The organism is Pseudomonas wenzhouensis, assembly GCF_021029445.1.
GTDB classification, from domain to species: Bacteria; Pseudomonadota; Gammaproteobacteria; order Pseudomonadales; family Pseudomonadaceae; genus Aquipseudomonas; species Aquipseudomonas wenzhouensis.
This window is the reverse complement of record NZ_CP072610.1, coordinates 970033-1200718: the sequence shown is the minus strand read 5'-3', so window position 1 is coordinate 1200718 and position 230686 is coordinate 970033. Positions and strand designations below refer to the sequence as shown.

Sequence of the window (230686 nt, the reverse complement as noted above, 5' to 3'; positions counted from 1 at the left end):
CTATCTTGAATATTTATTTAAGGCACGCACCAGTAACATGCGCCTCTACAACTTCGCCTGGCTCTATTTACAACTCAAAGAAGATGCCAAATTTGAAGAATTCAATTTTGGAATTAAAGAAAACACTCTTGATGACATCGAGAGCTTTATGCTGGACGTTCTCACCAACGATAAAGAGGCGAGCGCCCTCGCAGAAGAAATATTGCGTGAGTTTAACCGCCGAGCAGTTCAGCCAGAAAAACTGACCTGGGCTTTTGGACCGCGCACGTCCAGGTGGGTTAAGAACAAGATCACACCTTTTGATCGCTACCAGATAAAGCGACTTCCTAATATCTCTGGCCCGCAACTCACCCAAGCGATATTCGACTTTATGGAAGCTGATCTCAGTTCGAAGATTGCACACTTGGATGAACTCAAAACACAGTGGGATCAGAACCTTAAAACGGATCACCACCTGAAGTGGCTGGATGATAAGGTGCACGGCAAAGATCGCCAGGAGCTGGCATGGGCTGCTCTTTGTGACAAATACCCAGACCGCTTTAACGTTGTGCGTGCTCCCAGCAAGCATCAAGATTTTCTGGAGATCTTTGACCGACTCGCTGAGGAAGGTGTCTCGAAACGAGACTTCATCAAGAGCCTAAAGGGGAAAGAGTCCAAGCTGAAAACTGCCAACAAGGGCAGGAAGGCTAAGAACCTCGACATTTTGCTCGAGAATCACCCGCGGCTTAAAAAGCTGGCAGAGCACTGGGTAGTACCGGAGTGCATAGCGCTGGATAGGTTGATCTCTGAAGCCCACGAGAAAGAGTTCGGGAAAGAGTAACCTTCGGAGGACTGAGCCCTTAACCTCAAATGAAGCCCCACGTCGAATGACTCGATGCGGGGCTTTTGTCTCGAGGGCAAGCACAGTGATCCCGACCTACGGCCCCGGTGTCGCTGGAACCCAAAGGGCTAAGCTTGGTATTCCAAAATGTATTCCACGACCAATCTTAACCGAGCATTTTCCTTTTAAATCAGCATGATAGGAAATCATTTCAGATTACCCCGGCCCACCAAATAAAGCCTGGAACCCGTCTAAAACGCGGGTTTCAGGCACGATTTGATGGCACTGGATTTCACACAGTCCAACTGTGAATCCAAATAGGTATGCCATCATGTCCAAGCGTCAAAGCAAAACCGGTGTTCAGCACCTGGTCTATCAAGCCAAAACTGGCTTCCAGTACTACTTCACCTTCCCGGGCTATATCGGCAATCACCCGCAGCTACCAGCACAAATCCGCTGGTCACTCGGCCATGATGAAGCGCTCGCACGCGATCTCGCCCAATATCTCAACCCGCGTTTCGAAGATCTGATGAGGCGCAGCAGCGCCGACACGATTGAGCTGGATCCTGAGGGCTTTCTGTCAAACCTGGCCATTGTTCACGCCGAAATCAGCCGTTTTACGGAGAGCCACCTGAAAATCTGGGCGCTCCGCCCTGCACCTGCCGTACTGGCTAACTCTGATCTGAGCGCCGGGCATGAGCGCCTGCTGAAAGAGTGCCAAGAGCACATCGTGCTCTATTGCAATGAACCAGGCGGGGAAATCCACTTCGCCTTGTATCCGAGCGAAGCCCTGCGCCAAGCCCTCAAATTCGGTTTCACCCGCTTTGACTGGCCGCTCGGCACTAACGACCCAGTCACCGCCAACGCGGCTGCCGCTTACATCTACAGCGCAATCACAGTGCTGGAAACCACCCCGATGGCTAAGAACATCTTCAAAACCGGGCATCCGCTTATCACGATGCTGTCGTTTTACGAGTACCTGTGTTTTGCCCGCCCCGATCAGGGCCGCCATCTGCTGCATATTCCGCCGGGCCTGCCACGCTCCGCGCACAGCGTCATGTTTCACTTTAGCCGGATCTCGGGACAGCTCGACCGTCTGACACTCTGCCAAAATTTTCAGATTCTTCAGGAGGAAAGCGGGCTCTATAGCCTCCTTATTCCGCTGACCGGCGCGCGACTCACCGGCGCGCCCCGCCACCCCGATGAACTGCGGGTCGAACTGCTGACCAGCTCACCGATCCTGGCGTCGATCCTTCTGCACTTCAGCCTGGGTCAAATCGACAAAATCTTGGTCAAAAGCTTCATTGAAGCCCCTTCAGCGGATGCCTATGAGCGCGCGCTGCAAGAAATTCAGGACCTGATCCGGCGCATGCTTGGCCCAGTCCCACCTGCCGAGCCCATGTACACCCTCCCCGACATGAGCGCGGCCAACGACGCCGTCACGACGCCCCAGGACGCTGGCACGCTGGCCCTGCTGAATGCCCTCGGCAGCGTCTTGTCACCTGCTCAGAACGCAAAGCTACAAGCCTTGTTTGAGACACCCACCTCCAACGACCTGCTGATCCAGCCACCACTCACTCATGAGAGCTGCCGGCACTTCGGCGCCCTCACGCGCGAGTTCGAAGAGCGTCAGGTACGCGAAGGGGCGTGGAAGAATCCGCGTACGCGCATCACTATGCATGCTCGCCTGGAGGGTTTGGCAGAGCTAATCGGAGGACATCGCCCACTCAGCACGCTGACTCGCGCGGACTTCAATGCGCTGCGCGATCAGTTGCGCAGCTACCCCAAAAACCGGCATCGCTTGCGCGCCACTCGCTATCAGCCCCTGAGTCAGATTATTCAGAGCGGCAAGTACGAGCCTTTGAATGCCAGGACAGCGAAGAAGTTTTTCGAGCTGGCACGCGCGCTCATCAGCTATGCGCACGATCAGGGGTATTTGAAAGAGAATCTGGCTGCCGGACTTTCATTCAGCACTAAAGGCGCAGCCGCGCCACGGAAGCGCACCTATACCCCCAGACAGATTGAGCAACTGCTCAATGGCCCGGTCTATACGCTCAAGTCGCCGCCGCGCTGGCGCCTGGATGACTACCGCTTCTGGCTACCCCTGCTCGGCCTCTATACTGGCGCTCGCCTGAGCGAGCTTTGCCAGCTTCGGCTCGGCGATATTCGTGAAGAGCTTGGCGTCTGGGTAATCAGCATCAGCAGCTCAGGAGCGCGACAGCTGAAAACCGTCGAATCGGAGCGCCTCGTGCCGCTGCATAAAGTCATTCTTGAAGCCGGGTTCCTGGAGTTTCACCAACAGCGCCTGGAACTGAATGATGGCGACCTGTCGGCCTCGCTTTTTGAAAATCTCCGCATTTATGGCGACCTGTCACCCGGACACACAGCCAGTCGCTGGTACCGGGGCTCAGACAAAGATGACAAAGGCTATTTGGGACAATGCGGACTGGGCGATGACGAACTCACCTTTCATGGCCTGCGGCATACGTTCATTCAGCAGTTCCGTCGACAGAAGCTGGACATGCTGATCGGCAAAGCCTTGGTCGGCCACGCCGACCGCAGCACCACTGGCGGCTATGGCGATTGCTACCCGAGCTATGTGCTTAAAGAGGAGCTCGACAAGATCGACTTTGAGGCCTCGACTGCGCACATCCACTACAGCCACTACAGGGCGCTGCAAGCCAAGCAAGGCGTCTTTCGCATCGGCCGCCCAGCTGGCGTAGACAAGGCTAAAGCCACCAGCTGGACTGAAAAACGGCACTGGCAGTCCCGCATCACCCGATAGGTGAAGTGGTGCGGGGAGATCGTCCTCCCTGCACTGAAAAAATCTATTGACAACCTGTCAATGACGGTAAATAATTAGAGCAATTTTCAAATTTCATATTTACTGGCTACATAGCCAGTGGTATTGTGGTGCCTCAATTAACTAGTGAGGCACCTATGAATGCTGTAAACACTCCGCACCTATCCGCTCCAATCCTCCACGGCCTAACCCTGGTTGCCGCCCCCGGGCATGAAAAAAGCCTGGAGCTGGCACTGCCGCACCTCTCCAGCATTGCCGACGCGATTTATCGCTTTCATCACTCCCCGCTCCTCAGCGAATTTTTGGATACAGTTCTGGCTCGTTTCCTTCGCGAAAACGACTACGCCCCCAAGACTGCCTACATGATCCAAGCCCGGATGGCCAAGCTGAAGTCAGTACTCACCGAGGACAACCCACAGCGCCGAGTGTCGGAGTTGGGCAGTGCTGACATTGATGCGATCCGGGATAAGCTCCCGCTGCTACTCAGAAAAGGCAGCACCTCAGGAAGCCAGGGAGAAAACCTGCAGGCCTACTATCAGCTGTTCAATCGCATGATTAACGAGGCACTGAAGGGAAAGCTGATCGCCGATGAAGAGCTCAAAGCCGAGGGCTGCCAGACCACCAAAGCAAAGGTCACCAAGTTCTTTTTGGATTCCAATCTGGTCAGCCTCTTCAATAGCTGGCCCTATCAGAACTACGCGCCAGGCACACCGGCAGCGCAAGTTCGCCAAGACGCACATAGCTACTGCTTTTGGCTGATGCCGCTTGGGCTCTTCACCGGTGGCAGACTCAACGAAATCTGCCAGCTACGTGTTAACGATGTGTTCCATGACGCCCATGGCGTGCCCCTAATCAGTATCAACGCCCATGGCTTCAACAAGTCGCTAAAGAATGCGCAGTCGGAGCGCGAGATCCCAATTTGCTCGAAGCTGATCGAAATGGGCTTTCTGGACTTAGTCGAGGAACGCCGTCAGTCCGAAGGACCTGATGCTTTGCTGTTTTCAGAGCTTCGCTTTGACGAAAAGCACCTATATTCACGTGCTGCGAGCCGCTTCTTCTGCGGCCCAGTCACAGGAGCCGGCTTCATCGGACAGCATTGCCCAGTTGCACTCAGTGGCGGCTTCACTTTTAAAAGCTTTCGTCGCACTTTCGCGGTACAGCTTCAGAAGTCCGGCGTGCCAGCAACCGTTATTGCAAACCTGCTGGGTCATAACAGCGATATGCTCGAAGTCACCCGCGAGCACTACCTCGATAAGCCGCAGTCCGTGTTTTTGCTGGATACCTTGGAGCGATCCCTGAGCTACAACCTGCCCCTAGGCGCCATAAACTGGCAGCATTTCAAGAATTTGATGAGCAGCCAGAAAGGACGTAGCAAGCGAGGCCGGAAAGCCAAGAAAACGCTGCACTAGCCCCTTCATTCATAGCAGAAGGGCACCATCATCAGCTGGAGATGATGCGATGAAGGATCAATAAAGGCCGCCGTCAGTGCGGCCTTTTTGCATTTTTAGAAAGCTTTCAGACATCAGCGATACTACCAGCCTGTCGCAGAACGCTGATGCGACCAGAATGCCGCCGGCACTGGGTCATCACATACGGCTACCACCTTGGTTTTTTTGACCGGTGGCATATCACCTCATGTACTGAGACCCAATCGTGTATTAGCGACACCGCAATGCGACACACTTGGGCTGTCGCACGCTCACGCTGCGATACGCGCCCCCTGTCGCATGAACTGACTACGACACACCCAGCATGTCGCACATGCTTGCGGATTCCACGGTCATCTGGCCACCCATTCCATGAGCATCTGACCACCGATTCCACGGTGATCCGGCCACCCATTCCACGCGCATCCGGCCACTGATTCCACGGCCATCCGGCCACTCAACCGGGCAGGCAGTAACGCAGGATTTCTTCACTACCATCGACCTCTTTTTCGAAGCAGAGAGGTCGTCGTGGAGCATTTATCCATGCGTAAGATTCGCGAAGTACTACGTCTCAAGTTCGAGGTCGGACTATCGGCTCGCCAGATTGCGGTCAGCGTGCAGGTCGGTCGTGTCACCGTCGGCGACTACCTCAATCGTTTTGCCGCCAGCGGTCTCAGTTGGCCCTGTTCGTTGTCCGATGCCGAGTTGGAGCATCAGCTGTTCCCGCCACCGCCGGCGGTACCCAGCGAGCAACGACCGCTGCCCGATTGGGCCATGATCCACGCCGAGCTGCGTCGCCCCGGCGTGACCCTGGCGCTGCTCTGGCAGGAGTATCGCCTGAGCCAGCCGCAGGGCTTTCAATACAGCTGGTTCTGCGAGCACTACCGAGCCTGGCAGGGCAAGCTGGACGTGGTGATGCGCCAGGAGCATCGCGTCGGCGAGAAGTTGTTCGTCGACTACGCCGGGCAGACGGTGCCGGTGATCGACCGCCACAGCGGCGAGATCCGCCAGGCGCAGGTGTTCGTCGCGGTGCTTGGTGCATCCAGCTACACCTTCGCCGAAGCCACCTGGTCGCAGCAGTTACCTGACTGGCTGGGCTCCCATGCCCGCTGCTTCGCCTTCCTCGGCGGCGTGCCCGAGATCGTGGTGCCGGACAACCTGCGCAGCGCGGTGAGCAAGAGCCATCGCTACGAGCCGGACATCAACCCGAGCTACCGCGATCTGGCCGAGCACTATGGCGTGGCGGTGGTGCCGGCGCGGGCGCGTAAGCCGCGCGACAAGGCTAAGGCTGAGGTCGGCGTGCAGGTGGTCGAGCGCTGGATCCTCGCCGCGCTGAGGAACCGCCAGTTCTTCTCCCTGGACGAACTCAACAGCGCCATTGCCTTATTGCTGGAGCGGCTCAACCGACGACCGTTTCGCAAGCTGCCGGGCTCCCGGCACTCGGCCTTCGAAGCCCTGGATCGTCCAGCGCTGCGCCCACTGCCGGAGCAGCCCTACGTGTATGCCGAGTGGAAGAAGGCGCGGGTGCACATCGACTACCACGTCGAGGTCGATGGGCACTACTACTCGGTGCCGTACCAACTGGTGAAGAAACAACTGGAAGTACGCCTGACAGCGCGCACGGTGGAGTGCTTCCACGCCAATCAGCGGGTGGCCAGCCACCTGCGCTCACCGCACAAGGGCCGGCACAGCACACAGGCCGAGCACATGCCCAAGAGCCATCGCGAGCACGCCGAGTGGACGCCACAACGGCTGATCCGCTGGGCTGAGCAGACCGGGCCGAACACGGCCGGCGTGATCAGCCACATCCTCGAACGGCGCATCCACCCAACCCAAGGCTACCGGGCCTGCCTGGGCATCCTGCGCCTGGGCAAGACCCATGGCGAAGTGCGCTTGGAGTTGGCCTGCCGTCGCGCCCTCAGCCTCGGTGCGTGCAGCTACAAGAGCCTCGAATCGATCCTGCGCCAGGGGCTGGAAAACCTGCCGTTGGCTCAAGCCAACCTGCCCCTGCTGCCGGACGACCACGCCAACCTGCGCGGCCCCGGCTACTACCACTGAACACAAGGAATCCCACCATGCTGCCCCATCCGACCCTGGACAAGCTCCAGACCCTGCGCCTGCACGGCATGCTCAAGGCACTCGCCGAGCAACTGAAAACCCCGGACATCGACAGCCTGAGCTTCGAGGAACGCCTCGGCCTGTTGGTCGACCGCGAACTGACTGAACGCGACGACAAGCGCCTGAGCAGCCGCCTGCGCCAGGCCCGGCTCAAGCACAACGCCAGCCTCGAAGACATCGACTACCGCAGCCCGCGCGGGCTGGATAAGGCGCTGATCCTGCAACTGAGCGGCGGCCAGTGGCTACGCGACGGCCTCAACCTGATCATCGGCGGCCCCACCGGCGTGGGCAAAACCTGGCTGGCCTGCGCCCTGGCCCACCAGGCCTGCCGAGAGGGCTACAGCGTGCGTTACCTGCGCTTGCCGCGCCTACTGGAGGAGTTGGGCCTGGCTCACGGCGACGGGCGCTTCGCCAAGCTGATGAGCAGCTACGCCAAGACCGACCTGCTGATCCTCGATGACTGGGGTCTGGCCCCGTTCACCGCCGAACAGCGTCGCGACATGCTGGAGCTACTGGATGATCGCTACGGCCAGCGCTCGACCCTGGTCACCAGCCAGATGCCGGTGGACAACTGGCACGAACTGATCGGCGATCCGACCCTGGCCGATGCCATCCTCGACCGCCTGGTGCACAACGCTTATCGGATCAATCTGAAGGGTGAATCAATGCGCAAACGGACGCAGAAATTGACGACGCCAGCCAACCCGGACTAACAATGCCACCCCTGCGTCGCTGCGCTCCGACTGCCCGGCCGGATGGCCGTGGAACAGGTGGCCAGATGGCCGTGGAATGCCTGGCCAGATGAGCGTGGACTGGGTGGCCGGATGGCGTGGAATCCGCACACATGCTCATTGCGACACCCATACCGTGCCTCAAGCGGTACCGGCAATGTGGTTGCAGATTTGCGACACAACCTTCGTGTCGCACGGTCTGGCCTGCGATATTCAGAGTGTATCGCAGAACATCAATGCGACACTCTCGGTCTGTCGCACGCGCGCATTGCGACACTCCAACCATGTCGCACTCAGTTGCTGCGATACACCATGCGTGTCGCACACACGTTTTGTGACACCCGGATCGTGCCACTAGAGGCAGTTTGAGTGCCACTAGTGGCACTGGAGGAAGCCGGGACTGACACCGTACTGGCCTCTAGTGGCGCAAAACGTGCCAAAACTGGCACTCCTTTTTTTGGTTATATTATCGCTGCAACCCTTGAAAACACTGACTTCGGTGACTTTTTTCATAACCAAATCACCACCGCATGGCGAGCATTTTGAATGAAGCTTCTTCTGCATGGCCATCAGCACTTTTTTGACGCCGAGCTCGTCACTGCGGCGCCACTAGCGCTGGCTACTTTTTGAATTTGATCGCAAACGGCATGAGCAGCTAAACGCCGCACCACCCGCAAGGCCGTCTTTTCAGCCCGGCTTGCCGGGCTGGCTAAGCTTTGACTTTGACAACAAATACACGGGAGGGGGCGTACTTGAAGCAGCCGTCCAGGCGATTCTTCAAGTACGCCCCCTCCCCCCATACTTGAAATCTTCAAGTATGGGGCAGTTGTGTGTTTTTCCGCGTAGCCATGGTTTGCGGAACGAATGTGCAGCAAACCGAGCGAAGTGGAAAAATGCGCAACTGCCATCGCGCAGCGACAGGCTTTGTTGTCAAAACAGCTTTTTCATTCAGTGCTTCTGAATGGCTGGCTGCTCATTCGATGCTGTGCATGGCTTGCGATACTCAAAATTCGATGCGTAGCATGGCTAATGCTTAGACTGCCATTCAGGCTTTGATAGATTATCTGCCTGCACAACGAATTTCTAAGATGACACAACTACAGTTATTAGTCTGAAGGACCTGGGTTCACTTCGATCAGCTGACTCTCAAAAGCAAGCGAACGCACCCGCTCCAGCGCAAGAGCAACTGGGAGTTTGCCAGCATCTACCAAGTCAACCATTCTGCTGGCATCAGCTTGATCCAAGACTCCAGCAGCAAGGGTCAGCGCCATCAACTGCCCCAACTCAACCTTTTCATCCTGAGGTGCCTGAGCACCTTCAAGTGCCAGCAGCCGCTCTGTTTGGCGCTCGATGAATTCGCGCCGGACACGATCTTGCTCACTGCCGGAGCGAATCAGTTTCGCAATGCCGTAGCCGGCTGCCCCCATCAAAGCAGCAGAGCCCAGTACCCAACCAACGGGGGTCGCCGTAACAAAGACACCGCCTAACATACCCGCAAGTCCAGTGGAGCCCAGCAAGGTCGTCGCTCCCGCCGCCCCTGCGATTGTCCCGGCTGCAGCCACACCAGCCGCTGCTCCACCGGCAGCAGCCAAATGCTCACTAACAAGACCCACCCTGTCTCGACCGCGCATTTTCTCGATAGCACTTCTAATCGCGGCTTCTTGTGGCTGATCTACTTGAGTGTCTGATGCCGGCGGTAAGGGCTTACGAAGCAGCTCTTGAGCTTTGCGCTTAGCTTCAATAATCGCTTTCTGACTAGCAGCGCCAGCTTCCTTCAAACGTTCGCCCGCACGCTGAAGATCGCCGCTTTCCAGTGACTGCTTCGCCTTATCTACCGCGTTGTTACAGCTTTCAGAAACTGCGCTAGCAGTCTTGGCTGTCAACGCACTGGTGGTCTCCAGTGATCGCTCCAGGAGTACTTTGGCTTTAGGGAGCTCGGCTTCAATTCGCTCCTGAGCCGACTGCCTAGCTTTCTTGATTCGCTCTAGGTATGACTCTATCGCCATGTTCAAACCTCAACCATGGCGAGATAGTCTTTGACCGCCAGGATAATGTCCTGAAACAGCTCCAGGAATTTCCTGGCCAATTGCATCGCGCCACTGAAGAGATCAGACGGGGTCTCTCCAGCATCCTGAGATGCGCCTACTATTCCGCCATAGATCATTGAGACAGCAGCAGCTAATGGTGCAAGCAATGCCCCCAGGAGCGGGATCATAGCGACCAGCACGCCCACTGCAGCGCCCAGTGCGAGCCCAATCGCGAGGTTGGGATTCGCCTTCATAAACTCGAAAATTTTTAGCACGACGATTTTTCCGATCGAGACTGCCTCACCGGCAATCGTCTTCGTCACCCGCCACAGGCTCTCGAGCCGGGTCATGATCTCTGGTGGAATACCACGATTGAGCCCATAAACCAGGACATCATCCATCTCAGCTTGACTGACTTCAGCATTCAAAAGGGTCAGTTCAAACATCCCCCGTTCTTTGGTCAATGCAGCCATCACCTTCTCCTTTTTTGTTGTTCTAAGGCCTTAAAGCCCCAGCGAGTGAATCATTTCACCTTCGCTTACAGCCTCCGGTGTAACCACAGCATCCTTGAGCATCAATTTTCCGCGAAGAAGGCGGTCCAGGTGCACATCGAATGAATCAAACTGAGGGTGGGTTACTGCGGGCAGGTGAATGAATACATCCTTCTGCTGCCCAATCCGGTACACCCGGTCAGAGGCTTGCGCTTCTTTGGCCGGATTCCAGTGGCGCTCCAGATGGATCACATGGTTAGCACCCACCACAGTTAATCCAACCCCTGCCGCCACAGGCGACATGATCAGCAAATTGAAGCCAGATCGCGCTTCAAACTCAGCAATCAGGCGCTTACGCGTCATATCCTCGGCTTTCGTGGCAACCGCTTTGGTATCACCGTTGATGATGGCAATGTTCAAGCCATAAATCTGGTCGAGCCAGAGCTTCAACACGCGCTGCAAGCGCTTGGTCATCATGAACAGAATGACCTTCTCACCTCTGCTCCGAATCTCATCCAGTTGTTTTAGGGTTACGGCCAACTTGCCGGACTCCATCATCAACTGGCGAGCATGCGCTGCATCGCGGCTGTAAAGAGCGGACTCGTTATCCAGACGAGGATGCAGGGAGATTGCTCTCAGCTGCGTCAGGGCTGCCAGTGCAGCACCCCGCATGTCTTCTGCCACCGCACGGCGGGAGCGATAGCTGTTCAGCACTTCGTCGTAAGCGTGCAATTGAATACCACGCATACAACTACCGAGCTCAGGGGCGAAATGCTGTTGACCTCTGCTGACCTGCTCCACACCACTGCGAATGGTTTTAGCGGGCAGGCCTTTGAGCTGATCCTCCTTCACGCGACGCAACATGAAGACACCGACCGATTCCCTGAGCTTCTGCCCAAGCTCCGTGCGCACCGCATCACGCTCATCCTCTGCAGCCGCGAGAATCGGTTTGATCCACGTGTCACGATAGTTTTCCCAGCTCCCCAGCAAGCCTGGCTGAGCGGTATCCATCAGGCACCAGAAGTCGCCCAGACTATTCTCCACAGGAGTGCCAGTAGCGAGCAGCTTGAAGTCCGCCTTGAGGCCTTTGGCCGCTCGGGTTTGCAGAGCATTCGGATTCTTGATGTTCTGCGCCTCATCAAAAATGACCATGCCCCAATCGATTCGACACAGAGAAAACTGATAATCGCGCAATGTCTGGTAAGTGGTCAGCACCAGCCGTCTATCCATGTCCAGACGATGGGCACCTGTTGCCGCTGACCGAAAACTGACCCAGTAGAGGCTGTTCTGCCGACTGAAAACTGACCCAGGTGTTCAACTGCTTCTGCTCAATTTTTGAGCAGGAGAACACAGGGTGATCAGTATGGAAATGATGGGCAAAATTCGGCGGATGTATTTCCGCGACAAGCTGTCGCTGCATGAGATAGCCAAGCGCACCGGGCTGGCGCGCAACACGATTCGCAAGTGGGTCAGAGCACCTGAGGCCAAGCAGCCGGTGCACCAACGCCGCGCGATCTTTAACAAACTCAGCCCTTTTCACGCCACGCTAGAGCAGGCGCTAAAAGCCGATTCGCTGCGCCCCAAGCAACAGCGGCGCAGTGCCAAGGCGCTGTTGGCGCAAATCAAAGCCGATGGTTATGACGGTGGCTACAGCCAGCTCACCGCGTTTATCCGTGCCTGGCGAGGGGGACAGGGCAAGGCGTCGCAGGCCTTTGTGCCGCTGACCTTTGCTCTTGGCGAGGCGTTTCAGTTTGACTGGAGCGAGGAAGGCTTGCTGGTCGGCGGCATTTACCGGCGTATGCAGGTGGCACATCTGAAGCTGTGTGCCAGCCGTGCGTTCTGGCTTGTGGCGTATCCGAGCCAGGGCCATGAGATGTTATTTGACGCCCATACACGCTCGTTCGGCGCCTTGGGCGGCGTGCCGCGCCGGGGCATCTACGACAACATGAAGACCGCCGTCGACAAGGTCAATAAGGGCAAAGGCCGGGCGGTGAATGCGCGCTTTGCGGTGATGTGCGCGCATTACCTGTTCGATCCGGACTTCTGCAACGTCGCCGCTGGTTGGGAAAAGGGCATCGTTGAAAAGAACGTGCAAGACAGCCGCAGGCGTATCTGGCTAGACGCCCAGGACTGCCAGTTTCACTCCTTCGAGGAACTCAATGCCTGGCTGGGCCAGCGCTGCCGCGCGCTTTGGAACGAGCTGACGCACCCTCAATACAGCGGGCTGAGTGTGGCCGAAGTGCTTGAGTTGGAGCGCGCTGAACTGATGCCTGTGCCAGCGCCATTCGACGGTTACGTCGAGCGGCCTGCGCGGGTCTCCAGCACCTGCCTGGTCAGCGTCGGGCGCAACCGCTACTCGGTGCCGTGTGAGTACGCGGGTAAGTGGGTCAGCAGCCGTTTGTATCCGACGCGAATCGAGGTGGTGGCTGACGACGCGCTGATCGCCAGCCATGTCCGCTTGCTGGATCGCGACCAGGTCAGCTATGACTGGCAGCACTACCTCCCGCTGATCGAACGCAAGCCCGGTGCGCTGCGCAACGGCGCGCCCTTTGCTGATCTGCCGGCGCCGCTGCGTCAGCTTAAGCACGGTCTGGGGCGTCATGCCGGCGGTGACCGGATCATGGCGCAAGTTCTGGCTGCCGTACCGGTCGCCGGGCTCGATGCGGTGCTGGTGGCTGTTGAGCTGGTACTGGAAAGCGGCAGCCTGAGCGCCGAACACATCCTCAATGTCGTGGCACGGCTGACAGCATCCGAACCACCACCCAGCGTCGAAACCCACTTGTCGCTCAAGGAAGCCCCCGTCGCTAACACGGCGCGCTACGACCGCCTGCGTGGCCAGGCCGAGGAGGTCGGTCATGCGTGATTTGATGGCGGAACTCAAGGAGCTGCGCCTGCACGGCATGGCCACGGCCTGGGCGGAGTTAACTGCACAGGGTGAGTCGAACACAGCCTCGTCCAAGTGGCTGCTCGAACACCTGCTGGAACAAGAGCACACAGATCGCGCCATGCGCTCGGTGAGCCACCAGATGAACATGGCCAAGCTGCCGATGCACCGCGATCTGGCCAGCTTCGATTTCAACGCCTCTAGCGCCGACGCACGCTTGATCAGCGAGCTGGCCAGCCTGGCCTTTACCGACACCGCGCAGAACGTGGTGCTGATCGGCGGCCCAGGCACCGGTAAAACCCACCTGGCCACCGCACTGGCCGTGTCCGGCATCACCCGGCATGGCAAGCGCGTGCGCTTCTACTCCACGGTCGATCTGGTCAATCTGCTGGAGCGCGAAAAACACGACGGCAAAGCCGGGCGGATCGCCCAGGCACTGCTGCGCATGGATCTGGTCATCCTCGACGAACTGGGTTATCTGCCGTTCAGCCAGGCTGGCGGTGCGTTGCTGTTTCACCTGCTGTCCAAGCTGTACGAACACACCAGCGTGGTGATCACCACCAACCTGAGCTTCGCCGAATGGTCGAGCGTGTTCGGCGACGCCAAGATGACCACCGCCCTGCTGGATCGGCTGACCCACCACTGCCACATCGTCGAAACCGGTAACGAGTCCTATCGCCTGCAACACAGTAGCTTGGCGGCCCAGGCCAAGATCAAATCACGGGAGCGAAAGCGTAAGGGCGGCCAGGAACCTGAGGACGATGAGTCGTTCTGATTTCATGGTGACGACGGCCTGCTACATGGCTGCGTGTGGCAGGTCTTAAACAACTGAACTGGGCTAGCGAAGGAGTGGGGGCAACAGCAGCTGCGCTGGTAGACTTATCCACAGTTGCTGGTAACAAAATCAGCAATCCGCCCTGGGTCAAATTTCAATCGGCAGGGTGGGTCAATTTTCCATCAGCGCCAACACCCTATGTCTTATTCCGAACTCAGCGTTGAAGAACGCGCCACCATTCAAATCAGCCGTGCCCAAGGGTTCAGCCTGCGCAAGATTGCTTGCTTGATCACCCGATCCCCTTCGACCATCAGCCGGGAGCTGCGCCGCAATCGAGATGTCTGTGGTGGCTACTCGGCCCGCATGACCCAGCAGCAGATGCAGGCCCGCCGCCAAGGTTGTCGACCGAAACGAAAGCTGTTGCCGGGTGGTGAGCGCTTTCAGTTGGTGGCCCATATGCTGCGCGAGCGTTTGTCTCCCGAGCAGATTGCCGGCAAGCTGCGCAGCATGAACATTCCCAGCCTCAGAGATGCCTACGTCTGTCGCGAGACGATCTATAACGCCATCTATGCCTTGCCGGTCGGCGAGCTGCGTAAGGAGCTGATCATCTGTCTGCGCCAAGGCAAGACGACGCGCCGGCCGCGCTCTGGTGGCGTGGATCGGCGCGGCCAGATCCCCGAGATGGTCAGTATTCATGTGCGCCCGCCGGAGATTGAAGACAGGCTGATGCCGGGGCATTGGGAAGGCGACCTCATCAAGGGTAAGGCCAACGCCTCGTCCGTCGGTACGCTGGTGGAACGCACCAGTGGGTACCTGATGTTGGTGAAGATGAACGACGCGACGGCGACTTCGGCGCTTGAAGGCTTCAGCGCCGCGCTCAATAGCATGCCGCTGGAGATGCGCAAGAGCATGACTTACGACCAGGGCCGGGAGATGGCACGACACGCCGAGATCACCCAAAGAACCGGCGTGGCGATCTACTTTTGCGACCCGCACAGCCCCTGGCAGCGCGGCAGCAACGAAAACATCAACGGCCTGATTCGCCAGTACTTGCCCAAGGGCACAGACCTGTCGGTACATAGCCAGGAGGAGCTGGACGCCATTGCGCTGCAACTGAACATGCGACCGCGCAAGCGCTTCGACTTCAAATGCCCCATCGAGGTGATGGGAGAGGTCATGCAAAATGCCATGGCAATGCGGCATGATGGTCCGGCTTCAATTCAATACCGTGTTGCACTCAGCTCCTGCAACCGCCAAGTAAAGACAGGTGCGCTATGAGAGTGGTAGAAGTACTAAAGCGATTAAACATCAACCCCGTCTCTTTTGATGAGCGTAAAGCTCTTATTAATCTTTCAACTACCGAAATTAAATTGCTCGAAGCCATTCACAAACCACTTTATGCCTTTGAGAATGAGCTTATTCATGCTTTTTATCAGCATCTTTTAAAGTTTGACCATGCATCGAAGATGCTGCGTGACGTTAACCTAATGAGCAAACTTCAAGAGACACAAAAACTGTACTTTAGGAAATTAACTGCCGGCGATTATGGATTCGACTACGCCCAAGATCGTATTAGAGTGGGCATTGCGCACCAAAGAGTTGGTTTGACGCCACAATGGTATATTGGGGCTTACGGTGTTTACTTAGATCTCGTTTGTAAATTCGTCAGTGTGATATTGAATAGCGATAAGGAGCGTATCGAGCCAACGTTAACTGCGCTCTACAAAGTCGCGCTGCTGGATATCACCCTAGCCTTTGACGCCTACATGTACGCTAGCCACCAGACACTTGAGCAGTCAAGGCAGCAGATTTCTGACAAATACGATTTTCAAATTCGTACCAGCAATGCCATCGCTAAGATTCAGCGCGCTTTTATACTTAATGAGTCGCATGACAGTGCACTTAGCCTTTTACTTAATGAACTCATCGCTCTGACAGATAGTCAGTTCGGTTTGATTGGTGAGGTGCTGGAAGACTCGCAACTACGACCATATCTGAAAGTCCGCGTCTTGACAAATATCAGCTGGGATCATGAAACCCGTGAGCTATATGAAAGAAGTAAGGCGGATGGCTTAGAGTTCCATAATCATCATAATTTACTGGGTGAAGTATTAACAACCGGCCAAGCTGTTATCTCAAACAATCCTCAGGATGATTCTCGTGCTGGTGGCACACCACATGGTCATCCCAAGCTCTCCTCCTTCCTTGGATTACCAATTAAACATAATGGTAAGTTGATTGGCATGGTCGGTCTGGCTAACGCAGCCAACGGCTATGAACAATCTGACGTTGAGAAACTGAACCCCATCCTCGAAACCTTGGAATCGCTGTCTGAAGCAAGAGAGATTAAAAATAAACTTGCTCTGACACTGGAAGAGAACGCCCGCCTTGCATTAGTTGCTACACAGACTGTGAACGGGGTAATGATCTTAGATTGTGATTACAACATCACTTGGTGTAATGCTGGCTTCGAACGAATCTCTGGTTATTCTTTGGAGGAGCTTGCGGGTCAATCGCCGTTGGCAACATTAACCGGGCCGCAGACTAACAGCTTTGACCTTTTGAAGTTACAAAAAGCAGTCGCAAAGAGAAAGTCTATTGAAATTGAATTACTTAAATATCGAAAGAGTGGAGAGACCTTCTGGAGTCGCATCAGTTGCAACCCTACGTTTAATGAGCTTGGAGAGCACTCGGGGTATATTTCGGTTGAGCTGGATATAACTCAAGAGCGCTTGAGGCAGGACGAACTGACCAGCTTTAAAAGCGTTGTTGATCAAATCGCTGATGCCGTCCTATTTTTTGATGCCGAAACGTTGGACATTTTATATGCCAACCTTGCTGCACAGCGTCAACTTGGGCGGAGTTGGGCGATGCTACAAATTATGAAGCCCTACGAATTTAAGCCGAGCTACGATGCACAATCGTTCGATCGGCTTTTGAAGCCGCTCAAAATAGGTGAGGTGGAGCTGCTGCATTTTGTTACCCAACATCGCAAAGGGGATGGCAACATCTATCCTGCAGAAATTAGTATGCAGATTGTACAAACCGCGTTTAACCAAAAAGTCGTTGTCAATATAATTCGTGACATCTCAGCGCAGCTTGATTATGAAAGACTCAAAAGTGAAAACGAAAAGCGCTTGGTGAATTTGCTGCATAAATCAGAGGATGCGATGGGCATAATCAGCCCAGATTTTGTGATTACTGATTGTAATGATGCAGCCGCAAAACTTTTTGGCTTGTCTGACCGCAAAGCGCTGATTGGTTTGTCGCCTATTCAATTTTCACCATTGAGCCAGGGTAAAAACAACAGCGAAGAGCTCGCCAAAGCTCTTTTAAATAAAGCCTCAACAGAGGGCTACCAGCGTTTTGAATGGCTTCATATCACTAAACAAGGTCAGCATATACCGATAGAGGTAACGCTCACTCCAGTCATCTACCTTGGACAAAACGCTATCAAGGTAATTTGGCGCGATTTAAGTGACATTAAAGCCAAAGAGCACCGCATCAAGCAATTGGCATTTTTTGATGAGCTAACGGGACTGGCTAATAAAAATTTATTCTCTGAACGAGTTAAATACCTTCTTAAAATTGCAGATAGACATCAATATACCATCGCGATTATATATATCGACCTGGTTAATCTTGAAGATATTAACGAAACAATGGGATACGAAGCGGGTGATGCAGTCATCCAAGCGGTCGGTCGCAGATTAGCAAAAACCATCCGCGGCGCAGATACTTTAGTGCGTTGTATCTTTGAGAACGAGGACTGCCAGACTTTACCTATCGTCAATGACATAGATCGAGAGTTTGACTCCTTAGCCCGTTTAAATTCTGATTTTTTTGCGCTTGCAGCCGTTCTATCTAATCCCGATGCGGCATCAATAATGGTCAACAGGTTACAACAAGCTCTCGCTGAGCCGCTCGAAACCCTAGAGGGTGAAGTCAGTATCAATGTAAGAGCTGGAATTGCTTTATATCCTCAGGATGCGGATACCTTTGATGCAATAACACGAGGTGCCAATATAGCACTTAATATGGCCAAAGAGTCCGGTTTACCCAGTTGCTATTTTAATATTGAAGTGGGTGAAAGGATTCAGAAAAAATCAATTATCTCAAAGCAACTTGAGAGAACCTTACTCTCCTATCCTGATAATCTGCGAATCGTCCTTCAACCTCAAGTTTGTTTAAAAACACATAAGTTAGTCGGTGCTGAGGTTCTGGTGCGCTGGAGAGACGAAGAGCTTGGCGAAGTTTCGCCAGGATCCTTTATTCCAATTGCTGAAGAGCGAGGGTTAATCAATAAGTTGACGCATCTCGTATTAGAACGTGTTATTGAACTGAAACGCAGTTGGCAGAAAAAAGAAATGTTCTCGCAAGAAAATTTGCGTTTCAAGCTCGCCCTTAATATTTCAGCGAAAAGCTTTGATGATGAGTCTGCAATTTATGGTTTTTTAACTTTGATAGAACTCGCAGGGCTAGAGCCAAATGATTTTGAGCTTGAGCTTACCGAAACAGGGCTTATGCGTGATCCCGATAAAGCAATATCAACTTTAAATATGATACGAAGTAAAGGTTTTGCGATTGCCATTGATGACTTTGGTATGGGGCATTCTTCATTAAGTTATCTAAAAAACATCAATGCGGATGTGCTGAAAATTGATATGCACTTTATCAAGTCAATACTTGAAGATGAGAAAAACCTCGCCATTGTTAAAACCATTATTTCAACAGCAAAGATTTTTGGCTTGAAAACTCTTGCTGAGGGAATTGAAACTCAAGAAATTGCGACGCTACTGGCAGAACTGGGTTGTGATTGGGGGCAAGGTTACTACTTCGATAAACCTCTCTCTGTTGAGCAGTTTGAAAAATTACTTTTGAGCTATAAGAGATAATACTGATTATGTTCGACTTTCTAAAGAAAACACCCACTTTAACAGAACCACTAAAAGTTTCTGATGAAAAACTCCTCTTTAATGCCATGTTAAACGCTACCGCGATGGTGATTTTTAATCATTCAGGCGAAATACTTGAAGTGAGTCAGAAGTTTGCTGACTTTATGGGGTACAGTAAACAGGAACTTCTGGGCCAGCATCACCGCATTTTGTTTGAGACTGCCTATACATCGAGGCCCGAGTATATAACCTTCTGGCGAAATCTCCTTGAGGACAAACCGCAGCGAGATACCTTTAAATATATAAAGAAGAATAGAGAAACTATCTTTGTCGGCGCACGTTATGTGCCAATTAAGGATGAACAAGGTAAGGTGTATCGTGTTGTTAAATTGGCTTTTGATGTCACCGCGCAGCATAACGAATCTGCGTCGCAGAATGCTGTTTTTACAGCACTTAACCGCTCACAGGCTGTAATTGAATTTACCCCGGATGGCACAATCACCAATGCTAACCAGAATTTTCTTAATGCTATGGATTGCAAACTGGAACAGATAAAGGGTAAACACCACAAAATTTTCTGTGATGAAAACTTTTATCGTGATAACCCAAATTTCTGGCGCAACTTGGCTAACGGTAACTATCAGACAGGTCGATTTCTAAGAAGAAGTCTGTCTGGCAGGAGCGTCTGGCTTGAAGCAACTTACAACCCCATTCTTGATGGGCAAGGTAAAGTCTATAAAGTGATAAAATTTGCGTCAGATATTTCTGAGCGCGTCAATAACGCCATTAATACAGTGAACCTCGCGGCGCAAACATCCGAAAAGACATCGGCGTTAACAACAACGGCAATGCGAGAGCTGGATAACAGCGTGAATACCAGTGTTCAAATCGCATCACAGGTTGAAAATACTGCACAAGTAGGACAAGAGCTAAATCTGAAATCAAAGAATATTCAGGAAATAGTAACCACCATACGTTCTATTGCAGATCAGACAAACTTATTGGCACTTAATGCGGCGATTGAAGCTGCAAGAGCCGGAGATTCCGGCAGAGGGTTCGCAGTTGTTGCAGACGAAGTAAGAAAGCTTGCCGCCAGATCGGCTTCCGCAACCTCCGACATTGCTGAAGTAGTCAAAGAAAATGCTGGGCTGATTGATAAAATTGACATCGGTTTAAAAGAGATCAATGTGATAGCTAAAAAGGGTCATGAATCGATCAAACATGTCGAAAAAGTTATCGAGAGTGTGAATGTGAGTATCAGTGAACTCGTGTCAATGGTTGAAGCATTGAAACCCTAATTTTTATACCAACAATCCTTTATTTATTGGATTTGTTACCAGAGCGCTCCTAATTTGTTGGAAGGTGTTTTACTTCTTCATCAGATAGCGCTATTAACGATGAATGAAAAATGGACAGCCCGCATCAAAACAAAAATCTAACAATTAAAAACAATGCGTTTAAATAAAAATTTTTCAACCTAATCATACGCATAATTACCAGAAACTAAATAGAAAGCGTTCTTTTTCTTTTTTGCGATATACATAGCCTGGTCAGCTTTATTAATAATCTCATCTGAACTAAGTTTTTCGCCTTTATGAATGTAGGCTCCAATACTTGAAGTACAAATATAAGGTTCGGCCCCTAGATCGTAAGGATAACTTAGTCGTTCTCTTATTTTTTTGCCTATTTTTTAACCCAAGCATCAGAAGAGAAAATTTGGTTGCGTCCAGAGAGTATAATTAAAAACTCGTCACCTCCAAACCGGCAAACCGTATCGCTATCACGAACAGATTCTATTAATCGATTTGATACGGCTTTAAGTAAATGATCTCCTGCCTCATGACCTTGAGTATCATTTAGTAACTTGAAATCGTCGAGATCTATATACATCAATGCAATAGGAAATTTATCTCTTTTAGCTAATAATAGTAGTTGCCCTAATCGTTCTTGCAACAATCTTCTATTAGCAAGACCTGTTAACGAATCATAGAATGCAAGGCGCTTAATTTGTAACCGCTCCACAAACCACACCTTCAAGTGAAGTGAAGGCCCACAGATGCTGTGCTCCCGATTTTCCTGGAGCCCAGCCCATGATGCGTCCCGACCCCAAGGTCAAAGCCGTTTACCTTTACCCCAAGCCGGTCGATTTCCGCAAATCCATCAACGGTCTGGCCGCCTTGGTCGAGTTGGATATCAAGGTGGCGGTGTTCGACCCGGCGTAACCGCTCCATAAACCCCACCTTCAACTGACCTGTCCGTTCCCGGATGCTGGGCTCCCCATTTTTTCCCGTGGAGCTCCGTCATGATGCGTCCCGACGCCAAGGTGCAGAAGGTCTATCTCGTAACCGCTCCACAAACCACACCTTCAAGTGAAGTGAAGGCCCACAGATGCTGTGCTCCCGATTTTCCTGGAGCCCAGCCCATGATGCGTCCCGACCCCAAGGTCAAAGCCGTTTACCTTTACCCCAAGCCGGTCGATTTCCGCAAATCCATCAACGGTCTGGCCGCCTTGGTCGAGTTGGATATCAAGGTGGCGGTGTTCGACCCGGCGTAACCGCTCCATAAACCCCACCTTCAACTGACCTGTCCGTTCCCGGATGCTGGGCTCCCCATTTTTTCCCGTGGAGCTCCGTCATGATGCGTCCCGACGCCAAGGTGCAGAAGGTCTATCTCTACCCAAAGCCCGTCGATTTCCGCAAATCCATCAACGGCCTGGCCGCTCTGGTCGAGCTGGACATCAAGGTGGAAGTGTTCAACCCCGTGCTGTTCGTGTTCCTCAACCGCACCCGCAGTCAGGTCAAGATCCTCTACTGGGAGCGCAATGGCTTCTGCTTGTGGCTCAAGCGTTTGGAAGCCGAACGCTTCAAGACCAAGCCCGATGCCGGCGACGAGGCCATCGAGCTGACGGTCGATGAGTTGAACTGGCTGCTCGACGGCATCGACCTGTGGCGCAACCGTCCGCACCAGATACTGACGCCGCGTTTCGTGACCTGAGCCGGTATAATCCACGGCCATGATCGCCGTGCCCGCCCCCCTTCCTGACGACCCAATCCTGCTCAAGCATTTACTGCTGCTGGCCAGTGAACAGGCGGCTGCGAAAGATGCTCGCATAGAACAACTTCAGGAACAGGTCGCCCTGCTGCGCCACAAGTTGTTCTCGCCCAAGTCCGAGCGCAGCCCTGAAGATACCGACTCGCCGCAGTTGGCCATGTTCAACGAGGCCGAAGAGCTGATCGAAGCGCTGTCCGCCGCGCCAAGCGAAGCCGAAGCCGAAGCCGAAGCCGAAGCCGAAGCCGAAGCCGAAGCCGAAGAAATCGTTGCGCCGGTCAAGCGCCGTGGCAAGCGCAAGCCGTTGCCGGCCAACCTGCCGCGTGTCGAGGTCATCCACGACCTGCCCGAGCACGAGCTGACTTGCGCCTGTGGCGCCTGCAAACAAGTCATCGGCGAGGAGACCAGCGAGCAGCTGGAGATCATCCCGATGCAGGTGCGGGTCATCCGCCATATCCGCAAGACCTACGCCTGCAAGGCCTGCGACGCGGCGCCGATCACTGCCGACAAGCCGGCCCAACTGATCGAGAAGAGCCTGGCCAGCCCCAGTGTGCTGGCGATGCTGCTGACCACCAAATACGCCGACGGCATCCCGCTGTACCGCTTCGAGAAGATGCTCAGCCGCCACGGCGTCGAGATCCCGCGCCAGACCCTGGCGCGCTGGGTGATCCAGAGCGGCGAGCAACTGCAACCGCTGCTCAACCTGCTGCGCGACAAGTTGCTCGAATACCCCGTTTTGCACTGCGACGAAACGCGCTTGCAGGTACTGCATGAACCGGGACGAGATCCCACCGCGCAGTCCTGGATGTGGGTACAAAGCGGTGGACCACCGGATAAGCCGGTGATCCTCTTCGACTACACCGCCAGCCGCGCGCAGGAGGTGCCGCTGCGCTTGCTCGACGGCTATCGCGGCTACCTGATGACCGACGACTACGCCGGCTACAACGCCGTGGCCGCGCAAGAAGGCATCGAACGCCTCGGCTGCTGGGCGCATGCGCGGCGCAAGTTCGTCGATGCGCAGAAAGTGCAACCCAAGGGCAAAACCGGCCGTGCCGACATGGCGTTGAACCTGATCAACAAGCTCTACGGCATCGAGCGGGACCTGAAGGACGCTTGCGATACCGAGCGCCTGGTCGCCCGTCAGCAACGCAGCCAGCCGCTGCTCGATCAACTCAAGACCTGGCTGGACAAGACCCAGCCGCAGGTCGTCGGGCAGACGGCGCTGGGCAGGGCGGTGAACTACCTGGCCAGCAACTGGAGAAAGCTGGTGCGCTACGTCGAAGGTGGACATCTGCCGATCGACAACAACCGCGCCGAGAACGCCATCCGCCCGTTCGTTATCGGGCGCAAGAACTGGCTGTTCAGCGACACGCCCAAGGGGGCCACGGCCAGCGCGCAGATCTACAGCCTGATCGAAACCGCCAAGGCCAATGGCCAGGAGCCTTACGCCTGGCTGCGCCACATCCTCGAACGCCTGCCGGCCGCCAATAGCGTCGAGGATTACGAAGCGCTGCTGCCGTGGAATTGCTCGCCAGTGAGCGCATCCTGACAGACCCGCTCCATCAGCAGTAGGTGGGGTTTATGGAGCGGTTACGAACCTACCTCAGCGAAGACCTTGCGTACGAAAGGCGTGCCCTTCTTCATTCGCTTGATTCGGTTTGAGATGGCTTGTGCGACAGACATGGGAGCCTTCTAAGACCTGACGGTTGCTGAGAAGAATGCAATGCGGATTTTTTCTCTAAATATCCGGCTGCGATTTAAGATGAAATCAGTAACCGCTCAGTTCCCGGAATTTTTGGGAATCATGATGAGCGATCCATTCAGCCACATCATAAGGAACGTACAGTTTAAACTTGGCGCGAGAGATCGCGATGTACACAGCACAGATTCGTTGGTCAAACTCATTCACATCCCTGAACTGAGTGACAGTGAGTAGCTGCGGCGTCAACAAAACTACGTCGAACTCCATCCCTCCAGCCTGTTCAGCCATCATAACCATACAACTATTACCGGATTGACCAAGCATCCCTTTCAGCTGATTCATATCGGCAACATTGAAGCCTTTTTCTAGCTCTTCCTCCACCCATAAAAATGACTCATCGTGCCGATTGGCGTCACAAACCTGCTGCCAGTTTGAGAACTCACTAAAGTCCAAATGCGGTCCATCCGGTATCTGCTCAACACTGTAGAAATCTGGCTTGAACAATGCGATGGCAGTGGCCATAAACCTTTTAAGGTCTTTCTGCGCCTCAGTACTGGGGATTAGCGCGCGCCCTGCAGCATCCATCTGGATAATCCACTTCATCATGTCCCAACGGGATGCAGCCAATACCACACAACCCTCAGGCGGCAAAAATCCTTGAGGATAATACTTAACAGCGACATCAGTATTGCTAGCACCCTCAAAGGGAATCTTGCCCTTACTAGAGTGGCGGTAGATTAGAGGGTTTACCAAACTCTCGACGTTACGGCCAGATCGAACAGAGTAGGCGATCTCGCTTCGCCGGACCTCGCGCCCTCTGTTTACAAAAGCGCCCCCAGCTTGTTGATATTCATCCCCGAGCGTTATCAACACCTGGCGACCTCGCTCGATGATCTGCATAAGGGAAGCAGGAAGGTCCTGACTTTCGTCAATGAGTACGTGCGTGTACCGAGCCGGAACCACACAGCCTGATAAGCTTGCGCGCTTTATCATTAACAATGCTTCGAGTTCAACCAGACCGTACCAGGCAGGGTTTGACTCAAGGTAGCCCCATAGCTGGCTCGAATACTCAAGAACCACCCTAGCATCCATGCTAGACAAAGGCTGGTTGAAATAAGGCAAGTGCTTTGCCGACAGGGTATAGTCTCTAGACCGACAATAGTTATTGAGCACTTTAAGGCAAATGTTCAGCGTCGATTGTGTGTCATAGCCACGGACGCCAATGATGTTCAGTTCTTGTGACAATGCCCGCTTACTAAGAAACTTAGGAAGTTCGTTCACGGGCTTGGGCTTGGGGCCATTCAGCAAGAACTGTGCGAATTCGATGAAAGTCAATCCGGCTTTACTGCCGTAAACGTCTCCAATACGCTTACGAAGGGCCTCCAACTTTCCGGATGTGTGCGCCAACAATAACGTCCCCCCTGGACGCAAGCACTCCATCAAGGTGCCTAATAGGTGGCTCTTACCGATACCCGCGTAACCTTGAACATGGAGGTCCTCATCCAGGTTGGCACGGAAAGTCCTTACCAACTTATCCTGCGCAGGGCTTAACCAACGCTCGCGGTGCCGTGGCGTAATCATCTGCTCACTGAATGGGTTGATACGTCTATAGTGACGCCCCCTAAATTCGAAATCCCATCTTCCATTGGGTAGCAAATAATCCCGCGCTGCGACCTCATCAGAACTTAGAAAGCGTAAGTTTAAACTCTTGGCAACCTGACCACCGGAGCGTAACTTTCTTGGATCAAACAGCCGCTGCGCCTCTGACAGCAACCCTCTAGCATCTAAATGCTGAGTATCAACCGCCCAAGCGACAAGTTTGCTCAAGACTCTTTCAATCGAACTCGGCGTCAGCTCTTTTTTCTCTGCAACTGACAAGTGCTGAACAACCAAAATCGCGGCCAATTCAGCATCCGACAAAGTAGCTAGCTCGCTTGCATCTTTAGAACCTAATAAACTTGCGCAAGTCTCACTTGCTACGGGCAAGAAAAGGGGGCTGGATAAATCAAAGTGCTCAGGATGCATACCATCTCACAGTTAAGAAAGGACTCATCATTTGATCAATCCTTTTCATATCCCTCATCAGTCACTCCTGATTCGTCGTCTATTTCGAACCAATCGACCTCTGAAATTTTTGTTGCAGGAGGGCATAGATTGACTGCTACACGTAGACAATCGTCTCGGGCAGAGCTGTAGCGGGCATCGTTAAGCCACCCCAGATCGATCAACCTAGAGCGAATCAGTGACCTTGGCACACCAAAACGTTTACTCAGCTCAACAAGAAAAATATTGACGGTCGTAATATTTACTGGCTGGTGATCTACATATATGAGCCCATACCTGCGCCACTTGACCTCATATTTATCGAGCAGCTCCATTACATTCTCAGCCAGACTTTCGACTTCCATCCATCTCTCATGTGAGTCACTCATTACTATCCTCGCCCTTGACATCAAGCACGAACTCATAGTTACCCAGAGTGCCTGACATCCCTCCTAGGTAGTTATTATGCTCACTCGCTAGCTCTGCGCACTTCATCTCGATGCAATACTGCAATTCACAGACTGCCATTTCAAGGAGCCTGCCCAGATCGGCAGCACTTTTTGCAGCTAGATGCAGCTGCAGATCAAACTTTCCTGAGGTAAAGGGCGATAAAGATGCGGTCGCTGCTGCTCGAAAAGAAATTTCTTCTCGCTGATTTGCACCTTCAACCTGACTGTTCTTCGACCCACTAAGTAGTTCGGCATGTTCTTCGTCCATGAGATCCAGCACCCTCGAAAGCTCCAGAGTTTTCGAGGGATTCAAATGCATCTGCTCCTTGATATCCAAACGACGGATCTGCCATTCCCGAATCTTTTCTCGGGTCAGACTATCAATTTCATCCACGGCAGAGCCCTCTTGATGCCCGAATTTTAAGTATGCCAACCTTCAACTTCGTGAATTAAATGGTTTTCTGCGAAATCAGAAGCCTTGCAACGGGTGGGACTTGAGCTGCTCATGCCTGGGGTTCAGGTCATGGGTGTTTGAGAACACTTAACCTGGAAATACCCCTAGCCCCCTCACTCAAAGCAATACTCTCCCAGTAACAAAGCCGGACTACTTCTTGCTGAAAAAAACCTGCCTTTAGTAATAAGTGCTACAGCAAAATTCCTCCCGCCCCGCCTCACTGAGCGGCCTCGGCTAACCCCGGCACCAGGGCAGTGGCCACTGCAGCTCCAGACTACAGCCCAAACTGCACGTTACCTTGACCTTCATTCCATTTGAACCACGCTCTGTAAGGAGTAGCGATCATAAGCCGCCCCTCGCAATGCCAGAATCGGTAACACGCTCAAACGGAAACCTCTAGCGCTGATTCGGTTAGCAGCCTAACGAGTTCATCACCAACTCTCTGCAGAAGCGATTCGCGGCCCCCTGAGCTTTCTGCTGCAAACAGATAGGTAATGACCAGGGAGTGACAGGCGAATGTCGAGCACCTAGCAAAGATTATCAGGCTTTTCGAGCGTAGGGCTGGTAGCCGCCGGCTCCGGTAAACTGACGTGCGTGCAACTGCCACGATTGGCAAGATCTTCCTGGGCAAGCCTCTGCCGAGCTGTAGCTGGCCGAGCAATATCAATAGTGAATTTGATGAGCTGCCGGTGGCGCAACGGAGCTTGTGGCTGACGAAGCGGCCTGAAGGAGTCGTCGCTACGGTGCAACTCGCCACCCGATTGTCTTCAGATGTCCTCAAGGCCGTCCGCTGCGCCTGCTTGCAGAGCACGCACTAGACACCAAGTTTTCGAGCGCAACGCTGTACGACTTCTGAAAACTCGAATGCTGATAGATCTAAACAGCAGGTGTTGAGCGCTGGTCTGCCAGGATCCTTTCCACCTCGTCGACGATCTCAGCTGCCGTGCAGCCCAGGGGGATGGCCAGCTTGATCAAGGTGGTGATCGTTGGCTGATGGATGCCCCGCTCCATCAGGCTGACATAGTTACGCTGCAATTCTGCCTCATGAGCCAATCGCTCCTGGGTGAGCCCTGCTTTGTTGGCGCTGATGGAAAATTGACCCACCCTGCCGATTGAAATTTGACCCAGGGCGGATTGCTGATTTTGTTACCAGCAACTGTGGATAAGTCTACCAGCGCAGCTGCTTTTGAACCCACTCCCTCGCTGTCCCAGTTCAGCTGTTGAAGACCTGCCAAATGCAGCCATGCAGCAGGCCGTCGTCACCATGAAATCAGAACGACTCATCGTCCTCAGGTTCCTGGCCGCCCTTACGCTTTCGCTCCCGTGATTTGATCTTGGCCTGGGCCGCCAAGCTACTGTGTTGCAGGCGATAGGACTCGTTACCGGTTTCGACGATGTGGCAGTGGTGGGTCAGCCGATCCAGCAGGGCGGTGGTCATCTTGGCGTCGCCGAACACGCTCGACCATTCGGCGAAGCTCAGGTTGGTGGTGATCACCACGCTGGTGTGTTCGTACAGCTTGGACAGCAGGTGAAACAGCAACGCACCGCCAGCCTGGCTGAACGGCAGATAACCCAGTTCGTCGAGGATGACCAGATCCATGCGCAGCAGTGCCTGGGCGATCCGCCCGGCTTTGCCGTCGTGTTTTTCGCGCTCCAGCAGATTGACCAGATCGACCGTGGAGTAGAAGCGCACGCGCTTGCCATGCCGGGTGATGCCGGACACGGCCAGTGCGGTGGCCAGGTGGGTTTTACCGGTGCCTGGGCCGCCGATCAGCACCACGTTCTGCGCGGTGTCGGTAAAGGCCAGGCTGGCCAGCTCGCTGATCAAGCGTGCGTCGGCGCTAGAGGCGTTGAAATCGAAGCTGGCCAGATCGCGGTGCATCGGCAGCTTGGCCATGTTCATCTGGTGGCTCACCGAGCGCATGGCGCGATCTGTGTGCTCTTGTTCCAGCAGGTGTTCGAGCAGCCACTTGGACGAGGCTGTGTTCGACTCACCCTGTGCAGTTAACTCCGCCCAGGCCGTGGCCATGCCGTGCAGGCGCAGCTCCTTGAGTTCCGCCATCAAATCACGCATGACCGACCTCCTCGGCCTGGCCACGCAGGCGGTCGTAGCGCGCCGTGTTAGCGACGGGGGCTTCCTTGAGCGACAAGTGGGTTTCGACGCTGGGTGGTGGTTCGGATGCTGTCAGCCGTGCCACGACATTGAGGATGTGTTCGGCGCTCAGGCTGCCGCTTTCCAGTACCAGCTCAACAGCCACCAGCACCGCATCGAGCCCGGCGACCGGTACGGCAGCCAGAACTTGCGCCATGATCCGGTCACCGCCGGCATGACGCCCCAGACCGTGCTTAAGCTGACGCAGCGGCGCCGGCAGATCAGCAAAGGGCGCGCCGTTGCGCAGCGCACCGGGCTTGCGTTCGATCAGCGGGAGGTAGTGCTGCCAGTCATAGCTGACCTGGTCGCGATCCAGCAAGCGGACATGGCTGGCGATCAGCGCGTCGTCAGCCACCACCTCGATTCGCGTCGGATACAAACGGCTGCTGACCCACTTACCCGCGTACTCACACGGCACCGAGTAGCGGTTGCGCCCGACGCTGACCAGGCAGGTGCTGGAGACCCGCGCAGGCCGCTCGACGTAACCGTCGAATGGCGCTGGCACAGGCATCAGTTCAGCGCGCTCCAACTCAAGCACTTCGGCCACACTCAGCCCGCTGTATTGAGGGTGCGTCAGCTCGTTCCAAAGCGCGCGGCAGCGCTGGCCCAGCCAGGCATTGAGTTCCTCGAAGGAGTGAAACTGGCAGTCCTGGGCGTCTAGCCAGATACGCCTGCGGCTGTCTTGCACGTTCTTTTCAACGATGCCCTTTTCCCAACCAGCGGCGACGTTGCAGAAGTCCGGATCGAACAGGTAATGCGCGCACATCACCGCAAAGCGCGCATTCACCGCCCGGCCTTTGCCCTTATTGACCTTGTCGACGGCGGTCTTCATGTTGTCGTAGATGCCCCGGCGCGGCACGCCGCCCAAGGCGCCGAACGAGCGTGTATGGGCGTCAAATAACATCTCATGGCCCTGGCTCGGATACGCCACAAGCCAGAACGCACGGCTGGCACACAGCTTCAGATGTGCCACCTGCATACGCCGGTAAATGCCGCCGACCAGCAAGCCTTCCTCGCTCCAGTCAAACTGAAACGCCTCGCCAAGAGCAAAGGTCAGCGGCACAAAGGCCTGCGACGCCTTGCCCTGTCCCCCTCGCCAGGCACGGATAAACGCGGTGAGCTGGCTGTAGCCACCGTCATAACCATCGGCTTTGATTTGCGCCAACAGCGCCTTGGCACTGCGCCGCTGTTGCTTGGGGCGCAGCGAATCGGCTTTTAGCGCCTGCTCTAGCGTGGCGTGAAAAGGGCTGAGTTTGTTAAAGATCGCGCGGCGTTGGTGCACCGGCTGCTTGGCCTCAGGTGCTCTGACCCACTTGCGAATCGTGTTGCGCGCCAACCCGGTGCGCTTGGCTATCTCATGCAGCGACAGCTTGTCGCGGAAATACATCCGGCGGATTTTGCCCATCATTTCCATACTGATCACCCTGTGTTCTCCTGCTCAAAAATTGAGCAGAAGCAGTTGAACACCTGGGTCAGTTTTCAGTCGGCAGAACAGCCTCTACTGGGTCAGTTTTCGGTCAGCGGCAACACGCCTGTCTCGAAGACATCGACTACCGTGCCCCGCGCGGACTCGACAAGGCGCTGATCCTCCAGCTGAGCAGCGGTCAGTGGCTGCGCGACGGACTCAACCTGATTATCAACGGCCCGACTGGCGTCGGTAAAACCTGGCTGGCCTGCGCCCTGGCCCACCAGGCCTGCCGAGAGGGCTACAGCGTGCGTTACCTGCGCTTGCCGCGCCTACTGGAAGAGTTGGGCTTGGCCCATGGCGACGGGCGCTTCGCCAAGCTGATGAGTAGCTACGCCAAGACCGACCTGCTGATCCTTGATGACTGGGGCCTGGCCCCGTTCACCGCCGAACAGCGCCGCGACATGCTGGAGCTACTGGACGACCGCTACGGCCAGCGCTCGACCCTCGTGACCAGCCAAATGCCCGTGGACAACTGGCACGAACTGATCGGCGATCCAACCCTGGCCGATGCCATCCTCGACCGCCTGGTGCACAACGCTTATCGGATCAATCTGAAGGGTGAATCAATGCGCAAACGGACGCAGAAATTGACGACGCCAGCCAACCCGGACTAACAATGCCACCCCTGCGTCGCTGCGCTCCGACTGCCCGGCCGGATGGCCGTGGAACAGGTGGCCAGATGGCCGTGGAATGCCTGGCCAGATGAGAGCGGACTGGGTGGCCGGATGGCGTGGAATCCGCAGCCCTGGTTGTTGGGCGCGCGATTCACGGGGACGAAAGCCGTAATGCCCGCTTCTTCGCAGGCCTGAAACTGCGCCCCGTTGGAATAACCTGCATCAGCCGTGACCGTCAGCTCAGGCTGCTGCAGAACCGCCTGAGTCGCTTTGGCCATCGGCTCCAACTGCTGGTTGTCGGTGCAGTCATTGGTCACTTCGTGATGCACGATCAGGCCATGCTCGGCATCGACAGCGCTCTGCACGTTGTAGGCCACGCAAGGACTCTTGCCGGAGCAGCGCATCTTCTTGGCATCCGCTTCGCCCTCGACGAACTGTTCCAGGCCCTGCGCCTCCATCAGCGCTTGTACGGTCAAGTTATCGGCATGGCGATCCTGTAGCTGGCGTAGCGCCTGTTTCACCGCTGCCCGGTCAATCGTCTCTTGCGCGTCTTGTGCATCACCCTCATCAAGCTGGGCCAGGTACTGGGCAATGTGTTTTTCCAGCTTCGCTTGTTGACGCTTGAGCTTCTCCACGCTCAGGTGCTTGCGCAGCGAAGCTACCGCTTGGAACTTGCTGCCATCGATGGCCACCAGCTCCCCACTGATCAAGCTCGCCTGGCGACAGAACTGGACGAAAGCCTTGCAAGTCGCCTGAAAGGCCACGCTGTTGCCTTTGCGAAAATCCGCGATGGTCTTGAAGTCCGGCGCCAGACGACCCAGCAACCACATCACCTCGATATTGCGTTGGCACTCCGCCTCCAATCGACGAGAGGAGCGAATGCGCTGGAAGTAGCCATATAGGTATAGCTTGAGCAAATCAGCTGGATCGTAGCCAGGACGCCCAGTCTTGAGCGGCTCAGCCTTGCTGAACCCCAGTACCTTCAGATCCAGACGAGCCACATAGGCCTCGATGACTCGAACTAGATGATCCTCAGGAACCAGCTCTTCCAATGTCGGCGGAAACAGGCTGCTTTGTTGCCGACCTTCACCTTGGATATAGCCCATAAACGACAATGCCCCTATCGACCGATAGAGGCATTGTCTTCACCTTGCACTCAGACTGCTAGGTTTTCACACAGTCTGTGTGGGCGGTTTTTTATTTCCCTCCCAAGGTAGCCATCTTAGTAACCAAGGTTCAGTGGTTGAGGGTGCGCCAATAGTCGAAGACTCACGCCTAGGATGCGTCCGTCCCGATTTCGGCAAAATTGCTGATCTTCACCGCACCATCAGGGAAGCGAGCAATAACTTCCAACTGCCCCCCCATCGCCTCGATATGGCTGCGCAGGGTGGAAATGTACATGTCGGTGCGCTTTTCCAGCTTGGCAATCGAGGGTTGCTGTACATGCAGCACCTCGGCCAGCACCTTATGGGAAAGACCACGCGCCTGACGCAACTCATTGAGTGGCATTTCGGCCAGCAGCTCCTAGGCCTTTGCCTCGATGCGAACCTGAGACTCAGGCGCCATCTTTGCGCGCAGTTCTGCAAATTTCTTAGCCATCTGTCAAGCCCTCCTTCCGAAGCTGCTCCAGATGCTCGTCATACAGACGGTCAGCCAGCGGAACATTGATTTCATACCAGCGATCATCACCGGCCTTGCTACCACCAATTAGCAGAATGGCCGAGCGCCTGGGATCAAAAGCGTATAGCGTCCGGTATGGACGCCCCACATGTTGTGCTCTCAGTTCCCGCATGTGGCCATGGCGCGAGCCATTGATTCCGCGGCTATGTGGAAACCCGAGCGACGGACCCCGTTCCTCTAAAAGCCGAACGGACACAGCAACGGATTCTTGCTCATCAGCAGACAGGCTTTCCCACCAGTCACCGAACTCGTCGGTGTATTCGACATCCCAAGCCATGAGAATATAGCCCAAGTAGCGAATCCGCAGAACACGAGCTAGATATGCCAACACACAATCCGGCGACGCACACGGATCAGCGAGTGCGCTGTCCAAGCGATAGTGTTGGTCTTGCCCGAGCCTGCGCTGTGCTGAATCAAGTACGGCTGCCCTGCCCCCTCGACACGCACGGCAGCGAGCATCTTGGTCACGCCCTCCCATTGATGGAAGCGCGGGAAGATCAGGCCTTCCTTGAAATAGGTTATACCGAGAAGCACAGGCGCAGCGGCCGCTCGACGGTGATGCGACAGTAGCCGAAGTAGGTGGTGGCGAATAGGCTCCAGCACACACTCCAGCCGGCGCAGCACGGTAAACGGCAGATGATGCGGCCGTACTCGGAGGGTTTGAAGGCACCCAGAAGCAGATCTGCGATATTCTAGATAAAGGGGGCCAGGGTCTGCTGGTTCACGCGTTGTTCCTTACTTGATGGGCAAGGAAGGCACTTTGCGCCGCCTCCCTGCGAGATGTCTTGCTCGATGCCGAACCTTAACCGGTTGGACGATTTCGAGCCAGCATCGGCAGAATGCTCAGGAACTTCTCGCGCTTTTCCTCTGTGGTCACACGCAGCGGCCAGAAGCATTGAAACGATCTGGTGGCCTGATCGTTTTTGACCGGCTTTCAGCTTTCTAAAGTCGACGGCGCTGAAAGTAGCCAGAAATACATGACTACTTCAGACCATTATCAGAGTGCGCGCAGCAGTTCGCGGAACTGTTCAGCTTCCAATGGTTTCGAGTACAAGAAGCCCTGCGCTACCTCACAGCCCAGACTTTTCAAGAAGTCACGCTGGGCCTCATTCTCAACCCCTTCGGCAACGATCTCCAGATTGAGTGAGTGACCCAAGGCGATGATCGCCTCAATCACTGGCTCCTCGGCTGAGGTGGGGAGAACCTTGCTGACAAACGCGCGGTCGATCTTCAGCGTGCTGGCCGGCAGGCTGCTGAGCTGGCTGAGCGAAGAGTAGCCCGTACCGAAATCATCAATGGCAATCCTGAAGCCTTCAGCGCGTAGAGCCAGGATCAGTTCCATCTGCTCATGGGTATGGTTGAGGGCCGCACCTTCGGTAATTTCCAGCTCAATCGCGCAGGCTGGTACCGAGTAGGTGCGCAAGGTGTTCATCAGGTTTTCCTTAAATCCCCAGCTTTCCAGTTGGCGGCTGGAAATGTTGATAGCCATAAGGGGCACCTGTAAGCCTGCATCGACCCATTCACGCCATTGCTGGCAGGCTTTATCAAAAACCCATTGGCCAATGCGCACGATCAGGCCGTTGGTTTCCGCGAATGGGATGAAGCGGGCCGGGCTGACCGGGCCCCATTCCGGGTGGAACCAGCGGATCAGCACTTCCATCCCCTGCAGACTGTCGTCGTGCAAATGGTATTTGGGCTGATAAACCAGATTGAATAGATCTTGATCCAGGGCCTGGCGAATACCCAGTTCAAGCTCGGCAGCAGAGCGCGAGCGTGTCTCCAATTCTTCGGAGAAAAACACCAGTTCGTTTCGGCCCGTGGACTTGGCTTCGCGCAATGCGGCCTGGGCGCGGCGCATGAGTGCCTCGCTCGTCAGGCCATTGTCCGGACAGATGCTTATACCGGCACAGGCGGTCAGGTTGAAAGGCTGCTGTGCAATCGAAAACGGTTCAGACAGCCGGCTTTGTAGGCGATGGGTAACCGAACTCAGGTCTTCGGCGCGGTCAGTGCCGTCCAGCATCACGATGAATTCATCGGCATTCAGTCGTGCGCAAAGGTCAGTTTTGGCCAGCGAGTGGCTGATTCTCTCCGCTGCCATCTTCAGGGCCATATCGCCAGCGGTATGGCTGAGGGTTTCATTAATGATATCGAAACAGTCTAGGTTCAGCAGCACTACACCGCCACGCCAACCACTAGCATTCAGGCGCTGGTTCAGCTGGTCGGTGAAGCCCTGGCGATTGAGTAAGCCGGTCAGTGGATCGTGGGATGTTAGGAAGTCCATCTGCTCTCTGGCGCGGACCTGCTCGGTAATATCAACACCAAAGCCTTGGAATTCCCAGCTGCCGAAGTGTTCGCCCTCCAGCATTTGCCGTACCCGCCATTCAAACCAGCGCGCTTCACCGTTGAGCCGCAGCATACGAATGCGCATGGTCTGTGCCTCATCCCGGGTGGTGGCATTGAGCTTGGTCAGCTGGCGCTTGAGGATCAGCCGATCGTCCTCATGGACCTGATCAAGCAAGCTGCTGCCTAGCAGCTGGTCCGGCTTCTGGCACTGGAAAAAACGGCAGGTGGCCGGGTTGATAAACGTCAGCCGCAGGTGGCTGTCCAGGCGGATAATCAATTCGGTCTGGCTTTCGACGATTTCCCGGTAGCGTTGCTCAGCCACGTGCAGCTTGTGCAGAGCTTGTTTGTAATCGCTGAGGTCGTGGCAGATGCCAACATAAAGCCGACCGATCGAGGTGTCGGTTCGTCCGACCGAGAGGTGCATGGGAAACTGTGTACCGTTTTTCCTCAGTCCCTCGACGTCACGGCCAATGCCGATAACCTTGGCATGACCACTGTGATGGTAATTGTGCATGTAACCATCATGATGGGCTGCGTACTTGTCGGGCATCAGACAAGCAACGTTTCGTCCCAGCACCTCGTCGGCGCTATAACCGAACAGCTGTTCTGAGCCTTGGTTGAAGAGTCGTATCAGGCCCTTGTCGTCGATCACGATCACGCCATCGACGGCGGCTTCCAGAATGGCAGTTTGCAAGTCGTAAGCAATACGCAACTGTTCGGCATCCAGGCCCTGGTCTTCGCTGATTCCCAGTAGATAGCGATTAGGCATTGAAGCGTTCCGTAAGGCCATGCAGGTCGGCTGCGGTTTTTTCCAGGGCCAGACCACGTTCGCTGGTTTTGGAGGCGTTTTCCAGGCTTTCGTCGGCCGCCTGAGCAATGTGGTTGATCTGTCGCGAGATATCTTCGGCGACATGGGCTTGCTGCTCTGCTGCTGCCGCCATCTGTTGGCTCATGCCATTGATGTGTTCCATGGCCGACCTGATGCCTTCCAGTGCCTGCTGGGTTTCGCTGACCCGGGCCACGCCTTGCTCGGCATCCTCGTTACCCTTGCGTGCAATCTCCACCGCATGGGTGGCACTTCTGCGCAGAGAGCTGATGATGTTTTGAATCGATTCGGTGGACTCACGGGTTTTCTGCGCCAGTGCCCGTACCTCGTCGGCTACCACGGCAAAGCCCCGCCCCTGCTCGCCAGCACGTGCCGCTTCGATGGCCGCGTTGAGAGCCAGCAGGTTGGTCTGATCGGCAATGTTTTGGATCAGGTTGGCCGCCATGTTGATCTGCTCGGTTTCGGTGGCCAGATGCTCGACTGCGGTGGTGATTTCCTCCACCGTTTCCGACAGGGCGCGGATCACCTGCAGGGTGTTGGTGGCCACGCTGCTGCTGTGCATCACCAGCGCAGCAGCGCTTTCCGCTTCCTGGGCGGTTTGCTGGATATTCGCCGCCACCTCGTTGATGGATGCGGTCATTTCTGTGGTGGCGGTTGCCGCCATGTCGGCTTCTGCCCGCTGTTCGATCAGCGCGTGCTTGGTTTTGCTGGCGAGTACCTGTGCATCAGCGGCCGCCTCGCTGGTTTGCGAAGCATAGTCATACAACCGTGTAAGGGCCGTTCGTAAGCGTGCCTCCTCGCTGATCAGGGCCATGCGCAGGCTGGCGGTGATGTCACGGTCGCCGGTGAAAATCTGCGCTGTCACCTCATCGTCGAAGGCGCGCACAGCTTCTTTTTCCAGCGCTGCGGCAACCCGCCCGCGGAATTGTCGGGAAGCGCCGAAGCCGGCAAGCATGGCCGCCAGCAGGGTGATACCGGTTGCCAGCGGGCCGCCGCCAGTTACATAAGTGGTAGCCGCGGCGACAACCCCGATGACTGAAGGCAGGGCCAGTTCTATCAGTGCGGACAGCAGTCCAAGGGTCGCCGCAGATGCCGACTTGCCCTCTTTTATGCGTCTGTAGAGCGCTTCGGCGCGCTCGATACGATCACGCGACGGCTTTGTTCTGACCGACTCGTAGCCAGTCAGCTTGCCGTTATCGATGACCGGAGTGATAAAGGCTTCGACCCAGTAGTAATCACCGTTCTTGCAGCGGTTTTTGACGATACCCATCCAGCACTTGCCGGCTTTCAGGCACTGCCACATGTATTCATAGACCTGAGATGGCATGTCTGGGTGTCTGACGATGTTGTGCTGGCTGCCGATCAGCTCTTGCCGGGAAAAACCGCTGACGGCTTCAAATTCGTCATTGCAGTACAAAATCAGGCCGGTTGGATCCGTGGCTGAAATGAGTCTTTGGTTAGCGTCGAAGCTCCTTTCCGAACCGCTGGGTTGGTAATTTTGGCGCATGTGTACGGGCTCGCTGATTTGCATATGCATGGCATAAAGCTATCATAAACTTGTACACCACGCACCTTCTGTACAACTTCTAACCTGTTTCAGCCGGGACGACACCATCGAAGCCCAGCTGGCCAAGGTCGAGTTCATCGATGAAAACATCGACCACCCTTACCGGGTTGGTGTCCGCCACATAGTCATCCAGGCTCTCGGGAAGCAGTGCGCTTTGGCCTCGATGCTCTCCCTGGATAAAACGCTTCATTGGCATCCTCCAGCTGATTTGAATCCATCAAATCACAGCAAGGTCGATGCCAACGTTTTTACCCAGCCTTGGCCGGAAGTGGTCGATCCAAGGCTGGACCTGGGTTCATCTTGACCGGACGCACCAATGTCTGTAACGCCTTCATTTGAGGTTTAGGGTCCGATCCTCGCCTAGCCATGGCGCAGTTCGATGAGAACTGCGCCACATACGCAGCCCCAAATGGCGCAGTTCATCAAACTGCGCCAAGTCATCAACGCTCGCGAACGCTGCGATGCTGCTGGCTCGAAATCAAAAAACAACAGCTACTCAAACAGTCGACTCCACTCTCGGCTCACCAGTGATCGACAGATAACTGGTGAACCTCCGAAGCACCGATGCGAGACCGTCTTCAGTTGTGTCTCTGCCACGTATGAAATCTCTTCTCCGTCCTGATTGAGAAGGACGCCTCCAGCACCTTTTAGCAATGCGTGTCCTGCTACCACATCATGTGCGGAAACCTGAACAAGTGACACACCAGCAACCCCATCACCTGCAGCTACACGAGCTAACCGGTAGGCAATGCTTGGCATCGCGACAAATCTACTCGGAGCACACAATTCAGAATTTAGCTCTGGCTTCATCCTGGCAGCAGTACTGACCATTACTTGACTGTCTGAACTCCACTCCTGCTTTGACAGATGCGCGTCAACCGGTTCGCCATTACGCAGCACCGATGGCATGCCTTTAGCCCAGGCGATGCAGTCAGCAGGGCACCCTTCCAGCACAGGCGCATACACCACACCGAGAACAGGCTGAGCATTTTCAAGTAGTCCTACCGAAATGGCAGAGCCCTTGAACCCCTTCAAAAAGTCAGCAGTCCCATCGTTAGGATCGACCACCCAGCAGAACGGGGCACCGGTCAGCGAATGTCCTGTTTCCTCGCCCCAGAAATCCCCATCCAATAGGTCCAGCAGGCAAGGCCGCAATAGAGCCTCGATTTCTACATCAACATCCGCTTTATCACCTGCACCGCGAGGGCCCTCAGGACGCTGCCACTCTGCGACTAGAAGCTCGCCAGCCCTAGTGACCGCCTGGATGACCCCGGAGAGCACCGATGAATAATCCATTTGCTTTCTCCAGCGCTCATCCAGCCTTAAGAACCAGCGTGCAGCCGCAGCTCAACGCGGAGTCTTCGGCACAATGCCGACCTGCATGCCAAAGGGATTAAACACGCGGTTCAGAGTCTGAACCGTCGGGTTGCTCTCATCCAGTTCCAGCTGTCGCAAGGCGCGCAATGACAACTTGCACATCTGTGCAAATCTGGCCTGCTGCAAGCCAGTCACCTCCTTACGCAGACGCCGCACTGCTCCTCCAATCGTGATCTCGCCGCTAGCCAACTGCTGCTGCAGCTCATTCAAAATGCGATTGCGCTCAAGAATGTCCATTAGACCAACCCCCACTGGTTCAGCCGCTGCCGGAGATTTCTCAGGGCTATACGAGGGTGACTCATGGTTGAATCAGGAAGTCCTTGTGCACTCAGCAAGTCAGGTAGCGCGAGAAGGTCCTGAGCCGCCAACCGCAATCGCTGGTACAGCTCATCGGCATTAACCCACCCCGCGACCTCATCACAGGCCCTTCTCCAGTTAACCTCTCCAGCAAGCTCGATGTGCTTTGGCCACTTCGTCGTACGCGTAACCCCCTCTTCGTCCATGACCATCGGCGCTAGGTCGTAGATTGGCGCCAACCGAACCCCCTGCTCGCAGCGGAGAATCGCGGAGTTGCGTCCGTGATTATCTGAATTACCGAGAATCTGGTTCAGCAGATCACGCCGCATGTATTCAAACACCAGATCTCCGACCTGCTGCTCCTGTCCAACAGCTCGCCATAGTTCGACCAGATTCCCCAGCACGTGCGTGTGCAGCATGTAGCTACCCGCCTCGGTTACACCACATAGCGAGTACATGGACTCAACGGCAGTTCGGCTAACACCTGCGGGGCTAATCTCCCGATCAAAGCGATGCATCCAGAGACTGGGCTTATTGCCCTCCTCCAATGCCAGCCCTTCAGCTGCAACCGTATCCATTCCGAGCTGCTGGACGGCACGATAGAAACAGTACTCGCTGCGCAGGATGTCCTGATCGGTCTGACTGGCTTTGTTACGCGCGAACTTCACAAACCAGTGCTGGGCGGCGTCTGCATCGGGCAGCACAGCATCTGGATGTAAGGCCCCCTGCCGATCTTCAGTCAGCAACAGTTTGGGGGCCTCACCGCCAGCACCTGTCGCCCCGCCAATGGCTGCGCCCTGCTCATACGCGTACTCAAGGAATCGCGAGTCCCGGCTAATAACCTCATCGCGTGTGAAACCCAACACTGGACTGCCCGCAATTGCCTCGACAGACTCCTTGATACGCAGATTGCCAATTGGCGCAGGTGTGCATCGCCCAAGAAGGTAGAGATCAAGATTGAGACCCTCGGGCCGCTCGCCCCCCAAACGCTTCAGTAGAAAGCGTCTTGCTGCACCTGATGGCAGTATGTCGAAGAGAAACGCAGGCGCCTTCTTATCTCGCCAAGAATCCCATCCGAGAGGGTAAGCTGCACTGACAGCCACATTCAGCCGACTGCCAACTGACTCCAAGGCGTCAACCAGATAGCCCTGCTGGTAGCCATAAGCACAAGCACCCTCCAGCCCTTCCTCGGGCTGCTCGAAACGGAGCTCCATGGCATTGCGCCACTGGCCATCCCTATAAACCTGAAGAGTAAGATTGTGCATATCAGTCATCGGTACTTTAATGCCCAAACAGTAGACGCACACACAAAAAAAGGCAATTTAATACCTAAAAAACCGTCTTAGCCACAGGAAAAGGCATTAAAGTGCCTCAATCTCAAGAACTAGTTCCCGCTTCGGAGGGCTCTGCCCGCGTTCAACTCCCCAGTAAGGATTTGAACCCGCGCCCAGCAAAACTGCCCAACTGGCAACACTTACACTGGGCATATTTGGATGCGCTCTTGACGGAAGGCTCAAGGTTCCTATACTGCTTAACGACTGAGTGAAATCCTACAAATCAGTTTTTTGGGGTCAAGCGCCCGAAACACTGATTTGAGCTGGGCATTTGTGTCTTTGGATTCAAATCCCCCCGGCTCCACCAATTTGTCTTCCCAGGAAGACCCAGAAAAGCCGTAAAGCATAGAGAAATCAAAGCTTTACGGCTTTTTTATTGCCGATATCATCCCACGTAATCCCGGGGCATCCCACAATTGCCCAGCCCCCCTTGAGCCGGCAGATCAGCCAGCTGGAAGAAGAACTGGGCACCCCATTGGTGATACGCGAGCGGCCTATCCGCCTCACTGAAGCCGGGAGCTTCTTCTACAAGCAGATCTGCACCCAACTGCACCAGCTAGAAGCGATCATCGACAGCACAAGGCACATAGGACAGAGCCAGAAGTACTGCTTGGGCATCGGTTTTGCACCATCGACGCTCTACACCAGCCTGCCCCTGCTTATCCGTGAGCTGCGACAGGACCGTAGCCTGGAGCTGATTCTCAGCGAGATGACCACCCTGCAACAGGTCGAAGCCCTGAAGAACGGTCGGATCGACATCGGATTGGGCCGCATCCGCATCGACGACCCGGCCATCGAGCAGGAAGTGCTGAGCCAGGACCCGATGGTGGCCGTGCTACCTAAAGGCCACGCCCTGGCCGGCCAACCGGTAACGCTCGAGCAACTCGGAAACGAGGAATTCGTGCTCTACCCCGCCCAGCCCCGGCCGAGCTATGCCGACCACGTCCTGGGCCTGTTCGCTCACCATGGCATGAGTCTGAATGTCAGCCAGTGGGCAAACGAACTGCAAACCGCGCTCGGCCTTGTCGCAGCAGGAATGGGGATTACGCTAGTACCTGCATCGGTACAGCAACAACATCGCACCGACATTGAGTATGTACGGCTACATGACACCCGCGCTTGCAGCCCGATCATCTTCAGCCGGCGCGCAGGAGATGTCAGCAACCTGACAAGCAAGTGCCTAAAGTTTCTCGCGTCAACTTGAGGACAGTTTTGATTGACTCAGGGAAGCTCCAACCACGCCCAGTGGCAATGAGCTCTTCTTCAATATCCATTCCTTGCTATTTGTCCATCTGATTGGCGACGAGCGTTCGGCATAGACTCATCGGCCATGTCATGACCTCGTCAGCGCAATTGGCGCCCACGCTGGACGTGTCGACGCTGCTTCTTCCCGCGATTGCCCTCGGCTCCATCGACGTTGCGCTATCACGTTCTCGCCTTCAGCCAACGCCGGCGAATACCAGCGGCACCTCAGGCCTTGATCGCCAGCACCGCGCAGTCGCACTTTCGCTCCCCGTCACGTCGAGCCGCTACGAGGCTAACAGGTCCCGGCTCGCTATCTAAGTCGGTACACGTCGTATTGCGGATTGAGCATTGCGATTACTATACGACCGTTTTGACAAGCTCCAGAAAGTGACCATTCACAGGGAAGGCCATATGAAACACTTGTTTTGGATACTGCTGGGCCTTTGGGGCGCTTCGGTTTGGGCGGCGGATGAGCAGACGCCTGATGACCCGCTGTTCATTTCCTCTCAAACCCCAGGTGTTACCTTAGCGGCCTAAGATTTGTCTTTAGCGGTCTAGCACATCTGAACCCGGGAGCGTTCAGAATCGGCAGAGGCTGAAGTCAACAAGGGAATGTAGGGCTATTTCAGACCACGCCTAAGTCCGGCAGGCAGAGCCATCAGCAAGGGACGCCAGTTCAACTCCCTACCCACCATTCGTCGGGAGTTTTCCTTTGGGGGCACTTCAGGGGGCACTTTTTGAGAAATCCATTTAAATATTCTTTTAAATCAATACCTTATTATATCTTTTATGATCCCCCCGGCCCACCAATTTGTCTTCCCAGGAAGACCCAGAAAAGCCGAAAAGCATAGAGAAATCAAAGCTTTACGGCTTTTTTATTGCCCATATCATCCCACGTAATCCCGGGGCATCCCACAGTTGACGGGGGGATATATGGGGGCATAAAACGCTCATCAGCTCGCTCGGAGAGGATGTGCCAGATCCATGAATGCAACGTCGAGCTGAGCTGTGAGCAACTGGACCGCGACAGCCTGGCGGCCCTGCGCGAAGCGTTCCATCAGCGGCATAAAGCGCTGTTCTCGTACAGCGAACCGGATAGCCCAGTTGAACTGGTCAACCTCGAATGCTCGGTGATTGCCCGCTTGCAACGACCGCCCCTGCCTGAACTGGAAATTCCAGCAATGGCCTGTACAGCGGCGCCCGAAGGCCACCGGCCCATGCTGTTCAGTGCTGACGCCCCGTGGCAGGACACCCCGGTCTACAACGGTGATCGACTGCGTGCCGGGCAAAGCATTCTGGGGCCCTGCGTGATTGAAGAAGCGACGACCAACATCGTCGTTCCGCCTGGCTGGCGCGCAACCCTGGAGCCTTCGGCAACCTACAGGCTGACACCCGGTGATTGACCCTGTCTAAGCACTGGGAAATGATGGCAAAACAGCGGCGCCGAGCCCACCCAGGCTCGGCGCTGTCCTCACAATAACAACAGACGAGGACTGGCCATGGCACACCAACTCTCCACCCGCTATTGGCCTGATAACGAACGGCAACCGCGTTGGGCAGAAGCCATCCGTCGTACCTACTTCCCGCTTTCGCTGGAATTTGCGCCCAATACGTCGTTCAGTGGCAGCCTGCAGATCTGGGAAACCAATAGCACAGCCCTGACGCTCTCACGCCTGCGCTCCAGTCAGCTCGGCTATTCGCGTAGCAAGGTCCAGGTCAGCAATGACCATGAGGCCTGCTATCTGGTCACGGTTCCAAGGCGCACCGAAGTGCACTTTGAACAGGATGGTCGTGAACTGCACTGCCAGCCGGGTGGCTTTATTTTCGAACGGGGTGACGCGCCCTATCGCTTCCACTACACCAGCGATAACGACCTCTGGGTATTCAAACTTCCCGAGCGTGCATTGCATGGACAACTGCGCGGGGCAGAACGCTACACGCGCTTCTGCTTTGACGCCAAAAGAAGCCTGGGGCGAATCTTTGTCGACCAGCTGGCGATGTGTGCTGCACGCTTTGACGAATGCGACCAGGCGGCTCGTCATATGTTGCTGGAACAGGCGCTTTCAACCCTGCTGATGGCCCTAAGGCAAGATGAGCGGGTACTTAACAGCGAAAGCTCGAACCTGGCCGCCCTGCACCTTCAGCGTATCGAACACTATGTTGAGCAAAACCTGTGTTCGCCCGACCTCAGCCCACAACAGGTAGCCAGCGCCTGTGGGCTTTCAGTGCGTTATGTACACAAACTCTTCACAAGCACGCCTTACAGCCTGGGGGAGTGGATTCGCTTACAGCGCCTTGAGGCCATCTACCGCCGCCTGCATGATCCGCAATGCCATTTTTCGATTGGTGATTTAGCCCTGCAATTGGGCTTTAGCGATCAGGCCCAGTTCACGCGCAGCTTCCGCAAGCATTTTGGATGCACGGCAAGTGAAGTGCGAGCAAACATTTCGGCTAGAAAGCACGCTACACCAAAAGCAACTTAGTACTATTGCCCCTCACGTGCTGAACTTGAGTAAGCGTCTGGCCAACACACCTCCCCGGTTCTTCCAGCTAGCGGCATGGTGTCCACCTGTTTTTGGTGGACACCATTTCAAGCCCCTTGTGGAGGATCTCCCGTGTCAGGCCAACGCCGCTCCTATCCCAAATCCTTCAAGGCCCAGGTCGTCGATGAGTGTACCCAGCCCGGCGCCTCGGTTGTTCTACTCGCTGCGCAGCGAGCGGATGCTGATGGAACAGCTGGGCTACAACCTGCTGTTCCGCTGGTTCGTCGGCCTGGCCATTGATGATCCGGTGTGGGATCACTCGGTCTTCTCGAAGAATCGTGACCGCCTCAATGCCCAGGCAGTGGCCGCCGAGTTTCTGAGCGAGGTGGTACGCCTGGCGGAGAAGCAGGGGCTGATCTCGGATGAGCACTTCTCGGTCGACGGCACATTGCTGCAAGCCTGGGCCTCTCAGAAGAGTTTCCGTCCCAAGGACGATACGCCAGACGCCCCGGGCCCCGGCCCGCGCAATGCCCCGCCGGACTTCAAGGGGCACAAGCGCAGCAACGACACCCACGCCTCGACCAGCGATCCGGATGCCCGGCTGTACCGCAAGAGCCACAACACCGGCGCGCAGCTGAGTTACATGGGGCATGTGCTGATGGAACACCGCAGTGGCCTGGTGCGCAGTGTTCATGTGACTCTGGCCGGTGGCCATGGCGAACGCGAAGCCGCGCTGGCGATGCTGAGCAAGCTGGTTGGTCGCCGTCGACGCACCCTGGCCGCGGACAAGGCTTACGACACGGCAGACTTCGTGGCCGCCTGTCGCGCCCTCGGCGTGACACCCCATGTTGCGCAGAACACCAATGGTCGGCGCAGCGCCATCGATGGCCGTACCACGCGCCACGCCGGCTATGGTCTGAGCCTGAAGATTCGCGCCTGGATCGAAACCCACTTCGGCTGGCTCAAGGCGGCGGCAGGCCTTCGCCAGGTGAAGCAACGCGGACTTGAGCGTGTCGACGCGCTGTTCCAGCTGGCCATGGCGGCAAGCAACCTGGTGCGCCTACGTTGGCGCTACTCCGTGGCACGGTCTGGGCAACAACCTGCCGCAGAAACAACCCATCGAAGTCTGGCAACGCGAAGCCGGCATGGACTGGCAGATCTTGGAAAGCCCTGTGCATTTCAAGTCGGACGCTATCGGCCATCTCGGCGCGATCCACTCACTCCCAGAACAGAAGGTGCTCTACCGTTCGGACACCAATGGTGCCACTCTCGATATCGTCAGGCTCCAGTGTTTCGCCAAACAACGGGCCTGCATCCGCATCGGTAATACGACGGCCGGCATCGTCCTTGTAGAGCGCACGCTGCAAGGACCTTCGCAGTAGATTGCTCTCGGTGCCGTTGGAGTAAATCACCCTAAGCCGGGCATCGCTTTCACCATTCGGGGCCTTAATGGTCTCGCCGACCTCAGCGACATAAACCGTCTGCCCGCCGAGAATGAAGAACTGGCCTTCCTCGATGCTCGCATCCCGGATGAAGGTGCGGGTAGGCCGGACGGCCGCCTTCACCCTTCGGGTAGTGCGGCTCGATCAACGCAATCAAACCCTTCCACGGCACCACTCGATCCATCTCGATCAGGAACAGCTCTTTGCGGGTCTGCTTGCGCTTGCCTGCGTACTCGGCGTCGGCGAAGGTCATCTGCTTCATGGGAAAACTCGGCGAGGTGAAGTCGGGGGATTTTGCCAAATCAGGAAGTCTTTTTCAGACCTTCCCTAAAGCCCGATGCGCTGAGTAATCAAAGTAGCTAAGATAGCCACTAGAAATGCTGGCCATGTGCCGCCTATCGTCTTCAGAGAGCTTTACCGATGAGAAACAATGGCCCAGTGACTGCAAACGAACGAGATTTTCCATCAGCTCAACGTTTGATCACCACTACTGATACTCATGGCACGATCACCTACTGCAATGACGCTTTCGTCAGCATCAGCGGCTTTGATCGTGACGAGTTGCTCGGGGCACCGCACAACATCGTCCGACATCCGGATATGCCACCAGCGGTCTTCGCGCACATGTGGAGCCATCTCAAGGCCGGCAAGGCCTGGATGGGTATCGTTAAAAATCGTTGCAAAAACGGCGACTTTTATTGGGTCAACGCCTATGTGACACCAATAACTGAGAATGGCCGAGTCACTGGTTATGAGTCAGTTCGAGTAAAACCAGAGTCAGAACATGTGCTTAGAGCAACTGACCTTTATGCACGGATGCGTTCTGGAGCTTGGAGGGAGACGCAAGGTAAATCTCTGCGGCTACTGTCGGTCTCGACTCCCTCGCTGGTAGCGAGCGCAGTAGTATTGGGAGCTTATTTCTTTGTCTCCCCTGCGGTGGCGTCGGGCTTAGCAGTCGCATCTTTTTTTGCATTGCAGGCTTGGCAAAGCCGAAACACAGAACAGCTACTGGTTCGCCTACAAAACTCTGTAGAGGGAGCTTTCGATAGTGAGCTGATTGCACGAACATACACAGACTTGGTAGGCAAGCCAGCTCAAATCCAAATGGCTTTGATCAGCGAGCGCGCACGGATACGCACAGTACTTAGCCGTCTTGAGGACTATGCGGACCACAGTTCTGAGCTTGCTCAACGCAGCGGTCAGCTTACCAGTAGCGCAGAAAGCTCTCTTTTGGCCCAGCGAAACGAAGCCGATATGACGGCAACCGCAATGCATCAAATGGCAGCTTCCATTGCGGAAGTCTCAACACATGTACACCGTACAGCTGATGAGGCCAACCAGGCCAATAACCTAGCCAAGACTGGTTCAGCAGAAGCAGGCAAAACCCGCGAAGTAATTGAAAACTTAGCGAAAACTGTGTCCGAGATTAGTGAATCGGTAGAGATACTAGCACGCGATACGCAGGCCATAGAGCAAGCTGCAGGCATGATTCGCGCAATTGCTGAGCAGACTAATTTGCTGGCACTCAATGCGGCCATTGAAGCTGCACGTGCCGGAGAGCAAGGCCGAGGTTTTGCAGTGGTTGCAGATGAAGTGCGTGCTCTCGCGTCTAAGACGCAGGAGTCGACTAAAGCCATTCAAGAGATAATCCAAACCCTACGAGAGGGCGCACAAAACGCTGTATCTATAGCTAAAGCAGGGACTAGAGAAGCGGATGCTGGTGTACAGCAGGTTATATCCACTCAAGAAGCGCTTCAAGGAATCAGCAACGCAGTGAATATGATTCACGATATGGGTCAACAGATGGCGGCTGCATCTGAAGAGCAAGCGCATGTAGCTGAGGATATTTCACAGCAAATTACGCGCATTGCCCAGGCCTCTGACCATAACGCTGAGCTAGCGGGCGAATCGGCACAAGTGGGCCAGGATCTGAAAGATACCTCAAGAGCCATGCATGCCTTAGTTGAACGCTTTGGTCGTTGAAAATGACAGACTTAGTAAATAGCAAAATCGCCACTGAAAGAGCACATGAAGTATGGGACGGCCTGGAATCAGCTCTTACCAGCGCTATTTTCAATGCTGCTGTCGATGCAATCATGGTAATAGACTCACGCGGAATTCTAAAAGCAGCCAATAAGTCAGCAGAGCGTCTTTTTGGATTCAGCGAAGATGAAATGCTCGGCCAGAACGTTTCTATACTCATGCCTGCGCCTTACGCACAGCAACATGATACTTATTTAAACAACTACTGCACTGGTGGCGAACGTAAAATCATTGGTATCGGCCGAGAGGTCATGGGAAGACATAAAAATGGAAGCTGCTTCCCACTACACTTGAGCGTCGGCGAGTTTTTACAAGGAGATCAGAAATTATTTGTCGGCATTTGCCATGATATTAGCGAACGTCGCAAATTTACGGAGCACATTGCTTTTCTGGCTAAATATGATGGACTAACCGGATGCGCTAATAGAAGGGAATTTATTGACGGGTTATCCAAAGCCATAGAAACATGCGAGACTAATGAAAATAAAATTGCTGTACTTTTCATTGACTTAGACGGCTTCAAGCAAATTAACGATAATCACGGCCACCGAGTCGGCGACCGACTGCTAAAGCTAACAGCTGAGCGCTTTCAGAAAATACTGCGCGACACTGATCTACTGGGTCGCGTTGGCGGGGATGAGTTTGTCGTTTCCATCGTTATAGATTCAAAAATAGAAACAGCCAGCGAAATCGCAAAACGCCTTCTTGAGACACTCAGGGAGCCTTTTGTCATCGACAACCGAGCGCTGACTGTCAGCGCAAGTATTGGTATTAGCCTATTTCCAGATGACGGGATCACAGCCGATGAAGTCATCAATGAAGCTGATATCGCCATGTATCAGGCGAAAGTAGAGGGGGGCAACTGTATTCGCTTGTTCGATCAAGCCTTACGTGACCGATCCGAGCAGATCTACCGCGTGCTAAGCCGTCTACGCAAGGCCATACCGCTTGAGCAGTTCGAGTTACATTACCAGTTGCAGTTCGATTTGCAGACCATGCAACCGTGTGGCATTGAAGCACTGCTACGCTGGCGCGATGGTAAAAATGGTCTGGTGCCCCCTGACCAGTTTATACCCATAGCCTTAGAGTATGGATTAATGCCAACTATTGGGCGCTGGGTCATCCACCAAGCCTGTAAAGATAATATTGCACTAATTAAAAGCGATTTACTCGACGTGACTGTAGCGGTAAACATTTGCGCCCCATTATTTAGCGAGCCCGGATTTTGCACTCTAGTAAGCCAGACCCTTATGAAAACTGGCCTTCCGGCGAATCGTTTGGAGCTTGAAATTACCGAAGATGTGGCAATGAATTCTTCAGCACAAGTTTTACAAGCCTCTAACGAACTTCACAGAGCAGGTATCAGTCTTGCAATGGATGATTTTGGAGTTGGCTTTTCCTCTCTAGATCGTTTAAAAAAACTTCGCTTCGACAAACTAAAAATTGATCGATCATTTGTTTCTGGCCTTCCCGAAAGCACTAGCGACCAGGCCATTGTAAAAGCGATCCTAGGCATGGCCGAAGGACTCGGGATGATTACAATTGCGGAAGGCATTGAATCAAGTGAACAAATATCCTTTCTTCAAGAAGCTGGCTGTGCTCAGGGACAAGGTTTCATATTCGCAAAGCCGATGCCATTAAAGGATTTGATAGAGTGGCTAAGAGCACGCAAGTAAACTCAATAACGATAGATGCGTCATCTTATTGGCGAGAACGTCTATAGCTGTTCAACCACGAAGCACAGAAGCACATCGACACCCAGACCGGCACCAAGACACTGGAAGAAGTAACCGGCTCGTTGAACGTACTCTGTGCCAAAACGGCTGCGCCACGATCTCGAATCAGCCTTGGTTTCCGAAGGGCACGATGGTAGGTAAAGGAGCCAACGGTTACTTCATCATCGAATCGGGTTGGTATCTGGCCTATGACAGCAATGGTCACACCACTGCATACCGTGGAGATGTGGGACCGGACAGAGGCGACATCCCTTATAGCCCTTTGGTAAACATTGCCAAATACGGCACAGATGCCTGCCACGACGACGCCGTCAATGCTATTGAGAGCAAAACAGGCACACCGCTGGAGGATTACTACATGATCCGTCAGATCCTTGAAGAGTGCGGCCTGCCGATCCAGTGACTGACTTTTGTGCAAACACATGCCTCGTACCTCCGGGTACGAGGCATGACTTATTTTTTGTCCCGATGATGGGCCTTGGTTATCAGCCAATGCCTGATGTATCAGCTATGTAACCGCTCCATAAACCCCACCTTCAACTGACCTGTCCGTTCCCGGATGCTGGGCTCCCCATTTTTTCCCGTGGAGCTCCGTCATGATGCGTCCCGACGCCAAGGTGCAGAAGGTCTATCTCTACCCAAAGCCCGTCGATTTCCGCAAATCCATCAACGGCCTGGCCGCTCTGGTCGAGCTGGACATCAAGGTGGAAGTGTTCAACCCCGTGCTGTTCGTGTTCCTCAACCGCACCCGCAGTCAGGTCAAGATCCTCTACTGGGAGCGCAATGGCTTCTGCCTGTGGCTCAAGCGTTTGGAAGCCGAACGCTTCAAGACCAAGCCCGATGCCGGCGACGAGGCCATCGAGCTGACGGTCGATGAGTTGAACTGGCTGCTCGACGGCATCGACCTGTGGCGCAACCGTCCGCACCAGATACTGACGCCGCGTTTCGTGACCTGAGCCGGTATAATCCACGGCCATGATCGCCGTGCCCGCCCCCCTTCCTGACGACCCAATCCTGCTCAAGCATTTACTGCTGCTGGCCAGTGAACAGGCGGCTGCGAAAGATGCTCGCATAGAACAACTTCAGGAACAGGTCGCCCTGCTGCGCCACAAGTTGTTCTCGCCCAAGTCTGAGCGCAGCCCTGAAGATGCTGACTCACCGCAGTTGGCCATGTTCAACGAGGCCGAAGAGCTGATCGACGCAGCCGACGCGCCAAGCGAAGCCGAAGCCGAAGCCGAAGCCGAAGCCGAAGCCGAAGCCGAAGCCGAAGAAATCGTTGCGCCGGTCAAGCGCCGTGGCAAGCGCAAGCCGTTGCCGGCCAACCTGTCGCGTGTCGAGGTCATCCACGACCTGCCCGAGCACGAGCTGACTTGCGCCTGTGGCGCCTGCAAACAAGTCATCGGCGAGGAGACCAGCGAGCAGCTGGAGATCATCCCGATGCAGGTGCGGGTCATCCGCCATATCCGCAAGACCTACGCCTGCAAGGCCTGCGACGCGGCGCCGATCACTGCCGACAAGCCGGCCCAACTGATCGAGAAGAGCCTGGCCAGCCCCAGTGTGCTGGCGATGCTGCTGACCACCAAATACGCCGACGGCATCCCGCTGTACCGCTTCGAGAAGATGCTCAGCCGCCACGGCGTCGAGATCCCGCGCCAGACCCTGGCGCGCTGGGTGATCCAGAGCGGCGAGCAACTGCAACCGCTGCTCAACCTGCTGCGCGACAAGTTGCTCGAATACCCCGTTTTGCACTGCGACGAAACGCGCTTGCAGGTACTGCATGAACCGGGACGCGATCCCACCGCGCAGTCCTGGATGTGGGTACAAAGCGGTGGACCACCGGATAAGCCGGTGATCCTCTTCGACTACACCGCCAGCCGCGCGCAGGAGGTGCCGCTGCGCTTGCTCGACGGCTATCGCGGCTACCTGATGACCGACGACTACGCCGTCTACAACGCCGTGGCCGCGCAAGAAGGCATCGAACGCCTCGGCTGCTGGGCGCATGCGCGGCGCAAGTTCGTCGAGGCGCAGAAAGTGCAACCCAAGGGCAAAACCGGCCGTGCCGACATGGCGTTGAACCTGATCAACAAGCTCTACGGCATCGAGCGGGACCTGAAGGACGCTTGCGATACCGAGCGCCTGGTCGCCCGTCAGCAACGCAGCCAGCCGCTGCTCGATCAACTCAAGACCTGGCTGGACAAGACCCAGCCGCAGGTCGTCGGGCAGACGGCGCTGGGCAGGGCGGTGAACTACCTGGCCAGCAACTGGAGAAAGCTGGTGCGCTACGTCGAAGGTGGACATCTGCCGATCGACAACAACCGCGCGGAGAACGCCATCCGCCCGTTCGTTATCGGGCGCAAGAACTGGCTGTTCAGCGACACGCCCAAGGGGGCCACGGCCAGCGCGCAGATCTACAGCCTGATCGAAACCGCCAAGGCCAATGGCCAGGAGCCTTACGCCTGGCTGCGCCACATCCTCGAACGCCTGCCGGCCGCCAATAGCGTCGAGGATTACGAAGCGCTGCTGCCGTGGAATTGCTCGCCAGTGAGCGCATCCTGACAGACCCGCTCCATCAGCAGTAGGTGGGGTTTATGGAGCGGTTACTCAGCTATCTGAGTTCCGGATCTTAAACTCAGGGTTCGACTGAACAACTGCGCCTGAGGGCGCACTGACCAGCACAACTGGTCGCAAAGGCCAAGTAGCCTTGCCATTCACTTATCCGCGACGAGCACGGCTCAGAGCCCCCTTACGCAGGCAACGCGCCCCTGCAGGCTTCACGCGCAGGTGCTGATCATCCTTGACTAGGTATTTCATGGCGTAGTGCGTATGGGGCCGTATTGACTGATCATCCCTCTGGATCAGGCCGATGCCGCACTCGTCACCATACCCCTCCTTGTCGTGGTTGCAGCTATGGGCATAGCCCTGACCACGCGTGATCTCCTCCCATAGCTCACTGATCTCAATCGCCTTCCAGACATCACGGCACACCTGGTTGCCATTGAAGTAGTAGGCCGCATGGATGTGGTACCCACGCCCCTCCTTGCAATCCCCCTGCTCGACTGAATAGGTGTAACCGCTCCACAAACCACACCTTCAAGTGAAGTGAAGGCCCACAGATGCTGTGCTCCCGATTTTCTTGGAGCCCAGCCCATGATGCGTCCCGACCCCAAGGTCAAAGCCTGTTGGCGCTGATGGAAAATTGACCCACCCTGCCGATTGAAATTTGACCCAGGGCGGATTGCTGATTTTGTTACCAGCAACTGTGGATAAGTCTACCAGCGCAGCTGCTGTTGCCCCACTCCTTCGCTAGCCCAGTTCAGTTGTTTAAGACCTGCCACACGCAGCCATGTAGCAGGCCGTCGTCGCCATGAAATCAGAACGGCTCATCGTCCTCCGGTTCCTGGCCGCCCTTACGCTTTCGCTCCCGTGATTTGATCTTGGCCTGGGCCGCCAAGCTACTGTGTTGCAGGCGATAGGACTCGTTACCGGTTTCGACGATGTGGCAGTGGTGGGTCAGCCGATCCAGCAGGGCGGTGGTCATCTTGGCGTCGCCGAACACGCTCGACCATTCGGCGAAGCTCAGAACGGATTCTTTGGGGGCGTAATTGCAATCGTCTCATGACCGAGCGAACACGCCCTTCCAGTTCGTCCTGATTACGCGCTGGCAAGCCCGTACGGAGCTGATGTTTCAAATCACAATTCAAATACTCGTCAGGATTCAACTCCGGGGCGTATGCCGGCAAGAAGAACAGTTCGATTTGCTCTTTGCGGTCGGCGACCCAGGCGCTCACCTTTTTGCAGTGGTGTACGCGCAGGTTGTCGAGAATCAAGAACACTTTGCGGCCCTGCGCATCGCGAATCAGGCGACCCAGGAAGCGAATCAGCACTGGGGCTGTCAGCGTTTCCCGATACAGCATGAAGCGCAGTTTGCCCCGATTGGTCACAGTGGAAATCATGTTGGTGGAAAAGCGACTGCCGCTGACCTGGCGCACTGGCGTTTCGCCAATAGGGGCGTAGCTGCGGCCAGCCTGGCTGTCACTGCGCATACCGGTTTCGTCGCCCCACTGAATCTCACCATTCTCGGCCTTGGCCCGCTGTGCGATGCGTGGATATTCATTATCCAGCCAGCGCTGAACCACTTCAGGTTTCTGCTGATAAGCCCGATGCAGTGGTCGCTGCGGGGTGTAGCCCCAACGCTTGAGGTATTCACCAACCGTTCGAACCGGCATGAGAAAACCACAGCGCTGGCGGATCAGTTCTCGCACGGCATCACGCGTCCAGAGTGCAAAGCCGAGCTTGAGTTGGTCGGGCATCTTATCGGTCATCAAGGTGCGCACCAGCACTTCCTGGCTGGGGCTCAAACTGCGGCGATCACCCTGGCGCACACCGCGCTGGCCGCCGGCAATGGCAGTCTTTTCGCCTTTGTGTTCTGCGACCTGCGCCCAGTGAGCGATGGTGCGGGGGTGAACACCAACCGCTTGCCAATAGCCTTGTAGGTGTAACCCTGCTCACGCATGCGCAGGGCCGTGGCGCGCTTTTCACGCTGTTCTTGGGGGCTGAGTTTGCGGGCATCTATTTTCATGGAGACAGATTATCCGATATGCCCTATTTATTTGCTAGGTTAATAACGTGACGTGCCTGTAATGCTGAGTCCTGCAAGAGCATATGCTCTTGCAGGTGTTCTGCGGGTTAGGCTACGGCCATGCCCAATGGAGTATGTTCGCGACGAATGCTCGCCAGCGGGGCTATTACCAGCAGCAGGGTCAGCACTATAGTCACCGCGATACCCCAGGCTGCCAGGGTGAAGCCGCCGAGCGAGATCAGTCCACCGGAGATCGCCGGACCTACGGCCAGGCCCAGGCTCAGGAAGCTGCTGGAGGCGGCGACGATCCGCCCTTCGCGGTCCAGTGCAGCAGCTAGGCCGGTCAGGTAGCTCAGGGCATAGAAGTAAGTGATGCAGATGGTCATAACACCGATGGTGTACATGGTCTTGCTGTGCTCGCCCAGGACGTAGCAGAGGCTGGTCGCACCACTCATCAAGATCGCCAGAATCACCGGAGTGCTAAGGCCGAAACGCTTGCCGATGATCGCCGCCAGCAGCGGGCCTACCAGCCCCACGAAGGACTGGAACGACAGCAGCATGCCGACTTCTTCGCCGCTGTAGCCGACCATGATGCCGATCCGCTCGACGAAGGCCCAGCCCATGGTGTCACGTGCCTGGAAGACGAACATGGCCAGCATCATGCAGATCGCCGGAAGGCTCAGCAGTATGTTGCCGGACGATTTCTTGCTCATGGTGGCGTGCTCGTTCAGCGTGGCACGTTGTTCCATGACCGGGATCGCCAGCAGCATCACAGCCATGGTACCGGCCATGGCGTAGTACAAGCCGGACAGGCCATAGAGTGCCATGACCTTGGCGTAGCCGAGCATCACCACGATCATGAGCAGCACAGAGAGCACGTTCATGTGACCGGCGATGCGGTCCGGATGTTTGGCGCTAGCTACGCAGGCGTTGCCGCAGGCCAGGGCTAGGCCGGCGCCGATACCGGCGACACAGCGCACCGCACCCAAGGCGTAGAGGTCAGTCATGTGCGCGCTGACCACGTTGGCTGCAATGGCCAGCATGGTGCCTCCCAGCGCCAGGGTTCGGCGCGGCGCCCGCCCCATGAGTGGGGCTACCAGCAGGGAAGCGAGCATGGTGAAGCCGAACTCGGCTGACATCAGCAGCCCGGCCTGAGCCTCGTTGAGCTTCAGATCATTGATGATAGCGCTGATCAGAAAAGGGAGTGCCCACAGTCCGAGCAGGCCCACACCGTAGGCGGAACCCGCAGCGGAAAAGACCATGCTCCAGCTTTCGGGCAAGACATTGTGTATTGTTTTTTTCATCGGGGTTATCCCTGTTGTCTAGCGTTGCGTTGCAAAAAAGGCGCGCCTCAATGGCGCGCCTGTTGATGGGTTATTGCTGCAGGCTCTCATCGACGGGGGTGCCGTCGTCGTACTGCGAAAGCCAGGTAACCATGGCGTCGCGGTAGCGGGTGAAACCCTTGTAGTCCACCAGCTCCTGATCCAGATCGCGGATCACCCGGTGCATGCGCTTGGCCCACTGCGGGGCAAACTCGGCCAGTTCCTTGAGACTCACCAAGTAGGTACGTACCGGGAACAGGACGGCGTTGCTACGTGGCAGGCGGTGCAGCGGCTGCAGTTCGATGCGCAGGTTGACCAGCTCGCCTGCATTCTCTGGGGTAACGATGGTGCGATCCGGTGCCCAGTCCGGCAGGGTCTCGGCGGAAGTTTCCAGGCGTGGGCTGACAGTGACCGACCAGTTAGTGCGGCGTACTGGATGACCGGGGCGCAGACGCAGAAGGAACTTCAGCGCACGTTGCAGAATGCCCATTTCGTGCAGTTTCGGTACCGGGCCGTGGAACTCCATGAAGCTCATGCCCAGGTTGAAGCGCAATGAGTAGTCGGCGCGCTGGGTGGCCATGCCCGCCCCCATCACCAGGGTGTCGTCACGCTCTTCCAGCAGGATGAACTCGCCCTGGGCCTGGCGGGTGATGTACTCCATAGGTTCCATCGGCAAGGTGCTGGCATCGCCGAAGGTGAAGGTCTGGTTGATTTGCAGCGGACGATTGATCCAGTGCCACTGGCTACCGTTCTTCTCAAGGGTGAAGTGCTCGGGGAAATCGCGCGAGTACGACTCCATCAGCAGCTCCAGCAGGTCCCACTGGGCCTCCATCATGTGCGGCAGCGCGGCATAGTGCACGCCAGGCTGAGTATCGAGAATCTGTGCGCGGTGATGACACTCGGAGATGTAGTGCTCATCAATGTCGAACTGGGCGCGTAGGGCACCCTGGCCGAAGGGTACATGGGGCTCGACGTTCATCGAGTACATGTATTGGTCTTCCGGGTACGGGAAAGGCAGACGCAACACCGCTTCCCGGCTGTTGCGATAGGTGTAGCCCTTGGCGTCGCTATCGGCGTAGGTTTCGATTGGTTTGAAGGCGGTCATTTGTTGTTTTCCTATCTCAGAGGTCTACGACCAGACGGCTGCAGGTAGCGCGTGAAACGCACGGCATGAATTTGCGTTTGCTCAGCTTGTCTTCCTCACTGAGCCAGTCATCGCGATGATCCAGTTCACCCTCGACCTCAAGCACCTCGGTCTCGCAGTAGCCGCAAGCACCGCCGCGGCACAGGTAGGGAACCTTATAGCCAGCCTGTTCGGCAGCTTCGAGCATGGACTGGTCCGGCGGGACTTCGATGGTCACGCCCTGGCGGGCCAGGGTGACGGTGAACGGTTGGCCGCTGGAGCCCTGCTCTACAAAGCGTTCAAAGTGAATGTGGCTGTCGGTCCAGCCGAGCGCATGGGCACTGTCAACAGTGTCGTCGATCATGCTGTCCGGTCCGCAGACGTAGACGTGGCTGCCCAGCGGACGGTTGGCGAGAACCCGGCGGATGTTCAGACGTGAGCCCTCGCTCTGCAGGTACAGATGCACGCGCGAGCCGTAACGGGCCTGCAGCTCCCGGCCCAGGGTGGCGTGCTCCGGGCCGCGCACGGCCAGGTGCAGCTCGAATTCGGTCTGTTTGATGTGCAGCTCTTCCGCCTGCGAGTAGACCGGGGTTATGCCTACACCACCTGCGATGAAAATATGCTGGCGGGCATGCTTGGCCAGCGGGAATAGGTTGGCCGGCTGCAGAATCTGCAGCAGCGAGCCTTCACTGACCTTTTCGTGCAGGTAAAGCGAGCCGCCACGACCGTCTTCGACCCGGCGCACCGCGATCTGGTAAGCGCTGGAGTCGTAGGGCGAGCCCATCAGCGAGTAGGCGTTACGATGAGTCTTGTCGCCGTCCTCCATCACAACCACTACGTGGCTGCCACCGGAAAATGCCGGCAGGTGCTTGCCGTCCGGGTCAACCAGAGTGAAACGCTTGATTTCCGGAGTCAGGGTTTCGATGCGCGCGACCCGCACGCTGAGGGTTCCGTTATGGGTGTTCATGTATCGAGTTCCTCGGCAGCCGGCAGTTCACCCGGGACTTCGCCGTCTGCCTTGATGCCCTGGAAGGCGGCCAGGCGGCGGGAATAGTGGTCGCGCACAACCAGATTCAGCTGACAACCCGGGCAGGTGAATACGCGCTGGGTGACGTTTTCGGTGTAGGTGTCGCAGTGTGCGCACCAGACGCGGCGAACCAGGGTGCCACTGTGCTCGCGCAGTACTTCGTCGCGGTTCAGATCCACCGCATTAGCAGCCTGCATGGCGGTGCCGATGAAGCTTTCCGAGCCGCTCAGGTACAGGCGGGTACCCATGTGAGCGCTCTCCAGCTGGCGGCGTAGGGATTCAATCAGCGCCTGATTGCTGTCGAATACCTGCAGGTCGCCGGCCTCTGCCTGGCGCAGTTCAGCCAGGTGGTTGTGGCCGGAGAAAGACTCGGTGGAGTAGATCAGGGTACTGGCCTGGCGCTGCTCCGGGGTCATTTCCCCGATCAGTCGCAGCATGGCCGCACCGCCACTTCCCTGACCGACGATCAGGTGGCGTAAGCCGCCTGCCATCGGCTGCAGACGGTCATAGACCGGCCTGCTCTTGATGCCTGTGATAAGCATGGTGACACCTCACTGTGAATGGCAGAGCTAAAGCAGAACCCATGCCATATTACATATTGTTTTATATGTTTTATTTCGAGCGCCTTTTGGCGCGCTGTTGCTGCAGATTTTTGCTAGCGATTGGCTGGGCTGGCGCCGGGATGCGCGCACCAAGGGTGTGCGCATCCTGGTGTGATGCCCGATATCAGTGCTTAAACATCACATGGCGTACGCAGGTGTAGTCCTCGAGGCCATACATGGACATGTCCTTGCCATAGCCAGACTGTTTCATGCCACCGTGCGGCATTTCGCTAACCAGCATGAAGTGCGTGTTGACCCAGGTGCAGCCGTACTGCAAACGCGCGGCCAGGCGGTTGGCGCGGCCGACGTCGCTGGTCCATACAGAGGAAGCCAGACCGTAGTCGGAATCGTTGGCGTAAGTCAGGGCCTGGGCTTCGTCGCTGAACGGCGTGATGCTGACCACCGGGCCGAAGACTTCTCGCTGGACGATCTCGTCATCCTGACGGGCATCGGCCAGTACAGTCGGTTCAAAGAAGAAGCCCGGGCCGGAGACGCGCTTGCCTCCGGTGATCACGCGGATGTGCGGCTGGGCCTTGGCGCGCTCGACAAAACTCTCCACACGCTCCAGATGGTCACGCGTGATCAGCGGGCCGAGTTCGGTTTCGGGGTCGTCCTGTAGGCCGTAGCGGATGCTAGCAACGGCTTTGGCCAGCTTCTCAACGAATTCCTCATAGACGCCCTGCTGCACATACAGGCGACAGGCTGCGGTGCAGTCCTGACCGGCGTTGTAGAAGCCGAAGGCGCGGATGCCCTCGACTGCAGCATCGATATCGGCGTCGTCGAAGATGAGAACCGGGGCCTTACCGCCCAGTTCCATGTGGGTGCGTTTGACGCTACTGGCAGTATTGGCGACGATGCGCGCACCAGTGGCGACGGAGCCGGTCAGCGAGACTAGGCGTACCTTCGGGTGCGTGACCAGAGGCTCACCGACACTTGGGCCCTTGCCGAAGAGGATGTTGACCACGCCTGCAGGGAACAGCGTGTTGATGATTTCAGCCAGTTTCAGGGCCGTCAGGGGCGTCTGCTCGGACGGTTTGAGCACCACGCAGTTGCCGGCGGCCAGGGCTGGAGCGAGCTTCCAGGCAACCATCATCAGCGGGTAATTCCACGGCGCGATGGAGGCGACCACGCCCAGCGGATCACGGCGGATCATCGAGGTATGCCCGGGCAGGTACTCGCCACCGGCCGAGCCGTTCATGCAGCGACTGGCGCCGGCAAAGAAACGGAATACGTCGGCAACCGCAGGAATTTCGTCGTTCAGTGCGGCCAGGTAGGGTTTTCCGCAGTTCTGCGATTCAAGTCGAGCGAAGGTCTCGGCCTCGGCCTCGATGCGTTCGGCAAGCTTGAGCAGCAGGTGGGCACGGTCTTTGGGAGGGGTTTGCGACCAGCTGTCGAAGGCCTGGTCGGCGGCCTGTACGGCTGCATCGACCTGGGCACTGCTGGCTTCGTTGATGTTAACCAGTACTTCGCCGAGAGAAGGGTTGTATACGGCGTAGCTGGCGCCCTCACCGGCCACCAGCTGGCCATTGATCAGGAGGTTTATTTGCATGGCGGTTCCCTTTTGGGGTCTTGTCGTTGTGATTAAGCCTAAAACATATAAAAACATATCTTAACGTTTGAGGATTGCCAACCATTTCATCGATAATTGCTCGCCAACGCGATTTCAAGGGTTGTAAATGGGGGAACGGCCGTATCAGTGCCCCCTCTAACCTCTATAAGATGCGGAATTGAACGTTTAACCCTTTGCCTATCGGGCCTGGTTGAACCTACTTAAGAGGGAGAGTCAATTGAGTGCCCTGAATACTGCCCGCAGCACCGCATTTATCCGCCTGCGCCAGGAAGGCCGCACCGACGAGGTGGTGCGCCGGCTTGTGGAGGCCATTGAGTTGGGGCTGTTCACCGAGGGCCAGCAACTACCCAGCGAAAGCGAGCTGGCCCTGCAACTGGGGGTCGCGACTGTGACCCTGCGTGAAGCGCTGGTCACCTTGCGTCAGCGCGGACTGATCGAGACGCGTCGAGGGCGCAATGGCGGCAGTTTTGTCTGTGCACCAGTTGAGTTGCCCGAGTCATTGCTGCTCCGGCGTCTGCAGGACATGAGTGGCCCGGATCTGCGCGATCTCGGCGACGAGCAGATAGCGATTTCCGGTACCGCAGCACGTCTGGCGGCTCAGCGTAGTTCCCGCGAGCAGCAGATGCGTATTGCTCAGCACATTGAGTCGCTTAAACAAGCCTCTACGCGTCTGGCCAGGCATCGTGCCGATGCGCGCTTTCATATTGAGGTAGCAGCTGCCGCTCAGTCGCTGCGTCTGACCCATGCCGAAATGCGTCTGCAATCTGAAATCGGCGAACTGCTCTGGATGGAAGCCGTCGGTGGTAATGACGTATCCGTGATCGAACAGGAGCACCGGGCCATTCTCGATGCCTTGGTTAATGGCGATGCGGTGCTCGCTGGCGCTCTGGCCGAGGCCCATGTCAGCCGGGGCATCAAGCGTCTGATGGCCTTACGCCTGGAGCTGTTGACTGACAATGAGCTACCAAGCTGATTTCGCAGCTTGGTCCTTGCGGAGCCAACTCCGACTATCCACGAAGCTGTGCCAGACATTTTGAGAACAACAACGTACAAAAGAACCAGCGTGAGGAAAATGCCATGTCTGTCGTGAGCAATAACGATCCCCTTGATGTATGTGCCCGGCAGCTCAATAGCACGGTAGGGACCATCTTTAGTCAGGTTCGGCAACTGGTGAATGAAACGGTCGAGCTATGGACTCGCGTGCTAGCGGAGGGGCGTCAGCCCGCCTCGAAGGATCTAGCATTGCTGCGTCCAGCGATCGATGCGCAATTGCTGGCTACCGGCGCATTCGGTTGTGGCGGCGGGGTCATAGTCGAGCCTGGCGGCCTGGCCGACCGTGAGATGCACCTCGAGTGGTGGTACTTGACCGACGGCGACAAAACCCTACCGTTACGCCCGAACTTTGACCGGCGGCGAGAGAACTTTTACGACTACACCAACATGCCTTGGTATGCCCGCCCGCGGGATTCTCGCAACAGTAGCGTCGAGGGGCCGTATGTAGACCTCTATGGCACCAACATGTACGTACTGACCTTCACAATGCCAATCATTGTCGATGACCGCTTTATTGGGGTCGCCGGGCTGGACTTGTCGCTCCACAATGTCGAGAAAATGCTGATCCGCAGCCTCATGTGCTTGGCAAACGAAGCAGTATTGATATCCACCGAGGGTCGGATCATTGCCTCAAATACCGCTAACTGGATGGTAGGTGACCTGGTGCCTAAGTTGCTGGATCCAGCACCGATGAAAGGTGTGCGACTGGTGTTGGAGGAACCTGAGGCAGGGTGGTCGCTGATTAAATTGCCAGGCCTTCGCCGTTAGTTGGTATGGCAGGTGCTGCGTATCGCCATCCTGATCGCGCACCTTGGTCATATTGACAATTCACTACCAACCGACGCCAGCAAACTGATCATCACGGCTATATAAGCTGGGCTGAAACAGCTGTACCGCCAAGACTTCAGCTACGCCAAGACCGAGGTGCTACTCCTGGATCTGTGTCGCAAGAACGAATACACAGCCATGACTGCACACCATGTGCGTCGCTTAATCGAATATCAACCGAAGGAAGAGGAATCGGCTGCTGCGAAATGGGATTTATGACGCTATTGGGACGGATCCTGTGTGGATGAGCATCTACTAAGCATCGCGCATTGCTCTTTCGAGCCAGTAAATTGCCAGTATACCTGACTACCTACATTGTAGACCCAAACCGAGCAAGTGGATCAGCACACGATTTTAGAGCTTGTCAAGAATGTCACGCTACTGATTTCATGTGCTGGATGCACGGCATGCTGATGCGCTACCTCGAGGGGCGCAAGCTTGCGGGAGATTCAGAGCGCTTCTTCCATGGCCGGGTCGCTGTAGCCGAACCAGTTCTGCATCAGATGGATACGTAACATGGCCATCAGCGGATAGGCTGGACGACCACCTTCACACTTTGGGTAGTGTGGCTCGATCAGGGCAATCAATCCCTTCCACGGCACCACCTGATCCATCTCGATCAGGAACAATTCCTTACGGGTCTGCTTGCGCTTGCCGGCGTACTCGGCGTCGGCGAAGGCCATCTGCTTCATGGAAAAACTCGGCTGGCGGGATCGGCGTATTTCACCAGATTCGGGAAGTCTTTTTCAGACCATCCCTAGCGGTCATCCGTACCGTACTTTTTGTCCAGATAGTCGGCCAAGGCATAGCCGATGATTCCGACGACTACTACAAAAACAACAATCCCAGTCACGGCTTGTACGAGTGTCATAGCGGCCATTCTTTCGTATGCGCAATGCGCGAAGTGATCTGATGGATTTCAACCCAGGAGATACCAGGGATCTGGTGTCGCTTGGGGGAATTGGTTTGTCTGCACAGCCAAAGCAATATCTAGATTCAGGATAGCTTCTATCAGCTAGCAGGCCGTTGAAAAAAGCCAGAGCCCGCGTGGCTCTGGCAAAATGGCGGCCATCCTCTTCTGCCGAAGCCAGCCCAAGCCGATGCGTGGACTCGACCTCAAACAAAACGAGCTGTTCAGTTATACGACGCTGGAGCAGCGCATCCCGAACGATCACCCGCTGCGTCCCCTGCGAGGCCTGGTCGATACCGTTCTGGCTTCGATGGATCGGGACTTCGACGGGCTGTACTCCACCCTGGGACGGGCCTCGATTGCGCCGGAGCGGCTGCTGCGCGCCTCGTTGCTGCAGGTGATTTACACCATTCGCTCCGAGCGGCAGTTGGTCGAGCAGATTGATTTCAACCTGCTGTTTCGCTGGTTCGTCGGCTTGTCGATGGACGAGCGCATGTGGGATCACTCGACCTTCAGCCAGAACCGTGACCGCTTGTTCAACCAGGATGTAGCGCGGCTGTTCTTCCAGCGCATCAAGTCGCTGGCCGCATGGTCCGAGTACGCCAGCAACGAGCATTTCAGCGTCGATGGCACGCTGATCGACGCCTGGGCCTCGCACAAGTCCTTTATCAAGAAGGATGGCGGCGACCCACCGGAGGATGGCACGCGCAACCCCGATGCCGACTTCAAGGGCGAGAAGCGCAGCAACGCGACCCACCAATCGACCAGCGATCCCGAGGCCCGGCTGGCGCGCAAGAGCAATGGCGATGCCAGTCGTCTGGCGCACATGGCCCACACGATGATGGAGCACCGCAACGGTCTGATCGTGGATGTGGAATGCACCGAGTTCAATGGACGTGCCGAGGTAGAGGCGGCGCTGGAGATGCTGGAGCGCACGGCCAAGCCGGGCAGCACGGTAGGTGCAGACAAGAATTACGACCAGAAGCGTTTCGTGCAGAGGGCGCGCGAGCTGAAAGTGACACCGCATGTGGCGCAGAAGCGCAAGGGCAGCGCCATCGATGGGCGCACCACGCGGCATCCGGGGTATGCCGCCAGCCAGAAGATCCGCAAGCGGATCGAAGAAGGTTTTGGCTGGCTGAAGACGGTTGGCGGCCTGCGCAAGACCAAGCTGATCGGTCGCGCCAAGCTGAGTGCTCAGTTATTGCTGGGTTTCTCGGTCTACAACCTGATCCGACTGGGTAGCCTGTCGGGTTGGTGGCGAGGATCGCATGTATAGGGCGAGTTACGCCCAAAAAACGCCGAAAGGCGTGAACGTGGTGCTGAAACCTGTCAAAAAGGCCTGAAGTCAGGCCTTGTGTGGACTCCGTTAGGCCAAAGCGCTTGAAAAAGCGCCAAACCGGACGGGTTGGGGCAGTTGAAGCCGAGTTTTTCAACGGCCTGCTAGAACCCAAAAGGGGTCGCATGTCAGCCGGTGTTACCTTAGCGGCCTAAGATTTGTCTTTAGCGGTCTAGCACATCTGAACCCGGGAGCGTTCAGAATCGGCAGAGGCTGAAGTCAACAAGGGAATGTAGGGCTATTTCAGACCACGCCTAAGTCCGGCAGGCAGAGCCATCAGCAAGGGACGCCAGTTCAACTCCCTACCCACCATTCGTCGGGAGTTTTCCTTTGAGGGCACTTCAGGGGGCACTTTTTGAGAAATCCATTTAAATATTCTTTTAAATCAATACCTTATTATATCTTTTATGATCCCCCCCGGCTCCACCAATTTGAAGCACATAAACCCCTGATTTTCCTAGAGAAAGTCAGGAGTTTTTCTTTGGGGTGTCGAAGCGTTAAGCCTGCAGGAGAAGATCGCTTTCGATGTCTGAAAAATTGCTGATCTTCACCGAACCATCGGGAAACCGGGCAATGACATCCAACTGACCACCCATGGCTTCGATGTGGCTACGCAAAGTGGAAATGTATATGTCAGTACGCTTTTCCATCTTGGCAATGGATGGTTGCTGTACATGCAGTACCTCAGCCAGCACCTTCTGTGACAACCCACGAGCCTGACGCAGCTCATGAAGCGGCATCTCTGCAAGCAGCTCCTGGGCTTTTGCCTCTACCCTGGCCTGAGCCTCAGGCGCCATTTTTGCGCGCAGCTCTGCAAATTTCTTAGCCATCTATCAAGCCCTCCTTTCGAAGCTGTTCCAGATGTTCGTCATACAGTCGATCAGACAGCGGAACGTTGATGTCATACCAACGATCATCACCAGTCTTGTCGCCATCGATCAGCAAGATAGCCGAGCGCCTGGGATCGAATGCATACAGCGTTCTGTAGGATCGGCCTTCGTGCTGCGTCCTCAGCTCCCGCATGTGGCTGTGACGAGAGCCGTTGATTCCGCTGCTGTGTGGAAAGCCAAGTGACGGGCCTCGCTCCTCCAAGAGCTGGACTGACACCGCAACAGACTCCTGCTCCTCAGCAGACAAGCTTTCCCACCACTAGCCGAATTCGTCGGTATACTCAATATCCCAAGTCATGGCGAAAAATATAACCCCAAAGGAATATTCCATCAATGGAATGTCTGAATCCTAGAGACGAGACCGGGCCAAGGCGCACTGCATCCGCCAGATGCTCCAGCGCCAAGTGCGCATAACACATGGCCAGGCTGGATAACCCAGGATTTTCTGCAGTGCCCACCGTTCTGTATGAAGTGGCTGACGAAGGCGTGACGCAGGGCGTGGGCGGCCTGGCCTTTTGGTAGGCAGATGGTCGTCTCGGGCAGCGCTAAGCCGCCCCAATTAAAGAATTTCATTCACAAATAAAGTGAACAAATGACAAAAATAAGAACATAAATAACCAATAGACTCGCAGCCGTTTTTTATCGGAGCTGCGCCCATGTCTGTATATGAATCAGCCTCTCAATCTGTCGGCTCACAACGAGGCGCTGGTCTTAGCATCGCCATCCTGGCGTTTTCCGCCTTTCTCATCGTCACTACGGAGTTTCTGATCGTCGGCCTCCTGCCTGCTCTTGCCCGAGATCTGGACATTTCCATCTCGATGGCAGGCCAACTGGTGACTCTGTTTGCCTTCACGGTGATGTTTTTCGGACCACCGCTGACAGCAATGCTTTCTCATCTTGATCGGAAGAAGCTGTTCGTAGTCATCCTTCTGATTTTCGCTGCATCAAATGCCCTTGCTGCGGTATCGGAGAGCTTTTGGCTTCTCGCTGTCGCACGCCTGATACCTGCGCTGGCGCTGCCCGTGTTCTGGGGTACAGCCAGTGAAACCGCCGGGCAACTGGCCGGCCCCGAAAAAGCGGGCCAGGCAATCGCCAACGTCTATCTGGGTATTTCTGCCGCGATGCTGCTCGGCATTCCGCTGGGCACCCTGGTGTCCAATGCACTTGGCTGGAGGGGCGCATTCTGGCTGCTCGCGGGCTTGTCGCTGATCATGTCGTTGGCAATCCTGGCGTTCATGCCTGCCGTTTCCCGCACCGCCAAGGTGGACTTTCTACAGCAGGCGAAGATTTTCAAGGAGCCCTATTTCCTTTCGAACGTGCTGCTTTCCATCGTCGTGTTCAGTGCCATGTTCACTGCCTACACCTACCTCGCCGATATCCTGGAGCGCGTGGCAGGTGTGCCCCCGGAACATATCGGATGGTGGCTGATGGCATTCGGCGCAGTCGGCCTGATCGGCAACTGGATTGGCGGCAAGGCGATCGATAGATCCCCGATCAAGGCCAGCGTACTCTTTCTGCTTCTGTTGGCGATTGGCATGGTTGCCATTGTCCCGTTCGCGCATGTGGGTCTGATGTTCTGTGCTGCGCTGGGCCTGTGGGGCATTGCCAATACCGCTCTTTATCCGGTCAGCCAGGTCCGGGTCATGAGTTCGGTATCGCATTCCAAGGCACTGGCGGGCACCACCAACGTATCAGCGGCGAATGCCGGCATCGGTATTGGTGCCATTGTCGGCGGCATGACCATTGCCAATCTGGGGAGCGAGTATCTTGGCTATGCGGCGGCGGCTATCGCGGTCATGGCTCTGATGCTGGTGCCGCTGGCACATAAGCTGGCGCCCCGGCGGCAACAGTGAGCTGAAGGCGTAGGCTGTGATCAATGCAGAACATGGTTCGCGTAATCAGCGCGCCGCCCTATCTGCCTCGATTAACCTGCCATGGGCTGTAAGCCGGGGGCGCAGATAGTCCAGCAGGGCTCTGACCTTAGGTATGTTCTCGCGGCTTTTCAGCCAGATCAGATGCATGGGCAAACCATCCGTTGCCAGGTCAGGCAGCACTTCGACGAGCGTGCCCTGCTCGATGTGGCGCTGCGTGAGCCAGGTCGGTAACTGCCCAATACCGTGCCCTGCCAGCACCGCTGTCACCGCCCCCTCACCATCTCCCAGCGCAATTCGCGGTTGTACCGCGCGGCGCTCCATCTCTCCCGGACGCGCGCCCCTGAAGAACCAGGGGGTGACCAAACCGTCGCTCTGCAAGTAACCGATGCACTGGTGGTTATCCAGCTCACCCTGGTTTTCTGGATAGCCACAGCGCCGTACATAGTCCGGTGAGGCGCAGAAGATCAGACGCTGCGCGCCAAAATACTCATGACCCAGATTGGCCGGCCAGGTATCCGGGCCACCGATGCGAACGACGATATCGATGTTCTCGTAGACAGGATCGATGAACCGATCAGTGAACGAGATATGCGGCTGGAGCATGGGGTGCAGGCGAACAAAATCCATGATCAACGGCAGCACATGGAGGCGACCGTAAGAGGCCGGCAGGTCTATGCGTACCTTGCCATGGGGCTCGTGCTCCTGGCTGAGCAGCGCATGCTCGACCTCTTCGAGCTCAGCCAGAACCGATGTGCAGCTCTTGTAGAACAACACTCCGGCATCGGTGAGCGCCAGCGAGCGGGTGGTGCGATTGAACAGCCGCGCCCCCAACCGCTCCTCCAGCCGTGCCACGCTTTTGCTGACCGCAGAGCCAGTGAGATTGAGGCGCTCGGCCGCAGCGCTGAAGCTGCCACAATCAGCGACGGCAACAAAGACATCGATCCCCTTCAGCCGCTCGGATGCGTGCATCCCTATCTCCATTTCTGAACCCAGGTGCGATGCTACCGAAATACCCTGGCGCAGGCCTGCCTCTCAATCGCTGCTTCGCTCGAAAAGCACACTGCAGACACAGTAGAAATTGCTCCGTCGTACTCAAGAGAACAACCAGCTGCGCTGATGCTCCTTATTCCAGTGGTCGAACATTATCCTTGCGCAAACGCCCTGACATTGGCGAAGGCCTCGCCGAAGTAGGCTTCGTAGCTGTGCTTTTCGACGTAGCCCAGATGCGGGGTGCAGAGGATTTTCGGGTGGGTCAGCAGCAGATGGTCGGCCTGCAGGATCGGCTCCTGCTCGAACACGTCCAGCGCGGCCTGGCCAGGACGGCCAAGCTCCAGCGCTTCGGGCAGCGCTCCGGGGGCGATCAGTTCGGCGCGGCTGGTGTTGACCAGCAGGGCGTCAGGCTTCATCCGCGCCAGATCGGCGGCGCTTACGCAATGCCGCGTGGCGGGCACCAGACGCAGGTGCAGAGTGAGAATATCGGCCTGTTCGAAGAAAGCTTCGCGCGTCGGCGCGGCTTCGTAGCCATCGACGATGGCCGCCTGGCGCGAGGCCTCGCTGCCCCATACCAGCACATGCATGTCGAACGCGCGTGCATAACGTGCCAAGCGCTGGCCGATCTTGCCGTAACCCCAGATGCCCAGCGTCTGACCATACAGACGCTGGCCCAGGTTGACCTGCCAGTGCCCGGCATACAGGCCGTTCATGGCTTCGCGCAGCTGGCGCCGGGCATTGAGTATGAGCGCCCAGGTCAGCTCGGCTGCTGCGATGGGTGAGCCGGTACCCTCGGCGACGGTCACGCCACGCTCGCGGCAAGCCTGCAGATCGAGATGCGGGCCGGCTCGCCCGGTCTGGCTGATCAGCTTCAGGTTGGGCAAGCGTGCCAGCAACGCGGCGTCGATACGTGTGCGCTCGCGAGTCAGCACCAGCGCGTCGGCATCGGCGAAGCGCTCAGCCAGTACATCCGGGTCGCTGACGGCATCGTGATACAGGCGAACATCGAAACCCTCCAGCAGCCCGAAGCAATCGAGCTGTTGCACGACGCGCTGATAGTCATCCGGTATCACGATACGCATGCCAAGTCTCCGAATCAGGCCTCGCTGGCGACGGGGCCCTGCTGACGACGCGCACGCCAGGCGCGCCAGAACGGCAGCACGATCATCACCGCCACCAGGCCCCAGACCACCCAGGTGATCGGGCTGGCGTACAGAATACCGAGATCGCCGCTGGACAGGGACAGCGCGCGACGCAGATTCTGCTCCATCATGCCGCCGAGGATAAAGCCGAGCAGGATCGCCGAAAGCGGGAAATCCAGCTTGCGCAGGACGTAGCCGAAAATGCCGATGGCGATCATCAGGTACAGGTCGAAGGTGGTCGCATGCACCGCATACACGCCGATGGCAGTAATGATCGCCACCGCCGGCACCAGCGCCCAATAAGGCACGGCCAGCACCTTGGTGAAGACCTTGATCATCGGCACGTTCATGATGATCAGCATGATATTGGCGACGAACAGCGAGGCGATCAGGCCCCAGACGATATCCGGCTGGTTCTGGAACAGCAGCGGGCCCGGGGTGATGTTGTACAGCGTCAGAGCGCCGAGCATCACCGCCGTGGTGCCCGAACCCGGTACGCCGAGGGTCAGCATCGGTACCATGGAGCCGCAAGCAGCGGCGCTGTTGGCGGTTTCCGGTGCGGCCAGACCGCGCAGGTCGCCATTGCCGAACTTGTTGTCCTTCACCGCAAGGCGCTTCTCGCTCATGTACGACACCGCGCTGGCCAGCGTCGCCCCGGCACCCGGCAGTACGCCGAGGACGAAGCCGACCACACCGCTGCGCAGGTTGGTGGCGAGCACGAAGCCGCCTTCCTTCATGTTGAACAGCATGCGTCCACTGGCTTTGATCGCCTTCTGGCCGTGATGAGTACGCTCGAGCAGCACCAGCAGTTCGCTGACCGAGAACAGCCCCAGCACCAGCACCACGAACTGGATGCCATCGGCCAGACCCAGGCTGCCGAAGGTGAAGCGATACACGCCACTGTTGGCGTCGATGCCCACGCACGACAGCAGCAGGCCGATCAGCGCCGCGATAGCGGTTTTCAGGGGTTTGTTGCCGGCCATCCCGGCCAGGCAGGTGATGGCGAAGACCATCAGCACGAAATATTCGGCGGGGCCGAACGCCACCGCCCACTTGGCCAGTAACGGAGCGAACAGCACGACACCCACCGTAGCGATCAGGCCACCGATGAACGAACTCCAGGCCGACAGGGACAGTGCAACACCGGCCTGCCCTTGACGGGCCAGCGGGTAGCCATCGAGGGTGGTCATCACGGCGGAGGCTTCGCCCGGAATGTTCAGCAGGATCGAGGAAATACGGCCGCCGTATTCGCAGCCCAGGTATACCGCCGCCAGCAGGATCAATGCAGTTTCCGGCGGCAGGCCCAGGGCGAAGGCAACCGGAATCAGCAAGGCCACGCCGTTGATCGGGCCCAGCCCCGGCAGCAGGCCAACGACGGTGCCAATCAGGGTGCCGCACAGGGCGGTAAGCAGGTTGTAGGGGCTCAGGGCGACGCCGAAGCCCTGACCGAGGTAGCTGAGGGTATCCATGATTAATTCTCCAGCGCGGCGAGGATGCCGAGTGGCAGGGGGACATCGAGGGCTTTGTCGAACAACAGGTAGAGGCCTAACGCCAACACCACGCCGCTGAGCAGGCTCTGCAACCCGCTACCGCCATACAGACGCGCCATGCCAATGCCGAACAGTACGCTGGCGAGGACGAATCCGACGGTTTCGAAAAGCATGGCGTAGCCGAGCATCAGGCTCAGAAACACCAGTGCCTTGACCATCACCTGACGATTCAGGGGTGGCTCATCGCTCTGTAAGGCACCAGCAGGCTTGAGCAGCAGCTGCACGCAGCCGAAAGCGATCAGCAGCAAAAGCAGAAGCGGGAAGGATTTTGGCCCTACCGGCTCGTAGGAAAACGGGGCGCTGTAACCCCAGGCGAAAAAACCCAGGATGCAGCAGAGCAGCAGGGTTATCCCCGCAAAGATACGGTCATGCATGTTGATGTGCTCCAGAACGCTGCGCCGTCAGTGACGGCGCATGGGAACCTGTTACTCGACCAGGCCGAACTCGTGCCCCAGCTTGCGGTACTCGGCAACCTGGCTCTTGACCAGTGCATCCAGTTCCGGCCCTGTCACGTAGTAAGGCAGTACATCACGATCGGCCAGGTAGGCCTGAAAGTCGCTGGAGGCCGTGAGTTTGGCGAAACGCTCACGCCACCAGGCGACGTCTTCCTCTTTGACTTCAGGGCCGAGGAAGTAACCGCGAATCAGTGGCCACTGGATTTCGTAACCCTGCTCACGAGCGGTGGGGATCGAAGCCAGATCGCCCCCCAGGCGCTCCTCGCTGAAGATCGCCAGGGTGCGGATCTTGTTGCCCTGCTGCGCACGGATCTCGCTGGCACTGCCGGTGACCAGATCCACATGGCCGCCCATCAGCGCCATGTAGTGCTCGGCCCCTCCCTCGAATGCCGCGTAACGCAGCTCACTGGGATCGATACCTGCAGCACGCGCCAGCAACGCGATCTTCACCCAGCCCTGACCGCCGACACTGCCGCCGCCGCCGACCACGATGCTTTTCGGGTCTTGCTTCAGCGCCTGCACCACATCGTCGAGATTCTTGTAAGGCGAGTCGTCACGTACTGCCAAGGTGCCGTAATCGTTGCCAACGGTAGCCAGCCACTTCACTGCGGTCTCGTCGAAGCGACCGTATTTGCCCAACGCCAGGTTCAGCAGCGAGGCGCCAGAGAAGGCCACCAGGGTGCCGGACTCTGCACGGCGGTTAGCGGCGATGGAGTTGTAGGCCACGGCGCCGATGCCGCCAGGCATGTAGGTGACGCGCATGGGTGCCTTGAGCAGGCCTTCATCCTTGAAACCGGCCTGGGCCAGCTTGCAGGTCAGGTCGAAGCCGCCGCCTGGTTTGCTCGGGGCGATGCACTCCGGACGGGAGGGTTCGCCAGCCATTACCGAGCCACTGGCAAGCAATACGGCGAGGGACAGCGGCAGAATGCGGCGGAGGGAGCAGGTGATCATGATGGGTTCCTCTTATTGGTCTTGTATGTACAGCCGATGCATTACCAGAGCGGCACGATGTAACTCAGGATCAGGCGATTCTCGTCCAGATCACGGACGAAGCTCGAGCGGTAGGTGGCGTTTCTCCAGGTCACCTTGAGATTCTTCAACGGGCCATCGCTGAAGGCGTAGGCGATATCGGTGTTGCGCTCCCACTCACGGCCCTCAACGCTCGCCAGATCGACCTGATCGCCGCGCACATAGCGGGTCATGAAGGTCAGGCCGGGGATGCCGACCTTGGCGAAGTCGAAGTCGTAGCGCAGTTGCCAGGAGCGCTGGTCGGGACCGGCGAAATCGTTGATCTGCAGGAAGTTGGTCAGGTAAGGCGTAGCACCGTCCACATAGGTGAAGCCATCTTCACCAAGCATCTTCTGGTAAGCCAGGCCCAGAGCATGGCCAGCGACGCTGTAGGTGAACATGCCGTTGATCACCCGGTTGTCGATATCGCCAACCAGCTCCTTTCCGGCCTCGCTGTTGTTGAAGTAACGCAAATCGCTTTTCAGCTTGCCAGGCCCCAGCGCCAGGGTATGTTGCAGGCCGAGGAAATGCTGGCGATAGACATCGCTCAGCTCGGCATAGTGATAGCTGGCGAGCAACTGCGGGTTGATCGCGTAATCGACGCCCGCGAAGCGCAGCTCGTCGCTTTCGGGGCTACGGCCGAATCGGCCGTTCTTGTTGTTCAGGGCCAGCTTCTCGGAGCCGGACACGCTGCGCTGCACCACACGGTCGATCTCGCCCAGGGTGAAGGTGGCGCGCTCAAGGTTCTTGCTCTGCACCTGCCAACCCTCGAACACCTGCGGCAGCAGACGCGCGTTGCTGTACTGCAGGTAAGGCATCTTCGGCAGCAGCGTACCCACACGCAACTGGCTCTCGGCAAAACGCACCTTGCCGGTCACGCCCAGCTTGCTGTAGTCGTCCTCGGGGCGATTCTTGCTATCGCTCGGTAACAGATCAGTACCGATACGATCTTTCGAAGAGTCCAGTTTCAGACCCAGCATGCCGATGGCGTCGACACCAAAACCCACGGTGCCCTGGGTGTAGCCAGACTCCAGGTTGAGGATGAAGCCCTGGGCCCATTCTTCGCGCTTGTTCTGCCCTGGATCCTCGCGAAAGTCACGATTGAGGTAGAAGTTGCGCAGCTCCAGGCTGGCTTTGCTGTCCTCGATGAAACCGGCAGCGTTGGCATTGACTGCAGGCAGTGCCATGACCGTCAGACCGGCGATGGAGCAACTGAGGGATTTTGTTCTTGTCATTCTGATTGGCCCTGGGGGTGTGGTTGTAGTGGAACGAAGTCAGCTGCCCGTGCGCCTCAGGGTGGGGACGTATACCTCGCCCGAAAACAGGCGACGGGCCGTGCGCACCAGCGAGGCACGCAGGTTGTCGGGGTTGCCATCTGCGGCAGGCTGCAGGGAAACCTCGATCTGACCGCCCGGATGCTCCAGGCGTACCAGCGCCTCGCCTTCGATGGGCGCGACGTCATGGGCGACGCTGCCGGGCAGCGCGCAGGCGGTGGCCAGGCCGATGGCGCCGGTGGCGGCGACCGAGCGGTGGCAGGTATGCGGCATGAAATAGCGCACGCTCAGCGTGCCGCCGTGGCGTGCAGGCGCCAGCAGTACCGGCTTGGGAATGACCATCTGCGACACGTCGCCGAGGCCCATGGCCAAGCCGGCCTGCAGACGGATGCGTTCCAGGCGCTGGAGAAACGCACTGTCGGCATCCAGTTCTGCAGGCGACTCGTAGCCGGTCTTGCCCAACGCCTCGGCATGCATCAGCACCATGGGCATGGCCATGTCGATACAGGTGGCGGCGACGCCATCGAACTCGTCACGCATGCGGCCGGTGGGCAGCAGGCGACCGGTCTTGGCACCAGCGGCGTTGAGGAAGGTCAGCTTGATCGGCGCGGCAGTGCCAGGTACGCCGTCGATGGCCGTGTCACCGTCGTAGCGCACGCGGCCGTTAGGGGTCATCACGTCGGAGTCGACGAAGGTGTTGGTGTTGAGGTTGCGAATGCGCACACGGGTCATCGGCGAGCTGGCATTGACCAGGCCATGCTCGATGGCGAAAGGGCCGATGGCGCAGAGCATGTTGCCGCAGTTGGGTGCGGTATCGACGCGGCGCTGGGTGACCATGACCTGCACGAACAGGTAGTCGACATCGGCGTCCGGATGCGGCGAGCGACTGACGATCGCCACCTTGCTGGTCTGCGGGCTGCCGCCACCGATGCCGTCGATTTCCAGCTCGTGGCCCGAGCCCATCAGTCTGAGCAATACCTCGTCACGCTGTTGCGGGTCAGTGGGCAGGTGATTGGCCAGGAAAACCGGCCCTTTCGAAGTACCGCCTCGCATGAGTACACAAGGTACCGTCCGCATGATGCCTCCAACGCAATAAAACTGATGATTGTTGCTTTGCGTCGATTATGCGGAGCCAATATTTATTCTGTAAAATGCATATATTTCGATATTTATTCCATTATTCGCATTAATGCACGCTCGTATTTCCCTACTTGCCAGCTGGAAACGGAAAGACTAGGGTTCATTGGTAACTTTCAAACAAAAATACACACGACTGATAACCAAAGCGCATGAATTACGAACTGCAAGACATCCGCGCTTTCGTGAAAATCGCTGAGTTCGGCAACTTTCACGAGGCCGCCAACGCCATCCATCTGTCGCAGCCGGCACTGACCCGACGCATGCAGAAGCTGGAAGAGAGCCTCGGTATCCAGTTGCTGGACCGCACCACACGCCGCGTCAGCCTGACGGCGGTGGGCCGGGATTTTCTGCCCAAGGCACAGCGTCTGCTGGACGACTTCGAGCGCTCGATCCTCGGCATCCGCGAACTGGCCGAGCGCCAGTCCGGCCAGGTCACCCTCGCCTGCGTCCCGACGGCGGCCTTCTACTTTCTGCCGACGGTGATCCGCGCCTTCAACCTGCAGTACCCGAAGATCCGCATCCGCATCCTCGACCTCAGCGCCCATGAGGGGCTGGAGGCAGTGATTCGCGGCGAAGCGGATTTCGGCATCAACATGCAGAGCGGACAGAGCGCGGAAATCGACTTCACCCCGCTGGTCAACGAGCCCTTCGTGCTCGCCTGCCGGCGTGATCATCCCCTGGCCAAGCAGCCGGAAGTGGCCTGGCGCGAGCTGAGCGACTACCGCCTGATCGGCGTCGGCCGCCTCAGTGGCAACCGCGTGCTGCTCGATCACGGCCTGGCCCATCTCGACTGGCGCCCGAGCTGGTTCTACGAGGTGCAGCACCTGTCGACCTCACTCGGCATGGTCGAGGCCGGCCTGGGCATCGCCGCCCTGCCCAGCCTGGCGATGCCGGCCGAGGATCACCCGATTCTGGTCAGCCGGCCGCTGGTCGACCCGGTAATCAGCCGTACCCTGGACCTGGTACGCCGCCGTGGCTCTTCGCTGTCGCCGGCAGCCGAACAGTTCGTCGAAACCCTGCTGCGGCAATGGCCGAGCTACACCTCCATTGGCACCAGTAACACCGCCGAACTCGAAAGCTGAGTCATTGCTCGGGCCGGCGTCGCACTCGCCGCCGGTCCGACGCGCTTTCATCCGCAACCAGCGAGCAAGACAGACCGGCGAAAACCCGGATAATGGCGGCCATTTTGTTTCGCTCGCTGGTACTGCCCCATGGAAATCAAGGTCAACTTTCTCGACAACCTTCGCCTCGAAGCCAAGTTCGATGACTTCACGGTGATCGCCGATCAGCCGATCCGCTACAAGGGCGACGGCTCGGCGCCGGGGCCGTTCGACTATTTCCTGGCCTCCTCGGCCCTGTGCGCGGCCTACTTCGTCAAGCTGTACTGTCAGACGCGCGACATTCCCACCGAGAACATCCGCCTGTCGCAGAACAACATCGTCGACCCGGAAAACCGCTACGCGCAGATCTTCAAGATCCAGGTCGAGCTGCCGGCGGACATTTCCGAAAAGGATCGCCAGGGCATCCTGCGCTCCATCGACCGCTGCACGGTGAAGAAGGTGGTACAGCAAGGCCCCGAGTTCATCATCGAGGAGGTGGAAAACCTCGACGCCGATGCTCAGGCGCTGCTGATGCCGGTGAGTGACACCACCACCTACATTCCAGGCAAGGACCTGCCGCTGGAGCAGACCATCGCCAACATGTCGGGCATCCTCGCCGATCTCGGGATGAAGATCGAAATCGCCTCATGGCGCAATATCGTGCCCAACGTCTGGTCGCTGCATATCCGCGACGCGCAGTCGAACCTGTGCTTCACCAACGGCAAGGGATCGGCCAAGGAAAGTGCCCTGGCTTCGGCCCTCGGCGAATTCATCGAGCGACTGAACTGCAACTTCTTCTACAACGACCAGTTTTGGGGCGAGGACATCGCCGCTGCCGAGTTCGTCCATTACCCCAACGAGCGCTGGTTCAAGCCAGGGCCGAAGGATGCGCTGCCCGAGGAGATCCTCGACGCGCATTGCCTGGCCATCTACAACCCGGATGGCGAGCTGCGCGGCTCACACCTGTACGACACCAACTCGGGCAACACCCTGCGCGGCATCTGCTCGCTGCCCTTCGTGCGCCGCAGCGATGGCGAGACGGTGTACTTCCCGTCCAACCTGATCGAGAACCTGTACCTGTCCAACGGCATGAGCGCCGGCAATACCCTGGCCGAGGCCCAGGTGCAGTGCCTGTCGGAGATCTTCGAGCGGGCGGTGAAGCGCGAGATACTCGAAGGCGAGCTGTGCCTGCCGGATGTACCGCAGGAGGTTCTGGCCAAGTACCCGGGCATCGTCGCGGGCATTAAGGGCCTGGAAGAGCAAGGCTTCCCGGTGCTGGTGAAAGATGCGTCCCTCGGCGGCGAATTCCCGGTGATGTGCGTGACCCTGATGAACCCGCGCACCGGCGGCGTGTTCGCCTCCTTCGGCGCCCACCCGAGCCTGGAGGTGGCGCTGGAGCGTAGCCTCACCGAACTGCTGCAGGGCCGCAGCTTCGAGGGCCTGAATGACCTGCCGCAGCCGACCTTCGACAGCCTGGCGCTGACCGAGCCGAACAACTTCGTCGAGCACTTCGTCGACTCCAGCGGCGTGGTGTCGTGGCGCTTCTTCAGCGCCACGCCGGACTTCGAATTCGTCGAGTGGGACTTCTCCGGCCAGGGTGCAGATTCCAATGAACAGGAAGCCGCGACCCTGTTCGGCATCCTCGAGGACATGGGCAAGGAGGTCTACGTCGCCACCTACGACGACCTCGGCGCCAACGCCTGTCGCATCCTCGTGCCCGGCTACTCGGAGATCTACCCGGTCGAGGATCTGATCTGGGACAACACCAACAAGGCGCTGCTGTTTCGCAAGGACATCCTCAACCTGCATGCCCTGAGCGACCGCGAGCTCAAATCGCTGCTGCGTAACCTCAACAACGCCGAGGTCGACGACTACACCGACATCACCACGCTGATCGGCATCGAGTTCGACGACAACACGGTCTGGGGCCAACTGACCATCCTCGAACTGAAACTGCTGATCAACCTGGCGCTGAAGAAATACGACGACGCCAAGGAACTGGTCGAGGCCTTCCTGCAATACAACGACAACACCGTCGAACGCGGCCTGTTCTACCAGGCGGTCAACGCCGTGCTGGAGATCCAGCTGGACGACGAGCTGGAGCTGGCCAACTATGAGCCCAACCTGCGCCGCATGTTCGGCAACGAGCGCATGGACGCGGTAATCGGCTCGGTAGATGGCAGCGTGCGCTTCCATGGCCTGACGCCGACCAGCATGAAACTGGAAGGGCTGGACAAGCACCTGCGCCTGATCGACAGCTACAAGAAACTGCACGCGGCGCGCGCCAGAGCGGCGGGGCTGGCAAAGCGCTGACGTCCGCAATGCAGGTGGCGGTTCTCTCCCGCCCTAACGGGGCTCAGCCTGGCGCAACAGCACCTCACTCAAGGCCTGCGCCGCGCTGGACAACTGATGTCCAGCCAGGTGCAGCAGGCCGACACGCCGCGTCACCTGCGGCTCCCGCAATGGCAGGCAGCGGGCGCCCAATTCCTCCATCTGCTGCCGACACAGTTGTGGCACGGCGCTGACGCCCAGGCCTTCGGCAACCATGCGCCCAACCGTGACCAACTGGTGACTCTCGAACGCCACCGGCAGCTTGCCGTGACGAGCGATCACGCTGTCTTCCAGCAGCAGGCGCAGCGCCGAGGGGCGTTGCAGGGTGATGAAGGGCTGCTCCAGCAACTGCGTCCAAGTCAACGATGCTTGCCTGGCCAGCGGACTTTCAGCTGGCACCACGGCGACGAAACGATCCTCGTACAACGGGGTGAACTGCAGCCCATCGAGGGTCCCCGGCTCGAAGGCGATGCCGAGTTCGACGCGACCGTCGCGCACCATCTCCATCACCTGTTCGTTGATCACGTCATGCACCGCCACGTTGACCCGTGGATAGGCGTCGCGAAACGCACGCAGTGCCGCCGGCAGGCGGTTGCCGGCAAACGACGGCATGGCCGCCACCGCCACCTTACCCATCTGCAGGGTGAAGTGCTGGCGCAGCAGATCCTCGGCGTTGTCCCAGTCGGCCAGCAGGCGCATGGCTATCGGCAGCAACGTTTCGCCCTCGGGCGTCAGCGCCACGCTGCGGGTGGTGCGTACCAGCAACTGACCGCCGAGCGATTGCTCCAGATTCTTGATCGCCAGGCTCAGCGCCGGCTGCGACAGGTGCAGGCGCTCGCAGGCCTGGGCGAAGCTCAGGCTTTGCGCCACGGCGAGAAAGGCGCGTAGCTGCTTGACGGTCATTGATTTACTTACCTGATCAATCGCTAAGAAAAACAAACTTAACAAATAAGCTCACAGCGCAGAAGCTTGACCTCATCCCAATAACAACAATGAGGCAGCCTCGAATGAGCGGACTCGACAAACGCGTCGGCAGCTACGCAGAAGCCCTGGACGGCCTGCAGGACGGCATGACCGTGCTGGCCGGTGGTTTCGGCCTGTGCGGCATCCCCGAGAACCTGATCAATGAGATCCGCCGTCGCGGCGTGCGCGATCTGACCGTGGTGTCCAACAACTGCGGGGTCGACGGTTTCGGCCTCGGCGTGCTGCTGGAAGACCGGCAGATTCGCAAGATGATCGCCTCTTACGTCGGCGAGAACGCCCTGTTCGAACAGCAACTGCTCTCCGGCGAGCTGGAAGTCGAACTCACCCCGCAAGGCACCCTGGCCGAGAAGCTGCGCGCTGGCGGCGCCGGCATCCCCGCGTTCTTCACCGCTACCGGCTATGGCACCCCGGTCGCGGAAGGCAAGGAGGCGCGCGAGATCAACGGCCGCCACTACATCCTCGAGCCGGCCATCACCGGCGACTTCGCCATCGTCAAGGGCTGGAAGGCCGACCACTTCGGCAACGTGGTCTACCGCCACACCGCGCAGAACTTCAACCCGGTGGTCGCCGCCGCCGGGCGCATTACCGTGGTCGAGGTCGAAGAGATCGTCGAGCCCGGTGAACTCGACCCTACGCAGATTCACACCCCCGGCATCTACGTCGACCGGCTGATCTGCGGCAGCTTCGAGAAACGCATCGAAAAACGCACCCTGCGCGCCTGAGGAGAGACCAGCATGGCACTGACCCGTGAACAAATGGCCCAGCGCGTCGCCCGCGAGTTGCAGGACGGCTTCTACGTCAACCTCGGCATCGGCATCCCCACCCTGGTGGCCAACTACGTGCCCGAGGGCATGCAGGTGATGCTGCAGTCGGAGAACGGCCTGCTCGGCATGGGCGCCTTCCCCACCGAAGAGGAAGTGGACGCCGACATGATCAACGCCGGCAAGCAGACCGTCACAGCGATCAAGGGCGCAGCGATCTTCGACTCGGCACAATCCTTCGCCATGATCCGTGGCGGCCATGTCGATCTGACCGTGCTCGGCGCCTTCGAGGTGGACGTTAACGGCAACATCGCCTCGTGGATGATCCCCGGCAAGCTGGTCAAGGGCATGGGCGGCGCCATGGATCTGGTGGCCGGCGCCGACAACATCATCGTCACCATGACCCACGCCTCCAAGGACGGCGAATCCAAGCTGCTCGAGCGTTGCAGCCTGCCACTGACCGGCAGCGGTTGCATTCGCAAGGTACTGACCGACCTGGCCTACCTGGAGATCGAGAACGGCGCCTTCATCCTGCGCGAACGCGCACCGGGCGTGAGCGTCGAGGAAATCGTCGCCAAGACCGCCGGCAAGCTGATCGTCCCCGAGCACGTCCCGGAAATGCAGTTCTAGGTTGTCTACCGCCCTGCAGAGCGCCACCACGACTGGCGTTTTGCGGGGTGTTTTTATTTGGTGTTATCTGCTGCACTCCCTGTAGGAGCGGATTCATCCGCGAAGCTCTCCGTCCTACCGTACCCAGAGGATTACCCATGCAAGACGTCGTCATCGTCGCCGCCACCCGCACCGCCATCGGCAGCTTCCAGGGCAGCCTGGCCGATATTCCCGCGCCGGAACTCGGCGCCATAGTCATCAAGCGCCTGCTGGAGCAGACCGGCCTCGACGCCGCCCAGGTCGATGAAGTCATTCTCGGCCAGGTACTCACTGCAGGCAGCGGCCAGAATCCCGCCCGTCAGGCCGCCATCCGCGCCGGCCTGCCGCATGCCGTACCGGCCATGACCCTGAACAAGGTCTGTGGCTCGGGCCTCAAAGCCCTGCACCTGGCCGCCCAAGCCATCCGCTGCGGCGATGCCGACGTGGTGATCGCCGGTGGCATGGAGAACATGAGCCTGTCGCCCTACGTGCTGCCGAAAGCCCGCACCGGCCTGCGCATGGGCCACGCGCAGATGCTCGACAGCATGATCGTCGACGGCCTGTGGGACGCCTTCAACGACTACCACATGGGCATCACTGCCGAGAATCTGGTGGAGAAATACGGCATCAGCCGTGAAGCCCAGGACGCCTTCGCCGCTGCTTCGCAACAGAAAGCCGTGGCGGCCATCGAGGCCGGTCGCTTCGATGCCGAGATCACCCCGGTGCTGATCCCGCAGCGCAAGGGCGACCCCATCGCCTTCGCCCGTGACGAACAACCACGCGCCGGTACCACTGCCGAGTCGCTGGCCAAGCTGAAGCCGGCGTTCAAGAAGGACGGCAGCGTCACCGCCGGCAACGCCTCCAGCCTCAACGACGGTGCCGCCGCTGTGCTGCTGATGAGCGCGACCAAAGCACAGGCGCTGGGCCTGCCGGTACTGGCGAAGATTGCCGCTTACGCCAATGCCGGCGTCGATCCGGCGATCATGGGCATCGGCCCGGTATCCGCCACCCGTCGCTGTCTGGACAAGGCCGGCTGGAGCCTGGCCGACCTGGATCTGATCGAAGCCAACGAAGCCTTTGCCGCTCAAGCGCTGTCGGTCGGCCAGGAGCTGGGCTGGGATGCCGACAAGGTCAACGTCAACGGCGGCGCCATCGCCCTCGGCCACCCCATCGGCGCCTCGGGCTGCCGTGTGCTGGTCAGCCTGCTGCACGAGATGATCCGCCGCGATGCCAAGAAGGGGCTGGCGACCCTGTGCATCGGCGGCGGTCAGGGCGTGGCACTGGCCATCGAGCGTTGACCCATAGGGTGGATCGCGCCTTATCGATCCACCGCCTTGGTGGATCGATAAGGCACATCCGCCCATAACACCGTAGCCCGGATGGACTCCGGGGAAACCTGACATGGATCTCCCGGATTGCATCCGGGCTACGCAAACAGATCGGTCTCGACCGAGCTTTGTCATATCCACTGCAATTCCCAGGCGTGGCTAACTCTGAATGCCTGGTTAAAGCCCTTACACAACCATAAGAAAGAGGCATCACCCCCATGTTCAACACCCTAACCCGCATGAGCGTGAGCCTGGTACAGAAGTACCTGCCCTCACCCTTCGTGTTCTCCGCCTTGCTAACCCTGGGCGTACTGCTAGCCGGCATCCTCTCCACCGGTCAGTCGCTACCGGCCATGGTGCAACACTGGAGCGGCGGCTTCTGGACGCTGCTCGGTTTTGCCATGCAGATGGCGCTGATTTTCGTCACCGGCCATGCCCTGGCCAGCGCACCGATCATCAACCGCCAACTCGACCGTCTGGCAGGCATGGCGCGCACACCGGGTCAGGCCATCATCATGGTTACCCTGGTGGCACTGGTCGGCTGCTGGGTCAACTGGGGCTTCGGCCTGGTGATCGGCGCGGTGTTCGCCCGCGCCCTGGCACGCAAGGTCGATGGCGTCGACTACCCGCTGCTGGTGGCCTCGGCCTACTCGGGCTTCCTGGTCTGGCACGGCGGTCTGGCCGGCTCGATTCCACTGTCGATGGCCACCGGTGGCCCGGATCTGGCACGCATCACTGCAGGCGTGCTGACCGAGCCCGTGAGCATCAGCGAGACCCTGTTCAGCACCCTGAACATGACCATCGTGGTGCTGTTGTTCATCGGCCTGCCGCTGCTCAACCGCGCCATGCATCCGCGCCAGGGTGCCAAGGTGGCCGACGCCGCCAAGCTGGTGGAGTCACGCGCCGAACTGCCGGCCCGTGAAACTCCGGCACAGCGCCTGGACGACAGCCGTATCCTTGGCCTGGCACTGGTGGCCATGGCCGGTATCTACCTGTTCAACCACTTCGCCACCAAGGGCTTCGTCCTTGGCCTGGACGTGGTCATCGCCATCTTCCTGTTCAGCGGCCTGCTGATGCACGGCACACCGGAGCGCTACATGCGTGCGGTGGACGAGAGCGTACGCGGCATCGGCGGCATCGTCCTGCTGTTCCCCTTCTACGCCGGGATCATGGGCATGATGATGGGCGCCAACGCTGATGGCATCTCCCTCGGCCGGCAGATCACCGAAGCGTTCATTTCCTGGTCGTCGGCCGACACCTTCCCGCTGCTGGCCTTCCTCAGCGCTGGCGTGGTCAACGTGTTCGTGCCGTCCGGTGGTGGCCAGTGGGCCGTACAAGGGCCGATCATGCTGCCAGCCGCGCATGCCCTTGGCGTTTCGCCGACCGTCACCGCCATGGCCATTGCCTGGGGTGACGCCTGGACCAACATGATCCAGCCGTTCTGGGCGCTGCCGCTGCTCGGCATCGTTGGCCTCGGCGCACGCGACATCATGGGCTACTGCCTGATCATGCTGCTGTACTCGGGCATCGTCATCAGTGGTGCGTTCTACTTCCTCGGCTAAAGGCCATCAGGCCCGCTCAGCGTTCCGAGCGGGCCTGTCTCAACGCCAACGATCCAGCACATTCACCGCCAGGCGATCCAGCCAGCCCCACAGCCGCTGCTGGGCACGGCGCCACAAGGGGCGCTGGTGCCAATCCTGCAGGGTCACTTCGTGGCTCAAGTGGAAATCCTCGATGAAACTGCTCGCCACCGCCTGAGTGAATGCGGGGTCGAGGGCTTCGACGTTGGCATCGAGGTTGAAGCGCAGGTTCCAGTGGTCGAAGTTGCAGGAGCCGACACTGACCCAGTCGTCCACCAGCACCATTTTCAGGTGCAAGAAGCGCGGCTGGTATTCGAAGATGCGCACGCCCGCTCTGAGCAGTTTTGGATAGTAGCGCTGGCCGGCAAAACGTACCGGCGGATGGTCGGTGTGGCGCCCGGCCAGCAGCAGGCGTACTTCGACGCCACGGGCTGCGGCGCGGCGCAGGGCGCGGCGGATTTTCCAGGTGGGCAGAAAGTAAGGCGTGGCCAGCCATACGCGTTGCCTGGCGCCCTTGAGCGCGCGCAGCAGGGACAGCAGGATATCGCGATGCTGCGCTGCATCGGCATAGGCCACACGCCCCAGCCCCACACCGGCAGGCGGACACTCAGGCAGGTTCAGCGCAATCGGCTGATGATTCGGGCGCCAGAAAAAACGCGTATGCCAGAGTTGCTCGAATAACTGCTGCCAGTCGCCGACCAGTGGCCCCTCGATTTCCACCATGACCTCATGCCAGGGGCTGCGAGCCTCATCCGGCTGCCAGAACTCGTCGGTAGAACCGGTGCCACCGACGTACGCCAGGCGCTGGTCCACCAGCAGTAGCTTGCGGTGATCACGGTGGAAGTTGCGCAAACCGCGCCGCCAACGTACCGGGTTGTACCAACGCAACTGCACGCCGGCAGCCTGCAGACGCTCGCGTAACAGGCTGCTCAGCCCCGCCGCACCGTAGGCATCGAACAGGCCGCGCACAGCCACGCCACGCGCGGCGGCTCGGCACAGGGCATCGGCCAGTCGCTCGCTGCAACGGCCATCCTCGATCAGGTAGAGCTCGACTTCCACCTGTTGCCGGGCAGCATCGATACTCGCCAGCATGCGCGGGAAGAAGGTTTGCCCATCCAGCAGCAGTTCGAAGCGATTACCGCCGCGCCAGGGAAAGATGCGCCCGCGCGCACGCATGCTCAACGCGCCGTGAAGATCAGCACGGCGCCCACCGGCACCGACAGGCTGATGGCCGGCAGATCGGCGAGCTTGCGCAGCGCTTCGATAGCGCTGGCCAGGGCGAAGTCTTCAGCGTGCAGCACCAGCGGCGCCAGGGTCACCACCTGAAAGCGCCGGTCATCCAGGCGCGTGACCAGCAACTCGCTGTGCAGCTCGCGACTGCGCTCGTTGAGGGTCAGTTGCAGGGGCAGGCGTAGCTCCAGTTGGGCACCGGGCGCCAGGTCGGTGAATTGCGCCAGGTTGACCTGGGCACTGATGCGCGCCTCGGGCAAACGCGCGGTGTCGAACAGCATGACGCGCAGGCGCTCGTCACGCAGCGCGATACCGGTGCTCACGGAGTCCAGGTCGACGCGCAGACGCGCGCGGCCATCGGCGGCGATCTGCCCGTGCAGGGTGAGAAAGCGGTGCACCTCCGACTGACTGCTGGAGTGGGTGGAAATGAACGACAGCCGCGAGGACTCGTTGTCCAGGTACCAGTCGGCGTGGACGGGCAAGGCTACAGCCAGCAGCAGAGCAAGAAGCGAACGGCGCATGAGAACTCGAAGAACGGATGACCAGGCGGCAACGATAGTCTCCATGGCCAGCGTTGCAAAGCCCGGCACCTCCTTACTCGTAGCCCGGATGAAATCCGGGGCATGGTGGTAAAGCACTCCCGGATTTCATCCGGGCTACGGCTTAGTCATTCGGCAACAACTGGCAGCCCTGCCGCTCGCCCAGCCAGACAGCGCTGTGAGTACGCCCCAGCCCGCTGGCGGTCACGCGCTTGGCGCTCTCGTCATCGAGCAGGCTGCTGATCGGCACGTACTGCTGCACATAGCCTTCGCAGTAGCTCGCCGGATAAGCGCTGACATAACGGCAGGAGCAATATTCCTTGGCCGTGTAGGCGCCGATGATGTCGGGAAACGCCGCCAGGTGCGCACGGTTCGGCCAGGCCCAGGCCAGCAGCAGAATCAGCAGTAACGCCAATACGCTGAGCAACGGGTGACGACGAATCATGGCTGCACCTCCGCGGCGAACGCCGCACGCACGCGCTTGAGCAATTCGTTGTGCTGGAAGCTGCTATCACGGTCATCGGCGTAGCGCACCACCACCAGCTTCTCCTGCGGCATCACGTACAGGCCCTGCCCCCAATGTCCCAGCGCGGCGATGGTGTCGGCCGGTGCATCCGGCCAGGGCCGCGTGCTGCCGGGCAGCTCGACATTGAGCCACCAGTGCCCGCCGGGTACGGCATCGCCCGGTTTGGCCAACTGCGGCTGGTAACCGGCAAACGGCGTGGAGACGAACTCGACCCAGGCAGCGGGCAGCAACTGGCGCTGCTGCCAACGGCCGCCGCGCTGCATCAGCAGGCCGACACGGGCCAGGTCACGGGCGCTCAGGTAGGCATAGGATGAAGCGATAAAGGTGCCACTGGCATCGCGCTCGAGGGTTGCGCTGGTGATGCCCAGCGGCTCGAACAGTGCAGTCCAGGGATAGTCGGCATAGGCCTGCTCGCCGACCATGCCGCGCAGCGCCGCCGCCAGCACATTGCTGTCGCCACTGGAGTAACGAAAGCGCGTACCGGGTGCAGCGCCGGCCGCATGTGCAGCCGTGAAGGCAGCCATATCGGCGCGGCCTCGGGTGTATAGCATAGCCACCACCGAGGACTTCAGCGGCGCGTATTCGTAATCCTCCTGCCAGTCCAGACCCGAGGCCCAGTTGAGCAGGTGACCGATCTTGATCTGCGGGTGCTCGGCCATGGCCGGGTAGTACTGTGCGGCTGGCGCGTCGAGTTTGAAGCGCCCTTCGCCGTAGGCCACACCGAGGAGGGTGGCGAGCAGGCTCTTGGCCATCGACCAGGTCAGGTGCGCGGTCTGCGCTGTGGTCGGTTCGGCGTAGCGTTCGTAGACGACCTGGCCATCGCGGATCACCAGCAGGGCATCGGTGCGCACACCCGTGCGTTCGTCGTTGTCGCGCGCGGGGAAGGTATACCGTTCGAGTTCGGCCAGCGCGACGCTCTCGGCGCGGGGCAGGCTCTGCCAGTCGGGCTGCGGCCAGTATTCCGCTCGGGCGGTGCTGACGAGCAGGCTGAGACCGAGCGCCAGGCTCTGTCGACGAAAAGAAGGGGTGAGCATGATGGGCCTCAGTTAATGACCGAGGCGCACCCTAGCACGGCCATGATGACCGCTTGAAGCGACGAAACGGCCATCTGCCATCTTCATTTGGGTAGTTGGTAATCCTCCGGCCCCATCAGGTCGAGCCCGCATTCCAGGTTTTCGATCCAGTAGAGAAAGGCACTGATCATCTCCGGGCCAACGAAGGGCCGGCCGTGCTGCGGCACGATCATCGCCACATCCATCTCACGCACCATCGCCGCCCACAGGCGACAGGCCTTGTTGCCGGCCATGTAGCGACGATGGAAACCTTCCATGTTGGGCACGTGATTGACGAAGTCACGCACCGGCGAGGCGTCATCGACCAGCGAGGCGCCCATGTCACCGGAGAACAGAATCTTGCTCACCGGGTCATAGACTTGGAAGTTGCCGACCGAGTGCAGAAAGTGCGCGGGGACCGCCTTGAGCGTGCATTTGCCCAACGGGATGCTCTGGCCGCGATCAGGCAGCGCGATGATGCGGTCATAGGTATTGATGCCACGGCTCAACGCCAGGTAATTGGCCGTCAGGTGCGGCAAAAAACGCGCCCACAGTTTCGAGCAGATCACCCGCGCGCGGGTGTGCAGCAGCCACTTGTCCAGCGAGGCAATGATGTCCGGATCCTGGTGCGAGGCGAAGATGTAGGTCAGATCCTGCACCGGAATATGCTTGGACAGCTCCAGCGACAGCGGCGTATAGGTCAGGTCACCGCCCGGGTCGAGCAGCAGATACTGTTCGTTGTCGGTGATCAGGAACTGGTTGGATTGCACGCCCTCGCCGCTGACCAGGTCATCGAACATCAGGCATTGGTGGCTGCCGTTATCGAACAGCACGATGGGCTCGCGGCGCATGGAAACCTCGTAGATAAATCGCGAGGCAACCTTATGCGCACCTCCGCCAGCCGGTACTGATATGGATCAACAGCCGGCGACAATCCGCCGCGCCTTCTCCAGGCGCTTGCTGCGCGCTGCCTCGGCAATGCGCAGCAAGCCCTGGTCACGCTGCCACAGTTCAGCCCAGTGCGCCGGGCCAGCGCTGAAGGCGGCGTGCAACTCGCCTGCCAGCGCCTGCTGCTCGGCGAACAGCCCCGCCAACAGCAGATGAGTAGTGGCGGCATTGGGCGCCTGCCGCGCGACCTCGGCGCAACCGGCCAGCAGCCCCTGCAGACGTAACAGCAGGGCATCGGGCCAAGCGCACTCACGCCCCACGCCGAACTGCCAGGCAACGACGGCAGCAAGGACGTGCACGTCCTCCAGTGTGCGGAAGGGTTTCACATAGTCGTCCCAGCCATCACCAGCCAGACGCTCGCTCTGTGCCTGCTCCAGATGCAGCCGCGCATGGCCGATATCGGGCATCAGCGGCAGTGCCGGCAAGGGTTCGATGCGCACCCCCGGCGCGCCCTGGCGCACCACGCCCAGGGCCAGCCGGGGCGGCTCGTCGGTACTGTCCTCACGCGCGGCCACCAGCAACCAGTCGGCACAGTCGGCGGCGGTGACGAAATCCTTGCGCCCGCTGATGTACAAGCCATAGATGCGCGTGCTCATGTCCGCCGGGCGGGTGCTGCGGTTTTCCGTCACGCACAGCGCGCCGGCCGTCCACGGCGCCGCCGGCCAGAGCATGCGCAGCGCGGCCTGGTAACCGGCGAGAAAGGCCAGCCCCGGCGTTGCCGCCTGCAGGCCACCGGCCAGCGCCAGCTCGAAGGGCTGCGGCGTGCCGCCCAGGCGCGCCAGCAGACGCGCGTACCAATCCTCCAGCCCCGCCTCGGCAGTCAGGCGCTCGATGGGCTGAAACAGGCTCGACCAGGGCATTGCAGCGCTCCTCACGGCAGCCTCCGGGCCGCCGTCACATAAGCATCAAAAAAGCGTCACGGTGATGACACCGCCGCTACCTAGCCTGAGCTTGCCCAACAAGATCGACCGGCTGCAAGCATCCAGCCGGCACACGGAGGATCTGGCATGACTCAAATCGCTCGCCGACTGCAGGCCGAACGCCTGCAAGGCCCCGCCGCCCTGCGTGAAGCGCAAGCCTTGCGCTACCGCGTATTCAGCGCGGAATTCGACGCCAAGCTCAACGGCGCCGAATTGGGTCTGGACATGGACAACTACGACATTCACTGCCGCCATATCGGCGTACGTGACATGAACAGCGGCGAGTTGGTCGCCACCACCCGTCTGCTCGACCATCAGGCCGCCGCCGGCCTGGGCCGCTATTACAGCGAAGAGGAGTTTGCCCTGCACGGCCTGGCCAAGCTGGAAGGCCCAGTGCTGGAAATCGGCCGTACCTGCGTCGACGCCGCCTACCGCAACGGTGCAACCATCGCCGTGCTCTGGGGCGAGCTGGCCGAAGTGCTCAACGAAGGTGGCTACCGCTATCTGATGGGCTGCGCCAGCATCTCCATGCAGGACGGCGGCATCCAGGCCCAGGCCATCATGCAGCGCCTGCGCGAGCGTTACCTGTGCACCGAGCACCTGCGCGCCGAGCCCAAGCATCCGCTGCCGCAACTGGACCTGCCGGGCAACGTCATCGCCGAGATGCCGCCGCTGCTCAAGGCCTACATGCGCCTGGGTGCGAAGATCTGCGGCGAGCCGTGCTGGGACAAGGATTTCCAGGTCGCCGACGTGTTCATCCTGCTCAAGCGCGACGAGCTGTGCCCGCGCTATGCCCGACATTTCAAAGCTGCAGTGTAAGGCAGCACTTGCATCGCCCAAGCCGGCCCTGTAGACAGAAGCCGGCTTTTTTACCTGGAGTCGATCATGCCCCGCTTGCGCCTGTCTTTGCGCCTTATCCACCTGGCTCTGGTGATCGCCTTCGGCACCTTGCTGGCGGCTGGCGTCAGCCTCTGCGAACGCGTGGTGCGGCATGACCTGATGCCCCTGCGCCAACGCTTGACCCGCTGGTTCCTGGCCCGCTTGGGCGGCGCCCTGCCGTTTCGCGTGCGGGTCGCAGGCGAGCTGCCGCAGCAGCCGATGCTGTGGGTCGCCAACCATGTGTCCTGGACGGATATTCCACTGCTCGGCGCGTTGCAACCGCTGTCCTTTCTGTCCAAGGCCGAGGTACGCGCCTGGCCAGTGGCCGGCTGGCTGACGCACAAGGCCGGCACCCTGTTCATCCGTCGCGGCTCGGGCGATAGCAGCCAGATCAGCCAGCAGCTCACCCATCACCTGCAACAGGGGCGTAACCTGCTGATCTTCCCCGAAGGCACCACCACCGACGGTCTGGGCCTGCGCACCTTTCATGGTCGCCTGCTGAGCAGCGCCATCGACAGTGGTGTGGCGCTGCAACCTGTGGCTATCCGCTACCTGCGCGAGGGTCAGCCGTGCTCGGTGGCGCCCTTTATCGGTGACGACGACATGCTCTCGCACCTGCTGCGCCTGCTCTCGCAACCGGCCTGCGAGGTAGAGATACGCCTGCTCGCACCGATTCCCAGCGCCTCACGCAGCCGTAACGAACTGGCCCGGTACAGCCAGGCCATGATCGCCAGCGCCCTGCAACTGGAAACGCCGGTCACGCTGCCGACCGAAGCCGAAGCCGCCTGATCCACCGCGTAGCGCGGATGCAATCCGGGGGCTTTGGCAAGGCGCCCTGGATTTCATCCAGGCTACAGGTCGTAGCCGCTCAGTCAGCCGGCGGTACGATCAACGCGTCGCTGTCGAGCGAGGCCAACAGGCGACTGGCGACGCTGCCGAGGAAGAAGCGCGAAACCCCTTCACGGGCATGGGTGCCAAGCACCAGCAGATCCGAACCACTCTGGCGCAGTGCCTCGCCGATCACCCCTTCCGGCGAGCCGATCTGCACCAGCAGGCGCTCGTCATTCAGGCTCGCGCCGACCGCCGCCAGGCGTTCCTGCAGTTGCTGGCGCAGCAGTTGGCGCTGGTTTTCCAGCACCTCGGCACTGATCCCGGGCTCCATGATCGCGCCGGCGGCTACCGGCTCGACGGCAGCGGCCACATGCAGCTCATCCAGACTCACCAGGCCCATGTCGCGCGCCCGGCTCAGTGCCTGCTGCGAGGTACGCGACAGATCCATCGCCAGCAGCGCATGCCGATACTCGTGAGTGACCGGGCCGTTGACCCGCAGCACCGGCAGATGGCTGCTGCGTACCACGCGCTCGAGCGTGGTGCCGACGATGAAATCGCGCAGTGCCGACTTGCGATGCGCCCCCACCACCAGCAGATCGGCGCCCATACCCTGCGCACTCTCGACGATCAGCGCTGCCGCTTCGCCCGTGCCGACGATCACCCGCGGCACACTGCCGGCCTGCTCGCCGAGGCGCTCGGCCTGCGCCTGCAACAGGCTCTCGGCTTGTTGTACCTGGCGCTGCACGTAAGCAGCAGGCGCCTCGTCATCGATCACATGTAACAGGCCCCATTCACCACCACCCTGGCGACGAATCAGCTGCACGGCGCGCTGCACCGCATGCGCCGAACGCTCGGACAGATCGGTTGCTACCAGAATCTTGATCATCTCGTTTCCTCCATGCATTCCAGGGTCTGTACGAAAAGTCGCCGGGCGAAAATCAGGCGATACCGATGGCGACCCCGCTAAACGGATGAGAACCGGACTGGGCTCACACTCGGGTTTACGAGCTGTAGATGAGCATTCCGGCCCCATTTTCACCAAGCATCACCAAGCACAGGCACCTTTCGTACAGAACCTAACACCGCGTTACATTCAAACGCCTGCCGACGCCACAGTCCTTGATGCAGGTCAGCTCCTGTGCGTTAACGCGCACTTAGGGTAACCCGCAACACTCGCCGTCCCGCCGCACGCAGGCCCGCGAGCACGGCCCGGACACCGCAGGAGACTCGCCCCATGGGCAATGCCCCCTCAGAATATACCGACCACACCTGGCACGCCTTGACTGCACAGGACGCCCTGAAAGTGCAGCACAGCAGCGCCAGCGGTCTCAGCCAGGACGAGGCGCAGCGGCGCCTGCAGCAGCATGGCGCCAATCGCCTGCCGCCGCCACAACGCCGGGGGCCATTGCTGCGCCTGCTCTACCAGTTCCATAACGTGCTGCTCTATCTGATGCTGGCGGCCGCCCTGATCGCCGCCCTGCTCGGCCACTGGGTCGATACTTCGGTGATCCTCGCCGCCGTGCTGATCAACGTGATCATCGGCTTCATCCAGGAAGGCAAGGCGGAACATGCACTGGACGCCATCCGCAGCATGCTCTCGCCGCGCGCCATGGTGCTGCGCGCGGGCGAACGCCACGAAATCGATGCCGAATACCTGGTGCCCGGCGACGTGGTGCTGCTGGCATCCGGCGACAAGGTGCCAGCCGACCTGCGCCTGCTCAGCGTGAAGAACCTGCTGGTGGAAGAAGCCGCGCTGACCGGTGAATCGCTGCCGGTGGAAAAATCCATCGCGCACTGCAACCTCGAAGCCGCGCTCGGCGACCGTCGCTGCATGGCCTATTCCGGCACCCTGGTCAGCAGCGGCCAGGCCAGCGGCGTGGTGGTGGCGACCGGTGCCAACACTGAACTCGGCCGTATCGGCGCCATGCTGCAACAGGTGCAGGCACTGTCCACACCGCTGCTGCGACAGATCGAACAGTTCAGCCGCTGGCTGGCGGTGATCATCCTGATCCTGGCGCTGGCCACCTTCATCCTCGGCATCCTCTGGCACGGGCAGAACCCCGGCGAGATGTTCATGATGGTGGTGGCGCTGACTGCTTCGGCCATCCCGGAAGGGCTGCCGGCGATCATGACGGTGATCCTGGCCCTCGGCGTGCAGCGCATGGCCGGGCACAACGCCATCGTGCGGCGCCTGCCGGCGGTGGAAACCCTGGGTTCGGTGACGGTGATCTGCTCGGACAAGACCGGCACCCTGACCCGCAACGAAATGACCGTGCAGCGTGTGGTCAGCGCCAGCCGCATCCTCGATGTCTCGGGGGTGGGCTATGCCCCGGAAGGCGCCTTTCATCAGGATGGTGCGCTGCGTGAGCCTGACGCCGCCCTACTGGAAGTCGCCCGCGCCGCGCAGTTGTGCAACGACGCCCGCCTGCAACAGGATGATGCCGGCCACTGGCGGCTGCATGGCGACCCGACCGAAGGCGCACTGCTGACCCTGGCGCTGAAAAGCGGTGTGGATGGTCAGACCCTGCACGCGCAACTGCCGCGCAGCGATGCGATCCCGTTCGAGTCCGAACACCGCTTCATGGCCACCCTGCACCATGACCACGCCGGCCATGGCTTGATCTATCTCAAGGGCGCTCCCGAGCGCGTGCTGGAGATGTGCAGCAACCAGCGCAGCGCCGATGGCAGCAGTGAGGCGCTGGATGCCGACTACTGGCGCCGCCAGGCCACCGACCTGGCCGCGCGCGGCCTGCGCCTGCTGGCACTGGCCAGCAAGACAGCGACGGCCGAACAACGCACGCTGAATTTCGCCGACGTGGAAAGCGGCCTGACCCTGCTGGCACTGGTCGGCATCATCGACCCGCCGCGTGCCGAGGCCATCGCCGCCGTCGCCGAATGCCAGCGCGCCGGCATCCGGGTGAAGATGATCACCGGCGATCACGCCGAAACCGCCCGCGCCATCGGCGCACAACTGGGCATCGGCGTCGGTCTGCCGGCGATGACCGGCGCCGAACTGGAGCTGCTCGACGAGCGCCGCTTGCGCGAGGTGTTGCCCGGTGTCGAGGTGTTCGCCCGCGCCAGCCCGGAGCACAAGCTGCGCCTGGTGCAAAGCATGCAGGACAGCGGCGAAGTCGTGGCCATGACCGGCGACGGGGTCAACGACGCGCCCGCGCTGAAACGCGCCGATGTCGGCGTGGCCATGGGCCTGAAAGGCACAGAGGCAGCCAAGGAAGCCGCCGCGGTGGTGCTGGCCGACGACAATTTCGCCACCATCGCCGGCGCCGTGCGCGAAGGCCGGGCGATCTACGACAACCTGAAGAAGTTCATCCTCTTCGCCCTGCCCACCAATGGCGGCCAATCGCTGATCGTGATCTTCGCCATCCTGTTCCAGGTGGTGCTGCCATTGACCCCGGCACAGGTGCTGTGGATCAACATGGTCACCTCCAGCACCCTGGGCCTGGCGCTGGCGTTCGAGCCCAGCGAGCACGGCTTGATGAGCCGCGTTCCACGCGCGCCGGGCGAGCCTTTGCTGTCGGCCTACTTCGTCTGGCGCATCGCGATGGTTTCGATGCTGATCGCCGGTGCCGGTATCGCGCTGTTCCTCTGGGAGCTGCAGCATGGCAACAGCCTGGAAAGCGCCCGCACCATCGCCGTCAATGCCGTGGTGATGTGCGAGATCTTCTACCTGCTCAACAGCCGCAGCCTGTTCGCCTCGGTACTCAGCCGCGACGGCCTACTGGGTAATCGCGCGGTGCTGCTGACCATCGGCATCTGCCTGCTGCTGCAACTGCTTTTCACCTATGCCGCGCCGCTGCAGAACGTATTCGGCTCGGTTGGCATGACGCCGGAAGAATGGCTGCGTGTGCTGCTGGCGGGCCTGGCGCTGTTCGTCGTGGTCGAACTGGAGAAATGGCTGGTACGGCGCTATCGCCTGCATCCGCAGGCGATCTGAACGTCAGAGAAGCACCGCATTGATGTCGTCGCGGCTGAAGCCCCTCCCACGGAGCCCCCCGTGGGAGGCGCTTCAGCGGCGATTGTAGCGGGCATACCGCTCATCCCCGGATTGCATCCGGGCTACGATTTCATCCCGTTCAGCTCGGCCTCGGCGAAGGCCATCAGCTCGGGGTAGAAGGCGCGGAAGTCCTCGCTGAGCGGCTCGTACAACTGCTCCAGCTCGATCAGGCTGCCGTCGAGCAAGTGCGGTTTGGACAGACGCCTCTGCATGCCGGCAATCACCTGTTCAAGCACCGCGAACTCGCGGTAGCTGCCAAGCCAGTCCTGCGCGGCCATACGCGGCGCCATCAGCGCCAGGCGTCCCGGCAACTCTGGCTCAGCCGTCAGCACGCGATAGACCCGGCCAGTGAAGTGATCCAGCGGCTGCGCGGCATAGGCGGCCCAGTCGCGGGCCAGGCAATGGTCGAAGAACAGATCCAGCAACATGCCGGCCATACGCCGCCGCGCCTGCGGAAAACGCGCCCGCGCTTGAGCCTGCAGCGGGTGGCTGTCGGTAAAGGCATCGATGCGCCGGTGCAGACGGATAGCGGCCTCGATATCCGCCGGCCAGCGTCCGTCGAGCGGCCCCTTGACGAAATCGCCATACAGGCTGCCCAGCAGTTGTGCCGGCGTGTCGCCGCCGAGATGCAGATGGGCCAGGTAGTTCATCACTCGAGCTTACCGCCGCGAGCCGGACAATCGAAGTGGTTGATGGAGACTATCGGAACAATCGATCTGTATATCGCTCAGAGACGATATATGGTTCGCCCCATGCCGATACACAGCGATCCGAACATGAACCTCGACTTCGACGCCATCATCAAGGCGCTCGCCCACCCGGTACGCCGCGACATCCTCGACTGGCTGAAGGCGCCCGAGCGCCACTTCGCAGAACAGGATCACCCGCTGGAGATCGGCGTGTGCGCCGGCAAGATCTATCAACGCACCGGGCTGTCACAGTCCACCGTTTCCGCCCACCTCACCAGCCTGCAACGCGCCGGCCTGGTGACCAGCCGCAAGGTTGGCCAGTGGCACTTTTTCAAGCGTAACGACGAACTGATCAAGGCCTTCGTCGAGCGCCTGGGCCAGCAACTCTGATTTGAACCTACCCCTGGAGAAATCACATGCCTACATTGTTCGACCCCATCCAGATCGGTGATCTGCACTTGAACAACCGCATCATCATGGCGCCGCTGACCCGCTGCCGTGCCGACGAAGGCCGTGTACCCAACGCGCTGATGGCCGAGTATTACGTACAGCGCGCCTCGGCTGGCCTGATCATCAGCGAAGCCACTGCCGTCACGCCGATGGGCGTGGGCTACCCGGACACCCCCGGCATCTGGTCCGATGAGCAGATTCGCGGCTGGAGCAACATCACCCAGGCGGTGCATGCCAACGGCGGCAAGATCGTCCTGCAACTGTGGCACGTCGGGCGCATTTCCGATCCGGTCTACCTCAACGGTGAACTGCCGGTGGCGCCGAGCGCGATCAAGCCGGCCGGCCATGTCAGCCTGATCCGCCCGATGAAGGAATTCGTCACCCCGCGTGCGCTGGAAACCGAAGAGATCGCCGACATCGTCGAGGCCTACCGTCAGGGCGCCGAGAACGCCATGGCCGCCGGTTTCGACGGTGTGGAAATCCACGGTGCCAACGGTTACCTGCTCGACCAGTTCCTGCAGAGCAGCACCAACCAGCGCACCGACCACTACGGCGGCAGCCTGGAGAACCGCGCGCGTCTGCTGCTGGAAGTGACCGACGCCGCCATCTCCGTGTGGGGCGCAGGCCGTGTTGGCGTACACCTGGCGCCGCGCGCCGACGCCCATGACATGGGCGACGCCAACCGTGCCGAGACCTTCGGCTACGTTGCCCGCGAGCTGGGCAAGCGTGGTATCGCCTTCATCTGTGCCCGTGAGAAGGAAGGTGACGACAGCCTGTCGCCGCAACTGAAGCAGGCATTTGGCGGCGTGTTCATCGCCAACGAGCGCTTCACCAAGGAGCAGGCCAATGCCTGGCTGGCCGAAGGCAAGGCCGATGCAATCGCGTTCGGCATCCCCTTCATCGCCAACCCGGACCTGCCCGAGCGCCTGCAGAAGGACGCGCCGCTGAACGAGCCGCACCCGGAAACCTTCTACGGCTCAGGCCCGGTCGGCTACCTCGACTATCCGCGCCTGTAAGCTCGCCGCTCATGCCCCTTGCGCACGCGATAGGCTGCGCGAGGGGCTTTAGCCGCAGCCCATACACGAACGCCCCGCAATGCGGGGCGTTCGTGTATCGAGCGGGTGGTATTCAGCGCTGATTGATCTGCTGCTGCAGATTCATCACCTGGCTCTGCAGGGTGTTGATGTTGCGCGTCATCTGCGCGCGGAAGGCATCGAACTCGGCCGTGTTCGGGCCGGCACTGGCGGCCGGGCGATTGTCCAGCTCGCTGCGCAGCACCAGCAGATCCTGCTCCAGGCTGCGGATGGCCTGCGCCGGATCGCCCTGTTTCTTCAGCGTCTCGATATCGCCGCCCAGCGCCTTGATCCGCGTATCGAGCTTGGCCAGCTCGGCCTGCGTCGCCTTGGCATCGCCCTGGGCAGATTTCAGCGCTGTCTGTTCACTGGCAAGCGCCTGCAAACGCTTGTCGAAATCGGCGCTGGCTGCGCTACCACTCTTGAACTCCGCGCCCAGCTGCTCGACACGCTTGTCCAGAGCGGCCTGTGCGGTAGCGCTCTGCTGTTGTTGCTTGCTCAGTTCGGCCAGGCGCGTTTCCAGCTGTTTGACCTGCAGCTTGAGCGCCTCGCTGCCACTGGTGACGCTGGATTCGGTCGCCACCACCTTGCCGGAAATGTCCTGAATGCGCCCTGCGGCCTCCTCGCTGATACGCGCGAAGCTTTCCTGGGTCGCCACCAGGCGCTGCTCCATCAGCCCGATCTGCTGCAGGCTCCACCAACCCAGACCGGCCAGGGCGAAACTCAGTGCGCCAACCAGCGCCCACAGCGGCCCGGTACTGGCACTTCTGGCCGTCGGCGCCTTGCTGCTGGTCACGCGGCTGCTGCGCGGGGCCGGCTCCTCGTGCGGTTCGGCGAAATCCTCGCGGCGCTCGGGCGTCAGGCTGGGCAGATTGTCGAGCTCGTCATTGGCGTCGTTACGCATGGTCGGACCTATGGTTGGAACGGGGAAACGGAAATGCCGCGCAGTATACCGATTCGCCATCATGGCATCAGTGCCGCGCCAGGCGGGTGCGCGACGCACCGACGAAGGGCGTGTCAGGGCCATCGACTCGCCTGCAGCCCGGCAGTTCCGCAAAAGTTGAACTGGTACGCACTTTGCTTTTTAACGAGTCGTGAACACGCCCTTTGCGCGTCGCTCACAAGCCAGCGCACGGCACGATCCTTGTGCCGGTCCGAAGCACGAACAGACATGTTGCAGCCACAGGGAATGGCTGGCCGGGTACGGGGGCCGGGGAATGGCCCACTGCCGTACCCCTTCACGCCAACGGGGGAAGTCGCGATGGAACTGAACAAGGAAATCCTGGACTGCATGAAAACCCTGCGTCGGCGCCTGCGCGAAGAGCAGGCGCTGGACATTCGCCTGAGCCAGCCCGACGCCATCGGCGCCCTGCTCGATGGCAGCCTGACAGCCGATGACGAAGAAACCCGCCGCCTGGGTCAGCGCCTGGCCGTGCTGTCCGATCAGCCGCAGCGCATCGCCATGCCAATGCCTGGCGTGGAGCAGCCGGTCGCTCAGCCCAGCGGCTCGGTACGCATCTATCGCGGCCAGCGCATCTACGCCTGAGCGCTCCTCTGCGCCTGCCACCAGATGCAGAACTCATCCAGAGCCTCCCACAGACTGGCCCTGGGCTCGTAGTCCAGGTAGTCGCGGGCACGGTCGATGTTCAGAGAGAAATCCCTGGCCATCACCGCCACGCCCAGACGAAACAGGCTCGGCTCAGGCCGCCCTGGCAGCACCCGACAGATACCTTCGTTGAGGGTTGCCGCCGCATAGGCCAGCGGCAACGGAACATGCCGCGTCACCGGCGGCAGTTGCAGCCGGCGCAACACGTAATTGACCACATCCCACAACGGCACCGGTGCGCCATTACTGATGTTGTATGCCTGTCCCAGCGCCGGCCCGCTCGCCAACAGCGCACTGAACAATGCATCGTTGAGGTTGTGCACGCTGGTGAAGTCGACCTTGTTCAGGCCATTGCCGATGATCGCCAGGCGGCCCTTGCGCTGCATGCCGATCAAGCGCGGGAAGATACTGGTATCGCCCGCGCCGGTGACGAAACGCGGGCGCAGGGCGATCACCTCCAGACCAAACTCCTGCGCGGCGAACACCTGCTGCTCCGCCAGGTACTTGGTCTTGCCGTAATGATCGGAGAAGCGTTTGGGCACCTGCTCCTCACGGATATCGACATGCGACTGGCCATCGAAATAGATCGACGGCGAAGACAGCTGCACCAGGCGCCGTACCTTCTGCTTCAGGCAAGCCTCGACGACGTTCTCGGTGACCGTGACGTTGGCCTGATGAAAATGCGCATAGTCGCCCCACACGCCCACCGCGCCCGCGCAGTGCACCACCGCCTCGACATCCCGGCACAGCGCCTGAGTCAGTTCGGCATCGCCGAGATCACCCTGGACGAATTCGGCACCGCGCCTGACCAGATGCTGCACACCCTCGGCACGTCGCCCGTTGACCCGCACCGCCAGGCCCTGTTCGAGGGCGAAACGGGCAAAACGCCCGCCAATGAAACCGCTCGCGCCGGTGACCAGAATCTTCATCCACCATCCCCTGCATTCGATTCTTGTAATGGCCGCACTTTAGCAGCGCCGCCCCGGCCCTGCGTTGTCGGCGCTGGCCAGAACAACGACCCAGCAAGCCTTGGCCATCCGGACGGGCGCGTCCTCACGAATCACACCCGGCCTGCACCAACGCACTGCCAGCGGCGCGACGCAGATGCTCGGTCAGCCCGGCCAGCAACTCACCGCCATTGCGCCAGTGATGCCAGTACAAAGGTACATCGATGCAGCGCTCGGGTAGCAGATCCACCAGCCTGCCGCTGGCCAGCTCCCCGCGCACCTGCAACTCAGGCACCAGCCCCCAGCCGAGACCACCTTCGGTCAGACGCACGAAGCCTTCCGACGATGGGCACAGGTGATAGGCAAAAGCCCCGGTGATACCGAGCGCGGCCAGGTAGCGATGCTGCAACTGATCATCCGGGCCGTAGACGATGGCCGGCGCACGCGCCAGCGCCGCTGGCGTCACGCCGGCGGGGAAATGCCGGGCGATAAAAGCCGGGCTGGCCAGCGCGCGATAACGCATCGCCCCCAGCGCCAGGCTGCGCGCCCCCGCCACCGGGCGCTCGGCGGCACACACGCAACCAGCCACCTCACCCGCGCGCATGCGCTTGAGACCGACCTCCTGATCCTCCACCACCAACTCCATCAGTACCTGCCGGGTGGCGCAGAAGTCGGCCGTTGCCGATGCCCACCAGGTCGCCAGGCTGTCAGCGTTGATGGCGATACGCAGACGCTCGGGCAGGGTCTGCTCATCCAGCCCCGGCACCTGGCCCTGCAGATCGCGCTCGAGCAGGCGCACCTGCTGCACATGGTTGAGCAGACGCCGGCCGATCTCGGTAGGCGCCGGCGGCGTAGTGCGCACCAGCACCGGCTGGCCAACCCGCGCCTCGAGCAACTTGATGCGCTGCGACACCGCCGACTGCGACAAGCCCAGCACCTGCGCTGCGCGCTCGAAGCCGGCCTGCTCCACCACGGCGACCAGGGCAGCCAGAAGTTTGTAGTCGAACAATCGATTTTCCTAATGAGCGATCAGCAATATTGGTTTCTCTTATACATCCAGCCGAGGCAGACTCGCCAGCACTCAGCGCCAACGGCGCCAAACCCAAGGAATACGACGGATGTGGCAGAGTTACAGCAACGGCCTGCTGGTGGCCATCGGCCTGATCATGGCCATCGGTGCGCAGAATGCGTTCGTTCTCGCGCAAAGCCTGCGCCGCGAACATCACCTGCCGGTGGCCGCCCTGTGTATCGTCTGCGATGCACTGCTGGTGGCAGCCGGCGTATTCGGCCTGGCCAGCCTGCTGGCGCAAAGCCCGGCCTTGCTGGCCATCGCCCGCTGGGGTGGCGCTGCGTTTCTGCTCTGGTATGGCAGCCAGGCACTGCTGCGTGCAGCACGCCCGCAAGCCCTGCATGCGGCAGACAGCGCGCCACGCTCATTGCGCGCGGTGCTGCTCGCCGCGCTGGCCGTGACCCTGCTCAACCCGCACGTCTATCTGGATACGGTGGTGCTGATCGGCTCACTCGGCGCCCAGCAGCCTGAGCCCGGCGCCTATGCCGCCGGTGCCGCCAGCGCCTCCTTTCTCTGGTTCAGCACGCTGGCACTCGGCGCGGCCTGGCTCGCGCCCTGGCTGGCCAAACCCCTGACCTGGCGCCTGATCGACCTGGGCGTTGCGCTGATGATGTTCGCCGTGGCGGCGCAACTGATCGTCGGCGCCTTGTAGAGGTCACCCGCCGACAGAGCCCGGGTTGCACCCCTGACGCCACCGCCATGGATGGCGCCTGAGCTGCAGCAGGCAACGTCCGTCGGGCCATGGAAATTATTGGTTGCACCTAGTTGCACCGGAGATATTCTCAGGTTTACTCTCCTGCAACTTTGGGTTGCACGCCACATCATGGCGGCACCCTTCGAGCCGTAGCAGGCAAGCCCAAGAACCGCTCCGCTCTGTTCCTGGCGTGCATAACCAACAAGTAGGACACCCTCCATGGCTACTACCACTCTTGGCGTAAAACTCGACGATGCCACCCGCGAACGCCTGAAAAAGGCCGCTGCGCAGATCGACCGCACGCCGCACTGGATGATCAAGCAGGCGATTTTCAATTACCTGGAGCAAGTCGAGAGTGGCCTGACGCCCGCCGAGCATGCCGGCCTGGCCGCTGCCGCCGGTGAAGAAGCGCTGGAGTCGCTGACCGAGCAGGGTCTGCAGGTGTTCCTCGATTTCGCCGAGAGCATCCTCCCGCAATCGGTGCTGCGCGCCGCCATCACCAGCGCCTATCGCCGCCCGGAAACCGAAGTGGTGCCGATGCTGCTGGAGCAGGCGCGCCTGAACAAGGAGCAGGCCGAGGCCTCGCAGAAGCTGGCCCTGGGCATCGCCGAGAAGCTGCGCAACCAGAAGAACGCCAGCGGCCGTCAGGGCCTGGTGCAGGGCCTGCTGCAGGAGTTCTCGCTGTCGTCGCAGGAAGGCGTGGCGCTGATGTGCCTGGCCGAAGCGCTGCTGCGCATCCCCGACAAGGCCACCCGTGACGCGCTGATCCGCGACAAGATCGCCAACGGCAACTGGAGCCAGCACCTCGGCCAGAGCCCGTCGATGTTCGTCAACGCGGCGAGCTGGGGTCTGCTGATCACCGGCAAGCTGGTCTCGACCCACACCGAAGCCGGCATGACCTCGGCGCTCAACCGCATCATCGGCAAGAGCGGCGAGCCGGTCATTCGCAAGGGCGTGGACATGGCCATGCGCCTGATGGGCGAGCAGTTCGTCACCGGCGAGACCATCGCCGAAGCTCTGGCCAACGCATCCAACCTGGAAGCCAAGGGCTTCCGCTACTCCTACGACATGCTCGGTGAAGCCGCGCTGACCGAGGAAGACGCCAAGCGCTACCTGGCCTCCTACGAGCAGGCCATCCACGCCATCGGCAAGGCCTCGCATGGTCGCGGCATCTACGAAGGCCCGGGCATCTCGATCAAGCTGTCCGCCCTGCACCCGCGCTACAGCCGCGCCCAGTACGAGCGCGTGATGGACGAGCTGTACCCGACCCTGCTGGGCCTGACCCAACTGGCCAAGCAGTACGACATTGGCCTCAACATCGACGCCGAGGAAGCCGACCGCCTGGAGCTATCGCTGGATCTGCTCGAGCGCCTGTGCTTCGAACCGAGCCTCGCCGGCTGGAACGGCATCGGCTTTGTCATCCAGGCCTACCAGAAGCGCTGCCCGTACGTGATCGACTACGTCATCGACCTGGCCAAGCGCAGCCGCCATCGCCTGATGATCCGCCTGGTCAAGGGCGCCTACTGGGACAGCGAGATCAAGCTAGCCCAGGTGGGCGGCCTGGAAGGCTATCCGGTGTACACCCGCAAGCCGTACACCGACGTGTCCTACCTGGCCTGCGCACGCAAGCTGCTGGCCGCGCCGGAAGCGATCTACCCGCAGTTCGCCACCCACAACGCCCACTCGCTGTCGGCCATCTACCAGTTGGCCGGGCAGAACTACTACCCGGGCCAGTACGAGTTCCAGTGCCTGCACGGCATGGGCGAGCCGCTGTACGAGCAGGTGGTCGGCAAGATCGCCGACGGCAAGCTGAACCGCCCGTGCCGCATTTACGCGCCGGTGGGCAGCCACGAAACCCTGCTGGCCTACCTGGTGCGCCGTCTGCTGGAAAACGGCGCCAACACCAGCTTCGTCAACCGCATCGCCGACCACAGCATCTCGCTGAAAGACCTGGTGCTCGACCCGGTGCTGCAGGTCGAGCAGATGGCCGCGCAGGAAGGCACGATTGGTCTGCCGCACCCGCGCATCCCGCTGCCGCGTGATCTGTACGGCAAGGCGCGGGTCAACTCCGCCGGCCTCGACCTGGCCAACGAACACCGCCTTGGCTCGCTGTCCTCGGCGCTGCTGTCGACCGCCAACCACAGCTATGTCGCCGAGCCGATGCTCGGTTGTGATGGCGTCAATCCGGGCGAGCCGGAGCCAGTGCGCAACCCGGCCGATCATCGTGATCTGGTCGGCCATGTGCGCGAAGCCAGCATTCAGGACGTCGATAGCGCCCTGCTCTGCGCCATTTCCAGCGGGCCAATCTGGCAGTCCACCCAGCCGGCAGAGCGTGCCGCCGTACTGGAACGCGCCGCCGACCTAATGGAAGCCGAGCTGCAGCAACTGATGGGCCTGCTGGTGCGCGAGTCCGGCAAGACCTTCGCCAACGCCATCGCCGAAGTGCGCGAGGCGGTGGACTTCCTGCGTTATTACGCGATCCAGGCGCGCAGCTTCGGCAACGACAGCCACCGCCCGCTGGGCCCGGTGGTGTGCATCAGCCCGTGGAACTTCCCCCTGGCGATCTTTACCGGCCAGGTCTGCGCCGCGCTGGCCGCCGGCAACACCGTGCTGGCCAAACCGGCCGAACAGACCCCGCTGATCGCTGCCCAGGCCGTGCGCATCCTGCGCGAAGCCGGCGTGCCGGCCGGCGCCGTGCAGCTGCTGCCGGGTCGTGGCGAAACCGTCGGTGCGCGCCTGGTGGGTGACGAGCGCGTGCGTGGCGTGATGTTCACCGGCTCCACCGAAGTCGCCGGCATCCTCCAGCGCAACATCGCCGGTCGCCTGGATGCGCAGGGCCGCACCATCCCGCTGATCGCCGAGACCGGTGGTCTCAACGCCATGATCGTCGACTCCTCGGCGCTGACCGAGCAGGTGGTGATGGACGTGGTCGCCTCCGCCTTCGACAGCGCCGGCCAGCGCTGCTCGGCCCTGCGCGTGCTGTGCGTGCAGGACGACGTGGCCGATCGCGTGCTGACCATGCTCAAGGGCGCCATGGCCGAATACAGCCTCGGCAACCCGGAGCGCCTGAACACCGACATCGGCCCGGTGATCGACGCCGAGGCCAAGGCCGGCATCGAAACCCACATCGCCAAGCTGCGCGAAAAAGGCCGCAAGGTAACCCAACTGGCGCGCGTCAACGGCGAGGAGATCAAGCGCGGCACCTTCGTCGTGCCGACCCTGATCGAGCTGGACAGCTTCGACGAGATGAAGCGCGAGATCTTCGGCCCGGTGCTGCACGTGGTGCGCTACGCCCGTGCCGATCTGGGCAAGCTGCTGCAGCAGATCAACGACAGCGGCTACGGCCTGACCCTCGGCGTGCACACCCGCATCGACGAGACCATCGCCCAGGTGGTGAGCACGGCCAAGGTCGGCAACCTGTACGTCAACCGCAACATGGTCGGCGCCGTGGTCGGCGTGCAGCCCTTCGGTGGTGAAGGCCTGTCCGGCACCGGCCCGAAAGCCGGTGGCCCGCTGTACCTCTATCGCCTGCTCTCGACTCGCCCGCAGGAGGCTGTCGCCCAGTACCTGCAACAGGCCGAGGTGCAGGCGCTGCCAGCACCGACCGAGCTGGACAAAGTGCGCACCGCCTTTGCCGACTGGGCAGGCAAGCAGGAGCCGGCCATCGCCGCGCTGTTCGAGCAGTACCGCAGCCTGTCGCAAAGCTACAGCAGCCACACGCTGAGCGGCCCGACCGGCGAGCGCAACAGCTACACCCTGCTGCCGCGCGAACACGTGCTGAACCTGGCCGACGAGCGCAGCGACCTGCTGGCCCAATTGGCCGCCACCCTGGCCGTCGGCAGCCGGGCGATCTGGCTGGAAAGCCAGCGCGCGCTGCATGCCGAACTGCCGAAGGAGGTGCAGAAGCACATCCAGCTGGTGGCCGACTGGAACAGCGTCGACGTGGAGCTGGACGCCATCCTGCATCACGGCGACTCCGACCAGTTGCGCGCAGTCAGCGAGCAGGCGGCGCAGCGCAAGGGCGCCATCGTCGGTGTGCACGGCCTGAACAAGGGCGAGACCGACATCGCCCTGGAACGTCTGCTGGTAGAGCACGCCCTGAGCGTCAACACCGCCGCCGCTGGTGGTAACGCCAGTCTGATGACCATCGGCTGATCGCAGCCGGTAATGGCGTGGAAAGCTGGCTGAAAGCTTTCCACGCCATGCTGCACCCACACGATGCAACTGCCTGCAGGGGCTACCCGCCCGGCGCCGTGTTCTCTCCTCCTGACCTTCGGGTCTGCGCCAGCCTACCCGGCCGGCGCTTCGAGCGGGGCCAAACGCCCCGTTCGTTCCCTCCCCATCGCAAAAAGCCACCATTGCGTCCCGGAAAATCAGGGCTATGGTGTCCGTACTGACGTTCCACTACGCCAGCCAGAGCTGCAGTCCTGATCCACCTCAGGTGCTCGACAACGCTTACTACACGGATGTGCGTTGACGAATCCTGAGCATTGATTCAAGTCAGGATGGTCTGCTCGCCAAACGCGCTCAATACCTATGTCCCCTTGTGACACGGAGGTAATTGAGATGTCTGATTCGACGCAAAAACTCCGCCTTGGCGCGCTGATCGCGCTGGTCGTCGGCTCCATGGTCGGCGGCGGTATCTTCTCCCTTCCGCAGAACATCGCGGCCAGCGCCAGCGCGGGTGCCACACTGATCGGCTGGCTGATCACCGGCGTGGGCATGCTGACCCTGGCCTTCGTGTTCCAGACCCTGGCCAACCGCAAACCCGAACTCGACGGCGGCGTATACGCCTACGCCAAGGCCGGTTTCGGCGACTACATGGGCTTCTCCTCGGCCTGGGGCTACTGGATCAGTGCCTGGATCGGCAACGTCAGCTACATGGTGCTGCTGTTCTCCACCCTGGGTTACTTCTTCCCGGTATTCGGTGAAGGCAACACCCTGCCTGCTGTGCTCGGCGCCTCGCTGCTGCTCTGGCTGCTGCACGTTCTGGTGCTGCGCGGCATCAGGGAAGCGGCCTTCATCAACACCGTGACCACCATCGCCAAGATGCTGCCGCTGGCGCTGTTCATCGTCATCGCCGCCATCGCCTTCAAGCTGGACGTCTACACCGCTGACTTCTGGGGCCACGGCAACAGCGAGTTAGGTAGCGTGATGGATCAGGTACGCAACATGATGCTGGTCACCGTCTGGGTGTTCATCGGTATCGAGGGTGCAAGCATCTTCTCGGCCCGCGCCGAGAAACGCAGCGACGTGGGCAAGGCCACGGTACTTGGCTTCGTCGGCGTACTCCTGCTGCTGGTGCTGGTCAACGTGCTCAGCCAGGGCATTCTGGCCCAGGCCGAACTGGCCGGGCTGAAAAATCCGTCCATGGCTGCCGTGCTGGAGCAGGTGGTCGGCCCCTGGGGCGCCAAGCTGATTTCCATCGGCCTGATCGTCTCGCTGGCCGGGGCCCTGCTGTCGTGGACGCTGCTGTGCGCCGAGATTCTCTTCGCCAGTGCGCGCGATCACACCATGCCGGCGTTCCTGCGCAAGGAGAACGCCAACCACGTTCCGGCCAATGCGCTGTGGCTGTCCAACGGGCTGATCCAGCTGTTTCTGATCATCACCCTGTTCAACGCCTCCACCTACCTCAGCCTGCTGTACCTGGCCACCTCGATGATCCTGGTGCCGTACTTCTGGTCGAGCGCCTACGCGGTATTGCTGGCCGTGCGCGGCGAGACCTACGAGAACGCCGCCGGCGAGCGCAACAAGGATCTGCTGATCGCAGGCATCTCCACCCTGTATGCGCTGTGGCTGGTGTATGCCGCCGGCGTGCAATACCTGCTGCTCTCGGCGCTGCTCTATGCCCCTGGCGCAATCCTTTTCGCCAAGGCCAAGCGCGAACTGGGGCAGCCCATTTTCACCGGCCTGGAAAAACTGATTTTCGTCGCCGTGCTGATCGGTGCCGCCATTGCCGCCTACGGGCTGTATGACGGCTTCCTGAGTCTGTAAGAGAAGGAGTTCGACATGTCCAAGAAGCCCCTCGGCGTTCATTCCGAAGCCGGCAAACTGCACAAGGTGATGGTCTGTTCGCCAGGCCTCGCCCACCTGCGCCTGACCCCCGCCAACTGCGACGAACTGCTGTTCGATGATGTGCTCTGGGTGTCGCAGGCCAAGCGCGACCACTTCGACTTCATGACCAAGATGCGCGAACGCGGCGTCGAAGTGGTGGAGATGCACAACCTGCTGGAAGAGACCGTCAGCGACCCCAACGCGCTGAAGTGGATTCTCGACCGCAAGATCACCCCCAACAGCGTCGGCCTCGGCCTGCAGAACGAAGTGCGTTCCTTTATCGAAGGACTGGAGCCACGCAAGATCGCCGAGTTCCTCATCGGTGGCGTATCCGGCGCCGATCTGGTCAAGCACAAGGATTCCGAGGCAGCGAAGATGTTCAACGCCTACCTCGGCGAAGCCAGCTTCATCTTCCCGCCGCTGCCCAACACCCAGTTCACCCGGGACACCACCTGCTGGATCTATGGCGGCGTCACCTTGAATCCCATGTACTGGCCGGCGCGCCGCCAGGAAACCCTGCTCGCCAGCGCCATTTACAAGTTCCACCCGGACTTCGCCAATGAGCCCTTCGAGATCTGGTACGGCGACCCGGACCAAGAGCACGGCTCGGCCACTCTGGAAGGCGGTGACGTGATGCCCATCGGCAATGGCACCGTGTTGATTGGCATGGGCGAACGCAGCTCGCACCAGGCCATCGGCCAGGTAGCGCGCGCACTGTTTGCCAAGGGCGCGGCAGACAAGGTCATTGTCGCCGGCCTTGGCCGCTCACGCGCGGCCATGCATCTGGACACCGTGTTCAGTTTCTGCGACCGCGACCTGGTGACCATCTTCCCGGAAGTGGCCAACAGCATCGTGCCCTTCATTCTGCGTCCGGACGAGAGCCGCCCAGGCGGCATCGACGTACGCCGCGAGGACAAACCCTTCGTCGATGTGGTTGCCGAATCCCTCAACCTGAAAAAACTGCGTGTAGTGGAAACCGGTGGCGACGCCTACGAGGCCGAACGCGAGCAGTGGGACGACGGCAACAACGTGGTCTGCCTGGAACCCGGCGTGGTCATCGGCTACGACCGCAACACCTACACCAACACCCTGCTGCGCAAGGCCGGCGTCGAGGTCATCACCATCAGCGCCAGCGAACTGGGACGCGGCCGTGGCGGCGGCCACTGCATGACCTGTCCGATCATCCGCGACCCCATCGATTACTGATCACCCAGCCCACCCCTCTCCCCCCGAGAGAGGGGCCGGGGGTGAGGGGCGTCCCTCGCACAGCATTCTCAACGGAGAAAGAACCATGGCGTTCAACATGCACAACCGCCACCTGCTCAGCCTGATGCACCATAGCACCCGCGAGCTGCGCTACCTGCTCGACCTGTCACGCGACCTCAAACGCGCCAAGTACACCGGCACCGAGCAGCAGCACCTGACCCGCAAGAACATCGCGCTGATCTTCGAGAAGACTTCGACCCGCACCCGCTGCGCCTTCGAAGTGGCAGCCTACGACCAGGGGGCCAACGTTACCTACATCGACCCCAACTCCTCGCAGATCGGCCACAAGGAAACCATGAAGGACACTGCCCGCGTACTCGGGCGCATGTATGACGCCATCGAGTACCGCGGCTTCAAGCAGGAGATCGTCGAGGAGCTGGCCAAGTATGCCGGCGTGCCGGTGTTCAACGGCCTGACCGATGAGTACCACCCGACGCAGATGCTCGCCGATGTGCTGACCATGCGCGAGCACAGCGACAAGCCGCTGCACGACATCGCCTACGCCTACCTGGGTGATGCGCGCAACAACATGGGCAACTCGCTGCTGCTGATCGGCGCCAAGCTCGGCATGGACGTGCGCATCGCCGCGCCCAAGGCACTGTGGCCGAGCGACGAGCACGTCGCCGCCTGTAAGAAATTCGCCGAAGAAAGCGGCGCACGCATCCTGCTCACCGAAGACCCGAAGGCAGCGGTCAAGGGCGTGGATTTCGTTCACACCGACGTCTGGGTTTCCATGGGTGAGCCGGTCGAGGCCTGGGGCGAGCGCATCCAGGAACTGCTGCCCTATCAGGTCAACGCCGAGATCATGAAGGCCGCCGGTAATCCGCGGGTGAAATTCATGCACTGCCTGCCCGCCTTCCACAACAGCGAGACCAAGGTTGGCAAGCAGATCGCGGAGAAGTACCCGCACCTGGCCAACGGCATCGAAGTCACCGAGGACGTCTTCGAGTCGCCCTGGAACATCGCCTTCGAGCAAGCGGAGAACCGCATGCACACCATCAAGGCGATTCTGGTGGCGACCCTGGCTGATATTTAGGTCGACGTAGCCCGGATGCAATCCGGGGATGAGCTTGTCTCCCCTCTCCCATTTATGGGAGAGGGGCCGGGGGAGAGGGTCTGACCGGCAACACAGCCATGTAGCCCGGATGAAATCCGGGAACGACCTGTTCCACTACCCCGGATTGCATCTGGACTACGAACACGAACAAGGAGAACAGCATGCGACTCGTCATCGCCCTGGGCGGCAACGCCCTGCTTCGTCGCGGCGAAGCCATGACCGCAGAAAACCAACGTGAGAACGTACGTATCGCCTGCGAGCAGATCGCCAAGGTGGCACCCGATAACGAGCTGGTGATCGCCCACGGCAACGGCCCGCAGGTCGGCCTGCTGGCCCTGCAGGGTAACGCCTATGACGCCGCCAACCCCTACCCGCTGGACGTGCTCGGCGCCGAGACAGAAGGCATGATCGGTTACATGATCGAACAGGAGCTGGGCAACCTGCTGCCCTTCGAAGTGCCCTTCGCCACCCTGCTCACCCAGGTGGAAGTGGATAGCGCCGACCCGGCGTTCAAGAACCCAACCAAACCCATCGGCCCGGTCTACGGCAAGGAAGAAGCCGAACGCCTGGCCGCCGAGAAAGGCTGGACTATCGCCCCGGACGGCGACAAGTTCCGCCGCGTAGTGGCCAGCCCACGTCCGCAACGCATCTTCGAGATCCGCCCGATCAAATGGCTGCTGGAAAAAGGCAGCGTGGTGATCTGCGCCGGTGGCGGCGGCATTCCCACAATGTACGACGGCAACCAGCTACGCGGCGTCGAGGCAGTAATCGACAAGGATCTGTGCTCGGCACTGCTGGCCGAACAGCTCAACGCCGACCTGCTGGTGATCGCCACCGATGTCGACGCCGCCTATGTCGACTGGGGCAAACCCACGCAGCGATCCATCGCCGAAGCCCATCCCGATGAAATCGAGAAACTCGGCTTCGCCGCAGGTTCCATGGGACCTAAGGTACAGGCTGCCTGCGAGTTCGCGCGTAATACCGGCAACAGTGCAGTGATCGGCTCGCTGGAAAACATCGAAGCCATCGTCCAGGGCCGTTCCGGCACGCGCATCAGTCTGGACGCCAAGGGCATCATCCATCGCTGAGAGGGCACGAGCATGTTCACCCCTGGTCACCTGCACCGCGACAACCACGACCGCCCCGAGCATATGCGCCAACTGCCGCCCTTCTCAGTGGACTTCTACTACGAAGTCCGCCAGGACCCGCAGCAGGGGCCGATGCTGCACATGCGCCTGGTCGGCGAGGTGGACGGCAGGCCTTTCGAGGAAACCTTCGAACTGCACCGCGACGTCGCCTTCAACTTCGCCAGCGTCGCCACCCGCATCGCCGCCCGCCATGGCCTGCCCCCCAACGCCAGCCCGGTAATGCGCGGCCACGACGAATACGACAAGGTATTCGCCGATATCCGCGCCAAGCTGCACGCCAAACCAGGCGAGCCGGTGAACCTCGACCACGTGCTTTGACCCAGTTCCGCGCTACGTGCGCCCAACCCTGGGTGCGCGCTGCTGCGCTCACGCAGCGTCAAGGATCCGCAACTGGCCGATCAACTGCTCAAGACCACTCGCGCACAACTGCTCGCCAGGACAGCAACCCGCAAAATCTGAACGCGCATCAGCCGAACCGCCCCGCCCCGACGAGGTAGCACACGGGGAGTGCCAGGGCTCACCTGTTTCCGGCCAAGCCACCCATGGCGCACCCAGCTCTGGCTTTTTGTCCTGAAGGTCAGGAAAAGTGCAACGAAAAGCCCTTGATCGACGGCAATCCCCCGTGTATCCGATTGATTTGCATTGAATATGCGCAATGAAGAGAATTGGCGCCGTTTTTGCCTTGGCAGTACCAACCTGACTGCACAGACAGGTTCATAACCATAACGACACGACGCCCATCAGGAGCCCCCGATGAACCGCACATTCTCTTACTCGATCCTGGCCGCCGGTCTCCTGGCAGGCGGGCAAGCCGTTGCCAGTGATCTGCTGCAGTGGCAGAACAACAGCCTGACCTACCTGTATGGCCAGGACTACAAGATCGACCCGGAAATCCAGCAGACCATCACCTTCGAACATGCCAGCGGCTGGAGCTTCGGTGACCTGTTCTTCTTCACCGACCTGATCAAGTACAACACCGATGCCAAGAACGGCAACGGCGACGGCCACACCTACTACGGCGAATTCAGCCCGCGCCTGTCGTTCGGCAAGATCAGCGGTAACGATCTGTCCTTCGGCCCGGTCAAAGACGTGCTGCTGGCCTTCACCTACGAATTTGGCGAGAAGGATGTCGATGCCCTCCTGCTCGGCCCGGCGGTCGACCTGGACATCCCCGGCTTCGATTACTTCCAGCTCAATACCTACCTGCGCAAACCGACCAGCAGCCGTCCTGGCAAGAACGTCTGGCAGATCACGCCGGTCTGGAGCTACACCATCCCGGTTGGCGAATCCGATGTGGTCATCGATGGTTTCATCGACTGGGTCGTGGACAACGACGAGAACCGCCGTGGCGAATACCAGGCCAACCTGCACTTCAACCCGCAGATCAAGTACGACCTGGGCAAGGCCATGAAATGGGGCGAGAAGCAGCTTTACGTCGGTATCGAGTACGACTACTGGAAGAACAAGTACGGCATCAAGGACGGCGGCTTCGTCAGCGACAACTTCGTCGGCTCCACCAACCAGAACACCGCCAGCCTGCTGGTCAAGGCGCATTTCTAAACACCGTTAAGCCCTCCGTTGGACCGAGGTCGCAGCCACTTGCGACCTTCGGCCAATGCCACCGACGCGCCAGGCATGCTTAGCTGCCTGGCATCACCAGACCTTCACCCAAGGATGGACGATGCCACCGCGTATCCTACTGCTGACCTGTCTTGCCATGCTGGCCTTCGCCGGCAACTCGCTGCTGTGCCGCCTGGCGCTGCGTGAAACCGACATCGATGCCGCCAGTTTCACCGCCATCCGCCTGCTCTGTGGTGCCGCGACCTTGTGGATACTGCTGAAACTGCGGCAAGGCACGCAGCCCATGGCCGGCAACTGGCCTGGCGCCCTGGCGCTGTTCACCTATGCAGCGGCGTTTTCCTTCGCCTACCTGCAACTGGATACCGGCATTGGCGCCCTTCTGCTGTTTGGCGCAGTGCAGTTGAGCATGCTGCTGTGGGGCCTGCTGCGGGGCGAACGCCTGGGCACGGCTGCCAGCCTCGGCACGGCACTGGCCACGGCTGGGCTGCTGGCACTCTTGCTACCGGGCGCCAGCGCGCCGCCGCTGCTGGCGGCGTTGCTGATGCTGTTGGCCGGCGTGGCCTGGGGCACGTATTCACTGCTCGGGCGCGGCCTGGGTGATCCGTTGGCGGTGACCGCCGGCAACTTCCTGCGTGCGGCGCCCCTGGCCATAGTGCTGGCATTGGCGCTGCTGCCACAGCTGGACTGGGACGGCCCCGGTCTGCTCTACGCCCTGCTGTCGGGCGCACTGACCTCCGGCGTCGGTTACGCCATCTGGTACAGCGCACTGCCAGGTTTGCGCGCCAGCCAGGCCGCCACGGTACAGCTGAGCGTGCCGATTCTCGCTGCGCTCGGCGGCAGCCTGCTGCTGAACGAAGCGCTGAGCCTGCGCCTGATGCTCAGTGCCGCTGCCGTGCTCGGCGGCATCGCGCTGGTGCTGAGTGCCAAACAACGAGCCGGGAGCTAATCATGCGGGCAGCGGTCTTCTATGCTGAGCCCATCGAGTTTCAGGAAGACCGCCATGCATCGCCTGCTTCGCCTCTGCCTCATCTGCCTGTTGCTGGCAGGCCTCAGCGCCTGCGCCAGCCTGGGCAACCATGATCCGCTACGGGTCGATCTGGTCGGCCTGGAGCCCCTGCCCGGCCAGGGTCTGGAGGTACGTTTCGCGGTCAAGCTGCGGGTACAGAACCCCAACGACAGCGCAGTGAGCTTCAACGGCATGGCGCTGGAGCTGGATGTGAATGGCCAGCCACTGGCCAGTGGCGTCAGCGACCAGAGCGGCAGCGTGCCGCGTTTCGGCGAGACGGTAGTGAGCGTACCGCTGAGCATCTCGGCATTTTCAGTGATGCGCCAGGCCTGGGGGGTGGCCGGCTATCAACCCGGCCAGGAAGTGCCCTACAGGCTGAGCGGCAAACTCGCCGACGGCCTGTTCGGCACCCGACGCTTCAGCGACAACGGCACCCTCAACTGGCCGCAGCCGCCAAGCCCCTACTGATAAGGGCCAGCGGCTGCACCTGGCTCAGGCAGCCTGACGGCTGTTACGCGTGGCCATGCGGCGGTGACAGGCGTCACCGAAGGCCTGAAAGATCTTCACCGAATCCGGGTTCAGGGCGGCCTGCCATTCCGGGTGCCACTGCACCGCAAACAGGAAGGGCGACCGGCTCGGCGCATGCACCGCCTCGATCAGGCCATCCTCGGCGGTAGCCAGCACTTCCAGACCCTTGCCCAAGTTACGGATGGCCTGGCCATGCAGGGAGTTGACCTGAATCTCGTCCTTGCCCAGCAACTCGGCGAACCAGCTACCGGGCACAGGGCGTACGCTGTGACTGGCGGCGTACTGCACCTCGACCGGATCTTCGGGATTCTCGCGATGATCGTTGAAACCCGGCTCGGCGTAGACCTTCTGATAAATGTCGCCGCCCAGCGCCACGTTGATTTCCTGCATGCCACGGCAGATGCCGAAAATCGGCAGGCCACGGGCAATAGCCGCCTTGATCAACGGCAGGTCGAACAGGTCACGGTCGCGGTCCTGGCCCTTGTTCGGCGTTTCGTTTTCCTGGCCGTACAGCGCCGGGTCGATATTGCTGCCGGCACCAGTCAGGTACACGCCATCGGCCATGTCCAGGTACTGTTCGAGATCACCGACGCCGCAGCAGGTAGGCACCAGCACCGGTACGCAAGCGGAGAACTCGACCAGAGGCTGGATGTATTTGTGCGTCATGACTTGATAGTCGTGGCCCTTGCGCTCTTGAGCGCCCATGGACATCAACACGACAGGCTTGCGAGGGGTATTGCGATTCTTGTTGTCGGACATACGTCACCTTGGGACAGGCCGGGCCTGTCGTTGCTGTGCAGACCGCAGGCCAGCAGAACACTCTGCTGTAGCACTGGCGGCCTGTTTGGCTAACCCCGTGCACCGAGACTCATCCTGAGCCTGAGTGCCGCCTTCCGACGGCGGCTCGAACCGGGTCAGCTCCATCCGGAGCGGGGCTGCAGCGAAGCTACCCGTTACCCGGTTCGGCAACGGAATCTGCAGTCAGTCTGCCCGAGGCGTAAAATATGTCAAACGAAACCGTGTAAATCTTTCTGACCGCGCCGTCACCAATTCCCGGCAAACGCCCTTCATCAGGCGCAAAGCGATGACCCAAGGCTTATCCAGCACAGATGAAAAGTCCAATATTCAGAACACCTACACTCCAAGCACTGCCCATCCTAGAGCGGCGCAGACGCACAAAACCCTATATAATCTGCGGTTTATCATCAGCCCCGAGGACGCCCCTTGACCGCTCTGCCGCCCTGCCCCAAATGCAACTCCGAATACACCTACGAAGACGGCGATCAACTGATCTGCCCCGAATGCGCCCACGAATGGAAGGCCGGCGAGAGCGCCGAGAGCACTGACGACGCGCGCGTGATCAAGGACTCGGTCGGCAACCTGCTGCAGGACGGCGACACCATCACCGTGATCAAGGACCTCAAGGTCAAGGGCTCGTCACTGGTGGTCAAGGTCGGCACCAAGGTGAAGAACATCCGCCTGGTCGACGGCGATCACGACATCGACTGCAAGATCGACGGCATTGGCGCGATGAAGCTCAAGTCGGAGTTCGTGCGCAAGGTGTGATCCGACAGCACATTGCGCGCATTCCTCATGAAACTTGGCTAGCCTCAGGGAAGGCCCGTCATGAGGAACGCCGCCATGCGCTATCCGTTGCTCGCCCTACTGCTTCTGAGCACATCGCTGGCCGCACAGCCCTGGCGTGTCGTGGGCGACGAACAGTTCGCCCCGTACAGCTTCGTGACTGCCGAGGACGATACCCCGCGCGGGCTCGATGTCGAGTTGGTCGATGCGGTGTTGCGCGAAGCACAGGTGCCCTACGAAATCCGCCTGTATCCCTGGGAGCGGGTCAAGCGCATGCTTGATCGCGGCGAGGTGCAGATGGCCTTCCAGTTCGCCGGCACACCGCAGCGCCAGGCACAATACGAACTGGTCGGCCCACTGCGCAGTGGCGCCACGGTATTCATGACCACCGCCAAGACGGCGATCAGCGACTGGCAAACGCTCGATGACCTGTCGCCCTACGTGATCGGCCAGGTACGCGGCTATGCCTATGAAGAAAACTTCGACCGCGCCGACCTGGCCCGCGATACCAGCGCACAGAATCCACGGCAGCTGGTTTCCATGCTGCTGGCCGGGCGCATCGACATCATCGTCGGCGATCAGGCCCAACTGCTCTACTTCATCCGCGAACAGCGTGCCCAGGAGCAGGTGCGTGCACTGCCACGCCCGCTGATTCAGATGCCGCGTTTCGTCACCTTCGCCAAAGGTGACACTGAACGCGCCCGGCTGTTTTCCGAAGCGCTGGTACGTCTGCGCAACACCGGCAAACTGGATGAGATTCAGCGCCGCTGGCAGTGATGCCGATGCGTTACTGCACCGGCAGGAAATTCAGCAAAAACAGGCTTTGTGCGTAGTTGGCCCCCATGCGCCGGTAGCGCTCTTCGAGCACATGGGTGAGCAGATCGAGGCGCGCCACCATCTTGCCGAACTCCACCGCGTAACTGATGTTATTACCCTGCTCGGAAAACTCGTTGGACAACAACAGCGGCCTGCCTGTGGCGTCGCGCCGCTGCGAGAGCATCCAGCTGGCCTTTTCCAGGTTGCGTGCGGCGTTATGGATGAACTGTGCATTGAAGCTGTCGGTCAGGTAGAACTCGGTACGCCCACCATGCGCGGTGACCAGCATGCTGCCGACGGCATAGGTAAAGGCCGCCACACGGTCGCCCTGGAAAGCCGGACTCAGCGCGTAATCCAAAGCGGCGACATCGCGCCGACCGCCCAGACTTGGCCAATCCTGATTGTGCTCGATGGCATAGTGGATGGCGCGCTCGGCAGCGGCCGCATCAGGCAGGGCGTTCTTGCGCCATTCGCGCGGGTTGCGCTGGTACAACTTGTTCATCAGCCGGTACAGGCTGTTGAGGTTGTTGCGCATGGCCAGGGTTGCCATACGATCGACATCGGTCTGCAGCACTTCGGCGGGCTTGAGCGGGCTGCGGGTATGCACGATCGAGTCGTTATCCAGGCGACCGCTGCAGCCGCTCACCAGCCACAGTACGATCAGCCCCGGCAGCGTGATGCGCAGCCGAAGCGACGAAATGTTGGTTGAGCTGCCCCATGCAGCAGACGCTGGCCTCGCTCCCATGCTGAGGTTCCCTGGCTGGCACGCACCCCAATGGCGCGCGCAACATTCAGAACCTCAGTAAAGCGCAAAAATTCCATGCTGCCTGTGGTCTGGCGCATAAACCGTGCCGATCAATCCTCGGCACGGCAGAAAAATGCGCCGGATCAGGCCGGATTGGCCGCCCATTGCTGCAGCCGCGTCACGCTCTCACGGTAGGGTTTGAGGCTCTTGGCCAGCAGAATGATCGACATCAGCACCGCCAGGGTGGTGACGATCAGCAGCGAATAACGCAGGGCAGCGTCATCGGCGAAGACGAAGTCAGTGACCAGCGCCACCGCAGTCGGCCCAATGCCCAGGCCGATCAGCGTGATGACGAACAGATAGATCGCCGACGCCTGCCCGCGCATCGAGTTGGGCATGATCTCCTGGATCGCCGCAGGCGCCACGCCAAACGGCATGCTCAGGAAGAATACTGTCGGCGCCATCAGCACGCTGGCCCAGAAGGCCGTATCCATCAGCGGGAACAGCACCACCATCGGCAGGGCCCCCAGGGCTGAAAAAAGACCGACACGCATGTTGGCGTCGCTGCGCCCGCGCTTGGCCATCCAGTCCGCCAGACGCCCACCGAAGACGATACCCAGGCAACCGAATACCGCAACGATGCTGCCATAGACCATGCCGACCTGACTGGCGTCCCAGCCATAGGTACGAATGTAGAAAGTCGGCACCCAGGCTGAACTGCCGTAACCGGCAAACGCCAACCCGGCAAAACCGAAATTATGCAGCAACACGGTACGGCGATTGGCGCGAATGTAGCGCCCCACTTCGCTGAGCGGCACCGCCACGCCAGCACCGGCACCGCGTCGAACCGGCTCCTTGATGGCCAGCATCAGCAGGGTGAAGAATACGCCCGCTACGCCGAGAATCAGGAAGATCAACTGCCAGGGGCGCACCTCACCCAACAGCGGCAGGGTCACGTCGCCCTGCGCCGAGGCGAACTGAATGACCAGGCCACCAACCAGAAAGGCCAGGCCCGAGCCCAGATAAACACCCATGGAATAGACACTGATGGCCGTAGCGCGACGCTCGGCAGGGAAACTGTCGGCAATCAGCGAATAGGCCGCAGGCGACAACGCGGCCTCGCCCACGCCCACACCAATGCGGCACAGCAGGAACTGCCAGTACATCTTGGCCATGCCGCAAGCGGCGGTGGCGGCACTCCAGAACAGGATGCCCACGGCGATCAGCCCACGGCGGCTGCGGGTATCGGCCACACGCCCGAGGGGAATACCGCACACGGTATAAAACAAGGCGAACGACAGCCCCATCAGCAGGCTCATCTGCGTATCGTTGATCGCCAGATCACGACGGATAGGCTCGACCAGCAGGTTGAGAATCTGCCGGTCAACGAAGGACAGAACATACGCCACCATCAGGATGACGACGGTGACCCAGGCTCTGGCACTGGAGGGATAGCCGTTATTGTTGTTATGCACGGTCGCTCTCCTCGGCACCGCAGAACGCGATGCGTGGCGGTTGAATTGAGCGACAAGCTTAGGACGATATAAACGCTGGTGAGTATCACCCAAAGACGTTATCAGGCCGGCGAATGCTTCATACCCGCCGGGGCGAATGGTTTACTAGCAATATGCAATCGGCGCTCAGCGGGTATTGCGAGTCTGGAGCCGGCTTGCCGGCGATGCTTGTTGAGCGGATCGCCGGCAAGCCGGCTCCTACCGGTCAATGCCTGGCCGCTATTAGCCGCAGCGCCTGTTTACCTGAACAGGCGCTCAGAGCATCAGCGGTGCGCGCTCGCAGAGCCCCTTCAAGGCCGCCGCCCAGTCGGGATGGTCGTTCAGGCACGGCACCAGTTGCAGGCTCTCGCCACCTGCCTCGACGAACTGCTCACGGCCACGGTCGCCGATTTCCTCGAGGGTCTCGATGCAGTCGGCAACGAAGGCCGGGCACATGACCAGCAGCTTCTTCACGCCCTGTGCGGCCAACTCATCGAGACGGGTTTCGGTGTAGGGCTCGATCCACTTGTCACGCCCCAGACGCGACTGAAAGCTCACCGACCACTGCTCCGGGCGCAGGCCCATGCGCTGGGCGAACAGCTCGGCACTGCGCATGCACTGCGCGCGGTAACACTTGGCCAGTACCTGGGGCGACGCCGTACGACAGCAATCCGGCCCTTTCAGGCAGTGCCCGGTGGCGTCCAGCTTGCGCAGGTGGCGCTCCGGCAGACCATGGAAGCTCAGCAGCAGATGATCGAAATCATGCTCGAGATAAGGCCTGGCACTGGCCACCAGGGCGTCGAGGTACTCCGGCTGGTCGTAGAACGGCGGCAGCGTCGACAGGCGCATGTCCAGCCCCTGCTCGCGTACCACCCGCTTGACCTCTTCGATCACCGTGGTGGTGGTGCTGTCGGCGAACTGCGGATACAACGGCGCCAGGGTCACCTGACGAATGCCCTGCGCAGCCAGGCGCTGCAGGGTCGACTCGATGGACGGCTCGCCGTAGCGCATGGCCAGCTCCACCGGGCCATGCTGCCAGTGGGCCTTCATCGCCTCCTGCAAGCGACGGCTGATGACCACCAGCGGCGAGCCTTCCTCCCACCAGATCGAGGCATAGGCATGTGCCGACGCGGCCGGACGCTTGATCAGAATCAGCGACACCAATAGCCGACGCAGCGGCCAGGGCAGATCGACCACGTAGGGATCCATCAGGAACTGATTGAGGTAACGGCGAACATCAGCGACTTCGGTGGACGCGGGCGAACCCAGGTTTACCAGCAACAATGCGTGATCGGTCATGCGAAATCCCAGCAAGCTTTTGAAATACGTTAGCGAGGCAACCAGTGCAAGCGCAACGACCATCGGGAGTAACAGCCGAAGGCTGGCCCGAAGGGCGAGCGCCAGTGAATCAAGACAGGCGAGGAAGCGGAGTTTACGTCTTGTAAATGAGCATTCCGAGCCTGTTTTTAACGCTGCAATGGCAACGCAGGTAGTTTTGCAACTGCCTGCGGTCAGTGATGGCCCAATAGATCGGCTAGTGCCACGTCCAGATGGGTGAAACGAAAACTGAAACCCGCCTCCAGCAGGCGGGTCGGCATGGCGCGCTGACCGCCCAGAAGCAACTCGGACATTTCCCCGAGCCCCGCGCGCAAAATGAAGGCCGGTGCCGGCAACAGGGCCGGACGGCTCAGCGCCTGCCCCAGTGCCTTGCTGAACTCGGCGTTGCGCACCGGGATTGGCGCGCAGGCATTATAAGGACCGCGCGCGTCATCTTGCTGCAAGAGAAAATCGATCAGACCGATTTGATCGGCGATATGAATCCATGGCATCCATTGCCGCCCATCGCCGATGCGCCCGCCCAGACCAAGCTTGAACGGCAGCAGCAGGCGTTTGAGCATGCCGCCATCGGGGCTCAACACCAGCCCTGTACGAATCAGCACCACGCGCATACCCAGTTCTTCGGCACGCCGCGCGGTTTCTTCCCAGGAGCCGCACAGCTGCGCCGCGAAATCCTCGGTCACTGGCTGCGCAGCCTCACTCAGCTCACGCTCACCGCCATTGCCGTACCAACCCACCGCCGAGCCTGACAGCAATACGGCCGGGCGCTGCGTGCGGCCCTGCAGCCAGCTCAGCAACTGCTCGGTCAGACCAACACGGCTGGACCACAGCAGCGCCTTGCGCTTGCTGCTCCAGGGCCGGTCGGCGATGGGCGCACCGGCCAGATTGATCACTGCATCCAACGGTTCTTCACCCAGCTCTTCGAGCCGGGCAATAGCCTTGACGCCTGCACCACAAAGACGTGCAACCTTGCCAGGTTCACGACTCCAGACGGTCAGTTGGTGACCCTGTGCAGCCCAGTGTGCGCACAGTGCTCGACCGATCAGACCGGTACCGCCGGTCAGCAGGATATGCATGGCATCGTCCTCGCATGGCAATGGAAGAAACTTCATCTTTAGTCTGGTGCATGACGGGCATACCTGCTGCGTCTGTCCTAAACCTAAAGAAGGGAGTGCCACTTTCGGCGGCAGCTATACATGAAAACACTCTTGTATAGCTTTTGTCCAAACCTTAGCCTGTATAGCATTCAGCGCTGACGAGGTAATCATGAACGCACCCATCGCCATCATTGGCACCGGCATCGCAGGGCTCTCCGCCGCACAGGCGCTGCATGCCGCTGGCCAGCATATCGAACTGTTCGACAAAAGCCGTGGCAGCGGCGGGCGCATGGCCAGCAAACGCAGCGATGCCGGCAGCCTGGACCTTGGCGCGCAATACTTCACTGCCCGTGACCGCCGCTTCGTCGAGGTGGTACAGCAATGGCAGGCCCGTGGCTGGGTCGCCGAATGGCAACCGAGCCTGTACAACGCGCGGGACGGCCAGCTCAGCGCCTCGCCGGACGAACAGGTACGCTGGGTCGGCAACCCGCGCATGAGCGCCATCACCCGCGCCATGCTCGGCGCCCTGCCGGTCAAATTCAGCTGCCGCATCAGCGAAGTGTTCCGGGGTGATCGCTACTGGAGCCTGCTCGATGCCGAAGGCAACAGCCACGGCCCCTACAGCCATGTCATCGTCGCCACCCCCGCGGCGCAAGCCAGTGCGTTGCTGGCTGCCGCACCCAAGCTGGCCGGTGCCGCCGCCAGCGTGATCATGGACCCGACCTGGGCCGTTGCACTGGTCTTCGACAGCCCGCTGGACACGCGCGTCGAAGGTTGCTTCGTGCAGGACAGCCCGCTCGACTGGCTGGCGCGCAACCCGAGCAAGCCTGGCCGCGAGAACCACCTCGATACCTGGATCCTGCACGCCAGCAGCGCCTGGAGCCGCCAGCACCTTGATCTGCCCAGGGAAGCGGTGATCGAACACCTGCATGGCGCTTTCGCCGAACTAATCGGCTGCGCCGTGCCGCCACCCAGCTTCACCCTCGCCCACCGCTGGCTCTATGCCCGCCCGGCACAGGCGCATCAGTGGGGCGCACTGGCCGATGCCGACCTGGGCCTGTACGCCTGTGGCGACTGGTGCCTGTCCGGCCGGGTCGAGGGCGCCTGGCTCAGCGGCCAGGATGCTGCGCGCCGTCTGCTCGAGCACCTGCAATGAACACACCGCCCAAGCGTCGCCTCAACCCGCGCAAATTGCTGCTGTCGAAATGGACGGCCGCACAACCGCAGAACCGCGAGCGTCACTTCCTGGTCACCGAACTGATCCGCGACGAAGAGGACAACATCCTCGGCGTCGAGCTGCAGGCTGTACTGACCCAGCGCAGCCAGCAACTGGACTGGCGCCAACTGCAGGACAGCGAGCGCTGGCTGCAGGGCTGGCGCTGAAGCCAGCAGCGCCATGCAACGGCGTCAGGGCGACGCCGTTGCCGCACACACAAAGCAACAGCAAAGCTATACAAAGCATTTGACTTGTATAACCACGCACCTATGATAGACACAAGTTGTACATCAGCAACTTTGTGTACAAGATCTAGAGAGGTCAGGTTATGCAAGCGAGCAAAGCCAAACTAGGTATCAGCGCCTGCCTGCTGGGCGCCGAAGTCCGCTACAACGGCGGCCACAAGCTGTCGCGCCTGTGCAGCCGCAGCCTGACCGAGCACTTCGACTTCGTCCCGGTCTGCCCCGAAGTCGGCATCGGCATGAGCATCCCGCGCGAGCCGATTCGTCTGGTGGGCGACCCGCAGGCACCACGCGCCGTCGGCACCGTCGACCGCTCGCGTGATGTCACCGACGCCCTGGCCGCCTACGGCGAGCGCATGGCCAGTGAACTGCAGGGCATCAGCGGCTACATCTTCATGCAGCAGTCACCCTCCTGCGGGCTGGAGCGGGTCAAGGTCTACCAGGAAGGCGGACGCCCGAGCGAACCGGGCCGCGGTATCTTCGCCGCCGCCTTCTGCGCCCGCCACCCCGACCTGCCGGTAGAAGAAGACGGCCGCCTGAACGATCCGGTACTGCGCGAGAACTTCATCACCCGCGTCTACGCCCATGCCGAGTGGCAACGCCTGTTGCAGCAGGGGCTCACCCGCCGCGCGCTGATCGCCTACCACTCGCGCTACAAGTACCTGCTGATGGCCACCGACCCGCTGCGTTACAAGTCCCTCGGACGCATGCTCGGCAACATTGCCCAGCATGATCTCGGCGAGCTGGCCCCCCGCTATTTCAGTGAGCTGATGAGTGCCCTGAAAAAATGCGCCACCCGCCGCACCCACAGCAACGTGCTGCAGCATCTGAGCGGCTACCTGAAACGCGCGCTCAGTGCCGACGAAAAGCAGGAGATGCAGCAACTGATCAGCCAGTACCGCGACGGTATCGTGCCGCTGGTGGTGCCCATGACGCTGCTCAAGCATCACTTCCGCCGCCATCCGGATCGCTATATCGCCGGGCAGGCCTATATGCAGCCGCACCCCGAACCCCTCGCCCTGCGCAACGCATTGTGACGCCATGACCCATGAAACCATGATCGATGAAGACAACGGCCACGATTACCTTCAGGCCATCGATGAGGGCTACCTGCCGATTCGTGAGGTGTCACGCAGCACCGGCATCAATGCCGTCACCCTGCGCGCCTGGGAGCGTCGTTATGGCCTGATCGTGCCGTACCGCACACCCAAGGGTCACCGCCTCTACTCGCCAGCCAACCTCGAACGCATCCATGCCATCCTCGCCTGGCTGGCGCGCGGCGTAGCGGTTGGCCAGGTCAAGGCCCTGCTCGACCACGGCCAGATACCGCAGGCACCCAGCACCGACAATTGGTCGCGCCAGCGCAACGAATTGCTCGGCTGCATCATCCAGCTCAATGAACGGCGCCTGGACGACCGCTTCAACTCGGCCCTGGCGCTCTACCCCACCAGCACCCTGGTCGAGCAGTTGCTCTGGCCATTGCTCGGTGATCTGCGCCAGCGCTGGCAGGGCCAGTTCGGCGCACGCGCCGAGCAGGTGTTCTTCCTGTCCTGGCTACGCAGCAAACTGGCAACGCGGATCTACCACAGCAACCGCCAGGTGGGGGGTGCCCCGTTGCTGCTGATCAACCTCGGCGAAGCGCCGATGGAGCCCGGTCTATGGCTGTGCGCCTGGCTGGCCAGCGCCAGCGACTGCCCGGTGGAAGTGTTCGATTGGCCACTGCCGCCCAATGAAATGCTGACCGCGCTGGAGCACATCGAACCGCGCGCGTTACTGCTGTATGCCGAAGAAGCGCTGGATGGCACCCTGGTGCGCCGTCAACTGCCGCGCCTGGCCGAGCAATGCACGGTGCCGATGCTGCTTGCCGGCCCCGCCGCTCACATTCATCGCGATGCACTGGCTGAGCTGCAGTCAGCCAGTGATCCACTCGCCGCCCATGCCTGGCTCCTGAACCACGGCCTGCTTGGCGCCAAAGAGGTCATTCCATGCAACAGTTGATGTGGTTTCGCAGCGACCTGCGCACCCAGGACAACACCGCACTGAGCCAGGCAATGAGCAGCGGCGCGACCATCGCCCTGTATCTCGTCACGCCTGGCCAGTGGCAGCGCCATGACGATGCACCGAGCAAGGTGGACTTCTGGCTGCGCAACCTGGTCGAGCTGAGCCAGGCGCTGGCCAGGCTCAATGTGCCGCTACTGGTGCGCCAGTGCCATGACTGGCAGGAAGTCCCCGCGCAAGTGGCCGAAGTCTGCCACGAGCACAACATCAGCGCCGTCCATGTCAACGAGGAGTACGGCATCAACGAGAGTGTGCGCGACCAGCATGTCGCCGCCTACCTCGGGCAGCAGGCCATCGCCTGGCACAGCCACCTCGACCAAATCTTCTTCAAGCCTGGCAGCGTTCTGACCCGCTCGGGCGGCTACTTTCAGGTCTACAGCCAGTTCCGCAAGGTCTGCTACGAGCGTCTGCACAGCGCACTGCCGGCGGTGATCGGGCAACCGCAAGCACAAGCGCCTCTGCCCGTCAGCAGCGATGCCATCCCCGCAGCCGTCGACGGCTTCGCCCCTCCCAGCGACAGCCTGCGCCTGCTCTGGCCTGCCGGCGAGCAGGCAGCCCTGCAACGCCTGCAGCGCTTTGCCGACGAGCAGGTGCTGTTCTACAAGGACGAACGCGACTTCCCGGACAAACCCGGTACCAGCCAGCTGTCCGCCTACCTCGCCGCGGGTGTGCTCTCCCCCCGGCAGTGCCTGCATGCGGCGCTCGCCGCCAACCAGGGTGAGTTCGACAGCGGCAATCCCGGTGTCGTCACCTGGATCAACGAGCTGCTTTGGCGCGAGTTCTACAAACACATTCTGGTCGGCTACCCACGCGTCTCGCGCCACCGCGCCTTTCGCCTGGAAACCGAAGCCGTGCCATGGCGCCACGCTCCGCAGGAGCTGGCCGCCTGGCAGGAAGGCCGCACCGGCTTGCCGATCATCGACGCCGCCATGCGCCAGTTGCTGGCAACCGGCTGGATGCACAACCGTCTGCGCATGATCGTGGCCATGTTTCTGACCAAGAACCTGCTGATCGACTGGCGCGAGGGCGAGCGCTTCTTCATGCGCCACCTGATCGACGGCGACCTGGCCGCGAACAACGGCGGCTGGCAGTGGAGCGCGTCCACCGGCACCGATGCGGCGCCCTACTTCCGTATTTTCAATCCGATCAGCCAGTCGCAGAAATTCGACCCCGACGGCCACTTCATCCGCCAGTGGGTGCCGGAGCTGGCCGGGCTGAACAAACGCGACATTCACGATCCATCCTCACTCGGTGGCCTGTTCGCGCCGTCGGGCTATCCGCGCCCGATCGTCGACCTGTCACGCTCGCGTGAGCGCGCCCTGGCGGCATTCAAGAACCTCTCGGCGCAGGAGGTGCCGGCATGAACCTGTTCCTGCAGGATTTTGCCGAGCGTTTCGCCACGCTCAACAGGGACAACCTCGAACTGCTCGGCGAGCTGTACAGCGACGACGTGCTGTTCCGTGATCCGCTGCATGAGGTACGCGGCCTGCCGGCGGTGCATCGCTATTTCTCCGAGCTCTACGCCAATGTCGAGGCGCTGCGCTTCGAGTTCCATGGCTTCGATCAGGTCGCAGAGGGCGAAGGCTACCTGCGCTGGATCATGCGCTATCGCCATCCGCGCCTGCGTGGAGGGGCCGAGATTGCCGTCGAGGGCTGCTCGCACCTGCTCTGGCATGAGCGCGTCTACCAGCATCGCGACTATTTCGACGCGGGCGCCCTGCTCTACGAACATCTACCGCTACTGGGCAATGTCATTGCCTGGCTGAAAAGGAGACTGGCATGAAACGCATCTGGCTGACCGGTGCCAGCAGCGGCATCGGCGCTGCCCTAGCCGAAGAACTGCTCAAGGCCGGCCACCAGCTGGCGTTGAGCGCACGCAGCAGTGGCCCGTTGCAGGACTTCGCCACGCGCTATGGCGAGCAGGTACTGGTCGCCCCCGGTGACCTGACCGACGCCGAACAGGTGCGTGCCATCGGCGAACGTATCGCCCAGCAGTGGGGCGCACTCGATTGTGTGATTCTCAATGCCGGCACCTGCGAATACGTCGAGGTGCGCGAGTTCGAGGCAGCGATGATCGAGCGCGTGGTCAAGGCCAACTTGTTCTCTGCCAGCTACTGCATCGAAACCGCCTTACCGCTGCTGCGCCAGGGCAACCGTCCGCATCTGGTCGGTGTGGGCAGCTCGGTCACCTTCATGCCGCTGCCGCGTGCCGAGGCCTATGGTGCGTCCAAGGCCGCCATGCGTTACCTGCTGCAGACGCTGCGCGTCGATTTGGCCAGCGAAGGCATCGACGTCACCCTGGTCAGCCCGGGCTTCGTCGACACCCCGCTGACACAGAAGAACGACTTCCCGATGCCCATGCGCTGGCCAGTCGAGCGTGCAGCCCGGCACATCGCCGAGCGCCTGGACAAGCGCCCGCATGAAATCGCTTTCCCTACTCCCTTTATTGCCATACTCAAGCTACTCGGCAGCCTGCCGAGCGGCTTGCAACTGGCCATAGGTCGCCGCCTGGCGCGTAACGAGGACAATGCATGAAAATCGCCATCGTCGGCAGTGGTATCGCCGGCCTGACCTGTGCCTACCTGCTCAACCGTCAGCACGACATTCAGGTGTTCGAAGCCAGTGACTGGATCGGCGGCCACACCCACACCGTCGACGTAGAGGTGCAGGGCCGCAGTTATGCCATCGATACCGGCTTCATCGTCTTCAACGACTGGACCTACCCGAACTTCATCCGCCTGCTGGAGCAGCTCGGCGTCGGCTTCAAGCCCACCGAGATGAGCTTCTCGGTCAGCGACCCGGTCAGCGGTGTGGAGTACAACGGCCACGACCTCAACACCCTCTTCGCTCAGCGCAGCAACCTGCTGTCACCGGCGTTCTGGGGCATGCTGCGCGACATCCTGCGTTTCAACCGTCAGGCGCTGGACGACCTGGCCAACAACCGCATCGACGCCGACACCACCCTCGGCCAATACCTCGACAGCAATGGTTATGGCCGGCGTTTCATCGAGCACTACATCGTGCCGATGGGCTCGGCCATCTGGTCGATGTCGCTGGCCGATATGCTCGGCTTCCCGCTGCAGTTCTTCGTGCGCTTTTGCAAGAACCATGGCCTGCTCTCGGTCAGCGACCGCCCGACCTGGCAGGTGATCGAAGGCGGCTCGCGCAGCTACGTGGCACCCTTGACCGCCAGCTTCGCCGAGCGCATCCGCCTCAACTGCCCGGTCAGCCGCGTCGTCCGTGATCAGGATGGCGTCACCGTGCACAGTGCTGCCGGTGCCGAGCGTTTCGACAAGGTGGTCTTCGCCTGCCACAGTGACCAGGCGCTGGCGCTGCTCGAACAGCCGAGCACGCAGGAGCACGAAATCCTCGGCGCAATGCCCTACGCCAACAACGACGTGGTGTTGCATACCGACACGCGCCTACTGCCCAAGCGCAAGTTGGCCTGGGCCAGCTGGAACTATCGCCTCGGCGGGCCAAGCGATCAGCCAGCAGCGGTCACCTATGACATGAACATCCTGCAGGGCATCGACAGCGACACCACCTTCTGCGTCAGCCTCAACCAGACGGCCGCCATCGACCCGAACAAGATTCTCGCGCGCTTCCAGTACGCCCACCCGCAGTACAGCCTGGCCGGCACCGTGGCGCAGGGGCGCTGGGAAGAATTGCTCGGCGCCCAGCACACCTACTACTGCGGCGCCTACTGGGCCAACGGCTTCCATGAAGACGGCGTGGTCAGCGCGCTGCGCGTGGCCCGTGCCTTCGGAGAGACCCTCTGATGCACAGCGCCCTGTACAGCGGCTGGGTGCTGCATCGCCGCTTCGCCCCGCGCGCCCATGCCTTTCGCTATCGCATGGGCCTGCTGTACCTCGACCTCAGTGAGCAGGCGCAACTGTTCGCCCTGTCAACGCTGGCAGGTGCCGGCCGCTGGTCGCCCTTCGCCTTCCGCGAGAGCGACTACCTGCCCGAGTTCACCCGCCAGGGCATGGCGCTGCATGAAGCCGTGCGCAATCGCGTTGAGGAAGCACTGGGCACACGTCCGCAAGGGCGCATCTGCGTGCTGACGCAACCGCGCAGTTGGGGCCTGGCCTTCAACCCGGTGAGCATCTTCTATTGCCATGACGCCGAGCAGCGGCTGATGGCGATTCTCTGTGAAGTCAGCAATACGCCGTGGCGCGAACGCTATCACTACGTACTGCCGGCCAACGGTGAAGGGCGCCACCAGGTCAGCGTCGACAAGGCCTTTCACGTTTCCCCCTTCCTGCCGCGCGAGCTGGAATACCGCATGAGTTTCAGCCCCGTGGGCGAGCGCCTCGGTGTACACATGGCCGACTGGCAAGGCGAAACCAAGATGTTCGACGCCAGCCTCAGCCTGCAACGCACAGCGCTGGACCGCACCAGCCTGCACCGCTATCTGCTCAGTTTCCCCTGGATGACCGGCAAGACCCTGGCCGCCATCTACTGGCAGGCACTGCGCCTGCTGCTCAAACGCATCCCGATTTTCGACCACAAGCCTGCACAGGGCAGCTTTCGAGTCGCCCGCCCGCACGTCAAGGACATGCCCCATGAAGAGCTCTAGCCTGACCTCCACCAGAAGCCTGGTACGCAGTGGCAACGGCATTGGTGCCGGCCTGTTGCGGCGTGCCGTATTGCGCCAGCTACAGAACCTGCATCACGGCCTGCTGGTGATCCACGAAGCCGGTGACAGCCTGCACTTCGGCAACCCGCAGGCCCATCTGCGCGCCGAAATCACCGTGCATGACCCCGCCGTCTGGGGGCTGGTTGCCGGCAACGGTTCGATTGGCTCGGGTGAAGCCTATATCCACGGCTACTGGAGCACGCCGGATCTGACGGCGGTGATCCGCATCTTCGTCGCCAACCTCGACGTGCTGGACGCCATGGAAGGTGGCCTGGCGCGTCTGGGCCGGCCGTTGATCCAGGGGCTGCACTGGCTCAATCGCAATACCCGGCAAGGTTCGCGGCGCAATATCGCCGCCCACTACGACCTGGGTAACGACCTGTTCGAGCAGTTCCTCGACCCGACCATGATGTACTCGGCGGCCATGTTCCGCAGCGCAGAAGACAGCCTGGAACAGGCGCAGCTCAACAAGCTCGAACGCATCTGCCAGAAACTTGCCCTGCAGCCCAGCGATCACCTGCTGGAAATCGGCACCGGCTGGGGCAGCATGGCCATCTATGCCGCCACGCATTACGGCTGCCGCGTGACCACCACCACGCTGTCGCGCGAGCAGCATGCGCATACCGCACGCCGTATCCGCGAGCTGGGTCTGGAAGATCGCGTCACCCTGCTGCTGGAGGACTACCGCGACCTCCAGGGCCAGTACGACAAGCTGGTCTCCATCGAGATGATCGAAGCCGTCGGCCATCGCTTCCTGCCCACCTACTTCGAGCAATGCGCGCACCTGCTCAAGGATGACGGGCTGATGCTGCTGCAGGCCATCACCATTCGCGACCAGCGCTACGAGCAGGCCTGCAAGTCGGTGGACTTCATCCAGCGCTACATCTTCCCCGGCGGCGCGCTGCCCTCGATGCACAAGATGCTCGATGTCATCACCCGGCATACCGACTTCAACCTGCACCACATGGAAGACTTCGGCCTGCACTACGCACGCACCCTGCGCCTGTGGCACGACAACCTGGGCCACGCCAGGCAGCGCCTGGAGCAACTGGGCTACGACGACTACTTCTATCGCCTGTGGGAGTTCTACCTCTGCTATTGCGAAGGCGGCTTCCTCGAACGCACCATTGGCACCGCACAACTGCTGCTGGCCAAACCAGGCGCCCGCCCTGCCCCTCTGTTAGGAAACTTCGATGCCTAAGCTGATCGCCAATGCCCTTCTGTTCCAGCTTGGCTGGCTGGTCTGCGTCTTCGCAGGCGATAGCCCCTGGCTGCTTGTCGTGGCGGTGATTATGGCCGTGCACCTGCTGTGGATCAGCAGTTGGGCGGCCGAAGGCAAACTGCTGCTGAGCGTGTTTCTCGCCGGCAGCGCGCTGGACAGTTTTCTGCTCAACCTCGGCGTGTTCGACTTCGGCGAAGAGCGCCAGCTAATTCCTTTATGGCTGGCCTTGCTCTGGCTGCTGTTGGCCAGCACCCTCAATCACTGCATGGCCTGGACCGCTCAGCCCTGGTGGCGAGGCAGCCTGCTCGGGGCGATTGCTGCGCCGCTGTCCTACTACGGCGGCGCCAAGATCGCCGGCGTCGAGCTGCCGCTGGGCACCTGGCCGACCCTGGCGATTTTCGCAGGCGTCTGGGCGGTGGTGATGCCGGTATTGCACGGCTTCGCCAAACTCTACCGCACGCAATACGAACAAAGCCTGCGCAGCCGCCAATCGGCCTGACGGCTAGCCTCCGCAGGAGCGGCGCCCCGCTGCGAACCAAGCGGCGCGCCCAAAAACGCTTCGCCCCGAGGCGGGGCTCCTACGACAAGCACCAATGCCCACGCGTGTAGGAGCGGTGCCCCGCCGCGAACCAGGCGGCGCGGCCCCAAAACGCTTCGCCCCGAGGCGGGGCTCCTACGACAAGCACCAATGCCCGTGTGTAGGAGCGGCGCCCCGCCGCGAACCAGGCGTCACGGCCCAAAAACGCTTCGCCCCGGGGCGGGGCTCCTACGGAAAGCGGCTTGCGGCCTGCTGCACTGTCCGCTGCACCTTGTCAGCCCAAGCCCCCGCGTATCCACTGCATGGCGTACACTGCCACGCAATGAGCCAGACCATTGCCCATACCCAACTGCCCACCGAACCCGAGATCAGTTGCAGCACCTGCGCAGCCTGCTGTTGCCAGCTGGAGGTGATGCTGCTCGGCGACACTGGCGTGCCGCAGCGCTACATCGACACCGATGACTGGGGTGGCGAGGTCATGCGCCGCCTGGACGACGGCTGGTGCATCGCACTCGATCGCGACACCATGCGCTGCACCATCTACGCACAACGCCCGCTGATCTGCCGCGAGTTCGAACTCGGCGCCGCCGAATGCCTGGAAGAACGGCGCGGCATTGCCACCGCCTACAGCCAGTAACATTTTATGTATGAATTTTAATGCTGAGTAAGTGCATTTCTATAAATACATAACGATCAACCATGAAGGAACACCCTGGCTCAACACCGAGCCATTTCAGTGCACCAGCACCAATCCAGTGCATTGCTTGGCCGCACTTTATGGCTTGATATCAAAAAAATAGAATAAAAGCGTATTTATTATTAATTAGTCGAATCCATCGCCGTCCCGCACACTTTCGGTGCTCTCTCCTTCGCCCCCGCCACGCTCTCGCGAACCCGCCAACAGCCCGTTACGAGCGAAAGGAGAGGCACGCCTGAAATTTCTCAGCAAGACGGAATCATGATGGCTACCCTTGCGACTGCCCCTCACTATTACAACTACGAGATCGTTCGCCGTTTCACCCTCACAACCCTGTTCTGGGGCATCCTCGGAATGGCCATGGGTGTATTCATCGCGGCCCAACTGGTCTGGCCCGAATTGAACTTCGGTATTCCATGGCTCAGTTTCGGACGCATCCGCCCCGTCCACACCAATCTGGTGATCTTCGCCTTCGGCGGCGGCGCGCTGTTCGCCACCTCGTTCTACGTGCTGCAACGTACCTGTCGAGTACGGATCATCTCCGACGGTCTGGCCAACTTCCTGTTCTGGGGCTGGCAGGCAGCCGTGCTGGCGATGATCGTCAGCTATCCGCTGGGCATCACCTCCTCCAAGGAATATGCCGAGATGGAGTGGCCGATCGCCTTGTGGGTCACCCTGTTGTGGCTGATCTACGCCTACCTGTTCTTCGGCACCATCGCTCGCCGCCAGGTGCGCCACATCTACGTGGGCAACTGGTTCTACGGTGCATTCATCATCGTCACGGGCATGGTGCACGTGGTCAACCACATCGCCGAACCAGTCTCGCTGCTCAAGTCCTACTCGGTGTACTCCGGCGCCACCGATGCAATGATCCAGTGGTGGTACGGCCATAGCGTGGTCGGCTTCATCCTCTCGGTAGGTTTCCTGGGGATGATGTATTACTTCGTGCCCAAGCAGGCCGAGCGGCCGATCTATTCCTATCGCCTGTCCATCGTGCACTTCTGGGCGATCATCACCCTGTATATCTGGGCCGGCCCGCATCACCTGCACTACACCGCTCTGCCGGACTGGGCGCAAACCCTCGGCATGGCCATGTCGGTCATCCTTCTGGCGCCCAGTTGGGGCGGCATGATCAACGGCATGATGAGCCTGTCCGGCGCCTGGCATAAGCTGCGCACTGATCCAATCCTGCGCTTTCTGGTCGTTTCGCTGGCGTTCTACGGCATGAGCACCTTCGAAGGCCCGATGATGGCCATCAAGACCGTCAACGCGCTGTCCCATTACACCGACTGGACCATCGGCCACGTACACGCGGGAGCACTGGGATGGGTGGCGATGATCTCCATCGGCGCGCTCTACCACATGCTGCCCAAGCTCTATGGCCGCACGCAGATGCATAGCGTCGGCCTGATCAATGCGCACTTCTGGCTGGCGACCATCGGCACTGTGCTGTACATCGCCTCGATGTGGGTCAACGGCATCACTCAGGGCCTGATGTGGCGTGCGGTGAACGAGGACGGCACCCTCACCTACTCCTTCGTCGAGGCGCTGGAAGCCAGCCACCCCGGCTATGTCGTGCGCCTGCTTGGCGGGGCGGTCTTCGCCAGCGGCATGCTGCTGATGGCCTGGAACACCTGGCTGACGGTACGCAGCGGCGAACGCATCGATGCCGTGCCCTCCACCCCGGATGTTGGAGCCGCCGCCCATGCCTGACGCCCTGATCCTGCCGGTTCTCGCCACGCTGGGTTGCCTGCTCGGTTGCTGGCTGAGCTGTAGCATTCCGTCGACGCTCGACCAGGCCAGCCTGCTGCCCTTCGCCGACGATCCAGAAGCGGCGGCGCGCATGACGCAAGCCACGGGCCGCCCTTGCAAGGTCACCACGCAGCCACTCGAAGAGCCCGGCAATCCGACCGAAGAGTCTCTGCTCGCTTGACGTTCCTTCGCCCACGGACGGGCGTCCAGAAGTGCCGCTTGCGGCACCCTCAGGGCTTTTCAGTAGTGAAGAGCCCTCTTTTTTTGACCGGATACCATGAACACACCATCACGCCTGCACCAATGGTGCATCGCCTTTCTCCCCGAGGCTCCACACACGCGGCCACGCGAATGGCTGCGCGCGGCACTCGGCGCCAGCCTGGGTTTTGTCTTCACCACCTGGCTATGCGTCCAGCTTTTCGGCCCGCAGCTGGCCGTGCACTTCTCCGGCCCGCTGGCCGCCTCAGCGGTACTGCTGTTCGCCGTCTCTTCGGGCGCACTGACGCAACCCTGGTCGATCCTCGGCAGCTATCTGTGCGCCACGCTGGTCGGTGTGCTGGTCGGTCATCTGCTCGATCACAGCCTGCTTGGCGCTGCCCTGGCGATAGGCCTGAGCCTTTTGCTGATGTGCCCGCTGCGTTGCCTGCACCCGCCAGGCGGTGCCATCGCCTTCTGCGTCGTATTCGCGCCCGTGGCACCGGGTATACCCGCCTGGCACCCTGCCATGACGGTGGTGATCGCCGCGCTGGGCCTGCTGAGCAGTGCTCTGATCTATAACAACCTCACCGGCATGCACTACCCACGCCAGACTGCGCCAGCAGCCGATGCACACCATACCCGCGACCCGTTGCCCGGCGAGCGCGTGGGCATCCGCGATACCGACCTCGACCAGGCGCTCGACGAACTCGGCGCCTTCGTCGACGTGACTCGCGAAGACCTGGCGATGATCGTCAAAAGCACCGAGCGCTATGCGCTGCGCCGCAGCATGGGCGATATCCGTGCCGGCCAGGTGATGTCACGCGACCTGATCTGCGCCACGCCAGGAACCAGCATCAAACAGGGCCTGCACCTGCTGCGCCACCACCACCTCAAGGCGCTACCAATCCTCGACCATAATCAGCAACTGGTCGGCATCGTCAGCCTCAGCGACCTGATCGCCCCTTTGCATCACCGCCCGGCCAAGCGCCTTGGCCTATTCAAACGACGCCCTCGCCCGCGCCTGGGCGAGCTGATGAGCAGCCCGGTACGCTGCACCGATGTCGATACGCATGTCGTCGACCTGATCGGAGTGTTATCTGATCGCGGCCTGCACTGCCTGCCGGTACTGGAGAACGAGAAACTGGTGGGCATCATCACCCAGACTGACGTGATTGCTGCGCTGCAACGAGATCTTTTGGCCCACTTCGATTGAGACGACGACCTACTGGACACCTCTAAAAACTACCTGCGTTGCCATCGCTGCGTTAAAAAAGCTCGTGCGCGAGTCCGATCAAAATACTCATTAACAGCTCGTAAACTCCGCTTTTTCGCTTTTTTGGCCTTACGCTGGCTGCCTCGCCTACGTTTTTAGAAGCCCCCATACTGCGACTCAAGCTCGTTGCCCCAAATGCGGCTGCTCATCGAAAAGTGCCAGAGCAGCCCTTACACTACCCGTCTGCCCGCTTGCTGAGCCCTGCCACGACATGGACATCGATCTGACTCGCACCTTTCTGGAAATCGTTCGCAGCGGCAGCTTCATCGCCGCCGCCGAACGCCTGCACGTTACCCAGACGGCCGTTACGGCGCGCATCCAGAAGCTCGAAGGCCACCTCAACTGTACGCTGTTCGTACGCAACCGAGCCGGGGCCAAGCTAACGGCCGACGGCGAAGCCTTCGTCGCCTACGCCAATCAGATACTGCAAACCTGGGAGGCAGCGCAGCGCGACCTGCCGCTACCGGACGGCTATCACAACGTCATCCACATCGGCGGCGAGGTCAGTCTGTGCAACCCGTTGATGCTGCGCTGGGTCAGCCGCATCCGCACCCATATCGACCAGTACGCCGTGCACTCCCATATCGGCGCAGGTCAGGAGCTGCTGCGTCAGCTTGAACTGGGCGTGCTCGATGCAGCCTTGGTTTATCAGCCGAACTACTGGCCGGGCATGCAGGTGGAGCAGTTGCTGGAAGAAAAGCTGATCCTGGTACGCGCGAAGAATCCCGAACCCTATGTGTACGTCGACTGGGGCGAGGCCTTCCGCCTGCAGCATGACAGCGCGCTACCGGATCGGGCAAAGGCGCCAGTATCGTTCAACCTCGGGCCGCTGGCTCTTCAGTACATTCTCGAGCACGGCGGTTCTGGCTACTTCCGCACGCGAGTGGTGCAGAGCTACCTGGACAAGAAGGTGCTCAAACGCGTGCCGCGCGCACCCGAGTTCAGCTACCCGACCTACCTGGTGTATTCCCGCGAGCGCGACTCGGTAGTGCTGCAGCAGGCGTTCGATCTACTGCGCGGAATCATCGCCGAGGACACGGACTGGTCGCAGCGCTGGGACCCGATGATCTAAGCACCATCTGAAACGAAATCGCCCCTCGCGTAGAGGGGCGATTTCTTCATAGCCATGTCAATGACTGTTCAGAAGCTCATGCGGTAATGCACGGTGTAAGCCTCGACGCCATCGTTGGGCTTCTTGATACCGGCATTGGAATAGTGGATGGCACGCAGACCGATTTCCTGGCCGGCGAAGCGCAGCCCCACACCCAGGCGATCCTCGAACTGGAAGGACGAACCCAGGTCATTGCTTTCCAGCTCGGTGCTGGAGAAAGCGGCAACACCGATGCCTGCCTCGATATAGGGACGCACGTTCTGACCGGCGAACTCATAGACGAATACCGGAGCGAAGGAGAGGCTGTGATTACTGGCTGTCTTGTCGCCATCCCAGAAGGTGTAGCCCAAATCCCAATAACCGGTCAGACGGCCGTAGCTGCTTTCCAGCCAGCTATGGTTCCAGTCCCACTGCGCGCCCAGACGATACACCATGGTGGAGTCGCCAGTCTGACCAATGGCTGCGGTCACATCCGCAGCCTGCGCAGCGCCCAGCGTTCCGAACGTCAGGGCTGTAGCTGCAGCAAAGGCATACAACTTCTTCATGAGTCATTCCTTTATAGCGGGAGGTTTTTATCAGGCCGTTACAAAAATATAGAACTATTCGATAACTTGAATAGCTTGAGTGGAAAAAATTTCAATGTATTGGGAGCACGTCGGCGCGTTCACCTAACAAAATCGGCAACACTCGGCAAAGTTGCGCCGTATTGCCACTGCTCCAGTAGCGCGTCGGCTGCGCCGCTTGCGCTGCCAGCAGGTCATGCTGCGCGAGCAACCGCTGCAACTGCCGCGCGACCGCCGCACCGGTATCGATGAGTGTCACCGACGGTGGTACCAGCTCGCCCAATAACGGGCGTAGGAAAGGATAGTGAGTGCAGCCAAGAATCAGTGTGTCGCAGCCCTCGGCCATCAGCGGCGCCACGTAACCGTGCAGCAACTCACGCGTAGCCGGTGCCTGCAACTCACCCGACTCGATGCACTCAACCAGCCCCGGGCATGGCTGGGTGACCACCCGCACATCGTTGGCGAAGCGGTCGAGCAGCGCGGCAAATCGCGCGCTCTTCAGCGTGCCGGTAGTCGCCAGCACACCGACCACACCACTGCGCGTGGCCGCCGCTGCCGGCTTTACCGCAGGCTCCATACCGACGATGGGCAAATGCGGATAGCGCTCGCGCAACTCGGCACCAGCCGCAGCCGTCGCCGTGTTGCAGGCCAGCACCAGCGCCTTGGCACCCTGTGCCAGCAAGTGTTCGGTGATCAGCACGCAGCGTTCGCGAATGTATTCCGGGTTTTTTTCGCCATAAGGCACATGACCGCTGTCGGCGACGTAAAGCAGCGACTCGTTGGGCAGCAGTTGGCGAATCTCGCGCAGCACCGACAGGCCGCCGACGCCGGAATCGAACACGCCGACCGGCGCATTACTGGGCATCGCCGCACACACCGCAGGCCGGGTCGCGTTTGACCCGCAATTCGCGAAAGCGTGTACCTAGCGCATCGATCAGCAGCAGGCGGCCTACCAGCGGCTCGCCGAAACCGGCCAGCAGCTTCAGCGCTTCCAACGCCTGCAGGCTGCCGACCAGCCCCACCAGCGGGCCAACCACGCCGGCCTCGCTGCAGGTCAGCTCGGCCTCGCTGCCGTGGCCATACAGGCAGTGATAGCAAGGGCTGGCGGCGTTGCGCGGATCGAACACCGACAGCTGCCCTTCCAGGCGAATCGCCGCCCCGGATACCAGCGGCTTACCCGCCTTGAAGCAGGCGGCGTTGACCGCTTCGCGGGTGGTGAAGTTGTCCGAGCAGTCCAGCACCAGGTCGACGCGGCTCACCGCAGCGGCCAGCGAGTCGGCGTCCAGCGCCTGACGGTGCGGCACCAGGCTGATCTGCGGATTGATCGCCGCCAGGCGCGCCATGGCCGAATCCACCTTGGCCTGACCGATGCTAGCAGTGTCGTGGGCGATCTGCCGCTGCAGGTTGGTCAGGTCGACCGTATCGAAGTCCGCCAGGTGCAGCTCGCCGACGCCAGCAGCCGCCAGGTACAGCGCCACCGGCGAGCCAAGACCGCCCATGCCGACGATCAGCACGCGGCCCTGCTTCAGACGCAGTTGGCCCTCGACATCGATCTGTTTCAACAAAATCTGCCGGCTGTAGCGCAGCAGTTCGTCATCACTCAGCATCTGATCACTCACGGTCTAAACGTCCCAGACTGATGCGTTCATGGCCTGCCAGGTCACGCCGGCTGTGTACCTCGGCGAAACCACCGGCAGCGAGTAGTGCACACACGGCTTCGGCCTGGTCGAAGCCGTGCTCGAGCAACAACCAGCCACCTGGCAGCAAATGCGCCGGCGCAGCCTGGATGATCGCGCGGATATCGTCCAGTCCATCACTTCCGGCCACCAGCGCGCTGCTTGGCTCGAAACGCACGTCACCCTGCGCCAGATGCTGATCATCGGCACGAATATAAGGCGGGTTGCTCAGGATCAGGGCAAAACGCTGCCCGGCCAGTGCGGAGAACCAGTGGCTATGCAGGAAACTGGCATTGTCCAGTTGCAGGCGCAGGCGATTGCGCTCGGCCAGGGCCACGGCGTCCGCGACGCGATCCACGCCGGTCACCTGCCAGGCCGGACGCTCGCTGGCCAGGGCCAGGGCAATGGCGCCCGTGCCGGTACCCAGATCGAGCACGCTCAGCGGCATAGCGGGTAGCAGCTCGAGTGCGGTTTCCACCAGCAGTTCGGTGTCCGGGCGCGGGATCAGCGTATGCGGCGCCACTTCCAGATCAAGGCTCCAGAAACCCTGATGGCCAAGGATATAGGCCACCGGCTCGCCCTGGCGACGGCGCTGCAGACTGGCCTGGAAGCGCGCCAGTTGCTCATCCTCCAGCTCGCGCTCCGGCCAGGTACGCAGATAGCTGCGCGGCTTGCCCAGCGCGGCGGCCAGCAGCAGCTCCGCATCCAGCCTTGGCGTGGGCGAGTCGGGCAGGTCGGCGCTGTCGAGCAGGGATTCAATGGTGGCCATGTCGTTCTCGTAGCCCGGATGCAATCCGGGAAATCGGACCCCGGATTACATCCGGGCTACGGTTCTTGAGCGGCGCAGCCGCTGTTAGTCCCCCAACGCCGCCAGCTGGTCGGCCTGGTATTCGGCCAACAGCGGTTCGATTACCGCTTCCACGCCACCGGCGATCACTTCGCTCAGCGAATACAGGGTCAGGTTGATGCGGTGATCGGTCACCCGGCCCTGCGGGAAGTTGTAGGTGCGGATGCGCTCGGAGCGGTCACCGGAGCCGACCAGCAGCTTGCGCGTTTCGGAGATTTCCTTGTGCGCGGCCGCTTCCTGCTGATCCTGCAGCTTGGCCGCCAGCCAGGCCATGGCCTTGGCGCGGTTCTTGTGCTGCGAGCGCTCTTCCTGGCATTCCACCACCGTGCCGGTGGGTATGTGGGTGATGCGGATCGCCGAGTCGGTGGTGTTGACGTGCTGACCACCGGCGCCGGAGCTGCGGTAGGTGTCGACGCGCAAATCGGCCGGGTTGATCTCGATGGCCATCTGCTCGTCCGGCTCAGGCAATACCGCCACGGTGCAGGCGGAGGTGTGGATGCGGCCCTGGGACTCGGTCTCCGGCACGCGCTGCACGCGATGGGCGCCGGACTCGAACTTGAGCTTGGCGTAGACGTTGTCGCCCTCGACGCGGGCGATCACCTCCTTGTAGCCGCCATGCTCGCCCTCGTTGGCCGACAACACCTCGACGCGCCAACCCTGCTTCTCGGCATAGCGCGAATACATGCGGAACAGGTCGCCGGAGAAGATCGCCGCCTCGTCACCACCGGTGCCGGCGCGGATTTCCAGGTAGACGTTGCGCCCGTCGTTGGGATCTTTCGGCAGCAGCATGCGTTGTAGCTTGTCTTCCAGACCAACCAGCGCCTCCTTGGCCTGATCCACTTCCAGCTCGGCCATCTCGCGCAGATCCGGGTCGCTGTCCTTGAGCAACGCCTGCGCGCCTTCGAGGTCGCCCTGCACCTTGCGCAGTTCGCGGAAGGTGGCGATCACCGGCTCGATCTCGGCATATTCCTTGGAGTAGGCGCGGAACTGCGTCTGCTTGGCAATCACCTCGGCATCGCCGAGCAACGCCGTGAGTTCCTCGAAGCGGTCGCTGAGGTTGTCCAGCTTGTTCAACAGTGAAGCTTTCATTGCAGACCTTTGTCCTGCGGCGCGCTCTCATCGAGGGCGAATAATTCCTGGGCCAGGCTGAGCGCATCGACGCGCCCCTCGGCGGTGAGTTTCTTCATGCGCACGCTGGGTGCGTGCAGCAGCTTGTTGGTCAGGCCACGGGCCAGTTGCGCCAGCACGTCTTCAGGGTTGCTGCCATTGACCAGCATGCGCTGGGCCTTGGCCAGCTCCTCGTCGCGCAGACGCTCGGCCTGCTGACGATAGGCCTTGAGCACATCCACGGCGGCCAGCTCGCGCAGGCGCAGCATGAAATCGTCGGTACCGGCTGCCACCAGCTCCTCGGCTGCCTGCGCGGCGCCCTGGCGGCTCTTGAGGTTTTCCTCGATGACCTCGTGCAGGTCGTCGACGGTATAGAGGTAAACGTCGTCCAGCTCGCCCACCTGCGGCTCGATATCACGCGGCACGGCGATGTCGACCATGAAGATCGGCTTGTGCCTGCGCTTTTTCAGCGCGCTTTCCACCGCCCCCTTGCCGAGAATCGGCAACTGGCTGGCGGTGGAGCTGATGACGATATCGCTGTGCGCCAGCTCGTCGGGGATGTCCGACAGCAGCACCGCATGCGCGCCGAACTGCTCGGCCAACTGGCTGGCGCGCTCCAGGGTGCGGTTAGCGACGACGATACGCTTGATGCCCTGATCATGCAGGTGGCGGGCGACCAGGCTGATGGTTTCGCCGGCGCCGATCAGCAGCGCCTGGCTGCGGTGCAGGTCGGCGAAGATCTGCTTGGCCAGGCTCACGGCAGCGAAGGCCACGGACACCGGGTTCTCGCCGATGGCGGTATCGGTGCGCACCGTCTTGGCGGTGCTGAACGTGGCCTGGAACAAACGCCCCAGCAGCGGCCCGACAGTGCCGGCCTCACGCGCCACGGCGTAGGCCGACTTGAGCTGGCCGAGAATCTGCGGCTCGCCCAGCACCATCGAGTCCAGCCCGCAGGCCACGCGCATCATGTGCCGCACCGCCTCGTCGTCACTGTGCACATAGGCACAGGCGCGCAGCTCATCGATGCTCAGGCGATGGTAATCGGCCAGCCACTGCAGCACCTCGTCGGCCTGGACATGCTCCTGCTCCAGGTACAACTCGCTGCGGTTGCAGGTGGAGAGGATCGCCGCCTCACGACTGGGCGTCAGCCGGCACAGCTGCTGCAGTGCCTCGACCAGTTGTTCCGGGGTGAAGGCAACGCGCTCGCGCACCTCTACCGAGGCGGTCTTGTGGTTGATACCGAGGGCGATAAAGGCCATGCAGGGTCGCTGAGGGGCAATACGGAAGCCGGCAATTGTCCTACTTCGCCCCCGATAGAACAACTCCCGCGACCTATTGTCCCAATAGACGCGTCGCGAGATCACGCGCCCCATGGGCTTGCCCCAAGGCTTGTGTCATGATGCCGCGACAGTCGCCAGGGCAGGGCCGCCAGAACAACGTGGCAGTGCCACGCCCGCCATCAAGCACGACAAGGCACTATGAACAGACCCCTCGCGTTACTTACCGCATTCGCCCTCCTCAGTGGTTGCCAGACCTTCGCCCCCAGCGAGCCGGACGGTACGCCGCCCGTGCAGGAAGCCGACCAGCCCGCACAGCTGCAACCGAGCGAGTACGGCTCGTTCAGCCAGGAAAGCCTGTTCGCCCTGCTCACCGCCGAACTGGCCGGGCAACGCAACCGCTTCGATATCGCCCTCGGCAATTACGTGCAGCAGGCGCAGGAAACCGGCGACGCCGGCGTCGCCGAGCGCGCCTTCCGCATTGCCGAATACCTTGGCGCCGAGCAGGCTGCGCTGGACAGTGCACTGATCTGGGCCAGCAACGCGCCAGACAATATCGACGCGCAGCGCGCTGCCGCCGTGCAACTGGCACGCGCCGGCCGTTACGACGAATCCATGACCTACATGGAGCAGGTGCTGCAGCGCCAGGGCAACACCCACTTCGATTTCCTTGCCCTGTCCGCCGCCGAAACCGACCCCGACACCCGCGCCGGGCTGCTGCAGGGCTTTGACCGCCTGCTGAGCAAGAACCCGGACAACAGCCAGCTGCTGTTCGGCAAGGCCATCCTCCTGCAACAGGATGGCCGCGCCGAAGAGGCGCTGGCCCTGCTCGAAGACAGTTCGGCCGGTGCCACCGAGGTGTCGCCGATTCTCCTGCGTGCGCGCCTGCTGCAAAGCCTCGGCCGAGGCCAGGAAGCCATGCCGATTCTGCAGAAGGGCATTCGCCAGAACCCGGACGACAAGCGCCTGCGCCTGACCTATGCGCGCCTGCTGATCGAGCAGGATCGCTTCGACGAAGCCAAGGGCGAGTTCTCCAAGCTGGTGCTGGAGAACCCCAACGACGACGACCTGCGCTTCTCCCTGGCCCTGGTGTGCCTGGAAGCTGAAGCCTGGGAAGAGGCCATCGTCTACCTCGAAGAGCTGATCGAGCGCCGCAGCCATGTCGATGCCGCGCACTACAACCTCGGCCGCGCCTACGAGGCGCTGGATGATAACGACAGCGCCCTGCAAGCCTACGCCCTGGTCGGCCCGAGCAACGACTACCTGCCGGCCCAGCAACGCCAGGCCGAGTTGCTACTCAGCCAGCAGCGCAGCGCAGAGGCCAGCGCCCTTCTGGCCCAGGCTCGCGAAGCCCAGCCCGATTACGCCATCCAGCTGTACCTGATCGAAGCCGAAGGTCTGAGCAATCACGGCCAGATCGAGCCGGCCTGGAAGGTCATCACCGAGGGGCTGGAACAGTTCCCCAATGACCTGAACCTGCTCTACACCCGCGCCATGCTGGCGGAAAAACGCGACGACCTGGCCCAACTGGAAACCGACCTGCGCTACATCATCGAGCGCGAGCCGGAACACGCCATGGCCCTCAATGCCCTCGGCTACACCCTGGCCGACCGCACCACGCGCTACCAGGAAGCCTTCGAACTGATCGCCAAAGCGCACCAGCTCGACCCTGAAGACCCAGCCATTCTCGACAGCCTCGGCTGGGTCAATTACCGCCTGGGCAACCTGCCCGAGGCCGAGCGCCTGCTGCGCCAGGCGCTGGAGAAATTCCCCGACCACGAAGTGGCTGCGCACCTCGGCGAAGTACTCTGGGCTCAGGGTAAACAGCGCGAAGCCCGACGCGTCTGGCACGATGCCCTGGAGGCAACGCCCGACAGCCCCATTCTGCGTGACACCCTGTTGCGCCTGACCGGCTCCGAGACCCTCTGATGTTCCGTCACATACTCGTATTCAGCCTTATCGCCCTGCTTGCCGGCTGCGCCGGCCTTACCTCACGCGAAGCGCTGGAAGGCCAGGGCGACCCGGCCCAGTGGCGAGCCCACAAACAGCAGATCACCCAGCTCGACGGCTGGCAGATCAACGGCAAGATCGGCATCCGCGCCCCGCAGGATTCCGGCAGCGCCACGCTGTTCTGGCTGCAGCGCCAGGACTACTACGACATCCGCCTGTCCGGCCCACTGGGCGGCGGCGCGGCGCGCCTGACCGGCCGCCCGGGCGATATCCTGCTGGAAGTCGCCAACCGTGGTCGTTACCAGGCCGAATCCCCGGAAGACCTGCTGCGCGAACAGCTGCGCCTGAACCTGCCCGTATCCAACCTGCTCTGGTGGATTCGCGGCCTGCCCGCTCCGGACAGCCGCAGCCGCATCACCCTGGACGCTGAAAGCCACCTGGCGCAGCTCGAGCAGGACGGCTGGAAGGTCGACTACCAGCGCTACACTGAGCAGAACGGCTACGCCCTGCCGGAGCGCATCAAGCTCTACGGCCAGAACTTGGAAGTGACCCTGGTGATCAAGGACTGGCAGCCGCGTCAGCTCGGTCAATAAGCTCACCGCAGATCCTGTGGGAGGGGCTTGAGCCGAGACATTGGCTTGCGCCGTCGCCGCTGAAGCACCTCCTACAGGAGCCGTAGCCCGGATGAAATCCGGGAACCGTCACCACCCTGCCCCGGATTGCATCCGGGCTACGAATTTCCGCCAACGACATCGCCATGAGCCGCACAGCCATCCCCAACCACGCCGAACTGATCCTGCCCGCCCCGGCCAAGCTCAACCTGATGCTGCATATCCTCGGCCGCCGCGCCGATGGCTATCACGAGCTGCAGACCCTGTTCCAATTCCTCGACCACGGCGACGAACTCGGCTTCAGCCTGCGCCAAGATGGCGAAATCCGCCTGCATACGCCCATCGACGGCGTACCGCACGACAGCAACCTGATCGTGCGTGCCGCCAAAAGGCTGCAAGAGGCCTGCGGCACCACGTTCGGCGCCGATATCTGGCTGGACAAACGCCTGCCCATGGGCGGTGGGATTGGCGGTGGCAGCTCGGATGCCGCCACCACCCTGCTCGGTCTCGATCACCTGTGGCGCACCCAACTGGGCGAAGATCGCCTGGCCGAACAGGGCCTGGCCCTGGGCGCCGACGTACCGGTGTTCGTGCGCGGCCGTGCGGCCTTCGCCGAGGGCGTTGGCGAGCGCCTGACCCCGGTCGAACTGGACGAACCCTGGTTCCTCGTCGCCGTACCGCAAGTCTTTGTCAGCACAGCAGAAGTTTTCGGCTCACCCGAGTTGACACGCGATACGCCGCCCATTAAAGTTCGCAGCCTTCTTGCGGGGGGTGGTCGAAACGACTGCCAGCCGGTTGTAGAGAAGCGTTACCCTGAAGTTCGTAACGCTCTGATCTTGTTGAACAAATTTGTTCCAGCTAGATTGACCGGCACTGGAGCTTGCATATTTGGGAGCTTCCCAAATCGGGACGATGCTGATAAAGTCGCCCGCCAACTTCCAGGCACTCTGCCGAGCTTTGTCGCTCAAGGTCGCAACATCTCGATGCTGCACCGCAAGCTCCAAGCATTGGCCAAGAAGTGAATGCTCAGCATTCGGTTATACGATACAGGGGCGTCGCCAAGCGGTAAGGCACCAGGTTTTGATCCTGGCATGCGTTGGTTCGAATCCAGCCGCCCCTGCCATAACCTCCCTCGGGAGGCATCGCAAACCGAGTCAACAAGCGTTCAACACAGAATATAGGGGCGTCGCCAAGCGGTAAGGCACCAGGTTTTGATCCTGGCATGCGTTGGTTCGAATCCAGCCGCCCCTGCCATTTTCCATACCCATCCAGGTATACCCCCAGCCGGCAGGTACTGCGCGTGTCCAAGATGATGGTCTTCACGGGGAACGCAAACCCCGATCTGGCGCGACGGATCGTTCGTCAGCTGCACATTCCCCTCGGCGATGCTTCGGTCGGTAAGTTCTCCGATGGCGAAGTCATGATCGAAATCAACGAGAACGTTCGCGGTAAGGACGTCTTCCTGATTCAGCCGACCTGTGCACCCACCAACGACAACCTGATGGAACTGGTGGTGATGGCCGATGCCTTCCGCCGTTCCTCGGCGACTCGCATCACTGCAGTCATCCCCTACTTCGGTTATGCCCGCCAGGATCGCCGTCCGCGTTCCGCGCGCGTGGCAATCAGCGCCAAAGTCGTGGCCGACATGCTCACCGTGGTCGGTATCGACCGCGTGCTGACCGTCGACCTGCACGCTGACCAGATCCAGGGCTTCTTCGACATCCCGGTGGATAACATCTACGGCTCCCCGGTTTTGGTCGACGACATCGAAGACCAGCGCTTCGACAACCTGATGATCGTCTCCCCCGATATCGGTGGCGTAGTACGCGCCCGCGCCGTGGCCAAGAGCCTGGGCGTTGACCTGGCGATCATCGACAAGCGTCGCGAAAAGGCCAACCAGTCCGAAGTGATGCACATCATCGGTGACGTCGAAGGCCGTACCTGCATCCTCGTAGACGACATGGTCGATACCGCCGGTACCCTGTGCCACGCCGCCAAAGCGCTGAAAGAGCGCGGTGCTGCCAAGGTCTACGCCTACTGCACCCACCCGGTACTGTCCGGCCGCGCCATCGAGAACATCGAGAATTCCGTCCTGGACGAGCTGGTGGTCACCAACACCATCCCGCTGTCCGCTGCGGCCCAGTCCTGCTCGCGTATTCGCCAGCTCGACATCGCCCCGGTCGTCGCCGAAGCGGTACGCCGCATCAGCAACGAAGAATCGATCAGCGCCATGTTCCGCTAAGGAACAGGCCAGATCACACTGCCCCGCCTCGCGCGGGGCTTTTTGCCCTACCGCCCGAGGCTGGTCGCAAGCCACAAGGCGGTTTGGTTATTTTGGAGAAGTGAAATGACTGTTGAATTTGCCCTGAATGCCGAAGTGCGTTCCGACCTGGGGAAAGGTGCGAGCCGCCGCCTGCGTCGTAACGTGTCCATGGTGCCTGCCGTGATCTACGGTGGCGACAAAGCCCCGCAATCCATCAGCCTGCTGGCCAAAGACCTGGCCAAGCTGCTGGAAAACGAAGCCGCCTTCAGCCACGTTCTGAGCCTGGACGTTGCCGGCACCAAAGAAAGCGTCCTGATCAAAGCCCTGCAGCGCCACCCGGCCAAAGGCTTCGTTCTGCATGCTGACTTCCAGCGCGTCGTAGCCGGCCAGAAACTGACCGCCCACGTACCGCTGCACTTCATCAACGAAGCAACCGCCGTTGGCGTGAAGCAGCAAGGTGGCGAGATCTCCCACACCATCAACGAAGTCGAAGTGTCCTGCCTGCCGAAAGACTTGCCGGAATTCATCGAAGTCGACATGGCTGCCGTAGAAGTTGGCCAGACCGTCCACATGTCCGACCTGAAGCTGCCGAAAGGCGTTGAGCTGGTTGCTCTGGCTCACGGTAACGACCTGGCTGTCTCCAACATCCACGCCAGCCGCGTTAAAGACGAAGAAGGCGCTGCCGAGTAATCGCAGCGCGGAACCCGCCCGGCAGGCGATCACGCCGGGCGAATTCCTCGAAAGGGCTCCTGTATGACTGCCGTACAACTGATCGTTGGCCTGGGTAACCCCGGCCCCGAATACGACCAGACCCGGCACAATGCAGGGGCCCTTTTCGTTGAGCGCGTGGCAGCCAGTCAGCGCGTCAACCTCTCCGTAGATCGCAAATATTTCGGCCTGGTGGGCAAATTCAACCACCAGGGGCGCGAAGTTCGTCTGCTCATCCCCACCACCTACATGAACCGCAGCGGCCAAGCCGTGGCGGCCCTGGCCAATTTCTTCAAGATCAAACCCGAAGAGATCCTGGTGGCCCACGACGAACTCGACATGCCACCCGGCGTCGCCAAGCTCAAACAGGGCGGCGGCCACGGCGGGCACAACGGCCTGCGCGACATCATCGCCCAGCTCGGCAACCAGAATAACTTCCACCGCCTGCGGCTCGGCATCGGCCATCCTGGGCACGCCAGCCTGGTTTCCGGCTTCGTGCTCGGACGCGCCCCACGCAGCGAACAGGAACTGCTCGACAAGAGCATCGACTTCGCCTTGGACGTCCTGCCGGAAATACTCGCCGGCGACTGGACCGTGGCCATGCGCAAACTGCATAGCCAGAAGGCCACCCAGTAACCACCTTTCCCCCGAGGGACACACCATGGGATTCAACTGCGGCATCGTCGGCCTGCCCAATGTCGGCAAGTCCACCCTGTTCAACGCCCTCACCAAGTCCGGCATCGCGGCGGAGAACTTCCCCTTCTGCACCATCGAGCCGAACAGCGGCATCGTACCCATGCCCGACCCACGCCTGGATGCCCTGGCCGAGATCGTCAAGCCCGAGAAGGTCATCCCCACCACCATGGAATTCGTCGACATCGCCGGCCTGGTCGCGGGCGCGTCGAAAGGTGAAGGCCTGGGCAACAAGTTCCTCGCCAACATCCGCGAAACCGACGCCATCGCCCACGTAGTGCGCTGCTTCGAAGACGACAACGTCATCCACGTCGCCAACAGCGTCGACCCCAAGCGCGACATCGAGATCATCGACCTCGAACTGATCATGGCCGACCTCGACAGTTGCGAGAAGCAACTGCAACGCGTGGCTCGCACCGCCAAGGGTGGCGACAAGGAATCCGTGGCGCAGAAAACCCTGCTGGAAAAGCTCATCCCCCACCTCACCGAAGGCAAGCCGGCACGCAGCCTGCTCAAAGACCTGGGTGACGACGAGAAGCGCCTGGCCAAGACCTTCCACCTGCTCACCACCAAGCCGGTGATGTACATCGCCAACGTCGCCGAAGACGGCTTCGAGAACAACCCGCACCTCGACGTGGTCAACGCCATCGCCGCAGCGGAAGGCGCCATCGTCGTGCCGGTGTGCAACAAGATCGAAGCCGAGATCGCCGAACTGGACGATCTCGAAGAAATGCAGATGTTCCTCGAAACCATGGGCATGGAAGAGCCGGGCCTGAACCGCGTGATCCGCGCCGGTTACTCGCTGCTCAACCTGCAGACCTACTTCACCGCTGGCGTGAAGGAAGTCCGCGCCTGGACCGTCCGCGTCGGCGCCACCGCCCCGCAAGCCGCCGCCGTGATCCACACCGACTTCGAAAAAGGCTTCATCCGCGCCGAAGTGGTCGCCTACGACGACTTCATCGCCTACAAGGGCGAAGCCGGCGCCAAGGAAGCCGGCAAATGGCGCCTGGAAGGCAAGGACTACATCGTCAAGGACGGCGACGTGATGCACTTCCGCTTTAACGTTTGATCGTTGTAGGTAGTGCATAAACAAAACCCCGCGAAAGCGGGGTTTTGTTGTTTTTGGGGGGGATGGTGTGGGCTGGGGATTATGAATCCGTTACGAACCGCCCTGCTGGGCCAGATAACCCCATAAACAGGGCCTTTCAACCCTCCCCCAAGCTAGCTAGTCACTACCCCAGAAACGACAAAGGGCTAGCCTAAGCTAACCCTTTGAAAAATATGGTGGCTACACCGGGACTTGAACCTGGGACATCAGCATTATGAATGCTGCGCTCTAACCAACTGAGCTATGTAGCCAACGGCGCGCATTGTCCGCGTCTCGCCTATCGCTGTCAACCCCAGATCATCGATAAATTTACGTTTTATCAAGCGGTTAGCCTTCAGTGGTGGCGATGCGCTCAATTGCGGGTTTCTGAGCCTGCGGCTGACCTGTCAACCGCCCGAACGGTGCTTGCAGGGCTGTCGGGCGATGCCGGAAAATCCGCCCCCAGCAGGCTGCAGCGCCGCCGTGCGCTGCCCCATGAACCAGGAGAGCACCTTGAGAGCGAGAGACGATTTCGACGATCTGCGGGCGGAGCGTGATATGCCGACGCACTACCGCAACGAACCCAACCGCCATGCCGGGCTGTGGAAGCAGATCGCGCTGGGTATCGTCGTCGGCTACAGCGTGCTGGGTATCATCAGTGTGGTTGCCTGGATGATCATTGCGCGCGTCATGCTGGGCGGTCTGTCGATCACCTTGCCATAACGTTCACATCCCTGCATCAGCGACGTGATGGCGATGGGGTTGGCACTTGCCATCCCCTGCCCGCCTCTTCATCCTGCTCTATTGTTTACCCAGCGAGCCCTGTCATGACGCCCATCCAGAATATCGGCCTGGCGCTTTTCGTGCTGCTTTCCATCGGTATCGCCATCGGCCACAAGACGGACTGCGGCGATGGCCGCGTGGTGGAAACCTACCTGGCCAAGGGGCTGGCTTCGCAGTTGCTCGGGCATGATCTTTGCCAGCAACCCTGAACACCTCTTCATTGAGGAATGATGTGATGAAACAGTTCGCCTTGCTTGTCAGCGTTGCTCTTCTCGGCGCCTGCGCCAACCTGGGCTCGCAGCCACCGGTGCCGGTCACCTCGCCGGTGGTCCAGGCGTTTCGCGACATTTGCCTGCAAACGGCACCGAGCTTTGCCGAGGCGCATCGCGTGGCGCGCCAGCATGGCATCACTGAGATGACTGATATGGGCTTCGCCACCGTCGGCTTCAATGCGGACAAGAGCCTGAGCATTCAGGTCAAGGCCAGCCACGAATGCGTGGTGACCAGCGAGGCGCAGGAGGATGACAGCCTGACGCGCCAGTTGCTCAGCGCAGCGGCGGTCAACGCCGGCACCACGGTGCCGCGCAAGGTGCCGGTAAGAATCATGATCGCCGGGCAACCGTTCATCCTGATGCACGACCGTGAAGGCGGTGAAGCCTTCGTGATGATGAAGCCGGAGTGAGGGGATCGCCGTAGGGCGGATGACACCTTTTTCATCCGCCGGCTTCGAAAGGTGGATCGGTGACACGTGATCCACCGACACGACTCAGTAGGAGCCCCGCCCCGGGGCGAAGCTTTTGGCTTTGCGCTGTTCACACGATTCGCCGCGAGGCGCGGCTCCTACAGGGTGATACAGTGCCTGCTGCGTTTGTGTAGCCCTGCCGCGCCTACAGTGTTTTACCGGGCCGCGTGGCCAGCAGCAGGCCGCCGAAGATCATCGCGGCGCCCAGCCAGTGGTAGACCTGCAAACTCTCGCCCAGCAGCACCCACCCCAGCAATGCGGTGAAAACCGGCATCACGTAGTTGGTCAGTGCCGCCTTGGCCGCACCGATCACGCGGATGCCGTGGTTCCAGGCCAGGTAGGCCAGCAGCGAGGCGAACACGGCGGTGTAGGCAACGGCCGAGAGGTTGGCGGCGTTGATTGCCAGATGCGCGCCCTGGCTCAGTTCATATAGATAGAACGGCAGAATCAGCGGTACGCCAAGCAGGATGAACACGCCCAGCAATGCCAGAGGTGGAATCGGTTGCAGGTAAGCCGACCAGCGCCGCAGCAGCAGCGAGTAGAGCGCCCAGTCGACCACGGCCAACAGCATGATCAGGTCGCCCTGGTTGAACGACAGGCTGGCCAGGCGGCTCCATTGCCCCTGACTGATCAGCACCGCCAGGCCCATCACCGCCACCAGCATGCCCCACCAGGCACGGCGTGCCGGCCACTCGTTGAGCAGCAGCCCGGCTCCGATGAAAGCCACCAGCGGCAGGCAGGTGTTGACCAGCGAGATGTTGATGGCTGCGGTGGTCTGCGCCGCGCTGTAGAGCAGCGAGTTGTAGCCGGCGATGCCCAGGCCGCCGAGCACCAGCAGGCGCCAGCCGGCAGTGCGCACTGCCACGCGATGACGCCACAACGGCATGGCGACAAAAGGCAGCAACAGCGCCAAGGCCAGGCACCAGCGCCAGAACGACAGGGTGAACGGGGCGATCTCGCCAGCGAAGGCGCGCGCCACCAGGGCGTTACCGGACCAGCAAAGGTTGGCCAGCAGCAGGCCGAACAGCGCCAGCGGGCGCGAATGATTGAGTGCGTTCATGAGGCGACGCAACATTTATCTGAGTGGGGGTTGGCCGGCTGTGCGCGGTCACCGAGCGGGCAGTGCTGAGCGATCATTGCGTAGCTTCCGAATCAGGCGGCTTTGCACCATACGGAGGCAGGCAAGGCTTGGCAAGATCGTCGGCCGGAGGGGCGGCCTGCGCGCCCCTCTCGATGATCGCGGTTATCGGTGCGCGCGCTGTTCAGCTACGCACGGCGGCGCAGCGGGCGGCTAAGCAGCCAGAGAATCAGCAGCACGCCGGCCAGGATCACCGCACTGGCGCCCCACTGCCTCGGCCCGGCCAGGCGGAACAGCTCGGCCGGGCGCAGGCTGGGCGCGCGGATCATGCGCGCTTCGGCAGCCGCACCGCTGGTGGGAATATCGGCCAGGCCGTCGCCATCGAGATCCGGCAGGCTGCGGATATGGTCGAGCAGCACTTGCCATTCCTTGAGTTCCTGCACGCCTTCCTTATCCGGGTCCTGGTCGATGATGGCGTCTTCGATACGCGGCAGCGGGCGGCCCTCGGCATCCTTGGGGATGACGTTGAGCAGCCCCTTGGTCAGGTCCGGCACCAGCCAGGTAAAACTGCCGACGTAGCTGGTGGCGCCGATGCTGTAGAGGCGCGTGTCGTTCAGGTCCAGGTCACGGTAGCCGCCGTGCGGATCGCCGACTTCGATGCGGCTGACGCGGTCGAACGGCACGCGCCAAGGGTTGTAGGTGAAGCGCACGCCGGAAACCCGCGGGTAATAGCTCTGGCTGTCACGCAGCTGATAGGCGAGCAGCAGCACTTCCAGCAGTGACTTGATTTCGCGCGCGCTGATGTAGGCCTTGATCATCGGGTAGCCCGGTTCGTCGTCGAACTGGCCGATGCCCAGCGGGGCGATGCGAAACAGGTCGGAGACGTCCTGCACGCCATTGCGGCCCTTGAGCAGGTCATCGCGGATGGTGCCGTTGCCGGTAAAGGCCAGGTCGGCATCGACGGCATGACGCAGCGCATCGGTGACCAGGTTGGCCAGTGTCTGGTCGGTGAAATCACGGCCCAGGCTCTGGTCAACCTTGGCCAGCGGCTGGTCGAAGCGATAGCCCTTGGGCGTCAGCATGCGCTCGCTGACCACCTGCTTGAAGTCTTCGACCTTGGCGGTGATGGTCGCATCGCCGACGATGCTGTCATTGACCGCATGCAAGCGGTAATCACGCAAGCGCGGTACGCCGTCGTCGCCAAGGCTCATGCGCAGTTCGCCGAGGTACTGGATCTCCGAACCGGCCTGCACCACCGGGGTACGCCCCCCCACTAGCACGGGTTGCGGCAGCGCCACATGCGAATGGCCACCGACGACGATATCGATGCCCGGCACCTGCTCGACCAGCTCAACCTCTTCGCCGCGCCAGCTGCCATCGGCCTGCTGGGTAACGCCCATGTGCGAGAGCAAGATGACCACCTCGGCGCCCTCCTCGCGCAGCTTGGCCACGGTTTCCCTGGCGGTGGCGACCGGGTCGGCGAAGGTCACCGGCTTGATCATCGGGCTGACGGCCACGGCGTTGTTGCCGAGCAGGCCGAACAGACCGAAACGAATGCCGCCGCGCTCGATCAGCTTGTACGGCAGGATGCGCCCGGCTTCGACGTGCTCCTGCAGGCTGTCATCGGCCTTGCTCGCGGCATCGAAACGCATGTTGCTCGACAGTAGCGGCACCAGCGTGTCGCCCTTTTCCTTGTGCGCGGCGCTGATCATCGCGGCGAGGCCGGCCGGGCGGAAGTCGAATTCGTGGTTGCCGATCACCGCGGCGTCATAGCCCAGCTCAGTCATCAGACGCAGTTCGCTGCCCATTTCGCGGGCAATGGTGTGAAACAGCGTGCCCATGGTGAAGTCGCCGCCGTCGAGCAACAGCAGAGGTTCTTCACCGGCTGCTGCGCGGCGCTCATTCAATAATGTGGCAAGCCGGGCGACGCCGCCGACGGTGTCGTCATCGTTCACCGTCGCCGGGCTGTATTCATTGTTGGGGCCGAAGCCGAGCAGGCGTGACTGCCAGTCGTTGCTGTGCAGGATGGTGAAATGGCGCTCGGCGGCGAGCAGCGGGGGCGAACTCAGCAGGCCGGCGAGCAGGAGTGATAGGAACAGGCGCATGGACGATCCTTGACGATGACTGCGCACAGTATGGAGCAGGCCATGACGCCAGGCAGCGACCGATCGAGACGCACGTTGTCGCCAATCGAGTCAGACTTTCATTGCCCCAGATCAGCCCCAACCCGGACGGCGGGACTAAGCTGTAATCAGGACTGCGAAGTGGAGAAGCGCCATGGACCACTATCACCTGATGTTGATACTGCTGATCGGCGGCTTTCTGCTGCTGGGAGTCGGCTTCAACTTTCGCGAACACGAATGGGGCGTACGCGTGCTGGGTTTGGGCGTATTGCTGATGCTGGTGCCGATTGCGTTGCGGGTGCATCTGGCGTTGGCGTAGAGCCTCCCTTGTAATTACATGGACTCGCCCACGCCGAGGCGTCAATGCGCCACGGTGGCAGTCTAAGAAGCCAACGGCAGCGAGGGCGAGTCCATGAAAAAGCATACAGCAACTAATCAATCCCAGGCCTTAAACGATCTATCGGCCTGCACGACAGTGGCAGTCGATCTTGCCAAGCGGGTCTTTCAGGTGGCGGGAGAAGACGTTCTTGGTCAGGTGCGTTACGAGGCGCGGATCAAGTCGCGTGAGGCGTTCTACGAGTTTCTGTGCAAGTTGCCGCCGAGTGTCGTCGTGCTGGTTGAAACTGGCCCAGGTGCTCAGGCGTGGGCACGGCAGCTACAGGGGCAAGGCAACCTGGCGCGGATTCTTCCGGCTCGTCTCGTCGAGGGTCACCGCAGCGGTGCGAAGAATGATCGTAACGATGCCCTGTCGATCTTGCGCGCCGGTCGCGATAGCAAGATTTCAGCCGTGCCCATCAAAAGCGCTGCCTCGCTGGCCATGCAGGCGCTGCATCGCGCTCGGCAGGGTTATGTGCGTCGGCGTACGGCGATGAGTAATCAGATGCGCGGTTTGCTGCTGGAGCACGGCGTGGCTCTGGCGCAAGGCGATGCGGCTATCAGCCACGTGATACCGAGGGTGCTGGAAGATGCAACGCAGCCACTGCCGGAGATACTGCGGGAGTTGATCGACGAATTGCTGGGTGAATGGCGGCAATTGGGCGAACGCATCAACGTCTTGAGCGGGCGCTTGGAAGCTGCTGCGAACGCGGACAAGACCGCGAAACGACTGATGACGGTGCGCGGAGTCGGCCCGATCATCGCCACCGCGCTGCTGGCCAAGCAAACCGAACCTGAACGTTTCGCCAATGCCCGCTTATATGCGGCTTACTTCGGCATGGTGCCTGATCAGCACAGCAGCGGAGAAAAGATCCGCCTGGGCAAGATGAGCAAGCGAGGCGATGGCTACATGCGCAGCCTGATGATCCAGGGCGCGCATGCGGTCCTCCGACAACTACGGCCTGATTCGCAGCAACCGGATGATCGCCGCTTGCTGGGCTGGCTGAGTCGCCTGGGGCGCAAAGAGGCGGCGGTGAGGTTAGCCAACCGCAACCTACGGATCGCCTGGGTGCTGCTACAGAATGAACAGACTTATCAACGCCAGCCAGTTAATGACAGGTAGGCGGAAATGAGTCACTGATCCACCGAGTTCTGCCACCGGGGCGCGAAGTCGCTCCAACCTCTGCTAGAAAACATTGACCCCAGGTAAGACCGTTGCGGATTGATGCCTTGGCTCCTACTGGCCTTCGAGGTCTGAATGTAATAGGCATACCGCAAGCTCACACAATGTTGGCCAGAAGCTGATGACAGCTTCCTCGAATAGGCCTGATACATAGATGCAGCCGGGTAGCAGTGTTGAAAAGCAGGTTTGACAGTGGGGGCGAGTCCATACATAGGAGCCAGCTTATTGGCGATCCGCTTGAAGCATCGCTGGCAAGCCAGCTCCTACGCGTGATGTGGCTTTCGCGGCAACTAAAGCCGGCAACGCAGAATACCGGCCTTCAAGCAGTGCGCCGCGTAACCCACCAAACGGTTGATGGCGCCACGCCGAGGCGGCTTTAGCATCGTAGGGTGCGCCATGCGCACCGAACGGTATCGAAGAGTGCGCGGTGTGCGGTTATCCACCGTACGAGGAATTACGAAAACCGGTATGCGCGGCACTCCCTACGGGCGCTGCCAACGCTCGGCGGCGCTCTGGTCGCTGCTGCGGCCCTCGACCCAGCGCGGGCCTTCGGCGGTGTCTTCCTTCTTCCAGAACGGCGCGCGGGTCTTCAGGTAATCCATGATGAAGTTGCAGGCATCGAACGCGGCCTGCCGGTGGGCGCTACTGGTGCCGACGAAGACGATGGGCTCGCCCGGCTCCAGGCGGCCAATGCGGTGGATGATCTCGATGCCCAGCAGCGGCCAGCGCTCACGCGCCTCTTCGGCGATCCTGGCCAGAGCCTTTTCGGTCATGCCGGGGAAGTGTTCGAGGAACATGCCGCCGACTTCGCGGCCCTCATTGAAGTCGCGCACGTAGCCGACGAAGGTGACCACAGCGCCGATACCGAGGTTGGCAGCATGCAGGGCGTTGAGCTCGGCGCCGGGGTCGAAGGGTTGGCTTTGTACGCGGATGGTCATGGGCGTCTCGTTTGATGGGGCTGTGGTCAAGGACGATCAGCGGGTGATTGGTGGGCTGAAGCGGAGCGCCGCCCGGCCCACCCTACAGGGTTGAAGCGGAACGCCGCACGGCCGCTCCTACACCTGTATCAACCGCCGGTGACGGTGGGGAAGAAAGCGACTTCATCGCCTTCGGCCAGTGATTCGTCGAGGCTGCACAGTTCCTGGTTACGGGCGCACATCAGGTTCTGCTCGCCCAGCACTTCCCACTCGCCGCCACGGGCAACCAGATGCAGGCGCAAATCGTCGAGGGTGGCGAAGTCGCCGCTCAGTTGTTCATCGTCACGGCCCAGGGCTTCGCGGTAGCGGGCGAAATACTGCACGCGGATCATGCCTGTTCCTCCAGCTTGTAATGGCCACTCTTGCCGCCGAGCTTTTCCAGCAGACGCACCTGCTCGATGACCATGCCGCGATCCACGGCCTTGCACATGTCATAAATAGTCAGCGCGGCGACGCTGGCAGCGGTCAGTGCCTCCATCTCGACACCGGTTTGCCCGGACAGTTTGCAGCGCGCGGTGATATGCACGCTGTCGTCGCCTTCGGCGCGCAGCTCGACCTTGACGCCGGTGAGCATCAGCGGGTGGCACAGGGGGATCAGATCGCTGGTTTTCTTCGCGGCCTGGATACCGGCAATGCGCGCCACGGCAAATACGTCGCCCTTGGGATGCTCGCCGGCGACGATCATCTGCAGGGTGGCGGGCAGCATGCGCACGCGCGCTTCGGCGGTGGCTTCACGGAAGGTGGTCGCCTTGTCGGTGACGTCGACCATGTGCGCGCGGCCTTGGGAATCGAGGTGGGTCAGCACGGGAAAGCTCCAGACGGGAATCGGCCGATTGTAAACCTGCAGGTCAGGATTTCGTAGCCCGGATGAAATCCGGGGCCACGGCGACAAAAATCCCGGACTTCATCCGGGCTGCGGGCTGCATGGATGCAGGAGGTAGAGCGACGCAGGATGCCAAAGCCGAGGGTTATGGCAGGCCCCGTTCGGAGAGACGAGAACTAGCGGGCTCTCGACATTTTCAGCCCTCTCCCCCTGCCCCTCTCCCGCAAGCGGGAGAGGGGAGCCAGGTAGGCTACATATGGGTTTCCGCGTACTCCGCGAGGATCGAGCGCGGGACGCCTTGCAGGGTAATGTGCACGCCGTGCGGGAAGTCCTTGAAGCGTTCGGTGAGGTAGGTCAGGCCCGAGCTGGGCGCCGACAGGTAGGGCGTATCGATCTGCGCCAGGTTGCCCAGGCACACCACTTTCGAGCCGCTGCCGGCACGGGTGATGATGGTTTTCATCTGGTGCGGGGTGAGGTTCTGACACTCGTCGATGAGGATCAGGCTCTGCTGGAAGCTGCGCCCGCGGATGTAGTTGAGGGATTTGAACTGCAGGGGCACCTTCTGCAGGATGTAGTCGACACTGCCGTGAGTGCTCTCGTCCTCCATATGCAGCGCTTCGAGGTTGTCGGTAATGGCGCCGAGCCAGGGCTCCATCTTCTCGGCTTCGGTGCCGGGCAGAAAGCCGATTTCCTGATCCAGCCCCTGCACGCTACGGGTGGCGATAATGCGCCGGTAGCGCTTGCTGACCATGGTCTGCTCGATGGCGGCTGCCAACGCCAGGATGGTCTTGCCGGAGCCGGCAGCGCCGGAGAGGTTGACCAGGTGAATGTCCGGGTCGAGCAAGGCGAACAACGCCAGTGCCTGGTGGATATCGCGCGGTTTCAGGCCCCAGGCTTCCTGGTGCAGCAGTGGTTCCTGGTGCATGTCGAGGATCACCAGTTCATCGCCCTTGACCGCCTTGATCCAGCCGACGAAGCCCTGTTCATCGAGGATGAACTCGTTGATATGCACCGCCGGCAGGTTTTCGCTGAGCTGTACCCGATGCCAGGTGCGGCCATGATCCTGCCGGGTGTCGACCTTGCTCACCCGATCCCAGAACGAGCCGGGCATGTCGTGATAGCCCTTGGACAGCAGCGACACATCGTCGACCAACTGATCGGTGTGGTAGTCCTCGGCGTCGATGCCACAGGCGCGCGCCTTCAGGCGCATGTTGATGTCCTTGGTCACCAGCACCACGGACAGGCCGGGGTTACGCGACTTCAGTTCCACCAACTGATTGATGATCTTGTTGTCATTGAGGGTTTCCGGCAGCCAGGTGACCGGCGCCGCACTTTTGCTCATGAGGATGGAAAGACGCCCGCAGGGGCCACTCTTGCCGCGCTGGATGGGCACGCCGTATTCGACGTCCTCAGGTTCGGCGCCAGCGAGAATCTGATCGATCAGGCGGATGGCCTGGCGGCATTCGGCAGCGACGCCATGCTTGCCAGATTTCAGTTTGTCGAGTTCCTCCAACACCGTCATCGGGATGGCGACGTGGTGTTCTTCGAAGTTGAGCAAGGCGTTGGGATCGTGAATCAGAACATTGGTGTCGAGGGCGTAGAGGGTTGGAGCGGTGGGCTTGGAGCGTCCGTGGTCATCCATACTCGGTCACCTTCTTGTAGTAGCCAGGCGACGCAATACCAGAGCGGTGCTGCGCCGGACAGAGACCGCCGATTTTTCAGATCGGGGCCGAAAGGTGGCAAGCAAGGTGAGGGCCAATGGCCGCCACCTGTCTGCAGGTTTCGGCGGTCTTGCTTTTTTATTACTCCAATTCACATGACAGAAAAACGTTTTTTCTCGGCATGCAGGTTTATTTGCACGGGCGACAGATAACGCTTGGCGTGCCGCTGGCGCCCCGTTACAGTCGGAAGTCCTACCTGCTTCAACCCGCTTGGCTTACCCGCCCCCTCTTGCAGCACGACGCGCCAATCAGGTGCAGGCGACGCTCCGCCTGTGCTCAATTGCCCGCGAGCGCTTCGCGAGCAGAGCTCGTGCCTACCATGCGTTGCTCAATCGCCCCGATAGGTAGTCTTGCCGATCCCTGGCCTCTAGAATCGCCGTCACGCTTTCTGGAGACCTTGCACATGCTGATGGTGATTTCACCGGCCAAGACCCTCGACTACGAGACCCCGCCCGCCACCCCGCGCTTCACCCAACCCGAACACCTCGACCACGCCCAGGAGCTGATCGAGCAGCTGCGCGACTTCAGCCCGGCGCAGATCGCCGAGCTGATGGGCCTGTCGGACAAGCTCGCCGGCCTCAACGCCGCTCGCTTCGGCAGCTGGGAGCGACCATTCAACCCATCCAACGCCAAGCAGGCACTGCTCGCATTCAAGGGTGACGTCTACACCGGGCTGAATGCCGAGGATTTCTCCGAAGACGATTTCGACTTTGCCCAGGCCCACCTGCGCATGCTGTCGGGCCTGTACGGCGTGCTGCGCCCGCTGGATCTGATGCAGGCGTATCGCCTGGAAATGGGCACCAAGCTGGCCAACGGCCGCGGCAAGGACCTGTACGCCTTCTGGGGTGAGCACATCAGTGGCTGGCTGAACGAGGCACTGGCCGCCCAAGGCGACGACGTACTGCTCAACCTGGCATCCAACGAATACTTCGGCGCGGTCAAGCGCAAGGCGTTGAACGCGCGCATCATCGATACTGAGTTCAAGGACCTGAAGAACGGCCAGTACAAGATCATCAGCTTCTATGCCAAGAAGGCCCGTGGCCTGATGGCGCGCTACGTGATCAAGGAACGCCTGAGCAACCCCGAAGGCCTGAAGGATTTCAACTATCAGGGCTACCGTTACTCGGCCGAGCATTCCAAGTCGGATAGCCTGGTTTTCCTGCGCGACCAACCGCAGGACTGATCGCCAAACCGATCGAACCCATGCACCGCTCATCGGTTACTGCATGGGTTCGACCGCTGCACTGAACGACACCCTACCTCCCCTTTCCGCATCCCACCTGTCGCCTCGCTGCGCGCCGAGCGCTGCGCCTGGCAAAAATTCCCTCGCCGTTGCGTTTGATTCTCAAAAACCTGCTTGGCATCACAGTTTCAGCGCGATCGCACTTCCTGCAGAACTTATTACGTCACTTAGTTATCGGATAGTTTCGCGTTAGTTAACTCGCCGAGTGCCATCATGCATTTTGCAACTTGCCACTATATTGCGATCAAATTAGCCGTTCAGCTCCGGTTCAGCTTCAGGACGAACGGTAGGAACTATCCGAAAGTGCCGCCACTCATACAGCCCGTAACACATTTCAACACATAACTTTCCGTCAACTGAACCTGCCTGATAGCGGATTGACTTCCGCCAGACAGCTTCGCCCAGAGAAAAGTTTGTGTAGTTCAAAGGGAGACCCAAACAACCTGCAAGAGTACCGAAACAGAGGCCTCGCACGAGGTTAAAGCGACAACATCAAAGGGCAACCTTATATATAAAGGCCCGCACTCGGTGCCAATTCAGGCACCACTCTCTACTCATGCCTGAATGAACTTGCTCTTATTTGAAAAGCAAGTTCCCCGACTAGTTTTGGCCAAAAGGCCAGTATTTGAAACTGCATCGAACGGACGAGGTGAATACCATGCGAATCAGTATCTTCGGTTTAGGTTATGTGGGTGCCGTTTGTGCCGGCTGTTTGTCGGCACGGGGTCACGACGTGATTGGCGTGGATATCTCCGCGAACAAGATCGACCTGATCAACAACGGCAAATCGCCCATCGTCGAGCCGGGCCTGGAAGAACTGCTACAACAGGGCCTGCGTCAGGGTCGTCTGCGTGGCACCACCGACGTCGCCGCTGCCGTTCTGGAGAGCGATGTGTCGTTCATCTGCGTCGGCACCCCGAGCAAGAAGAACGGCGACCTGGAGCTGAACTACATCGAAGGCGTGTGCCGCGAGATCGGCATGGCCATGCGCGACAAGAACGAGCGCCACACCGTGGTGGTACGCAGCACCGTGCTGCCGGGAACTGCCAAGAACGTCGTGCTGCCGATTCTCGAAGACTGCTCGGGCAAGAAGGCCGGCGTCGATTTCGGCCTGGCGGTGAACCCCGAGTTCCTGCGTGAAAGCACCGCGATCAAGGACTACGACTTCCCGCCGATGACCGTCATCGGTGAGCTGGACAAGGCCTCCGGCGACCTGCTGGAAAGCATCTACAGCGAGCTGGACGCGCCTATCATCCGCAAGGACATCGAAGTCGCCGAGATGATCAAGTACACCTGCAACGTCTGGCACGCGGCCAAGGTCACCTTCGCCAACGAGATCGGCAACATCGCCAAGGCGGTCGGCGTCGACGGCCGCGAGGTGATGGACGTGGTCTGCCAGGACCACAAGCTGAACCTGTCCAAGTACTACATGAAGCCCGGCTTCGCCTTCGGCGGCTCCTGCCTGCCCAAGGACGTGCGTGCGCTGAACTACCGCGCCAGCAGCCTGGACGTGGAAGCCCCGCTGATCGGCTCGCTGATGCGCAGCAACGCCGCCCAGGTGCAGAAGGCCTTCGACATCATCGCCAGTCATGATTCGCGCAAGGTCGCCCTGCTCGGCCTGAGCTTCAAGGCCGGCACCGATGACCTGCGTGAAAGCCCGCAGGTGGAGCTGGCCGAGATGCTGATCGGCAAGGGCTTCGACCTGAGCATCTACGACCGCAACGTCGAGTATGCCCGCGTCCACGGCGCCAACAAGGACTACATCGAGTCGAAGATCCCGCACGTTTCCTCGCTGCTCAACAGCGACCTGGACGATGTGGTGGCGAAGGCCGACATCATCGTCCTGGGCAACAGCGACGAGCGCTTCGCCCAACTGGCCAAGCAGGCACCGAGTGGCAAACGCGTGATCGACCTGGTCGGTTTCATGCCCCACGCCAGCAATGGCGTGGCCGAAGGCATCTGCTGGTAAGGCCCGAGCGTACCTGCACGCCCAGCGCGTGCAGGTATGCGGAGACGCAAATGGACAAGCTCAAGAACGGCCTCAACCAAGCCAGTGGCTGGATGCTCTATCTCAGCTTGCTGATGCTCCTGGCGCTGGCGCTGCCGCGGTCGGTGTTCGATCCCGACTCGCGACACTTCCTGCTGCTGATCGGCATAGTCGGCATCTGGCGTTATTCCATGGGTGCCATGCACTTCGTGCGTGGCTGCCTGTTCCTTTACCTGGTGTACCCCTGGTACCGCCGCAAGGTTACAAAACTCGGCAAGGACGCCGACCCCTCTCATGTGTTCCTGCTGGTCACCAGCTTTCGCATCGAGGCACTGACCACTGCCATGGTCTACCGCTCGGTGATTCGCGAAGCGATCGACTGCGGCTACCCGACCACGGTGGTGTGCTCGATCGTCGAGCTCTCCGATGAGCTGCTGATCAAGAACCTCTGGACTCAGGCCGAACCGCCGGCGCACGTTACCCTGGACATCGTGCGCATTCCCGGCACCGGCAAACGTGACGGCCTGGCCCACGGTTTCCGCGCCATTTCCCGGCAGATGCCGGACCGCGATGCGGTGGTGGCGGTGATCGACGGCGACACCGTGCTCGAACCTGAAGTGGTCCGTAAATGCGTGCCCTGGTTCAAGCTCTTCCCTAATGTCGGCGGGCTGACCACCAACGAGTTCTGCGAGGTACGCGGCAGCTACCTGATGAGCGAATGGCATAAGCTGCGCTTCGCCCAGCGCCACCTCAACATGTGCTCGATGGCGCTCTCCAAGCGCGTGCTGACCATGACCGGGCGCATGTCGGTGTTCCGCGCCAGCGTGGTGACCGATCCGGAGTTCATCCGCGACGTCGAAGCCGACCACCTCGAGCACTGGCGCCTGGGTCGTTTCCAGTTCCTCACCGGTGACGACAAGTCCAGCTGGTACAGCCTGATGCGCCTGGGCTACGACACCTTCTACGTGCCGGACGCCGCCATCAACACGGTCGAGCACCCGCCGGAGAAGAGCTTCATCAAGGCCAGCCGCAAGCTGATGTTCCGCTGGTATGGCAACAACCTGCGGCAGAATTCGCGCGCCCTGCGCCTGGGCCTGGGTCGCCTCGGCGCCTTCACCACCCTGGTGTTGTTCGACCAGCGCGTGTCGATGTGGACCTGCCTGCTGGGCCTGTGCGTGGCGATCATCGCCAGCCTCAAGTACAGCGTGATGTATCTGCTGATCTACCTGCTGTGGATCGGCACCACGCGGCTGATCCTGACTCTGCTGCTGATGCTCTCCGGGCATCGCATCGGCCCGGCCTACCCGGCGCTGCTCTATTACAACCAGATCGTCGGGGCCATGGTGAAGATCTACGTGTTCTTCCGCCTCGACCAACAGTCCTGGACGCGCCAGAACACCAAGCTCAACCGCGGCCTGTCCAGCTTCGCCAACTGGTTCAACAGCTGGTCGTCGCGTGCCATGACTTTCTCTGCTGCCTCCGTCTTCATCGCCGCGCTGCTGGCGCTGGTATGACCCTACTCGAATAGGAATTAGCCACCATGAACTCCGTCGCCAATCACAACGTCGTCCATGAGTCCGAGGCCCAGCGCCAGCACGCCCGTGTCAAGCTGCCAGGCCGTTTGCGCTTCACCAATGCCAAGGGCGAGCGCATCGATGCGCGCCTGCAGGACATCTCTGCCGGCGGCTTCAGCTTCACCAACGAAAAGACCTCGCACAAGGTCGGGGACTTCCATCGCGGCCAACTGCAGTTCCAGCTCGACAGCCTGGTGCTGGGTCTGGACGTCGAGTTCCAGGTCAACTCGGTACAGCCGGAGCACAACCGCATCGGCTGCCAGTTCCACGGCCTCGGCGCACGCGAAGCTGCCGCCCTGCGCCACCTGATCAGCGCCCACCTGGCCGGTGAGCTGGTCAACGTCGGCGAGGTGCTGCATATCCTGCAGCGCGACAACTTCACCAAGGCGCGCAAGAACGGCGCCGGCGGTGGCATGGGCATGTTCGGCCGCCTGCGCGCCGTCACCTTCAGCGCCGCGATCTTCGTGATCGGTCTGGCCGCCTTCGGTTACATCGGCAAGTCGATCTACGGCCTGTACTTCGTCACCCACGCCCAGTCGGCGCAGATCAGCCTGCCGGCACTGCAGGTCACCATGCCGCGCGAAGGCAGCGTGCAGGCCTTGGTTCAACCCGACAGTATCGTGGAAAAGGGCGCACCGATCGCCACCTTCACCACCAGCATGCTGGAAATGCTCAAGGGCCACCTGGGCGACGATCAGCTCGAACCGAGCCAGATCGAAGCGCTCTTCGCCCGCGAGATGCAGGGCACCCTGACCAGCCCGTGCAACTGCAAGATCGCCCACCAACTGGTGGCCGACGGTCAGTTCGCCAGCAAGGGCGACGTGATCTTCGAACTGGTGCCGCAGGACGGCGTGGCTACCGTCAGTGCCAGCTTCCCCTACCGCCACCTGGAACAGGCACGCCCCGGTACCCCGGTGACCTTCAAGGTGGCCGGCGAAGACCAGGCGCGTCACGGCGAGATCGTCAGCAGCGCCCTGCATGACGGCGGCCTGAGCTCGGACATCCGCGTGGTGATCAAGCCGCAGGACACCCTGCCGGCCAGCCTCGCCGGGCAACCGGTGGACGTGGTCATCGACCGTGGTCCGTCGCTGGGCTGGCTGGTTGATCGCGCCGTCGCGGCAGGTCGATAGGGTCTGTTGACGTTTAATCGCGGCCGCGCCGGAGCCAGTTTTTGCGCGGAGCAAGGCATGAGGAGAGAAGTTTGGTTATTCCAAATGAACGACGAATAACGCAGCGCCGCGCAAAAACTGGCCCGGCCCTTCCGGGTTGCGCGGCAAATGTCGCCAGGCTGCGTTGCGGAGCTTGGCAAGGGGGCGACCATTACCGGCGCTCCACGCCTTGCCTGGCGACATTTGGCGTAGCAACGCGACTCGCGATGAAACATCAACAGACCCTACGGAGGTCGCCGTGAGCATGCCCCTTCTTCGCCCTGCCCTGCTCGGCCTCGCCGTCAGCGCCACGCTGGCCGGCTGCGCCGGCCTGCCGGACCAGCGCCTGGCCCGCGAAGCCCTGCAGAGCGGCGACCAGCAGACCGCCGAGTGGCATTTCCGCCAGCTCGCCGAGATGGGCTACAGCGATGCGCAGATCGGCCTGGCCGATATCTACGCCGCCAATGGCCAGAGCCAGGATCTGGATGAGGCCGAGCGCATCTATCGCCAGGCCATGGATGGATCGCCACGCGCCAAGGCGCGCCTGGGCAAGCTGCTGGCGCGCAAGCCCGGCAGCACCCTGGCCGAACGCCGCGAGGCCGCCGAACTGCTGGAAAGCGCAGCCCAGGCTCGCGAGCCAAGCGCGCTGCTGCCGCTGACCGAACTCTACCTGTTCTATCCACAGGACTTCCCCGCCATGAACATCGCGCAACGTATCCAGGACTGGCGCCAGCAGGGTCTGCCGCAGGCGGAACTGGCACAGATCCTTCTGTATCGCACCGATGGCACCTACGACCAGCACCTGGGCGAGATCGAGCGCATCTGCCAGGCACGCCTGGCCAGCAACGACGCCTGCTACGCCGAGCTGGCCACCGTGTACCAGAAGCAGAACCGCGAAGACGATCGCCAGGCGCTGATCGATCAGCTGCTGGCGGGCTACCGCGCTGGCAGCGTCTCGCCCAACCAGGTCGAGTCCGTGGCCCAGGTACTCAGCGACCCCGAGCTGGGCCAGCCGCAACCGCAGCTCGCTCAGGATCTGCTGGAAACCATCGCGCCGAACTACCCGGCCGCCTGGGTCAGCCTCGCGAGTTTGCTCTACGACTATCCGGGCCAAGGTGATATCGACACCTTGCTCGGCTATCTGGAGAAGGGTCGCGAGGCGGCCCTGCCGCGCGCCGAACTGCTGCTCGGGCGCCTGTACTACGAGGGCAAGCTGCTGCCGCAGCAGCCGAAGAAGGCCGAGGAGCACCTGCGCAAGGCCGCACCCAGCGAGCCCAGCGCCAACTACTACCTGGGGCAGATCTACCTGCGCGGCTACCTCGGCGAGGTCTACGCCCAGCAGGCGCTGGATCATCTGCTCAGCGCCGCACGCGCCGGCCAGCTCAGCGCCGACTTCGCCCTGGCGCAGATGTTCAGCCAGGGCCGCGGGGTCAAGCCCAACCCGGTCAATGCCTATGTATTCAGCCAACTGGCCCTGCCACGCAATACGCCGCCGACCTTCGAGCTGGCGCATGAGGTGGAAGCGAGCCTGACCCCGGCGCAACTGGCCGAAGGCCAACGCCTGCTGCGCGAGGAACGCGATGCCCGCGGCATCGTCCTGCAGCAGCAGGCCGCCCTGCAGGTCACCCAGCCATGAACAAGGATGCACGCATGCAGTTGAACCGTATCGTCACTCAGCTTGGCCTTAGCGCCAGCCTGCTGGCAGCCAGCGCTGCCTGGGCGGCGGATGCACCGAAGAACTTCGGTCTGGATGTGAAAATCACCGCGCAATCGGAAGACGACCGCGACCTCGGCACCCGCAAGGGTGGCGACGTCAACGGTATCGGTCTCGACCTGCGCCCCTGGGTCTACGGCGAGCGCGGCGACTGGGGCGCCTTCGCCATGGGCCAGGCGGTCACTGCCACCGACACCATCGAAACCGACCCGCTGCAGGACGACGGCGAAGACAGCGCCCAGCGCAGCGACGCCCGCCAGCCGGACAAGAGCTACCTGGCCATGCGCGAGTTCTGGGTCGACTACGCCGGCCTCACCGCCTACCCCGGTGAGCACCTGCGAGTCGGCCGTCAGCGCCTGCGCAGCAATGAGGGCACCTGGTGGGACACCAACATCGAAGCGGTCAACTGGCGCTTCGACACCACCCTGCTGCAAGCCACTGCCGGCGTCGCCGAGCGCTTCTCCGAATACCGCACCGACCTCGACGACCTCGCCCCGGAAGACGAAGACCGTCGCCATTACTTCGCCGGTCTCGACTACCAGTGGACGCCCGGCCATCGCATCGGCGCCAAGCTGCACCACAGCCGCGACGACGGCAGCCTGCCGAACGCCGGCGAGCGCGTCGACGAGCTGAGCAAGCGCTACACCGGCGACCTGACCTGGTTCGGCGTGCACGTCGACGGCGGCTTCTTCGAGCGCAACTCGCGCAATCGCCTCAACTACTGGGCACAGATGACCTGGCTCAAGGGCGATACCGACCAGCTGCAGCAGCAGGTGGTCGGCAGCGACCGCATCGCCACCGGCTCGCGCAGCCAGGACGTCGACGCCTGGGCCATGGACCTGGGCCTGCGCTACAGCCTCGACGACAACTGGAAGATCGGCGCCGCCTACGCCCGTGGCAGTGGCGGCGGCAACGACGGCAAGTCGCGCCAGTTCATGCAGACCGGTCTGCAGAGCAACCGTGCCAACTTCACCGGCGTCGAATCGCGCCTGCACCGCTACGGCGAAGCCTTCCGCGGCGAACTGTCGAACCTGCAGGTGGCCAGCGCGTTCAGCTCCTGGCAGCTGGGCCAGGACTACGACGCCAGCGTCGTCTATCACCGCTTCTGGCGTGTCGATGGCGACCAGGACGTCGGCGACAGCGGCATCACCGCGCCGTTGGTGACGGGCGAGAAAGACATCGGCCAGGAAGTCGACCTGGTGCTGACCCGCTACTTCAAGCAGGGCCTGCTGCCGGCCACGGTCGCCGAACAGCTGGATGATCGCTCGGCCCTGGTACGCCTGCGCGCCGGCGTGTTCCTGCCAGGCGACGCCTACGGCAGCGGCACCGACTCGGTGATGCACCGCGCCTTCGTCGACTTCATCTGGCGCTTCTGAGGGATCGGATCATGCAACCCAACGGCTTAGCCCTACCCCTGCTGCTCGGCGCGCTGTGCCTCACGGTGCCGCTGGCCCAGGCCAACCCGACGCAGCACCAGTTCGACTACCGCGTGCGCAGCGCACCGGCTGACGAACTGCATATGGAAGCGCCCAAGTTGCCGGACCTGTCCGGCTACACCAAGGAGGCCGTGCTGGCCAAGATTCCGCGCGAACAACGCGGCCAGGTGGTGGTGCGGCGCATGCTGCGTCAGGACGCGCTGAAGGACTTTACCGGCGGCAACGAACGCCTGCGCGAATGGATCAAGCGCCAGCAGGGCATGCCCCAGGCGATCTTCATCGAAGGTGGCCTGATCACCGCCCAGGACATCGCCAAGGCGCTGCCCGACAGCCAGTTCGCCGAGCAGGAGCCGGGCGTGTACCTGGCACGCCTGCCCATCGTCGTGGCAGAAGGCGCGGCGCTGCACGTCGGCAAGGAAACCCGCGAACTGCGCCTGTCGCAGGAGCGCGGCGCGTTTCTGGTCAACGATGGCCTGATGTTCCTCACCGACACCCGCGTCACCGCCTGGCGCGAGGCCGACAACGGCCCGGCGAGCATGCGCGACAACGGCAAGGAGTTCCGCCCGTTCCTGGTGTCCTGGGGCGGCAGCGAGCTGTACATCGCCGGCAGCGTGCTGACCAGCCTGGGCTACGACAACTCCAAGTCGTACGGGGTGTCGATCACCCAGTACACGCCGAACATGCACGAGCGCCTCAAGCGCGACGAGCCGACCGGCTGGCTGATCGATTCCGAGTTCGTCGACCACTGGTACGGCTTCTACTGCTACGAAGCGCAGAACGTGGTGATCAAGGGCAACACCTACCGCGACAACATCGTCTACGGCATTGACCCGCACGACCGTTCGCACGGCCTGATCATCGCCGAGAACACCGTATTCGGCACCAAGAAGAAGCACGGCATCATCATCTCGCGCGAGGTCAACGACAGCTGGATCATCAACAACGAGAGCTACGACAACAAGCTCTCCGGGGTGGTGATCGACCGTAACAGCGAGCGCAACCTGATCGCCTACAACCGTGTGCACGGCAACCACGCCGACGGCATCACCCTGTACGAGAGCGGCGACAATCTGCTGTGGGGCAACCAGGTGCTGCGCAATCAGCGCCACGGCATCCGCATCCGCAACAGCGAGAACATCCGCCTCTACGACAACCTCTCGGCGATGAACCAGCTCACCGGCGTGTATGGCCACATCAAGGACCTGTCCGACACCGACCGCGACCTGGACCTCGACCCGTTCGATACCAAGATCTCGATGATCATCGTCGGCGGCACTTTGGCCGGTAACGGCTCCAGCCCGATCAACATCGACTCGCCGCTGTCGGTCGAGCTGTACCGCGTGAAGATGCTTGCCCCGCGCAAGAGCAGCGGCATCCAGCTCGCCGGCATCCTCGGCGAGAAACAGGACGAAATCCTTGACCTCATGGTGCGCCAGCGCCTGCCCGTGCTGATCGATCCGATCGAGCCCGAGCCGATGACCAACTGACGAGGCCTCCCATGACTGCATACAAATTCAAGACCCTGGCCCTGGCAGTGACGTGCGCCGCATTCGGCAGCGCGCTGCAGGCCGAAGAGCGCCAGGCGTCGCAATACCAGGTGGAAGATTGCTGCTCGCTGTGCCCGGCTGCGCACGACGCCAGCCGTTACACCACCAACTACATGAAGAACTTCGTCACCCTGATGGATGCCGACGAGGGCTGGCTGTTCCGCAGTGTCGAAGACCTGCGCACCGAGTTCGGCACCAGCGAAGTCGGCTACCAGCGCCTCAAGGAACTGCGCGACGGCCTCAAGCAGCGCGGCGTGGAACTGGTGGTGGTCTATCAACCGACCCGCGGCCTGGTCAATCGCAGCAAGCTGCGCCCGGCCGACTACCAGCGCTTCGACTACGACAAGGCGCTGCGCAACTACCGCCAGGCGCTGACCCGCTTCGAACAGCTGGGTATCTGGGTACCGGACCTGACGCCGCTGACCGACGAGGACAGCGACAAGGAGTTCTACTTCCGCCGTGACCAGCACTGGACGCCCTACGGTGCCGAGCGCACCGCAAGCCTGGTGGCCGAGACGGTCAAGCGCATCCCCGGCTTCGAAGATATACCGCGCAAGGAGTTCGTCACCGAGCGCGTCGGCCTGATGGGCAAGACCGGCACCATGCAGAACGTCGCCAGCCAGCTGTGCGGCAGCGGCTATGCGGTGCAATACGTCGACCAGTTCGTCACCGAACCGAAGGACGCCAGCGATGGCGACGCGCTGTTCGGCGACGACAGCAGCCCTAAGATCACCCTGGTCGGCACCAGCCACAGCGGCAAGAACTACAACTTCGGCGGCTTCCTCGAACAATACCTGGGCACCGACGTGCTCAATGCCGCCTTCCCCGGTGGCGGCCTGGAAGGCGCGATGCTCGAGTATCTGGCCAGCGATGCCTTCCAGAACGACCCACCGAAAATCCTCATCTGGGAGTTTTCGCCGCTCTACGACCTGGCCTCGGACAAGATTCACCGTCAGTTGATGGCCACCCTGAACAACGGCTGCAGCGGCCAGACCGAGCTGCTCGCCAGCGAGAAACGCCTGCATCCGGGCAGCAACGAAATACTGGTCAATGGCGAGAACAAGCTGCTGACCCTACCCGGCAACCGCCACCAGCTGGACCTGCGTTTCAGCGACCCGTCGGTCAAGCGCGTCGACGCCACCATCTGGTACCTCAACGGTCGTCGCGAGCAGCTCAAGCTGGAAAAACCCAATACCGTCAATACCGACGGCCGCTTCGCCGTGGAGTTGCGCGACGAGCCGGGCTGGGGTGATCAGAACTTCTTCGCTCTGGAAATCGAGAAGCCCGAAGACAGCGATGACGACCTGAAAGTCCAGGCCAGCCTGTGCCAGCGCCCAAGCGGGGCCAGCCAACAAGTCGCGCAGCACAGTGCGAACGACTGAGGAGGCAAGCATGCCCAAACGACTCGCTCCCTTCACCCTGATAGCCGTGCTGCTCAGCGGCCCGGCCTTCGCCGAACTGCACCCGCCGGCGGGCTATTACGCCGCCGTGGGCCAGCGCGACGGCAAGGCGCCCGCCTGCCCCGCAGTACCAGAGCCGTACACCGGTGAGCTGCAGTTCACCAGCAAGTACGCCGGCTCCGACAGCGCGCGCGCCACGCTCAACCGCAAGGCGGAGAATAACTTCCGCCAGCAGACCGCTCACATCGTCCGCCTGGAAAAGGAAGCCGGGCGGATGATCACCGGCTACATGCGTACCGGTCAGCCTGAGCGCCTGGAATGCGCCATCGAATGGCTGGACCGCTGGGCCAGCGCCGATGCGCTGGAATCCGAGCAGTTCAACCACACCGGCAAGTCGATGCGCAAATGGGCGCTCGGCAGCCTGGCTGGCGCCTGGCTGCGCCTGAAGTTTTCCGAGTCGCAGCCGCTGGCGCAATACCCGCAGCAGAGTGCGCGCATCGAAGCCTGGTTCACCCGGCTGGCCGAACACACGGTGCGCGAGTGGAGCGATCTGCCGCTACGCAAGATCAACAACCACAGCTACTGGGCCGCCTGGTCGGTGATGGCGGTGGCGGTGATCAGTGATCGTCGCGACCTGTTCGACTGGTCCGTGGGCCAGTTCCGCATCGCTGCCAATCAGGTCGATGACGAAGGTTATCTGGCCAACGAAATGCGCCGCAGCCAGCGCGCCCTGGCTTACCACAACTATGCGTTGCCACCGCTGGCGATGATCGCCGCGTTCGCCAAGGCCAACGAAGTGGATCTGCGCGGCGAGAACCACGGCGCACTGCAGCGCCTGGCCGAACGGGTGCTGCAAGGCGCACGCGACCCGGCCGCATTCGCCCAGCGCACCGGTGCCAAGCAGGACATGAGCGAGCTGCGCAAGGACTTCAAGTACGCCTGGCTGGCGCCCTACTGCAGCCTCTACGCCTGCAATGAGGAAACCCGCGAACTGAACCAGGAGAAGGGGCCGTTCAACAGCTTCCGCCTCGGTGGCGAGGTGACCCAGGTGTTCGAAAAACCGTAGGAGCGGCTTTAGCCGCGATTTTCGCGGATGAATCGGCTCCTACGGGACGTAACAAACAAACCCTCCGTTCGCGGGGGGAAAGGGGGGCGCTGCCCCGGCTGTTCACGGAGAAGCACGGATGGTCTTTTCATCCAACGTCTTTTTGTTTCTGTTCCTGCCGATCTTCCTCGGCCTGTATTACCTGTGCCCGAATCGCGGACGCAATCTGCTGATCCTGATCGGCAGCTACACCTTCTACGCCTGGTGGCGGGTGGACTTCCTTCTGCTGTTCGCCGCCGTGACACTGTGGAACTACGTCTTCGCCCTGCGCATTCATGCCCACGCCGGCACCCAGGCGGCGCGCCGCTGGGTGGTGGCCGGGGTCATCGGCAACCTGGCCACGCTGGGTTACTTCAAGTACGCCAACTTCGGCGTGGCCAATATCAATGCGGTGCTCGAGTCGATGGGGATGGAGCCCTTCGTCCTCACGGCGGTGATCCTGCCGATCGGTATCTCCTTCTACATTTTCCAGTCGATCAGCTACCTGATCGACGTGTACCGGCGTGACACCGAACCGACGCACAACCTGATCAACTTCGCCGCCTTTATCGCCCTGTTCCCGCAACTGATCGCCGGCCCCGTGCTGCGCTACAAGGACCTGGCCGACCAGTTCACCGACCGCACCCACAGCATCGACAAGTTCAGCGAAGGCGCCACACGCTTCATGCAGGGCTTCGTCAAGAAGGTGTTCATCGCCGACAGCCTGGCGCCGCTGGTGGACCATTGCTTCGCTCTGGAAAACCCCAGCACCGGCGACGCCTGGCTGGGCATGATCGCCTACACCGCGCAGCTGTATTTCGACTTCTCCGGCTACAGCGACATGGCCATCGGCCTGGGCCTGATGATGGGCTTTCGCTTCATGGAGAACTTCAACCAGCCCTACATCAGCCAGTCGATCACCGAATTCTGGCGGCGCTGGCACATCAGTCTGTCCACCTGGTTGCGCGACTACCTGTACGTGCCGCTGGGCGGCAACCGCCACGGCACCTTCAACACCTACCGCAACCTGTTCCTGACCATGCTGCTGGGCGGTTTCTGGCACGGCGCCAACTGGACCTTCCTGATCTGGGGCGCCTGGCACGGCACCTGGCTGGCCATCGAACGCGCGCTGGGGGTGAAAGCCGCACCGACTGTATTCAACCCGCTGAAATGGGCCTTCACCCTGCTGCTGGTGATGCTCGGCTGGGTGATCTTCCGCGCCGAGAACCTTGAGGTGGCCGGGCGCATGTACGCCGCCCTGTTCAGCTTTGCTGACTGGCACCTGAGCGAGCTGACCCTGGCGCACATCACCGGTTTGCAGATGGCGACTCTGGCGCTGGCCTGGGTGGTGATCGCCGTCAACGGCGCCCGCCAGTTCCTTGCCAGCCGCCATCATGAGCCGGGGCTGACCCTGGCCAGCGCCGGGGTGGCCCTGCAGGCCATCGACCTGCGCATGGTGGCCGTGCGCGGTGCGCTACTGCTGTTGTTCTGCGCCTCGCTGCTCAAGCTCTCGGCGCAGAGCTACTCCCCCTTCCTCTACTTCCAGTTCTGAGCGGAGGCCGAGAATGAATCGCTCCTTTAAGACCCTCTACGTCGTGCTGTTCGCCCTGCTGCTGTTGCCGGTCAGCGTGCTTGCCCTGAGCAAGCTCGCCGACTACCAGATGCCGGCGCAGCCGAGCGTGCTCGACGGCGGCCTGGCCAAGAGCATCGAGCGTCACTACGACGAGAACTTCCCGCTCAAGCAGGCCGGCATCAACCTCTGGGCAGCCGTGGAATACCTGGTGTTCGGTGAGGGCCGCAGCGGCCTGGTGATCGGCCAGGACGGCTGGCTGTACTCGGACGAGGAATTCGCTCCGCAGGCCGACGGCCAGCGCCAGATGCGCGACAACCTGGCGTTGATCCGCGGCGTGCAGCGCCAGCTGGAAGAACGCGATATCCAGCTGCTGCTGGCCATCGTCCCGGCCAAGACCCGCCTGTACCCGGAGCACACCGGCAGCCATCGCCCCAGCGCCCTGCAACGCAGCCTGTACCCGCGCTTTCATCGTGCGGTGCGCAGTGCAGGGATCGCCGCACCGGACCTGCTCGAACCGCTGCAGGCGGCCAAGAATGAGGCGCCGATGTTCCTGCGCACCGACACCCACTGGACGCCGGAAGGCGCCGACGTCACCGCCCGCGCCCTGAGCGAGGTGGTGCGCAGCGCCATGCAGCTGCGCGGCGAGCCGCAGCAGTTCGTCACCGAAACCGTGGAAACCCGCGCGCACCAGGGCGACCTGACCCGCTTCCTGCCGCTGGCCCCGCTGTTCGAGAGTCTGATGCCGCAGGCCGACCGCCTGCAGCAACGCGAAACCCATGCCGCCGAAGGTGGCGGCGACGACCTGTTCGGCGACAGCGACCTGCCGGTGACCCTGGTCGGCACCAGCTACAGCGCCAACCCGGCCTGGAATTTCGCCGGTGCCCTGCGTGAACACCTGCAACGCGACCTGGCCAATCACGCCGAGGAAGGCGGTGGGCCGCTGGTGCCGATGCTCAAGTACCTGCAGAGCGAGGACTTCGAGAACAACCCACCGCAACTGGTGATCTGGGAGTTCCCCGAGCGCTACCTGCCGATGACCAGCGATTTCACCGATTTCGACCCGCAATGGCTCGCCGCACTCAAAGACGACGGCGAGCGCCAGGGGCTGGCTGCTGCCAGTCACTGATTCATCCCCCAAGGAGGACTATCCGATGAACACTCAAAACACCCTACGCCGCTTCACCCTGGGCGCCTGCGCCCTGGCTCTGGGCCTTGGCATGTTCCAGGCGCAGGCCGATGACGGCGCCCTCTACGGTCCCAAGGCACCCAAGGGTTCGGCCTTCGTCCGCGCCTACAACGCCAGCAGCGCCGAACTCGATGTCAGCGTCGGACAGACCCAGCTCAAGCAGATCTCGCCGCTGGGTTCGAGCGACTTCAAGTTCCTTCCGGCCGGCAGCTATCAGGCCCAGGTAGGCAACTCGCAGATGCCGGTGGACCTGGAACCCGAGCATTACTACACCCTGGTCAGCCAGACCGGCGACAAGCCGCGCCTGGTCGAGGAGCCGCCCTTCACCAGCCGCCAGAAAGCGCTGCTGCGCGTGCAGAACCTGACCGATAGCACCCTGAGCGTGAAGACCGCTGACGGCAAGACCGCCGTGGTCGCCGACGTGAAGCCGGACGGTCGTGGCGACCGCGAGATCAACCCGGTCAAGGTCGGCCTGGCGCTGTTCGACGGTGAGCGCAAGGTCGCCGACCTGAAGCCGGTCACTCTGGAGCGCGGCGAAGTGGTCAGCCTGTTCGTCACTGGCGGTCAGGGCAAGTATTCGCCGGTGTGGGTCAAGCGCCCCATCGACGGTTGATGCAGTGAAGAGATTCTCAAGAACAAGGAAAACGGCGGGCACACGCCGCACCGACACGACACGGGCATCCATCTCGTAATGAACGTTAAGGAGATACACATCATGACCCCCATCATCCTTTCCGGTGGCAGCGGCTCCCGACTCTGGCCTCTTTCGCGCAAGCTGTATCCCAAGCAGTTCCTCGCCCTGACCGGCGAACAAACCCTGTTCCAGCAGACCCTGCAGCGTCTGTCCTTCGAAGGCATGCAGCCGCCGGTGCTGGTAGCCAACCAGGAGCACCGCTTCATCGTGCTCGAGCAGCTGGAACAGATCGGCCAACAGGCGCAGATGCTGCTGCTCGAGCCCTTCGGCCGCAATACCGCACCGGCAGTGGCCATGGCCGCCCTGCAGCTGGTCGCCGAAGGCCGTGACGAGCTGATGCTGGTGCTGCCGGCCGATCACGTACTGGACGACCAGCAGGCGTTCCGCCAGGCCCTGGCACTGGCTACCGTGGCTGCCGAGAAAGGCGAGATGGTGCTGTTCGGTGTCCCGGCCGATCGTCCGGAAACCGGCTACGGCTATATCCGCAGCCAGGTCGACGGCACCCTGCCCGATGGCGTGGCGCGCGTCGCCAGCTTCGTCGAGAAGCCCGACGCCCAGCGTGCCACCGAGTACGTGAAGAGCGGCGATTATTACTGGAACAGCGGCATGTTCCTGTTCCGCGCCAGCCGCTTCCTCGAAGAACTCAAGCATCATGACGTGGACATCTACGACACCTGCCTGCTCGCCCTGGAGCGAAGCCAGCGCGACGGCACGCAGGTCGCCATCGACCCGGCCACCTTCGCCTGCTGCCCGGACAACTCCATCGATTACGCGGTGATGGAAAAGACCAGCCGCGCCTGCGTGGTACCGCTGGCCGCCGGCTGGAACGATGTCGGCAGCTGGTCGTCGATCTGGGAAGTGCACGACAAGGACGAAGCCGGCAACGTCACCAAGGGCGACGTGGTGGTCGAGGACAGCCGCAACTGCCTGATCCACGGCAACGGCAAGCTGGTCTCGGTACTCGGGCTGGAAGACATAGTCGTGGTGGAAACCAAGGACGCCATGATGGTGGCGCACAAGGACCGCGTGCAGGACGTCAAGAAGCTGGTCAGCAAGCTCGACCAGCAGGGCCGCAGCGAGACCCAGAACCACTGCGAGGTGTACCGCCCATGGGGCTCGTACGACTCGGTGGACATGGGCGGCCGTTTCCAGGTCAAGCACATCACCGTCAAGCCGGGTGCGCAGCTCTCCTTGCAGATGCACCACCACCGCGCCGAGCACTGGATCGTGGTCTCCGGCACGGCCAAGGTCACCTGTGACGACAAAGAGTTCCTGCTCACCGAAAACCAGTCCTGCTACATCCCGATGACCTCGGTGCACCGCCTGGCCAACCCGGGCAAGATCCCGCTGGAAATCATCGAGGTGCAGTCCGGCACCTACCTGGGCGAGGACGACATCGAACGTCTGGAAGACGTGTACGGCCGTAGCGATGCAGTAGCCGCCGGCGCCGCACACTGAGCTGTTCGTAGCCCGGATGCAATCCGGGTCATCTAGACCCCGGATTGCTTCCGGGCTACGTCCTTGTTCATCGGAGGCATACGCAGTGAGCTCCCCTCTTCCATTTACAGGAGAGGGGTTGGGGGAGAGGGCAGAATACGCCCACGGCATTGAAGGCTCTGTTTTCCCCCGCCTCTCCTTCCCGCCCGGAGAAGGAAGCTGTCACACCCTGCGACAGCGCACGCGGTTACCCTTAACTGACACCTTGTGTAGGATGAGCGCAGACTTCCAAAAGGACTGCCCTCATGCTGTTCGGTGTCGTACTCGTCATCACCTGGCTGATTCTGCTGATCCGCTACCCGACCAAGGCGCTACCGGTGTCCATGGCCGTGCTAGTCGGTCTCGGCCTGGTGGCCACCTGGGTGATCTGGCAGGAAAGCCAGGACGAGCGCTACCTCGCCCATCTCGAACTGCGTCTGAGCTACGACCCGCAGCGCTGCCCCGCCGACCGCCCGCTGGCCATCGACCTGAAGAACGGCAGCGACGCCGCCCTGCTGGAGCTGCGCTGGGAAGTCGCGGCCTACCGGCCCGGCAACGCCACCAATCTGGCCCAGCGCCTCTACGAATCGCCACGCTACAGCGGCCCCGGTGAACTGCTGCCGGGTGCCAGCTGGAGCGACTGCATGCCCCTGCCCGACCTGCGCAGCGGCTATCGCCCGGCTACGCTGGAGTTTCGCGCCGAGCGCCTGCAAGGCAAGTTCATACGCTGAACACGCCGACCGTAGGAGCGAGCGTCGCGAGCGAAGCTTATGGCGTCACCTGCGTTCGCGAGCGGAGCTCGCTCCTACCATACTCGACATCCGTTGCCCGCTTCGTAGCCCGGATGCAATCCGGGGGTTTGCCTGTGACGGTTCCCGGATTGCATCCGGGCTACGGGATTAAGCGCGGAGGTCGAACAGTCCGCCATCACCTCAAGCCAAGGCTGCTAAGCTGCAGCCCATTCGCGTCTCAGGGAGTCCCGCGCATGCCACAATCCAGCGTCCTGATCACCGGTTGCTCCAGCGGCATCGGCCGCGCCCTGGCCGATGCCTTCAGGGCTGACGGCTACGCGGTGTGGGCCACGGCGCGCAAGGATAGTGACCTGGCGGCACTCGAGCAGGCCGGGTTCCATGCGGTACAACTCGACGTCAACGACAGCGTGGCGCTAGAGCGACTGGCTGCACGCATGAACGAAGAGATCGGCGGTCTCGACGTGCTGATCAACAACGCCGGTTACGGGGCCATGGGCCCGCTGCTCGACGGAGGCGTGGAGGCCATGCGCAAGCAGTTCGAAACCAACGTGTTCTCCATCGTCGGCGTCACTCGCGCCTTCTTCCCGCTGCTGCGCCGCAGCCGCGGCCTGGTGGTCAATATCGGCAGCGTGTCGGCGCTGCTGGTAACGCCCTTCGCCGGCGCCTATTGCGCGTCCAAGGCCGCCGTACACGCCCTGAGCGATGCCCTGCGCATGGAGCTGGCGCCCTTCTCCATCGAGGTGATGGAAATACAGCCCGGCGCCATCGCCTCCAGCTTCGGCGCCAACGCCAGCCAACAGGCCGAGGCGCTGATCCGCCAGGACTCGCCCTGGTGGCCGCTGTGCGACGGCATCCGCGCACGCGCTCGCGCCTCGCAGGACAATCCCACGCCCGCCAGCGACTTCGCCGCACACCTGCTGGCCGCTGTGCAGCGCGACAAACGTCCGCGCCTGCTGCGTCTGGGCAATGGCAGCCGCGCTCTGCCGCTGCTCGCCACGCTGCTGCCCAAAGCGCTGCTCGAGCGCGTGCTGCGCAAGCGTTTCGGTCTGGTGCAAAACCTGTGAAGCACAATCTGCAATTGCGCTATTACGCGGCAGCCGGAATCGTTGCGGCCATCGTGCTCAACCTGCTGCTGCGTACCTTCGTACGCCTGGGCGGGGTGTTCACTACCCTGCTGATCGCCGCCGCCATCGCCGCCGGCCTGGCGCTGGTGTTTCACTGGCGAACAGGGCGCGCACCGAGCAGCGCCGAGCGCTGGCGCCTCACCCTGCTCTATGGTGGCGTGCTGGGGCTGCTCTATCTTGGCCTGCTGGGCATGATGGTCATGCAGGACACCCCCAGCCCCATGGGGCTGTTTCTGTTCAGCCTGCACTACCTGTGCTACCCCGTGCTGGCCTGGCTGGCGTTTTCACCGCGCCATGGTCGGCGCGACTAACGCTGCTCCGCCTTACAGCCCGTCGAGATAGCGCTCGACATCCAATGCCGCCATGCAGCCGGCACCGGCCGAGGTGATGGCCTGGCGATAGACCGAATCGGCCACATCACCGGCGGCGAATACGCCGGGAATGCTGGTCGCGGTGGCATTGCCCTCGCGCCCGCCGTTGACCACCAGATAGCCGTCCTTCAGCGCCAGTTGACCGTCGAACAGGCTGGTATTGGGGGTATGGCCGATGGCGATGAATAGACCCTCCACCTTCAGCTCGCGGTAAGCGCCGCCGTATTGTCTGAGGCGCACACCGGTCACACCACTGGCATCGCCCAGCACTTCGTCCACCTCGGCGTTGAGCTGCAGCTCGATCTTGCCTTCGGCGATACGCTCCTGCAGCTTGTTCTGCAGGATCTTCTCGGCCCGGAAGGCATTACGCCGATGGATCAGCGTCACCTTGCTGGCAATGTTGGCCAAATACAGCGCCTCTTCCACGGCGGTATTGCCGCCACCGACCACGGCCACCTCGCGTCCGCGATAGAAGAAGCCATCACAGGTCGCACAGGCGGATACCCCGCGGCCCATGAAGGCTTCTTCGCTGGGCAGCCCGAGGTAACGCGCACTGGCGCCCGTGGCAATGATCAGCGCGTCGCAGTGATAGGTGGCACTGTCGCCGATCAGGGTGAAGGGCTTGCCGGCCAGATCGACGGCATTGATATGGTCGAAGACGATCTCGGTATCGAAACGCTCGGCATGCTCCTGCATGCGCTGCATCAGCACCGGCCCGGTCAGGCCGTGAGGGTCACCCGGCCAGTTGTCCACTTCAGTGGTGGTGGTCAACTGACCACCAGCCTGCATACCGGTGATCAGCAGCGGTTTCAGATTGGCACGCGCGGCATACACCGCCGCACTGTAACCAGCCGGGCCGGAGCCCAGAATGATGACGCGGGCATAACGAACACTGGACATCGCATACTCCTCGCAGGCCCACAGACCGGCGACCAGATAAAAAGGGACTCTCGAAGCGCTAGGGGAAGGCTTGGAATGTTGAGAGCCCCGCAAAAAGCACACCTCTAAAAACTACCTGCGTTGTCATCGCTGCGTTAAAAACAGGCTCAAAATGCTCATTTACAGCTCGTAAACTGCGCTTTTTCGCCTGTGTTTGCCTTGCGCTGACTGCCTCGCCTACGTTTTTAGAGGCGACCTAAAATGAAACTGGGCGCAAGGCTATAGAGGCCGCCTGCCAAGCGGAAATACCCTTTGCCAATTCCAGGCATAGAGCCCGCCTATTGCAGGCACCTCCAGGCGGAGCTGTCGCTGAACTTTCGCCGCGTCCGCGAAGTCGGTATGGTCGCGCGCATCAACCACCTCAGGAGTCCCGCATGCCCGCCGCCCCCGTCCTGTCCGGCCCACAGTATTTGCGCGAAGGTCTGAAGCTGGTGCTCAGCCCAGGTCTACGCCTGTTCGTGCTGCTGCCACTGGCCGTCAATCTGATCCTGTTCGTCATCCTAATCAGCCTTGCCGTGCAGCAGTTCAGCGGTTGGGTCGACACCTTCATGCCCACCCTGCCTACCTGGCTGAGCTTTCTGCAGTACATCCTCTGGCCACTGTTCGTGGTGCTGGTGCTGCTGATGGTGTTCTTCACCTTCACCTTGCTGGCCAACATCATCGCCGCACCGTTCAACGGTTTTCTCGCAGAAAAAGTCGAGGTGGTGGCGCGCGGCGAAGATCACTTTCCGCCGTTCAGCTGGGCCGAACTGGCGGCCATGGTACCGCGCACCATGGGCCGCGAGATGCGCAAGCTGGCCTACTTCCTGCCGCGTGCCATCGCCCTGCTGATCCTCAGCTTCATTCCGCTGCTCAACCTGATCGCCGCGCCGCTGTGGCTGCTGTTCGGGGTGTGGATGATGGCCGTGCAGTACATCGACTATCCGGCGGACAACAACAAGATGAGCTGGCAGGACATGCTCGCCTGGCTGCGCGAAAAACGTTGGCAGAGCCTGAGCTTCGGCGGCATCACCTATGCCGCCCTGCTGGTGCCGGGGCTGAACATCCTGATGATGCCGGCGGCCGTGGCCGGTGCCACGCTGTTCTGGGTACGCGAGCGCGGCGAGCAGGCGCTAGGTGCGCGCAAGGACGTCGTGTAACGCCTGCATCGAGGCCTGCGACTCGCGCTCGATGCGCCTGCGCATGAACAGGGCATTGGCCAGGCGCATCAGCAGGCCATCGAAGCCATATTCGAGGGTGCGCACAAACTCGCAGCCACCCTCCGTCTCAACGCATTCATAGGTCAGCAGCAGGTGCAGACCATGGCAGCCCCGGGCACGGGCCTGCCAGCGGCAGGCCGGCTGATAGTCGAGCACGTCCCAGCTCAGGTGCCCGGCGCGACCACCGGCATGAATGTCTTCCTCGAAGCACTCACCGGCGAGCAAAGCTCCTTCGCGCCCTTGGACACGCAGTGACGACGGGTGCCACTGCGGCCAGTGACTCGGCGCCGCAGCGTAGTCCAGCACCTGCTCGGCCGACAGCTCGATGCGGATGCGGTGTTGCTGGCGATTCTGCTCATGAATCGCCTCAGGCTCCCAGTGCAGGGTGCCGTACAGCCAATCCATCAACGGATGAACGATGCCGAAGTTGTGCGTCTGCATCAGCTCGCGGCGATGATGCAGCGCGTGCAGACGGCGCATCTGGCGAATCCAGGGTAAGCGCGCCAGGGCATGCTCGGCCGGCAGGTGCTCGCAGGCGTGCACCACTTCATAGCTCATGTAGCCCAGCAGCATGCTGCCGGCAAACAGCGCAGCGAGGTTGCCATCGAACTGCGACAGCAGCCACCAGACGGCAAACAACGGCAGGCTGTAAAGCACGATCAGCCAGGCCGGAAAGAGGATCACGCGCCAGTCGCGCGCCGTCTCGTAGGGCATCAGCGTCTCGACGAAGAAGCTGTGATGATCACCGGTATGGCGTTTGTAGAAGAGCTTGCCGAAACGCGTCTTGCTGTGACCGAGACGCTTGTGCACCTGGTACTCGCCCCAACTGAAGAACACCAGCGTTACCGGCACCACTAGCCACTGCCAGGGCGCCACTGCCTGCAGAGAGCTGAACAGCCACCCCATGCACAGCAATCCGTAAACCAGTACGAATGCGGCGTGCAGCCAGGGGTTGTACGACCGATGGATGGCTGCACGGTAATCGCTGCGAAACGCCTGAGCATTGTCGTTGTTGTAGGCCATGACGCTCTCCTCTGCATTGACAAGATTCTAAGCCCGACCAGATCATTCGAATAATGGATAGTTGACAAGAGCATTATTCTTGATAACGAATTTACGCCAGCTCGATCTCAACCTGCTGCTGGTCTTCGATGCCCTGATGCAGGAAGGCAACCTGACCCGTGCGGCTCAGCGCCTGCACCTGAGCCAGTCGACCGTCAGCAACGCCCTGGCCCGCCTGCGCCAGCAACTGGGCGAGGAGTTGTTCCGACGCACCGCGCGCGGCATGACGCCGACCGCGCGCGCCCAGGCGCTCTACCCGCCCGTGCGCCAGGCGCTGCAATTGCTGCAGGCCGGCCTCGGCCCGGCAGAACCCTTCGATGCCCAGGCATCGCACGTGTTCAGCCTGTCGCTCAACGACTACGCCCAGGCCGCGCTGCTACCGATGCTGCAGGCACACCTGGCCCGTGTCGCGCCGCAGGTGGAACTGGTGGCGCACAGCGACGACGCCGACAACCTGCTGCCGCGCCTGGAGAGCGGTGCCCTGGATCTGGCCGTCGACTACCTGCACGTCGATTCGCCCGACCTGCATTACGCGCCGCTGCGCGAAGAAACGCTGGTAGTGATCGGCCGCCAGAATCATCCGGCCTTCGTCGGTGGCCTCAGTCGTCGCGCCTATCAGCAGGCACGCCACGTGATCGTGACGCCGCGCGCCGGACGCGGCTCACCCCTGGAAATCGTCCTGGGCTCAGCCAAGGTCAGGCGCCAGGCGGCGCTGCATCTGCCCAACTACCTGCCGATTCCGGCCATCGTTGCCCAGACCGACCTGCTCGGCACCGTACCGGCGCGCCTGGCCAACGCCTTCGCGGCGCTGTTCGCGCTGCAGGTGGCGCCCCTGCCTTTCGATATGCCGGCCGTGCAGATCAGCCTGATCTGGCACCGTCAGCAGCACCACGATCCGGCCCATATCTGGCTACGTGAACAGTTGCACGGCTTACTCGCCTGACACACAACTGCAATCTGACGGTCATGTGCACTACATGACCCAGGCAGAGACTGCATACATGAACGCACCGTCTCTGCATGTCGCCCTGATCAGCGAAACCTTCCCGCCGGAAATCAACGGCGTGGCCAACACCCTCGGGCGCCTGGTCGAGGGTCTGCGTGGGCGCGGCCATCGCGTGCAACTAATACGGCCTCGCCAGGAAGTCGACCCGGCACACGCGGCCGATGATGACGTGCTGCTCACGCGCGGCTGGTCGCTGCCCGGCTATCCCGGCCTGCAATGGGGCCAGTCATCGCTGCACAAGCTGCTGCGGCGCTGGCAAAGGCAACGCCCGGATGTGCTGTATATCGCCACCGAAGGCCCACTAGGTCTGTCCGCCCTGCGCGCGGCGAGGCGCCTGGCAATCCCGGTGGTAAGCGGCTTTCACACCAACTTCCAGCAGTACACCGGGCATTACGGGTTCGGCCTGCTGACACGGGCGATGACCAACTACCTGCGCTGGTTCCACAACCGCACGCAGCTGACGCTGGTGCCGAGCGTCGGCCAGCAGGTCGATCTGCAACGCCGAGACTTCGAACGCCTGGCCCTGCTGGCCCGTGGCGTCGACAGCCAGTTGTTCAACCCGCGCAGGCGTAGCGAGGCGCTGCGCGCACGCTGGGGGCTGGAGCCTGATGACCTGGCCGTCGTGCATGTCGGGCGCCTGGCAGCGGAGAAGAACCTCGGCTTGCTGGTCAAGGCCTTCCGCGCCCTGCAGCAGGTACAGCCGCAGCGCCGCATGCGTCTGATCCTGGTCGGTGACGGGCCGCTACGCACCAACCTTCAGGCGCAGTTGCCGGATGCGCTGTTCTGTGGCCTGCAACGCGGCGAGGCCTTGGCCACGCACTATGCATCAGGCGATCTGTTCCTGTTTCCCAGCCTCTCGGAAACCTTCGGCAACGTGGTGCTGGAAGCCCTGGCCTCGAGCCTGGCCGTGGTGGCGTTCGACCAGGCTGCAGCCGCTCAGCATATCCATCACCAGCACAACGGCATGCTCGCCCGTCCGGGGGACGAGGCCGGTTTCTGCGCAGCTGCCTGCGAATTGCTCGCCGATAGCGAAGTGCTGCGACGCATCCGCCTCAATGCGCGCCGGCATGCCAGCCACCTGAGCTGGGACGACATCGTGATGCAGTTCGAGCAGCATCTGCGCAGTGCCATGCAGCCGCGCCCGAAGATCGCCAATGCCGGTAGCCCGGATGAAATCCGGGGCGAGATGCAGGATGGCTAAAACGTAGCAGCGGACGTAAAAAGCCCCGATGTGCCAGGGCTGGAAACACGGGGCACCGGATCGCGGCGCCCGATAGAAGCGGGCTCAGACCAACGTGGTCAGCGCCTCGCGGCTGAACGGCAGGATGTCCTGCTCGCGGCCTTCACGCACTTTCAATGCCCAGTCCGGGTCGACCAGCAAGGCACGGCCCACGGCGACCAGGTCGAACTCCTGCTTGTTCAGGCGCTCCAGCAGGTTCTCCAGGCTGGCCGGCTCGGCCACCTTGTCGGTCTTGACCATGAACTGCAGGAACTCGCCGTCCAGGCCGACACTGCCAACAGTGATGGTCGGCTTGCCGGTGAGCTTGCGCGTCCAGCCGGCCAGGTTAAGGTCGCTGCCTTCGAATTCCGGCTCCCAGAAACGACGGGTCGAGCAATGGAAAATGTCCACGCCGGCCTCGGACAGCGGCTTGAGGAAGGCTTCCAGTTGCTCCGGCGTCTGCACCAGGCGCGCGGTGTAGTCCTGCTGCTTCCACTGCGAGAAGCGCAGGATGATCGGGAAGTCCGGGCCGACCGCCGCGCGCACCGCCTGGATCAGTTCGATGGCAAAACGCGAACGCGCCGCCAGGTCGCCGCCGTACTGGTCGGTGCGCTGGTTGCTGCCTTCCCAGAAGAACTGGTCGACCAGATAACCGTGGGCACCGTGAATCTCCACACCGTCCATGCCGATGGCCTTGGCGTCGCGCGCAGCCTGGGCGAAGGCGGCGATCACCTCGTCGATATCGGCCTGGGTCATGCCATGAACAACCACCTCGCCGTCCTTGAGTTTCTCCATCGGGCCATAGCCGGGCACGCTGGCGTCCGGCTCGGTGCCCAGGCGACGCACGTTGCCCACATGCCAGAGCTGCGGAACGATCTTGCCGCCTGCGGCATGCACGGCGTCGACCACCTGCTTCCAGCCCGCCAGGGCGTCTTCGCCGTAGAAACGCGGCACGTTCGGGTAGCCATTGGCCGCCTTGTGATTGACAGTGGTGCCCTCGGTGACGATCAGGCCCACACCGGCGGCGGCGCGACGGCGGTAGTACTCGACCACCTGCGCATTGGGCACGCCACCAGGCGAGAAAGAACGGGTCATCGGCGCCATCACCACACGGGTCGGCAGCGCCAGATTGCCGAGCTGGAAGGGGGTGAACAGGGCTTGTGCGGGGGCGTTCATCATCGTTCCTCTCTGGTCAGATTGCGCGCATCGGGCACGCTCGTTGCCAGGAGAATAAGCTCAGCCGCCTCACGCGGCACAGCACTATTGATGATAGTGATTAAGAGCCAGAGCCTGCTTCAGGGCTGCAGCCAGATCAGCGAAGCGAAACGCCCGGTTCGGGCACTGCGGCGGTAGGAGTAGAAACGCGGGTCGCTGTAGGTACACAACCCGCCACCGCTGACGGCGGTGACGCCAATGGCAGCCAGACGAATGCGCGCCAACTGGTAGATATCGGCCATGAATTTGCCGGCATTGACGCTGGGCACGAAGGCAATGGCAGCCTCGGCATGCCGTTGCACGAAGGCCTCGCGCACTTCGCCACCGACCTCGAACGCTGCCGGGCCAATGGCCGGACCGAGCCACACCAACAGCTCCTGCGGCGCCACGTTGAGCGCCTGCACGGTGGCTTCCAGCACACCGCCGGCCAAGCCGCGCCAGCCAGCATGCGCGGCGGCCACACGGGTACCCGCACGATCACAAAACAGGGCAGGCAGACAGTCGGCGGTCATCGCCGTGCAGGCGATACCGGGGGTGGCCGTCCAGTTGCCATCGGCTTCGATCACCACGGCCGGATCGGCTTTAGCCACCACGATGCCATGCACCTGGCGCAACCAGGCGGGTTGGCACCCCAGAGCCTCGACCAGATGCTGACGGTTGCTGGCCACCGCCTGCGGGTCATCCTCGACATGATCACCGAGGTTGAACGTCTCGAATGGCGCTGCGCTGATACCGCCACTACGGGTGGTAACGCAGGCACGCACGTTGGCCGGCGCGGGCCAGTCGGGCGTCAGCCAGTCGTGAACACTCACCCGACGAAGGCCTCGCGATCCTGACGCAACAGGGTCAGCAGCCAGACCAGATCATCCGGCAGCGCCGACTCCCACTTCATGCGCTTGCCGGTAGCCGGGTGATCCAACTCGAGGAAGCGCGCATGCAGGGCCTGACGCGGGAATTCCTTGAGGCTCTGCACCAGGGTCGGGCTGGCGGCTGGCGGAATGCGGAAACGTCCGGCATAGACCGGATCGCCCACCAGCGGATAGCCAACGTGGGTCATGTGTACGCGAATCTGGTGCGTGCGCCCGGTTTCCAGCTTGACCCGCACATGGGTGTGCGAACGGTAGCGCTCGAGCACGCGGTAGTGACTGATCGCCGGCTTGCCGCCATCGGTCACAGCCATGCGCTGGCGCTGGCTGGAGCTGCGGCCAATCGGCGCATCGATGGTGCCGCCGGCGGTGATCATGCCGATGCAGATGCATTCATAGATGCGGCTGACGGTACGCTTCTGCAGTTGCTCGACCAGATTGGTCTGCGCCTGCAGGGTCTTGGCCACCACCATCAGGCCGGTGGTGTCCTTGTCCAGGCGATGGACGATACCGGCACGCGGCACATTGACGATATCCGGTACGTGGTGCAGCAGGGCGTTGAGCAGGGTGCCGTCGGCATGCCCGGCAGCCGGATGCACCACCAGGCCTGCGGGCTTGTCGATCACCAGCAGGTGTTCGTCTTCGTAGACGATGTTCAGTTCGATGTCCTGCGCGACCCACTCGCCCTGCGCTTCCTGCTCGGCATCGAGTACCAGGGTCGAGCCGGCATGCACGGTATCGCGCGGGCGTGCCACGGTGCCATCGACGGTCAGCCGGCCTTCCTTGATCCAGGTGGACAGGCGCGAACGGGAGAACTCGCCAAACAGCTGCGCAGCCACCTGGTCGAGGCGTTGACCGCCTTGTTCAAAGGGAACGACGGCCTGGAGTTGGATTAGCTGTTTGTTTATAGAAGTCATCTCAGAACCTGTTCAAAGTCTGCTGCGCGTCGGCCCTGCTGCGTTAAAAACAGGCTCGGAGTGCTCATTTACATTAGTAAACTCCGCTTCCTCGCCTGTTTTTGCCTTGCATTGCTCTAGCTCGCGAAACTTTGAACAGGCTCTTGGCAACGGCGGGAGCCAGGCCTTTGGTTTCGGCGACAGGCTTGTGGTTAAATACGGCGTCTTTGCCCCAGGGGTTCCGGGGGCGCTCATCATAACAGGACGGCCGCGCGGCCGTCACAGGGACGCAAGCCGCCATGCAAGTGAAACACCTGCTGCTGATCGCCATCCTCGCCCTTACCGCCGCCTGCTCCTCCAAGCAGCCGGAGGTCGATGAAAACCTCAGCGAGGTGGAGCTGTACCAGCAGGCCCAGGCCGACCTGGACAACCGCAGCTACACCCAGGCCATCGCCAAACTGAAGGCGCTGGAGTCGCGCTATCCGTTCGGGCGCTATGCCGAGCAGGCGCAGCTGGAGCTGATCTACGCCTACTACAAGAATGCCGAGCCGGAGGCCGCCAAGTCGTCCGCCGAGCGCTTCATCCGCCTGCACCCGCAGCACGCCAACGTCGACTACGCCTATTACCTCAAGGGTCTGGCCTCCTTCGACCAGGATCGCGGTCTGCTGGCGCGCTTCCTGCCACTGGACATGACCAAGCGTGACCCGGGCGCCGCGCGCGACTCCTACAACGAGTTCGCCCAGCTCACCAGCCGCTACCCGACCAGCCGCTACGCCCCGGACGCCAAGCAGCGCATGATCTACCTGCGCAACCTGCTGGCCGCCTATGAAGTCCACGTCGGTCACTACTACCTGACCCGCCAGGCCTATGTTGCCGCCGCCAACCGTGGCCGCTTCGTGGTGGAAAACTTCCAGGAAACCCCGTCGGTCGGTGACGGCCTGGCGATCATGACCGAAGCCTATCAGCGCCTGTCGCTGGATGACCTGGCCGCCAGCAGCCTGGAAACCCTCAAGCTCAACTACCCCGATCACCCGACCCTGGAAAGCGGTGAGTTCGTGCCGCTCGAAGAGGAAGCCGACAACCGCTCCTGGCTGGCCAAGGCCACCCTGGGCCTGATCGAAACCGAAACGCCGCTGCCACCGGGTGAAACCCGCGCCAGCCAGGACGTCATCCGCCAGTATGAAGACGCCGCACAGCAGATCCCGCGTGAACTGCAGCAGGACGCCAAAACCGGCGAAACGGCGAAGAAGCGCTCGATCTGGAGCTACCTGACCTTCGGTCTGTTCGACTGAGCGCAGCGTAACTGAACGAGGGAGGCTACGGCCTCCCTTTTTCATGCCCGGTATTAGAGGCCTGCAACCATCAACCGCCCTGCCGCGAGGAAACAGCTCACACGCTGCCTTCGCTGCACTGTGCCGATGCACTCGGCTTGGCTAAACTGCCGACTTTCAACGAACAAAAGAGCACGATATGGGTCTTTTCCGCCTGCTGTTCTGGGTCGCCATCATCTTTGCCGCGATCTGGATCTGGCGCCGCTTCATCAGCCAGCCCAAACGCACGCGCGCAGCCGAGGACGCCGCCGCGCCCATGGTTCGCTGCGCGCATTGTGGCGTGCACATCCCCAAGGCCCAGGCACTGAGCCAGGATCAGCAGTGGTACTGCAGCCAGGCTCACCTCGAACAAGGCCCACACACAGGTGAACGCTGAACTCAGCACACCAAGCCGAACCCAGGGACGGCGCATTCTCAGGCTTTACCATCTTTATCGCCTGAGTATCGGCCTGGCCCTGGTTCTGCTGATTTCCAGCAACTTCGACGAGCAGTTTTTCGATGTCGTGCATATCGAGCTGTTTCGTACCGGCAGCTGGGTCTACCTGATCCTCAATATCTTCATCGCAGTGCTGGTGCATCGGCCCAAGCACCTGATGCAGCTGTTCAGCCTGGCGCTGGTCGATGTGATCTTTCTCTCGGCCCTGTTCTATGCAGCCGGCGGTACACCCAGCGGTATCGGTAACCTGCTGGTGGTGGCCGTAGCGATCGCCAACATCCTGCTGCGCGGTCGCGTTGGCCTGTTGATCGCCGCCATCGCCGCGATAGCGCTGATCTACCTGACCTTCTACCTCAGTCTCAGCCACCCCGCTGCCGCTGCCCAGTACGTGCAGGCCGGCGCCCTCGGCGCGCTGTGTTTCGCTGGCGCGTTATTCATCCAGGGCATCACCCGACGCCTGCAGATCAGTGAAACCCTGGCCGAAAAGCGTGCAGCCGACGTAGCCAACCTCGAAGAGCTCAATGCGCAGATCCTGCAACGCATGCGCACCGGCATCCTGGTGCTCGACACCCAACATCGCGTGCTGCTGGCCAATCAGGGCGCGACGCAGCTACTGGGCCGTGGCGAACTGACCGGCAAGATCATCGACCCACACTGCCCCGAGCTGGTCAAACGCCTGCAGCAGTGGCTGCACAACCCGACGCTGCGCCCGGAAAGCCTGCAGGCGCAGGTCGATGGCCCGGTGCTGCAACCGAGCTTCATTTCCCTGCAACGCGATGGCCAGCAACATACGCTGGTGTTTCTCGACGACATCTCGCAGATCGCCCAGCAGGCCCAGCAACTCAAACTGGCCTCGCTGGGTCGCCTGACCGCCGGCATCGCCCACGAAATTCGCAACCCGCTCGGCGCAATCAGCCATGCCGCGCAGTTGTTGCAGGAATCGGAAGACTTGCAAGGCCCGGATCAGCGCCTGGCGCAGATCATTCAGGATCACTCCAAACGCATGAACCTGGTGATCGAGAACGTCCTGCAGCTCTCGCGCCGGCGCCAGGCCGAAGCACAACTGCTCGACCTGAAATACTGGCTACACCGCTTCGCCAGCGAATTTCGCAGCTCGGCACCGGCCGACCGGCAGCTCCACCTGAAAACCCAGGGCGGCAGCCTGCAGACGCGCATGGATCCACAGCAGTTGAACCAGGTACTGACCAATCTGGTGCAGAACGGCCTGCGCTATAGCGCCCAGAAGCACCGGCTCGGCCAGGTCTGGCTACGCCTGTTTCGCGATGACACCAGTGATCTGCCAGTGCTGGAGATTCTCGACGATGGCCCCGGCGTGCCGCCCGAACAGGAGCAGCACATCTTCGAGCCCTTCTACACTACCGAGAACAAAGGCACCGGCCTCGGCCTGTATATCTCCCGTGAGCTGTGCCAGAGCAACCAGGCCCGCCTGGACTATAAACCTCGCGAAGGGGGCGGCAGTTGCTTCCGCATCACCTTCGCCCATCCGCGCAAACTGAGCTGAACATGAACCGTCAGAGAGCCCTGATCGTCGACGACGAACCCGATATCCGTGAGCTGCTGGAAATCACCCTCGGACGCATGAAGCTGGACACCCGCAGCGCGCGCAACGTCAAGGAAGCGCGTGAATGGCTGGCGCGCGAGCCGTTCGACCTGTGCCTGACCGACATGCGCCTGCCCGATGGCACCGGCCTGGATCTGGTGCAGCACATTCAACAACGCCATCCACAGGTACCCGTGGCGATGATCACCGCCTACGGTAGCCTGGACACCGCGATCAACTCGCTCAAGGCCGGCGCCTTCGACTTCCTCACCAAGCCGGTGGACCTCGGCCGCCTGCGCGAACTGGTCGCCACGGCCCTGCGCATTCGCGCGCCCGAAGGCGAGGAAACCCCGGTCGACAGCCGCCTGCTCGGCGATTCGCCACCGATGAAAGCACTGCGCAAGCAGATCCTGAAACTTTCACGCAGCCAGGCGCCGGTCTACATCAGCGGCGAATCGGGCAGCGGCAAGGAACTGGTGGCGCGCCTGATTCACGAGCAGGGGCCGCGCGTCGAACACCCCTTCGTTCCGGTCAACTGTGGCGCCATCCCGTCGGAGCTGATGGAAAGCGAGTTCTTCGGCCACAAGAAAGGCAGCTTCACCGGCGCCATCGAAGACAAACAGGGCCTGTTCCAGGCTGCCAATGGAGGCACCCTGTTTCTCGATGAGGTCGCCGATCTGCCACTGCCGATGCAGGTCAAACTGCTGCGCGCGATTCAGGAAAAGGCCGTGCGCGCCGTCGGCGGCCAACAGGAAGTGGTGGTCGATGTGCGCATCCTCTGCGCCACCCACAAGGATCTCGCCGCCGAAGTCGCTGCCGGCCGTTTCCGTCAGGACCTCTACTACCGCCTCAACGTCATCGAGCTGCGCGTCCCGCCGCTACGCGAGCGCCGCGAAGACATCGCGCAACTGGCCAATGCGATGCTCGCTCGCCTGGCCGACGGCACCGGGCTGGCTGCCGCCAAACTGCATCCCGATGCCCTGGAAAAGCTCAAGAACTACCGTTTCCCCGGTAACGTGCGCGAGCTGGAAAACATGCTCGAACGCGCCTATACCCTCTGCGAAGACGACCAGATCACGCCCAGCGACCTACGCCTGGCCGACGCCAGTGGCCCCAGCAACGAAGGCGGCGAAGCCAGCCTGGCGCATATCGACAACCTCGAGGACTACCTCGAGGACATCGAACGCAAACTGATCATGCAGGCACTGGAAGAAACCCGCTGGAACCGCACGGCGGCCGCGCAACGCCTGGGCCTGACCTTCCGTTCGATGCGCTACCGCCTGAAGAAGCTGGGTATCGACTGAACCCCGAGATCACGCTTGTGTAGGAGCCGGCTTGCCGGCGATCAAGACAGCCTGCACCGTCCCCTGCAAGCGTTGACGAGCGACTATTAAAAACGCCCCGCTGGCGCATAAGGCGCCGGATCGATGATCGGCTCACGCCCGAGCATCAGATCAGCCAGCAACTGGCAGGATGCCGGCGCCAGCACCAGCCCGTTGCGGAAATGCCCGCAGTTCAGCCATAACCCCGGGTGCTCAGGCAGCTCGCCGATGAACGGAATGCCCTCGGGCGAGCCAGGCCGCAAGCCGGCCCAATGCCCGACCACTTCGGCATCCTTGAGTGCCGGCAACAATTCCTCGGCCGACGCCTTGAGGCTTGCCAGCGCATCATCGGTCGGCGTCTTGTCGAACCCGGCAAACTCCAGGGTGCTGCCAATCAGGATATGCCCATCACGCCGCGGGATCGCATAACGTCCCTTGGCCAACACCATGCTTGGCAGAAAATCCTCGGCGCACTTGTAGAGAATCATCTGCCCCTTCACCGGCTCGACCGGCAGCTCCAGCCCAAGCGTCTTGAGCAACTCGCCACTCCAGGCGCCGGCAGCCAACACCACGCGCTCGGCACGAATCTCACCAGCAGCCGTGGTCACCCCGCAGATCCGCCCGCCCTCCTGAATAAAACCAGTGACCGGGCAATGCTCACGCAGCTCGACGTTGGGCATGGCCGTCAAGGCCGCCCGCAGCGCTTTGACCAACCTTGGATTACGCACATTGGCCACGCCCGGCATATGAATGGCGCGCTTGAAGCCATCGCCCAGCACAGGCACCTGCTGATACGCCTCAGCGATATCCACCTCAAACAACTCGCGCCCCTGACGCCGAGCCCAGGCCAGCGCCTCGGCTTCATCATCCAGATCCAGCCAATACAACCCGGTGACATGCACCTCGGGATCGACACCCGTCTGCGCCAACAGACGCTGACCCAGACCCGGGTAGAAATCCTGCGACCAATGCGCCAAGGCCGTGACCGCTGCGCTGTAGCGCCAGGGATAGAGCGGTGACACGATGCCGCCGCCAGCCCAGGAGGATTCGCCGCCGACCCCCTGACGATCCACGAGCAAGACCTCCTCGCCCGCTGCAGCCAACAGGCTGGCAGACAACAAACCCAAAGCACCGCCCCCGACCAGTAACACTCGCCCCACATCGCCCTCTCATTTGCCAAGACAGTCAATCACGACTAAACCTTTACCTGTGCCAGGAACGCACGCAGCAAAGCGTAAAGGACTATACCCATGAAACGATCCTCACAGTCGGCGTTCAGCCTCTATGAACTTCTTGTCGCGCTGGCACTGGTCAGCATCGGAACCTCGATAGCCATCCCCAGCCTCGCAGCACTACAACAAAAAAGCGAACGCGAGGCACTGCGCAATCACCTGCATGCATCACTTCATCATGCCCGGCTACAAGCCGTACTGCACAGGATAAGCGTAGAACTGTGCGGCTCCCGCGATGGCGTGACCTGCGGCAGCGACTGGGGTCAGGGTTGGCGCATGCAGCTGATGCACACCCCGGATCAAGCCCTGCAAATCCAGCAACACCGCAGCAGGACACCGCTGCGCTGGGCGGGTTTCGACTCGCGCATACGCTTCCATGCCAACGGCACCAGCCCGTCCAGTAACGGCCGTTTCTTTCAATGCAAAGGCAACGTTGTTGCCTGGCAACTGATCCTCAATCGACAGGGGCGCGTTCGCCAGGCAAGCCATCTGGAAAACCTAGAAGAGGCCCATCGCTGCAAGGGTTGAACATACGCTGTAACCAGTCATCCGCTCCAGTCAGCCAGCCGTCCTTCCAGGGCAGACAGACAAGAGACGTTATCGCAGTATTCGCTCGGACGTCCCTTAGGAGCAAAACATGTCACACCACCCTGACATGCGAGGATTCAGCCTGATAGAACTGATGATCGTGCTGGCATTGCTGGCGATCGCAGTCGGCATCGCAATACCCAACTTCGCCCGCCTGGTTGCCAACAACCAGATCGAAGCGCAGGCGCAGACACTCAACAGCCTGCTGCAATTCGCCCGCTCGCAAGCGGTGGTGCGTCGCACCTCGATACGGCTACGTAACGACAACAATAACTGGATCGTCGAGAACGCTTCAGATAGCACGGCGCTGCGGCAGGAAAGCTTCAACCCGCAGCATGCCAGCATCACCAGCAGCCTGGCGCCCATTACGCTGACCTTTACGCCAAACGGCACAGCCGAAACCGCAGATTTCGTCATCTGTCGCGACGGTAATGCAGCCTTTGCCTATCGGATCGAAGTACAGCCCAGCGGCAGTACACGGCTGTTACCGCGCGGTAAGAACAATCAAGGTAACGATCTGGGAGATTGCCAACCATGACCCAGCGCAACACACAACGCGGCTTCAGCCTGATCGAAGTACTGGTCACACTGGTTCTACTCACCGTCGGCATGCTGGGTCTGGTGGCCATGCAAGGCCGTGGCATCCAGTTCACCTCGGACTCGGTGGCGCGCAACAACGCCGTGATGCTGGCCACCGAAATCATGGAAAAGATCCGCGCCAATCCCGACGCCCGTGATGACTACATGATCAACTCGCTCGAAGCAGAAGGTGCATGTGGCGCAGCCGCCATTCCAGCCAGCAATGTGGCCAGGCAACTGACCTGCTGGAGCGAGAAAGTGCGCACGCTGATGCCGGGTACTGCCGGTGAAGACGATGATGCCGTGGCCGTGCGCAATGCCTTCTACATCTGTCGCTCCCAGGTGCCTGGCGCCTGTGCTGCTGGCTCCACCATCGAGGTTCAGGTTGCCTGGCGCTCCAATGGCGAGGCCTGCGGCAATGGCGCCGATCCCTTTATCTGCACCCTGCGCCTGCGCGGAGAACTCTGACCATGCACAAACAACATGGCCTTTCCATTATCGAAATGATGGTTGCCCTGCTGATCAGCAGCTTCCTGATTCTGGGCATCACTCAGGTCTACCTGGACAACCGCGAGAACACGCTGTTCCAGCAAAGCCAGGGACAGAATATCGAAAGCGCACGCTTCTCCATCCTGCTGCTGGAAGAAACGCTGACCAAGACAGGCTACCGCCGTCGCCCCGATGAAACCATGGAGGCAGCCTTTCCTTCTGCGAATCTCCCCAACTGCGGTGCCATGGCTGCCGGTGAAGTGGTTAAACGCATTAACGCCACCAGCTTCTGCATCCGCTACCAGCCTGCCTTTCCCGGGGCACGTACCTGCAGTGGCGACCTAATTGCCAATATTCCACCCAATGATCCTTACGTGCGCATGACCCCGGTCACAGAAATATTTGAGCTAGACGAAAATGGCGTATTGAGATGTAACACCCAAGCCATCGCCACAGGCATCACAGCGCTGAATTTCGATTACGGCGTCAATTACAACGATGACAAGCGCATCAGCGAATACACCCCGACACCGGCGGCGAATGCCCGCGTACGTGCCGTGCAATTCGCCATCATGACCGCCAGCCCAACCGAAATCGGCAAGAGCGCAGGCAGCGCGGTCTACGAATTCTGGTTCGGCAATGCCCCCAATGACAAACGTCTCTACACCATGCTCTCCAGCAGCACCAGCATGAGGAACCTGATGCCATGAACAACAAACACCACTACCACCTGGGGCAGCGCCAGCAAGGTTTCAGCCTGCTCATTGCGTTGATCTTTCTGCTGGTCATCACGGTACTGGCCATCGCCAACATGCGCGAGGTCAGCCTGGAGTCGCGCATCACCGGCAACATGATCGAGCAGAAGCAACTGCTCAACGTGGCGGAAGCCAGTGTGCGCGATGGTGAGCGCAGAACGGTTCAGCGTGGCCCTCAGGAACCGACCAGCACCTGTGAAGGCATTGCCGCCGGTACGCTTTGCCTGCTCGACAAAGAGCCCGCCTACGCCATAGACGCAACCAACAAGCAGGTCTATTCCCCGGACGACAACACCGAACTTTACGGCGACGCCACCTGGTACGCGCAGATCGCACCTGGCGGTGAACTTCAGGGCGAGTCGGAAAACCCCGAATACGGAAACATGCTGCTCGGTATTGGCGTATTTCGCTACGAGGTAAACGGCATGGCCAGTAATAACGGTTTGAATAGCGCGGTGCGTTCGACCATCGCCCTCAACTCCAAGGGCAGGATCGAAACCGAATGAAATCCATCTTTTTTGTGCCTGGTGATCAATCAGGGAGTCACGCCATGAATCTGTTTCAATCCTCGACAAGAACCATCGGCAGCGCCCTGCTGTTCACCTTTATCTTTTCAGGTTTCAACACCGCTGTCGGGGCAACGCTGGATATCAGCCAAAAACCTCTCATTTTGAGCGAGAGCGTTGCCCCCAACCTGATCTTCACCCTCGATGACTCCGGCAGTATGCGCTGGGCCTTCGGCCCCGACGATGCGGGCCGCGAAGATAGTCCTAGAAACCTGCGTAATACTCGGCGTGGAATGTCTTCAACTACCAACCCGATGTACTACAACCCCAACGTGACTTACCGCCCGCCGGTCAAGCTGAATAACGATGGCTCGGAGGTAGAAAACGGTTATACCTCCAGTTTCACCACCGCTTATCAAAATGGCTTTCAGACCTCTTATGGCTCGATCAACTTAAGCAACAACTATCGAGTATCTTGGAACTTCAGCACTGATGAGGCCGTGAATTATAACTATAGTTCTTCCGTCAACTACGCCGACCCGACAGGGCGCATATTTAATTTGTCGCAAAACCCTAACTCAGATTTTGGAACTGTCACTTACAGGCTCTTTCTTAGTGGGACCAGCGGAGCAAGTAGCCGACAGGATGTCGATCCACCCCCAAGCATTATACCTGGGCTAGGCAGGGTCAGAGTCCAACGAACCACATCTGGAACAAATTGTACTGCGACCTTCATCAGCGGTAGCTATAGCGGCTCTATATCCTGCTCACGCGACAACAATGACTATACGATCAGCTTAAGTAACGTTCCTGTACCTGCTTACTACTACGTTTATGACCCCTCCCTTGCCGGCTGTAATGCTAACAAGAATAACGATGCCTGCCATCGCCCGGTCTTTGTATCGGAAAACTCCAGCCCGGAGGGTACTGACGAGCGAGCAAACTTCGCCATCTGGTACTCGTTCTACCGTACCCGCGCACTGGCTACGGTGACCGCCGCAAACCTCGCCTTCAATGAACTGGCGGCCTCATCCCGCTTTACCTGGCAAACGCTGGCCGTCTGCAATACGCTGAACTCCAACAACTGCAACAACAACTACTTCCGTGAACTCAGCCCACGCCATAAGGCCAACTTTTTGAATTGGCTGGCCTCGGTCAAATTCAACAGCAGCACTCCGCTGCTGGCAGCGACAGCGCGAGCCGGTGAGTTTTTGCGTACATCATCGGATGCCTGGGCTCACACTCCCAACCCGGTCACTACAACGGGAGGGCGTGGCGCCACCATCGAATCCCCCGTTCATGCATGCCGCCCGAGCTTCCATGTACTGATGACCGACGGTATGTGGAACGATGAGAACTTCCCGGGCGGCATTACGCGGCATGACGGCGCCACCTTCACCCTTCCTGACGGCAGCCAGACCTATAGTCCAAGCCGCAAGCCTTACGGCAATGACCTGAGAACAACCACGGGCACCCTTGCGGATATCGCCATGCACTACTGGGCCACGGATCTGCGCCCGACCCTGGAAAACGATGTCAAACCCTATATCCAGGTGCCAAATACCGATGCAACCGCCCAGTACTGGGAGCCCAAGAACAACCCGGCTACCTGGCAGCACATGGTCAACTACACCATGGGCCTGGCGCTTACCAACTCCCTGAACGCACCGAACCTGCCGTGGACCGGCGATACCTTCGGCGGTAGCGGCTATGAAAACCTGCTGTCTGGTGCGCAAAGCTGGCCTGAGGCCTCAAGAAGCTCGTCCAATAACGTCTATGACCTCTGGCATGCCGCCATCAACTCGCGAGGTGAGTTCTTCAGCGTCGATAGCCCTGACGACATGGTCAAGGCATTCAAGGACATCCTCAACCGGATCGCCAACCGCACCACGTCGGCAGCACGCCCTGCGGTTGCGGCGTCTTTCGTGTCCGATAGCGACAACGCTCTGCAGAGCAATGTCTACGCCACCCAGTTCTCCAGCGAGGACTGGAGCGGTGAGCTAAGCAAAACTCTGGTCGATAAAACCGGGGGTACCACACTGCTGTGGAGTGCCAAGCAAGCCAACGAAAACCTCGACCCCAGTACTCGCCGCGTGCTTATGTTCGACAGTACTGCCAGCAATAAACTCAAGAACTTCACCTGGAACAACCTCAGCACCCAGCAGCAGAACTTGATGAACCGCGACCCTGAGAGCCTAGGCGTCGCCTTCGATACTCGCGGCCAGGATCGTGTCAACTATGTACGGGGCGACCGCAGCAAGGAAGGTGTGGCCTCTCCGCAGCTCCGCAAACGCAGCTCGATTCTGGGCGACATCATTAACTCCAGCCCTGCGGTCGTCGGCACACCTGCCTACCTCGCCTACCTGGCCGATGCGATCGAGAACCCTACGGGCAATATCACCGGCTACAGGAGTTACGCAGCCTTCCGTGAAGCCAACAAGAAAGCCAATCGCCAGGAAATGATCTACGTAGGCGGCAACGACGGCATGCTGCATGGTTTCAATGCCACGACCGGACAAGAAACCTTCGCCTTCATTCCAAGCGAAGTGATTCAAAACCTTCACAAGCTCACAGGACAAAACTACAAAGGTGGAGAACATCAGTACTTTGTCGATGGCACGCCCATCGTGCGCGATGTCTACTTTGGCAACGGTGATGATGAGGGCTGGCGCACCGTGCTGATCGGCACCCTGCGCGCAGGGGGTAAATCCCTGTTCGCACTGGACGTCACCGACCCGACACAGATCAAGCTGCTGTGGGAGTTCGACTCAACCAAGGATGCCGACCTCGGCTTCACCTTCGCACAACCCGAGATCGTGCGCCTGCATACGGGAGAGTGGGCAGTCCTGCAGGGCAACGGCTACAACAGCACGAACGACAAGGCCGCATTGCTGATCATTAACATCAAGAGCGGCGAGCTGATCAAGAAGATCACCGTACCGGATGTTGTGGAAGGCAACATCACCCTCTCCAATGGCCTCTCCAGCGTTCGTGGCGCGGATAACAACGGCGATGGGCTGGTGGACTATGCCTATGCTGGCGACCTACAGGGCAACCTGTGGCGCTTTGACCTGGTGAAAACCACCAGTGATATCGAATCCATTACAAGCGATCCGTTCGCCCGCACCAACGATGAAGTTGCCAGCACTACTGCTGCAACTGACTTTAAACTGGCCTACGGTAACAAGCCTCTGTTCGTGGCCAGAGACACAGCTGGCAAACGTCAAGCCATCACCATTCAGCCTTCGCTAGTACGCCACCCCACCAGCTACGGTTATCTGGTGCTGTTCGGTACCGGCAAGTATCTGGAAACCAGCGATGCCAACGTAGACACCAGCCGCGCCATGACCCTTTACGGTATCTGGGATCGCAACACCAAACGCCAGAGCACCACAGCAAATACACCAGTGGCAGGGACTCGCACTGGTCGCCTGCTGGAGCAAAGCTTCACCGAGCAGCAAAACAATGTCGTCATCGGTGACGAAGAACAGAGCGCTACACGTGATATCCGCCTGGTAAGTCAGAAGCCAGCACAATGGTTCCGTGCGCCGACCGCCAGCGAAGCCGACCTGAAGATCCCTTCATCCGACGAACTGGTCACCCAGTGGGGCTGGGCACTGGACATGGCCGTGCAAAGAAGCGAAAACCCTCCGGCGTTTAAGTTTGAAGGCGAGATGATCATAAACAATATGACGGCCAGCGGCTCCATCCTGTTCCTCAGCAGCCTGACCCCCAATCAGGATCCCTGCCAGGCAGGTGCAGATACCTGGCTGTATGCAGTCGATGCCTTCACTGGCGGTCGCACACGCTTCAACGTGCTTGACCTGAACGCGGATCGCCTGGTGAACCCGACTGACCAGTACAATGCCAATGTCGTATCCGGCATGCGTTTCCCCGCCCTGGGTGGCTTCACTTTGGCACCCGGCAACAAGGTGTTTGGCAGCGACGGCGCAGCAGACCCTGCAACCGTCGGCGATGACCCTAACAGCAGCGGCCGTCAGAGCTGGCATATCGTGCCGGAGGAGTTTCAATGATTCAGCGTAAACAGAAAGGCTTCAGCTTGATCGAACTGATGCTCGCTGTAGCGATTATCGGCATCCTGGCGGCCATTGCCATCCCCAACTACCAGGACTACATCACGCGTAGCAAAAGAGCTGAGGGCATGGCGCTGCTGCAGGAAATGGCAGCACGCCAGGAGCGTTTCTATGCCCAGAACAATCGCTACGTGACCACGCCTCAGGATCTGGACTTGCTGGTTTCTAATCAGGCCAGCGTGACCAACATCAACAGTGCATCTGCCAAGGTGCGCTCTGAGAACGGCTATTATCTGGTAGCCATCTCCCGTACCAACGGAGATGGCGGTTATACGCTGACGGCCGAGCAGACCATAGGCGACGGCCTCTGTGGCAACCTGACCCTCACAGCTGTCGGCATCAAAGGTAAAACATCCACCGGGCCAGATGCCAAGACGGTCGATCAGTGCTGGCGTTGACTACCACGAATAAAAAAGGCGATCTTCAGATCGCCTTTTTCTTTTCAGCTCACAGCGCCTTCACCCGTAATTCCTTCGGCATCGAAAACGTGATGTTCTCCGGGCGCCCATCCAACTCCGTCTCCCCTTCTGCCCCCCAGGCACGAAGCTGGTCTACTACCCCACGCACCAGCACCTCAGGCGCCGAAGCGCCCGCAGTGATGCCGATACCCTTCACGCCTTCGAACCACTCGTACTTGAGATCTTCAGCGCCGTCGATCAGGTAGGCCGGAGTGCCCATGCGCTCGGCCAGTTCGCGCAGGCGGTTGGAGTTGGAGCTGTTGGGGCTGCCGACCACCAGCAGCACGTCGCACTCGCTGGCCAGTTGCTTGACCGCATCCTGGCGGTTTTGCGTGGCGTAGCAGATGTCGTCCTTACGCGGGCCGCCGATGGCCGGGAACTTGGCGCGCAGGGCGTCGATCACCTTGCTGGTATCGTCCATCGACAGGGTGGTCTGGGTGACGAACGCCAGATTTTCGGGGTTACGCACCTGCAGTTCAGCGACGTCGACTTCGTCCTCGACCAGGTAGATGGCGCCGCCATTGCTGGCGTCGTACTGGCCCATGGTGCCTTCGACTTCCGGGTGGCCTTCGTGGCCGATGAGAACACACTCACGGCCTTCACGGCTGTAGCGCACCACTTCCATATGCACCTTGGTCACCAGCGGGCAGGTGGCATCGAATACCTTGAGGCCACGACGGTCGGCCTCATCACGCACGGCCTTGGAGACACCATGGGCGCTGAAGATGACGATGACGTCATCCGGCACCTGATCCAGCTCTTCGACGAATACCGCACCGCGCGCGCGCAGGTCCTCGACCACGAACTTGTTGTGCACCACTTCATGGCGCACGTAGATCGGCGGGCCGAAGACTTCCAGTGCGCGGTTGACGATTTCGATGGCGCGATCGACGCCGGCGCAGAAGCCACGGGGATTGGCGAGTTTGATATGCATGAAAGTTCTCGGCACGCGCTCGTTCGGAGGGAGCAAGTGTAACGCGGGAATGAACGTCGCTCCCGCTTCACATGGCCCGGATCAAATCCGGGAGAACGGTGATCAAGCTTTCCCGGATTTCATCCGGGCTACAGCAAAGCCGCTCCTACACGAGCGGCAGCACGGGCTAGAGCGCCTTGACCTCGATGATTTCCACATCGAACTGCAGCGTCTTACCGGCCAGCGGGTGGTTGAAGTCGATGGTGACCTGCTTGTCGTCGAACGCCTTGACCACACCGGGCAGCTCGGCATTGGCGGCGTCGTTGAAGATCACCAGCAGGCCTTCGGAGAGCTCCATGCCGTCGAACTGGCTGCGCGGCATGATCTGCACGTTCTGTGGGTTGGGCTGGCCGAAGCCCTGCTCCGGCTGCACCTGCACGCTGCGCTTGTCGCCGGCCTTGAAGCCGTACAGCGCCTGCTCGAAACCGGGCAGCAGGTTGCCGTCACCGACCTTGAAGGTCGCCGGTTGCTTGTCGAAGGTACTGTCGACCACATCGCCGTTTTCCAGCTTGAGGGCGAAATGCAGGGTCACTTCCCTGTCCGGCCCGATGCGTACGTCTATCATTGCGCAGCCTCCTTCGCGGACTTGTCGCTCTTGAACATATCCAGCGCCAGCAGGATGGCGCCGATGGTGATGAAGGTGTCAGCCAGGTTGAACGCCGGGAAGAACCAGCGGCTCTGCCAGTGCACCAGGATGAAGTCGACCACATGGCCGAGCACCACGCGGTCGTACAGGTTGCCCAGCGCGCCGCCCAGGACCATGGCCAGGGCCACGGCCAGTAACGTCTCATGGCGCTTGAGGCGCTTGAGCCAGATCACCAGCACGACGCTGACGACGATGGCGATTGCGGCGAAGAACCAGCGCTGCCAGCCAGCGGCATCGGCCAGGAAGCTGAACGCCGCGCCGGTGTTGTAGGCCAGGGTCCAGTCGAAGTAACCCGGAATGACTTCGATGCGCTGGTACATGCTCAGCGTGCCTTCGAAAATATCCTTGGTCACCCGGTCGGCGACCAGGATCAGCAGGCTCAGCAGCAGCCAGGGCAGATGCCCGAAACGCGAGGACTCAGGCATGCTTGCGCACCTCTCCGATGCCTTCGATGTTGCTCACGCAACGACCGCACAGTTCAGGATGCGCGGCATGGCTGCCGACATCGGCGCGGAAGTGCCAGCAACGACCGCATTTGGCGTGGGCGGATTTGAGGATCTTCAGCTTCAGACCCTCGACTTCGGTCACCACCGCATCGGCCGGCGCATCGGCCAGCGGCGCGGTCTGCGCCGCCGAGGTGATCAGGGCAAAGCGCAGCTCGTCGCCGAGCTTGGCCAGATCGGCCTGCTTGGCGTCGTCGCAGAACAGCGTCACTTCCGCCTGCAGGCTGGCACCGATGGCCTTGGCCGTGCGCAGGTTCTCCAGCTCCTTGTTCACGGCCGCCTTGACCGCCATGACGCGATCCCAGTAGGCGCGATCCAGCTCGAAGCCTTCCGGCAGGCGCTGCAGACCGGCGTACCAGGTATTGAGCATCACCGATTCGTTGCGCTCGCCCGGCAGGAACTGCCAGATTTCTTCGGCGGTGAAGGCCAGGATCGGCGCGATCCAGCGCACCAGCGCCTCGCTGATGTGGAACAGCGCACTCTGGCAAGAGCGACGCGCCACGCTGTCGGCGGCGGTGGTGTATTGGCGGTCCTTGATGATGTCCAGGTAGAAGCCGCCCAGCTCCTGCACGCAGAAGTTGTGCACCTTGGAGTAGACGTTCCAGAAGCGGTAATCGGCGTAGGCCTCGATGATCTCTTCCTGCAGGCGCAGGGCCGCGTCGACGGCCCAGCGGTCGAGGTCGAGCATCTGCTCGGGCTGCAGCAGATCCTTGGCCGGATCGAAACCGTTGAGGTTGGCCAGCATGAAGCGCGCGGTGTTGCGGATGCGGCGGTAGGCATCGGCGCTGCGCTGCAGGATCACCTTGGACACGGCCATCTCGCCGGAATAGTCGGTGGAGGCGACCCACAGGCGCATGATGTCGGCGCCCAGGCTGTCGTTGACCTCCTGCGGGGCGACCACGTTACCCAGCGACTTGGACATCTTGCGGCCGTTCTCGTCGACCACGAAGCCATGGGTCAACAGCGCCTTGTACGGCGCGTGGCCATCGATGGCACTGCCGGTCAGCAGGGAGGAGTGGAACCAGCCGCGATGCTGATCCGAACCTTCCAGGTACAGATCGGCGCGCGGGCCGTCGGTGTGGCCCATGTCGTGGGAGCCGCGCAGCACGTGCCAGTGCGTGGTACCGGAGTCGAACCACACATCGAGGGTGTCGTTGATCTTGTCGTAGTCAACCGCTTCAGCGCCGAGCAGCTCGGCAGCGTCGAGTTTGAACCAGGCTTCGATGCCCTCTTGCTCGACACGTTTGGCGACTTCCTCCATCAGCTCGACGGTGCGCGGGTGCAGCTCGCCGGTGGCCTTGTGCAGGAAGAACGGGATCGGCACGCCCCAGTTGCGCTGACGCGAGATGCACCAGTCCGGGCGGCCAGCGATCATGCTGTGCAGGCGCGCCTGGCCCCAGGCTGGGACGAACTGGGTCTGTTCGATGGCGGCCAGCGCACGCTCACGCAGGGGCGCACCTTGCTTCGGCTGAGTATCCATGCCGACGAACCATTGTGCGGTGGCGCGGTAGATCAGCGGTGTCTTGTGGCGCCAGCAGTGCATATAGCTGTGCTGGATCGGCTGGTGCTTGAGCAGCGCACCGACTTCGGCCAGCTTCTCGACGATGGCCGGGTTGGCCTTCCAGATGAACTGGCCACCGAAGAACGGCAGGTCCGGGGTGTACACGCCATTGCTCTGCACCGGGCTGAGAATGTCGTCATTGCTCATGCCGTAGGCTTTGCAGGTGCGGAAGTCGTCCTCGCCATAGGCCGGCGACGAGTGGACGATGCCGGTGCCGGCACCCAGCTCGACGTACTCGGCCAGGTACACCGGCGAGAAACGCTCGTAGAACGGATGGCGGAAGCGGATCAGATCCAACGCAGCGCCCTGCGCCGTGGCGATCACCTGCCCTTGCAGGCCGTAGCGCTGCAGGCAGGACTCGACCAACTCCTCAGCCAGCAGCAGCAGGCGCTCGCCGGTGTCGACCAGGGCGTAGGTAAATTCCGGGTGGACGTTGAGTGCCTGGTTGGCCGGGATGGTCCAGGGCGTGGTGGTCCAGATGACGATGGCAGTCGGCTTGCTCAACTCGCTGAGGCCGAAGGCGGCGGCTAATTTGCCGGCGTCTTCGATGGGGAAGGCGACGTCGATGGCATCGGACTTCTTGTCCTGATACTCCACCTCGGCTTCAGCCAAGGCCGAGCCGCAGTCGAAGCACCAGTTCACCGGCTTCAGGCCTTTGAACACGAAGCCCTGCTTGACCATCTCGGCCAGGGCGCGGATCTCGCCGGCCTCGTTGGCAAAGTCCATGGTCTTGTACGGGTTGTTCCAGTCGCCCAGCACACCGAGGCGGATGAAGTCGGCCTTCTGCCCTTCGATCTGCTCGCCGGCATAAGTGCGGCAGCGCTCGCGGGTCAGGTCCGCCGGCTGGTTCTTGCCGAAGGTGGTTTCGACCTTGTGCTCGATCGGCAGGCCGTGGCAGTCCCAACCCGGCACGTAGGGCGCGTCGAAGCCAGCCAGGGTCTTGGAGCGGGTGATGATGTCCTTGAGGATCTTGTTCACCGCATGACCGATGTGGATGCTGCCGTTGGCGTAGGGCGGGCCGTCGTGCAGGACGAACTTCGGCCGATTTTCGCCAATCTTGCGCAGCTTGCTATACAGGCCAATCTCGTTCCAACGCTGCAGGGTCTGCGGCTCGCGTTGCGGCAGGCCGGCCTTCATCGGGAACTGGGTATCGGGCAGGTTCAGCGTGGCTTTGTAGTCGGTCATTTCGGGCTCTTCATCAGCGGGTGGCTCTGCCAATATTCACGGGCAGCGGCGATATCGGCGGCAATCGCCGCCTTCAAGGCCTCCAGCGAGGCGAAACGCTGCTCATCACGCAGCTTGTGGTGGAAAGCCACCGAGAGACGCCGGCCATACAGATCGCCGGCAAAATCCAGAAGATGCACTTCCAGATGGGCGCTGCCGTCACCGGCAACGCTGGGGCGCACGCCGATATTGGCGACGCCCGGTTGAATCACGCCATCGATGTCACAGCTCACCAGATAAACACCGGTCAGCGGAACCTTGCGCCGCTTGAGCTGGATGTTGGCAGTGGGCGCATCGAGCTGGCGGCCGAGCTTCTGCCCGTGCAATACGCGCCCGGCGATGCGAAACGGCCGGCCTAGCAGGGCTTCGGCCAACTCGAAATCGCCATCGGCCAGGGCCTGACGCACGCGCGTGCTGCTGACCCGGCCACCGAGCACTTCGACCGTAGTCGAAGCATCAACGCTGAAGCCGTGGCGCAAGCCTGCGGCCTGGAGAAATTCGAAATCGCCGGCACGGTCGCAGCCGAAGCGAAAATCATCGCCGATTTCCAGATCCTTCACGCCCAGGCCTTCGACCAGCACACGCTGGACGAACTCGGCGGCCGACAGCTCGCGCAGGCGGCGGTTGAAGGCCAGGCACAGCACCATATCGACGCCTTCGCCAGCCAGCAGGGCGAGCTTGTCACGCAGGCGAGTCAGACGCGCCGGCGCGGTGTCCGGGCCGAAGAACTCACGCGGCTGCGGCTCGAAGATCACCACGCAGCTGGGCACGGCCAACTCCGCAGCGCGCTCGCGCAAGCGCGCCAGGATGGCCTGGTGCCCACGATGAACGCCGTCGAAATTACCGATGGTGACCACACAGCCCCGCGCCTGGGGCTGCAGGTTATGAAGACCTCGAACCAGCTGCATAGCACGCTTCTTGTTCACAAAGTGGCCGATTATACGCACAGCACGCCATGCACAACAGGCATCGTGACGCCTGAAACCGCTACAAGGCCCGCCGGGCAAAATCGCGCGGACGAAAGCCCAATATCAGCAACATACCGAAGTAAGCGACCAGCCCAGCAGCCACCAGCGCGCCGAGACGCAACAGGCGCACGAGCATTTCCCCTTCCGCCCAGGCGGGCATGACCTGCAGCAGCCCCAGCAACACCGCGACCATCACCGCCACCGCCACCACCAGCTTGAGTAGAAACAGTCCCCAGCCCGGCAGTGGCTGGAAGATAGCGGCGCGGCGCAGTTGCCAGTACAACAGGCCGGCATTCAGGCAGGCCGCCAGGCTGATCGCCAGCGCCAGGCCGACGTGCGCCATATTCAGACCGAAGACGAACAGCGCATTCATCACCTGGGTCGCCAGCAGGCTGAACACAGCAATCTTCACCGGCGTCTTGATGTTCTGCTGGGCATAAAAGCCTGGCGCGAGGATCTTGATCAGAATCAACGCCAGCAGGCCGACCGAGTAAGCCACCAGCGCCCGCTGGGTCATCAGCGCGTCCTCTGCACCGAACTTGCCGTACTGGAACAGCGATACCACCAGCGGCTCGGCGAGAATCGCCAGCGCCAGGGTGCAGGGCAACACCAACAAAAAGCACAGGCGCAGCCCCCAGTCGAGCAGGTGGCGATAGGCGTCGCGGTCCTTGCTCGCGTAGGTTTTCGAGAGTGCCGGCAGCAGGATGGTGCCCAGCGCCACGCCCAGCACCCCCGAGGGCAGCTCCATCAGGCGGTCGGCGTAATACATCCAGGACACCGAGCCAGCCACCAGGAAAGAAGCGAAGATGGTGTTGATGATCAACGAAATCTGACTCACCGAGACGCCGAAGATCGCCGGCCCCATCTGTCTGAGCACGCGCCACACGCCCAGATCACCGAAACTCAAACGCGGCAGCACCAGCATGCCGATTTTCTTCAGGTGCGGCAGTTGCCAGAGCAGTTGGGCCAGGCCACCGAACAGCACCGCCCAGCCCAGCGCCATGATCGGCGGGTCGAAATAGGGCGTCAGAAACAGCGCGAAGACGATCATGCTGACGTTGAGCAGGGTCGGCACGAAGGCCGGCACCGAGAAACGGTTCCAGGTGTTGAGAATGGCGCCCGCCAGCGATGACAGGGAGATCAGCAATATATAAGGAAAGGTTACCCGCAGCAGATCGACGGTCAGCTCGAAACGCTCGGCCTCATCGGCAAACCCCGGCGCCGTGGCCCAGACGATCCAGGGCGCAGCGAGCACGCCGATGGCCGTGACCAGCGCCAGCACCAGGGTCAGCAAACCCGAGACGTAGGCGATGAAGGTGCGCGTGGCCTCCTCGCCCTGTTGCATCTTGTACTCTGCCAGAATCGGCACGAAAGCCTGGGAAAAGGCGCCTTCGGCAAAAATGCGGCGCAGCAGATTGGGCAGCTTGAAGGCCACCACGAAGGCATCCGACGCCACCCCGGCCCCGAAGGTGCGGGCAATGATGGTGTCGCGCACGAACCCCAGCACGCGCGACACCATGGTCAGGGAGCTGACGGCAGCCAGGGACTTGAGCAGATTCATGGGGTATTTCGGCTTCCATAAAGAGGTGCAGTAGCGGACAATCCGCCGCTCAACGAAGGCGTCGAGTGTAGCGAGCCACCACTGGTCAGGCCAGCACAGGAAAGCGTCATCAGACTTGACAGCAGGCAGATGGATCGGCATGATTCGCGGCCTTATTTGTCGTAACCCCCCAGTTTTCGAGGAGCTTGACGGTGGCCAACTCACCTTCTGCCAAAAAACGCGCCAAACAGGCTGAGAAGCGCCGTAGCCATAACGCCAGCCTGCGCTCGATGGTTCGTACTTACATCAAGAACGTAGTCAAGGCTATTGCTGCCAAAGATCTCGAGCTTGCTAAAACCGCTTACACTGCAGCCGTTCCGGTCATCGACCGCATGGCTGACAAAGGCATCATCCACAAGAACAAAGCCGCTCGTCATAAGAGCCGCCTGAACGCGCACATCAAGGCGCTGGGCGAAGCTGCTGCCGCTTAATCGCGACAGGTTCTTGAAAAACCGGCCCTTGAGGCCGGTTTTTTATTGCCCTGAGTTCACGACTCACAGACCATAAAAATGCCCGCCTCCTCATCGGAGCGCGGGCATTTTTGCCTATACCCTCGACAGAATCAGCCGCGAGCCGCCTTGATCACGTCGATATAAGGCTCGGCATTGCGCTGATCCTGAATCAGCGCGATGAAATCATTACCCTGCGCATCGGTGGCCGAGAGGTCGTAGCCTTCGGCAACGAAGAAGCCCACGAAGCGCTCGAAATCATCGACACGCAAGCCGCGATAGGCCTTGACCAGCTTGTGCAGCGAAGGCGGCGTAGTGTCCGCTGGCTCTACCGCCAGGAACAGCTTGATCGAGTCATCGCTGATTTCTTCGCCAATCACCTGCTTCTTGTCTTTACGCATCGCCCGCTCCCGCCAGCATTACAGAGGGCCGGCAGTGTAACGCCGGGCCGCGCGCGGCTCAACGCGCAGCCCGGCAGGCTAACATGCGCACAATCGACACAACAGCCGACCTAGGTCATGCCGCGCGGTGCAAACCGGCCCCTATAATGCGTCAAGCCATTGGGGAGCCAGCATGTCACGTCCATCGTTACCGCTGTTCGCCGCCTGGCGCCAGACACGGCGCGCAGGTTACTCCTGGAAGGCCCTGCGCGGGGATCTGAGCGCCGGCCTGACGGTGGGTATCATTGCCATTCCACTGGCCATGGCGCTGGCCATCGCCGTAGGCGTGGCGCCGCAGCACGGCCTCTATACCGTGCTGATCGCCGCACCGCTGATCGCGCTGTGCGGTGGCTCACGCTTCAATATTTCCGGCCCCACCGCTGCCTTCGTGGTGATTCTGCTGCCGATCACCCAGCAATATGGCCTTGGCGGGCTGCTGCTGTGCACGCTGATGGCTGGCGTGATCCTGATCGCCATGGGACTGCTACGCGCCGGACGCCTGATCGAGTTCGTGCCCTATCCGGTGACGCTGGGCTTTACCGCGGGCATCGGTATCGTTATCGCCGTTCTGCAGATCAAGGACCTGCTCGGCCTGCACCTGGCCAGCGCACCGCAACACTTGCTGGAGCAACTGAACCTGCTGGTTCGCGCCCTGCCCAGCCTGCAGCCGGGCGACAGCCTGGTCGGCGCCGTATGCCTGGCCACGCTGCTGATCTGGCCACGCCTGGCGCCAAAGATTCCCGCACACCTGGTCGCCCTGGCCGTCGGTGCATTGCTGGCACTGCTTCTGGAGCGCCTGAGCCTGCCCGTGGCGACACTGGGCGAGCGCTTCAGTTATCAACTCGATGGCATCGAGTACCCCGGCATTCCGCCCTTCCTGCCGAGCCTGGCGTTACCCTGGAACCTGCCGGGCGCTGACGGCCAGCCGCTGACGCTGTCATTCGAACTGATCCGTCAACTGCTGGCCCCGGCCTTTGCCATCGCCATGCTCGGCGCCATCGAATCACTGCTCTGCGCGGTAGTCGCCGACGGCATGACTGGCAGCAAGCATGACCCCAACGCCGAATTGATCGGCCAGGGTCTGGGCAACCTGGCTGCGCCGTTCTTTGGCGGCATCACCGCGACTGCAGCCATTGCCCGTACCGCCGCCAACGTGCGCGCTGGCGCGTTTTCGCCAGTGGCCGCACTGGTTCATGCAGGCGTGGTGCTGGCAGCGATTCTGCTGCTCGCGCCGCTGTTCAGTTATCTGCCCATGGCCGCACTGGCAGCGCTGCTGCTGATGGTGGCGTGGAACATGAGCGAAGCCCACCACGTCGCTCACACCCTGCGTATCGCTCCGCGCAGCGATGTGCTGGTGCTGCTGACCTGCCTGGTGCTGACCGTATTGTTCGACATGGTACTGGCGGTAGGCGTCGGCCTGCTGCTGGCGGCAGGACTGTTCATCAAACGCATGAGCGAGCTGACCGATACCGCCACACTGAACCGGCAACAGCGGGAAGCCCTGCGCAACCTGCCCGAGCAGGTGCTGGCGTATGCGATTCGCGGCCCACTGTTTTTCGGCGCAGCGGAAAAGGCGCTGAGTGTGCTGCGCCGCTTCACGCCGGGCGTGCGCGTGGTGATCGTCGACATTGGCGCCGTACCACTGCTGGACATGACCGCCATCGCCGCGCTGGACAATGTGCTGCGTGACTATCGCCAGCAGGGCGTGGCGCTGATTCTGAGCGGGCCGACGGCGCAGGTACGCCTGCAACTACGGCGCGCCGGCGTGCGCAGCCGCGAGGGCGAACTGGCTTATGCGCGGGATCTGCCGCACGCGCGGGAAAAGGCATTGCGCTGGCTGGGAGAGGCCTGAGGCCTTAGCCCGGATAACACCCCGGCACAGCGACGAAAGCGAACCCGGATTTCATCCGGGCTACATACTGAGGCCGTAGACCTTTTTCATCCGGCTACACGCCAGGCGTCGACTGTTGGATCGGCGTCGCCATGTAGGAGCGGCGCCCCGCCGCGAATCTGGGCGCCGCTGACATCAACCGCTTCGCCCCGAGGCGGGGCTCCTACGAACAGCAGGTGTGTGAATCTGGCATCCGGCTTACAGCCCCTTGACCGCGTAGATGCCGGCGGCGTTGCGCCAGTAGCCTTTGTAGTCCATGCCGTAACCGAAGATGTACCGGTCGATGCACGACAAGCCCACGTAGTTGGCCTTCAGGTCCGGGCGCGCCTTGCGCTCGTGCTTCTTGTCGATCAGCACGGCGGTGTGCACGGCACGCGCGCCAGCATGGTGGCAGAAATCGATGATCGCACCGAGGGTATGACCCTCATCGAGGATGTCATCGATGATCAGCACGTCGCGGTCGATGAAAGACACTTCCGGCTTGGCCTTCCAGAATAGCTCGCCACCACTGGTTTCATTGCGGTAGCGGGTGGCATGCAGGTAGGAGGCTTCCAGTGGGAAATTCAGCTTGGTCAGCAGCTTGCCGGAAAAGATCAGGCCGCCATTCATCACGCAGAACACCACCGGATTGCACTCGGCCAGTTCGGCATTGATCTGGCTGGCCACCCGATCGATGGCCGCTTCCACCTCAGCTTCGGTGAACAGGCAGTCGGCTTCCGCCATGACTTGGCGAATGTGCACGAGATCGGAGGACATGATGGTGCTCTCTCTTGATCGGGCTGATGAATGGCGCAGACAGCTTCAAAGCTGATCGAGCCGTCAAATAAAAGCGGGCAAAGGTACAGACCCCGGCAACGCTTGCCAAGTGTCGACTGACCAGCGTAGCCGATGCGCAGCGCGGGACATCGTGACTAATCAGTCACTCACCACTTGGCATGAGCAATGCTTTAATCTAACGCGATTTTTTTCCCAGAGCCCCGTTGGAGATCCCAGCCCATGCCCACTCGCGAGATCCGCCACCCGCTGATCCGTCACAAGATCGGCCTGATGCGCCGCGCCGATATCAGCACCAAGAATTTCCGTGAGCTGGCCCAGGAAGTGGGCGCCCTGCTGACGTATGAGGCCACCAACGACCTGCCCCTGGAAGCCTACGACATCGAAGGCTGGGCGGGCACCGTACAGGTGGAGAAGATTGCCGGCAAGAAGATCACCGTGGTGCCCATCCTGCGCGCCGGCATCGGCATGCTCGACGGCGTGCTCAGCCTGATCCCGGGCGCCAAGGTCAGCGCCGTGGGCGTGGCGCGCAACGAGGAGACCCTCGAAGCGCACACCTATCTGGAGAAGCTCGCCCCGGAAATCGACTCGCGCCTGGCGCTGATCATCGACCCGATGCTGGCCACCGGCGGCTCGATGGTCGCCACTATCGACCTGCTGAAGAAGGCCGGCTGCAAGGACATTCGTGCCATGGTGCTGGTCGCTGCCCCCGAGGGCATCAAGGCGGTCGAGCAGGCGCACCCGGACGTGACCATCTTCACCGCCTCCATCGATCAGCGTCTGAACGAACACGGTTACATCATTCCGGGCCTGGGTGATGCTGGCGACAAGATCTTCGGCACCAAGCAGAAGGACGCCTGACATGTCGCAAACGGAATTCAACGATCCGCTGTGGCGCCAGGGCATTTCCGGCGCACAGATGCTGTTCGTGGCCTTCGGCGCCCTGGTGCTGATGCCGCTGATCACCGGCATGGACCCTAACGTCGCGCTGTTCACCGCCGGTATCGGCACCCTGCTGTTCCAGTTGGTAACAAAGCGCCAGGTGCCGGTGTTTCTGGCCTCCAGCTTCGCCTTCATCGCGCCGATTCTGGCAGCCAAGGGCGAGTTCGGCCTGCCTGCGGTCATGGGTGGCGTGATTGCGGCCGGCCTGGTCTACATCCTGCTGTCGGCGCTGGTGAAGCTGCGCGGCCCGAGCTTCATCGACCGCTTGCTGCCACCGGTGGTGATCGCCCCGGTGATCATCTCCATCGGCCTGGCGCTGTCACCGGTCGCGGTGAACATGGCCATGGGCAAGGCTGGTGACGGCAGCGTCGAACTGGTGCCGTACAGCACCGCGATGATGATTTCGATGCCGGCGCTGATCACCACCCTGCTGGTGGCCGTGCTGGGGCGTGGGATCTTCCGCCTGGTGCCGATTCTTGCCGGTATCGCCGTTGGCTGCGCCATCGCCGCCGTACTCGGTGTGATCGACAGCAGCGCCGTCAGCCAGGCGGCCTGGATCGCCATGCCCAACTTCATCGCCCCCGAGCTGCACTGGGGCGCCATTCTGTACATGGTGCCGGTCGCCCTGGCGCCCGCTATCGAGCACATCGGCGGCGTGGTGGCGATTGGCAACGTGACCGGCAAGAACTTCGTCAAACAGCCGGGCCTGCACCGCACCCTGCTCGGCGACGGCCTGGCCACCTCGGCAGCCGGCCTGTTCGGTGGCCCGCCCAACACCACCTACGCCGAAGTGACCGGCGCGGTAATGCTGACCAAGAGCTACAACCCGAAGATCATGACCTGGGCGGCGGTATTCGCCATTGCCCTGGCCTTTATCGGCAAGTTCGGCGTGGCCCTGCAGAGCATCCCGGTGCCGGTGATGGGCGGCATTCTCTGCCTGCTGTTCGGCTCCATCGCCGTGGTCGGTCTCAACACCCTGATTCGTCATCAGGTCGACCTGTCCGAAGCGCGCAACCTGATCATCGTCTCGGTGACCCTGGTGTTCGGTATCGGCGGCATGGTGATTGGCGGCAAGGAATTTGCCCTGTCGGGCATTTCCCTGTGCGCCATCAGCGCCCTGCTGCTCAACCTGGTACTGCCAGGCGGCGCCGGCTGGAAGAAAAAGGACGGGCAAGAGGCCTGATTCTCTCGCCCAAGAAAAAGCCCGCGATTGATTCGCGGGCTTTTTCTTGACGCTGGCGAACGTTACCAGCCGACACCAAAGCCAAGGGTGTAGCGGGTTTCGTCCAGATCCCCTTCGGCACCGCTGACCATGTCCTTCTCGGCCTTCATGTTCAACGACGCCCAGTCGGTGACCTTGTAGCGCAGGCCGATCTCGGCATCCAGGCTGTAGTCGGCGGCGCTGCTGAGCGGGCGCCCCACTTCACCGACGCTGAACAGCTCGACGGTCTTGCCGATCAGATAGCGGTTGTAGTCCCACTTCACGCTCATGGCATAGAAACGGTCCTGTTCGCCGTTGCTGTACAAGTAGTCACTGCGGTTGGCCAGGGTGGCGAGGGAGAACGACCCCAGCTCGTCATCCCAGAACTGGTAACCCGGACCGGTACCCAGGGTGCGCTGACGCTCGACTTCTTCGATACGGTCGCGCTTGTACTCGAAGCGCCCCTGCCAGAACCATTTCTCGGTGAGGAAACGGTCAAGGGCATATTCGGCGCTCCAGTTGTCGGTACTGACGACGTCGTTTTTCAGCTCGCGGTTGTAATCAGCCAGCGCGTTATGCCGCCACAGGCCATGACGGGCCTGGGTCTTGATGCCGACATCGTAGTCGTCGGAGTCGCGCTCACCGCGCTTGTAGTCCAGACCGAGGTCGACATTGCCCTTCCAGGTGAAGTCCTCGACCAGCGGCTTGGGCTTCATGATCTGCTCGATCTGCGCCAGCTCGATGGTTTTCGGCGAGTCACCATTGGCCAGTGTCACCTTGCCCGGCTCGGCGGCCAGCAGCGATTTGGCACGCTCGCCATCCACAGGGCCAAGTTTGACCAGCAGCTCATGGTCGCTTTGCAGGGTGGCGATTTTCTTCCAGCTCAGCGGAATGGAGCCGCCGTAGTCGGTTTCCAGCAGCAGTTTGCTGCCGTCGAAGAAACGAATGGTGCCGGTCAGGCGGTCACCGTTGGTCAGCCAGACGGTGTCGGCAAACGTGGCGGAGCTGAGCAGGGCAAGGCTCAGACCAAGCAGCGAGAAGGATGATGGACGCGACATGGCAGGTCAGTAAGGCTCTGATGGGCGAAAAAGCCGGGCATTATCCGCAAGCCCGACACTTGAGCAAGAGCTGACCGACAGCCTGCCGCAGAGTTCAGCGTATTTGGTCGGCCAACCCTGCGCAGGACGCTGCTGCCTGCTGCATCATTGGCCTTGCAGGCTCACCAACCGATGCCGACACCGATCAGGTAATGTCGGTCAGAAACCCTCTGACCCTGGGCCGCCAGTTGATTGAGCTCATAGAGCAGCGACAGCCGCGCCCACTGGTTGAGGCGGTAGCGCAGGCCCATCTCACTGTCGAGCACGTAGTCGATTTCAGCGATATGCGGGATCTGCAGCTCGGCGTTGGCGTAGAACTCCAACCGCGTGCCCCATAGCAGGCGCTTGTAATCGAGCTCCAGCGACGTGGTATTGAAGGCCAGGTCGGCGACGTCCGACTCCAGGCGTACACGATTGAACTGCCCGATCAAGTCGAAGCGACCCAGTTCGTCATCCCAGAAGCGATAACCGGGGCCGGTGCCGACGATACGCTGACGGTCGACGATCTCGAATTCATCCTCGCCCTGCTGCACGCCCGCACGCCAGAACCAATGCTCGGTCAGAAAGCGGTCGAGGTCGTATTCCAGCTCCCAGTTGTCTTCGACCTTGCGATCATTCTTGATTTCACGCTCCAGTTCGCCGCTGAGCAGATGGCGCCAACGACCATGCTCGACGCGGGTATTGCCCTTGAGCTTCCACTCGTCGACATCGTTCTCGTTGCGCTTCATATCCAGTTTGGCATCAAGGTTGCCCTCCCAGAGGCGATCCTCCAGCAACGGCCGTGGCGGCACCAGGCGCTTGATCTGCGCCAGCGGCAAGGTGTACTCGCGCTCACCCTGCACGCGAACCATGCCCGCGCCGGCGGCGGCCAACCTTTCGCTGCGCTCGTTGTCGAAACCGCTGCGCCGCACCAGCAGGGGCTTGTCGGAGCTGAGGGTATCGATATCCTTCCAGTCGATCAGCACCTGGCCGGCATATCGGGTCTTGAGCGCCAGCTTGCCGCCATCGAGCAGGATGATTTCGCCGCTCAGACGATCGCCGTTGTTCAACCAGACGGTATCGGCCCAGAGCGGTGCAGCCAGGATTGAAAGACACCAGGCAATCAGTACACGCATGATAAGGACGCACCCCATGGGCAGGATCAAACCGGCAGAGTCTGCATGGCCGGCCTCGCCACCGGCAAGCGCAGAGGCACGCCGCGAAGCGCTGTACCTGGTATTGGCACAGGTGCCGGCCGGCAAGGTCGTCAGTTACGGCGAACTGGCGCAGTTGGCCGGCCTGGGCCGCGCCGCACGCTGGGTCGGCCGTACCCTGGGCCAACTCCCCGATGGCACCACCCTGCCCTGGCATCGTGTCATTGCCGCAGGCGGCCGTCTCAGCCTGAGCGCTGGCAGCCCGGCGGGCGCCGAACAACGGGCGCGCCTGCGGGCGGAGGGCATCAGCATCCTGAACGAACGTGTGGATATGCGTCGTCACGGCTGGCGTCCGATGGAGCACAGCAGTTAGAGTGCGCCCTACGAACCACCCCTCCAGCCCAGATTCGAGCCTGATGCCACGCAAATCCTGGCGAGAAGCCCTCGCCACCTACGCCAACCCCGCCACACTGGCGCTGCTGCTTCTGGGCTTCGCCGCCGGCCTGCCCTACATGCTGGTGTTCTCGACCCTGTCGGTCTGGCTGCGCGAAGCCGGCGTAGCGCGCGAGACCATCGGTTTTGCCAGCCTCATCGGCCTGGCGTATGCCTTCAAATGGGTCTGGGCCCCGATGCTCGACCAGTGGCGCCTGCCAGTGTTGGGCAAGCTTGGCCGGCGCCGCTCCTGGCTGGTGCTGTCACAGGGCCTGGTTGCCATCGGCCTGATCGGCATGGCGCATTACGATCCGCAAACGCACCTCTCGACGCTGATCGCCCTGGCCGTGCTGGTCGCCTTCGCTTCGGCCACCCAGGACATCGCCGTTGATGCCTACCGCCTGGAAATCCTCGGCGATGAGCATCAGGCTGCGCTGGCCGCCGCCTACATGACCGGCTACCGCGTCGCCGCGCTGCTGGCCACCGCCGGCGCGCTGTATTTCGCCGAAGGCTTCGGCTCGACCGCCAAGGTCTACCAGTTCAGTGCCTGGACCGGCACCTATATGGTCTTCGCCCTGCTGATGCTGCCCGGCCTGCTCACCTCCATCTGGATGCGCGAGCCACCGGCGCCGCCACATATCCATGTGGCGCCCCCCAAACACGGTTTCTTCCATCAGTTGCTGGCGATCAGCGCGGTGATCGTGCTGATCGTGTCCGTGCCGACCATGTTCATCCAGTTCTACCAGAGTGACCTGGTGCCGATGCTACTGGGTGACGTCAGCATGCAGGAGCTGCTCTACAGCGACCGCGCCTTCCTGCGCGCCATGCTCTACAGCACCCTGGCCTGCGTGTGCGCATCCGGGCTGTTCTGGGGTGGGCTGGCGCCGGTGCTGAAAACGGCAGCGGCGAGGTATGGTTTCTTCCATCAGCTGCTGTCCGTGCTGCTGCTGATCATCCTGCTGATTGCCGTGCCGGCGATGATCACCCAGTTCTACGAAAGCGATCTGCACCTGGTCCTGCAAGGCCAGATGAGCCTGCAGGAACTGCTCTACCAAGACCGCGCCTTCCTCCGCGCCCTGCTCTACACCCTGCTCACCAGCCTGTCGATTTCCAGCCTGTTCTGGGGCGGCATGGCCCCGGTGCTGACGCCGATCAACGACTTCATCGTGCGCTATCGCTGGCAGGCACTGCTGCTGCTGAGCCTGATTGCCACCTATCGCCTGTCCGATACCGTGATGGGGGTGATGGCCAACGTCTTCTACATCGACCAGGGCTTCACCAAGGAGCAGATCGCCAGTGTCAGCAAGATCTTCGGCCTGGTGATGACCCTGCTCGGCGCCGGGGCCGGCGGCCTGCTCATCGTGCGTTTCGGCATCATGCCGATTCTCCTGATCGGCGCGGCCGCCTCGGCGGCCACCAACCTGATGTTCATGCTACTGGTGGGCATGGGCCCGCACCTGAACATGCTGGTCGTCACCATCAGCTGCGACAACTTCAGCGCCGGCCTGGCCACCTCGGCCTTCGTCGCCTATCTGTCGAGCCTGACCAATCTGAAGTTCTCGGCCACCCAGTACGCCCTGCTCAGCTCCATCATGCTGCTGCTGCCGCGCCTGATTGGCGGCTACTCGGGAGTGATGGTGGAAAGCCTGGGTTATGCCCACTTCTTCCTGGCCACCGCGCTGATGGGCATCCCCACGCTGCTGCTGATCACATTGCAGTGGCGCCGCGACAAACGCCTGCCGGCGCCGCAAGAGGCGCCGCCTGCAGCCGAAAAAGCCTGATCAGCGACCGACGGCCGGCCCCTGGCTCGCCGTGGCGCGTTGCTGCGACGCGCTGAACGGGCGGGCATCAGGCCGGCTGTTCAGGCTTTTCCGCTGCCCGCCACAACACCTCGGCAACGCCCTGGCGCCTGGCGATCAGACGCGCAGCGACGAACAGCAAATCGGAGAGGCGGTTGACGTAGGCCAGGCCTTCACCGCGTAGCGGCTCGACGGCATTGAGGTGCTGGCAGCGCCGCTCGCAACTGCGCGCCAGGCTGCGGCAGACATGGGCCAGGGCGATCAGTTTGGAGCCGCCGGGCAGGATGAAGTTTTCCAATGGCCCGACCTCTTCGTTCCAGCGGTCGATGGCGGCCTCGAGGCGTTCCACCTCCACCTGCTGCAGCGCCTGGTACTCGGGCATCGCCAGTTCGCCCCCAAGGTCGAACAGGCGGTGCTGGCAGGGGCCAAGAATGTCACTGATTTCCTTGAGGCCTGGCCAGGTCACACTGGCCTCGTTCAGCTCGGCGAGCAGCAAACCAAGCTGACTGTTGAGCGTATCCAGCTCGCCCATGGCCTCGACGCGCGGGTGGTCCTTGCCGACCCGGCGGCCATCGGCCAGGCCGGTCTCGCCCTTGTCGCCGGTACGGGTGTAGATCTTCGAGAGACGAAAGCCCATGGTTCAGAGTCCTGTGTGCTCGGGCAGGGAGGCCAGCGGCAGGCGCAGGGTAAAGCAGGTGCCCTGGCCCGGCGTGGAGTGCACTTCCATCTGCCCCTTGTGATTGTTGGTGATGATGAAATAGGAGACCGCCAGACCGAGGCCGGTGCCCTGACCGACCTCCTTGGTGGTGAAAAAGGGTTCGAAGATGCGCTTGCGCACGGTTTCGCTCATGCCGATGCCGTTGTCCTCGACCTGCACTTCCGCCCAACTGCCAGCCTGCCGCGTACGCAGGATGATACGGCCTGGCTCGGCCTCGTCGTCGCGTTGATGAATGGCCTGCGCGGCGTTCTTCAGCAAGTTGAGCAGCACCTGCTCCAGTTCGTTGGCAGTCGCGGCTACCGGCCCCAGCAACGGATCGAACTGGCGCACGATTTCCAGGGTGCGGAAGTCGAAACCATCAGCCAGGTCGAAGTCGTTGCCGGCAATTTCCAGCGCCTGATCGATCAGTGCCGGCAGCTCGCAGGGCGACAGCTGACGGTCGCTACGGCGGCTGAAGCTGAGCATATGGCTGACGATCTTGGCGGCGCGCTGGCCAGCCTGCTGGATGCCATCGAGCAGGCGCGGAATCTCGCGCGCCTCCATGTACTGCTCGATGGCAGCCAGGCTGATGCCGGCCTGCTCGGCCCGTTCGAGGTTTATTTCCAGCTCCGGCGACAGGCGCCGGCGAATGTTCTGCACGTTATGCAGGATGGCCCCGAGCGGGTTGTTGATTTCATGCGCCATACCCGCCGCCAGGCCGCCGACCGAGAGCATCTTTTCCGACTGCACCATCATTTCCTCGAGAGCCAGGCGCTGGGTGATGTCGTCGATACGGATCACCACGCCACGCCCGGCACCGCCCATCAGCGGGTAGAACGTCAGGGCGTAATGATGAGGCTCTTCGCCCTTGTGCCAGGTGACACGCTCGATCTTCTCCACCCGATGTTGTTCGGCGGTACCTTTGAGCTGGGGCAGAAACGGCTTGAGTGGCGGAAAGGCGAGGAACACCGGCTGGTTCAGTGCCTCTTCCAGCGGCGTGCCGGATAACGTGCTGGCCTCCTGATTCCACTGCGTAACGTAAAGCTGCTCATCGAGGGCGATCAGCGCCGAGGGCATGGAGTCGATGATGCTGTTGAGGTAGTTCTGGAAACCGGTGAGCTTCTTCTCGATCTTGCTGCGCACCTGCACTTCCAGCTCCAGCTTGCGGTTGGAGTGGCGGGTTTCCTCGGCCAGGCTCTGCGCCTGATCGAAGGCCTGCTGGGCGTCGTCGCGGGCGCGCTTGAGTTGCTGCTCGCGGGCTTCCATGCGCATCAGCATGGTGTTGAAGGCATCGGCCAGGCTGCCGATTTCGTCCTGATTGCCGCGATCGGCGCGCAGCGCATAGTTCTCTTCGCGGGTAACCTGACGCGACAGTTCCTCGAGACGGCGGATGGGCTTGGTCACCAGACGCTTGATCTGTTTGGCCACCAGCAGCCACAACAGCACGCTGAACGCCAGAATCACCAGGCTGGCGGTCAGGGTGCCGGTATAGAACGCCCCCGGCAGTTCACTGGAGGCGACCAGCAACAGGGCACCGGGACGACCGCTGGGATGCGGCAGGTCGACCAGCAGATTGGTGCGAAAAGCCGTTTCGCGCCAGTGCTGCAACTGGCTCAGTTGCTGTGGCAATTGCAGTTTCTCCCCGCGCTGCAATTGCGCCAGGCTGTTGCCATTGCTGTCATAGATCACCGCTGCACGCAGCGGCGCGTAATCATCCAGGCGCGTGAGCACAGCCTCGGCCGAGGCCGACGAGTGCAGGGCTTCCTTGCTCAGCGTCGGGCTGGCGATCAGGCGGCCCAGGGTGTGCAGCGCCTGTGGCGCCATGCTTTCCTGGGTGATCCAGTAGGCAGCACTGATGAAGGCCAGATTGGCCACCAGCATCACGGCGGCGAGCAACGCCAACAGTGCAGCGAGCAGCTTGCGGCCAACCGGCAGGTTTTCGAGGCGCTGACGCAATCTCATGAAGGTGTCGTGGTGACGAATGGAAACGGCAGGTTAGCGCGGTTGCCCACTGCCTGTGTAGGGCGGTTGTAACCGGCCAGGCCATGAGCGGCGGTTTGCCACGTCAATCCAGCGGCAAACCCCGTTCGCGCAGATGCTTGATCAGACGCTGCTGCAGCTGCTCCAGCTGTGGCAGGTGCAACTGCTGGCGCCGTGCAGCCGCGCAGGCGTAGCCCAGCAGATAGCTGAGCTCGGTACGCCGCCCTTGCGCAACGTCCTGATGCATGGAGGAGTAGTTGGCGGCGGTGGCATGGATCACCCGCAGCACGTCCTCATGCAAATGCTCTGCAGCCGCCGCCTGGCCGCAGCCCTGCAGCAGGGCAACGAGTTCGCTGCACAGGCTGGCGACTTCAACCGAGTGCCCGGCCAGCTCGCCGTTACGGCAGTCGTACAGCACGGTGAGCGGGTTGATCGCGCAGTTCAGCGCCAGTTTGCGCCACAGCCGCGCGAGAATGTCCGGGCTCCACTGGTGCGTGATGCCGGCGTGCTGCAGCTCGCTTAGCCAGGCGGGCGGTTGGGGGTCATGCGGGTCGCCCAGCCAGTTTTGCCCCTGGCCGGCAAACACCACCTGAAAATCGGCAGGACGAAAGGCACCTTCGGTGCTGGAAACGAACAGGCAACGTTGCGCGGGCAGATCACGGGCGACGGCGTCCTGACTGCCGAGACCATTTTGCAGCAGCAACAACTCGGCGCCCGGCGCCAGACGCCTGGCGATACTCGCGACGGCCTGCTGCGCGTCATAAGCCTTGCAGGCCAGCAGCAAACGATGAATGGGCGCATGCGCCTGCGGCAACTCGGCAGGGATGGCGAAGCGCTGAGCCTGCCCCGCCTCGATCAGGGTCAGGCCACCGGCCTGACGATAGGCCTCGAGGCGTTGCCGGTTGCGCAGAATCAACCTGACCGGCAGACCGGCACGAGCCAGACGCGCAGCCCACAGGCTGCCGAGGCTGCCGGCGCCGAGAATGTGCCAGGTCACGGCAGGGGCAACCGCATGGCGGCGACGCGACCGCTGGCGTAGGACTCGGCCAGCAGCTTTTGTGCATGCTGGATCAGTTGCTCGGGGTCGGTGGGCAGTGCCTTGGCATCGATGCCGACCAGGCTGATGCCCGCCTTCAGGGTGATGAAGCCTTCGCTGGTCTTGAATGCCTTGAGGTTCAGCCCCTCGTGCAGACGCTTGAAACTGCTCGGCGAACATTCCTGCAGATCATCAAGCAGCGTGATCAGGCCAAAATGGTTGTCATCCAGACGGGTCAGCACATCCAGCGGCCGGACCAGTTGCTGCAGCCGACGGGCGGCACTGTGCAGCAGCTCATTGAAGAAGCGTTCTCCATACTGGCTACGCAGTTGCGTGGCTTCGGGCAGACCTATCAACAGGTAGCAGACAGCGCCGCCGCGTGATTCGATCTGGCGCAGGCTGTCGGAGAGCTTCTGGCGCAAATAGCGCGGGTTGCCCAGCCCCGTCAGCGGGTCGACCAGATTGCGGCGCTCCAGGCTGGCGACACTCTGCGTGAGCATGCGGTTTTCGTGCAGCAGGCGCTGCAGGGTATTGCACAGCCGGTCGGCGGCGTACACACGCGGCACCAGCTGCTCGTTCATGGCCGCCTTGCTGATGAAGTCATCGACGCCCCGGTCGAAGGCCTCGCCCAGCACGTTTTCGCCTTCCTTGCCGGTGAGCAGGATGATGTAGGTGTAGTGATCGGCCGTCTCGTCCAGCTGACGTACCCGCGCGGTCAGCTCCAGGCCGTCGATCTCGGGCATCAGCCAGTCGGCCAGCAATACGCTGGCCGGGCGCTGCTCCAGTTGCTGCAGGGCTTCGCTGGCGCTGCTGGCAAAGCGTACGTCCTGGTAGCCAGCCTGGCTCAGTGCACGGCCAATCATGGCACTGGAGAACTTGGCGTCGTCCACCACCAGGATGCTGAGATGGGGGTTAGGCATGGTACTGGCTCGCAGGCAGGAGGGAAGGACGCCAAACGGCGTTTATCAGAGTGGGTATAATGAGGCCGCCATAGTTATCGTCAAGTCAGGCGCGTTCACTCCGTGAAGAGGATCGCGCCGTCCATCAGGAGCCCACTCATGCCTTCGTTCGACGTCGTGTCCGAACTGGATAAACACGAACTGACCAATGCGGTCGATAACGCCATCAAGGAACTCGACCGCCGTTTCGATCTGCGCGGCAAGTGCAGCATCGAAAGCAAGGACAAGGCGCTGACCCTGACCGCCGAAGCCGAGTTCATGCTCGAGCAGATGCTCGACATCGTGCGTAGCAGCCTGGTCAAGCGCAAGATCGACTGCCAGTGCATGGAAACCAAGGATCCCTACGCGTCAGGCAAGGTGATGAAGCAGGAGGTCACCTTCCGCGAAGGTATCGACAAGGAGCTGGCGAAGAAGATCGTCGCTCACATCAAGGACGCCAAGCTCAAGGTGCAGGCCGCCATCCAGGGCGAGCAGGTACGCGTGACCGGCAAGAAACGTGACGACCTGCAGGAAGCCATCGCCCTGCTGCGCGGTCACGAGTTCGGCATGCCGCTGCAGTACAACAATTTCCGCGATTGAACCTTTGCGGCGCCAGGGCGTCGCACACTAGGTTGATAGCATTCTGACCGCCATGGCCTGCCATGGCGGTTGCGTTTCAGGCACGGGAAAACAGGAGTCCCCATGGAGATGAACGTCGACGAACTGGTCAAGCTGTCCGAAGCCTGGCTGCCTGTGGTGCTGGAGTACAGCGGCAAGTTGACTCTGGCCCTGATCACTCTGCTGATTGGCTGGTGGTTGATCAGCAGGCTGACCTCGAGCATCGGGCGCATGCTTGAAGTACGCAAGATCGACCGCGCCCTGAGCAGCTTCATCGGCAGCCTGATCAGCATCGTGCTGCGCATTCTGCTGCTGATCAGCGTGGCCTCGATGATCGGCGTAGAAACCACCTCGTTCATCGCCATGATCGGTGCGGCAGGCCTGGCCATCGGCCTGGCCTTGCAGGGCAGCCTGGCCAATTTCGCCGGTGGCGTGCTGATCATGCTGTTTCGTCCCTTCCGGGCGGGGGACTGGATCGAGGCCCAGGGGGTATCCGGCAGCGTCGACAGCATCCAGATCTTCCATACCACCCTGAAGACCGGCGACAACAAGGTGGTGATCGTGCCCAACGGCAGCCTGTCCAACGGACATATCACCAACTATTCGCGCGAACCGCGTCGACGTGCCGATATCAACATCGGCATCGATTACGCCAGCGACATCAAACAGGCCCGTGAGGTGCTGCTGGATATCGCCCGGGATCCGCGCGTGCACCTCGACCCTGCGCCAGCGGTGTTCGTCACCGGGCTTGGGGAAAGCGCGGTGAATCTGTCGCTGCGCGTCTGGGTGGCGACCGGCGACTTCTGGCCCGTGACCTTCGACTTTACCGAACAAGCCAAGGAACGCCTGAGCGAAGCCGGCATCGGCATTCCCTTTCCACAGCGCGTGGTGCACCTGAGCAAAGCCGAGTAAAGCGCTCCCCTCGCACCAGGCTGCGGTTCAATCAGGACAGCCGCTCGCACGAGCGGCTGATTTACCTCTCTACGAGGCGGGCCAGAATGCGCGAATACCCGCCACACCCTGAGCGCCGATCTGCCAGGCACGCTCGACGTCGCCCGGGCCAACACCGCCCAGCAGGTAAGCCGGCAAGTTAAACCCCGCCAGCATCTCGCGCGCCGCCTCCCAGCCCAGCGGCTGCGCGCCGGGGTGCGTGGCGGTGGCCTGCAGCGGTGACAGGGTGGCGAAATCCACCCCCATCTGCGCAGCAAGGGCCAACTCCTCGGGACTGTGGCAGGAAGCGGCCAACCAGCGATTTTCAGGGAACGGTCGACCACCAGCGCCGTATTGACGCAGTTGCTCGGCGGTCAGGTGCCAGCCGGCCGCCGGAAAGTCGCCCAGCCACTCCAGCGGCCCCTTGAGCATCAGTTGCGCCTTGCCGGCGCACAGTCCCTGCACATCGACGGCCAGGTCGCGGTACTGCGCATCGAACATGTTCGGCGCACGCAGTTGAATCAGGCGTATGCCTTGGGCCAGGGCACTGCGGATGCCGGCCAGCAGCTCGCTCGGCGCCAGGCCATCCGGAGTGATCAGGTAGCACTCGGGCAGGCGCGCGGCGGCGACTATGGGTTTGTTGGCGGCGGGGAATTGGTAGTCCAGCAACTGCCGCTCGCTGGCCCAGGCCAGCGGCTGACCCTCGGCACCATGCGGCTCGCCACTGAAGGCCGAAACCTCCCAGACGTCCAGCAGCACCTGCTTGTCCGGGTAATCGTGGCGAATCTGGATCAGCGGGCGCGCCGCCTGCGGGCAAATGCCCAGTTCCTCCTGCAGTTCGCGCGCGAGCGCGGCATGCACGGTTTCGCCCTCTTCCACCTTGCCACCGGGGAACTCCCAGAGCCCGCCCTGGTGTTTGTCCTCAGGTCGCCTGGCGAGCAGGATGCGTCCATCGACACCCCGAATCACTGCTGCTGCGACATGCACACGCTTCACCCCTTGACCTCCTGCAATGCTGCCTGATGCCAGCGTTGGAACGCCGGCCAGCGGTAGATGGTTTCGACATAGGCCGCTGCCGTTGTCGGCAAGGCCACATGATAACTGCGCAGGCGTGCGGCAACCGGCGCGAAGAAGGCATCGGCAATGCTGGCCTGACCGAACAGATAGTTGCCGGAACTGCCGAAGCGCTCGCGGCAATCGGCCCAGATCGCGCAGATGCGGTCGATATCGGCCTGCGCCGCGTCCGGCAGCTCGGTCAGCGCCTTGTCACGCGCCAGATCCATCGGCAGGTGGCTGCGCAGCGCGCTGAAGCCACTGTGCATCTCCGCACAAACACTACGCGCCAAGGCGCGTGCCTGAGGCGCCTGCGGCCACAGCTGCGCCTCGGGGTAGCGCTCGGCCAGATACTCGGCTATCGCCAGCGAATCCCACACCGGCCCATGCTCGGTGAGCAGCACCGGCACCTTGCCGGTGGGCGAGTGCCGTAGCAATTGCGCGCGGCTGTCGGGCTGATACAGGCGCACCCGCACTTCTTCACATTCCACACCGGCCAGCTCGACCGCCAGCGCGGCGCGCAACGACCAGGAGGAATAGTTCTTGTCGCCAATCACCAGTTTCACAGGCATCTCGCGCGTCCTCGGGCATGAAGTCGCTCGACGTTAAAAGCCTGCCTCCCGAATAGCAAATTCCCGCGCGTCATGCGGACATGAGGCGCGGGAATACGGACGAGCAGGACGCGATCAGGTGCGGTATTCGGCGTTGATCTTGACGTACTCGTGGGACAGGTCGGTGGTCCAGATGGTCTCGCTGCAGGTGCCGCGTCCCAGCTCGATGCGGATGGTGATTTCCTCACGGGCCATCACTGCCGCACCCTGTTCTTCGGTGTAGGTGGTCGCGCGGCAACCCTTGCTGGCGATGCAGACTTCACCGAGGAATACGTCGATCTTGCTCACGTCCAGTTGCGGTACGCCGGCATAGCCGACCGCTGCGAGGATGCGGCCCCAGTTCGGGTCGGAGGCGAACAGCGCGGTCTTGATCAGCGGCGAGTGGGCCACGGCGTAGGCTACGTCCAGGCACTCCTGATGGGTGCCACCGCCATTGACCTGCACGGTGACGAACTTGGTCGCACCTTCGCCGTCACGGACGATGGCCTGCGCCACTTCCATGAAGACGTCGAATACCGCCTGCTTGAGCTTGGCGAACAGTTCACCCGAGGCTTCGCTGATTTCCGGCAACCCGGCCTGGCCGGTGGCGATCAGCATGCAGCAGTCATTGGTGGAGGTGTCACCATCGATGGTGATGCGGTTGAACGACTTGTTCGCCGCATCGCGCACCAGATCCTGCAGCACGCCCTGAGCGACCTTGGCGTCGGTGGCAATGTAGCCGAGCATGGTGGCCATGTTCGGGCGGATCATCCCCGCGCCCTTGCTGATGCCGGTCACGGTGATGGTCACGCCGTCATGCTGGAACTGCCGGCTGGCGCCCTTGGGCAGGGTGTCGGTGGTCATGATGCCGGTCGCAGCCGCTTCCCAGTTATCGGCCTTGAGGTCGTCCAGCGCCGCCTGCAGCGCGGACTCGATCTTCTCGACCGGCAACGGCTCACCGATCACCCCGGTGGAAAACGGCAGCACGGCGCTTTCCGCCACGCCAGTCAGCTCAGCCAGGCGCGCACAGGCACGGCGTGCGCGTGCCAGGCCATCGGCACCGGTGCCGGCGTTGGCGTTGCCGGTGTTGGTCAGCAGGTAACGCACTTCGCCGCCCAGGCGCTCGCGGGTAATCAGTACCGGCGCAGCGCAGAACGCGTTGGTCGTGGTCACCCCGGCAATCCGCGAACCTTCGGCGCAGCGCATCACCACCACATCCTTGCGCCCGGGGCGCTTGATGCCGGCCGAGGCGATGCCCAGCTCGAAACCGGGAACCGGGTGCAGGGTAGACAGCGGGCCAAGACCAACAGCCATGAGATGCGCTCCTTCAAGTATGCAGTGATCGCTCGGGCGACCGGATGAGATGGTAAAACGCCGCGAGCGGCACAGCCGTCGCGGCGTTGTCAGGGCGCTGGCAGCATAGCCGAAGCGCCCGCTACTGCAAGCGGCCTCGATCAGCCGATCTGGCCGTGACAGTGCTTGTACTTCTTGCCCGAACCACAGGGGCACGGCTCGTTACGACCGACCTTGGGTTCGGCGCGTACCGGCGCAGCCGCCACGGCGACATCGCCCTCTTCAGCCGCGCTGTCTTCGGCCATCAGTGCCGAAGCATCGGCATGCTGGAACTGCATGCGCTCGGCCAGGGCCTCGGCTTCGCGACGCAGGCGCGCTTCCTCTTCGGCCGGATCCTCGCGACGAACCTGAACGTGGCAAAGAACGCGAATGGTGTCGCGCTTGATCGACTCCAGCAGCTCCTGGAACAGGGCAAAGGACTCGCGTTTGTACTCCTGTTTAGGATTCTTCTGCGCGTAGCCACGCAGGTGAATACCGTGACGCAGGTGATCCATGGTCGACAGGTGGTCTTTCCACAGGTCATCCAGTACGCGCAGCAGAATCTGCTTCTCGAAGGTACGCAGCGCTTCGGCGCTGGCCTGGGTTTCCTTCTCGTTGTACGCAGTCAGCAGCTCGGCGAGGATGCGCTCGCGCAGGGTTTCCTCGTACAGCTTGTCGTCTTCATCCAGCCACTGCTGAATCGGCAGCTTGAGACCGAAATCGCTCTGCAGGGTGGATTCCAGACCGGCCACATCCCACTGCTCCGGCATCGACTGCGGCGGAATGTGGCTGTTAATGGCGGCGCTCAACACTTCCTCGCGGAACTCGGCAATGGTATCGCCAACGCTCTCGGCAGCCAGCAGGCTGTTGCGCATGTGGTAGATCACCTTGCGCTGCTCGTTGGCCACGTCGTCAAATTCCAGCAGTTGCTTGCGCATGTCGAAGTTGCGACCTTCGACCTTGCGCTGCGCCTTCTCGATGGCGTTGGTGACCATGCGGTGCTCGATGGCCTCGCCGGACTGCATGCCGAGAGCCTTCATGAAGTTCTTCACCCGGTCGGAGGCGAAGATACGCATTAGATTGTCTTCCAGCGACAGATAGAAGCGGCTGGAACCCGGGTCACCCTGACGACCGGCACGGCCACGCAGCTGGTTGTCGATACGGCGCGATTCGTGACGCTCGGAAGCGATCACATGCAGGCCACCGGCCTCGATGACCTGCTGATGGCGCTTCTGCCAGTCAGCCTTGATCTGTGCGATCTGCTCGTCGGTCGGGTTTTCCAGCGCGGCAACTTCCACTTCCCAGTTGCCACCGAGGAGGATGTCGGTACCGCGACCGGCCATGTTGGTAGCGATGGTCAGCGCCCCCGGACGACCGGCCTGGGCGATGATCTCGGCTTCCTTGTCGTGGAACTTGGCGTTGAGCACCTTGTGCTCGATGCCTTCCTTATTCAGCAGCTGGCTGACGTACTCGGAGGTTTCGATGGTGGCAGTACCGACCAGAATCGGCCGGCCCTGGGCCTGGCAGTCCTTGATGTCAGCGATGATCGCCTGGTACTTCTCTTCCTGGGTCAGGTAGACCAGGTCGTTGAAGTCCTTACGCGCCACCGGCTTGTTGGTCGGGATGACCATCACGTCCAGACCGTAGATCTGGCGGAACTCGAACGCCTCGGTATCGGCAGTACCGGTCATGCCGGACAGCTTGTTGTAGAGACGGAAGTAGTTCTGGAAGGTGGTCGAAGCCAGCGTCTGGCTCTCGGCCTGGATGTTCACCCCTTCCTTGGCCTCGATGGCCTGATGCAGACCTTCGGACAGACGACGGCCCGGCATGGTACGCCCGGTGTGCTCGTCGATCAGGATGACCTGGCCGTTCTGCACGATGTATTCGACATTACGATGGAACAGCTTGTGTGCACGCAGGCCGGCGTAAACGTGAGTCAGCAGACCGAGGTTATGTGCGGAATACAGGCTTTCACCTTCGGCCAGCAGGCCGGCAGCGGTGAGCATCTCCTCGACGTACTGGTGGCCGGCTTCGTTGAGCTCGACCTGACGCGACTTCTCATCGATCTTGTAGTGACCTTCCTGGGTCACCACGCCTTCCTCTTCCTCGATGTGCTGGCTCAGGCGCGGGATCAGCTTGTTGATCTCGATGTACAGCTTGGAGCTGTCTTCGGCCTGACCGGAAATGATCAGCGGGGTACGCGCTTCGTCGATGAGGATGGAGTCGACTTCGTCGATCACGGCGAAATTCAGCTCACGCTGGAACTTGTCTTCCAGGCTGAAGGCCATGTTGTCGCGCAGGTAGTCGAAACCGAATTCGTTGTTGGTGCCGTAGGTGATATCGGCGGCATACGCGGCGCGCTTCTCTTCCGGCGGCTGGAAGGGGGTGACGATACCCACGGAAAGACCGAGAAACTCGTACAGCGGACGCATCCAGTTGGCATCGCGGCGTGCCAGGTATTCGTTGACCGTGACCACATGCACGCCCTTGCCGGACAGCGCATTGAGGTAGACGGCCAGGGTACCGACCAGGGTCTTGCCCTCACCAGTACGCATCTCGGCGATCTTGCCTTCGTGCAGGGTCATGCCGCCGATGAGCTGCACATCGAAGTGGCGCATGCCCATCACCCGCTTGCCGGCCTCACGGGCCACGGCAAAGGCTTCGGGAAGCAGCTTATCGAGGGTTTCGCCCTTGGCCAGACGGCCCTTGAACTCTTCGGTCTTACCACGCAGCTGCTCGTCCGAGAGGGCGATCATCTGCTCTTCGAGGGCGTTGACGGACTGTACCGCCTTGAGCATGCGTTTGACTTCACGCTCATTCTTGCTTCCGAAAAGTTTTTTCAACAGAGGCGCAAACATATCGACAGGATCTTCCGGCGAATGGATGGAGGTCGGCGCAAACCGCGACATGGCAGCCAGCATGGCTACAGACGAAGGGGGCATTCTACCCGGAAAACCCAGGGAGGAAAGTGACGTTGTCAGCCCATTGCTGCCGCGTGTGTTGCAGACCGCGCCACCCGGCAGGCCGGGAGCGCGACGTGAAACCTTATATGAGGGTCAATGCCGGCAATACAAGGGCGAGGCGAAAGCGACCTGTTTACTCGACGCCGCTGGCCCGCGCGATGTACAGGGCCGGATTGACCTGACGCCCCTCCTTGCTGACCTCGAAATGCACGTGATAACCGGTGGAGCGCCCACTGCGACCGACCTTGGCAATGGTCTGGCCACGCTGCACCAGATCACCGATCTGCACGGTATTGCTCTGGTTGTGCGCATAGAGCGTGACGTAGCCATCGGCATGGCTGACTTCCACGGTATTGCCGTAACCACTCTTCTTCCCGGAGAAGGTCACCACACCAGCCGCCACCGCGACTACGTCGCTACCAGGCTTGGCGGCGAAGTCGATGCCCTTGTGAACACTGGCGCGACCGGTCAAGGGGTGCACACGACGACCAAAGGGTGACGACACATAACCTTGCAAAACCGGACGACCGGAGAGGGTTTCGGCCTCATTCAGACGGCGCTCACCCAGCAATTGCTCGAGCACTTCAAGCTGCTGCTCGCGACTGTCCACGCGCAACGCCAGCTCATCGAGCGCACTCATGAAAGGCGGCGGCGCATACGCCGAAGCGCCCAGCGCATCCTCTGCACCGCCCTGGCCTACACCGAGTGAGAAGTCGAACTCGCCGGCATCCAGCTCCGCCAACTCGGTAAGACGCTCACCCAGGGCATCGAGCCGGGTAAGGCGCGCCTGCAACTCGGCAACGTGAACGGCGAAGGCATCGAGCTGACGCTGCGCATCCTGGCGTACGGCGCCAACCTGTTCGCGCTGTTGATCGAGCGCCTTGGCCAGCGAGGCATCGACCACTGGTTCGGCGGTCAGCCACCTGGCACCCAGCGCGGCACCGGCACCAAGGCTCAGAGCCAGCAACACAACAACCGATAGCAGCAGCCAGCGCAGGTTCAAATGGATCGTTCGCGCTGAACCATGGCGACTGTTGAGCAAAATGATGTGCATGGTTTCCCCTTTTCACAAAGCACAGGCCGGCAGCACGCTCTGCTACCATGTCGGCTCTGCAACTTAAGGCTTCCCGCCATGACGTTTCGTCCCTTGCCGGCCCAGGCACCCGCTAAGCTGCTGCGCGAAGCAAAGCCCCTGAAAGCGCTGTTCAGCCAGGCACAACGCCTTGTTCACCTACAGCGTCTTGTCGATAGCCAGCTACAGCCCGCAGCCCGGGAGCACTGTCATGTAGCGTCCTGGCGCGACGGCTGTCTGTTGTTGATCGTGACCGACGGCCACTGGGCAACACGCCTGCGTTACCAGCAACGAAGATTGCAACGACAGCTGCAGGCGCTTGAAGAGTTCGCGACCTTAACGAAAATCATATTCAAGGTGCAACCTCAAGGTGGCCAGAATCGCGCAGCAGG

The 230686-nt window shown here is 61.1% G+C and carries 199 protein-coding genes, 3 tRNA genes and 18 pseudogenes (2 of these 220 running past the window's edge); 124 read left to right on the top strand and 96 right to left on the bottom strand.

Going from position 1 to position 230686, the window contains the following annotated elements; genetic code table 11:
• The 5 genes from J7655_RS05470 to istB (J7655_RS05450) all read left to right on the top strand — a co-directional run.
• Positions 1 to 820, top strand: the 3' portion of a protein-coding gene (locus J7655_RS05470) for a hypothetical protein (RefSeq protein ID WP_230926897.1). Its footprint begins 146 nt before the window's first position; the window shows 820 of its 966 coding nt (coding positions 147-966); the start codon falls outside the window, past its left edge; the stop codon is at positions 818 to 820.
• A 331-nt stretch (positions 821 to 1151) separates the two neighbouring features.
• Positions 1152 to 3605: a site-specific integrase gene (locus J7655_RS05465; protein ID WP_230926896.1), complete on the top strand. Its 2454-nt coding sequence runs from the start codon at positions 1152 to 1154 to the stop codon at positions 3603 to 3605.
• A gap of 155 nt (positions 3606 to 3760) precedes the next feature.
• Positions 3761 to 5032, top strand: a complete 1272-nt coding sequence (locus J7655_RS05460) for a tyrosine-type recombinase/integrase (protein WP_230926895.1) — start codon at positions 3761 to 3763, stop codon at positions 5030 to 5032.
• A gap of 561 nt (positions 5033 to 5593) precedes the next feature.
• Entirely contained in the window at positions 5594 to 7108 is a 1515-nt protein-coding gene (istA, locus tag J7655_RS05455) for an IS21 family transposase (RefSeq protein WP_230925725.1), read from the top strand.
• A gap of 17 nt (positions 7109 to 7125) precedes the next feature.
• On the top strand, positions 7126 to 7881 hold the full coding sequence (gene istB, locus J7655_RS05450) for an IS21-like element ISPpu7 family helper ATPase IstB (protein WP_230925724.1): 756 nt from the start codon (positions 7126 to 7128) through the stop codon (positions 7879 to 7881).
• A gap of 1124 nt (positions 7882 to 9005) precedes the next feature.
• Here istB (J7655_RS05450) and J7655_RS05445 read toward each other — a convergent pair.
• The 3 genes and pseudogenes from J7655_RS05445 to J7655_RS05435 all read right to left on the bottom strand — a co-directional run.
• Entirely contained in the window at positions 9006 to 9905 is a 900-nt protein-coding gene (locus J7655_RS05445) for a hypothetical protein (RefSeq protein ID WP_230926894.1), read from the bottom strand.
• A gap of 2 nt (positions 9906 to 9907) precedes the next feature.
• Positions 9908 to 10399: a hypothetical protein gene (locus J7655_RS05440; RefSeq protein ID WP_230926893.1), complete on the bottom strand. Its 492-nt coding sequence runs from the start codon at positions 10397 to 10399 to the stop codon at positions 9908 to 9910.
• Between the two features lie 30 nt (positions 10400 to 10429).
• Positions 10430 to 11665 (bottom strand): annotated as a pseudogene (locus tag J7655_RS05435) (DEAD/DEAH box helicase); the annotation flags it as partial.
• A gap of 115 nt (positions 11666 to 11780) precedes the next feature.
• On the opposite strand from J7655_RS05435, the gene istA (J7655_RS05430) reads away from it, so the two are divergent.
• The 6 genes and pseudogenes from istA (J7655_RS05430) (at position 11781) to J7655_RS20925 (ending at position 20269) form a co-directional block, all read left to right on the top strand.
• Positions 11781 to 13280, top strand: coding sequence for an IS21-like element ISPst3 family transposase (gene istA, locus J7655_RS05430; protein WP_230927676.1), 1500 nt, complete (start codon positions 11781 to 11783; stop codon positions 13278 to 13280).
• On the top strand, positions 13273 to 14076 hold the full coding sequence (gene istB / locus J7655_RS05425; RefSeq protein ID WP_013983804.1) for an IS21-like element ISPst3 family helper ATPase IstB: 804 nt from the start codon (positions 13273 to 13275) through the stop codon (positions 14074 to 14076). The genes istA (J7655_RS05430) and istB (J7655_RS05425) overlap by 8 nt, the downstream gene beginning before the upstream one ends.
• A 198-nt stretch (positions 14077 to 14274) precedes the next feature.
• Positions 14275 to 15354 carry an IS30 family transposase gene (locus J7655_RS05420; protein WP_230926891.1) on the top strand — a complete coding sequence of 360 codons (1080 nt, stop codon included), beginning with the start codon at positions 14275 to 14277 and terminating at the stop codon, positions 15352 to 15354.
• Between the two features lie 2 nt (positions 15355 to 15356).
• Positions 15357 to 18971 carry an EAL domain-containing protein gene (locus J7655_RS05415; RefSeq protein WP_230926890.1) on the top strand — a complete coding sequence of 1205 codons (3615 nt, stop codon included), beginning with the start codon at positions 15357 to 15359 and terminating at the stop codon, positions 18969 to 18971.
• An 8-nt stretch (positions 18972 to 18979) separates the two neighbouring features.
• Positions 18980 to 19738 (top strand): annotated as a pseudogene (locus tag J7655_RS20930) (PAS domain-containing protein); the annotation flags it as partial.
• Positions 19739 to 19819: 81 nt separating this feature from the next.
• Positions 19820 to 20269: a methyl-accepting chemotaxis protein gene (locus tag J7655_RS20925; RefSeq protein ID WP_230927677.1), complete on the top strand. Its 450-nt coding sequence runs from the start codon at positions 19820 to 19822 to the stop codon at positions 20267 to 20269.
• Positions 20270 to 20448: 179 nt separating this feature from the next.
• On the opposite strand, the gene J7655_RS20920 is transcribed toward J7655_RS20925, so the two are convergent.
• Together J7655_RS20920 and J7655_RS20775 are read right to left on the bottom strand one after the other, a co-directional pair.
• Positions 20449 to 20646, bottom strand: a complete 198-nt coding sequence (locus tag J7655_RS20920) for a diguanylate cyclase domain-containing protein (protein ID WP_420850932.1) — start codon at positions 20644 to 20646, stop codon at positions 20449 to 20451.
• A gap of 8 nt (positions 20647 to 20654) precedes the next feature.
• Entirely contained in the window at positions 20655 to 20993 is a 339-nt protein-coding gene (locus tag J7655_RS20775; RefSeq protein WP_267914144.1) for a diguanylate cyclase domain-containing protein, read from the bottom strand.
• 68 nt (positions 20994 to 21061) lie between these two features.
• Here J7655_RS20775 and tnpB (J7655_RS05395) point away from each other — a divergent pair, with 68 nt between their 5' ends.
• The 4 genes from tnpB (J7655_RS05395) (at position 21062) to tnpC (J7655_RS05380) (ending at position 23568) form a co-directional block, all read left to right on the top strand.
• On the top strand, positions 21062 to 21193 hold the full coding sequence (gene tnpB / locus J7655_RS05395) for an IS66 family insertion sequence element accessory protein TnpB (RefSeq protein WP_230926889.1): 132 nt from the start codon (positions 21062 to 21064) through the stop codon (positions 21191 to 21193).
• 200 nt (positions 21194 to 21393) lie between these two features.
• On the top strand, positions 21394 to 21525 hold the full coding sequence (gene tnpB, locus J7655_RS05390; protein WP_230926889.1) for an IS66 family insertion sequence element accessory protein TnpB: 132 nt from the start codon (positions 21394 to 21396) through the stop codon (positions 21523 to 21525).
• Between the two features lie 80 nt (positions 21526 to 21605).
• The gene (gene tnpB / locus J7655_RS05385) at positions 21606 to 21965 is read left to right on the top strand and encodes an IS66 family insertion sequence element accessory protein TnpB (RefSeq protein WP_003460146.1); all 360 of its coding nucleotides are present in this window, start codon (positions 21606 to 21608) and stop codon (positions 21963 to 21965) included.
• 19 nt (positions 21966 to 21984) lie between these two features.
• A complete protein-coding gene (tnpC, locus tag J7655_RS05380; protein ID WP_230926888.1) occupies positions 21985 to 23568 on the top strand; it encodes an IS66 family transposase in 1584 nt (527 codons plus the stop codon).
• Positions 23569 to 23787: 219 nt separating this feature from the next.
• Here the strand turns inward: tnpC (J7655_RS05380) and J7655_RS05375 are convergent, their stop codons facing one another.
• The 6 genes from J7655_RS05375 to istA (J7655_RS05350) all read right to left on the bottom strand — a co-directional run bounded on the left by J7655_RS05375 (position 23788) and on the right by istA (J7655_RS05350) (position 30233).
• The gene (locus J7655_RS05375; RefSeq protein ID WP_230926887.1) at positions 23788 to 25746 is read right to left on the bottom strand and encodes a hypothetical protein; all 1959 of its coding nucleotides are present in this window, start codon (positions 25744 to 25746) and stop codon (positions 23788 to 23790) included.
• A 35-nt stretch (positions 25747 to 25781) separates the two neighbouring features.
• Positions 25782 to 26129, bottom strand: coding sequence for an ImmA/IrrE family metallo-endopeptidase (locus J7655_RS05370; protein ID WP_230926886.1), 348 nt, complete (start codon positions 26127 to 26129; stop codon positions 25782 to 25784).
• Between the two features lie 16 nt (positions 26130 to 26145).
• Positions 26146 to 26607 carry a hypothetical protein gene (locus J7655_RS05365; protein ID WP_230926885.1) on the bottom strand — a complete coding sequence of 154 codons (462 nt, stop codon included), beginning with the start codon at positions 26605 to 26607 and terminating at the stop codon, positions 26146 to 26148.
• A 936-nt stretch (positions 26608 to 27543) separates the two neighbouring features.
• Positions 27544 to 27771 (bottom strand): helix-turn-helix domain-containing protein, encoded by a 228-nt coding sequence (locus J7655_RS05360; protein WP_230926884.1) that lies wholly within the window; start codon positions 27769 to 27771, stop codon positions 27544 to 27546.
• A 166-nt stretch (positions 27772 to 27937) separates the two neighbouring features.
• Positions 27938 to 28741, bottom strand: a complete 804-nt coding sequence (istB, locus tag J7655_RS05355; RefSeq protein ID WP_013983804.1) for an IS21-like element ISPst3 family helper ATPase IstB — start codon at positions 28739 to 28741, stop codon at positions 27938 to 27940.
• The gene (istA, locus tag J7655_RS05350; RefSeq protein ID WP_230927676.1) at positions 28734 to 30233 is read right to left on the bottom strand and encodes an IS21-like element ISPst3 family transposase; all 1500 of its coding nucleotides are present in this window, start codon (positions 30231 to 30233) and stop codon (positions 28734 to 28736) included. The genes istB (J7655_RS05355) and istA (J7655_RS05350) overlap by 8 nt, the downstream gene beginning before the upstream one ends.
• Positions 30234 to 30340: 107 nt before the next feature.
• Between istA (J7655_RS05350) and istB (J7655_RS05345) the strand changes: the two are divergent.
• A pseudogene (gene istB, locus J7655_RS05345) lies at positions 30341 to 30901 on the top strand (IS21-like element helper ATPase IstB); the annotation flags it as partial.
• Positions 30902 to 31029: 128 nt separating this feature from the next.
• Here istB (J7655_RS05345) and J7655_RS05340 read toward each other — a convergent pair.
• From J7655_RS05340 to J7655_RS05300, 10 genes and pseudogenes are all read right to left on the bottom strand, one after another.
• A pseudogene (locus J7655_RS05340) lies at positions 31030 to 32007 on the bottom strand (IS1182 family transposase); the annotation flags it as partial.
• A 169-nt stretch (positions 32008 to 32176) separates the two neighbouring features.
• Entirely contained in the window at positions 32177 to 32422 is a 246-nt protein-coding gene (locus tag J7655_RS05335) for an XRE family transcriptional regulator (protein WP_230927675.1), read from the bottom strand.
• Positions 32423 to 32492: 70 nt separating this feature from the next.
• Positions 32493 to 32858, bottom strand: coding sequence for a type II toxin-antitoxin system RelE/ParE family toxin (locus J7655_RS05330; protein ID WP_230927674.1), 366 nt, complete (start codon positions 32856 to 32858; stop codon positions 32493 to 32495).
• 720 nt (positions 32859 to 33578) lie between these two features.
• Positions 33579 to 35693, bottom strand: coding sequence for a putative bifunctional diguanylate cyclase/phosphodiesterase (locus J7655_RS05325; protein WP_230926883.1), 2115 nt, complete (start codon positions 35691 to 35693; stop codon positions 33579 to 33581).
• A pseudogene (locus tag J7655_RS20915) lies at positions 35686 to 36180 on the bottom strand (methyl-accepting chemotaxis protein); the annotation flags it as partial. The pseudogene J7655_RS20915 and the gene J7655_RS05325, both read right to left, overlap by 8 nt.
• Before the next feature lie 750 nt (positions 36181 to 36930).
• Positions 36931 to 37257 (bottom strand): annotated as a pseudogene (locus J7655_RS20910) (PAS domain-containing protein); the annotation flags it as partial.
• A gap of 82 nt (positions 37258 to 37339) precedes the next feature.
• Positions 37340 to 37507, bottom strand: a pseudogene (locus J7655_RS05315) (IS5/IS1182 family transposase); the annotation flags it as partial.
• Positions 37508 to 37809: 302 nt separating this feature from the next.
• The gene (locus J7655_RS05310; RefSeq protein ID WP_230926881.1) at positions 37810 to 38613 is read right to left on the bottom strand and encodes an inositol monophosphatase family protein; all 804 of its coding nucleotides are present in this window, start codon (positions 38611 to 38613) and stop codon (positions 37810 to 37812) included.
• A gap of 51 nt (positions 38614 to 38664) precedes the next feature.
• A complete protein-coding gene (locus tag J7655_RS05305; protein WP_230926880.1) occupies positions 38665 to 38931 on the bottom strand; it encodes a helix-turn-helix domain-containing protein in 267 nt (88 codons plus the stop codon).
• Positions 38931 to 40256, bottom strand: coding sequence for a type II toxin-antitoxin system HipA family toxin (locus J7655_RS05300; protein WP_230926879.1), 1326 nt, complete (start codon positions 40254 to 40256; stop codon positions 38931 to 38933). The genes J7655_RS05305 and J7655_RS05300 overlap by 1 nt, the downstream gene beginning before the upstream one ends.
• A 484-nt stretch (positions 40257 to 40740) precedes the next feature.
• On the opposite strand from J7655_RS05300, the pseudogene J7655_RS05295 reads away from it, so the two are divergent.
• The 5 genes and pseudogenes from J7655_RS05295 to J7655_RS05275 all read left to right on the top strand — a co-directional run.
• Positions 40741 to 41529: pseudogene (locus tag J7655_RS05295) on the top strand (LysR family transcriptional regulator); the annotation flags it as partial.
• 1012 nt (positions 41530 to 42541) lie between these two features.
• Complete coding sequence (locus tag J7655_RS05290) at positions 42542 to 42973, top strand: hydantoinase/oxoprolinase family protein (protein ID WP_230926878.1); 432 nt, start codon at positions 42542 to 42544, stop codon at positions 42971 to 42973.
• Between the two features lie 96 nt (positions 42974 to 43069).
• On the top strand, positions 43070 to 44053 hold the full coding sequence (locus tag J7655_RS05285) for an AraC-like ligand-binding domain-containing protein (protein WP_230926877.1): 984 nt from the start codon (positions 43070 to 43072) through the stop codon (positions 44051 to 44053).
• A gap of 208 nt (positions 44054 to 44261) precedes the next feature.
• Positions 44262 to 45116: pseudogene (locus tag J7655_RS05280) on the top strand (IS5 family transposase); the annotation flags it as partial.
• Positions 45064 to 45333: pseudogene (locus tag J7655_RS05275) on the top strand (hypothetical protein); the annotation flags it as partial. The pseudogenes J7655_RS05280 and J7655_RS05275, both read left to right, overlap by 53 nt.
• Here the strand turns inward: J7655_RS05275 and J7655_RS05270 are convergent.
• A pseudogene (locus J7655_RS05270) lies at positions 45304 to 45606 on the bottom strand (GIY-YIG nuclease family protein); the annotation flags it as partial. The pseudogenes J7655_RS05275 and J7655_RS05270 sit on opposite strands and share 30 nt — an antisense overlap.
• Positions 45593 to 45757: pseudogene (locus tag J7655_RS05265) on the bottom strand (transposase); the annotation flags it as partial. The pseudogenes J7655_RS05270 and J7655_RS05265, both read right to left, overlap by 14 nt.
• A gap of 158 nt (positions 45758 to 45915) precedes the next feature.
• Between J7655_RS05265 and J7655_RS20905 the strand changes: the two are divergent.
• The 6 genes and pseudogenes from J7655_RS20905 to tnpC (J7655_RS05240) form a co-directional block, all read left to right on the top strand.
• Positions 45916 to 46245 (top strand): annotated as a pseudogene (locus J7655_RS20905) (PAS domain-containing protein); the annotation flags it as partial.
• A gap of 66 nt (positions 46246 to 46311) precedes the next feature.
• A complete protein-coding gene (locus J7655_RS05260) occupies positions 46312 to 47478 on the top strand; it encodes a methyl-accepting chemotaxis protein (RefSeq protein ID WP_420850931.1) in 1167 nt (388 codons plus the stop codon).
• A gap of 2 nt (positions 47479 to 47480) precedes the next feature.
• The gene (locus tag J7655_RS05255; RefSeq protein WP_230926875.1) at positions 47481 to 49214 is read left to right on the top strand and encodes a putative bifunctional diguanylate cyclase/phosphodiesterase; all 1734 of its coding nucleotides are present in this window, start codon (positions 47481 to 47483) and stop codon (positions 49212 to 49214) included.
• A gap of 190 nt (positions 49215 to 49404) precedes the next feature.
• Complete coding sequence (locus J7655_RS05250) at positions 49405 to 49677, top strand: hypothetical protein (RefSeq protein WP_230926874.1); 273 nt, start codon at positions 49405 to 49407, stop codon at positions 49675 to 49677.
• A 193-nt stretch (positions 49678 to 49870) separates the two neighbouring features.
• Entirely contained in the window at positions 49871 to 50230 is a 360-nt protein-coding gene (gene tnpB, locus J7655_RS05245; RefSeq protein WP_003460146.1) for an IS66 family insertion sequence element accessory protein TnpB, read from the top strand.
• Positions 50231 to 50249: 19 nt separating this feature from the next.
• Positions 50250 to 51830 carry an IS66 family transposase gene (tnpC, locus tag J7655_RS05240; protein WP_230926873.1) on the top strand — a complete coding sequence of 527 codons (1581 nt, stop codon included), beginning with the start codon at positions 50250 to 50252 and terminating at the stop codon, positions 51828 to 51830.
• Positions 51831 to 51986: 156 nt separating this feature from the next.
• Here tnpC (J7655_RS05240) and J7655_RS05235 read toward each other — a convergent pair.
• From J7655_RS05235 to J7655_RS05200, 8 genes and pseudogenes are all read right to left on the bottom strand, one after another.
• A pseudogene (locus J7655_RS05235) lies at positions 51987 to 52346 on the bottom strand (hypothetical protein); the annotation flags it as partial.
• Between the two features lie 298 nt (positions 52347 to 52644).
• Positions 52645 to 52854 (bottom strand): annotated as a pseudogene (gene istB / locus J7655_RS05230) (IS21-like element ISPst3 family helper ATPase IstB); the annotation flags it as partial.
• Positions 52844 to 53853 (bottom strand): annotated as a pseudogene (locus tag J7655_RS05225) (IS630 family transposase); the annotation flags it as partial. The pseudogenes istB (J7655_RS05230) and J7655_RS05225, both read right to left, overlap by 11 nt.
• Positions 53854 to 53960: 107 nt before the next feature.
• Positions 53961 to 55157, bottom strand: coding sequence for an MFS transporter (locus tag J7655_RS05220; RefSeq protein ID WP_230926872.1), 1197 nt, complete (start codon positions 55155 to 55157; stop codon positions 53961 to 53963).
• A 70-nt stretch (positions 55158 to 55227) separates the two neighbouring features.
• Positions 55228 to 56280, bottom strand: a complete 1053-nt coding sequence (locus J7655_RS05215) for a heme-dependent oxidative N-demethylase family protein (RefSeq protein ID WP_230926871.1) — start codon at positions 56278 to 56280, stop codon at positions 55228 to 55230.
• Between the two features lie 16 nt (positions 56281 to 56296).
• The gene (locus J7655_RS05210; RefSeq protein WP_230926870.1) at positions 56297 to 57265 is read right to left on the bottom strand and encodes a PDR/VanB family oxidoreductase; all 969 of its coding nucleotides are present in this window, start codon (positions 57263 to 57265) and stop codon (positions 56297 to 56299) included.
• The gene (locus J7655_RS05205; protein ID WP_230926869.1) at positions 57262 to 57867 is read right to left on the bottom strand and encodes a dimethylamine monooxygenase subunit DmmA family protein; all 606 of its coding nucleotides are present in this window, start codon (positions 57865 to 57867) and stop codon (positions 57262 to 57264) included. The genes J7655_RS05210 and J7655_RS05205 overlap by 4 nt, the downstream gene beginning before the upstream one ends.
• 184 nt (positions 57868 to 58051) lie before the next feature.
• Entirely contained in the window at positions 58052 to 59476 is a 1425-nt protein-coding gene (locus J7655_RS05200; protein WP_230926868.1) for a gamma-aminobutyraldehyde dehydrogenase, read from the bottom strand.
• A gap of 238 nt (positions 59477 to 59714) precedes the next feature.
• Between J7655_RS05200 and J7655_RS05195 the strand changes: the two genes are divergently transcribed.
• Positions 59715 to 60470 carry a FadR/GntR family transcriptional regulator gene (locus tag J7655_RS05195; RefSeq protein WP_230926867.1) on the top strand — a complete coding sequence of 252 codons (756 nt, stop codon included), beginning with the start codon at positions 59715 to 59717 and terminating at the stop codon, positions 60468 to 60470.
• A 104-nt stretch (positions 60471 to 60574) separates the two neighbouring features.
• Positions 60575 to 61318: a cache domain-containing protein gene (locus J7655_RS05190; RefSeq protein ID WP_230926866.1), complete on the top strand. Its 744-nt coding sequence runs from the start codon at positions 60575 to 60577 to the stop codon at positions 61316 to 61318.
• Positions 61319 to 61830: 512 nt separating this feature from the next.
• Here J7655_RS05190 and J7655_RS05185 read toward each other — a convergent pair.
• Positions 61831 to 62070 (bottom strand): annotated as a pseudogene (locus J7655_RS05185) (transposase); the annotation flags it as partial.
• Positions 62071 to 62478: 408 nt separating this feature from the next.
• On the opposite strand from J7655_RS05185, the gene J7655_RS05180 reads away from it, so the two are divergent.
• Complete coding sequence (locus tag J7655_RS05180; RefSeq protein WP_011913346.1) at positions 62479 to 63564, top strand: IS5-like element ISPst12 family transposase; 1086 nt, start codon at positions 62479 to 62481, stop codon at positions 63562 to 63564.
• A gap of 557 nt (positions 63565 to 64121) precedes the next feature.
• Here the strand turns inward: J7655_RS05180 and J7655_RS05175 are convergent.
• Positions 64122 to 64454: an XRE family transcriptional regulator gene (locus J7655_RS05175; RefSeq protein WP_230926865.1), complete on the bottom strand. Its 333-nt coding sequence runs from the start codon at positions 64452 to 64454 to the stop codon at positions 64122 to 64124.
• The gene (locus tag J7655_RS05170) at positions 64447 to 64761 is read right to left on the bottom strand and encodes a type II toxin-antitoxin system RelE/ParE family toxin (protein WP_230926864.1); all 315 of its coding nucleotides are present in this window, start codon (positions 64759 to 64761) and stop codon (positions 64447 to 64449) included. Before J7655_RS05170 ends, J7655_RS05175 begins: the two co-directional genes overlap by 8 nt.
• A 409-nt stretch (positions 64762 to 65170) precedes the next feature.
• Here J7655_RS05170 and J7655_RS05165 point away from each other — a divergent pair, with 409 nt between their 5' ends.
• Positions 65171 to 66367, top strand: a complete 1197-nt coding sequence (locus J7655_RS05165) for an MFS transporter (protein ID WP_230926863.1) — start codon at positions 65171 to 65173, stop codon at positions 66365 to 66367.
• A 45-nt stretch (positions 66368 to 66412) separates the two neighbouring features.
• Here J7655_RS05165 and J7655_RS05160 read toward each other — a convergent pair whose 3' ends face one another.
• The 7 genes from J7655_RS05160 to J7655_RS05130 form a co-directional block, all read right to left on the bottom strand.
• Positions 66413 to 67357: a LysR family transcriptional regulator gene (locus tag J7655_RS05160; RefSeq protein WP_230926862.1), complete on the bottom strand. Its 945-nt coding sequence runs from the start codon at positions 67355 to 67357 to the stop codon at positions 66413 to 66415.
• Positions 67358 to 67530: 173 nt separating this feature from the next.
• Positions 67531 to 68460, bottom strand: a complete 930-nt coding sequence (locus J7655_RS05155) for a D-2-hydroxyacid dehydrogenase family protein (protein ID WP_230926861.1) — start codon at positions 68458 to 68460, stop codon at positions 67531 to 67533.
• A 14-nt stretch (positions 68461 to 68474) separates the two neighbouring features.
• On the bottom strand, positions 68475 to 69989 hold the full coding sequence (locus tag J7655_RS05150; RefSeq protein ID WP_230926860.1) for a tripartite tricarboxylate transporter permease: 1515 nt from the start codon (positions 69987 to 69989) through the stop codon (positions 68475 to 68477).
• A 2-nt stretch (positions 69990 to 69991) separates the two neighbouring features.
• Positions 69992 to 70444: a tripartite tricarboxylate transporter TctB family protein gene (locus J7655_RS05145; RefSeq protein WP_230926859.1), complete on the bottom strand. Its 453-nt coding sequence runs from the start codon at positions 70442 to 70444 to the stop codon at positions 69992 to 69994.
• Between the two features lie 51 nt (positions 70445 to 70495).
• A complete protein-coding gene (locus tag J7655_RS05140; protein WP_230926858.1) occupies positions 70496 to 71476 on the bottom strand; it encodes a Bug family tripartite tricarboxylate transporter substrate binding protein in 981 nt (326 codons plus the stop codon).
• Positions 71477 to 71517: 41 nt separating this feature from the next.
• Entirely contained in the window at positions 71518 to 72768 is a 1251-nt protein-coding gene (locus J7655_RS05135) for an OprD family porin (protein WP_230926857.1), read from the bottom strand.
• Between the two features lie 39 nt (positions 72769 to 72807).
• Complete coding sequence (locus tag J7655_RS05130) at positions 72808 to 73884, bottom strand: 4-oxalomesaconate tautomerase (RefSeq protein ID WP_230926856.1); 1077 nt, start codon at positions 73882 to 73884, stop codon at positions 72808 to 72810.
• A 212-nt stretch (positions 73885 to 74096) separates the two neighbouring features.
• Here J7655_RS05130 and J7655_RS05125 point away from each other — a divergent pair, with 212 nt between their 5' ends.
• A complete protein-coding gene (locus J7655_RS05125; protein WP_230926855.1) occupies positions 74097 to 75029 on the top strand; it encodes a LysR family transcriptional regulator in 933 nt (310 codons plus the stop codon).
• A gap of 129 nt (positions 75030 to 75158) precedes the next feature.
• Positions 75159 to 77360 (top strand): OsmC domain/YcaO domain-containing protein, encoded by a 2202-nt coding sequence (locus J7655_RS05120; protein WP_230926854.1) that lies wholly within the window; start codon positions 75159 to 75161, stop codon positions 77358 to 77360.
• 33 nt (positions 77361 to 77393) lie between these two features.
• Here J7655_RS05120 and J7655_RS05115 read toward each other — a convergent pair whose 3' ends face one another.
• Positions 77394 to 78281: a LysR family transcriptional regulator gene (locus J7655_RS05115; RefSeq protein WP_230926853.1), complete on the bottom strand. Its 888-nt coding sequence runs from the start codon at positions 78279 to 78281 to the stop codon at positions 77394 to 77396.
• A gap of 104 nt (positions 78282 to 78385) precedes the next feature.
• On the opposite strand from J7655_RS05115, the gene J7655_RS05110 reads away from it, so the two are divergent.
• The 4 genes from J7655_RS05110 (at position 78386) to J7655_RS05095 (ending at position 82661) form a co-directional block, all read left to right on the top strand.
• Positions 78386 to 79084, top strand: coding sequence for a CoA transferase subunit A (locus tag J7655_RS05110; protein ID WP_230926852.1), 699 nt, complete (start codon positions 78386 to 78388; stop codon positions 79082 to 79084).
• Positions 79085 to 79096: 12 nt separating this feature from the next.
• Complete coding sequence (locus tag J7655_RS05105; RefSeq protein ID WP_230926851.1) at positions 79097 to 79753, top strand: CoA transferase subunit B; 657 nt, start codon at positions 79097 to 79099, stop codon at positions 79751 to 79753.
• A 137-nt stretch (positions 79754 to 79890) separates the two neighbouring features.
• Positions 79891 to 81069, top strand: coding sequence for an acetyl-CoA C-acetyltransferase (locus J7655_RS05100; RefSeq protein WP_230926850.1), 1179 nt, complete (start codon positions 79891 to 79893; stop codon positions 81067 to 81069).
• Positions 81070 to 81317: 248 nt separating this feature from the next.
• The gene (locus J7655_RS05095; protein ID WP_230926849.1) at positions 81318 to 82661 is read left to right on the top strand and encodes a short-chain fatty acid transporter; all 1344 of its coding nucleotides are present in this window, start codon (positions 81318 to 81320) and stop codon (positions 82659 to 82661) included.
• Between the two features lie 39 nt (positions 82662 to 82700).
• Here the strand turns inward: J7655_RS05095 and J7655_RS05090 are convergent, their stop codons facing one another.
• From J7655_RS05090 to J7655_RS05065, 6 genes are all read right to left on the bottom strand, one after another.
• Positions 82701 to 83855: a phospholipase D-like domain-containing protein gene (locus tag J7655_RS05090; RefSeq protein ID WP_230926848.1), complete on the bottom strand. Its 1155-nt coding sequence runs from the start codon at positions 83853 to 83855 to the stop codon at positions 82701 to 82703.
• A gap of 2 nt (positions 83856 to 83857) precedes the next feature.
• Positions 83858 to 84430, bottom strand: a complete 573-nt coding sequence (locus J7655_RS05085) for a YceI family protein (protein WP_230926847.1) — start codon at positions 84428 to 84430, stop codon at positions 83858 to 83860.
• Between the two features lie 142 nt (positions 84431 to 84572).
• The gene (locus J7655_RS05080; protein WP_230926846.1) at positions 84573 to 84893 is read right to left on the bottom strand and encodes an amidase; all 321 of its coding nucleotides are present in this window, start codon (positions 84891 to 84893) and stop codon (positions 84573 to 84575) included.
• Positions 84890 to 86008 carry a serine hydrolase domain-containing protein gene (locus J7655_RS05075; protein ID WP_230926845.1) on the bottom strand — a complete coding sequence of 373 codons (1119 nt, stop codon included), beginning with the start codon at positions 86006 to 86008 and terminating at the stop codon, positions 84890 to 84892. Before J7655_RS05075 ends, J7655_RS05080 begins: the two co-directional genes overlap by 4 nt.
• Before the next feature lie 83 nt (positions 86009 to 86091).
• Positions 86092 to 86877: an oxygen-binding di-iron domain-containing protein gene (locus J7655_RS05070; protein WP_147812161.1), complete on the bottom strand. Its 786-nt coding sequence runs from the start codon at positions 86875 to 86877 to the stop codon at positions 86092 to 86094.
• 66 nt (positions 86878 to 86943) lie between these two features.
• Positions 86944 to 87834, bottom strand: coding sequence for an acyl-CoA dehydrogenase family protein (locus tag J7655_RS05065; RefSeq protein WP_230926844.1), 891 nt, complete (start codon positions 87832 to 87834; stop codon positions 86944 to 86946).
• 147 nt (positions 87835 to 87981) lie between these two features.
• Here J7655_RS05065 and olsB point away from each other — a divergent pair, with 147 nt between their 5' ends.
• Together olsB and J7655_RS05055 are read left to right on the top strand one after the other, a co-directional pair.
• The gene (olsB, locus tag J7655_RS05060) at positions 87982 to 88713 is read left to right on the top strand and encodes an L-ornithine N(alpha)-acyltransferase (RefSeq protein WP_230926843.1); all 732 of its coding nucleotides are present in this window, start codon (positions 87982 to 87984) and stop codon (positions 88711 to 88713) included.
• Positions 88714 to 88779: 66 nt separating this feature from the next.
• On the top strand, positions 88780 to 89562 hold the full coding sequence (locus J7655_RS05055; protein ID WP_230926842.1) for a lysophospholipid acyltransferase family protein: 783 nt from the start codon (positions 88780 to 88782) through the stop codon (positions 89560 to 89562).
• Positions 89563 to 89641: 79 nt separating this feature from the next.
• Here the strand turns inward: J7655_RS05055 and J7655_RS05050 are convergent, their stop codons facing one another.
• Positions 89642 to 90490 (bottom strand): universal stress protein, encoded by an 849-nt coding sequence (locus J7655_RS05050; RefSeq protein ID WP_230926841.1) that lies wholly within the window; start codon positions 90488 to 90490, stop codon positions 89642 to 89644.
• A gap of 348 nt (positions 90491 to 90838) precedes the next feature.
• Between J7655_RS05050 and J7655_RS05045 the strand changes: the two genes are divergently transcribed.
• A complete protein-coding gene (locus J7655_RS05045; protein WP_230926840.1) occupies positions 90839 to 93556 on the top strand; it encodes a cation-transporting P-type ATPase in 2718 nt (905 codons plus the stop codon).
• Positions 93557 to 93678: 122 nt separating this feature from the next.
• On the opposite strand, the gene J7655_RS05040 is transcribed toward J7655_RS05045, so the two are convergent.
• Positions 93679 to 94266, bottom strand: a complete 588-nt coding sequence (locus J7655_RS05040; RefSeq protein ID WP_230926839.1) for an acyl carrier protein phosphodiesterase — start codon at positions 94264 to 94266, stop codon at positions 93679 to 93681.
• 102 nt (positions 94267 to 94368) lie between these two features.
• On the opposite strand from J7655_RS05040, the gene J7655_RS05035 reads away from it, so the two are divergent.
• Positions 94369 to 94695: an ArsR/SmtB family transcription factor gene (locus tag J7655_RS05035; RefSeq protein WP_420850909.1), complete on the top strand. Its 327-nt coding sequence runs from the start codon at positions 94369 to 94371 to the stop codon at positions 94693 to 94695.
• Between the two features lie 26 nt (positions 94696 to 94721).
• Positions 94722 to 95771, top strand: coding sequence for an alkene reductase (locus J7655_RS05030; RefSeq protein WP_230926838.1), 1050 nt, complete (start codon positions 94722 to 94724; stop codon positions 95769 to 95771).
• Positions 95772 to 95883: 112 nt separating this feature from the next.
• Here J7655_RS05030 and J7655_RS05025 read toward each other — a convergent pair whose 3' ends face one another.
• Positions 95884 to 96732, bottom strand: coding sequence for an ATPase (locus J7655_RS05025; RefSeq protein WP_230926837.1), 849 nt, complete (start codon positions 96730 to 96732; stop codon positions 95884 to 95886).
• A 357-nt stretch (positions 96733 to 97089) separates the two neighbouring features.
• Here J7655_RS05025 and J7655_RS05020 point away from each other — a divergent pair, with 357 nt between their 5' ends.
• Positions 97090 to 97374, top strand: coding sequence for a hypothetical protein (locus J7655_RS05020; protein WP_230926836.1), 285 nt, complete (start codon positions 97090 to 97092; stop codon positions 97372 to 97374).
• Here J7655_RS05020 and J7655_RS05015 read toward each other — a convergent pair.
• A complete protein-coding gene (locus J7655_RS05015; protein ID WP_230926835.1) occupies positions 97365 to 98363 on the bottom strand; it encodes an NAD-dependent epimerase/dehydratase family protein in 999 nt (332 codons plus the stop codon). The two genes, J7655_RS05020 and J7655_RS05015, sit on opposite strands and share 10 nt — an antisense overlap.
• A 124-nt stretch (positions 98364 to 98487) precedes the next feature.
• The gene (locus J7655_RS05010) at positions 98488 to 99390 is read right to left on the bottom strand and encodes a LysR family transcriptional regulator ArgP (protein ID WP_230926834.1); all 903 of its coding nucleotides are present in this window, start codon (positions 99388 to 99390) and stop codon (positions 98488 to 98490) included.
• Between the two features lie 109 nt (positions 99391 to 99499).
• Between J7655_RS05010 and J7655_RS05005 the strand changes: the two genes are divergently transcribed.
• The 10 genes from J7655_RS05005 (at position 99500) to J7655_RS04960 (ending at position 112724) form a co-directional block, all read left to right on the top strand.
• On the top strand, positions 99500 to 100102 hold the full coding sequence (locus J7655_RS05005; RefSeq protein ID WP_003459585.1) for a LysE/ArgO family amino acid transporter: 603 nt from the start codon (positions 99500 to 99502) through the stop codon (positions 100100 to 100102).
• A gap of 261 nt (positions 100103 to 100363) precedes the next feature.
• Complete coding sequence (gene putA / locus J7655_RS05000) at positions 100364 to 104299, top strand: trifunctional transcriptional regulator/proline dehydrogenase/L-glutamate gamma-semialdehyde dehydrogenase (RefSeq protein ID WP_230926833.1); 3936 nt, start codon at positions 100364 to 100366, stop codon at positions 104297 to 104299.
• 411 nt (positions 104300 to 104710) lie between these two features.
• Positions 104711 to 106138 carry an arginine-ornithine antiporter gene (gene arcD / locus J7655_RS04995; RefSeq protein ID WP_230926832.1) on the top strand — a complete coding sequence of 476 codons (1428 nt, stop codon included), beginning with the start codon at positions 104711 to 104713 and terminating at the stop codon, positions 106136 to 106138.
• A 15-nt stretch (positions 106139 to 106153) separates the two neighbouring features.
• Positions 106154 to 107404: an arginine deiminase gene (arcA, locus tag J7655_RS04990; protein WP_230926831.1), complete on the top strand. Its 1251-nt coding sequence runs from the start codon at positions 106154 to 106156 to the stop codon at positions 107402 to 107404.
• 85 nt (positions 107405 to 107489) lie between these two features.
• Complete coding sequence (locus tag J7655_RS04985; protein ID WP_230926830.1) at positions 107490 to 108500, top strand: ornithine carbamoyltransferase; 1011 nt, start codon at positions 107490 to 107492, stop codon at positions 108498 to 108500.
• Positions 108501 to 108682: 182 nt separating this feature from the next.
• A complete protein-coding gene (gene arcC / locus J7655_RS04980) occupies positions 108683 to 109609 on the top strand; it encodes a carbamate kinase (RefSeq protein WP_230926829.1) in 927 nt (308 codons plus the stop codon).
• Positions 109610 to 109621: 12 nt separating this feature from the next.
• Entirely contained in the window at positions 109622 to 109987 is a 366-nt protein-coding gene (locus tag J7655_RS04975) for a DUF5064 family protein (RefSeq protein ID WP_230926828.1), read from the top strand.
• A gap of 435 nt (positions 109988 to 110422) precedes the next feature.
• Positions 110423 to 111229 carry an outer membrane protein OmpK gene (locus J7655_RS04970; protein WP_230926827.1) on the top strand — a complete coding sequence of 269 codons (807 nt, stop codon included), beginning with the start codon at positions 110423 to 110425 and terminating at the stop codon, positions 111227 to 111229.
• 121 nt (positions 111230 to 111350) lie between these two features.
• Entirely contained in the window at positions 111351 to 112196 is an 846-nt protein-coding gene (locus tag J7655_RS04965; protein WP_230926826.1) for an EamA family transporter, read from the top strand.
• A gap of 54 nt (positions 112197 to 112250) precedes the next feature.
• The gene (locus J7655_RS04960; RefSeq protein WP_230926825.1) at positions 112251 to 112724 is read left to right on the top strand and encodes an LEA/WHy family protein; all 474 of its coding nucleotides are present in this window, start codon (positions 112251 to 112253) and stop codon (positions 112722 to 112724) included.
• Between the two features lie 24 nt (positions 112725 to 112748).
• Here the strand turns inward: J7655_RS04960 and J7655_RS04955 are convergent, their stop codons facing one another.
• Positions 112749 to 113543 carry a gamma-glutamyl-gamma-aminobutyrate hydrolase family protein gene (locus tag J7655_RS04955; RefSeq protein WP_230926824.1) on the bottom strand — a complete coding sequence of 265 codons (795 nt, stop codon included), beginning with the start codon at positions 113541 to 113543 and terminating at the stop codon, positions 112749 to 112751.
• A gap of 465 nt (positions 113544 to 114008) precedes the next feature.
• Here J7655_RS04955 and J7655_RS04950 point away from each other — a divergent pair, with 465 nt between their 5' ends.
• Together J7655_RS04950 and J7655_RS04945 are read left to right on the top strand one after the other, a co-directional pair.
• Positions 114009 to 114350: a zinc ribbon domain-containing protein YjdM gene (locus J7655_RS04950; protein ID WP_147811614.1), complete on the top strand. Its 342-nt coding sequence runs from the start codon at positions 114009 to 114011 to the stop codon at positions 114348 to 114350.
• A 75-nt stretch (positions 114351 to 114425) separates the two neighbouring features.
• Positions 114426 to 115145 carry a substrate-binding periplasmic protein gene (locus tag J7655_RS04945; protein ID WP_230926823.1) on the top strand — a complete coding sequence of 240 codons (720 nt, stop codon included), beginning with the start codon at positions 114426 to 114428 and terminating at the stop codon, positions 115143 to 115145.
• Between the two features lie 10 nt (positions 115146 to 115155).
• Here J7655_RS04945 and J7655_RS04940 read toward each other — a convergent pair whose 3' ends face one another.
• The 4 genes from J7655_RS04940 to J7655_RS04925 all read right to left on the bottom strand — a co-directional run bounded on the left by J7655_RS04940 (position 115156) and on the right by J7655_RS04925 (position 119836).
• Positions 115156 to 115929 carry a hypothetical protein gene (locus J7655_RS04940; protein WP_230926822.1) on the bottom strand — a complete coding sequence of 258 codons (774 nt, stop codon included), beginning with the start codon at positions 115927 to 115929 and terminating at the stop codon, positions 115156 to 115158.
• Positions 115930 to 116072: 143 nt separating this feature from the next.
• On the bottom strand, positions 116073 to 117404 hold the full coding sequence (locus tag J7655_RS04935) for a spinster family MFS transporter (protein WP_230926821.1): 1332 nt from the start codon (positions 117402 to 117404) through the stop codon (positions 116073 to 116075).
• A gap of 294 nt (positions 117405 to 117698) precedes the next feature.
• Positions 117699 to 118721: a ferrochelatase gene (gene hemH, locus J7655_RS04930; RefSeq protein ID WP_230926820.1), complete on the bottom strand. Its 1023-nt coding sequence runs from the start codon at positions 118719 to 118721 to the stop codon at positions 117699 to 117701.
• Between the two features lie 212 nt (positions 118722 to 118933).
• Positions 118934 to 119836, bottom strand: coding sequence for a TIGR01777 family oxidoreductase (locus J7655_RS04925; RefSeq protein ID WP_230926819.1), 903 nt, complete (start codon positions 119834 to 119836; stop codon positions 118934 to 118936).
• Between the two features lie 190 nt (positions 119837 to 120026).
• Here J7655_RS04925 and J7655_RS04920 point away from each other — a divergent pair, with 190 nt between their 5' ends.
• The 16 genes from J7655_RS04920 to J7655_RS04845 all read left to right on the top strand — a co-directional run bounded on the left by J7655_RS04920 (position 120027) and on the right by J7655_RS04845 (position 134764).
• Positions 120027 to 121013 (top strand): NAD(P)/FAD-dependent oxidoreductase, encoded by a 987-nt coding sequence (locus J7655_RS04920; protein ID WP_230926818.1) that lies wholly within the window; start codon positions 120027 to 120029, stop codon positions 121011 to 121013.
• Entirely contained in the window at positions 121010 to 121240 is a 231-nt protein-coding gene (locus J7655_RS04915) for a TIGR02450 family Trp-rich protein (protein WP_230926817.1), read from the top strand. Before J7655_RS04920 ends, J7655_RS04915 begins: the two co-directional genes overlap by 4 nt.
• Before the next feature lie 161 nt (positions 121241 to 121401).
• Positions 121402 to 122352, top strand: coding sequence for a YbgA family protein (locus J7655_RS04910; protein ID WP_230926816.1), 951 nt, complete (start codon positions 121402 to 121404; stop codon positions 122350 to 122352).
• A gap of 4 nt (positions 122353 to 122356) precedes the next feature.
• Positions 122357 to 123313, top strand: a complete 957-nt coding sequence (locus J7655_RS04905; RefSeq protein WP_230926815.1) for a MerR family transcriptional regulator — start codon at positions 122357 to 122359, stop codon at positions 123311 to 123313.
• Complete coding sequence (phrB, locus tag J7655_RS04900; RefSeq protein WP_147811622.1) at positions 123301 to 124737, top strand: deoxyribodipyrimidine photo-lyase; 1437 nt, start codon at positions 123301 to 123303, stop codon at positions 124735 to 124737. Before J7655_RS04905 ends, phrB begins: the two co-directional genes overlap by 13 nt.
• The gene (locus tag J7655_RS04895; RefSeq protein WP_230926814.1) at positions 124734 to 125156 is read left to right on the top strand and encodes a nuclear transport factor 2 family protein; all 423 of its coding nucleotides are present in this window, start codon (positions 124734 to 124736) and stop codon (positions 125154 to 125156) included. Before phrB ends, J7655_RS04895 begins: the two co-directional genes overlap by 4 nt.
• A complete protein-coding gene (locus tag J7655_RS04890; RefSeq protein WP_230926813.1) occupies positions 125153 to 125908 on the top strand; it encodes an SDR family NAD(P)-dependent oxidoreductase in 756 nt (251 codons plus the stop codon). The genes J7655_RS04895 and J7655_RS04890 overlap by 4 nt, the downstream gene beginning before the upstream one ends.
• On the top strand, positions 125905 to 127152 hold the full coding sequence (locus tag J7655_RS04885) for an NAD(P)/FAD-dependent oxidoreductase (protein WP_230926812.1): 1248 nt from the start codon (positions 125905 to 125907) through the stop codon (positions 127150 to 127152). The genes J7655_RS04890 and J7655_RS04885 overlap by 4 nt, the downstream gene beginning before the upstream one ends.
• Positions 127152 to 127952 (top strand): DUF1365 domain-containing protein, encoded by an 801-nt coding sequence (locus J7655_RS04880; RefSeq protein WP_230926811.1) that lies wholly within the window; start codon positions 127152 to 127154, stop codon positions 127950 to 127952. Before J7655_RS04885 ends, J7655_RS04880 begins: the two co-directional genes overlap by 1 nt.
• Positions 127939 to 129213 carry an SAM-dependent methyltransferase gene (locus J7655_RS04875; RefSeq protein WP_230926810.1) on the top strand — a complete coding sequence of 425 codons (1275 nt, stop codon included), beginning with the start codon at positions 127939 to 127941 and terminating at the stop codon, positions 129211 to 129213. Before J7655_RS04880 ends, J7655_RS04875 begins: the two co-directional genes overlap by 14 nt.
• Positions 129206 to 129733 (top strand): DUF2878 domain-containing protein, encoded by a 528-nt coding sequence (locus J7655_RS04870; RefSeq protein ID WP_230926809.1) that lies wholly within the window; start codon positions 129206 to 129208, stop codon positions 129731 to 129733. The genes J7655_RS04875 and J7655_RS04870 overlap by 8 nt, the downstream gene beginning before the upstream one ends.
• 361 nt (positions 129734 to 130094) lie before the next feature.
• Positions 130095 to 130409, top strand: a complete 315-nt coding sequence (locus J7655_RS04865; RefSeq protein ID WP_128579529.1) for a YkgJ family cysteine cluster protein — start codon at positions 130095 to 130097, stop codon at positions 130407 to 130409.
• Positions 130410 to 130733: 324 nt separating this feature from the next.
• Complete coding sequence (gene ccoN, locus J7655_RS04860; RefSeq protein WP_230927672.1) at positions 130734 to 132182, top strand: cytochrome-c oxidase, cbb3-type subunit I; 1449 nt, start codon at positions 130734 to 130736, stop codon at positions 132180 to 132182.
• Positions 132175 to 132402, top strand: coding sequence for a hypothetical protein (locus J7655_RS04855; RefSeq protein WP_074939035.1), 228 nt, complete (start codon positions 132175 to 132177; stop codon positions 132400 to 132402). The genes ccoN and J7655_RS04855 overlap by 8 nt, the downstream gene beginning before the upstream one ends.
• 96 nt (positions 132403 to 132498) lie before the next feature.
• Positions 132499 to 133632, top strand: coding sequence for an HPP family protein (locus tag J7655_RS04850; RefSeq protein WP_230926808.1), 1134 nt, complete (start codon positions 132499 to 132501; stop codon positions 133630 to 133632).
• 271 nt (positions 133633 to 133903) lie between these two features.
• A complete protein-coding gene (locus J7655_RS04845) occupies positions 133904 to 134764 on the top strand; it encodes a LysR family transcriptional regulator (RefSeq protein ID WP_125835894.1) in 861 nt (286 codons plus the stop codon).
• Positions 134765 to 134832: 68 nt separating this feature from the next.
• Here J7655_RS04845 and J7655_RS04840 read toward each other — a convergent pair whose 3' ends face one another.
• The 6 genes from J7655_RS04840 to hemA form a co-directional block, all read right to left on the bottom strand.
• Positions 134833 to 135348, bottom strand: a complete 516-nt coding sequence (locus tag J7655_RS04840; RefSeq protein WP_230926807.1) for an acyloxyacyl hydrolase — start codon at positions 135346 to 135348, stop codon at positions 134833 to 134835.
• A 91-nt stretch (positions 135349 to 135439) separates the two neighbouring features.
• A complete protein-coding gene (gene murI, locus J7655_RS04835; protein ID WP_230926806.1) occupies positions 135440 to 136231 on the bottom strand; it encodes a glutamate racemase in 792 nt (263 codons plus the stop codon).
• The gene (locus J7655_RS04830; protein WP_230927671.1) at positions 136221 to 136973 is read right to left on the bottom strand and encodes a molybdopterin-synthase adenylyltransferase MoeB; all 753 of its coding nucleotides are present in this window, start codon (positions 136971 to 136973) and stop codon (positions 136221 to 136223) included. Before J7655_RS04830 ends, murI begins: the two co-directional genes overlap by 11 nt.
• Before the next feature lie 4 nt (positions 136974 to 136977).
• Complete coding sequence (gene prmC / locus J7655_RS04825) at positions 136978 to 137811, bottom strand: peptide chain release factor N(5)-glutamine methyltransferase (RefSeq protein WP_230926805.1); 834 nt, start codon at positions 137809 to 137811, stop codon at positions 136978 to 136980.
• Positions 137812 to 137895: 84 nt separating this feature from the next.
• Positions 137896 to 138978, bottom strand: a complete 1083-nt coding sequence (gene prfA / locus J7655_RS04820) for a peptide chain release factor 1 (protein ID WP_230926804.1) — start codon at positions 138976 to 138978, stop codon at positions 137896 to 137898.
• Positions 138975 to 140255 carry a glutamyl-tRNA reductase gene (gene hemA, locus J7655_RS04815; RefSeq protein WP_230926803.1) on the bottom strand — a complete coding sequence of 427 codons (1281 nt, stop codon included), beginning with the start codon at positions 140253 to 140255 and terminating at the stop codon, positions 138975 to 138977. Before hemA ends, prfA begins: the two co-directional genes overlap by 4 nt.
• Positions 140256 to 140474: 219 nt before the next feature.
• On the opposite strand from hemA, the gene J7655_RS04810 reads away from it, so the two are divergent.
• The 9 genes from J7655_RS04810 (at position 140475) to ychF (ending at position 147567) form a co-directional block, all read left to right on the top strand.
• Entirely contained in the window at positions 140475 to 142202 is a 1728-nt protein-coding gene (locus tag J7655_RS04810; protein ID WP_230926802.1) for a tetratricopeptide repeat protein, read from the top strand.
• On the top strand, positions 142202 to 142816 hold the full coding sequence (gene lolB, locus J7655_RS04805; RefSeq protein WP_420850908.1) for a lipoprotein insertase outer membrane protein LolB: 615 nt from the start codon (positions 142202 to 142204) through the stop codon (positions 142814 to 142816). The genes J7655_RS04810 and lolB overlap by 1 nt, the downstream gene beginning before the upstream one ends.
• A gap of 164 nt (positions 142817 to 142980) precedes the next feature.
• A complete protein-coding gene (gene ispE, locus J7655_RS04800) occupies positions 142981 to 143856 on the top strand; it encodes a 4-(cytidine 5'-diphospho)-2-C-methyl-D-erythritol kinase (protein ID WP_230926801.1) in 876 nt (291 codons plus the stop codon).
• 26 nt (positions 143857 to 143882) lie between these two features.
• Positions 143883 to 143957 (top strand) — tRNA-Gln (locus tag J7655_RS04795).
• Between the two features lie 56 nt (positions 143958 to 144013).
• Positions 144014 to 144088 (top strand) — tRNA-Gln (locus tag J7655_RS04790).
• 46 nt (positions 144089 to 144134) lie between these two features.
• Positions 144135 to 145076 (top strand): ribose-phosphate pyrophosphokinase, encoded by a 942-nt coding sequence (locus J7655_RS04785; protein WP_003244667.1) that lies wholly within the window; start codon positions 144135 to 144137, stop codon positions 145074 to 145076.
• A 105-nt stretch (positions 145077 to 145181) separates the two neighbouring features.
• Complete coding sequence (locus tag J7655_RS04780; RefSeq protein WP_230926800.1) at positions 145182 to 145787, top strand: 50S ribosomal protein L25/general stress protein Ctc; 606 nt, start codon at positions 145182 to 145184, stop codon at positions 145785 to 145787.
• 63 nt (positions 145788 to 145850) lie between these two features.
• Entirely contained in the window at positions 145851 to 146441 is a 591-nt protein-coding gene (gene pth, locus J7655_RS04775; protein ID WP_230926799.1) for an aminoacyl-tRNA hydrolase, read from the top strand.
• A gap of 25 nt (positions 146442 to 146466) precedes the next feature.
• Positions 146467 to 147567, top strand: a complete 1101-nt coding sequence (gene ychF, locus J7655_RS04770) for a redox-regulated ATPase YchF (RefSeq protein ID WP_230926798.1) — start codon at positions 146467 to 146469, stop codon at positions 147565 to 147567.
• Positions 147568 to 147780: 213 nt separating this feature from the next.
• On the opposite strand, the gene J7655_RS04765 is transcribed toward ychF, so the two are convergent.
• Positions 147781 to 147857: transfer RNA gene (locus J7655_RS04765), tRNA-Met, on the bottom strand.
• 223 nt (positions 147858 to 148080) lie between these two features.
• Between J7655_RS04765 and J7655_RS04760 the strand changes: the two genes are divergently transcribed.
• The 3 genes from J7655_RS04760 to J7655_RS04750 all read left to right on the top strand — a co-directional run bounded on the left by J7655_RS04760 (position 148081) and on the right by J7655_RS04750 (position 149050).
• A complete protein-coding gene (locus J7655_RS04760) occupies positions 148081 to 148308 on the top strand; it encodes a hypothetical protein (protein ID WP_230926797.1) in 228 nt (75 codons plus the stop codon).
• Positions 148309 to 148412: 104 nt separating this feature from the next.
• On the top strand, positions 148413 to 148577 hold the full coding sequence (locus J7655_RS04755; RefSeq protein WP_230926796.1) for a hypothetical protein: 165 nt from the start codon (positions 148413 to 148415) through the stop codon (positions 148575 to 148577).
• Between the two features lie 26 nt (positions 148578 to 148603).
• On the top strand, positions 148604 to 149050 hold the full coding sequence (locus J7655_RS04750) for a hypothetical protein (RefSeq protein WP_230926795.1): 447 nt from the start codon (positions 148604 to 148606) through the stop codon (positions 149048 to 149050).
• A 205-nt stretch (positions 149051 to 149255) separates the two neighbouring features.
• Here the strand turns inward: J7655_RS04750 and J7655_RS04745 are convergent, their stop codons facing one another.
• Both J7655_RS04745 and J7655_RS04740 read right to left on the bottom strand, forming a co-directional pair.
• Positions 149256 to 150170 (bottom strand): DMT family transporter, encoded by a 915-nt coding sequence (locus J7655_RS04745; protein ID WP_230926794.1) that lies wholly within the window; start codon positions 150168 to 150170, stop codon positions 149256 to 149258.
• 206 nt (positions 150171 to 150376) lie between these two features.
• Positions 150377 to 152293, bottom strand: a complete 1917-nt coding sequence (locus J7655_RS04740) for a bifunctional metallophosphatase/5'-nucleotidase (RefSeq protein ID WP_230926793.1) — start codon at positions 152291 to 152293, stop codon at positions 150377 to 150379.
• A gap of 172 nt (positions 152294 to 152465) precedes the next feature.
• Here J7655_RS04740 and J7655_RS04735 point away from each other — a divergent pair, with 172 nt between their 5' ends.
• Positions 152466 to 152630 (top strand): hypothetical protein, encoded by a 165-nt coding sequence (locus J7655_RS04735; protein ID WP_017678165.1) that lies wholly within the window; start codon positions 152466 to 152468, stop codon positions 152628 to 152630.
• Between the two features lie 93 nt (positions 152631 to 152723).
• On the top strand, positions 152724 to 153809 hold the full coding sequence (locus J7655_RS04730; protein ID WP_230926792.1) for an IS110 family RNA-guided transposase: 1086 nt from the start codon (positions 152724 to 152726) through the stop codon (positions 153807 to 153809).
• 542 nt (positions 153810 to 154351) lie between these two features.
• On the opposite strand, the gene moaE is transcribed toward J7655_RS04730, so the two are convergent.
• The 4 genes from moaE to J7655_RS04710 form a co-directional block, all read right to left on the bottom strand.
• Positions 154352 to 154807, bottom strand: a complete 456-nt coding sequence (gene moaE, locus J7655_RS04725) for a molybdopterin synthase catalytic subunit MoaE (protein ID WP_230926791.1) — start codon at positions 154805 to 154807, stop codon at positions 154352 to 154354.
• 128 nt (positions 154808 to 154935) lie between these two features.
• Positions 154936 to 155178 (bottom strand): MoaD/ThiS family protein, encoded by a 243-nt coding sequence (locus tag J7655_RS04720; protein WP_230926790.1) that lies wholly within the window; start codon positions 155176 to 155178, stop codon positions 154936 to 154938.
• Entirely contained in the window at positions 155175 to 155651 is a 477-nt protein-coding gene (gene moaC, locus J7655_RS04715) for a cyclic pyranopterin monophosphate synthase MoaC (RefSeq protein ID WP_003459465.1), read from the bottom strand. Before moaC ends, J7655_RS04720 begins: the two co-directional genes overlap by 4 nt.
• A 268-nt stretch (positions 155652 to 155919) precedes the next feature.
• Positions 155920 to 157311 carry a PhoH family protein gene (locus J7655_RS04710; protein ID WP_230926789.1) on the bottom strand — a complete coding sequence of 464 codons (1392 nt, stop codon included), beginning with the start codon at positions 157309 to 157311 and terminating at the stop codon, positions 155920 to 155922.
• 482 nt (positions 157312 to 157793) lie between these two features.
• Between J7655_RS04710 and yaaA the strand changes: the two genes are divergently transcribed.
• From yaaA to J7655_RS04630, 16 genes are all read left to right on the top strand, one after another.
• Positions 157794 to 158573 carry a peroxide stress protein YaaA gene (yaaA, locus tag J7655_RS04705; protein WP_230926788.1) on the top strand — a complete coding sequence of 260 codons (780 nt, stop codon included), beginning with the start codon at positions 157794 to 157796 and terminating at the stop codon, positions 158571 to 158573.
• 718 nt (positions 158574 to 159291) lie between these two features.
• Entirely contained in the window at positions 159292 to 160602 is a 1311-nt protein-coding gene (gene algD, locus J7655_RS04700; protein ID WP_161865049.1) for a GDP-mannose 6-dehydrogenase, read from the top strand.
• Between the two features lie 50 nt (positions 160603 to 160652).
• Positions 160653 to 162134 carry a mannuronan synthase gene (gene alg8, locus J7655_RS04695; RefSeq protein WP_230926787.1) on the top strand — a complete coding sequence of 494 codons (1482 nt, stop codon included), beginning with the start codon at positions 160653 to 160655 and terminating at the stop codon, positions 162132 to 162134.
• Between the two features lie 26 nt (positions 162135 to 162160).
• Positions 162161 to 163324, top strand: coding sequence for an alginate biosynthesis protein Alg44 (locus tag J7655_RS04690; RefSeq protein WP_230926786.1), 1164 nt, complete (start codon positions 162161 to 162163; stop codon positions 163322 to 163324).
• A 277-nt stretch (positions 163325 to 163601) separates the two neighbouring features.
• Complete coding sequence (algK, locus tag J7655_RS04685; RefSeq protein WP_275948853.1) at positions 163602 to 164978, top strand: alginate biosynthesis TPR repeat lipoprotein AlgK; 1377 nt, start codon at positions 163602 to 163604, stop codon at positions 164976 to 164978.
• A gap of 14 nt (positions 164979 to 164992) precedes the next feature.
• Complete coding sequence (locus J7655_RS04680; protein WP_230927669.1) at positions 164993 to 166432, top strand: alginate export family protein; 1440 nt, start codon at positions 164993 to 164995, stop codon at positions 166430 to 166432.
• 11 nt (positions 166433 to 166443) lie between these two features.
• Entirely contained in the window at positions 166444 to 167979 is a 1536-nt protein-coding gene (gene algG / locus J7655_RS04675; protein WP_230926784.1) for a mannuronan 5-epimerase AlgG, read from the top strand.
• Between the two features lie 11 nt (positions 167980 to 167990).
• Positions 167991 to 169421 carry an alginate O-acetyltransferase gene (locus J7655_RS04670; protein ID WP_230926783.1) on the top strand — a complete coding sequence of 477 codons (1431 nt, stop codon included), beginning with the start codon at positions 167991 to 167993 and terminating at the stop codon, positions 169419 to 169421.
• A 10-nt stretch (positions 169422 to 169431) separates the two neighbouring features.
• Positions 169432 to 170505, top strand: a complete 1074-nt coding sequence (locus tag J7655_RS04665; RefSeq protein ID WP_230926782.1) for a mannuronate-specific alginate lyase — start codon at positions 169432 to 169434, stop codon at positions 170503 to 170505.
• Between the two features lie 118 nt (positions 170506 to 170623).
• Positions 170624 to 172075 carry an MBOAT family O-acyltransferase gene (locus J7655_RS04660; RefSeq protein WP_230926781.1) on the top strand — a complete coding sequence of 484 codons (1452 nt, stop codon included), beginning with the start codon at positions 170624 to 170626 and terminating at the stop codon, positions 172073 to 172075.
• A 13-nt stretch (positions 172076 to 172088) separates the two neighbouring features.
• Positions 172089 to 173222: an alginate O-acetyltransferase gene (locus J7655_RS04655; RefSeq protein ID WP_230926780.1), complete on the top strand. Its 1134-nt coding sequence runs from the start codon at positions 172089 to 172091 to the stop codon at positions 173220 to 173222.
• 25 nt (positions 173223 to 173247) lie between these two features.
• Positions 173248 to 173895, top strand: coding sequence for an alginate O-acetyltransferase AlgF (locus J7655_RS04650; protein ID WP_230926779.1), 648 nt, complete (start codon positions 173248 to 173250; stop codon positions 173893 to 173895).
• Positions 173896 to 173997: 102 nt separating this feature from the next.
• Positions 173998 to 175434 carry a mannose-1-phosphate guanylyltransferase/mannose-6-phosphate isomerase gene (locus J7655_RS04645; RefSeq protein ID WP_090336992.1) on the top strand — a complete coding sequence of 479 codons (1437 nt, stop codon included), beginning with the start codon at positions 173998 to 174000 and terminating at the stop codon, positions 175432 to 175434.
• A 284-nt stretch (positions 175435 to 175718) separates the two neighbouring features.
• Entirely contained in the window at positions 175719 to 176183 is a 465-nt protein-coding gene (locus tag J7655_RS04640) for a multidrug transporter (RefSeq protein WP_230926778.1), read from the top strand.
• A gap of 254 nt (positions 176184 to 176437) precedes the next feature.
• Positions 176438 to 177268, top strand: a complete 831-nt coding sequence (locus tag J7655_RS04635; RefSeq protein ID WP_230926777.1) for an SDR family oxidoreductase — start codon at positions 176438 to 176440, stop codon at positions 177266 to 177268.
• Positions 177265 to 177639 (top strand): hypothetical protein, encoded by a 375-nt coding sequence (locus J7655_RS04630; RefSeq protein WP_230926776.1) that lies wholly within the window; start codon positions 177265 to 177267, stop codon positions 177637 to 177639. The genes J7655_RS04635 and J7655_RS04630 overlap by 4 nt, the downstream gene beginning before the upstream one ends.
• 12 nt (positions 177640 to 177651) lie before the next feature.
• On the opposite strand, the gene trxB is transcribed toward J7655_RS04630, so the two are convergent.
• On the bottom strand, positions 177652 to 178599 hold the full coding sequence (gene trxB, locus J7655_RS04625) for a thioredoxin-disulfide reductase (protein ID WP_230926775.1): 948 nt from the start codon (positions 178597 to 178599) through the stop codon (positions 177652 to 177654).
• Positions 178600 to 179012: 413 nt separating this feature from the next.
• Here trxB and cysZ point away from each other — a divergent pair, with 413 nt between their 5' ends.
• Positions 179013 to 179777, top strand: a complete 765-nt coding sequence (cysZ, locus tag J7655_RS04620; protein WP_230926774.1) for a sulfate transporter CysZ — start codon at positions 179013 to 179015, stop codon at positions 179775 to 179777.
• Here the strand turns inward: cysZ and J7655_RS04615 are convergent.
• Positions 179751 to 180860: an SRPBCC family protein gene (locus tag J7655_RS04615; protein ID WP_230926773.1), complete on the bottom strand. Its 1110-nt coding sequence runs from the start codon at positions 180858 to 180860 to the stop codon at positions 179751 to 179753. The genes cysZ and J7655_RS04615 overlap by 27 nt on opposite strands.
• A 79-nt stretch (positions 180861 to 180939) precedes the next feature.
• On the opposite strand from J7655_RS04615, the gene bsrA reads away from it, so the two are divergent.
• Together bsrA and J7655_RS04605 are read left to right on the top strand one after the other, a co-directional pair.
• Positions 180940 to 181842, top strand: a complete 903-nt coding sequence (gene bsrA, locus J7655_RS04610) for a LysR family transcriptional regulator BsrA (RefSeq protein ID WP_230926772.1) — start codon at positions 180940 to 180942, stop codon at positions 181840 to 181842.
• Positions 181843 to 181876: 34 nt separating this feature from the next.
• Positions 181877 to 183106, top strand: coding sequence for a glycosyltransferase family 4 protein (locus tag J7655_RS04605; RefSeq protein ID WP_420850907.1), 1230 nt, complete (start codon positions 181877 to 181879; stop codon positions 183104 to 183106).
• An 84-nt stretch (positions 183107 to 183190) separates the two neighbouring features.
• Here J7655_RS04605 and J7655_RS04600 read toward each other — a convergent pair whose 3' ends face one another.
• The 3 genes from J7655_RS04600 to rluD all read right to left on the bottom strand — a co-directional run bounded on the left by J7655_RS04600 (position 183191) and on the right by rluD (position 186122).
• Positions 183191 to 184300 carry an NADH:flavin oxidoreductase gene (locus J7655_RS04600; protein WP_230927668.1) on the bottom strand — a complete coding sequence of 370 codons (1110 nt, stop codon included), beginning with the start codon at positions 184298 to 184300 and terminating at the stop codon, positions 183191 to 183193.
• Positions 184301 to 184419: 119 nt separating this feature from the next.
• The gene (pgeF, locus tag J7655_RS04595) at positions 184420 to 185151 is read right to left on the bottom strand and encodes a peptidoglycan editing factor PgeF (RefSeq protein ID WP_230926770.1); all 732 of its coding nucleotides are present in this window, start codon (positions 185149 to 185151) and stop codon (positions 184420 to 184422) included.
• Complete coding sequence (gene rluD / locus J7655_RS04590; protein ID WP_230926769.1) at positions 185148 to 186122, bottom strand: 23S rRNA pseudouridine(1911/1915/1917) synthase RluD; 975 nt, start codon at positions 186120 to 186122, stop codon at positions 185148 to 185150. Before rluD ends, pgeF begins: the two co-directional genes overlap by 4 nt.
• A 278-nt stretch (positions 186123 to 186400) precedes the next feature.
• On the opposite strand from rluD, the gene J7655_RS04585 reads away from it, so the two are divergent.
• From J7655_RS04585 to J7655_RS04570, 4 genes are all read left to right on the top strand, one after another.
• Entirely contained in the window at positions 186401 to 187393 is a 993-nt protein-coding gene (locus J7655_RS04585) for an outer membrane protein assembly factor BamD (RefSeq protein ID WP_230926768.1), read from the top strand.
• 178 nt (positions 187394 to 187571) lie between these two features.
• A complete protein-coding gene (locus J7655_RS04580) occupies positions 187572 to 187808 on the top strand; it encodes a PP0621 family protein (RefSeq protein ID WP_092380152.1) in 237 nt (78 codons plus the stop codon).
• A complete protein-coding gene (locus J7655_RS04575) occupies positions 187798 to 189390 on the top strand; it encodes a sensor histidine kinase (RefSeq protein ID WP_230926767.1) in 1593 nt (530 codons plus the stop codon). Before J7655_RS04580 ends, J7655_RS04575 begins: the two co-directional genes overlap by 11 nt.
• Positions 189391 to 189392: 2 nt before the next feature.
• Positions 189393 to 190733, top strand: a complete 1341-nt coding sequence (locus tag J7655_RS04570; protein ID WP_230926766.1) for a sigma-54-dependent transcriptional regulator — start codon at positions 189393 to 189395, stop codon at positions 190731 to 190733.
• An 86-nt stretch (positions 190734 to 190819) separates the two neighbouring features.
• Here the strand turns inward: J7655_RS04570 and thiO are convergent, their stop codons facing one another.
• Positions 190820 to 191911 carry a glycine oxidase ThiO gene (gene thiO, locus J7655_RS04565; RefSeq protein WP_230926765.1) on the bottom strand — a complete coding sequence of 364 codons (1092 nt, stop codon included), beginning with the start codon at positions 191909 to 191911 and terminating at the stop codon, positions 190820 to 190822.
• 90 nt (positions 191912 to 192001) lie between these two features.
• Between thiO and J7655_RS04560 the strand changes: the two genes are divergently transcribed.
• From J7655_RS04560 to J7655_RS04530, 7 genes are all read left to right on the top strand, one after another.
• Entirely contained in the window at positions 192002 to 192511 is a 510-nt protein-coding gene (locus J7655_RS04560; protein ID WP_230926764.1) for a GspH/FimT family pseudopilin, read from the top strand.
• 109 nt (positions 192512 to 192620) lie between these two features.
• Positions 192621 to 193109 carry a GspH/FimT family pseudopilin gene (locus tag J7655_RS04555; protein WP_420850906.1) on the top strand — a complete coding sequence of 163 codons (489 nt, stop codon included), beginning with the start codon at positions 192621 to 192623 and terminating at the stop codon, positions 193107 to 193109.
• Positions 193106 to 193618, top strand: coding sequence for a type IV pilus modification protein PilV (gene pilV, locus J7655_RS04550; RefSeq protein ID WP_230926762.1), 513 nt, complete (start codon positions 193106 to 193108; stop codon positions 193616 to 193618). Before J7655_RS04555 ends, pilV begins: the two co-directional genes overlap by 4 nt.
• A gap of 2 nt (positions 193619 to 193620) precedes the next feature.
• Positions 193621 to 194349, top strand: coding sequence for a PilW family protein (locus J7655_RS04545; RefSeq protein ID WP_230926761.1), 729 nt, complete (start codon positions 193621 to 193623; stop codon positions 194347 to 194349).
• The gene (locus J7655_RS04540; RefSeq protein WP_230926760.1) at positions 194346 to 194900 is read left to right on the top strand and encodes a pilus assembly PilX family protein; all 555 of its coding nucleotides are present in this window, start codon (positions 194346 to 194348) and stop codon (positions 194898 to 194900) included. The genes J7655_RS04545 and J7655_RS04540 overlap by 4 nt, the downstream gene beginning before the upstream one ends.
• Before the next feature lie 44 nt (positions 194901 to 194944).
• The gene (locus J7655_RS04535) at positions 194945 to 198934 is read left to right on the top strand and encodes a pilus assembly protein (protein ID WP_230926759.1); all 3990 of its coding nucleotides are present in this window, start codon (positions 194945 to 194947) and stop codon (positions 198932 to 198934) included.
• Positions 198931 to 199392 (top strand): type IV pilin protein, encoded by a 462-nt coding sequence (locus J7655_RS04530; protein WP_075745684.1) that lies wholly within the window; start codon positions 198931 to 198933, stop codon positions 199390 to 199392. Before J7655_RS04535 ends, J7655_RS04530 begins: the two co-directional genes overlap by 4 nt.
• A gap of 49 nt (positions 199393 to 199441) precedes the next feature.
• Here J7655_RS04530 and ispH read toward each other — a convergent pair whose 3' ends face one another.
• The 6 genes from ispH to murJ all read right to left on the bottom strand — a co-directional run bounded on the left by ispH (position 199442) and on the right by murJ (position 206888).
• Positions 199442 to 200386 (bottom strand): 4-hydroxy-3-methylbut-2-enyl diphosphate reductase, encoded by a 945-nt coding sequence (ispH, locus tag J7655_RS04525; RefSeq protein ID WP_230926758.1) that lies wholly within the window; start codon positions 200384 to 200386, stop codon positions 199442 to 199444.
• A 166-nt stretch (positions 200387 to 200552) separates the two neighbouring features.
• Positions 200553 to 200990, bottom strand: coding sequence for an FKBP-type peptidyl-prolyl cis-trans isomerase (locus J7655_RS04520; RefSeq protein ID WP_230926757.1), 438 nt, complete (start codon positions 200988 to 200990; stop codon positions 200553 to 200555).
• On the bottom strand, positions 200987 to 201496 hold the full coding sequence (gene lspA / locus J7655_RS04515; RefSeq protein WP_230926756.1) for a signal peptidase II: 510 nt from the start codon (positions 201494 to 201496) through the stop codon (positions 200987 to 200989). Before lspA ends, J7655_RS04520 begins: the two co-directional genes overlap by 4 nt.
• Positions 201489 to 204320, bottom strand: a complete 2832-nt coding sequence (ileS, locus tag J7655_RS04510; protein WP_230926755.1) for an isoleucine--tRNA ligase — start codon at positions 204318 to 204320, stop codon at positions 201489 to 201491. Before ileS ends, lspA begins: the two co-directional genes overlap by 8 nt.
• Positions 204317 to 205267 (bottom strand): bifunctional riboflavin kinase/FAD synthetase, encoded by a 951-nt coding sequence (gene ribF / locus J7655_RS04505; RefSeq protein ID WP_230926754.1) that lies wholly within the window; start codon positions 205265 to 205267, stop codon positions 204317 to 204319. The genes ileS and ribF overlap by 4 nt, the downstream gene beginning before the upstream one ends.
• Before the next feature lie 79 nt (positions 205268 to 205346).
• Entirely contained in the window at positions 205347 to 206888 is a 1542-nt protein-coding gene (gene murJ, locus J7655_RS04500) for a murein biosynthesis integral membrane protein MurJ (protein WP_230926753.1), read from the bottom strand.
• Between the two features lie 191 nt (positions 206889 to 207079).
• Here murJ and rpsT point away from each other — a divergent pair, with 191 nt between their 5' ends.
• Positions 207080 to 207358, top strand: a complete 279-nt coding sequence (rpsT, locus tag J7655_RS04495) for a 30S ribosomal protein S20 (protein ID WP_003243036.1) — start codon at positions 207080 to 207082, stop codon at positions 207356 to 207358.
• A gap of 131 nt (positions 207359 to 207489) precedes the next feature.
• On the opposite strand, the gene J7655_RS04490 is transcribed toward rpsT, so the two are convergent.
• Entirely contained in the window at positions 207490 to 207777 is a 288-nt protein-coding gene (locus J7655_RS04490; protein WP_169970449.1) for a PA4642 family protein, read from the bottom strand.
• 172 nt (positions 207778 to 207949) lie between these two features.
• Between J7655_RS04490 and dauA the strand changes: the two genes are divergently transcribed.
• Entirely contained in the window at positions 207950 to 209668 is a 1719-nt protein-coding gene (gene dauA / locus J7655_RS04485) for a C4-dicarboxylic acid transporter DauA (protein ID WP_230926752.1), read from the top strand.
• A gap of 237 nt (positions 209669 to 209905) precedes the next feature.
• Here dauA and J7655_RS04480 read toward each other — a convergent pair whose 3' ends face one another.
• Entirely contained in the window at positions 209906 to 210463 is a 558-nt protein-coding gene (locus J7655_RS04480) for a hypoxanthine-guanine phosphoribosyltransferase (RefSeq protein WP_230926751.1), read from the bottom strand.
• Positions 210464 to 210703: 240 nt separating this feature from the next.
• On the opposite strand from J7655_RS04480, the gene upp reads away from it, so the two are divergent.
• Both upp and J7655_RS04470 read left to right on the top strand, forming a co-directional pair.
• On the top strand, positions 210704 to 211342 hold the full coding sequence (gene upp, locus J7655_RS04475; protein WP_024307051.1) for a uracil phosphoribosyltransferase: 639 nt from the start codon (positions 210704 to 210706) through the stop codon (positions 211340 to 211342).
• Between the two features lies 1 nt (position 211343).
• Positions 211344 to 212606, top strand: coding sequence for a uracil-xanthine permease family protein (locus J7655_RS04470; RefSeq protein ID WP_230926750.1), 1263 nt, complete (start codon positions 211344 to 211346; stop codon positions 212604 to 212606).
• Positions 212607 to 212668: 62 nt separating this feature from the next.
• On the opposite strand, the gene J7655_RS04465 is transcribed toward J7655_RS04470, so the two are convergent.
• On the bottom strand, positions 212669 to 213682 hold the full coding sequence (locus J7655_RS04465; protein ID WP_230926749.1) for a DUF481 domain-containing protein: 1014 nt from the start codon (positions 213680 to 213682) through the stop codon (positions 212669 to 212671).
• A 161-nt stretch (positions 213683 to 213843) separates the two neighbouring features.
• A complete protein-coding gene (locus J7655_RS04460; RefSeq protein ID WP_230926748.1) occupies positions 213844 to 214836 on the bottom strand; it encodes a DUF481 domain-containing protein in 993 nt (330 codons plus the stop codon).
• A 16-nt stretch (positions 214837 to 214852) separates the two neighbouring features.
• On the opposite strand from J7655_RS04460, the gene J7655_RS04455 reads away from it, so the two are divergent.
• Together J7655_RS04455 and J7655_RS04450 are read left to right on the top strand one after the other, a co-directional pair.
• Positions 214853 to 215227: an MGMT family protein gene (locus J7655_RS04455; protein ID WP_230926747.1), complete on the top strand. Its 375-nt coding sequence runs from the start codon at positions 214853 to 214855 to the stop codon at positions 215225 to 215227.
• A 43-nt stretch (positions 215228 to 215270) separates the two neighbouring features.
• Complete coding sequence (locus tag J7655_RS04450) at positions 215271 to 217067, top strand: AmpG family muropeptide MFS transporter (RefSeq protein ID WP_230926746.1); 1797 nt, start codon at positions 215271 to 215273, stop codon at positions 217065 to 217067.
• 67 nt (positions 217068 to 217134) lie between these two features.
• Here the strand turns inward: J7655_RS04450 and J7655_RS04445 are convergent, their stop codons facing one another.
• From J7655_RS04445 to J7655_RS04430, 4 genes and pseudogenes are all read right to left on the bottom strand, one after another.
• On the bottom strand, positions 217135 to 217722 hold the full coding sequence (locus J7655_RS04445; protein WP_230926745.1) for a cob(I)yrinic acid a,c-diamide adenosyltransferase: 588 nt from the start codon (positions 217720 to 217722) through the stop codon (positions 217135 to 217137).
• Between the two features lie 3 nt (positions 217723 to 217725).
• A complete protein-coding gene (locus J7655_RS04440) occupies positions 217726 to 219744 on the bottom strand; it encodes an ATP-binding protein (RefSeq protein WP_230926744.1) in 2019 nt (672 codons plus the stop codon).
• Between the two features lie 103 nt (positions 219745 to 219847).
• Positions 219848 to 220759 (bottom strand): putative 2-dehydropantoate 2-reductase, encoded by a 912-nt coding sequence (locus J7655_RS04435; protein ID WP_230926743.1) that lies wholly within the window; start codon positions 220757 to 220759, stop codon positions 219848 to 219850.
• Positions 220756 to 221721 (bottom strand): annotated as a pseudogene (locus J7655_RS04430) (response regulator); the annotation flags it as partial. The pseudogene J7655_RS04430 and the gene J7655_RS04435, both read right to left, overlap by 4 nt.
• Before the next feature lie 135 nt (positions 221722 to 221856).
• On the opposite strand from J7655_RS04430, the gene J7655_RS04425 reads away from it, so the two are divergent.
• Complete coding sequence (locus J7655_RS04425) at positions 221857 to 222336, top strand: YajQ family cyclic di-GMP-binding protein (protein ID WP_230926741.1); 480 nt, start codon at positions 221857 to 221859, stop codon at positions 222334 to 222336.
• Between the two features lie 102 nt (positions 222337 to 222438).
• The gene (locus J7655_RS04420; protein ID WP_230926740.1) at positions 222439 to 223266 is read left to right on the top strand and encodes a mechanosensitive ion channel family protein; all 828 of its coding nucleotides are present in this window, start codon (positions 222439 to 222441) and stop codon (positions 223264 to 223266) included.
• Positions 223267 to 223335: 69 nt separating this feature from the next.
• Here the strand turns inward: J7655_RS04420 and J7655_RS04415 are convergent, their stop codons facing one another.
• The 5 genes from J7655_RS04415 to J7655_RS04395 all read right to left on the bottom strand — a co-directional run bounded on the left by J7655_RS04415 (position 223336) and on the right by J7655_RS04395 (position 230276).
• Positions 223336 to 224280: a Nudix family hydrolase gene (locus J7655_RS04415; RefSeq protein WP_230926739.1), complete on the bottom strand. Its 945-nt coding sequence runs from the start codon at positions 224278 to 224280 to the stop codon at positions 223336 to 223338.
• Positions 224277 to 224909, bottom strand: coding sequence for a glutathione S-transferase family protein (locus J7655_RS04410; protein ID WP_230926738.1), 633 nt, complete (start codon positions 224907 to 224909; stop codon positions 224277 to 224279). Before J7655_RS04410 ends, J7655_RS04415 begins: the two co-directional genes overlap by 4 nt.
• A gap of 114 nt (positions 224910 to 225023) precedes the next feature.
• Positions 225024 to 226241 (bottom strand): bifunctional glutamate N-acetyltransferase/amino-acid acetyltransferase ArgJ, encoded by a 1218-nt coding sequence (gene argJ / locus J7655_RS04405; protein WP_230926737.1) that lies wholly within the window; start codon positions 226239 to 226241, stop codon positions 225024 to 225026.
• 140 nt (positions 226242 to 226381) lie between these two features.
• Entirely contained in the window at positions 226382 to 229117 is a 2736-nt protein-coding gene (gene secA, locus J7655_RS04400) for a preprotein translocase subunit SecA (protein WP_230926736.1), read from the bottom strand.
• A gap of 238 nt (positions 229118 to 229355) precedes the next feature.
• On the bottom strand, positions 229356 to 230276 hold the full coding sequence (locus tag J7655_RS04395) for a M23 family metallopeptidase (RefSeq protein ID WP_230926735.1): 921 nt from the start codon (positions 230274 to 230276) through the stop codon (positions 229356 to 229358).
• A gap of 78 nt (positions 230277 to 230354) precedes the next feature.
• Here J7655_RS04395 and J7655_RS04390 point away from each other — a divergent pair, with 78 nt between their 5' ends.
• Positions 230355 to 230686, top strand: the 5' portion of a protein-coding gene (locus tag J7655_RS04390) for a DUF721 domain-containing protein (protein ID WP_230926734.1). The gene runs 124 nt beyond the window's last position; only the first 332 of its 456 coding nucleotides appear in the window; it begins with the start codon at positions 230355 to 230357; its stop codon lies beyond the right edge, outside the window.

Excerpts from the sequence above, each read along its gene's own strand:
- J7655_RS04885 (WP_230926812.1), top strand. The coding sequence starts at position 125,905 with ATGAAAATCGCCATCGTCGGCAGTGGTATCGCCGGCCTGACCTGTGCC.
- istB (WP_013983804.1), bottom strand. The coding sequence starts at position 28,741 with ATGCGTGATTTGATGGCGGAACTCAAGGAGCTGCGCCTGCACGGCATG.
- J7655_RS04965 (WP_230926826.1), top strand. The coding sequence starts at position 111,351 with ATGCCACCGCGTATCCTACTGCTGACCTGTCTTGCCATGCTGGCCTTC.
- J7655_RS04530 (WP_075745684.1), top strand. The coding sequence starts at position 198,931 with ATGATTCAGCGTAAACAGAAAGGCTTCAGCTTGATCGAACTGATGCTC.
- alg8 (WP_230926787.1), top strand. The coding sequence starts at position 160,653 with ATGGACAAGCTCAAGAACGGCCTCAACCAAGCCAGTGGCTGGATGCTC.
- J7655_RS05210 (WP_230926870.1), bottom strand. The coding sequence starts at position 57,265 with ATGAACACCCATAACGGAACCCTCAGCGTGCGGGTCGCGCGCATCGAA.
- J7655_RS05115 (WP_230926853.1), bottom strand. The coding sequence starts at position 78,281 with ATGACCGTCAAGCAGCTACGCGCCTTTCTCGCCGTGGCGCAAAGCCTG.
- pilV (WP_230926762.1), top strand. The coding sequence starts at position 193,106 with ATGACCCAGCGCAACACACAACGCGGCTTCAGCCTGATCGAAGTACTG.
- J7655_RS04895 (WP_230926814.1), top strand. The coding sequence starts at position 124,734 with ATGAACCTGTTCCTGCAGGATTTTGCCGAGCGTTTCGCCACGCTCAAC.
- trxB (WP_230926775.1), bottom strand. The coding sequence starts at position 178,599 with ATGTCCAGTGTTCGTTATGCCCGCGTCATCATTCTGGGCTCCGGCCCG.
- J7655_RS04710 (WP_230926789.1), bottom strand. The coding sequence starts at position 157,311 with ATGGATGACCACGGACGCTCCAAGCCCACCGCTCCAACCCTCTACGCC.
- ribF (WP_230926754.1), bottom strand. The coding sequence starts at position 205,267 with ATGCAGCTGGTTCGAGGTCTTCATAACCTGCAGCCCCAGGCGCGGGGC.
- J7655_RS05040 (WP_230926839.1), bottom strand. The coding sequence starts at position 94,266 with ATGAACTACCTGGCCCATCTGCATCTCGGCGGCGACACGCCGGCACAA.
- J7655_RS04915 (WP_230926817.1), top strand. The coding sequence starts at position 121,010 with ATGAACACACCGCCCAAGCGTCGCCTCAACCCGCGCAAATTGCTGCTG.
- J7655_RS05125 (WP_230926855.1), top strand. The coding sequence starts at position 74,097 with ATGAATTACGAACTGCAAGACATCCGCGCTTTCGTGAAAATCGCTGAG.
- tnpB (WP_230926889.1), top strand. The coding sequence starts at position 21,062 with ATGATGCGTCCCGACCCCAAGGTCAAAGCCGTTTACCTTTACCCCAAG.
- arcC (WP_230926829.1), top strand. The coding sequence starts at position 108,683 with ATGCGACTCGTCATCGCCCTGGGCGGCAACGCCCTGCTTCGTCGCGGC.
- J7655_RS04600 (WP_230927668.1), bottom strand. The coding sequence starts at position 184,300 with ATGAACGCCCCCGCACAAGCCCTGTTCACCCCCTTCCAGCTCGGCAAT.
- istB (WP_013983804.1), top strand. The coding sequence starts at position 13,273 with ATGCGTGATTTGATGGCGGAACTCAAGGAGCTGCGCCTGCACGGCATG.
- J7655_RS05465 (WP_230926896.1), top strand. The coding sequence starts at position 1,152 with ATGTCCAAGCGTCAAAGCAAAACCGGTGTTCAGCACCTGGTCTATCAA.
- J7655_RS04580 (WP_092380152.1), top strand. The coding sequence starts at position 187,572 with ATGGGTCTTTTCCGCCTGCTGTTCTGGGTCGCCATCATCTTTGCCGCG.
- J7655_RS04535 (WP_230926759.1), top strand. The coding sequence starts at position 194,945 with ATGAATCTGTTTCAATCCTCGACAAGAACCATCGGCAGCGCCCTGCTG.
- J7655_RS04605 (WP_420850907.1), top strand. The coding sequence starts at position 181,877 with ATGACCCAGGCAGAGACTGCATACATGAACGCACCGTCTCTGCATGTC.
- olsB (WP_230926843.1), top strand. The coding sequence starts at position 87,982 with ATGACTCAAATCGCTCGCCGACTGCAGGCCGAACGCCTGCAAGGCCCC.
- J7655_RS05160 (WP_230926862.1), bottom strand. The coding sequence starts at position 67,357 with ATGCACGCATCCGAGCGGCTGAAGGGGATCGATGTCTTTGTTGCCGTC.
- J7655_RS05015 (WP_230926835.1), bottom strand. The coding sequence starts at position 98,363 with ATGAAGATTCTGGTCACCGGCGCGAGCGGTTTCATTGGCGGGCGTTTT.
- cysZ (WP_230926774.1), top strand. The coding sequence starts at position 179,013 with ATGCCCGCCGCCCCCGTCCTGTCCGGCCCACAGTATTTGCGCGAAGGT.
- pth (WP_230926799.1), top strand. The coding sequence starts at position 145,851 with ATGACTGCCGTACAACTGATCGTTGGCCTGGGTAACCCCGGCCCCGAA.
- J7655_RS04460 (WP_230926748.1), bottom strand. The coding sequence starts at position 214,836 with ATGCGTGTACTGATTGCCTGGTGTCTTTCAATCCTGGCTGCACCGCTC.
- J7655_RS05020 (WP_230926836.1), top strand. The coding sequence starts at position 97,090 with ATGGAACTGAACAAGGAAATCCTGGACTGCATGAAAACCCTGCGTCGG.
- J7655_RS04445 (WP_230926745.1), bottom strand. The coding sequence starts at position 217,722 with ATGGGCTTTCGTCTCTCGAAGATCTACACCCGTACCGGCGACAAGGGC.
- J7655_RS04865 (WP_128579529.1), top strand. The coding sequence starts at position 130,095 with ATGAGCCAGACCATTGCCCATACCCAACTGCCCACCGAACCCGAGATC.
- prfA (WP_230926804.1), bottom strand. The coding sequence starts at position 138,978 with ATGAAAGCTTCACTGTTGAACAAGCTGGACAACCTCAGCGACCGCTTC.
- ccoN (WP_230927672.1), top strand. The coding sequence starts at position 130,734 with ATGGCTACCCTTGCGACTGCCCCTCACTATTACAACTACGAGATCGTT.
- J7655_RS20925 (WP_230927677.1), top strand. The coding sequence starts at position 19,820 with ATGCGAGAGCTGGATAACAGCGTGAATACCAGTGTTCAAATCGCATCA.
- J7655_RS05110 (WP_230926852.1), top strand. The coding sequence starts at position 78,386 with ATGAGCGGACTCGACAAACGCGTCGGCAGCTACGCAGAAGCCCTGGAC.
- J7655_RS04720 (WP_230926790.1), bottom strand. The coding sequence starts at position 155,178 with ATGATCCGCGTGCAGTATTTCGCCCGCTACCGCGAAGCCCTGGGCCGT.
- J7655_RS04470 (WP_230926750.1), top strand. The coding sequence starts at position 211,344 with ATGTCGCAAACGGAATTCAACGATCCGCTGTGGCGCCAGGGCATTTCC.
- J7655_RS05255 (WP_230926875.1), top strand. The coding sequence starts at position 47,481 with ATGACAGACTTAGTAAATAGCAAAATCGCCACTGAAAGAGCACATGAA.
- J7655_RS04760 (WP_230926797.1), top strand. The coding sequence starts at position 148,081 with ATGAACCAGGAGAGCACCTTGAGAGCGAGAGACGATTTCGACGATCTG.
- J7655_RS05215 (WP_230926871.1), bottom strand. The coding sequence starts at position 56,280 with ATGACCGCCTTCAAACCAATCGAAACCTACGCCGATAGCGACGCCAAG.
- J7655_RS04615 (WP_230926773.1), bottom strand. The coding sequence starts at position 180,860 with ATGGCCTACAACAACGACAATGCTCAGGCGTTTCGCAGCGATTACCGT.
- J7655_RS05030 (WP_230926838.1), top strand. The coding sequence starts at position 94,722 with ATGCCTACATTGTTCGACCCCATCCAGATCGGTGATCTGCACTTGAAC.
- J7655_RS05100 (WP_230926850.1), top strand. The coding sequence starts at position 79,891 with ATGCAAGACGTCGTCATCGTCGCCGCCACCCGCACCGCCATCGGCAGC.
- J7655_RS04855 (WP_074939035.1), top strand. The coding sequence starts at position 132,175 with ATGCCTGACGCCCTGATCCTGCCGGTTCTCGCCACGCTGGGTTGCCTG.
- J7655_RS04875 (WP_230926810.1), top strand. The coding sequence starts at position 127,939 with ATGAAGAGCTCTAGCCTGACCTCCACCAGAAGCCTGGTACGCAGTGGC.
- J7655_RS05180 (WP_011913346.1), top strand. The coding sequence starts at position 62,479 with ATGCGTGGACTCGACCTCAAACAAAACGAGCTGTTCAGTTATACGACG.
- prmC (WP_230926805.1), bottom strand. The coding sequence starts at position 137,811 with ATGGCCACCATTGAATCCCTGCTCGACAGCGCCGACCTGCCCGACTCG.
- J7655_RS05460 (WP_230926895.1), top strand. The coding sequence starts at position 3,761 with ATGAATGCTGTAAACACTCCGCACCTATCCGCTCCAATCCTCCACGGC.
- J7655_RS04745 (WP_230926794.1), bottom strand. The coding sequence starts at position 150,170 with ATGAACGCACTCAATCATTCGCGCCCGCTGGCGCTGTTCGGCCTGCTG.
- arcD (WP_230926832.1), top strand. The coding sequence starts at position 104,711 with ATGTCTGATTCGACGCAAAAACTCCGCCTTGGCGCGCTGATCGCGCTG.
- tnpC (WP_230926873.1), top strand. The coding sequence starts at position 50,250 with ATGATCGCCGTGCCCGCCCCCCTTCCTGACGACCCAATCCTGCTCAAG.
- rluD (WP_230926769.1), bottom strand. The coding sequence starts at position 186,122 with ATGACTTCTATAAACAAACAGCTAATCCAACTCCAGGCCGTCGTTCCC.
- ileS (WP_230926755.1), bottom strand. The coding sequence starts at position 204,320 with ATGACCGACTACAAAGCCACGCTGAACCTGCCCGATACCCAGTTCCCG.
- J7655_RS05220 (WP_230926872.1), bottom strand. The coding sequence starts at position 55,157 with ATGAAAAAAACAATACACAATGTCTTGCCCGAAAGCTGGAGCATGGTC.
- J7655_RS05075 (WP_230926845.1), bottom strand. The coding sequence starts at position 86,008 with ATGCTCACCCCTTCTTTTCGTCGACAGAGCCTGGCGCTCGGTCTCAGC.
- J7655_RS05105 (WP_230926851.1), top strand. The coding sequence starts at position 79,097 with ATGGCACTGACCCGTGAACAAATGGCCCAGCGCGTCGCCCGCGAGTTG.
- J7655_RS05135 (WP_230926857.1), bottom strand. The coding sequence starts at position 72,768 with ATGACAAGAACAAAATCCCTCAGTTGCTCCATCGCCGGTCTGACGGTC.
- J7655_RS05145 (WP_230926859.1), bottom strand. The coding sequence starts at position 70,444 with ATGCATGACCGTATCTTTGCGGGGATAACCCTGCTGCTCTGCTGCATC.
- ispH (WP_230926758.1), bottom strand. The coding sequence starts at position 200,386 with ATGCATATCAAACTCGCCAATCCCCGTGGCTTCTGCGCCGGCGTCGAT.
- yaaA (WP_230926788.1), top strand. The coding sequence starts at position 157,794 with ATGCTGATGGTGATTTCACCGGCCAAGACCCTCGACTACGAGACCCCG.
- J7655_RS05175 (WP_230926865.1), bottom strand. The coding sequence starts at position 64,454 with ATGGCTAAGAAATTTGCAGAGCTGCGCGCAAAAATGGCGCCTGAGGCT.
- J7655_RS05190 (WP_230926866.1), top strand. The coding sequence starts at position 60,575 with ATGTCTGTCGTGAGCAATAACGATCCCCTTGATGTATGTGCCCGGCAG.
- J7655_RS04455 (WP_230926747.1), top strand. The coding sequence starts at position 214,853 with ATGGGCAGGATCAAACCGGCAGAGTCTGCATGGCCGGCCTCGCCACCG.
- tnpB (WP_003460146.1), top strand. The coding sequence starts at position 21,606 with ATGATGCGTCCCGACGCCAAGGTGCAGAAGGTCTATCTCTACCCAAAG.
- J7655_RS04570 (WP_230926766.1), top strand. The coding sequence starts at position 189,393 with ATGAACCGTCAGAGAGCCCTGATCGTCGACGACGAACCCGATATCCGT.
- J7655_RS04425 (WP_230926741.1), top strand. The coding sequence starts at position 221,857 with ATGCCTTCGTTCGACGTCGTGTCCGAACTGGATAAACACGAACTGACC.
- J7655_RS05095 (WP_230926849.1), top strand. The coding sequence starts at position 81,318 with ATGTTCAACACCCTAACCCGCATGAGCGTGAGCCTGGTACAGAAGTAC.
- arcA (WP_230926831.1), top strand. The coding sequence starts at position 106,154 with ATGTCCAAGAAGCCCCTCGGCGTTCATTCCGAAGCCGGCAAACTGCAC.
- J7655_RS04845 (WP_125835894.1), top strand. The coding sequence starts at position 133,904 with ATGGACATCGATCTGACTCGCACCTTTCTGGAAATCGTTCGCAGCGGC.
- istA (WP_230925725.1), top strand. The coding sequence starts at position 5,594 with ATGCGTAAGATTCGCGAAGTACTACGTCTCAAGTTCGAGGTCGGACTA.
- J7655_RS05045 (WP_230926840.1), top strand. The coding sequence starts at position 90,839 with ATGGGCAATGCCCCCTCAGAATATACCGACCACACCTGGCACGCCTTG.
- J7655_RS05025 (WP_230926837.1), bottom strand. The coding sequence starts at position 96,732 with ATGCGTAACGACGCCAATGACGAGCTCGACAATCTGCCCAGCCTGACG.
- J7655_RS04645 (WP_090336992.1), top strand. The coding sequence starts at position 173,998 with ATGACCCCCATCATCCTTTCCGGTGGCAGCGGCTCCCGACTCTGGCCT.
- J7655_RS05055 (WP_230926842.1), top strand. The coding sequence starts at position 88,780 with ATGCCCCGCTTGCGCCTGTCTTTGCGCCTTATCCACCTGGCTCTGGTG.
- J7655_RS04890 (WP_230926813.1), top strand. The coding sequence starts at position 125,153 with ATGAAACGCATCTGGCTGACCGGTGCCAGCAGCGGCATCGGCGCTGCC.
- moaE (WP_230926791.1), bottom strand. The coding sequence starts at position 154,807 with ATGACCATCCGCGTACAAAGCCAACCCTTCGACCCCGGCGCCGAGCTC.
- J7655_RS04975 (WP_230926828.1), top strand. The coding sequence starts at position 109,622 with ATGTTCACCCCTGGTCACCTGCACCGCGACAACCACGACCGCCCCGAG.
- J7655_RS04750 (WP_230926795.1), top strand. The coding sequence starts at position 148,604 with ATGAAACAGTTCGCCTTGCTTGTCAGCGTTGCTCTTCTCGGCGCCTGC.
- J7655_RS04905 (WP_230926815.1), top strand. The coding sequence starts at position 122,357 with ATGACCCATGAAACCATGATCGATGAAGACAACGGCCACGATTACCTT.
- J7655_RS04490 (WP_169970449.1), bottom strand. The coding sequence starts at position 207,777 with ATGCGTAAAGACAAGAAGCAGGTGATTGGCGAAGAAATCAGCGATGAC.
- lolB (WP_420850908.1), top strand. The coding sequence starts at position 142,202 with ATGTTCCGTCACATACTCGTATTCAGCCTTATCGCCCTGCTTGCCGGC.
- J7655_RS05065 (WP_230926844.1), bottom strand. The coding sequence starts at position 87,834 with ATGCCCTGGTCGAGCCTGTTTCAGCCCATCGAGCGCCTGACTGCCGAG.
- J7655_RS04640 (WP_230926778.1), top strand. The coding sequence starts at position 175,719 with ATGCTGTTCGGTGTCGTACTCGTCATCACCTGGCTGATTCTGCTGATC.
- J7655_RS04465 (WP_230926749.1), bottom strand. The coding sequence starts at position 213,682 with ATGTCGCGTCCATCATCCTTCTCGCTGCTTGGTCTGAGCCTTGCCCTG.
- J7655_RS05310 (WP_230926881.1), bottom strand. The coding sequence starts at position 38,613 with ATGGATTATTCATCGGTGCTCTCCGGGGTCATCCAGGCGGTCACTAGG.
- J7655_RS05130 (WP_230926856.1), bottom strand. The coding sequence starts at position 73,884 with ATGCGGACGGTACCTTGTGTACTCATGCGAGGCGGTACTTCGAAAGGG.
- secA (WP_230926736.1), bottom strand. The coding sequence starts at position 229,117 with ATGTTTGCGCCTCTGTTGAAAAAACTTTTCGGAAGCAAGAATGAGCGT.
- J7655_RS05005 (WP_003459585.1), top strand. The coding sequence starts at position 99,500 with ATGTGGCAGAGTTACAGCAACGGCCTGCTGGTGGCCATCGGCCTGATC.
- ychF (WP_230926798.1), top strand. The coding sequence starts at position 146,467 with ATGGGATTCAACTGCGGCATCGTCGGCCTGCCCAATGTCGGCAAGTCC.
- J7655_RS04945 (WP_230926823.1), top strand. The coding sequence starts at position 114,426 with ATGCGCTATCCGTTGCTCGCCCTACTGCTTCTGAGCACATCGCTGGCC.
- J7655_RS05085 (WP_230926847.1), bottom strand. The coding sequence starts at position 84,430 with ATGCGCCGTTCGCTTCTTGCTCTGCTGCTGGCTGTAGCCTTGCCCGTC.
- J7655_RS04680 (WP_230927669.1), top strand. The coding sequence starts at position 164,993 with ATGCAGTTGAACCGTATCGTCACTCAGCTTGGCCTTAGCGCCAGCCTG.
- J7655_RS04970 (WP_230926827.1), top strand. The coding sequence starts at position 110,423 with ATGAACCGCACATTCTCTTACTCGATCCTGGCCGCCGGTCTCCTGGCA.
- J7655_RS04830 (WP_230927671.1), bottom strand. The coding sequence starts at position 136,973 with ATGCTGAGTGATGACGAACTGCTGCGCTACAGCCGGCAGATTTTGTTG.
- phrB (WP_147811622.1), top strand. The coding sequence starts at position 123,301 with ATGCAACAGTTGATGTGGTTTCGCAGCGACCTGCGCACCCAGGACAAC.
- J7655_RS05370 (WP_230926886.1), bottom strand. The coding sequence starts at position 26,129 with ATGGAAGTCGAAAGTCTGGCTGAGAATGTAATGGAGCTGCTCGATAAA.
- J7655_RS05285 (WP_230926877.1), top strand. The coding sequence starts at position 43,070 with ATGGCACACCAACTCTCCACCCGCTATTGGCCTGATAACGAACGGCAA.
- putA (WP_230926833.1), top strand. The coding sequence starts at position 100,364 with ATGGCTACTACCACTCTTGGCGTAAAACTCGACGATGCCACCCGCGAA.
- algG (WP_230926784.1), top strand. The coding sequence starts at position 166,444 with ATGCAACCCAACGGCTTAGCCCTACCCCTGCTGCTCGGCGCGCTGTGC.
- J7655_RS04840 (WP_230926807.1), bottom strand. The coding sequence starts at position 135,348 with ATGAAGAAGTTGTATGCCTTTGCTGCAGCTACAGCCCTGACGTTCGGA.
- dauA (WP_230926752.1), top strand. The coding sequence starts at position 207,950 with ATGTCACGTCCATCGTTACCGCTGTTCGCCGCCTGGCGCCAGACACGG.
- J7655_RS04880 (WP_230926811.1), top strand. The coding sequence starts at position 127,152 with ATGCACAGCGCCCTGTACAGCGGCTGGGTGCTGCATCGCCGCTTCGCC.
- J7655_RS04870 (WP_230926809.1), top strand. The coding sequence starts at position 129,206 with ATGCCTAAGCTGATCGCCAATGCCCTTCTGTTCCAGCTTGGCTGGCTG.
- J7655_RS05205 (WP_230926869.1), bottom strand. The coding sequence starts at position 57,867 with ATGCTTATCACAGGCATCAAGAGCAGGCCGGTCTATGACCGTCTGCAG.
- J7655_RS04985 (WP_230926830.1), top strand. The coding sequence starts at position 107,490 with ATGGCGTTCAACATGCACAACCGCCACCTGCTCAGCCTGATGCACCAT.
- J7655_RS05035 (WP_420850909.1), top strand. The coding sequence starts at position 94,369 with ATGCCGATACACAGCGATCCGAACATGAACCTCGACTTCGACGCCATC.
- J7655_RS05080 (WP_230926846.1), bottom strand. The coding sequence starts at position 84,893 with ATGATTCGTCGTCACCCGTTGCTCAGCGTATTGGCGTTACTGCTGATT.
- J7655_RS04740 (WP_230926793.1), bottom strand. The coding sequence starts at position 152,293 with ATGCGCCTGTTCCTATCACTCCTGCTCGCCGGCCTGCTGAGTTCGCCC.
- J7655_RS05330 (WP_230927674.1), bottom strand. The coding sequence starts at position 32,858 with ATGGCTTGGGATGTCGAATACACCGACGAGTTCGGTGACTGGTGGGAA.
- J7655_RS04420 (WP_230926740.1), top strand. The coding sequence starts at position 222,439 with ATGGAGATGAACGTCGACGAACTGGTCAAGCTGTCCGAAGCCTGGCTG.
- J7655_RS05325 (WP_230926883.1), bottom strand. The coding sequence starts at position 35,693 with ATGCCTAATCGCTATCTACTGGGAATCAGCGAAGACCAGGGCCTGGAT.
- J7655_RS04925 (WP_230926819.1), bottom strand. The coding sequence starts at position 119,836 with ATGCATATCCTGCTGACCGGCGGTACCGGTCTGATCGGTCGAGCACTG.
- murI (WP_230926806.1), bottom strand. The coding sequence starts at position 136,231 with ATGCCCAGTAATGCGCCGGTCGGCGTGTTCGATTCCGGCGTCGGCGGC.
- J7655_RS05290 (WP_230926878.1), top strand. The coding sequence starts at position 42,542 with ATGTGCCAGATCCATGAATGCAACGTCGAGCTGAGCTGTGAGCAACTG.
- J7655_RS05375 (WP_230926887.1), bottom strand. The coding sequence starts at position 25,746 with ATGCATCCTGAGCACTTTGATTTATCCAGCCCCCTTTTCTTGCCCGTA.
- tnpB (WP_003460146.1), top strand. The coding sequence starts at position 49,871 with ATGATGCGTCCCGACGCCAAGGTGCAGAAGGTCTATCTCTACCCAAAG.
- J7655_RS04755 (WP_230926796.1), top strand. The coding sequence starts at position 148,413 with ATGACGCCCATCCAGAATATCGGCCTGGCGCTTTTCGTGCTGCTTTCC.
- J7655_RS05260 (WP_420850931.1), top strand. The coding sequence starts at position 46,312 with ATGCGTTCTGGAGCTTGGAGGGAGACGCAAGGTAAATCTCTGCGGCTA.
- J7655_RS05090 (WP_230926848.1), bottom strand. The coding sequence starts at position 83,855 with ATGCGTGCGCGCGGGCGCATCTTTCCCTGGCGCGGCGGTAATCGCTTC.
- J7655_RS04850 (WP_230926808.1), top strand. The coding sequence starts at position 132,499 with ATGAACACACCATCACGCCTGCACCAATGGTGCATCGCCTTTCTCCCC.
- J7655_RS04910 (WP_230926816.1), top strand. The coding sequence starts at position 121,402 with ATGCAAGCGAGCAAAGCCAAACTAGGTATCAGCGCCTGCCTGCTGGGC.
- J7655_RS04560 (WP_230926764.1), top strand. The coding sequence starts at position 192,002 with ATGAAACGATCCTCACAGTCGGCGTTCAGCCTCTATGAACTTCTTGTC.
- J7655_RS04670 (WP_230926783.1), top strand. The coding sequence starts at position 167,991 with ATGACTGCATACAAATTCAAGACCCTGGCCCTGGCAGTGACGTGCGCC.
- J7655_RS05440 (WP_230926893.1), bottom strand. The coding sequence starts at position 10,399 with ATGGCTGCATTGACCAAAGAACGGGGGATGTTTGAACTGACCCTTTTG.
- J7655_RS05250 (WP_230926874.1), top strand. The coding sequence starts at position 49,405 with ATGGTAGGTAAAGGAGCCAACGGTTACTTCATCATCGAATCGGGTTGG.
- J7655_RS04920 (WP_230926818.1), top strand. The coding sequence starts at position 120,027 with ATGAACGCACCCATCGCCATCATTGGCACCGGCATCGCAGGGCTCTCC.
- hemH (WP_230926820.1), bottom strand. The coding sequence starts at position 118,721 with ATGACCGATCACGCATTGTTGCTGGTAAACCTGGGTTCGCCCGCGTCC.
- J7655_RS04735 (WP_017678165.1), top strand. The coding sequence starts at position 152,466 with ATGGACCACTATCACCTGATGTTGATACTGCTGATCGGCGGCTTTCTG.
- algD (WP_161865049.1), top strand. The coding sequence starts at position 159,292 with ATGCGAATCAGTATCTTCGGTTTAGGTTATGTGGGTGCCGTTTGTGCC.
- argJ (WP_230926737.1), bottom strand. The coding sequence starts at position 226,241 with ATGGCTGTTGGTCTTGGCCCGCTGTCTACCCTGCACCCGGTTCCCGGT.
- J7655_RS04450 (WP_230926746.1), top strand. The coding sequence starts at position 215,271 with ATGCCACGCAAATCCTGGCGAGAAGCCCTCGCCACCTACGCCAACCCC.
- J7655_RS04650 (WP_230926779.1), top strand. The coding sequence starts at position 173,248 with ATGAACACTCAAAACACCCTACGCCGCTTCACCCTGGGCGCCTGCGCC.
- J7655_RS04540 (WP_230926760.1), top strand. The coding sequence starts at position 194,346 with ATGAACAACAAACACCACTACCACCTGGGGCAGCGCCAGCAAGGTTTC.
- J7655_RS04690 (WP_230926786.1), top strand. The coding sequence starts at position 162,161 with ATGAACTCCGTCGCCAATCACAACGTCGTCCATGAGTCCGAGGCCCAG.
- J7655_RS04545 (WP_230926761.1), top strand. The coding sequence starts at position 193,621 with ATGCACAAACAACATGGCCTTTCCATTATCGAAATGATGGTTGCCCTG.
- J7655_RS04520 (WP_230926757.1), bottom strand. The coding sequence starts at position 200,990 with ATGATAGACGTACGCATCGGGCCGGACAGGGAAGTGACCCTGCATTTC.
- lspA (WP_230926756.1), bottom strand. The coding sequence starts at position 201,496 with ATGCCTGAGTCCTCGCGTTTCGGGCATCTGCCCTGGCTGCTGCTGAGC.
- J7655_RS04480 (WP_230926751.1), bottom strand. The coding sequence starts at position 210,463 with ATGTCCTCCGATCTCGTGCACATTCGCCAAGTCATGGCGGAAGCCGAC.
- J7655_RS05150 (WP_230926860.1), bottom strand. The coding sequence starts at position 69,989 with ATGGATACCCTCAGCTACCTCGGTCAGGGCTTCGGCGTCGCCCTGAGC.
- J7655_RS04780 (WP_230926800.1), top strand. The coding sequence starts at position 145,182 with ATGACTGTTGAATTTGCCCTGAATGCCGAAGTGCGTTCCGACCTGGGG.
- hemA (WP_230926803.1), bottom strand. The coding sequence starts at position 140,255 with ATGGCCTTTATCGCCCTCGGTATCAACCACAAGACCGCCTCGGTAGAG.
- J7655_RS05165 (WP_230926863.1), top strand. The coding sequence starts at position 65,171 with ATGTCTGTATATGAATCAGCCTCTCAATCTGTCGGCTCACAACGAGGC.
- J7655_RS04655 (WP_230926780.1), top strand. The coding sequence starts at position 172,089 with ATGAATCGCTCCTTTAAGACCCTCTACGTCGTGCTGTTCGCCCTGCTG.
- J7655_RS04635 (WP_230926777.1), top strand. The coding sequence starts at position 176,438 with ATGCCACAATCCAGCGTCCTGATCACCGGTTGCTCCAGCGGCATCGGC.
- J7655_RS04395 (WP_230926735.1), bottom strand. The coding sequence starts at position 230,276 with ATGCACATCATTTTGCTCAACAGTCGCCATGGTTCAGCGCGAACGATC.
- istA (WP_230927676.1), top strand. The coding sequence starts at position 11,781 with ATGGAAATGATGGGCAAAATTCGGCGGATGTATTTCCGCGACAAGCTG.
- J7655_RS04585 (WP_230926768.1), top strand. The coding sequence starts at position 186,401 with ATGCAAGTGAAACACCTGCTGCTGATCGCCATCCTCGCCCTTACCGCC.
- J7655_RS05120 (WP_230926854.1), top strand. The coding sequence starts at position 75,159 with ATGGAAATCAAGGTCAACTTTCTCGACAACCTTCGCCTCGAAGCCAAG.
- tnpC (WP_230926888.1), top strand. The coding sequence starts at position 21,985 with ATGATCGCCGTGCCCGCCCCCCTTCCTGACGACCCAATCCTGCTCAAG.
- J7655_RS04810 (WP_230926802.1), top strand. The coding sequence starts at position 140,475 with ATGAACAGACCCCTCGCGTTACTTACCGCATTCGCCCTCCTCAGTGGT.
- J7655_RS05445 (WP_230926894.1), bottom strand. The coding sequence starts at position 9,905 with ATGGCGATAGAGTCATACCTAGAGCGAATCAAGAAAGCTAGGCAGTCG.
- J7655_RS04660 (WP_230926781.1), top strand. The coding sequence starts at position 170,624 with ATGGTCTTTTCATCCAACGTCTTTTTGTTTCTGTTCCTGCCGATCTTC.
- J7655_RS05200 (WP_230926868.1), bottom strand. The coding sequence starts at position 59,476 with ATGCAAATAAACCTCCTGATCAATGGCCAGCTGGTGGCCGGTGAGGGC.
- ispE (WP_230926801.1), top strand. The coding sequence starts at position 142,981 with ATGAGCCGCACAGCCATCCCCAACCACGCCGAACTGATCCTGCCCGCC.
- J7655_RS05300 (WP_230926879.1), bottom strand. The coding sequence starts at position 40,256 with ATGCACAATCTTACTCTTCAGGTTTATAGGGATGGCCAGTGGCGCAAT.
- J7655_RS04960 (WP_230926825.1), top strand. The coding sequence starts at position 112,251 with ATGCATCGCCTGCTTCGCCTCTGCCTCATCTGCCTGTTGCTGGCAGGC.
- J7655_RS05305 (WP_230926880.1), bottom strand. The coding sequence starts at position 38,931 with ATGGACATTCTTGAGCGCAATCGCATTTTGAATGAGCTGCAGCAGCAG.
- upp (WP_024307051.1), top strand. The coding sequence starts at position 210,704 with ATGCCCACTCGCGAGATCCGCCACCCGCTGATCCGTCACAAGATCGGC.
- J7655_RS04665 (WP_230926782.1), top strand. The coding sequence starts at position 169,432 with ATGCCCAAACGACTCGCTCCCTTCACCCTGATAGCCGTGCTGCTCAGC.
- J7655_RS05420 (WP_230926891.1), top strand. The coding sequence starts at position 14,275 with ATGTCTTATTCCGAACTCAGCGTTGAAGAACGCGCCACCATTCAAATC.
- J7655_RS04410 (WP_230926738.1), bottom strand. The coding sequence starts at position 224,909 with ATGCCTGTGAAACTGGTGATTGGCGACAAGAACTATTCCTCCTGGTCG.
- murJ (WP_230926753.1), bottom strand. The coding sequence starts at position 206,888 with ATGAATCTGCTCAAGTCCCTGGCTGCCGTCAGCTCCCTGACCATGGTG.
- J7655_RS05050 (WP_230926841.1), bottom strand. The coding sequence starts at position 90,490 with ATGATCAAGATTCTGGTAGCAACCGATCTGTCCGAGCGTTCGGCGCAT.
- J7655_RS05155 (WP_230926861.1), bottom strand. The coding sequence starts at position 68,460 with ATGCGTATCGTGATACCGGATGACTATCAGCGCGTCGTGCAACAGCTC.
- istB (WP_230925724.1), top strand. The coding sequence starts at position 7,126 with ATGCTGCCCCATCCGACCCTGGACAAGCTCCAGACCCTGCGCCTGCAC.
- J7655_RS04555 (WP_420850906.1), top strand. The coding sequence starts at position 192,621 with ATGTCACACCACCCTGACATGCGAGGATTCAGCCTGATAGAACTGATG.
- J7655_RS05140 (WP_230926858.1), bottom strand. The coding sequence starts at position 71,476 with ATGATCACCTGCTCCCTCCGCCGCATTCTGCCGCTGTCCCTCGCCGTA.
- tnpB (WP_230926889.1), top strand. The coding sequence starts at position 21,394 with ATGATGCGTCCCGACCCCAAGGTCAAAGCCGTTTACCTTTACCCCAAG.
- J7655_RS04955 (WP_230926824.1), bottom strand. The coding sequence starts at position 113,543 with ATGTCCGACAACAAGAATCGCAATACCCCTCGCAAGCCTGTCGTGTTG.
- istA (WP_230927676.1), bottom strand. The coding sequence starts at position 30,233 with ATGGAAATGATGGGCAAAATCCGCCGGATGTATTTCCGCGACAAGCTG.
- J7655_RS04440 (WP_230926744.1), bottom strand. The coding sequence starts at position 219,744 with ATGAGATTGCGTCAGCGCCTCGAAAACCTGCCGGTTGGCCGCAAGCTG.
- J7655_RS05070 (WP_147812161.1), bottom strand. The coding sequence starts at position 86,877 with ATGCGCCGCGAGCCCATCGTGCTGTTCGATAACGGCAGCCACCAATGC.
- J7655_RS04730 (WP_230926792.1), top strand. The coding sequence starts at position 152,724 with ATGAAAAAGCATACAGCAACTAATCAATCCCAGGCCTTAAACGATCTA.
- J7655_RS04940 (WP_230926822.1), bottom strand. The coding sequence starts at position 115,929 with ATGGGAGCGAGGCCAGCGTCTGCTGCATGGGGCAGCTCAACCAACATT.